The sequence below is a fragment of the Paraburkholderia sp. 35.1 genome (assembly GCF_050436525.1).
GTDB lineage: Bacteria > Pseudomonadota > Gammaproteobacteria > Burkholderiales > Burkholderiaceae > Paraburkholderia > Paraburkholderia tuberum.
In genome coordinates, this window is the sequence record NZ_JBNDMJ010000003.1 from 2634646 (window position 1) to 2862320 (window position 227675).

At 64.4% G+C, this 227675-nt stretch carries 206 protein-coding genes, 1 tRNA gene, 1 other RNA gene, 7 pseudogenes and 1 riboswitch (2 of these 216 only partly in view); of the genes and pseudogenes, 101 read left to right on the top strand and 114 right to left on the bottom strand.

What is annotated here, in order from left to right; all coding sequences use genetic code 11:
* The 8 genes and pseudogenes from OKW27_RS32270 to OKW27_RS32305 all read left to right on the top strand — a co-directional run.
* Positions 1 to 338 carry the 3' end of an NAD-dependent epimerase/dehydratase family protein gene (locus OKW27_RS32270; protein ID WP_090803328.1) on the top strand. The gene continues 622 nt to the left of window position 1, outside the view, so only the last 338 of its 960 coding nucleotides appear in the window; its start codon lies off the left edge, out of view; its stop codon occupies positions 336 to 338.
* A gap of 49 nt (positions 339 to 387) precedes the next feature.
* The gene (locus OKW27_RS32275) at positions 388 to 1410 is read left to right on the top strand and encodes an MraY family glycosyltransferase (protein ID WP_429335861.1); all 1023 of its coding nucleotides are present in this window, start codon (positions 388 to 390) and stop codon (positions 1408 to 1410) included.
* Between the two features lie 11 nt (positions 1411 to 1421).
* Positions 1422 to 3302, top strand: coding sequence for a polysaccharide biosynthesis protein (locus OKW27_RS32280; RefSeq protein WP_429335862.1), 1881 nt, complete (start codon positions 1422 to 1424; stop codon positions 3300 to 3302).
* A 467-nt stretch (positions 3303 to 3769) separates the two neighbouring features.
* On the top strand, positions 3770 to 4288 hold the full coding sequence (locus tag OKW27_RS32285) for a DUF2778 domain-containing protein (protein WP_429335863.1): 519 nt from the start codon (positions 3770 to 3772) through the stop codon (positions 4286 to 4288).
* Entirely contained in the window at positions 4269 to 4526 is a 258-nt protein-coding gene (locus OKW27_RS32290; protein ID WP_184045459.1) for a hypothetical protein, read from the top strand. The genes OKW27_RS32285 and OKW27_RS32290 overlap by 20 nt, the downstream gene beginning before the upstream one ends.
* Before the next feature lie 493 nt (positions 4527 to 5019).
* Positions 5020 to 5547 carry a DUF2778 domain-containing protein gene (locus tag OKW27_RS32295; protein ID WP_429335864.1) on the top strand — a complete coding sequence of 176 codons (528 nt, stop codon included), beginning with the start codon at positions 5020 to 5022 and terminating at the stop codon, positions 5545 to 5547.
* A 79-nt stretch (positions 5548 to 5626) separates the two neighbouring features.
* Positions 5627 to 5776 (top strand): hypothetical protein, encoded by a 150-nt coding sequence (locus tag OKW27_RS32300; RefSeq protein ID WP_429335865.1) that lies wholly within the window; start codon positions 5627 to 5629, stop codon positions 5774 to 5776.
* A gap of 363 nt (positions 5777 to 6139) precedes the next feature.
* Positions 6140 to 6666 (top strand): annotated as a pseudogene (locus OKW27_RS32305) (DUF2778 domain-containing protein).
* Positions 6667 to 6671: 5 nt separating this feature from the next.
* Here the strand turns inward: OKW27_RS32305 and OKW27_RS32310 are convergent.
* Positions 6672 to 7807 (bottom strand): IS3 family transposase gene (locus OKW27_RS32310; RefSeq protein ID WP_429333642.1). Its coding sequence is split into 2 segments (ribosomal slippage): positions 6672 to 7543 and positions 7543 to 7807, totalling 1137 coding nucleotides; the frame shifts between segments, so codons are not numbered across the junction.
* A gap of 119 nt (positions 7808 to 7926) precedes the next feature.
* Here OKW27_RS32310 and OKW27_RS32315 point away from each other — a divergent pair.
* Positions 7927 to 8184, top strand: coding sequence for a hypothetical protein (locus OKW27_RS32315; RefSeq protein WP_090803343.1), 258 nt, complete (start codon positions 7927 to 7929; stop codon positions 8182 to 8184).
* 128 nt (positions 8185 to 8312) lie between these two features.
* On the opposite strand, the gene OKW27_RS32320 is transcribed toward OKW27_RS32315, so the two are convergent.
* Entirely contained in the window at positions 8313 to 9413 is a 1101-nt protein-coding gene (locus OKW27_RS32320; RefSeq protein WP_184059737.1) for an MraY family glycosyltransferase, read from the bottom strand.
* Between the two features lie 248 nt (positions 9414 to 9661).
* On the opposite strand from OKW27_RS32320, the gene OKW27_RS32325 reads away from it, so the two are divergent.
* Positions 9662 to 11221: a methyl-accepting chemotaxis protein gene (locus OKW27_RS32325; protein WP_429335866.1), complete on the top strand. Its 1560-nt coding sequence runs from the start codon at positions 9662 to 9664 to the stop codon at positions 11219 to 11221.
* A 125-nt stretch (positions 11222 to 11346) separates the two neighbouring features.
* On the opposite strand, the gene galE is transcribed toward OKW27_RS32325, so the two are convergent.
* The 4 genes from galE to OKW27_RS32345 all read right to left on the bottom strand — a co-directional run bounded on the left by galE (position 11347) and on the right by OKW27_RS32345 (position 15752).
* A complete protein-coding gene (galE, locus tag OKW27_RS32330) occupies positions 11347 to 12369 on the bottom strand; it encodes a UDP-glucose 4-epimerase GalE (protein WP_090803348.1) in 1023 nt (340 codons plus the stop codon).
* A 13-nt stretch (positions 12370 to 12382) separates the two neighbouring features.
* The gene (locus OKW27_RS32335; RefSeq protein ID WP_429335867.1) at positions 12383 to 13531 is read right to left on the bottom strand and encodes a glycosyltransferase family 4 protein; all 1149 of its coding nucleotides are present in this window, start codon (positions 13529 to 13531) and stop codon (positions 12383 to 12385) included.
* Between the two features lie 131 nt (positions 13532 to 13662).
* Positions 13663 to 14493, bottom strand: coding sequence for a glycosyltransferase (locus tag OKW27_RS32340; RefSeq protein WP_429335868.1), 831 nt, complete (start codon positions 14491 to 14493; stop codon positions 13663 to 13665).
* Entirely contained in the window at positions 14490 to 15752 is a 1263-nt protein-coding gene (locus OKW27_RS32345) for an oligosaccharide flippase family protein (RefSeq protein ID WP_429335869.1), read from the bottom strand. Before OKW27_RS32345 ends, OKW27_RS32340 begins: the two co-directional genes overlap by 4 nt.
* A 342-nt stretch (positions 15753 to 16094) precedes the next feature.
* Between OKW27_RS32345 and OKW27_RS32350 the strand changes: the two genes are divergently transcribed.
* From OKW27_RS32350 to waaA, 4 genes are all read left to right on the top strand, one after another.
* On the top strand, positions 16095 to 17489 hold the full coding sequence (locus OKW27_RS32350) for a phosphomannomutase/phosphoglucomutase (protein WP_184045478.1): 1395 nt from the start codon (positions 16095 to 16097) through the stop codon (positions 17487 to 17489).
* 175 nt (positions 17490 to 17664) lie between these two features.
* On the top strand, positions 17665 to 18666 hold the full coding sequence (waaC, locus tag OKW27_RS32355; RefSeq protein ID WP_429335870.1) for a lipopolysaccharide heptosyltransferase I: 1002 nt from the start codon (positions 17665 to 17667) through the stop codon (positions 18664 to 18666).
* Positions 18667 to 18746: 80 nt separating this feature from the next.
* The gene (locus OKW27_RS32360; RefSeq protein WP_184020906.1) at positions 18747 to 19631 is read left to right on the top strand and encodes a Kdo hydroxylase family protein; all 885 of its coding nucleotides are present in this window, start codon (positions 18747 to 18749) and stop codon (positions 19629 to 19631) included.
* Positions 19632 to 19719: 88 nt separating this feature from the next.
* Positions 19720 to 21033, top strand: coding sequence for a lipid IV(A) 3-deoxy-D-manno-octulosonic acid transferase (waaA, locus tag OKW27_RS32365; RefSeq protein WP_429335871.1), 1314 nt, complete (start codon positions 19720 to 19722; stop codon positions 21031 to 21033).
* A 132-nt stretch (positions 21034 to 21165) separates the two neighbouring features.
* Here the strand turns inward: waaA and OKW27_RS32370 are convergent, their stop codons facing one another.
* Together OKW27_RS32370 and OKW27_RS32375 are read right to left on the bottom strand one after the other, a co-directional pair.
* On the bottom strand, positions 21166 to 21744 hold the full coding sequence (locus OKW27_RS32370) for a hypothetical protein (protein ID WP_429335872.1): 579 nt from the start codon (positions 21742 to 21744) through the stop codon (positions 21166 to 21168).
* Complete coding sequence (locus tag OKW27_RS32375; protein WP_429335873.1) at positions 21734 to 22024, bottom strand: hypothetical protein; 291 nt, start codon at positions 22022 to 22024, stop codon at positions 21734 to 21736. Before OKW27_RS32375 ends, OKW27_RS32370 begins: the two co-directional genes overlap by 11 nt.
* A 129-nt stretch (positions 22025 to 22153) precedes the next feature.
* On the opposite strand from OKW27_RS32375, the gene tnpA reads away from it, so the two are divergent.
* From tnpA to tnpC, 3 genes are read left to right on the top strand one after another with little or no spacing between them, the layout of a single operon-like run.
* Positions 22154 to 22546 carry an IS66-like element accessory protein TnpA gene (gene tnpA / locus OKW27_RS32380; RefSeq protein ID WP_429333022.1) on the top strand — a complete coding sequence of 131 codons (393 nt, stop codon included), beginning with the start codon at positions 22154 to 22156 and terminating at the stop codon, positions 22544 to 22546.
* A complete protein-coding gene (gene tnpB, locus OKW27_RS32385; protein ID WP_090806198.1) occupies positions 22543 to 22887 on the top strand; it encodes an IS66 family insertion sequence element accessory protein TnpB in 345 nt (114 codons plus the stop codon). The genes tnpA and tnpB overlap by 4 nt, the downstream gene beginning before the upstream one ends.
* A 30-nt stretch (positions 22888 to 22917) precedes the next feature.
* Positions 22918 to 24474: an IS66 family transposase gene (gene tnpC, locus OKW27_RS32390; protein ID WP_429335874.1), complete on the top strand. Its 1557-nt coding sequence runs from the start codon at positions 22918 to 22920 to the stop codon at positions 24472 to 24474.
* Positions 24475 to 24533: 59 nt separating this feature from the next.
* On the opposite strand, the gene OKW27_RS32395 is transcribed toward tnpC, so the two are convergent.
* On the bottom strand, positions 24534 to 24725 hold the full coding sequence (locus OKW27_RS32395) for a hypothetical protein (protein WP_429335875.1): 192 nt from the start codon (positions 24723 to 24725) through the stop codon (positions 24534 to 24536).
* A 453-nt stretch (positions 24726 to 25178) separates the two neighbouring features.
* Between OKW27_RS32395 and OKW27_RS32400 the strand changes: the two genes are divergently transcribed.
* The gene (locus OKW27_RS32400; protein ID WP_429335876.1) at positions 25179 to 25565 is read left to right on the top strand and encodes a hypothetical protein; all 387 of its coding nucleotides are present in this window, start codon (positions 25179 to 25181) and stop codon (positions 25563 to 25565) included.
* A gap of 12 nt (positions 25566 to 25577) precedes the next feature.
* On the opposite strand, the gene ureG is transcribed toward OKW27_RS32400, so the two are convergent.
* The 19 genes from ureG to OKW27_RS32495 form a co-directional block, all read right to left on the bottom strand.
* Complete coding sequence (gene ureG, locus OKW27_RS32405) at positions 25578 to 26240, bottom strand: urease accessory protein UreG (RefSeq protein WP_429335877.1); 663 nt, start codon at positions 26238 to 26240, stop codon at positions 25578 to 25580.
* Between the two features lie 20 nt (positions 26241 to 26260).
* Positions 26261 to 26941, bottom strand: coding sequence for an urease accessory protein UreF (locus tag OKW27_RS32410; protein WP_429336613.1), 681 nt, complete (start codon positions 26939 to 26941; stop codon positions 26261 to 26263).
* Positions 26928 to 27563 (bottom strand): urease accessory protein UreE, encoded by a 636-nt coding sequence (gene ureE, locus OKW27_RS32415; RefSeq protein WP_429335878.1) that lies wholly within the window; start codon positions 27561 to 27563, stop codon positions 26928 to 26930. The genes OKW27_RS32410 and ureE overlap by 14 nt, the downstream gene beginning before the upstream one ends.
* 2 nt (positions 27564 to 27565) lie before the next feature.
* The gene (gene ureC / locus OKW27_RS32420) at positions 27566 to 29272 is read right to left on the bottom strand and encodes an urease subunit alpha (RefSeq protein ID WP_429335879.1); all 1707 of its coding nucleotides are present in this window, start codon (positions 29270 to 29272) and stop codon (positions 27566 to 27568) included.
* An 87-nt stretch (positions 29273 to 29359) separates the two neighbouring features.
* Positions 29360 to 29665, bottom strand: coding sequence for an urease subunit beta (locus tag OKW27_RS32425; protein ID WP_184059704.1), 306 nt, complete (start codon positions 29663 to 29665; stop codon positions 29360 to 29362).
* Positions 29666 to 29690: 25 nt separating this feature from the next.
* On the bottom strand, positions 29691 to 29993 hold the full coding sequence (ureA, locus tag OKW27_RS32430) for an urease subunit gamma (RefSeq protein WP_008923043.1): 303 nt from the start codon (positions 29991 to 29993) through the stop codon (positions 29691 to 29693).
* 161 nt (positions 29994 to 30154) lie between these two features.
* Positions 30155 to 30967 (bottom strand): transporter substrate-binding domain-containing protein, encoded by an 813-nt coding sequence (locus tag OKW27_RS32435; RefSeq protein WP_429335880.1) that lies wholly within the window; start codon positions 30965 to 30967, stop codon positions 30155 to 30157.
* A 215-nt stretch (positions 30968 to 31182) separates the two neighbouring features.
* The gene (locus OKW27_RS32440) at positions 31183 to 32052 is read right to left on the bottom strand and encodes an urease accessory protein UreD (protein ID WP_429335881.1); all 870 of its coding nucleotides are present in this window, start codon (positions 32050 to 32052) and stop codon (positions 31183 to 31185) included.
* A gap of 71 nt (positions 32053 to 32123) precedes the next feature.
* Entirely contained in the window at positions 32124 to 32321 is a 198-nt protein-coding gene (locus OKW27_RS32445; RefSeq protein WP_429335882.1) for a hypothetical protein, read from the bottom strand.
* 58 nt (positions 32322 to 32379) lie between these two features.
* On the bottom strand, positions 32380 to 32739 hold the full coding sequence (locus OKW27_RS32450; RefSeq protein ID WP_260330273.1) for a hypothetical protein: 360 nt from the start codon (positions 32737 to 32739) through the stop codon (positions 32380 to 32382).
* A gap of 75 nt (positions 32740 to 32814) precedes the next feature.
* Positions 32815 to 33507 carry an urea ABC transporter ATP-binding subunit UrtE gene (urtE, locus tag OKW27_RS32455; RefSeq protein ID WP_018419653.1) on the bottom strand — a complete coding sequence of 231 codons (693 nt, stop codon included), beginning with the start codon at positions 33505 to 33507 and terminating at the stop codon, positions 32815 to 32817.
* A gap of 50 nt (positions 33508 to 33557) precedes the next feature.
* Complete coding sequence (urtD, locus tag OKW27_RS32460; protein WP_429294640.1) at positions 33558 to 34421, bottom strand: urea ABC transporter ATP-binding protein UrtD; 864 nt, start codon at positions 34419 to 34421, stop codon at positions 33558 to 33560.
* Positions 34421 to 35620, bottom strand: coding sequence for an urea ABC transporter permease subunit UrtC (gene urtC / locus OKW27_RS32465; RefSeq protein WP_090803373.1), 1200 nt, complete (start codon positions 35618 to 35620; stop codon positions 34421 to 34423). The genes urtD and urtC overlap by 1 nt, the downstream gene beginning before the upstream one ends.
* A 1-nt stretch (position 35621) precedes the next feature.
* Positions 35622 to 37256, bottom strand: a complete 1635-nt coding sequence (urtB, locus tag OKW27_RS32470; RefSeq protein WP_187611806.1) for an urea ABC transporter permease subunit UrtB — start codon at positions 37254 to 37256, stop codon at positions 35622 to 35624.
* A 291-nt stretch (positions 37257 to 37547) separates the two neighbouring features.
* Positions 37548 to 38846: an urea ABC transporter substrate-binding protein gene (urtA, locus tag OKW27_RS32475; RefSeq protein WP_090803376.1), complete on the bottom strand. Its 1299-nt coding sequence runs from the start codon at positions 38844 to 38846 to the stop codon at positions 37548 to 37550.
* A 755-nt stretch (positions 38847 to 39601) separates the two neighbouring features.
* Complete coding sequence (locus OKW27_RS32480) at positions 39602 to 40039, bottom strand: hypothetical protein (protein WP_090803378.1); 438 nt, start codon at positions 40037 to 40039, stop codon at positions 39602 to 39604.
* 14 nt (positions 40040 to 40053) lie between these two features.
* Positions 40054 to 40911, bottom strand: coding sequence for a hypothetical protein (locus tag OKW27_RS32485; protein WP_429335883.1), 858 nt, complete (start codon positions 40909 to 40911; stop codon positions 40054 to 40056).
* Positions 40912 to 41139: 228 nt separating this feature from the next.
* Positions 41140 to 41463: a rhodanese-like domain-containing protein gene (locus OKW27_RS32490; RefSeq protein WP_018419659.1), complete on the bottom strand. Its 324-nt coding sequence runs from the start codon at positions 41461 to 41463 to the stop codon at positions 41140 to 41142.
* Between the two features lie 89 nt (positions 41464 to 41552).
* Complete coding sequence (locus OKW27_RS32495; RefSeq protein WP_090805605.1) at positions 41553 to 42206, bottom strand: protein-L-isoaspartate O-methyltransferase family protein; 654 nt, start codon at positions 42204 to 42206, stop codon at positions 41553 to 41555.
* A 289-nt stretch (positions 42207 to 42495) separates the two neighbouring features.
* Here OKW27_RS32495 and OKW27_RS32500 point away from each other — a divergent pair, with 289 nt between their 5' ends.
* The 6 genes from OKW27_RS32500 (at position 42496) to OKW27_RS32525 (ending at position 49492) form a co-directional block, all read left to right on the top strand.
* The gene (locus OKW27_RS32500; protein WP_429335884.1) at positions 42496 to 43584 is read left to right on the top strand and encodes a LacI family DNA-binding transcriptional regulator; all 1089 of its coding nucleotides are present in this window, start codon (positions 42496 to 42498) and stop codon (positions 43582 to 43584) included.
* A gap of 3 nt (positions 43585 to 43587) precedes the next feature.
* A complete protein-coding gene (locus OKW27_RS32505) occupies positions 43588 to 45075 on the top strand; it encodes a sugar ABC transporter ATP-binding protein (protein WP_429335885.1) in 1488 nt (495 codons plus the stop codon).
* Complete coding sequence (locus OKW27_RS32510; protein WP_090803383.1) at positions 45056 to 46069, top strand: ABC transporter permease; 1014 nt, start codon at positions 45056 to 45058, stop codon at positions 46067 to 46069. The genes OKW27_RS32505 and OKW27_RS32510 overlap by 20 nt, the downstream gene beginning before the upstream one ends.
* A gap of 147 nt (positions 46070 to 46216) precedes the next feature.
* On the top strand, positions 46217 to 47179 hold the full coding sequence (locus OKW27_RS32515) for a substrate-binding domain-containing protein (RefSeq protein ID WP_187611801.1): 963 nt from the start codon (positions 46217 to 46219) through the stop codon (positions 47177 to 47179).
* Between the two features lie 67 nt (positions 47180 to 47246).
* Positions 47247 to 48296, top strand: coding sequence for a sugar phosphate isomerase/epimerase family protein (locus tag OKW27_RS32520; RefSeq protein WP_429335886.1), 1050 nt, complete (start codon positions 47247 to 47249; stop codon positions 48294 to 48296).
* A gap of 44 nt (positions 48297 to 48340) precedes the next feature.
* Positions 48341 to 49492 carry a Gfo/Idh/MocA family protein gene (locus tag OKW27_RS32525; RefSeq protein WP_429335887.1) on the top strand — a complete coding sequence of 384 codons (1152 nt, stop codon included), beginning with the start codon at positions 48341 to 48343 and terminating at the stop codon, positions 49490 to 49492.
* Positions 49493 to 49534: 42 nt separating this feature from the next.
* Here the strand turns inward: OKW27_RS32525 and OKW27_RS32530 are convergent, their stop codons facing one another.
* The 6 genes from OKW27_RS32530 to OKW27_RS32555 form a co-directional block, all read right to left on the bottom strand.
* A complete protein-coding gene (locus OKW27_RS32530) occupies positions 49535 to 49795 on the bottom strand; it encodes a hypothetical protein (protein ID WP_090803389.1) in 261 nt (86 codons plus the stop codon).
* Positions 49796 to 49957: 162 nt separating this feature from the next.
* Positions 49958 to 50722 (bottom strand): ParA family protein, encoded by a 765-nt coding sequence (locus tag OKW27_RS32535; RefSeq protein ID WP_090803391.1) that lies wholly within the window; start codon positions 50720 to 50722, stop codon positions 49958 to 49960.
* A 90-nt stretch (positions 50723 to 50812) separates the two neighbouring features.
* Positions 50813 to 51811 carry a zinc-dependent alcohol dehydrogenase family protein gene (locus OKW27_RS32540; protein ID WP_429335888.1) on the bottom strand — a complete coding sequence of 333 codons (999 nt, stop codon included), beginning with the start codon at positions 51809 to 51811 and terminating at the stop codon, positions 50813 to 50815.
* A gap of 23 nt (positions 51812 to 51834) precedes the next feature.
* Complete coding sequence (locus tag OKW27_RS32545) at positions 51835 to 52245, bottom strand: DUF302 domain-containing protein (RefSeq protein ID WP_090805606.1); 411 nt, start codon at positions 52243 to 52245, stop codon at positions 51835 to 51837.
* A gap of 297 nt (positions 52246 to 52542) precedes the next feature.
* Entirely contained in the window at positions 52543 to 53712 is a 1170-nt protein-coding gene (locus OKW27_RS32550) for an ABC transporter substrate-binding protein (RefSeq protein WP_090803394.1), read from the bottom strand.
* Between the two features lie 39 nt (positions 53713 to 53751).
* Complete coding sequence (locus tag OKW27_RS32555; protein WP_429335889.1) at positions 53752 to 54693, bottom strand: CysB family HTH-type transcriptional regulator; 942 nt, start codon at positions 54691 to 54693, stop codon at positions 53752 to 53754.
* Positions 54694 to 54917: 224 nt separating this feature from the next.
* On the opposite strand from OKW27_RS32555, the gene OKW27_RS32560 reads away from it, so the two are divergent.
* The 6 genes from OKW27_RS32560 to cobA all read left to right on the top strand — a co-directional run bounded on the left by OKW27_RS32560 (position 54918) and on the right by cobA (position 61151).
* A complete protein-coding gene (locus OKW27_RS32560; RefSeq protein WP_429335890.1) occupies positions 54918 to 56597 on the top strand; it encodes a nitrite/sulfite reductase in 1680 nt (559 codons plus the stop codon).
* Between the two features lie 21 nt (positions 56598 to 56618).
* Positions 56619 to 57161, top strand: coding sequence for a DUF934 domain-containing protein (locus OKW27_RS32565; RefSeq protein ID WP_090803398.1), 543 nt, complete (start codon positions 56619 to 56621; stop codon positions 57159 to 57161).
* A complete protein-coding gene (locus OKW27_RS32570; RefSeq protein ID WP_429335891.1) occupies positions 57158 to 57904 on the top strand; it encodes a phosphoadenylyl-sulfate reductase in 747 nt (248 codons plus the stop codon). The genes OKW27_RS32565 and OKW27_RS32570 overlap by 4 nt, the downstream gene beginning before the upstream one ends.
* A 101-nt stretch (positions 57905 to 58005) precedes the next feature.
* Entirely contained in the window at positions 58006 to 58968 is a 963-nt protein-coding gene (cysD, locus tag OKW27_RS32575) for a sulfate adenylyltransferase subunit CysD (protein ID WP_090803401.1), read from the top strand.
* Positions 58969 to 58992: 24 nt separating this feature from the next.
* Entirely contained in the window at positions 58993 to 60309 is a 1317-nt protein-coding gene (locus tag OKW27_RS32580) for a sulfate adenylyltransferase subunit 1 (RefSeq protein ID WP_429335892.1), read from the top strand.
* A gap of 86 nt (positions 60310 to 60395) precedes the next feature.
* The gene (gene cobA, locus OKW27_RS32585; protein ID WP_184059800.1) at positions 60396 to 61151 is read left to right on the top strand and encodes a uroporphyrinogen-III C-methyltransferase; all 756 of its coding nucleotides are present in this window, start codon (positions 60396 to 60398) and stop codon (positions 61149 to 61151) included.
* A gap of 57 nt (positions 61152 to 61208) precedes the next feature.
* Here the strand turns inward: cobA and OKW27_RS32590 are convergent, their stop codons facing one another.
* From OKW27_RS32590 to lptF, 3 genes are read right to left on the bottom strand one after another with little or no spacing between them, the layout of a single operon-like run.
* On the bottom strand, positions 61209 to 61589 hold the full coding sequence (locus OKW27_RS32590) for a sirohydrochlorin chelatase (protein WP_018419678.1): 381 nt from the start codon (positions 61587 to 61589) through the stop codon (positions 61209 to 61211).
* A 39-nt stretch (positions 61590 to 61628) separates the two neighbouring features.
* Complete coding sequence (gene lptG, locus OKW27_RS32595) at positions 61629 to 62777, bottom strand: LPS export ABC transporter permease LptG (RefSeq protein ID WP_429335893.1); 1149 nt, start codon at positions 62775 to 62777, stop codon at positions 61629 to 61631.
* 3 nt (positions 62778 to 62780) lie between these two features.
* Positions 62781 to 63878, bottom strand: a complete 1098-nt coding sequence (lptF, locus tag OKW27_RS32600) for an LPS export ABC transporter permease LptF (protein ID WP_429335894.1) — start codon at positions 63876 to 63878, stop codon at positions 62781 to 62783.
* 139 nt (positions 63879 to 64017) lie between these two features.
* Between lptF and OKW27_RS32605 the strand changes: the two genes are divergently transcribed.
* The 3 genes from OKW27_RS32605 (at position 64018) to OKW27_RS32615 (ending at position 66913) form a co-directional block, all read left to right on the top strand.
* Positions 64018 to 65529 carry a leucyl aminopeptidase gene (locus tag OKW27_RS32605; protein ID WP_429335895.1) on the top strand — a complete coding sequence of 504 codons (1512 nt, stop codon included), beginning with the start codon at positions 64018 to 64020 and terminating at the stop codon, positions 65527 to 65529.
* 52 nt (positions 65530 to 65581) lie between these two features.
* A complete protein-coding gene (locus OKW27_RS32610) occupies positions 65582 to 65998 on the top strand; it encodes a DNA polymerase III subunit chi (protein ID WP_187628559.1) in 417 nt (138 codons plus the stop codon).
* A gap of 84 nt (positions 65999 to 66082) precedes the next feature.
* Complete coding sequence (locus OKW27_RS32615) at positions 66083 to 66913, top strand: DUF2486 family protein (RefSeq protein ID WP_429335896.1); 831 nt, start codon at positions 66083 to 66085, stop codon at positions 66911 to 66913.
* Positions 66914 to 66937: 24 nt separating this feature from the next.
* On the opposite strand, the gene OKW27_RS32620 is transcribed toward OKW27_RS32615, so the two are convergent.
* Positions 66938 to 67276 (bottom strand): c-type cytochrome, encoded by a 339-nt coding sequence (locus tag OKW27_RS32620; protein ID WP_090803412.1) that lies wholly within the window; start codon positions 67274 to 67276, stop codon positions 66938 to 66940.
* Between the two features lie 146 nt (positions 67277 to 67422).
* Positions 67423 to 69096: a dihydroxy-acid dehydratase gene (gene ilvD, locus OKW27_RS32625; protein WP_429335897.1), complete on the bottom strand. Its 1674-nt coding sequence runs from the start codon at positions 69094 to 69096 to the stop codon at positions 67423 to 67425.
* Between the two features lie 158 nt (positions 69097 to 69254).
* Between ilvD and OKW27_RS32630 the strand changes: the two genes are divergently transcribed.
* Entirely contained in the window at positions 69255 to 70241 is a 987-nt protein-coding gene (locus tag OKW27_RS32630; RefSeq protein ID WP_429335898.1) for a LysR family transcriptional regulator, read from the top strand.
* Positions 70242 to 70301: 60 nt separating this feature from the next.
* Entirely contained in the window at positions 70302 to 71207 is a 906-nt protein-coding gene (gene lgt, locus OKW27_RS32635; protein WP_184065302.1) for a prolipoprotein diacylglyceryl transferase, read from the top strand.
* 94 nt (positions 71208 to 71301) lie between these two features.
* Here the strand turns inward: lgt and OKW27_RS32640 are convergent, their stop codons facing one another.
* The 5 genes from OKW27_RS32640 to OKW27_RS32660 form a co-directional block, all read right to left on the bottom strand.
* The gene (locus tag OKW27_RS32640; RefSeq protein WP_429335899.1) at positions 71302 to 72027 is read right to left on the bottom strand and encodes an SIMPL domain-containing protein; all 726 of its coding nucleotides are present in this window, start codon (positions 72025 to 72027) and stop codon (positions 71302 to 71304) included.
* A gap of 245 nt (positions 72028 to 72272) precedes the next feature.
* Positions 72273 to 72731: an EVE domain-containing protein gene (locus OKW27_RS32645; protein ID WP_429335900.1), complete on the bottom strand. Its 459-nt coding sequence runs from the start codon at positions 72729 to 72731 to the stop codon at positions 72273 to 72275.
* A 141-nt stretch (positions 72732 to 72872) separates the two neighbouring features.
* A non-coding RNA gene (gene ssrS / locus OKW27_RS32650) (6S RNA) lies at positions 72873 to 73054 on the bottom strand.
* A 66-nt stretch (positions 73055 to 73120) separates the two neighbouring features.
* The gene (locus OKW27_RS32655; RefSeq protein WP_018419691.1) at positions 73121 to 73435 is read right to left on the bottom strand and encodes a cell division protein ZapA; all 315 of its coding nucleotides are present in this window, start codon (positions 73433 to 73435) and stop codon (positions 73121 to 73123) included.
* A complete protein-coding gene (locus OKW27_RS32660) occupies positions 73432 to 73791 on the bottom strand; it encodes an ATPase (protein WP_090803421.1) in 360 nt (119 codons plus the stop codon). The genes OKW27_RS32655 and OKW27_RS32660 overlap by 4 nt, the downstream gene beginning before the upstream one ends.
* A 220-nt stretch (positions 73792 to 74011) precedes the next feature.
* Positions 74012 to 74276: riboswitch (cobalamin riboswitch) on the top strand.
* Positions 74277 to 74366: 90 nt separating this feature from the next.
* On the opposite strand from OKW27_RS32660, the gene OKW27_RS32665 reads away from it, so the two are divergent.
* The 8 genes and pseudogenes from OKW27_RS32665 (at position 74367) to cobC (ending at position 80954) form a co-directional block, all read left to right on the top strand.
* Positions 74367 to 76313 (top strand): TonB-dependent receptor domain-containing protein, encoded by a 1947-nt coding sequence (locus tag OKW27_RS32665; RefSeq protein WP_429335901.1) that lies wholly within the window; start codon positions 74367 to 74369, stop codon positions 76311 to 76313.
* Positions 76314 to 76352: 39 nt separating this feature from the next.
* On the top strand, positions 76353 to 77417 hold the full coding sequence (locus OKW27_RS32670) for a FecCD family ABC transporter permease (protein ID WP_429335902.1): 1065 nt from the start codon (positions 76353 to 76355) through the stop codon (positions 77415 to 77417).
* A gap of 29 nt (positions 77418 to 77446) precedes the next feature.
* Positions 77447 to 78256: an ABC transporter ATP-binding protein gene (locus OKW27_RS32675; RefSeq protein WP_410451339.1), complete on the top strand. Its 810-nt coding sequence runs from the start codon at positions 77447 to 77449 to the stop codon at positions 78254 to 78256.
* Between the two features lie 33 nt (positions 78257 to 78289).
* Positions 78290 to 78577, top strand: a pseudogene (locus tag OKW27_RS32680) (nicotinate-nucleotide--dimethylbenzimidazole phosphoribosyltransferase); the annotation flags it as partial.
* Positions 78578 to 78585: 8 nt separating this feature from the next.
* Positions 78586 to 78699, top strand: a pseudogene (locus OKW27_RS32685) (nicotinate-nucleotide--dimethylbenzimidazole phosphoribosyltransferase); the annotation flags it as partial.
* Positions 78700 to 78755: 56 nt separating this feature from the next.
* Positions 78756 to 79529, top strand: a pseudogene (gene cobT / locus OKW27_RS32690) (nicotinate-nucleotide--dimethylbenzimidazole phosphoribosyltransferase); the annotation flags it as partial.
* A 73-nt stretch (positions 79530 to 79602) separates the two neighbouring features.
* A complete protein-coding gene (locus tag OKW27_RS32695) occupies positions 79603 to 80379 on the top strand; it encodes an adenosylcobinamide-GDP ribazoletransferase (protein ID WP_429335903.1) in 777 nt (258 codons plus the stop codon).
* A complete protein-coding gene (gene cobC / locus OKW27_RS32700; protein ID WP_090803430.1) occupies positions 80364 to 80954 on the top strand; it encodes an alpha-ribazole phosphatase in 591 nt (196 codons plus the stop codon). Before OKW27_RS32695 ends, cobC begins: the two co-directional genes overlap by 16 nt.
* A gap of 53 nt (positions 80955 to 81007) precedes the next feature.
* Here cobC and OKW27_RS32705 read toward each other — a convergent pair whose 3' ends face one another.
* From OKW27_RS32705 to cobU, 4 genes are read right to left on the bottom strand one after another with little or no spacing between them, the layout of a single operon-like run.
* Positions 81008 to 81958: a cobalamin-binding protein gene (locus OKW27_RS32705; protein WP_429336614.1), complete on the bottom strand. Its 951-nt coding sequence runs from the start codon at positions 81956 to 81958 to the stop codon at positions 81008 to 81010.
* A gap of 54 nt (positions 81959 to 82012) precedes the next feature.
* The gene (gene cobD, locus OKW27_RS32710) at positions 82013 to 83089 is read right to left on the bottom strand and encodes a threonine-phosphate decarboxylase CobD (protein WP_429335904.1); all 1077 of its coding nucleotides are present in this window, start codon (positions 83087 to 83089) and stop codon (positions 82013 to 82015) included.
* Positions 83090 to 83122: 33 nt separating this feature from the next.
* On the bottom strand, positions 83123 to 84064 hold the full coding sequence (cbiB, locus tag OKW27_RS32715) for an adenosylcobinamide-phosphate synthase CbiB (protein ID WP_429335905.1): 942 nt from the start codon (positions 84062 to 84064) through the stop codon (positions 83123 to 83125).
* The gene (cobU, locus tag OKW27_RS32720; RefSeq protein ID WP_429335906.1) at positions 84064 to 84618 is read right to left on the bottom strand and encodes a bifunctional adenosylcobinamide kinase/adenosylcobinamide-phosphate guanylyltransferase; all 555 of its coding nucleotides are present in this window, start codon (positions 84616 to 84618) and stop codon (positions 84064 to 84066) included. The genes cbiB and cobU overlap by 1 nt, the downstream gene beginning before the upstream one ends.
* 89 nt (positions 84619 to 84707) lie before the next feature.
* Between cobU and OKW27_RS32725 the strand changes: the two genes are divergently transcribed.
* Positions 84708 to 86234, top strand: a complete 1527-nt coding sequence (locus tag OKW27_RS32725) for a cobyric acid synthase (protein WP_429335907.1) — start codon at positions 84708 to 84710, stop codon at positions 86232 to 86234.
* Between the two features lie 57 nt (positions 86235 to 86291).
* Here the strand turns inward: OKW27_RS32725 and OKW27_RS32730 are convergent, their stop codons facing one another.
* Positions 86292 to 86711: a PaaI family thioesterase gene (locus OKW27_RS32730; RefSeq protein WP_090803438.1), complete on the bottom strand. Its 420-nt coding sequence runs from the start codon at positions 86709 to 86711 to the stop codon at positions 86292 to 86294.
* 244 nt (positions 86712 to 86955) lie between these two features.
* Between OKW27_RS32730 and OKW27_RS32735 the strand changes: the two genes are divergently transcribed.
* On the top strand, positions 86956 to 87594 hold the full coding sequence (locus OKW27_RS32735) for a ParA family protein (protein WP_090803440.1): 639 nt from the start codon (positions 86956 to 86958) through the stop codon (positions 87592 to 87594).
* Positions 87595 to 87639: 45 nt separating this feature from the next.
* On the opposite strand, the gene panD is transcribed toward OKW27_RS32735, so the two are convergent.
* The 4 genes from panD to OKW27_RS32755 all read right to left on the bottom strand — a co-directional run bounded on the left by panD (position 87640) and on the right by OKW27_RS32755 (position 90345).
* Complete coding sequence (gene panD / locus OKW27_RS32740) at positions 87640 to 88026, bottom strand: aspartate 1-decarboxylase (protein ID WP_184045579.1); 387 nt, start codon at positions 88024 to 88026, stop codon at positions 87640 to 87642.
* A gap of 60 nt (positions 88027 to 88086) precedes the next feature.
* The gene (gene panC, locus OKW27_RS32745; RefSeq protein WP_429335908.1) at positions 88087 to 88920 is read right to left on the bottom strand and encodes a pantoate--beta-alanine ligase; all 834 of its coding nucleotides are present in this window, start codon (positions 88918 to 88920) and stop codon (positions 88087 to 88089) included.
* Between the two features lie 283 nt (positions 88921 to 89203).
* Positions 89204 to 90139, bottom strand: a complete 936-nt coding sequence (locus OKW27_RS32750) for a segregation and condensation protein A (RefSeq protein ID WP_429335909.1) — start codon at positions 90137 to 90139, stop codon at positions 89204 to 89206.
* A gap of 20 nt (positions 90140 to 90159) precedes the next feature.
* Positions 90160 to 90345 (bottom strand): DUF3460 family protein, encoded by a 186-nt coding sequence (locus OKW27_RS32755; RefSeq protein WP_090803441.1) that lies wholly within the window; start codon positions 90343 to 90345, stop codon positions 90160 to 90162.
* 267 nt (positions 90346 to 90612) lie between these two features.
* On the opposite strand from OKW27_RS32755, the gene OKW27_RS32760 reads away from it, so the two are divergent.
* Both OKW27_RS32760 and OKW27_RS32765 read left to right on the top strand, forming a co-directional pair.
* Positions 90613 to 92466 carry an autotransporter assembly complex protein TamA gene (locus tag OKW27_RS32760; RefSeq protein ID WP_429335910.1) on the top strand — a complete coding sequence of 618 codons (1854 nt, stop codon included), beginning with the start codon at positions 90613 to 90615 and terminating at the stop codon, positions 92464 to 92466.
* A 45-nt stretch (positions 92467 to 92511) separates the two neighbouring features.
* Complete coding sequence (locus OKW27_RS32765; RefSeq protein WP_429335911.1) at positions 92512 to 96849, top strand: translocation/assembly module TamB domain-containing protein; 4338 nt, start codon at positions 92512 to 92514, stop codon at positions 96847 to 96849.
* A 97-nt stretch (positions 96850 to 96946) separates the two neighbouring features.
* Here the strand turns inward: OKW27_RS32765 and metG are convergent, their stop codons facing one another.
* Positions 96947 to 99079, bottom strand: coding sequence for a methionine--tRNA ligase (gene metG, locus OKW27_RS32770; protein ID WP_429335912.1), 2133 nt, complete (start codon positions 99077 to 99079; stop codon positions 96947 to 96949).
* 404 nt (positions 99080 to 99483) lie between these two features.
* Positions 99484 to 100137 carry an OmpA family protein gene (locus OKW27_RS32775; protein ID WP_429335913.1) on the bottom strand — a complete coding sequence of 218 codons (654 nt, stop codon included), beginning with the start codon at positions 100135 to 100137 and terminating at the stop codon, positions 99484 to 99486.
* 340 nt (positions 100138 to 100477) lie between these two features.
* On the opposite strand from OKW27_RS32775, the gene apbC reads away from it, so the two are divergent.
* The 5 genes from apbC (at position 100478) to OKW27_RS32800 (ending at position 106133) form a co-directional block, all read left to right on the top strand.
* A complete protein-coding gene (gene apbC / locus OKW27_RS32780) occupies positions 100478 to 101566 on the top strand; it encodes an iron-sulfur cluster carrier protein ApbC (protein ID WP_090803450.1) in 1089 nt (362 codons plus the stop codon).
* Positions 101567 to 101696: 130 nt separating this feature from the next.
* On the top strand, positions 101697 to 102233 hold the full coding sequence (locus tag OKW27_RS32785) for a superoxide dismutase family protein (protein WP_090803451.1): 537 nt from the start codon (positions 101697 to 101699) through the stop codon (positions 102231 to 102233).
* 205 nt (positions 102234 to 102438) lie between these two features.
* Complete coding sequence (gene dcd / locus OKW27_RS32790) at positions 102439 to 103008, top strand: dCTP deaminase (protein WP_008924193.1); 570 nt, start codon at positions 102439 to 102441, stop codon at positions 103006 to 103008.
* A gap of 90 nt (positions 103009 to 103098) precedes the next feature.
* Positions 103099 to 105384 carry an arginine/lysine/ornithine decarboxylase gene (locus OKW27_RS32795; protein ID WP_018419715.1) on the top strand — a complete coding sequence of 762 codons (2286 nt, stop codon included), beginning with the start codon at positions 103099 to 103101 and terminating at the stop codon, positions 105382 to 105384.
* Positions 105385 to 105386: 2 nt separating this feature from the next.
* Positions 105387 to 106133: a lysozyme inhibitor LprI family protein gene (locus OKW27_RS32800; RefSeq protein ID WP_429336615.1), complete on the top strand. Its 747-nt coding sequence runs from the start codon at positions 105387 to 105389 to the stop codon at positions 106131 to 106133.
* Positions 106134 to 106164: 31 nt separating this feature from the next.
* On the opposite strand, the gene OKW27_RS32805 is transcribed toward OKW27_RS32800, so the two are convergent.
* From OKW27_RS32805 to zwf, 4 genes are all read right to left on the bottom strand, one after another.
* Positions 106165 to 107091: a bestrophin family protein gene (locus tag OKW27_RS32805; protein ID WP_090803457.1), complete on the bottom strand. Its 927-nt coding sequence runs from the start codon at positions 107089 to 107091 to the stop codon at positions 106165 to 106167.
* A 153-nt stretch (positions 107092 to 107244) separates the two neighbouring features.
* Positions 107245 to 109161, bottom strand: a complete 1917-nt coding sequence (locus OKW27_RS32810) for a bifunctional transcriptional regulator/glucokinase (RefSeq protein ID WP_187614126.1) — start codon at positions 109159 to 109161, stop codon at positions 107245 to 107247.
* Positions 109139 to 109855: a 6-phosphogluconolactonase gene (gene pgl, locus OKW27_RS32815; RefSeq protein ID WP_429335914.1), complete on the bottom strand. Its 717-nt coding sequence runs from the start codon at positions 109853 to 109855 to the stop codon at positions 109139 to 109141. Before pgl ends, OKW27_RS32810 begins: the two co-directional genes overlap by 23 nt.
* Positions 109856 to 110048: 193 nt before the next feature.
* Complete coding sequence (gene zwf, locus OKW27_RS32820) at positions 110049 to 111512, bottom strand: glucose-6-phosphate dehydrogenase (RefSeq protein WP_090803461.1); 1464 nt, start codon at positions 111510 to 111512, stop codon at positions 110049 to 110051.
* A gap of 602 nt (positions 111513 to 112114) precedes the next feature.
* On the opposite strand from zwf, the gene OKW27_RS32825 reads away from it, so the two are divergent.
* From OKW27_RS32825 to OKW27_RS32840, 4 genes are all read left to right on the top strand, one after another.
* On the top strand, positions 112115 to 113362 hold the full coding sequence (locus tag OKW27_RS32825; RefSeq protein ID WP_090803463.1) for an ABC transporter substrate-binding protein: 1248 nt from the start codon (positions 112115 to 112117) through the stop codon (positions 113360 to 113362).
* 217 nt (positions 113363 to 113579) lie between these two features.
* Positions 113580 to 114518: a carbohydrate ABC transporter permease gene (locus OKW27_RS32830; RefSeq protein ID WP_187614129.1), complete on the top strand. Its 939-nt coding sequence runs from the start codon at positions 113580 to 113582 to the stop codon at positions 114516 to 114518.
* Positions 114508 to 115365, top strand: a complete 858-nt coding sequence (locus OKW27_RS32835) for a carbohydrate ABC transporter permease (protein WP_167368627.1) — start codon at positions 114508 to 114510, stop codon at positions 115363 to 115365. Before OKW27_RS32830 ends, OKW27_RS32835 begins: the two co-directional genes overlap by 11 nt.
* Before the next feature lie 93 nt (positions 115366 to 115458).
* Entirely contained in the window at positions 115459 to 116574 is a 1116-nt protein-coding gene (locus OKW27_RS32840; protein WP_090803468.1) for an ABC transporter ATP-binding protein, read from the top strand.
* A gap of 84 nt (positions 116575 to 116658) precedes the next feature.
* On the opposite strand, the gene OKW27_RS32845 is transcribed toward OKW27_RS32840, so the two are convergent.
* The 4 genes from OKW27_RS32845 to trxB form a co-directional block, all read right to left on the bottom strand.
* A complete protein-coding gene (locus OKW27_RS32845) occupies positions 116659 to 117579 on the bottom strand; it encodes a LysR family transcriptional regulator (protein ID WP_090803470.1) in 921 nt (306 codons plus the stop codon).
* Positions 117580 to 117709: 130 nt separating this feature from the next.
* Positions 117710 to 118369 carry a glutathione S-transferase family protein gene (locus OKW27_RS32850; protein ID WP_184059602.1) on the bottom strand — a complete coding sequence of 220 codons (660 nt, stop codon included), beginning with the start codon at positions 118367 to 118369 and terminating at the stop codon, positions 117710 to 117712.
* 116 nt (positions 118370 to 118485) lie between these two features.
* Complete coding sequence (locus OKW27_RS32855; RefSeq protein ID WP_429335915.1) at positions 118486 to 119253, bottom strand: Smr/MutS family protein; 768 nt, start codon at positions 119251 to 119253, stop codon at positions 118486 to 118488.
* Between the two features lie 203 nt (positions 119254 to 119456).
* Positions 119457 to 120458: a thioredoxin-disulfide reductase gene (gene trxB, locus OKW27_RS32860; RefSeq protein WP_090803474.1), complete on the bottom strand. Its 1002-nt coding sequence runs from the start codon at positions 120456 to 120458 to the stop codon at positions 119457 to 119459.
* 391 nt (positions 120459 to 120849) lie between these two features.
* Between trxB and OKW27_RS32865 the strand changes: the two genes are divergently transcribed.
* Together OKW27_RS32865 and lolA are read left to right on the top strand one after the other, a co-directional pair.
* The gene (locus OKW27_RS32865) at positions 120850 to 123159 is read left to right on the top strand and encodes a DNA translocase FtsK (RefSeq protein ID WP_167368628.1); all 2310 of its coding nucleotides are present in this window, start codon (positions 120850 to 120852) and stop codon (positions 123157 to 123159) included.
* Positions 123160 to 123310: 151 nt separating this feature from the next.
* On the top strand, positions 123311 to 124054 hold the full coding sequence (gene lolA, locus OKW27_RS32870; RefSeq protein WP_429335916.1) for an outer membrane lipoprotein chaperone LolA: 744 nt from the start codon (positions 123311 to 123313) through the stop codon (positions 124052 to 124054).
* 358 nt (positions 124055 to 124412) lie between these two features.
* On the opposite strand, the gene OKW27_RS32875 is transcribed toward lolA, so the two are convergent.
* The gene (locus OKW27_RS32875; RefSeq protein ID WP_184065392.1) at positions 124413 to 124682 is read right to left on the bottom strand and encodes a hypothetical protein; all 270 of its coding nucleotides are present in this window, start codon (positions 124680 to 124682) and stop codon (positions 124413 to 124415) included.
* Between the two features lie 141 nt (positions 124683 to 124823).
* Between OKW27_RS32875 and OKW27_RS32880 the strand changes: the two genes are divergently transcribed.
* On the top strand, positions 124824 to 125012 hold the full coding sequence (locus OKW27_RS32880; RefSeq protein ID WP_244144826.1) for a hypothetical protein: 189 nt from the start codon (positions 124824 to 124826) through the stop codon (positions 125010 to 125012).
* Positions 125013 to 125131: 119 nt separating this feature from the next.
* On the opposite strand, the gene cytX is transcribed toward OKW27_RS32880, so the two are convergent.
* Positions 125132 to 126448, bottom strand: coding sequence for a putative hydroxymethylpyrimidine transporter CytX (cytX, locus tag OKW27_RS32885; protein WP_429335917.1), 1317 nt, complete (start codon positions 126446 to 126448; stop codon positions 125132 to 125134).
* Between the two features lie 212 nt (positions 126449 to 126660).
* Here cytX and OKW27_RS32890 point away from each other — a divergent pair, with 212 nt between their 5' ends.
* The 9 genes and pseudogenes from OKW27_RS32890 to minE all read left to right on the top strand — a co-directional run bounded on the left by OKW27_RS32890 (position 126661) and on the right by minE (position 134857).
* Positions 126661 to 127974, top strand: a complete 1314-nt coding sequence (locus tag OKW27_RS32890) for a replication-associated recombination protein A (RefSeq protein WP_090803482.1) — start codon at positions 126661 to 126663, stop codon at positions 127972 to 127974.
* Between the two features lie 64 nt (positions 127975 to 128038).
* A complete protein-coding gene (serS, locus tag OKW27_RS32895) occupies positions 128039 to 129334 on the top strand; it encodes a serine--tRNA ligase (protein ID WP_429335918.1) in 1296 nt (431 codons plus the stop codon).
* Positions 129335 to 129536: 202 nt separating this feature from the next.
* Positions 129537 to 129627 (top strand) — tRNA-Ser (locus OKW27_RS32900).
* A gap of 597 nt (positions 129628 to 130224) precedes the next feature.
* Positions 130225 to 130416, top strand: a pseudogene (locus OKW27_RS32905) (hypothetical protein); the annotation flags it as partial.
* 780 nt (positions 130417 to 131196) lie between these two features.
* Positions 131197 to 131982 (top strand): type I methionyl aminopeptidase, encoded by a 786-nt coding sequence (map, locus tag OKW27_RS32910; protein ID WP_187616018.1) that lies wholly within the window; start codon positions 131197 to 131199, stop codon positions 131980 to 131982.
* A gap of 91 nt (positions 131983 to 132073) precedes the next feature.
* Positions 132074 to 132607, top strand: a complete 534-nt coding sequence (locus OKW27_RS32915) for a GNAT family N-acetyltransferase (protein WP_090803490.1) — start codon at positions 132074 to 132076, stop codon at positions 132605 to 132607.
* Positions 132608 to 132817: 210 nt separating this feature from the next.
* Positions 132818 to 133666 (top strand): septum site-determining protein MinC, encoded by an 849-nt coding sequence (minC, locus tag OKW27_RS32920; RefSeq protein WP_090803491.1) that lies wholly within the window; start codon positions 132818 to 132820, stop codon positions 133664 to 133666.
* 106 nt (positions 133667 to 133772) lie between these two features.
* Positions 133773 to 134588: a septum site-determining protein MinD gene (minD, locus tag OKW27_RS32925; RefSeq protein WP_018419744.1), complete on the top strand. Its 816-nt coding sequence runs from the start codon at positions 133773 to 133775 to the stop codon at positions 134586 to 134588.
* Between the two features lie 14 nt (positions 134589 to 134602).
* The gene (gene minE, locus OKW27_RS32930) at positions 134603 to 134857 is read left to right on the top strand and encodes a cell division topological specificity factor MinE (RefSeq protein ID WP_008922443.1); all 255 of its coding nucleotides are present in this window, start codon (positions 134603 to 134605) and stop codon (positions 134855 to 134857) included.
* Positions 134858 to 135082: 225 nt separating this feature from the next.
* Here minE and OKW27_RS32935 read toward each other — a convergent pair whose 3' ends face one another.
* A complete protein-coding gene (locus OKW27_RS32935) occupies positions 135083 to 136519 on the bottom strand; it encodes a chloride channel protein (RefSeq protein WP_429335919.1) in 1437 nt (478 codons plus the stop codon).
* A 224-nt stretch (positions 136520 to 136743) separates the two neighbouring features.
* Here OKW27_RS32935 and waaC (OKW27_RS32940) point away from each other — a divergent pair, with 224 nt between their 5' ends.
* Together waaC (OKW27_RS32940) and OKW27_RS32945 are read left to right on the top strand one after the other, a co-directional pair.
* The gene (gene waaC, locus OKW27_RS32940; protein WP_090803495.1) at positions 136744 to 137748 is read left to right on the top strand and encodes a lipopolysaccharide heptosyltransferase I; all 1005 of its coding nucleotides are present in this window, start codon (positions 136744 to 136746) and stop codon (positions 137746 to 137748) included.
* 520 nt (positions 137749 to 138268) lie between these two features.
* On the top strand, positions 138269 to 138400 hold the full coding sequence (locus tag OKW27_RS32945) for a hypothetical protein (protein WP_269217455.1): 132 nt from the start codon (positions 138269 to 138271) through the stop codon (positions 138398 to 138400).
* Between the two features lie 34 nt (positions 138401 to 138434).
* Here the strand turns inward: OKW27_RS32945 and OKW27_RS32950 are convergent, their stop codons facing one another.
* The 6 genes from OKW27_RS32950 to ppc all read right to left on the bottom strand — a co-directional run bounded on the left by OKW27_RS32950 (position 138435) and on the right by ppc (position 147172).
* Complete coding sequence (locus tag OKW27_RS32950) at positions 138435 to 138614, bottom strand: hypothetical protein (protein WP_018419748.1); 180 nt, start codon at positions 138612 to 138614, stop codon at positions 138435 to 138437.
* A gap of 220 nt (positions 138615 to 138834) precedes the next feature.
* Positions 138835 to 140142, bottom strand: coding sequence for an MFS transporter (locus OKW27_RS32955; RefSeq protein ID WP_429335920.1), 1308 nt, complete (start codon positions 140140 to 140142; stop codon positions 138835 to 138837).
* Between the two features lie 368 nt (positions 140143 to 140510).
* On the bottom strand, positions 140511 to 141044 hold the full coding sequence (locus OKW27_RS32960; protein ID WP_090803500.1) for an energy transducer TonB: 534 nt from the start codon (positions 141042 to 141044) through the stop codon (positions 140511 to 140513).
* Between the two features lie 362 nt (positions 141045 to 141406).
* Positions 141407 to 142813 carry an argininosuccinate lyase gene (argH, locus tag OKW27_RS32965; RefSeq protein ID WP_184021209.1) on the bottom strand — a complete coding sequence of 469 codons (1407 nt, stop codon included), beginning with the start codon at positions 142811 to 142813 and terminating at the stop codon, positions 141407 to 141409.
* Between the two features lie 142 nt (positions 142814 to 142955).
* Positions 142956 to 143768, bottom strand: coding sequence for a helix-turn-helix transcriptional regulator (locus OKW27_RS32970; RefSeq protein ID WP_090803503.1), 813 nt, complete (start codon positions 143766 to 143768; stop codon positions 142956 to 142958).
* Positions 143769 to 143932: 164 nt separating this feature from the next.
* Positions 143933 to 147172, bottom strand: coding sequence for a phosphoenolpyruvate carboxylase (ppc, locus tag OKW27_RS32975; RefSeq protein WP_429335921.1), 3240 nt, complete (start codon positions 147170 to 147172; stop codon positions 143933 to 143935).
* Between the two features lie 544 nt (positions 147173 to 147716).
* On the opposite strand from ppc, the gene hemC reads away from it, so the two are divergent.
* The 6 genes from hemC to OKW27_RS33005 all read left to right on the top strand — a co-directional run bounded on the left by hemC (position 147717) and on the right by OKW27_RS33005 (position 156796).
* Positions 147717 to 148715, top strand: a complete 999-nt coding sequence (gene hemC / locus OKW27_RS32980; protein ID WP_429335922.1) for a hydroxymethylbilane synthase — start codon at positions 147717 to 147719, stop codon at positions 148713 to 148715.
* Positions 148715 to 150706: a fused uroporphyrinogen-III synthase HemD/membrane protein HemX gene (hemDX, locus tag OKW27_RS32985; protein WP_429335923.1), complete on the top strand. Its 1992-nt coding sequence runs from the start codon at positions 148715 to 148717 to the stop codon at positions 150704 to 150706. Before hemC ends, hemDX begins: the two co-directional genes overlap by 1 nt.
* A gap of 2 nt (positions 150707 to 150708) precedes the next feature.
* Entirely contained in the window at positions 150709 to 151899 is a 1191-nt protein-coding gene (locus OKW27_RS32990) for a heme biosynthesis protein HemY (protein ID WP_090803508.1), read from the top strand.
* 257 nt (positions 151900 to 152156) lie between these two features.
* Entirely contained in the window at positions 152157 to 153185 is a 1029-nt protein-coding gene (locus OKW27_RS32995) for an SDR family oxidoreductase (protein ID WP_429336616.1), read from the top strand.
* A gap of 113 nt (positions 153186 to 153298) precedes the next feature.
* Positions 153299 to 155038, top strand: a complete 1740-nt coding sequence (locus tag OKW27_RS33000) for a SulP family inorganic anion transporter (RefSeq protein WP_429335924.1) — start codon at positions 153299 to 153301, stop codon at positions 155036 to 155038.
* 3 nt (positions 155039 to 155041) lie between these two features.
* Positions 155042 to 156796, top strand: coding sequence for a diguanylate cyclase (locus OKW27_RS33005; protein WP_429335925.1), 1755 nt, complete (start codon positions 155042 to 155044; stop codon positions 156794 to 156796).
* A 115-nt stretch (positions 156797 to 156911) separates the two neighbouring features.
* Here the strand turns inward: OKW27_RS33005 and OKW27_RS33010 are convergent, their stop codons facing one another.
* From OKW27_RS33010 to OKW27_RS33030, 5 genes are all read right to left on the bottom strand, one after another.
* Positions 156912 to 157445, bottom strand: a complete 534-nt coding sequence (locus OKW27_RS33010) for a hypothetical protein (RefSeq protein WP_429335926.1) — start codon at positions 157443 to 157445, stop codon at positions 156912 to 156914.
* 166 nt (positions 157446 to 157611) lie between these two features.
* Positions 157612 to 158214, bottom strand: a complete 603-nt coding sequence (locus OKW27_RS33015) for a hypothetical protein (RefSeq protein ID WP_429335927.1) — start codon at positions 158212 to 158214, stop codon at positions 157612 to 157614.
* A gap of 1 nt (position 158215) precedes the next feature.
* Positions 158216 to 162109, bottom strand: coding sequence for a type VI secretion system Vgr family protein (locus tag OKW27_RS33020; RefSeq protein ID WP_429335928.1), 3894 nt, complete (start codon positions 162107 to 162109; stop codon positions 158216 to 158218).
* On the bottom strand, positions 162106 to 162357 hold the full coding sequence (locus OKW27_RS33025; protein WP_429335929.1) for a PAAR domain-containing protein: 252 nt from the start codon (positions 162355 to 162357) through the stop codon (positions 162106 to 162108). Before OKW27_RS33025 ends, OKW27_RS33020 begins: the two co-directional genes overlap by 4 nt.
* Positions 162358 to 162623: 266 nt before the next feature.
* Positions 162624 to 164150: an aldehyde dehydrogenase family protein gene (locus tag OKW27_RS33030; RefSeq protein WP_429335930.1), complete on the bottom strand. Its 1527-nt coding sequence runs from the start codon at positions 164148 to 164150 to the stop codon at positions 162624 to 162626.
* A 310-nt stretch (positions 164151 to 164460) separates the two neighbouring features.
* Here OKW27_RS33030 and OKW27_RS33035 point away from each other — a divergent pair, with 310 nt between their 5' ends.
* The gene (locus OKW27_RS33035; protein WP_429335931.1) at positions 164461 to 166515 is read left to right on the top strand and encodes a sigma-54-dependent Fis family transcriptional regulator; all 2055 of its coding nucleotides are present in this window, start codon (positions 164461 to 164463) and stop codon (positions 166513 to 166515) included.
* Between the two features lie 151 nt (positions 166516 to 166666).
* On the opposite strand, the gene acs is transcribed toward OKW27_RS33035, so the two are convergent.
* Positions 166667 to 168727 (bottom strand): acetate--CoA ligase, encoded by a 2061-nt coding sequence (gene acs / locus OKW27_RS33040; protein ID WP_429335932.1) that lies wholly within the window; start codon positions 168725 to 168727, stop codon positions 166667 to 166669.
* A gap of 286 nt (positions 168728 to 169013) precedes the next feature.
* On the opposite strand from acs, the gene OKW27_RS33045 reads away from it, so the two are divergent.
* Positions 169014 to 169436, top strand: a complete 423-nt coding sequence (locus tag OKW27_RS33045) for an ACT domain-containing protein (protein ID WP_090803525.1) — start codon at positions 169014 to 169016, stop codon at positions 169434 to 169436.
* 382 nt (positions 169437 to 169818) lie between these two features.
* Here the strand turns inward: OKW27_RS33045 and OKW27_RS33050 are convergent, their stop codons facing one another.
* Positions 169819 to 170397: an acetate uptake transporter gene (locus OKW27_RS33050; RefSeq protein ID WP_090803527.1), complete on the bottom strand. Its 579-nt coding sequence runs from the start codon at positions 170395 to 170397 to the stop codon at positions 169819 to 169821.
* Between the two features lie 603 nt (positions 170398 to 171000).
* Entirely contained in the window at positions 171001 to 172116 is a 1116-nt protein-coding gene (locus OKW27_RS33055) for a lactonase family protein (RefSeq protein WP_429335933.1), read from the bottom strand.
* Positions 172117 to 172859: 743 nt separating this feature from the next.
* Here OKW27_RS33055 and OKW27_RS33060 point away from each other — a divergent pair.
* Positions 172860 to 173822, top strand: a complete 963-nt coding sequence (locus OKW27_RS33060; RefSeq protein WP_429335934.1) for a LysR substrate-binding domain-containing protein — start codon at positions 172860 to 172862, stop codon at positions 173820 to 173822.
* Here OKW27_RS33060 and OKW27_RS33065 read toward each other — a convergent pair.
* From OKW27_RS33065 to OKW27_RS33080, 4 genes are all read right to left on the bottom strand, one after another.
* Positions 173819 to 174763, bottom strand: a complete 945-nt coding sequence (locus OKW27_RS33065; protein ID WP_429335935.1) for a cupin domain-containing protein — start codon at positions 174761 to 174763, stop codon at positions 173819 to 173821. The genes OKW27_RS33060 and OKW27_RS33065 overlap by 4 nt on opposite strands.
* Before the next feature lie 215 nt (positions 174764 to 174978).
* Positions 174979 to 176298, bottom strand: coding sequence for an MFS transporter (locus tag OKW27_RS33070; RefSeq protein ID WP_429335936.1), 1320 nt, complete (start codon positions 176296 to 176298; stop codon positions 174979 to 174981).
* Positions 176299 to 176438: 140 nt separating this feature from the next.
* The gene (locus OKW27_RS33075; RefSeq protein ID WP_429335937.1) at positions 176439 to 177197 is read right to left on the bottom strand and encodes an SDR family oxidoreductase; all 759 of its coding nucleotides are present in this window, start codon (positions 177195 to 177197) and stop codon (positions 176439 to 176441) included.
* A gap of 91 nt (positions 177198 to 177288) precedes the next feature.
* Positions 177289 to 178728 carry an aldehyde dehydrogenase family protein gene (locus tag OKW27_RS33080; RefSeq protein WP_429335938.1) on the bottom strand — a complete coding sequence of 480 codons (1440 nt, stop codon included), beginning with the start codon at positions 178726 to 178728 and terminating at the stop codon, positions 177289 to 177291.
* 297 nt (positions 178729 to 179025) lie between these two features.
* On the opposite strand from OKW27_RS33080, the gene ppa reads away from it, so the two are divergent.
* Entirely contained in the window at positions 179026 to 179553 is a 528-nt protein-coding gene (ppa, locus tag OKW27_RS33085) for an inorganic diphosphatase (RefSeq protein WP_090803541.1), read from the top strand.
* A 288-nt stretch (positions 179554 to 179841) separates the two neighbouring features.
* A pseudogene (locus OKW27_RS33090) lies at positions 179842 to 181940 on the top strand (FUSC family protein).
* A gap of 6 nt (positions 181941 to 181946) precedes the next feature.
* On the opposite strand, the gene OKW27_RS33095 reads toward OKW27_RS33090, so the two are convergent.
* Together OKW27_RS33095 and OKW27_RS33100 are read right to left on the bottom strand one after the other, a co-directional pair.
* Complete coding sequence (locus tag OKW27_RS33095; protein ID WP_090803545.1) at positions 181947 to 182264, bottom strand: GIY-YIG nuclease family protein; 318 nt, start codon at positions 182262 to 182264, stop codon at positions 181947 to 181949.
* Positions 182265 to 182274: 10 nt separating this feature from the next.
* A complete protein-coding gene (locus tag OKW27_RS33100; RefSeq protein WP_429335939.1) occupies positions 182275 to 183444 on the bottom strand; it encodes a GNAT family N-acetyltransferase in 1170 nt (389 codons plus the stop codon).
* Positions 183445 to 183594: 150 nt separating this feature from the next.
* Between OKW27_RS33100 and OKW27_RS33105 the strand changes: the two genes are divergently transcribed.
* The gene (locus OKW27_RS33105) at positions 183595 to 185307 is read left to right on the top strand and encodes an NAD+ synthase (protein WP_184065499.1); all 1713 of its coding nucleotides are present in this window, start codon (positions 183595 to 183597) and stop codon (positions 185305 to 185307) included.
* Positions 185308 to 185409: 102 nt separating this feature from the next.
* Complete coding sequence (gene glnK / locus OKW27_RS33110) at positions 185410 to 185748, top strand: P-II family nitrogen regulator (protein WP_013088783.1); 339 nt, start codon at positions 185410 to 185412, stop codon at positions 185746 to 185748.
* Positions 185749 to 185930: 182 nt separating this feature from the next.
* On the opposite strand, the gene OKW27_RS33115 is transcribed toward glnK, so the two are convergent.
* From OKW27_RS33115 to OKW27_RS33135, 5 genes are all read right to left on the bottom strand, one after another.
* Complete coding sequence (locus OKW27_RS33115; protein WP_187613462.1) at positions 185931 to 187088, bottom strand: porin; 1158 nt, start codon at positions 187086 to 187088, stop codon at positions 185931 to 185933.
* Positions 187089 to 187700: 612 nt separating this feature from the next.
* Positions 187701 to 188480: an ABC transporter ATP-binding protein gene (locus tag OKW27_RS33120; protein ID WP_429335940.1), complete on the bottom strand. Its 780-nt coding sequence runs from the start codon at positions 188478 to 188480 to the stop codon at positions 187701 to 187703.
* A 39-nt stretch (positions 188481 to 188519) separates the two neighbouring features.
* Complete coding sequence (locus tag OKW27_RS33125; RefSeq protein ID WP_018419774.1) at positions 188520 to 189233, bottom strand: ABC transporter permease; 714 nt, start codon at positions 189231 to 189233, stop codon at positions 188520 to 188522.
* Positions 189230 to 189919, bottom strand: a complete 690-nt coding sequence (locus OKW27_RS33130) for an ABC transporter permease (RefSeq protein ID WP_090803552.1) — start codon at positions 189917 to 189919, stop codon at positions 189230 to 189232. The genes OKW27_RS33125 and OKW27_RS33130 overlap by 4 nt, the downstream gene beginning before the upstream one ends.
* Before the next feature lie 272 nt (positions 189920 to 190191).
* Positions 190192 to 190968 (bottom strand): ABC transporter substrate-binding protein, encoded by a 777-nt coding sequence (locus tag OKW27_RS33135; RefSeq protein ID WP_187613460.1) that lies wholly within the window; start codon positions 190966 to 190968, stop codon positions 190192 to 190194.
* A 593-nt stretch (positions 190969 to 191561) separates the two neighbouring features.
* On the opposite strand from OKW27_RS33135, the gene OKW27_RS33140 reads away from it, so the two are divergent.
* The gene (locus OKW27_RS33140; protein ID WP_090803557.1) at positions 191562 to 192272 is read left to right on the top strand and encodes a pirin family protein; all 711 of its coding nucleotides are present in this window, start codon (positions 191562 to 191564) and stop codon (positions 192270 to 192272) included.
* A 134-nt stretch (positions 192273 to 192406) separates the two neighbouring features.
* Here OKW27_RS33140 and OKW27_RS33145 read toward each other — a convergent pair whose 3' ends face one another.
* The gene (locus OKW27_RS33145; protein ID WP_090803559.1) at positions 192407 to 192940 is read right to left on the bottom strand and encodes a periplasmic heavy metal sensor; all 534 of its coding nucleotides are present in this window, start codon (positions 192938 to 192940) and stop codon (positions 192407 to 192409) included.
* A 218-nt stretch (positions 192941 to 193158) separates the two neighbouring features.
* Between OKW27_RS33145 and OKW27_RS33150 the strand changes: the two genes are divergently transcribed.
* A complete protein-coding gene (locus OKW27_RS33150; RefSeq protein ID WP_090803560.1) occupies positions 193159 to 193884 on the top strand; it encodes a response regulator in 726 nt (241 codons plus the stop codon).
* Positions 193868 to 195184, top strand: a complete 1317-nt coding sequence (locus OKW27_RS33155; RefSeq protein WP_090803562.1) for an ATP-binding protein — start codon at positions 193868 to 193870, stop codon at positions 195182 to 195184. The genes OKW27_RS33150 and OKW27_RS33155 overlap by 17 nt, the downstream gene beginning before the upstream one ends.
* A 61-nt stretch (positions 195185 to 195245) precedes the next feature.
* On the opposite strand, the gene OKW27_RS33160 is transcribed toward OKW27_RS33155, so the two are convergent.
* Both OKW27_RS33160 and OKW27_RS33165 read right to left on the bottom strand, forming a co-directional pair.
* The gene (locus tag OKW27_RS33160; protein ID WP_090803564.1) at positions 195246 to 195512 is read right to left on the bottom strand and encodes a hypothetical protein; all 267 of its coding nucleotides are present in this window, start codon (positions 195510 to 195512) and stop codon (positions 195246 to 195248) included.
* Between the two features lie 194 nt (positions 195513 to 195706).
* On the bottom strand, positions 195707 to 197398 hold the full coding sequence (locus OKW27_RS33165) for a sensor domain-containing diguanylate cyclase (protein WP_187613457.1): 1692 nt from the start codon (positions 197396 to 197398) through the stop codon (positions 195707 to 195709).
* A 781-nt stretch (positions 197399 to 198179) separates the two neighbouring features.
* Between OKW27_RS33165 and OKW27_RS33170 the strand changes: the two genes are divergently transcribed.
* Both OKW27_RS33170 and OKW27_RS33175 read left to right on the top strand, forming a co-directional pair.
* Entirely contained in the window at positions 198180 to 199931 is a 1752-nt protein-coding gene (locus tag OKW27_RS33170) for an ABC transporter permease (RefSeq protein ID WP_090803567.1), read from the top strand.
* A 19-nt stretch (positions 199932 to 199950) separates the two neighbouring features.
* Positions 199951 to 201297 carry an AAA-associated domain-containing protein gene (locus tag OKW27_RS33175; RefSeq protein ID WP_026225663.1) on the top strand — a complete coding sequence of 449 codons (1347 nt, stop codon included), beginning with the start codon at positions 199951 to 199953 and terminating at the stop codon, positions 201295 to 201297.
* Positions 201298 to 201364: 67 nt separating this feature from the next.
* Here OKW27_RS33175 and OKW27_RS33180 read toward each other — a convergent pair whose 3' ends face one another.
* The 3 genes from OKW27_RS33180 to OKW27_RS33190 form a co-directional block, all read right to left on the bottom strand.
* Entirely contained in the window at positions 201365 to 201901 is a 537-nt protein-coding gene (locus OKW27_RS33180) for a hypothetical protein (protein ID WP_090803568.1), read from the bottom strand.
* Entirely contained in the window at positions 201898 to 202476 is a 579-nt protein-coding gene (locus tag OKW27_RS33185; protein ID WP_429335941.1) for a hypothetical protein, read from the bottom strand. Before OKW27_RS33185 ends, OKW27_RS33180 begins: the two co-directional genes overlap by 4 nt.
* A 339-nt stretch (positions 202477 to 202815) precedes the next feature.
* Positions 202816 to 203874 carry a sigma-54 interaction domain-containing protein gene (locus OKW27_RS33190; protein ID WP_429335942.1) on the bottom strand — a complete coding sequence of 353 codons (1059 nt, stop codon included), beginning with the start codon at positions 203872 to 203874 and terminating at the stop codon, positions 202816 to 202818.
* Positions 203875 to 204272: 398 nt separating this feature from the next.
* Here OKW27_RS33190 and OKW27_RS33195 point away from each other — a divergent pair, with 398 nt between their 5' ends.
* From OKW27_RS33195 to otsA, 6 genes and pseudogenes are all read left to right on the top strand, one after another.
* Complete coding sequence (locus OKW27_RS33195) at positions 204273 to 204590, top strand: DUF883 family protein (RefSeq protein ID WP_184059523.1); 318 nt, start codon at positions 204273 to 204275, stop codon at positions 204588 to 204590.
* A gap of 58 nt (positions 204591 to 204648) precedes the next feature.
* Complete coding sequence (locus OKW27_RS33200; protein WP_018419790.1) at positions 204649 to 204900, top strand: hypothetical protein; 252 nt, start codon at positions 204649 to 204651, stop codon at positions 204898 to 204900.
* Positions 204901 to 205169: 269 nt separating this feature from the next.
* The gene (locus tag OKW27_RS33205) at positions 205170 to 206570 is read left to right on the top strand and encodes a sigma-54-dependent transcriptional regulator (RefSeq protein WP_184045722.1); all 1401 of its coding nucleotides are present in this window, start codon (positions 205170 to 205172) and stop codon (positions 206568 to 206570) included.
* Between the two features lie 121 nt (positions 206571 to 206691).
* A pseudogene (locus OKW27_RS33210) lies at positions 206692 to 206949 on the top strand (hypothetical protein); the annotation flags it as partial.
* A 214-nt stretch (positions 206950 to 207163) separates the two neighbouring features.
* Positions 207164 to 207376: a hypothetical protein gene (locus OKW27_RS33215; RefSeq protein ID WP_429335943.1), complete on the top strand. Its 213-nt coding sequence runs from the start codon at positions 207164 to 207166 to the stop codon at positions 207374 to 207376.
* Positions 207377 to 207610: 234 nt separating this feature from the next.
* Positions 207611 to 209038: an alpha,alpha-trehalose-phosphate synthase (UDP-forming) gene (gene otsA / locus OKW27_RS33220; RefSeq protein ID WP_090803575.1), complete on the top strand. Its 1428-nt coding sequence runs from the start codon at positions 207611 to 207613 to the stop codon at positions 209036 to 209038.
* A 156-nt stretch (positions 209039 to 209194) separates the two neighbouring features.
* Here otsA and OKW27_RS33225 read toward each other — a convergent pair whose 3' ends face one another.
* From OKW27_RS33225 to OKW27_RS33245, 5 genes are all read right to left on the bottom strand, one after another.
* Positions 209195 to 210613, bottom strand: a complete 1419-nt coding sequence (locus tag OKW27_RS33225) for an MFS transporter (RefSeq protein ID WP_429335944.1) — start codon at positions 210611 to 210613, stop codon at positions 209195 to 209197.
* Positions 210614 to 210730: 117 nt separating this feature from the next.
* Positions 210731 to 211234 carry a YbhB/YbcL family Raf kinase inhibitor-like protein gene (locus OKW27_RS33230; RefSeq protein WP_018419796.1) on the bottom strand — a complete coding sequence of 168 codons (504 nt, stop codon included), beginning with the start codon at positions 211232 to 211234 and terminating at the stop codon, positions 210731 to 210733.
* Between the two features lie 241 nt (positions 211235 to 211475).
* Positions 211476 to 211922 (bottom strand): very short patch repair endonuclease, encoded by a 447-nt coding sequence (locus tag OKW27_RS33235; RefSeq protein WP_090803578.1) that lies wholly within the window; start codon positions 211920 to 211922, stop codon positions 211476 to 211478.
* Between the two features lie 30 nt (positions 211923 to 211952).
* A complete protein-coding gene (dcm, locus tag OKW27_RS33240) occupies positions 211953 to 213245 on the bottom strand; it encodes a DNA (cytosine-5-)-methyltransferase (protein WP_429335945.1) in 1293 nt (430 codons plus the stop codon).
* A gap of 623 nt (positions 213246 to 213868) precedes the next feature.
* The gene (locus OKW27_RS33245) at positions 213869 to 214195 is read right to left on the bottom strand and encodes a hypothetical protein (protein WP_429335946.1); all 327 of its coding nucleotides are present in this window, start codon (positions 214193 to 214195) and stop codon (positions 213869 to 213871) included.
* A gap of 203 nt (positions 214196 to 214398) precedes the next feature.
* On the opposite strand from OKW27_RS33245, the gene OKW27_RS33250 reads away from it, so the two are divergent.
* The 5 genes from OKW27_RS33250 (at position 214399) to OKW27_RS33270 (ending at position 218064) form a co-directional block, all read left to right on the top strand.
* The gene (locus tag OKW27_RS33250) at positions 214399 to 214590 is read left to right on the top strand and encodes a CsbD family protein (RefSeq protein WP_090803583.1); all 192 of its coding nucleotides are present in this window, start codon (positions 214399 to 214401) and stop codon (positions 214588 to 214590) included.
* A gap of 229 nt (positions 214591 to 214819) precedes the next feature.
* The gene (locus OKW27_RS33255; RefSeq protein WP_429335947.1) at positions 214820 to 215041 is read left to right on the top strand and encodes a hypothetical protein; all 222 of its coding nucleotides are present in this window, start codon (positions 214820 to 214822) and stop codon (positions 215039 to 215041) included.
* 129 nt (positions 215042 to 215170) lie between these two features.
* Positions 215171 to 215878, top strand: a complete 708-nt coding sequence (locus OKW27_RS33260; protein ID WP_090803587.1) for a glutathione binding-like protein — start codon at positions 215171 to 215173, stop codon at positions 215876 to 215878.
* Positions 215879 to 216005: 127 nt separating this feature from the next.
* Positions 216006 to 217082: an acyltransferase family protein gene (locus tag OKW27_RS33265; protein ID WP_429335948.1), complete on the top strand. Its 1077-nt coding sequence runs from the start codon at positions 216006 to 216008 to the stop codon at positions 217080 to 217082.
* 142 nt (positions 217083 to 217224) lie between these two features.
* Positions 217225 to 218064 (top strand): hypothetical protein, encoded by an 840-nt coding sequence (locus OKW27_RS33270; protein WP_429335949.1) that lies wholly within the window; start codon positions 217225 to 217227, stop codon positions 218062 to 218064.
* A gap of 24 nt (positions 218065 to 218088) precedes the next feature.
* Here the strand turns inward: OKW27_RS33270 and OKW27_RS33275 are convergent, their stop codons facing one another.
* Positions 218089 to 219027 (bottom strand): class I SAM-dependent methyltransferase, encoded by a 939-nt coding sequence (locus OKW27_RS33275; RefSeq protein WP_429335950.1) that lies wholly within the window; start codon positions 219025 to 219027, stop codon positions 218089 to 218091.
* A 500-nt stretch (positions 219028 to 219527) separates the two neighbouring features.
* Positions 219528 to 219740, bottom strand: a complete 213-nt coding sequence (locus tag OKW27_RS33280; protein WP_429335951.1) for a hypothetical protein — start codon at positions 219738 to 219740, stop codon at positions 219528 to 219530.
* 717 nt (positions 219741 to 220457) lie between these two features.
* On the opposite strand from OKW27_RS33280, the gene OKW27_RS33285 reads away from it, so the two are divergent.
* Both OKW27_RS33285 and OKW27_RS33290 read left to right on the top strand, forming a co-directional pair.
* Positions 220458 to 221234: a hypothetical protein gene (locus OKW27_RS33285; protein WP_429335952.1), complete on the top strand. Its 777-nt coding sequence runs from the start codon at positions 220458 to 220460 to the stop codon at positions 221232 to 221234.
* Between the two features lie 10 nt (positions 221235 to 221244).
* Positions 221245 to 221661, top strand: coding sequence for a DUF4279 domain-containing protein (locus OKW27_RS33290; protein WP_184045749.1), 417 nt, complete (start codon positions 221245 to 221247; stop codon positions 221659 to 221661).
* Between the two features lie 1033 nt (positions 221662 to 222694).
* Here the strand turns inward: OKW27_RS33290 and OKW27_RS33295 are convergent.
* The 10 genes from OKW27_RS33295 to OKW27_RS33340 all read right to left on the bottom strand — a co-directional run.
* On the bottom strand, positions 222695 to 223069 hold the full coding sequence (locus OKW27_RS33295) for an HGGxSTG domain-containing protein (RefSeq protein WP_429335953.1): 375 nt from the start codon (positions 223067 to 223069) through the stop codon (positions 222695 to 222697).
* Positions 223070 to 223153: 84 nt separating this feature from the next.
* Positions 223154 to 223531 carry a single-stranded DNA-binding protein gene (locus OKW27_RS33300; protein WP_429335954.1) on the bottom strand — a complete coding sequence of 126 codons (378 nt, stop codon included), beginning with the start codon at positions 223529 to 223531 and terminating at the stop codon, positions 223154 to 223156.
* 91 nt (positions 223532 to 223622) lie between these two features.
* Complete coding sequence (locus OKW27_RS33305; protein ID WP_429335955.1) at positions 223623 to 223886, bottom strand: hypothetical protein; 264 nt, start codon at positions 223884 to 223886, stop codon at positions 223623 to 223625.
* Positions 223887 to 223990: 104 nt separating this feature from the next.
* On the bottom strand, positions 223991 to 224287 hold the full coding sequence (locus tag OKW27_RS33310) for a hypothetical protein (protein ID WP_429335956.1): 297 nt from the start codon (positions 224285 to 224287) through the stop codon (positions 223991 to 223993).
* Between the two features lie 56 nt (positions 224288 to 224343).
* On the bottom strand, positions 224344 to 224520 hold the full coding sequence (locus OKW27_RS33315; protein ID WP_429335957.1) for a hypothetical protein: 177 nt from the start codon (positions 224518 to 224520) through the stop codon (positions 224344 to 224346).
* Positions 224517 to 226733 carry a DUF3631 domain-containing protein gene (locus OKW27_RS33320; protein WP_429335958.1) on the bottom strand — a complete coding sequence of 739 codons (2217 nt, stop codon included), beginning with the start codon at positions 226731 to 226733 and terminating at the stop codon, positions 224517 to 224519. Before OKW27_RS33320 ends, OKW27_RS33315 begins: the two co-directional genes overlap by 4 nt.
* Positions 226730 to 227014: a CHC2 zinc finger domain-containing protein gene (locus OKW27_RS33325; RefSeq protein WP_429335959.1), complete on the bottom strand. Its 285-nt coding sequence runs from the start codon at positions 227012 to 227014 to the stop codon at positions 226730 to 226732. The genes OKW27_RS33320 and OKW27_RS33325 overlap by 4 nt, the downstream gene beginning before the upstream one ends.
* The gene (locus OKW27_RS33330) at positions 227011 to 227361 is read right to left on the bottom strand and encodes a hypothetical protein (RefSeq protein WP_429335960.1); all 351 of its coding nucleotides are present in this window, start codon (positions 227359 to 227361) and stop codon (positions 227011 to 227013) included. Before OKW27_RS33330 ends, OKW27_RS33325 begins: the two co-directional genes overlap by 4 nt.
* The gene (locus OKW27_RS33335; RefSeq protein ID WP_429335961.1) at positions 227354 to 227650 is read right to left on the bottom strand and encodes a hypothetical protein; all 297 of its coding nucleotides are present in this window, start codon (positions 227648 to 227650) and stop codon (positions 227354 to 227356) included. Before OKW27_RS33335 ends, OKW27_RS33330 begins: the two co-directional genes overlap by 8 nt.
* Positions 227643 to 227675, bottom strand: the 3' portion of a protein-coding gene (locus OKW27_RS33340; protein WP_429335962.1) for a hypothetical protein. The gene runs 165 nt beyond the window's last position; 33 of the gene's 198 nt are visible here — the last part of the coding sequence; its start codon lies beyond the right edge, outside the window; the stop codon is at positions 227643 to 227645. Before OKW27_RS33340 ends, OKW27_RS33335 begins: the two co-directional genes overlap by 8 nt.

The window sequence follows — 227675 nt, forward strand, 5'->3', positions numbered from 1 at the left end:
TCGTCGATAACCTCGCGGACGCGCTCGTGCATTGCGCGACCGATCCGCGCGCGGCCGGCGAAACCTTCCATGTGACCGACGGCCGCGACCTCAGCGTGCCGGAACTCGCGCGTCTGCTGGCCACACAGCTTCACGTGCCCGCGCGGCTCGTGCCGGTGCCGGCCAGCCTGCTGCGGCTCGCGGGTCGCCTGACCGGCCGCTCGGCGCAGATCGATCGATTGACCGGCGAGCTGCGCGTCGACAGTTCGCATATCCGCGAATGTCTGAATTGGTCTGCGCCGCATACGGTCGAGCATGGGCTGCTCGAAACCGCGGCGTGGTATCGCTCAACGCATTGACCATGGGTTGAACCCGCCTTGACTCCGACCTGAACCGCTAACGCTATCGATGCCGCTCGCTGCACACTCCGCCTCTTCCGTCGTCTCTCTACTGCCGTGGGGCGTCGCCGCGCTCGCGGCCTGCGCGGCGATCCTCTGGACGCTGCTGCGCACCGGCCTCGCGTGGCGGCTCGCCACCGACATCCCCAACGACCGCTCGCTGCACACGCGCCCGACGCCGCGCGTCGGCGGGTGGGGCATCGTGCCGGTCGCGGTGCTGCTGATCGCGCTGGCGGCGCCGTCGCTGTGGCTGCCCGCGCTTGCCGCGGCGCTGCTCGCGGCGCTATCGCAGTTCGACGATCGACGTGGCCTGCCCGCACGCGTGCGCTTCGGCGGTCATGCGGCGGCGGTGGCGGCACTGATCGCCGTCTATCCGGCCGACGTGCCGTGGTGGGCGCTCGCGTGCATGGCGGTTCTGCTCGTGTGGCTCGTCAATCTCTACAACTTCATGGACGGCTCGGACGGCCTCGCGGGCGGCATGGCGCTGTTCGGCTTCGGCGGCTATGCGGTGGCCGCCTCGCTGTCGTCGCACGCGGACCCGGCGCTCGCGACGGCGAGCCTGATCGTCACAGGCGCGGCCGCGGGCTTTCTGCTGTTCAACTTTCACCCGGCGCGCATCTTTCTCGGTGACGCCGGCTCGATCCCGCTCGGCTTTCTGGCCGGCGCGCTCGGCTATTGGGGGTGGCGCGAGGGTGTATGGCCGGTGTGGTTTCCGGCGCTGTGCTTCGCGCCGTTCATCGGCGATGCGTCGGTCACGCTGCTCAAGCGCCTGCTGCGCGGTGAAAAATTTTGGCAGGCGCATCGTGAACACTACTATCAAAGACTGGTGCAGTCGGGTTTCGGGCACGCATCGACCGCGTGGATTTGGTATCTGTTCATGGCGGCGGGCATAATGCTTGCTATCTGGGCGCTACAATTCGCTCTTCTGTATCAATGGCTGGTTGTCGTCGCATGGGCTGCCGTGCTGGTCGTCGCGGGGCTGTGTATTGATCGCCGCTGGCGGCGCCATGTGTCCCGTTCCGGGCCAATCTGAGGTTCTGCGCAATGAAAAGCTTCAAAGCCAGATGGCTTTCGTTCAGTGCGTTTGCGTTCGACCTGTGCGCGGTGGCAATGGCCTGGCTGCTGGCCTATGTGATCCGGTTCAACGGACCGGTGCCCGCGCCGTTCTGGTCGAGCGGGCTGCATGCGCTCGTGTGGGTGCTGCTGATCTACGCGGTGATGTTCCGCAGCTACGGCCTCTATCGCGGCATGTGGGTGTTCGCGAGCCTGCCCGATCTCGTGCGGATCGCGAAAGCGATCGGCGTCGGCGCGCTCGTCGTCGTGATCGGCTCGGCGCTGTTGCAGCCGGCGCCGGTCGTGCCGCGCTCGGTGCTGATCGTGTCGCCGATGCTGCTGTTCCTGACGATGGGCGGCTCACGCGCGCTGTATCGCGCGGCCAAGGAGTTCTATCGCTACGGCGGACTGGTCGGCCAGGGCAAGCCGGTGCTCGTGCTCGGCGCGGGCAATGCCGGCGCGAACCTCGTGCGCGAGCTGAAGCGCTCGGGCCAATGGCGCCTCGTCGGTCTGCTCGACGACGATCCGATCAAGCAGGGCCGTGAAATCTACGGCTATCGCGTGGTTGGTGCGATCAGCGATCTGCAGAAAATCTGCACGGAGCTGAAGGTCGAGCATGTGATCATCGCGGTGCCGTCGGCGTCGGTGGAGGCGCATCGGCGCATCGCCACGCTGTGCGTGCGCGCCGGCGTACGCGCGATGACGCTGCCCGCGCTCACGCCGCTCACGCAAGGTCAGGCGTTCCTGTCGCGGGTGCGGCAGATCGATCTCGAAGACCTGCTCGGCCGTGACCCGGTGACGATCGACACCGAGCACGTCGCCGCGCTGCTGAAAAACCGCGTCGTGATGGTGACGGGCGCGGGCGGCTCGATCGGCTCGGAGCTATGCCGGCAGATCCTGCGCTTCGGTCCGGTGCAACTGGTCGCGTTCGACATCTCCGAGTTCTCGATCTATCGGCTGAACGAAGAGCTGCGCGACAAGTATCCGGAAGTGTCGGTGGTGCCGATCGTCGGCGACGTGAAGGACTCGCTGCTGCTCGATCAGGTGATGGCGCGCTACTGTCCGCACATCGTGTTTCATGCGGCGGCCTACAAGCATGTGCCGTTGATGGAAGAGGTCAACACGTGGCAGGCGGTGCGCAACAACGTGCTTGGCACGTACCGCGTCGCGCGCGCGGCGATCCGCCACGACGTCGCGCATTTCGTGCTGATCTCGACCGACAAGGCGGTCAACCCGACCAACGTGATGGGCGCGAGCAAGCGGCTCGCGGAGATGGCGTGCTCGGCGCTGCAGCAGCAGGGCGCGCGGCGCACGCAGTTCGAGACGGTGCGCTTCGGCAACGTGCTCGGCAGCGCGGGCAGCGTGATTCCGAAGTTCCAGGAGCAGATCGCGCGCGGCGGGCCGGTGACGGTCACGCATCCGGAAATCACGCGTTTCTTCATGACGATTCCGGAGGCGTCGCAACTCGTGTTGCAGGCGTCGAGCATGGGGCGCGGCGGCGAGATTTTCATTCTCGACATGGGCAAGCCGGTGCGAATCGCCGATCTCGCGCACGATCTGATCCGCCTGTACGGTTTCACCGAAGAGCAGATTCGCGTCGTGTTCACGGGTTTGCGTCCGGGCGAGAAGCTTTACGAAGAACTGCTCGCGGACGACGAAACCACCACGCGCACGCCGCACCCGAAGCTGCGCATCGCACAGGCGCGCGAGGTGCCGGACAGCCTGATCGACAATCTGCTGCCGTGGCTGATGCAGCATCGCGTGCCGGCCGACGACGAAGTGCGGCGCGATCTGCGGCGCTGGGTGCCGGAGTATCTGCCGGCGACGGCGACGACACTGCGTAGTGTGGCGCCGGCGACGCGGGTGTCGTAGGCGTTCCGCCGCCGCGAGTCATCGGAGTAGTCGAAGCATTGAATCAGTACCCGCGAAGGCAGGTCATTTGACCCGTTGAAGTTGGCCGCCGGATGTTTATCGATAAGAGCCCCTACAGATCTGCTGGGGCTTTTTTATTTTTGCCCAGGAGAGTTGACGACCATCGCGCACGCCCCGGCTTTTCGGAGTCGTCTGAAGCCTGCGCCCGGCACATACACCTAGCATTGAACCGTCGCCGCCCGGTATGTCGTTCCCGCTGAGCTGGCGGCTCTGCTGGCTCTTTTTCTGTAATGCAAAGGTTTTGCGCGCCCGCGTGGCGCTTTTTTGTCCCGGCGCAAAAGGCGGCAAATCCGGAATCGACCTGTAGCGCGCCAGTGGCCCGCGCGCTTACGGTCAAGGTTCACCAACGGGAGGAACCTATGCAGGACGCAATGACCTGCAGCCAGCGCAATCAGGAGGCGTGACACATGGCCTACACGGGCAAATTTCTCGTGAATAACGAGCCCCTATCACCGATCACCATTTTTGGCATCGGCACATTCAAGGCGTATTCAGGCAACAATCAATACCGCAATCGGGGCGGCTGCACGATGGTGCCTAATGATGGGCCGCTCCCTGCCGGTAAATACTGGATCGTGGACCGCCCCACGGGCGGCATCCGTTCTCAGGTGTTTGCATCGGCAAAAGATGAGTGGAATGCAGCAATGGGTCACCCATCGAATCACGGTGAGTGGTTCGCGCTATATCGTGATGATGGGACGATCGATGATGTGACGTGGATTAATGGCGTCAAACGCGGGCAGTTCCGTTTGCATCCGGCAGGCGGACGCGGGATTTCGCTTGGCTGCATCACGCTGCCGAGCCATAGCGATTTCATGAGAATCCGCAACGCGCTGCTGCACACGGTCAAAATCCCCGCGCGCAGTTCGGGCCTTCTCGCCTACGGAACAATTGAGGTCATCACATATGGCAACACTTGCCCGTAGGGTGTTCAAGGTCGCCCTGTTTATCGGCCTGTGCTATCTCTCTCTGCTCTATGTCCGTCCGTACCATTATGAGTGGACAGAAAGCGAGTCGCGCGCATGGTTTGGTGCTTCGCGCTGGCTTGGTGTCCGCGATCCCGAAGATTTGTATTTCGTGGTGTGGGTGACGATTGAACTGATCGCTGCGGCGCTGGCGTATGTGGCGATCATGAAGCTATGGCGGTGGTATCGCACGAAGTAGACGAAAGCCCCGGCGACGGGGCTTTTCTATTGTGCGCCGAGCATGCGCAACAGCTTGGGGGTGTGAGTCCCCTGTCCAACCTGATGGTGGTGAAGGCCTGGCAAAACGGGGGCGTCCATGTATGTGGGAGGGGTCGGGCCGCGAGGCCTGCCCCTATCCCGATTTTGCCCAGGAGAGTTGACGACCATCGCGCATGCCCCGGCTTTTCGGAGTCGTCTGAAGCCTGCGCCCGGCACATACACCTAGCATTGAACCATCGCCGCCCGGTATGTCGTTCCCGCTGAGTTGGCGCCCCGGTTGGCTCTTTTTCTGTGATGCAAAGGTATTGCGCGCCCCTGTGGCGCTTTTTTTTGTCCAGGCGCAAGAGGCGGCAAATCCGGAATCGACCTGTAGCGCGCCAGCGGCACGCGCGCTTACGGTCCAGGCTCACCAACGGGAGAAACCTATGCAGGACGCAATGACCTACAGCCAGCGCAATCAGGATGCGTGAAACATGGCTTACTTCGGCAAATTTCTCGTGAACAACGCGCCGCTGTCACCGCTCACCATTAATGGCATCGGCACATTCGACGCCTATTCCGGCAACGGCCAATACCGCAATCGGGGCGGCTGCACAATGGTTCCCAATAACGGGCCGATCCCCGCTGGCAAGTACTGGATCGTCCCGCGCCCTACTGGCGGCGTGCGCTCTGCGGTAGAAACGTGGTTAAAAGATGAGTTCAATTACTACTCGTCGTACCCGACCGATCACAGTGAATGGTTTGCACTGTATCGTGATGATAGGCTAATCGACGATTACACATGGATCAACGGCGTGCGGCGTGGAAACTTCAGGTTGCATCCGGCAGGTGGTCGGGGTGTTTCGCTTGGCTGCATTACCCTGCCGAGCCGTACGGATTTCCTGAGAATCCGCAACTCACTCCTTCACACCATGACGATCCCTGCCGGCAATTCGGGGCTTCGCGCCTACGGAACAATTGAGGTCATCACCGATGGCAACACCTGTCCGAAGGGTGCTTAAAGTCCTGCTGTTTATAGGTCTGTACCTTCTGTCATTCCGATTTGTCCGACCGTACGACGATGGGTGGACCGAGTCTGAGATGCGTGCATGGATACACGCTTCGGAGGTGCTAGGTATCGGCGATCCCGAAAACCTGTATATCGGCCTGTGGATGACTATCGAACTGCTCGTGGCGGTGCTGGCGTATGTGGCGATCATGAAGCTATGGCGGTGGCACCGCACGAAGTAGACGAAAGCCCCGGCGACGGGACTTTTCTATTTTTGCTCAGGAGAGTTGACGACCATCGCGCACGCCCCGGCTTTTCGGAGTCGTCTGAAGCCTGCGCCCGGCACATACACCTAGCATTGAATCGTCGCAACCCGGTATCGCTTTCTCGCTGAGGTGGCGGTTCGGTTAGCTCTTTTATCTGTGATGCAAATGTTTTGCGCGCCCTTGTGGCGCGCTTTTTTTGCCCAGGCGAAGGAGGCGGCAAATCGGGAATCGACCTGTAGCGCGCCAGGGGCACGCGCGCTTACGGTCAAGGTTCCACGACGGGAGGAACCTGTTCAGGACGCAATGACCTACAGTCAGCGTAATCAGGAGGTGTGACATATGGCCTACACCGGCAAATTCCTCGTGAATAACGAGCCACTATCACCGCTCACCATTTCTGGCATCGGCAACTTTGACGCTTATTCTGGCGACCGGCAATACCGCAATCGGGGCGGCTGCACGGCTGTGCCTAGCAAGGGGCCGATTCCCGCCGGCAAATACTGGATCGTCGACCGTCCGACTGGTGGCATCCATTCACAGGCTTACGCATGGGGAAAGACGCGTTGAATGCCGTTTTCGGCCATCCGTCGAATCACGGTGACTGGTTCGCCCTGTATCGGGATGATGGACTAGTCGATGATTTCACTTGGGTCAATGGTGTCAAGCGTGGGCAGTTCCGGTTGCATCCAGCAGGCGGGCACGGCGCATCACTTGGTTGCATTACCTTGCCGAGCCATAGCGATTTCATGAGAATCCGCAATGCGCTGCTGGGCACCATGACGATCCTTGCCGGCATTTCGGGGCTTCGGGAGAGGTGGCCTCGTTCGTTCAGACAGGATCTGCGAGTTTTTAAGTGGAATCGCTGAGGCAGTCAAGCTGCCGATTTTATCGCTGGCAGCGTCGCGAAGTATGCTTCATCCGGTGTCTGGTCGGCGAGCTTCGAATGAGGCCGGTTCTGGTTATACCAGTTCAGGTAATTGCCGATTGAGCGGCGGGCGTGGCTGACCGAGTCATATGCTTTCAGATAAACCTCTTCATATTTGACGCTGCGCCACACCCGTTCGACGAACACATTGTCACGCCAGGCACCCTTTCCATCCATGGACAGAAGAACGTTCCGGCTGAGTACCGCGTCGGTGAATTCGGTTGCGGTGAACTGGCTGCCTTGATCCGTGTTGACGATCTCAGGCAGCCCGTATTTCGCAAACGCTTCCTCCAGCGCCTCGACAGCATGGCAACTCTCCAGTGTGATCGCCACCCGGTGTGCCAGCACCCGACGGCTCGCCCAGTCCACTACGGCTGTCAGATAAACGAAGCCGCGCGCCATCGGGATGTAGCTCGTATCGAGTGCCCAGACCTGATTGGCCCGATCGATCTTCCTGTTGCGCAGCAGGTACGGCCAGATCCTGTGGGCCGCATGCTTGCGGCTCGTGTTGGGCTTGCGATACAACGCCTCGATGCCCATGCGCTTCATCAGGGTGCCGACGTGCCTGCGTCCGACCTTGATGCCTTCGCGACGCAGCAGCCGTGCCAGCATTCGCGCCCCTGCAAATGGATGCTCAAGGTGAAGCTCGTCAATCCGGCGCATCAATTTCAGATCCGCTTCGCTGACGCCACGCGATCGGTAATAGACGCTCGACCGGCTGATGCCTACCAGCCGGGCCTGCTGTGTCATCGGCAGGGCGTGATCACGATCGATCATCGCCTTACGCCCAGCAGTCCCGCCTTGCTGAGCGCGCTTTCTAAAAAATCGTTCTCCAGCGTCAACTGCCCAATCTTCGCGTGCAGCACCTTCACGTCAACGGGCGGTGCCGCCGACGCCGCGTTGCCCGCTTCGAACACATCGGCAACCCGCTCCTGCAGTTGCTTCTTCCAGTCCGTGATCTGGTTTGGATGGACATCAAACTGCTGGGCCAGTTCTGCCAGCGTCTTGTCGCCCTTAAGCGCCGCGAGTGCCACCTTTGCCTTGAACGCCGGTGAGTGTGTCCGTCGGTTTCGTTTCGTCATCTTCTGGTTCCTTGTCGCCGGCCATTATGACCGACTCACGCCCCAGCTTTTCCACTCAACGAACTGTCCGAATTCTCGGCGCCACCTCTGGGCCTACGGAACAATTGAGGTCATCACATATGGCAACACTTGCCCGTAGACTGTTCAAGGTCACGTTGTTTCTGGCGCTGTTTGTTCTCTCTGTTCTTTATGTCCGGCCGTATCCGTACGAGTGGACAGAAAGCGAGTCGAATGCATATTGGGCGGCTTCCGATTGGCTCGGTGTGCGTGACCCTGATGACCTGTATTACATGGTGTGGGTGACTATCGAACTGATCGTGGCGGCGCTGGCGTATGTGGCGATCCTGAAGCTATGGCGGTGGTATCGCACGAGGTAGACGAAAGCCCTGGCGACGGGGCTTTTGTTTATCCCGTGCATTGATGAATTTGGAGGAATCTCGTGAAGAGAGGATTTATTGCTACATTTCGAGCCGAGTGAGCCGATTTCAGCCTTTGTCGTTTCTGCTCACCGCTTCCCCTTCCTCACCACCATCCACCGCGGCGACTTGAACCGCACGATGCTCACATAAAGCCACACATAAGTCGCCGCGAACACCACGACGAAGCAGAACAGATGCAGCGTGTGCCGCCAGAACAGCGTCGCCGGCACGACCGCAATCAGGCACAGCAGCCACAGATACGGCGACGTCAGCGAGTTGCGGCGCGTCAGCTCGCGCGCGGTGCGCGCGCCGACCGCCCAACGCATCAGCCGCTTGTAGACCAGCATATGCAGATGCACGCCATCCGGAATGCCCGGCGACATGCCGCGAATGAACTTCTTGCGGTAGATCGAGAAGCAGGTCTCGAAGATCGGGTACATGAAGAGCAGCATTGGATACCACGCGGATACGTCGCGATTGCGCATCACGAGCAGGATCGACAGCTCGGCGAGCATGAAGCCGATGAAGTAAGCACCGCCGTCGCCCAAAAAAATCAGCCCGGCCGGGAAGTTCCAGATGAAGAAGCCGAGCACCGCGCCCATCATCATGAACGACGCGGACAGCACGACCGGGTCGTGCACCTGGAACGCCACATACGCGAGCGACGCGAACATCATGAACGCGACCATCGACGCGAGGCCGTTGAAGCCGTCGATGATATTGATCGCGTTGGCGAGCGCCGCGACCGCGAGCACCGTGACCACGAACGAGATCGCCGCATATGACAGCAGAAAGTCGAGCGGCGGCACGCTGATGCGGGTGACCGCGATGTCGAGAAAGAACCAGGCGAGCGCGGCGGCCGCCATCGTGCAGATGAGGCGTGCGAGCGGCGACACGCGCTTGGTCAGATCCTCGACGAGCCCCGAGCCGAACGCCGGCATGCCGCACGCGATCAACCCGAGAATGCTGCCCGATACGGCCGGATACGCGCGATGCAATTGCACCGCGGAGACGATCAGCCCGACCAGAATCCCAGTCCCGCCGATGCGCGGCACCGGCCGCACGTGGAATTTCTGGACGCCGGCCAGATCGGTGTCGGTCGAGAACTTTTCATGCAGATGCGCATAGCGCACGATCAACAGCGTGATCAGCAGAGAGACGAGAAAGCCGAGCGCAAAACTAAGCATGAAAGTGGGCCTGAGCGAAGACGCGGAATTATACAAACGAAACGTGCGGCGGCCGGCGCGCGGCACGGGCGCGAAGCTTTCATCCAGGCCGGCAAAAAATCCCAGATAGCGAGACCGAAGTGGCCCGCACAGGCCCGTGAGCGCTCGCTCCTCATGGATTCCCCCTATGCGGCGCGCGCGCGCCGCAACCGTAAACCTGGATGCGACGAAGTGTAAGTCGCGCGCAACAGAGGCGTTCCGGAGACCCAATGCTTAATAACATCACAATTCGTGGCGGACTGACGCTCGTGATCAGCGTATTCGTCGCCTTCCTTCTGACGGTGATCGCTGTCGGCTACGGCGCGCTGAAGCTCGCCAACGACGGCCGCGACGACACCCAGCGCAGTGCGGTCGCGCTGTCGCATCTGAAGGCGAGTTCCGAGAAGCTTCTGCAGGTGCAGCTCGCGTTGGGCACCTATCAGACCTTGTTCAGCGTCGGCAAGCAGACCGACGATCTGCTGCCGGCCGCGCACAAGGTGCTGCTCGAATCGAACAACGACTTCCGCAACTACATGGCCGGCCCGTTCGCGAGCGACGCAGAGCGCAAGCTCGCGCAGAGCGTCGGCGACGCGCGCGCGGCGCTCGTCGACAAGGCGATCGAACCGGAATTCAAGGCATTGATCGACTTCGACTTCAACACCTTCCGCAACATCCAGGGCGACACGGCGAACAGCCTGTACGCGTCCTACTCGAAAGCGATCGACGCGCTCGAAAAAGCGCAGATGGACAATCAGCATCAGCAGGCCGCGACCGGCGCGCGACGCTTCCAGCTCGCGACAGTGCTGTTCGGCGCGATCGCGGTGATCGCGCTCGTGATCGCGGTGGGCGCTCGGGTCGCGTTGTCGTCGGCGCTGATCAAGCCGGTCAACGCGACGGTCAAGCACTTCGAGCGCATCGCGGCCGGCGACCTGAGCGTCGCGATCAAGGTGAAATCGCGCAACGAGATGGGCCAGCTGCTCGGCGCGCTGACGAGGATGCGCGACGGCCTCGTCGAAACGGTCGGCAAGGTGCGTGGCAGCACGAGCGCGATCACGCAGGGCGCGAACGAAATCGCGTCGGGCAATGCCGATCTGTCGGCGCGCACCGAGCAGCAGGCGGCCGCGCTGCAGCAGACCGCGGCGAGCATGGAGCAGCTGTCGGCGACCGTGAAACAGAACGCCGACAACGCCAGGCAGGCGAACCGCCTCGCGCACGGCGCGCTCGATACGGTCACGCGCGGCGGCAAGGTGGTGTCGCGCGTGACCGAGACGATGGACGGCATCAGCGAGTCGTCGCGCAAGGTCACGGAGATCATCGGCATGATCGAGGGGATCGCGTTCCAGACCAACATTCTCGCGTTGAACGCGGCCGTCGAAGCGGCGCGCGCGGGCGAGCAGGGACGCGGCTTCGCGGTGGTCGCCTCGGAAGTGCGCAGCCTCGCGCAGCGCTCGGGCGCGGCGGCCAAGGAGATCAAGGAGCTGATCGGCGAGTCGGCGGCGAAGGTCGAGGAGGGTGCCTCGCTGGTGTCGGATGCGCAGAAGACGATTCAGGAAGCGCTGAAGGCCGTCGAGCGCGTGACCGGCGTGATGAGCGAGATCGAGGCGTCGGCGCTCGAACAGAGCGACGGTATCGAGCAGGTCAACAAGGCGGTGTCGCAGATCGACGAGGTCACGCAGCACAACGCGGCGCTCGTCGAGCAGGCGGCGGCCGCGGCGAAGTCGCTGGAAGAGCATGCGATGGCGTTGCGTGATGCGGTCGCGGTGTTCCAGCTGGAAGGGGCAACGGCGTAACGCGTTCAGCAGCCACGGCGCTCACCGTTCTGACGAGGTGAGCGCCAAAGCAAACGGCGGCGGCATCCGCGCTACGCGAAAGCCGCCGCCATTTTTTTAACGGGATGCGCTGGTGCCGAAGCGCTTTATGCAAACCCCTGCGGATTCGTCGACTGCCAGCGCCAGTGGTCCGCGCACATGCGCTCGATGCCGAACTGCGCGCGCCAGCCGATGATTTTCTCGGCCGCGCTCGGGTCCGCGAAACACTGCGCGACGTCGCCCGGGCGGCGCGCGACGATCTCGTACGGCACCGGCCGCCCCGACGCCTTCTCGAACGAGCGCACCACGTCGAGCACGCTATAGCCCTGGCCCGTGCCGAGATTGACGACGAAGCTCGCATCGCGCTCGACGAGCGCATCGAGCGCGGCGAGATGCCCGCGCGCGAGATCGACCACGTGGATGTAGTCGCGCACGCCGGTGCCGTCGGGCGTCTCGTAGTCGCCGCCGAACACGCGCAGGCGGTCGAGCTTGCCGACCGCGACCTGTGCGACGTACGGCATCAGGTTGTTCGGAATGCCGGCCGGATCTTCGCCGATCAGGCCACTTTCATGCGCGCCGACCGGATTGAAGTAGCGCAGCGTCGCGATGCGCCACGATGGGTCCGACACTTCGAGATCGCGCAGGATCTGCTCGGCGATCAGCTTCGATTGACCATACGGATTGGTCGCCGACAGCGGGAACGATTCGTCGATAGGCGAGCTCTTCGGCACGCCGTACACCGTTGCCGACGAACTGAACACGAACTGCTTGACGTTGCGATCGCGCATCACGCCGAGTAGCGTCAGCAGGCTGCCGACGTTGTTCGCGTAGTACTCGATCGGCTTCGCGACCGACTCGCCGACCGCTTTCAGCGCCGCGAAATGGATCGCGCCGGTGATCGGATGCACATCGAAAATCCGCTGCAGCGCGGCTGCGTCGCGCGCGTCGTCGTCGTAGAAGCTCACCGCACGGCCGGTGATTTTCTCGACGCGCCGCACCGCTTCGCGCTTGCTGTTCACGAGGTTGTCGATCACCGCGACGTCGTAGCCGCCGTTCAGCAGTTCGACGCAGGTGTGCGAGCCGATGAAACCCGCGCCGCCCGTTACCAGAATCGTGCCCTTCATGGTCATGCTGTTGCTCCCATTAAAGTAAAACACCCGTGATTTTTTGCACCAGGTCTTTATAGGTTTCGACGACCATGCGTTCGTCGAATTCGGTCGCGACTTTCTGCCGGCCGCGTTCCGCCATCGCGCGCCGCTCCGCGCCGCTCATGTCGAGCATGCGCGCGAGACTCGCGGCAAGGCTCTGCGCATTGCGCGCTTCGCACAACAAGCCGTTGACGCCGTCGGCCACCACCTCGCGGCAGCCGGGCACGTCGGTCGCGACGATCGGCCGGCCCATCGCCGACGCTTCCATCAGCGTGCGCGGCACGCCTTCGCGATACGACGGCAGCACCACGCAATCGGCATCGGCGATGAACGGCCGCACGTCGTGCGCCTCGCCCAGATATTCGATCACGCCTTCCTGTTCCCACGCGGCGACTTCCTCGCGCGTGATCGCGCTCGGATTGTCGACGCCGACCGGCCCGAGCAGCTGAAAGCGCGCGTGGCGGTAGCGCGCGCGCAATTGCCGCGCGGCCTCGACGTATTCGCCGACGCCTTTGTCCCACAGCAGCCGCCCGATCAGCACGAAGCGAAACTCCGTGCGCTCGCGCAGCGGCGTGAACGCGAACTGCTCGAGATCGACGCCCTCGCCGTGCAACAGCCGCGCGCGCTCCGGATGCACGAGCAGCTTGCCGTCGATGAACGCGGCCTGATCGTCGCGATTCAGGAACCACACTTCACGCGGAAAGCGGAACGCAAAACGATACAGCCTTTTGGCGATCTGCGCGGCGCGGCTGTGCTGGATGAACACGTAGCCGAGCCCGGTGGTGACCGCCACCGACTGCACGCCAGCCAGCTTCGCCGCGATCGAGCCGTAGATGTTCGGCTTGATCGTGTAGTGAAACACGACATGCGGACGGATGGTCCTGTACTGCCGATACAGCGCGACGAGCGTGCGCAGATCTTCGCCCGGACTCGTGCCTTTCGACGCCATCGGCAGCTCGATGCAACGGCAGCCCATCGCGGCGAGCAACTCGAACGTGCGGTCGCGCGGCGCGAGCACCGTCACGTCGACGCCGCGCCCGATCAGCGTGCGGATCAGCCCTTGCCGATAGGTATAGATTGCCCAGGCCGTGTTGCAAACGAGTGTAATGCGTAGCGCGGGCGTCGACTTGAAAGAGGGCTTCATGCGAAGAAATGCCGGGCGTTGAATGAAGTGTGGACCATTGATACGAAGACAGCGCCCTACGATGCGGCGCGAACCTCAGCGAATGAAGCGACAACGACAGCGGCAACGACAGCGCTCACACGCGGCGCGACTCAACGGTTCGCACGCGGCGTGAGCAGCACGCGCTTGACCTGCTGCAACGTGCGATAAGGCAGCATCAGATGCAACAGATTCTTCGCGAGGCCCAACCAGTCGTACGGATTGGCCACGTTGAAGTAGCGCAACTGCAAACGCAGCGTCGAACCGATCTGCCGGCGCCGTTTCGTCGCGCTGATGCCGCCTTCGTTCAGCTCATAGAAAAGGCCCAGTTCCGGCAGATTCGCGCAGTCATAGCGTTCCATCAGACGTACGAACAGATCGAGGTCCTCCGCCGAACGATACGCGGCGCGGTAGTTGCCGACTGTGCGGACGGCATCGATACGCAGCATCATCGACGGATGCGCGAGGCACGAGCGGAAAAAGCGCTGGCGCCGGATCACGTTCGGCTCGGCCGGCGGCGTCAGCATGAAAAGCGGCTCGCCCGTGCGCGTGACGACCTGGGTCCACATGCCGAGGCCCGCCACGTTCGGATGCGCTTGCATGAACGCGCGCTGCTTCGCGAGCCGCTGTGGCACCGCGCGATCGCCCGCGTCGATGCGCGCCGCATAGCGAAAGCCGCGCTGCGCGAGCGCGTCGACGCCGGTTCGCAGCGCACGCTCGATACCGCCGTTCTGCGCCATGCGCAGCACTTCGATCTTCAGGTTCGGCAGCGTGGGCGCGACGATCGGCGGCGTGCTGCCGTCATCGACGATCAGTACGTGCACTAGCGCACTTTCTTCGAACGACGCGAGCGTAGAATCGACGTCCGTCTGACCGTTATAGGCGGGTATCAGCACCGCGACGTCGTCGAGCGTGGTTTGCGCGGTGGCGGATGAATTCGTCATGGGCGCAATTTGAAACGGATGTAATAAAGATTGACCGAGGCGGCCGCCAGATAGCCGGCCGCGAGGCCGACGAGCGCGCCATACGCGCCGAGCCGCGGGATCGCCAGCAGATTGACCGCGAACGCGACGGCGAGCGCGAGCAGCCACTTGGCGAGCAATACGAATTTGGCCTGATATTTGAGTACGACCAGATTGCCGATCGCCTCGACACCGGCGGGAACCGACAGCCACACGGCCCAGCGGAAGATTTCGATCGCGCCTTCGAAGTCCGGCCCGAACACACGGCGGATGATGAAGCCCGCGAGCAGATCGAGCACGAACGCGCCGCACACCATCAGCACGGCGCTCAGCGCGGTGAGCCGCCACATGTTGCGGCGCAGTTGCGCGATGCCTTGCACGCGGTAGACGAATGCGGGCGCAATGGTTTGCGCGAGCATCAGCGCGAGCGTGATCCAGTTTTCATTCAACTGCTGGGCGGCCGAGTAGCGACCGAGGTCGGCGAACGAAATCGCGCGCTCGAGCATCAGCCGGTCCAGTTTCAGAAATAGATACATACAGATGAGCCCGAGCCAGAACACGGTGCCCGCGCTCGCGAAGTGCCTGAAGAGCGAACGTTCGACATGCCAGCCCAGCTTGCCGCCATGCCGGCGCATGAAGTAGAGCAACAGCACCGCGCCGATCGCCGCCGATTCGAGCGCCCACAGCCAGCCGAAACGCGCGGGCGCGGCCGTCGCGCGCACCAGCAGATAGACGAGAGCCGCCTTGATCACCGCGGTGCTCATGCTGGTCAGCAATTGCGGCTTGCTGTAGGTCATGCTTTGCAGCCACGCGTTGATCACGCCGACGAACGGCTCGCGAAACAGCATCGTCACCGCGAGGCCGGCGAGCATCGCACCGACGAGCGGTTCGAAGAAGTGCAGCGCAATGCCGAGCCACGTAAGCAGCAGCGCAACGGCCGAGACGGAGATGCGCAACGCGAACGCGCTGCCGAGGACGGTACCGAGTTGTCCGGGCGGCCGGTTGACGATGGTCGGTACGAGGATTTCCGTGCCGCAGACCCAGGTGATCGGCGACAGCACCAGCAGCAGCGTATTCGCGTACTGCCATTTGCCGAACGTTTCGGGCCCGAAGTAACGCGCGAGCATGCCGCTGATCACGATTGCGACGCCGATCTGCGTGAGCCGCTCGAGACCCAGCCAGACGATGTTCGTAAACGCTCGGGTGACGTCGGGATTGGCGAAGCGCTTGACCGTCAGCATCCGTTGGCCGCTCGCCGCTGCGCGTCGGTCAAGCCGCCTCGCACGGCCATGCATGCGGCGCTATGCGCATTCGCCCACCCGGCCGGCAGCCACGGCAACTTTACAAATGGAGGGCGTCTAAGCATTAGAATGGCGGTATTCAGGCTGGTCAGAAAAACGCAATTATAAGTTGGAACCGGACCGCTTCCGGCAAGGGCGCATCGAGGCGCGGTAACAGGTGTTTTTAACGTGAGTATTACCGTGGTTTTTAACGCGAATTTTTACCGCGTTTTAACCGGCGATTGTTACCGGTCGAGGTCGGTGCGCAGGTCAAAATTTTCCATTGCACGCAAGTGAGCCAACATGATCTCCAAATCCATTTTCAAGGCGTATGACATTCGTGGCGTCATTGGCAAGACGCTCGACGCCGACGCCGCGCGTTCCATCGGTCGCGCATTCGGCAGCGAAGTGCGCGCCCAGGGCGGCGACGCGGTCGTGGTCGCGCGCGACGGACGCCTGTCGGGCCCCGAGCTGATCGGGGCGCTGTCCGACGGCCTGCGTGCGGCCGGCGTCGATGTCGTGAACGTGGGCATGGTGCCCACACCGGTCGGCTACTTCGCGGCGAGCGTACCGTTGAAGCTGGCGGGCGGCGAGCGCCGCGTCGACTCGTGCATCGTCGTGACGGGTAGCCATAATCCGCCGGACTACAACGGCTTCAAGATGGTGCTGCGCGGCGCGGCCATTTACGGCGAGCAGATTCTCGCGCTGCATCAGCGCATCGTCGACGAGAACTTCGCCGACGGCAGCGGCAGCTACGCCGAGTACGACATCGCCGACGCGTATCTCGAGCGCATCGCGAGCGACGTGAAGCTCGCGCGTCCGATCAAGATCGTCGTCGATACCGGCAACGGCGTGGCCGGTGGGCTCGCGCCGAAGCTGTTCAGGAAGCTCGGCTGCGAACTCGTCGAACTGTTCACCGAAGTCGACGGCAACTTCCCGAATCACCACCCGGACCCGGCGCACCCGGAGAACCTCGAAGACGTGATTCGCGCGCTGAAGGAAACGGATGCGGAAATCGGCTTCGCGTTCGACGGCGACGGCGACCGCCTCGGCGTCGTCACCAAAGACGGCCAGATCATCTACCCGGACCGTCAGCTGATGCTGTTCGCCGAAGAAGTGCTGTCGCGCAACAAGGGCGCGCAGATCATTTACGACGTGAAGTGCACGCGCAATCTCGCGAAGTGGGTCAAGGACAAAGGCGGCGAGCCGCTGATGTGGAAGACCGGCCACTCGCTCGTGAAGGCGAAGCTGCGCGAAACCGGCGCGCCGCTGGCTGGCGAAATGAGCGGCCACGTGTTCTTCAAGGACCGCTGGTATGGTTTCGACGACGGCCTGTACACGGGAGCGCGTCTGCTCGAGATCCTCACGCGTGTCGCCGACCCGAGCAAGCTGCTGAACTCGCTGCCGAACTCGCACTCCACGCCCGAGCTGCAGCTGAAACTCGAGGAAGGCGAGAACTTCGAGCTGATCGCGCGTATGCAGCAGAACGCGAAGTTCACCGGCGCGGACAACGTCGTGAAGATCGACGGTCTGCGCGTCGAGTATCCGGACGGCTTCGGCCTCGCGCGTTCGTCGAACACGACGCCGGTCGTGGTGATGCGTTTCGAGGCGGACAACGACGCAGCGCTCAAACGCATCCAGGACGACTTCCGCCGCGTGATTCTCGCGGAGAAGGCCGATGCGAAACTGCCGTTCTGACGGCTGATGCGGCGCTGCGCTTCGAGGTTCGTCAAGACGGCTCGAAGCGTCGCCCCTACCGAACGCGGCGCGGGTTGCCTTACCGCGCCGCGTTTTTCATGTCTTTCATGGACGGCGCGCTAGAATTGCGGTCCTTTCAACGCATCTTCGAGCCGGATCGCCGGTTTTCCCACTCTTGAGCGCGCAAAAGATACTGATCGTGAGGGTGTCGTCGCTGGGCGACGTCGTTCACAACATGCCCGTGATCGCCGACATCCGGCGCCGTCATCCCGACGCGCAGATCGACTGGCTCGTCGAGGAAAGCTTCGTCGGGCTCGTGGAACTCGTGGCCGGCGTGCGGCGCGCGATTCCGGTGTCGCTGCGGCGCTGGCGCAAGCGCATCCTGTCCGTCGACAACTGGCGCGAGATCGGCGCGTTTCGCCGCGCGCTCGCCGCCGAGCACTACGATCTGGTGATCGACTGCCAGGGCCTCATCAAGACCGCGTGGGTCGCGAACATGGCGCGCGGACCGCTCGTCGGCCTCGGCAACCGTACCGAAGGCGCCGGCTACGAATGGCCGGTGCGCTTTTTCTACGGGCGCCGCGTGCCGATCGCGCCGCGCACGCACGTGGTCGAACGCACGCGTCAACTGGTGGCCGCGGCGCTGAACGATCCGCCGCCGCAACCCACCGACGACATCGACTTCGGTCTCGACACGGGCCGTGCCGCGCTCGCGCTGTCGCAGGCGAATCTGAATCTGCCGGTGCCGTACGTGGTGTTCGTGCACGCGACTTCGCGCGCCGACAAGCAGTGGCCCGATGCCGCGTGGATCGAACTCGGGCAGGCGCTGGTGCGGCGCGGCGCGTCGATCGTGCTGCCGTGGGGCAGCGACGCCGAGCGCGCGACCAGCGAGCGGCTCGCGAAGGAGTTCGGCGCGGCCGCGATCGTGCCGCCGAAGCTGTCGCTGCCGGCGGTGGTGGGGCTGATCGATGGCGCCGCCGCGACGGTCGGGGTTGACACAGGTCTGGTCCATATCGCGGCGGCGCTGAAGCGGCCCACGGTCGAGTTGTACAATTTCTCGACCGCGTGGCGCACCGGCGGCTACTGGTCGCCGAACGTCGTCAATCTCGGCGCGGCGGGGCAGCCGCCTACGCTGCAGCAGGTGAAGTCGGTGCTTGCCGGCTTCGGGCTGTTGTAACCCGGGCCGGCCGGCATCAGCACCTGCTGCATCCTGTCGGTGCGCTTCGCCTTGCGCACCCTCCGTTCCAAAGGGCGACCATGAACGAAACCCAGATCATCGAAGTAGCGAACGCCGACTGGCACGGCTGCAACCTGTCCGTGCCTCGAGAGACGCTGCTCGCCGGCGTCGAGCGCGGCAAGGTGCTGTACTTCCCGAACCTGCGCTTCGCGATCGACGGTGGCGAGCAGGCGCTGCTCGACCCGGCGCTCGCCGATCCGAACCGCAAGAACATCAGCCTCGAACCGAACGGCGGCGCGCTGCATGGCGTGGCCGGCGATGCGGTCACGCAATCGGCGGTGCGCGCGTTGATCGCGCGTTATCAGGCGAATGCGCGCACGCTCGTCGACGGGCTCTTTCCCGAGTACAGCGGCAAGCTGCGGGTCGCGCCGACGAGCCTGCGGCTGCATCAGGTCGAGACTCGCGAAACCTCGTGGCGCAAGGACGATAGCCGTCTGCATGTCGACGCGTTTCCGTCGCGGCCGAATTACGGCGAGCGCATCCTGCGCGTGTTCACCAACGTCAATCCCCATGGCGTGCCGCGCGTATGGCGCGTCGGCGAGCCGTTCGAGGACATGGCGCAGCGCTTCCTGCCGCGTATCAAGCCGCAGATGCCCGGCTCCGCGTGGCTGCTGAACCTGCTGCACGTGACCAAATCGCTGCGCAGCGAATACGATCATCTGATGCTCAGTCTGCACGACGGCATGAAGGCCGACCTCGACTATCAGAAGACGAGCCCGCAACAGACCATGCCGTTTCCACCGGGCAGCGTGTGGGTGTGCTTCTCCGACCAGACCTCGCATGCGGTGATGTCCGGCCAGTTCATGCTGGAGCAGACTTTCTTCCTGCCAGTGAAGGCGATGGCGCAGCCGGAATGCGCGCCGCTCGGCATTCTCGAGCGCCTGAAGGGCAGGGCGCTGGTTTGAGCGCGGCGGTCGATTCGAGGGCCGGGCAGATGCCGGCCCGCATCGCGCGAGTGAGCGCGCTGCGCTTTCCGAATCACGCGGGGCGCCGATGCTAAGGGCGATCTATCGCGCGCTCTGGTGGCTCATCGCGCCGCTTGCGGTGCTGCGTCTGTTGATCCGTTCGCGTAAGGAGCGCGGTTATCGCGAGCATATCGGCGAGCGCTTCGGTTATTCGCGCGGGCGCCTGTTGGAGGACGGCGCGCCGTTGATCTGGGTGCATGCGGTGTCGGTCGGCGAGACGCGCGCCGCGCAGCCGCTGATCGATGCGCTGACGAAGGCGCGCCCCGACGCGCGCATTCTGCTTACGCACATGACGCCGAGCGGCCGCGCGACCGGCATCGAGATTTTCGGCGACCGCGTGTTGCGCAGTTATCTACCGTACGACATGCCGCATGCGGTACGGCGCTTCTTGCGCGGGTGGCGGCCGTCGCTCGGTCTCGTGATGGAAACCGAGGTGTGGCCGACCCTGATCGACGAGTGCCGTCGCGCCGACGTGCCGCTCGTGCTGACCAACGCGCGGATGTCGGCACGTTCGTTCAAGCGCGCGGCGAAATACGGCGGTGCGACGAAGGACGTGTTCGGCGGCTTCGCGCGCGTGCTCGCGCAGAGTCCGTCCGATGCCGAGCGGTTGACCTCGCTCGGCGCGCGCAATGTCGCGGTGCTCGGCAATCTGAAGTTCGACATGAGCACGCCGCCCGAACTCGCGGCACGCGGCCACGCGTGGCGCGCGGCGATCGGCACGCGGCCCGTGTGGGTCGCGGCGAGCACGCGCGAGGGCGAAGAAGCGCTCGTGCTCGAGGCGTTCGCGGCGCTCGGCATCGACGATGCGCTGCTGATTCTGGTGCCGCGTCATCCGCAGCGCTTCAATGAAGTCGCGGCGCTCGTCGAGAAAGCGGGGTTGCGGCTCGAACGGCGATCGAGTTGGGCGCCCGATGCGAAGGTCGCGTCGGCGGCGCGCACCGCTGACGATGGCGTGGCGCCGCTGCCTCGCGAGATGAACGTGCTGCTCGGCGATTCGATGGGCGAGTTGGGCGCTTACTACGCGGCGTCGGATCTTGCGTTTATCGGCGGCAGTCTGTTGCCGCTTGGCGGACAGAACCTGATCGAAGCGTGCGCGGTCGGCGTGCCGGTGCTGATCGGGCCGCACGTGTTCAACTTCACGCAAGCCACCGCCGATGCGGTCGCGGCCGGTGCCGCCGTGCAGGTGCAGGACCCGGCCGATCTGGCGCGCGCGCTGCGCGAGCTGTTCGGCGACAAGTCGCGGCGGCTCGCGATGGGCGGTGCGGCTGCCGCGTTTGCGGCGAGGCATCGCGGGGCGACGGCGAGGACGGTGGATGTGTTGGCGGCGTTGTTGCCGGAGTAGTCTCGGAACGCCGCTGACGACCGCGCCGAGCGAATTATTCAAGCCGCAAGCGCCACGCACTTTGTGGCTAACGCTTGCTTATGTGATATGAACGGTCCGAGTGTTATTGCTGCTTCGCGACAGACTCGTCGCTTATTGGGCTTGTGTCGGCGCTACGGCGTCGACCGCTTCCTCTTCCTGCGGAGGTGTGTGGGTCTGCCGGATTTGCTCAATCATCTTGGTTAAGACATCAAAAGCCGTTTCCGGCGCAGCTTGCGTCGGGGTTGGTTTGCCTGGGTTTTGATGTGCAATCCAATCGCGATATTGCTTGATTTGCTTGACCTGCCCGATGAGATCGGAGTCAACTTCGCCTTTGAAAAGATTGAGAATCTCACCAAACTTCCAATATTCGACTTCATTCTCGAACTTTTCAGCCAGCTTGTCGGAATACTGCTGCGGATATCCGGCGGCCAGCAGCCGATTGGCCGTTTGCAGATGCTCGATGACGAACCGCTCAAATGTGGCGAATAGCGCCAAAATGGCAAGGTCAGCCGCTTGCCTGGCTGCGTCTTGAAGGGCGGTATTTGCTTCCTCCGGAGTTGCCCCAATGAACTGTGTGCGTCGGATGAGTTCTTCGTGCTGGATTTGAATCGTGCGCGTGGCGACTTTGAAGCAATCGTTCGCCACAGCAAATGCCTTATAGACTGGATCCAGAGGATTATTAAAATTCATAGTCGGAAACATCCGTGAGCAGGTCAAGAAACAGACTCTCTTCAACGCGCTTTGCTCGACGTACTCTGGCCTCGATCCAGTACCAGCCATCTCCGTCGCCTCCAGAAAGCATGGGTGCCGACGACGAGGTTGTGTTTTTTCCACCAACGGTAGTCTGCATCGAAAACGTCGGACCTTTTCCAACGTAGAAAAGGAACGCATGTCTCGTCACACGGCCGATTAGATCCACTCTCCCGTGCGCGCCGATGATTTTCGATCCGACAGGCTGGATCTCGGCCACTGACACTCCGTCCTTTGATATGTGAAGGCTCGGGGCATCATAGTAAGCACCTCACGACGACCGTCGTAGACGGCGGCGAGAACCGACATCAAAGTGGTGCCCATCATTTTCGATTTGATGGACATCACTGTGACAGAGTCGGAAGCCAAGCCGGGTAGCCGCAAGGGGCGCCCGAATTATGATCGCGAATTTCGACGCCGGCTTGCGGCCGCGGCATGTGAGCCTGGTGCGTCGGTCGCGAAGCTGGCGCGGGACAATGGCATCAATGCAAACATGCTGTTCACCTGGCGGCGTCGCTATCGCGAGCAATTGCAGGCGGAAACGACGTGCCTGATTCCAGTGGCGGTGGTTCATGAGACGCCGCCGCAGCGCGTGGCGATGCCCCCAGATGCAAGGGACGTCTGCAACCGGACTGCACGAGCCGGGACGATCGAGATCCGGTTCGGTGACGTGGTAGTCAAGGTCAACGGCATCGTCGACGCCGACACGCTACGCGTCGTGCTGGGGAGCGTGCGATCGTGATCTCTCTACCCACGGGTACACGCGTCTGGCTGGTGGCGGGCGTCACCGACATGCGCTGCGGGTTCCAGGGGCTGGCGGCAAAGGTGCAGACGGCGCTCGAGGACAATCCGCTGGGTGGCAACGTGTTCATCTTCCGGGGACGGCGCGGCGATCTCGTGAAGGTCATGTGGGCGACCGAGGACGGGCTCTGGCTTCTTGCGAAGCGGCTTGAGCGGGGCCGCTTCGTCTGGCCGCAGGCCGATGGCGGCAAGGTCCATCTGACGGCGGCGCAATTGTCGATGTTGCTCGAAGGCATCGATTGGCGGCAGCCGCGTCGCACCGCTGCACTGTCGATGTTGTAAACCGAGCAGAAGACTCGTAAACTGCGCCGCATGTCGAACGGCGCCGAACTTCCTGACGATGTTGCAACCCTGCGAGCCTTGCTGGTCGAGGCCCGTGCCCAGCTTGCCGAGCGCGATCTGGAGATCGAGCAGCTCAAGGCGCAGATCGACAAGCTCAAGCGCATGCAGTTCGGCCGCAAGTCCGAGCAGTTGGACCGGGAGGTCGCGCGGCTCGAAACCGCGCTCGAGGACTTGACCGGTGAGCGTGGTGTCGCTGATGTGCGACGCGCCCGCCAATCAAGCGCGAGCACGCCTGTGGGCGACGCATCGCCGAAAGAAGCGCTGCCGCCGCATCTGCCACGCGAAGAACGCGTACTCGACGCCGACGCGACCTGCCCGAAGTGCGGCAGCGCCATGCAGCCGCTCGGAGAAGACGTGTCCGAGCAGCTCGCCCGCGTCGCGGCAATGTTCAAGGTGATCCGCACGATCCGGCGCAAGACGGTCTGTCCGTGCGGCCACCACTTCTCGCAGCCGTCCATGCCAGGCCTGCCGATCACGCGCAGCATTGCCCATCCGAGCCTGCTGGCCGACATCCTCGTCTCGAAGTACGCTGACCACGCGCCGTTGTACCGGCAGTCGCAGATTGCCGCGCGCGACGGCGTGAAGCTGGATCCGGCCAGCATGGGACGCTGGGTCGGCCAGTGCGAGGCCCTTTGCGATGCACTGACCGAGGCACTGCGCCGCTACACGGTGGCACCGTCGAAGCTGCACGCGGATGACACGCCTATCCCGGTGCTCGAGCCGGGCAAGAAGAAGACGAAGACTGGGCGCCTGTGGGTGTATGTGCGCGATGACACCCGTTCGGGCTCGACCGAACCGGCCGCAGTGTGGTTTGCTTACTCGCCGGACCGCAAAGGCATCCATCCCCAGACCCATCTGGCCGGATTCGAGGGCATCCTTCAGGCCGACGCCTACAGCGGCTTCAACGAACTGTACGAGAGCGGCAAGATTCGCGAGGCTGCATGCTGGGACCACGCGAGACGGTACATATACGACGTGCATGCCCGAACGCCTACCGAGGCGACCCGGGAGGTGCTCGAGCTGATCGGTGCACTTTACGGCATCGAGGCGGACATCCGCGGCAAACCCGCCGCTGAACGGCTGCGCGTGCGGCAGGAGAAAAGCGTGCCGCTGCTGGCGACCATCAAGACGTGGATGACGGACAAGCTCGCAACGCTGTCGAAGAAATCCGAACTGGCCAAAGCGATCCGTTACTCGCTCAACCAGTGGGATGCGCTCGTGCTGTATTGCGAAGAGGGCCGTGCCGAGATCAGCAACGCCCTGGCGGAAAACGCGCTGCGCTGTGTGAGTCTGGGCCGCAAGAACTTCCTGTTCGCCGGCTCCGACAGCGGAGGCGAGCGGGCAGCCGCGATGTACGGTCTGATCGGCACATGCAAGCTCAACGGGATCAACCCGCGCGCCTACCTCGAATACGTCCTGACCCATATCGCTGACCATCCCATTAACCGCATCGACGAACTGTTGCCCTGGAACGTGGCCACGAAGCTGCCTCGGCAGTCTGGCCCATCGGCGTCTGCTGACACGTAACCCGATTCCCGATCATGCCTCACGCGGGCGCCGCGTTGCGGACGGCCGTCGCGAGGTGCTTACGCATCATATTGGGCCATCATCTCTTCACTGAGTGTTGTGACGTCGCGTTCCACGGTTAGACCATGGTCTCTGCACCAGGCACTCACTTCCCCCAGGAAGGTTGTGACGCGCTGCACATATTCGGCGGAAGAAGAGCCTGCATCTTCGGTTTTTGGTTCAGCCATTGTCTGTCCTTGTATCGTCAGCATGCGCGCACTGCGGCACGCCAACGTCTGCCAGCACAGTCCACATATTTGCGCGTATCAGTGAGATATGAGCAAATGTTCTCGCGCTCACATCTGAAGCCTCAGCGTACCACTGAATCCGTCGCAAAATCTTCAAGGCTAGCATGTCGCTGGTTGGACCAATTGCTGTTTCACCTCTGGCAATGACACTTTTCTCCCAACTGGGTTTTCGGCGGGATCGTGCCGCGATTCCACTAGACGTTCCCATCCATCCGGTCAAACGTGTATGTTCCCGTTTTCACCGAATGCTGCCGGAGTTCGTGTGGGACGCAGGCGTACTCGAAGGGAATCCGTCGACGTTCGTCGAGGTGAAGACATTGCTCGACGGCATCACCGCCGGTGGTCGGAAGATATCCGATCATGAGCAGATTTTGAACCTCGCGAACGCTTCAAAGCGTTTGCTGGCGCTGTTGCGGAATGATCGATTCACGCTCGCCAAGCTTACGTTCGGCGATTTGCAGAGCCACGTGGCAGCGCGTAACGAAGCGCTCGAGTGGGGGCGTTTTCCGAGGTGAAGGTGAACAAACGCGCTATACGCCCGACGTCGCGCTGGGTGAGGCGGGGCGGTATACGCCTTTGCCTACCGTGCCGGGTGCTCCAGAGCTCAACTGGGTTTTCGGCGCAGGGACCCGCGCGCTCAGCGAAGAAGTTTCCAATCCATTCGAACGCGGCTGCGCGTTCTTCCTGTTCGGCGCGTTGCAGCAGTTTTTCTTCGACGGCAACGAAAAGATGGTGCGCTTCTATTTATCGAAGGATGGCACCGAAATGATGGCATTCCTGCGCGAATGCCATCCTGGCGAGTGAAGCGTCACTTGCTTACACCTTCAACAATCCCTTCTTTTCAATAAACTTCACCACGTCGTCGAGGCCCTCGAGCGCCTTCAGATTACACATCACAAACGGCCGCTCGCCGCGCATCTTCCTCGCGTCCGATGCCATCACGTCGAGGTTCGCGCCCACCAGCGGCGCCAGATCCGTCTTGTTGATCACGAGCAGATCCGACTTCGTGATCCCAGGTCCGCCCTTGCGCGGAATCTTCTCGCCGCCCGCGACGTCGATCACGTAGATCGTCAGGTCCGACAGCTCCGGGCTGAAGGTCGCCGCGAGGTTGTCGCCGCCCGATTCGATGAACACGATGTCCGCATCCGGAAAACGCGTGAGCATGCGGTCGACCGCTTCGAGGTTGATCGATGCGTCCTCGCGGATCGCGGTGTGCGGGCAGCCGCCCGTCTCGACGCCCATGATGCGCTCGGCCGGCAGCGCGCCCGCGACGGTCAGCAGACGCTGATCCTCTTTCGTATAGATGTCGTTCGTGATCGCGACGAGGTCGTACTGGTCGCGCATCGCCTTGCACAGCATTTCGAGCAGCGTGGTCTTGCCCGAGCCAACCGGGCCGCCGACGCCCACGCGCAGCGGCGGCAGCTTCTTCGTGCGGATCTGGCTCGCGGTATGGGAAGCGGAATGATGAGATGCGTTCATGATGGATCGTGGGAATCGTGCTACGAGCGGAAGAGCCGCGAATACTGCGACTCGTGGCGCGCCGACAGAATGCCGAGCTGCGGCGCGAACGTGTTGAGGTCGTCACGCGAGGTCGCCAGCGCGCGCGCGACGGCCGCGTCGATCGGCTCACGCAGCGTGACGATGATGCGTTGCCCCGCGAGTTGGCCGAGCGGCACCGCCTTCAACGCGGCGGCGGCCTGGTTCTCGACCCAACTGAACGCATAGGCGGCGAGCGCGGCATCGACCCGAGCATTGTGCGCGTGAGCGGCGAATGCGAACGCGCTCGGCTGCGCGAGCGGCGTCAGCGACGCGAGCGTTTCGCGCCTCGCCACGTCGCCCCATTCGAGCGACACACACAGCTGTCGCAGCGACCAGCCCATCTGCTCCGTTTCGCGGCGCAGTTCGGCGGACTCGCGGCTCGCGAGGAATTCGGCGTTGGCGTCGGCGAGTTCCACGGCGTCGTGCGTGCGCCAGCGTTCGATCTGCTGCGCGAGGAACGGCAACTCGCCGCGCGCGAGCACGTCGGTCAGGCCGCGTTCAATCCATATGCGCGCGGAGTCGGCATCGGTAATGAGCTGCGCTTCAATCGCCGCTTCGAGACCCTGCGAATAGCTGAACGCGCCAATCGGCAGTGCTGGCGACGCTAGATGCAGCAGCGCGGTGAATTCAGCGATGCGCATGACGATGCGGGTGGTGTCCATGTCCGCACGATTCGTCGTGCACGTGGTCATGGTCGTGATCGTGCGAGTGCGAAGAGCCCTCATGGGCATGAGCATGCTCATGCCCATGATGCTCACCAAACACCTGCTGCGCGATCGCATAGTCCTCGGCGAACGTCTCGTCGTGCCCATGCTTATGTCCACCGCCATACGCCCCGGCTTCAGGCTGAAACGGCAGCGACACCCGCTCGACCGTGGCGCCGATGCGCTCGAGCATGTCGGCGAGCACCGGATCGTATTCGAGTTTCAGATAATCGGCGCCCACTTCGACCGGCGTATGACGATTACCGAGGTGATAGGCGGCGCGCGTCAACGTCAACGCGTCCGATGCGCGTACGACAAGCACGGCTTCATCAGCCGCAACGACACGCACGAGCCCGCCATCATCGGCGACGAGCACGTCGCCATCGCGCAGCACGGTGCCGCGCGGCAACAGCAATGCGATTTCCTCGCCGTCATCGAGCGTCGCGGCGAGACGGCTCTTGCGACGTTCATCGAACGCGAGCGTCAAGGTCGGCGCGCGCTTGACGAGTACCGGCGCGATCTTCAGATGCGGCGCGAGAAGTTTGTTCAGTGTACGCATGATCAGAACAGGAAATAGCGTTGCGCCATCGGCAGCACGGTGGCCGGATCGCAGGTCAGCAACTGGCCGTCGGCGATCACCTGATAGGTTTCCGGATCGACGCTGATGTTCGGGCGCCACGCGTTGTGAATCATGTCGGCCTTCGTCACGTTGCGGCAGTTCTTCACCGCGACGATGCGCTTGTGCAAACCATAGCGTTCGGCCACATTCGCATCGGCGGCGAGTTGCGACACGAAGGTCAGCGACGTGCGGCCCAGCGCTCCGCCGCGCGTCGCGAACATCTCGCGATAGTGCACGGGCTGCGGCGTCGGAATCGATGCATTCGGATCGCCCATCTGCGCCATCGCGATCATGCCGCCCTTCAGGATCAGCGACGGCTTGATGCCAAAGAACGCCGGCTCCCAGAACACGAGGTCGGCCCACTTGCCCGGTTCGATCGAACCGACTTCATGCGCGATGCCGTGCGTAATCGCCGGATTGATCGTGTACTTCGCGACATAGCGTTTCGCGCGGAAATTGTCGTGGCGCGCGTTGTCGTCGGGCAGCGCGCCGCGTTGCACCTTCATCTTGTGCGCGGTCTGCCACGTGCGGATGATCACTTCGCCGACGCGGCCCATCGCCTGCGAATCCGAAGAAAGCATCGACAGCGCGCCGAGATCGTGCAGGATGTCCTCGGCGGCGATCGTCTCGCGGCGAATCCGCGATTCGGCGAACGCGATGTCTTCGGCAATCGACGGATCGAGGTGATGGCACACCATCAGCATGTCGAGATGCTCGTCGAGCGTGTTGACCGTGTAGGGCCGCGTCGGATTCGTCGACGACGGCAGCACATTCGCTTCGCCGCACACCTTGATGATGTCCGGGGCGTGGCCGCCGCCCGCGCCTTCGGTGTGATACGTGTGGATCGTCCGTCCCTTGAACGCGGCGACGGTCGCTTCGACGAAGCCCGCTTCGTTTAGCGTATCCGTGTGGATCGCGACCTGCGTGTCGGTATCGTCGGCGACGCCAAGGCAGTTGTCGATCGCCGCGGGCGTCGTGCCCCAGTCTTCGTGCAGCTTCAAACCGATCGCGCCCGCGGCGATCTGTTCGGTCAGCGGGGCCGGCTGGCTCACGTTGCCCTTGCCGAGAAAGCCGAGGTTCATCGGATAGCCGTCGGCCGCTTGCAGCATGCGTTCGAGATGCCATGGCCCCGGCGTGCAGGTGGTCGCATTCGTGCCGGTCGCGGGGCCGGTGCCGCCGCCGAGCATCGTCGTCACGCCGCTCGCGAGCGCTTCCTCGATCTGCTGCGGGCTGATGAAGTGGATGTGCGTATCGATGCCGCCCGCGGTCACGATCAGCCCTTCGCCCGCGATCACTTCGGTGGCCGCGCCAATCGCGATCGTCACATTCGGCTGGATGTCGGGATTGCCGGCCTTGCCGATCGCCGCGATGCGGCCGTCCTTGATGCCGATGTCGGCCTTCACGACGCCCCAGTGATCGAGGATCACCGCGTTCGTCACGACGGTATCGACGACCTCGGCATGCACGCGCTGCGACTGGCCCATGCCGTCGCGAATCACCTTGCCGCCGCCGAACTTGACCTCTTCGCCGTAGGTCGTGAAGTCGCGCTCGATCTCGATCAGCAGTTCGGTGTCGGCGAGGCGCACGCGGTCGCCGGTGGTGGGGCCGAACATCTCCGCGTATGCGCGGCGGCCAATGCGTAGTGTCATGGTGTGGGTCCGAAATGAGCTACAAGCGAGCGACAGGCAAGGCAAGGCGGAGCAGGGCGGTCGAAACGCCAGGGCGCGGGCAGCGCATCACAGCTTGCCCATCACCTTGCCGTTGAAGCCGTAGACGATGCGCTCGCCGGCCAGCGCGACGAGTTCGACCGTGCGCTCCTGACCGGGCTCGAAGCGCACCGCGGTGCCCGCCGCGATATTCAGGCGAAAGCCGCGCGCCGCTTCGCGATCGAACGACAGCGCGTCGTTCACCTCGTAGAAATGATAATGCGAGCCGATCTGCACGGGACGGTCGCCGGTATTCGACACGACCACCGTGACCGTCGCGCGGCCCGCGTTCAGTTCGTGCTCGCCGTCGTCGACGAGGAGTTCGCCGGGAATCATGGGGCCTGCCTTGACGAAGAGGAGTTCAGGGAATCGGGTGATGGACGGTGACGAGCTTGGTGCCGTCGGGAAACGTCGCTTCGACCTGGATGTCGGGGATCATCTCGGGCACGCCCTCCATCACGTCGGCGCGCGTGAGCAGCGTGGTGCCGTAGTGCATCACCTCGGCGACGCTCTTGCCGTCGCGCGCGGCTTCCATCAGCGCGGCGGTGATGAAGGCGACCGCCTCCGGATAGTTCAGCTTGAGGCCGCGCGCGCGGCGCCGTTCGGCGAGCAGCGCGGCGGTGAAGATCAGCAGCTTGTCCTTCTCGCGAGGTGTCAGCTTCATCGGGTGTGGGTCTCGGCGTTTGATGTGTCGTGGCGGCGTCGTGGTCGCGTCGCGACGACGGGGGCCTGGCGTCGCGCGATCATCCGGTCACGGTATCAAGTCCGGCTAACGGCGCGCTTACAACTACGTTTGCGACCGCGCGTGCCACCGCGTTTGCAGAATTACAGGTCGGCGGGCAGCGGTGCGCCAAACCACTTCTTCGACATCGCACCGAGCGTGCCGTCGTGTTTGGCCTGGGCGATCGCGGCATCGACCTTCTGTTGCAGGCGCGGCTCATTCTTGTTCATGCCGACGAAGCACGGCGAGTTCTTGATCACGAACTTCGGCTCCGGACGGCGCGGCGGATTCTTCGCCAGGATCGCGGCCGCGACGATGTTGCCGGCCGCGATCAACTGCACCTGGCCGGACAGGAACGCGGCGATCGTCGCGTTGTTGTCCTCGAAGCGCTTGATCGTCGCGTTCGGCGCCATCTGCGTGAGACCGATTTCCTCGAGCGCGCCGCGCGTCGCGCCGACGGTCTTGCCGGTGAGATCGGCGGGACCGCTCACCTTGATGTCGGCGGGACCGAACACGCCCTGGTAGTACGGCGCGTACGCGCTCGAAAAGTCGATCACCTTCTCGCGCTCGGGCGTTTTGCCGAGCGACGAGATCACGAGGTCGACCTTGCCCGTTTGCAGATACGGAATGCGATTCGCGCTGTTGACCGGCACGAGTTCGAGCTTCACGTTCATCGCTTTGGCGAGCAGCGCGGCCGTGTCGATGTCATAGCCCTGCGGCTTCATGTCGGGGCCGACCGAGCCGAACGGCGGATAGTCCTCGGGCACGGCGACCTTCAGCACGCCGGCCTTGGCGATGTTGTCGAGCGTGTCGGCGTGCGCGGGGGCCGCATGAAACGCGAGATCGGCGACGATGGGCAGGGCGAGCAATGCGGCTAGCAAGGCGCGGCGCGCGGAGCGGGAGAGAGTGCGGGTCATGGGCGTGAGCAGTGGTGGTGTCGTGGGTGTCGGGTCGTCGCTGGCTTCATCTTGGCCGGCCGCGAAGTGGCGAGTGCAATGCAAGCTGTGTGCCATCCCTCTGCGGCGTGGCGTGGCGGCGTGCTACGCCAGTTCGCGCACAGGGTTGGGGCGTGCGCGTGCGCCGCCTTGGTGCGCAAACAGCGTGATGAAGACGAAAGCGGGAAGCCGCGCTGTCAGGTCGACCAGATCCGCAACGGCACCGCCGCGACACCATGCACGACCGGCCGCAATTGCAGCCAACAGCGCGTGAGCGCGTGCTGCAGCGTTTCCATCGAGCGCGACACCGCGCGCACCAGCAGCACGCCGTTCGTCACGCACGAGGCGGCTGCTCGCAACGTGTCGTCGAACGGCAGTTGCGCGCTCAGCGATTCGGCGAGCGCGTCATCGCAAGCGGCGCCTACGGCCCACAGCGTGCCATAGGCCGGAAAGCCGGCGAGCCCCTGCGGCGCGGCGCGCAGCGGATCGTCGGCGGTGAGGCTCGCGCGTTCGAACCACAGCAGCTCGCCATTCGCGCCGACGATGCGCGACACCGCGCGCAAGCTACCCGCCGACCAGCGTTCGCCGGCCGCCTGGCGTCCGAGCTGGGTCGCGTCCCAGCCGATCGCGCTCGCGCCGTCGGCGAGCGTCAGCGAAAAATCGAGGTGCGCGTTCGCGTGATCGAACACGATGTTGTTCTGCGGCAGCCAGTCGAGCTTCGCGTGCTCACCGACACGCAGCGCGATGCGCTGCCGCGCCGCGCGGCCGTTCGACTTGTACCACTTGGTTGCGCCCGGCGTCGTCAGCACCGCATGCGTTTGCGCGGCGAGCGTGATGTCGATGTCGAGCTGATCGCCACCCGCGACGCCGCCGGGCGGATGCACGATCACCGCGTGACAGATCGACGGGCCTTCAGGATAGAGCGGCCGTTGCACGCGCAGCGGTCCGTCGTGCAGCCGGTGCGCGAGCGTCGTGCGAGCGTCGCCGCCGACGAAGCCGAGTTCGAGCCGCGCGCGCCACGGCGTGTGCGCGGCGGCGAGCGTGGCGTGGTTTTCGTGAAGCGACATGCGGATGGATGGGGGAATCGGCGTGCGACGAGGATAGCACGCGTGTCGAAGCGCGCAAGCCGCGGCAGCGGCTACGACGCGGTACTCTCGGGCGAGGCTTCGGTCACCGACAGCACCTTGATGCCCTCCCACTGCGGATGCAACAGTCGCAGCAACGCAAGGATCGCGCGGGGGGTGTTTTCCTGGACGGTCAACGAGTCGCTGCCTGTCTGGATGGCTTTCTGGCCATGTTGGCAATACTGATATTCGACGTGAACCGTCACGGACATGCTTTTCTCCCTCTATATCGAGGTTGTGTCGCCGACCCAGGCCGTATCGCGGCGGCGTCTAGGGTACGAGTGTCGGCTCGGCGTGATCGTCCACGCCCCGTTCCGCGCGATTGATGAATCCGCAGTCGAGCAATAGCTGACAGAAAGCTTCCGGCGAACACGACGGCCCGGTCGTCCCGGCCATTCTCGCGAGAACGTCGGGGAACGACGCGAGCACGTGCCAGCTGTCGTAATACGCGTGCAGCTGCGGCGCGAGTTCGTTGCCGAGCTTCTCCCAGCGCACCGACAGCATGCCGACCGTACCGCCGCTGTCCACTTCGAATAGACCGAAAGTGACCGCCGACACGACGTTCATCACCCTGCAATAGGAGGCTGGGTTTCTGTAAAACTCGCGTCTGACCTGCTTGTTGTCGTCCATGGTGTCCACCTCGTCGAACCGTTGCGGCGTTGCCTAGCCTGTGTAACGGTTGCGCGGCGGATAACTTGAGCTCGCTTACACGGCAATCAATCCCCTTACCCCATCCGCATCCATGTTCGCCCCCTCGCCGCCCGCGACGATCTCGCCGCGACTCATCACCCAGTAACGATCGGCGATCGCTTTGGCGAAGTCGTAGTACTGCTCGACCAGCAGCACCGTCATGCCCATGTCCTCGACGAGCTGCCGCAGCGTGCGGCCGATGTCCTGAATGATCGACGGCTGGATGCCCTCGGTCGGCTCATCGAGGATCAGCAGTTGCGGCTCGCTCATCAGCGCGCGGCCGATCGCGAGCTGTTGCTGCTGACCGCCGGAGAGATCGCCGCCGCGCCGGTTGCGCATGTCCTTCAGTACCGGGAAAAGCTCGTAGATGCGCTCGGGGATTTTCTTCGGCGCCTTTCTGCTCGCGGCGCCCACCAGCAGATTTTCCTCGACGGTGAGGCGCGGAAAGATATCGCGGCCCTGCGGCACGTAGGCGAGCCCCTGAGCGACGCGGGCATGGGTCGGCAGTTTCATCAACTGTTCGCCGCGCCATGCGATCGCGCCGCTTTTCGCGGGCACGACGCCCATCAGGCAGCGCAGCAGCGTGGTCTTGCCGACGCCGTTGCGGCCGAGCAGCACCGTCAGCTTGCCGTCGGGCACCGTGAGCTTCACGTCGCGCAGAATATGGCTGCCGCCGTAGTATTGGTTCAGTCGGTCTACTTCGAGCATTGTTCAGTCATCCTGTCGGGTTGACGATGCGGTGCCGCTTCCAGCAGCAATCAGCGGCCTAGATAAGACTCGATCACCGTCTCGTCGCGCTTGACTTCGTCGAGCGTGCCGTGCGCGAGCACGCGGCCTTCGGCCATCACCGTCACCTTGCCTGTGTCGCCCGCGAGCGCCGCGACGAACTCCATGTCGTGCTCGACGACCATCATCGAGCAGGTGCCGCGCAGGTGGTTGAGCAATTCGGCGAGTTGCATCGTTTCGTCATCGGTCATGCCGGCCGCGGGTTCGTCGAGCAGCAGCAGCGCCGGTTGCTGCATCAGCAGCATGCCGATTTCGAGGCGCTGCTTCTGGCCGTGCGATAGCTCGCCGGCGAGCCTTCGTGCTTCGCTTTCCAGCCCGATCAGCGCGAGCGTTTCCTCGATGCGGGCCTGCGCGTCGCCATCGAGCCGCGCGCGCAGCGACGCCCACCAGCCCTTGTCGGTCTTCATCGCGAGTTCGAGGTTTTCCCACACCGGATGCTGCTCGAACACGGTCGGCTTCTGGAACTTGCGGCCGATGCCGGCGCGCGCGATCGCCGGTTCGTTCATGCGCGTGAGATCGATCGACTGGCCGAGAAACACCTTGCCGTGATCGGGCGCGGTCTTGCCCGTGATCACGTCCATCATCGTCGTCTTGCCCGCGCCGTTCGGGCCGATGATGCAGCGCAGTTCGCCCGCGTCGATCGCGAGCGACAGCGCGTTCAGCGCGCGAAAGCCGTCGAAGCTGACCGTCACGTCTTCGAGGTAGAGGATCGTGCCGTGCGATACGTCGATCTCGCCGGGCACGACCGCGTGTCCCATGCTCGCGACGCCGCTCAGCGAGCGTTCCGGTGGTGCTTCGGGTAAAGCCAGATCGGGAACCATCGGGTTTTCGTTCATCAGCGGTTCCTTTTACGCGTCAGCAGATCGGCGAGCCCCATGATGCCGTTCGGCAGCAGCAGCGGCACCAGCACGAAGATCAGGCCGAGAAAGAACAGCCAGTATTCGGGGAAGTTCGCCGTGAAGAAACTCTTCGCACCGTTCACGGCGAACGCGCCGATGATGGGGCCGATCAGCGTGCCGCGTCCGCCGACCGCCACCCAGATCGCCATTTCGATCGAGTTGCCCGGCGACATCTCGCCCGGATTGATGATGCCGACCTGCGGCACGTACAACGCGCCCGCGATGCCGCACAGCACCGCCGACACGGTCCACACGAACAGCTTGTACGCGAGCGGGCTGTAGCCGAGGAACATCAGCCGCGTTTCGCCGTCGCGCACCGCGCTCACCACGCGGCCGAGCTTCGACGTGACGATCGCGCGCGCGCCGATGAACGCGGCGATCAGCACCGCGAACGTAATGAGCAGCAAGGCGGCGCGCGTGCCCTGATGCGTGATCGGAAAACCGCCGATGCGCTTGAAGTCGGTAAAGCCGTTATTGCCGCCGAAGCCCGTCTCGTTGCGAAAGAACAGCAGCATCGCGGCGAAGGTCATGGCCTGCGTGATGATCGACAGATAGACACCCTTCACGCGCGAGCGGAACGTGAAGAAGCCGAACACCCACGCGAGCACGGCGGGTACCAGCACGACGAGCAAGAGCGCGTAGCCGAGATGTTGCGTGCCCTGCCAGTACCACGGCAACTGGTGCCAGTCGAGAAACACCATGAAGTCGGGCAGATCGCTGCCGTACTTGCCATCGTGGCCGATCGCGCGCATCAGGTACATGCCGATCGCGTAGCCGCCGAGCGCGAAGAACAAAGCGTGACCCAAACTCAGGATGCCGCAGTAGCCCCACACCAGATCGAGTGCGAGCGCGGCGATCGCATAGCACATGAACTTGCCGGTCAGCGTCATCGCATACGCGGACAGATGCAAGGCGCTCGTCTCCGGAATCACCAGCGCGGCGAACGGCACGCCGAGGCCGAACACGATCATCAGCGCGATCAGCGCGAGCCACGCGCGACGCGACAACAGCGCGGGCCGCGGTGGCAGGCCGAGCGCGAAGCCGGTGTTGGACTCGCGCGCGCCGCCAGCGCCGGCGGCACCGGCGCGCGACGACGAAGCGGAAGCGGGGTCTGCCGATGAAGTAGCCGATGTCATCTCATGCCTCCGCGCTACGGCCCTTCAAGGCGAACATGCCCTGCGGACGCTTCTGGATGAACAGCACGATCAGCACGAGCACCGCGATCTTCGCGAGCACCGCGCCCCAGAACGGTTCGATCGCCTTGCTGACGAGTCCCAGCCCGAAGCCGCCGAGCACGGTGCCCGCGAGCTGGCCGACGCCGCCGAGCACGACCGCCATGAACGAATCGATGATGTAGCTCTGGCCGAGGTCCGGCCCGACATTGCCGATCTGCGACAGCGCGCAGCCGCCGAGCCCCGCGATGCCCGCGCCGAACGCGAACGCATACGAATCGACGCGCGCGGTCTTCACGCCGACGCACGCGGCCATGCGACGGTTCTGCGTGACCGCGCGCACGAACAGACCCAGCCGCGTGCGCGTGAGCACGGCCCACGCGATCGCGACGACGATCAGCGAGAACGCGAGAATCGCGAGCCGGTTGTACGGCAGGATCAGATTCGGCAGCACGGTGACGCCGCCGCTCATCCACGACGGATTGACGACCTGGACGTTCTGCGCGCCGAACAGCATGCGGGTGGCCTGAATCAGGATCAGGCTCACGCCGAAGGTGGTCAGCAGCGTTTCGAGCGGGCGGCCGTACAGGTGCTTCAGCACGAGCCGTTCGAGCACGATGCCGACCAGCGCCGCCGCGACGAACGCGGCCGGTATCGCGAGTAGCGGATACCAGTCGAACGCGTTAGGCGCGAAACGCTGAACGAGGTTCTGCACGACGTAGGTCGCGTACGCGCCGATCATCAGGAATTCGCCGTGCGCCATGTTGATCACGCCGATCAGGCCATATGTGATGGCGAGGCCGAGCGCGGCGAGCAGCAGAACGCTGCCGAGCGACAGCCCCGCGAACAGCGTGCCCGCGATCTGGCTGCGGCGCTGGATCGCATCGAGCTCATCGATGCCGCTTTGCGCTGCCGCGCGCACGCGTTCGTCGGCTTCGGCAAACGTGCCGTCGGCTTTCTTCGCGACCAACGGGCGCAGCAGTTCGTTCATGTCGAGGTCGTGGCGCGCGGCGACCAGTTGCACCGCATCGAGGCGCTTGGCCGGATCCGGGTCGTGCAATGCGCTCATCGCCCACAGCGTGTCGAGACGTTTCTTCAGAGCGGGATCGGTTTCTTTTGCGCGCGCCGCGTCGACGAGTGGCTTGATCGACGGATCGGGGTTTTGCAGCAGCGCGTCGACGGCGGCTGCGCGTGTCGCCTGGTCGGGCGAGGCGAGTTGCAGACCCGACAGCGCGCCCGCCACTTTCGAGCGCAGCAGGTTATTCAGCGTGACCGGTTGCGCGTCGCTCGCGGCGACGGGCTGGCCGGTGACGGCATCGCGGGTGGCGTCGCCGTCCTGCAGCAGTACCGCGCCTGCGTCGGTGGCGAGCGCGTTGTCGTCGGCGAGCGCCTTGAGCACCGCGAGCGACGCGGCATCGTGCGTCGAGATCAGCTTGTCGATCGCGGCGGACTTCGCCTCGAAGTCGTCGCCCGCGAGCGGCGCGACGTCGGCCTGGGTCAGCGCGAATGCGGCGCCCGGCGCGGCGGCGAGAAGGACCGCGAGCGGCACCAGGAGCGTCGCGCCGCGTCGTCGTACGGAAGTCGGAAACGAAAACGCCATGATGGCCTTTTGCACTGGGTTGAATCGATGAGCCGCTCGAGAGTGCGAGGGCGTCGCGTCAGACGTCGGCGCCGCTTCAGCGGGACGTTGCCGCGCATTGGCGTGCGCGGTCACGCCGCGCGACGCAGCGAACGCGCGGCGGCGGCGCGAAGCGCAGGGCGTCCGGGTCACGCGCGAGCCGCGCGCGCGTCGGCACGCAGGTCGCGCGTCGCGACCGGAGCGGCGATACCCGCGCGGTGACCCGCGCGCCACACCGCCGCCGCGAGCCGCAACGAGGCTCAAGCCGACACGTCATGCGACGCGCGAGCGCCGCAGGAACGCCGGAATCGAGCTGACCACATCCGGCTTGCCAGCATTGCCGGCGATGAACGGGCTCCACGGTTGCGCGCGAATCGGTCCCTTGGTGTGCCACACGACGTTGAACTGACCATCCGCGCGTACCTCGCCGATCATCACCGGCTTGTGCAGATGGTGGTTGCCGTCCATCTCCAGCGTGAAGCCCGACGGTGCGGCGAAAGTCTGGCCGACCATCGCGACGCGCACCTTGTCGACCTCGGTGCTCTTTGCTTTCTCGACCGCCTGCTTCCACATATGCATGCCGACGAAGGTCGCTTCCATCGGATCGTTGGTCACGCGCTTCGTGCCGCCCGGCAGGTTGTTGTCCTTGACCCACGTGGCCCATTGCTTCTTGAACTTCTCGTTGGTCGGGTTGCGCAACGACATGAAGTAGTTCCAGGCCGCGAGATTGCCGACGAGCGGCTTCGTATCGATGCCGCGCAGCTCCTCTTCGCCGACCGAGAACGCGACGACCGGCACATCCGACGCCTTCAGCCCCTGGTTGCCGAGCTCCTTGTAGAACGGCACGTTCGAATCGCCGTTCACGGTCGAAATCACCGCGGTCTTGCCGCCTTGCGAGAAGGTCTTGATGTTCGCGACGATGGTCTGATAGTCGCTGTGACCGAACGGTGTATAGACTTCCTGAATGTCGGCTTCCTGCACGCCCTTCGATTTGAGGAACGCGCGCAGGATCTTGTTGGTCGTGCGCGGATACACATAGTCGGTGCCGAGCAGGAAGAAGCGCTTCGCGCCGCCGCCTTCGGCGCTCATCAGGTATTCGGTCGCGGGAATCGCCTGCTGGTTCGGCGCGGCGCCCGTATAGAACACGTTGCGCGACATTTCCTCGCCTTCGTACTGCACCGGATAGAACAGCAGGCCGTTCAGTTCCTCGAACACCGGCAGCACCGACTTGCGCGACACCGAGGTCCAGCAGCCGAACACCACCGCGCACTTGTCCTGCGTCAGAAGCTGGCGCGCCTTCTCGGCGAACAGCGGCCAGTTCGACGCCGGGTCGACGACCACCGGCTGGATCTGACGGCCCATCACACCGCCGTTCTTGTTGATGTCGGCGATCGTCATCAACGCGGTGTCTTTCAGCGACGTTTCGGAGATCGCCATCGTGCCGGACAGCGAATGCAGGATGCCCACCTTGATCGGGCCGCTATCAGACTCCGCGTGCGCGAACGGCACACGGCCCGCGAGCGCGAGCGCGCCGGACATGGAGCCGAACTTCAACAGACTGCGACGTTTCATGTGCTTTCCCCTTGTCATTGATGGTCACTGTTTATGAGCGTCGATTTCAGCCAGCCTGGCTGAGGTCGCACGACTAGCCACTTGTCTTCTGCAAGGCACATGCCATGTGACACATTCGGTGCGATGCGCGTGCGATGCCCGTTGCGGCGCGGCTATCGGCGCGAGGGCGGCGCGTCGAGCCATCGATGCCGCGGCGCGAAACTGGTGCAGTCGCGCGCGCCGCGCCTCGTTCAGGTGCGTGTCGCGCCGCGACGAAGCGCACTTCGCCGCCAGCGAAGCGCCGCTGGCGCGCGCTGGGCATCGGCGGTGCATGGGCGGGATCGGGGCGCCGCGTCTTTGTGCATGTCGTGCGCTCTGGGTACATCGGACGACCAGTGATGCGGAACAAGGAGGCCCGACATGAGCGAACGGGCGCAGGCCGGGGAAATGGACAATGCTTCTTCGCGGGGCATACCACGCCGAGCAATGAGATACCGCAAATGCGGCTCCAGCAAATCGCTTTGCACGGTCGATTCGCTGCTTAGCTCCCAGAGACCTGTTTTCCCCATAGCCTTACTGGACTTTCCGGAACGGAGAGTAAATGACTTTCCTTTGACGATGGTTGTGTCGGGGGATATCTGAAAGTACTCGGTCCAGAATTCCGGTGATACGGCATCTCCGGTTATCAGGAAAGATGCTTATGCTCCGGCGTCCGCGCTCGCGTCTGATGCTGAAGTTTGGCTGTGGTGCATAGGCGGTTAATACTTGTACGCTGACTAATCGTGTTGCCGTAGCCAAACCGACTCGCACAGAACGGCTACTTCAGCTCCGCATGAGGGATCAAGTGCGAATAGAGTCGCCTTTCCTGTCAGTATGTCCTGAGTGATGTTTTCCGCCTGCTCCTGAGATACAAGCGCGGGTTTGGAGTCGGTCCAACTACGGATCCATCCGATAATTGTCCTCACATCGCTGACAGAAAATGAATGCTTCGGCGACAGCAATACGCGCGAGACAACATTTTGCTCTGCGAAGTCCAGCATCCGTAGTGAAATCACCTGCTTGAAAAGCAGAACCTCCATTTCACCATTGACACGCTTAAATCCAAGCTCCAACTCGCTCTCATCGCGACGGTGCTCAATCCGAAAGAGCTCCGCGTCGTGGAAGCTGGGGAGATTCTGGAGATCCCGCACGTTTGCGTAATTTGACTTTTCCATTTCATCTCCGTCGATTAGGGGAGCAACGAAAACGGTAGGCCGGGGCCGCGCCTGAGTTTCCCGCTAAGCGGATCGATTGCCCAGTTGTGGGCATGAGGTACGCCCTGACCGTGATCGTGATCAAAGTCGAAGTCAACGACACGTTTGCCGTCGTCTCCAAACATGCGCATTTGCCCGCTACCAGGGTTGGTATACCACGTACCGGGTTCGCCTTCATTGGGTGTTTTGGCGATATCAAAGGAGTCGCCGTTGACAGCATCAGGTGTGTACTCGAAGGGCTGCGCGTCATCAAGCAGCGTTGAGTCCTCGCCCTTGCCTGCGAGCGCATCGACCACGGCGAGCGCCGCGTCGAGCAGGCCGTCGTCGCCGCTGCCTCCGGGCATGGCCGCGGGTGCGGCGAACTTCCGGGCTTGCCGGGCGCCTCGGTCGTACCGGCCGCACAGCATCGGTTCGCCGTTCGGGAGATCGACTGCCCTCGCCGCGAGACTCCTCAACGGCGTGTGGTGGGGTGGCGGAAACAGGTCAGCACGACGACCTTTAACGGCAAGTAGGGAGCCCCGCCGCACTTCAGCGAAAAGCGCACTGATGACCCACCATCCATCGCTGTCGGGTTCATGGTCTCGCAAAGCTTGAAACGCCAGGGAGAGACGCCACCCGATGCTTTTGATCAGCTCCCGGTCCCGTTCCCACTCCCGATGGTTCAGTTCGGCAATGCCCAGAAATTCTCGGGTATCTGCTTTGGCCCTCTCGAGGTCGGCGGCCTTCCTCAGGCACGCCTTGAAATGCCACTCATCACAGATTACATAACAAGCACCCAAGGGCCTCTGACAGCGCAGCTCCACGGAGTGCATCTCAAACACGGACAAGGACATAGGTGTATCGGCGCTTATCTGAAGTCTTTGCCCGGGTCGACAGAGATCAGATATTTGCCGCACGACACGTTTCCGTACATGGGCGACGGCCCAAAATATCGGCTGCTTTTGCCAACCCCGATTTTGCGGGGTTTTCGCCAACATTCCGGCTGAATCGGCAGCCGAAACGACAAGCGGCGCAAGGACTGCTAGTCCTTGCGCCGCTTTTAATACGCTGTTGAGCTCGACTCAGTAAGTCGGAACCGACGGATCGACCTGACGCGACCACGCGTCGATCCCGCCTTGCAGATTGAACACGTTGGTGTGTCCGCGCGATTCGAGGAACATCGCGACCTGCGCGCTGCGCGCACCGTGATGGCAGATGCAGACGATCTGCGCGTCGTCATCGAGTTCTTCGCTGCGCGCGGGAATCTCGCGCATCGGAATCGACACGATGCCGGCGATCGACGCCGTTTGCAGTTCCCACGGCTCGCGTACGTCGAGCAGCACGGGTGCGGGGCGCGAGGTATCGGCGAGCCATTCGGCGAGTGCGGGAGCGGTCAGGTTTTGCATCAGCGAGACATCCAGTTCGTGGGACGGCGGCTTACTCGCCGCCCGTCCAGATCAATAATACAGCGCGAAGCGCAGCGAAAAAGTGCCGCTTAGAACCTGAACCGCGCCGGCTGCACCGCGTTGGCGAGCGGCTCGACATAGGTTTCGAACACGTCGGAGATGCGGTATTGCTTCTCGTCGATGCGCGTGATGATTTGCGCCTTCATCACCGGCGCGCTGCCGACGAACGCCGCGAGACGGCCGCCGACCTTCAGCTGTTCGAGGATTTCCTGCGGCAGCACCGGCAGACCGCCCGACACGCAGATCACGTCGTACGGTGCCGCGCCGGTCCAGCCGCGCGCGGCGTCGCCGGTCGCGACTTCGACGTTCAGCACGCCGTTGGCGATCAGGTTGCTCTTCGCGAACTCGGCCAGCTCCGGTTCGATGTCGACGCTCAACACGTGTTGCGCGCGATGCGCGAGCAGCGCCGCCATGTAACCCGAGCCCGCGCCGATTTCCAGCACGCTTTCGTGCTTCTTCACCGCGAGTTCCTGCAGCACGCGCGCCTCGACGCGCGGCGCCAGCATGTGCTGGCCGGCCGGCAGCGGCACTTCGAAGTCCGCAAAAGCCAGGTCGCGGTAAGCGGCGGGGACGAAATTCTCACGTTTGACGATCGACAGCAGATTCAGTACGTCCTGGTCGAGCACTTCCCAGGGGCGGATCTGCTGTTCGATCATGTTGAAACGCGCTTGCTCGATGTTCATGGTGGATTCGGCGGTTTTGGTTTGGCGAGCGGGCGGCGGCTGCCGCAGACTTTTGTCCTGACCCGGCCCCGGCGGATTGCCGGCGGCCGCGGCTTCGGAGCGAGGCATTCGCATCGCAAGCCGCGTCAGGGGAACGGCGGGATTGTATCAAATGGCGGACTCGCGCCGGCCGCTCGCGGGCAAGCGCCAGGCCGGGCGGCCCCCGTGTTAATCCCTAGCGATCCGTCCTTGCGATTCGCGTCGCCATCGCCACAAAATGTAATCGATTACATTTTTGCTGCGAGGTCGTGTGTCCCGAACGCCGTCCCGATCGTCGCCGGCCGTGGTGTCCGGCGCGAGCAGTCAACCGCAACCTCAGCCGCAGAGGCGCTCGCCGCGCGCGGCCGACGGCCCGTCGATCGCCAGCGTGGCCGAGCAGGCGGGCGTGTCGGTCGCGACGGTGTCGCGCGTGCTGAACGGCCACGAGAACGTGCGGCCCGCTACCCGCGACAGGGTGCTCGCCGCGATCGACGCGAGCGGCTACCGCGTCAACGAACTTGCGCGCAATCTGCGCACCGCCGAAAGCCGCCTGCTGCTGACGATGGTGCCGGACTTCGGCAATCCGTTTTACGCGGAGATCGTGCGCGGTATCGACAGCGTCGCGCGTCGGCACGGCTATTTCATGCTGCTATGCGACACCGGCGCGGACCCGGGGCGTGAGCGCAGCTACTTCGACATGCTGCGGCGGCGCCGCGCGGACGGCGCGATCTGCCTCGATCCGGCGACGATCCAGCAGGCGCTCGGCGAGGCGTCGCAGGCGCTGCCGTGGGTCGCGTGCTGCGAGTTCGATCCGCAGATGGGCGTGCCCTACGTCGGCATCGACAACTACCGCGCGGCCGGCGACGCGGTGCGCCACCTGCTCACGCGCGGCCACCGGCGCATCGGCTTGATCAATTCCGACATCGACTATCTGTATGCGCGCCAGCGTCAGCAGGGCTACCTCGACGCATTGAGCGACGCGGGCATCGCGCCCGACCCGCGCTGGCGCATGAATCTGAACAGCCTCGATTACGAGGCGGGTGCCTCGGCCGCGGCTGGCTTGATGCTGCAGCCCGACGCGCCGAGCGCGATTTTCGCGGTGTCGGACACGCTCGCGATCGGCGTGATCCACGGCTTGCGCAGCGTCGGCAAGCGCGTGCCCGACGACGTCGCCGTGGCCGGCTTCGACGACATCTCGCTCGCCGCGCAGATCGATCCGCCGCTCACGACGATCGCGCAGCCGATGCGCGAGCTCGGCGAGACCGCCGCGCGTCTGTTGCTGCAACGCCTCGCGAATCCGCAGGCCAACGTGCCGGGCGTGCTGCTGCCGCATCGCCTCGTGATCCGTGGGAGTGCGTGAGCCATGAGCCTCGCGATCCGTTTCGACGACATCCGCAAGGACTTCGGGCCCGTGCGCGTGCTGCACGGCGTGAGCTTCGAACTCGCACCCAGCCGCATCTACGGTCTGCTCGGCGAGAACGGCGCGGGCAAGTCGACGCTGATGAAAATCCTCGCCGGCTATGAAACGGCAACGTCAGGCAGCGTGCTGGTCGACGGCCACGCGCAGCGCTTCGCCGGCTCACGCGACGCCGAGGCGCAGGGCATCGTGTTGATCCACCAGGAGTTCAACCTCGCCGAGCATCTGACGATCGCGCAGAACATGTACCTCGGTCACGAGAAGCGCCGCGGCTGGTTAGTCGACGATGCCGCGATGCGCAGCGACGCCGCGCGCTATCTCGCGCAGGTCGGGCTCGAGCGCGCGCCGGACACGAAGGTGCGCGAGCTGATCGTCGCGGAAAAGCAGATGGTCGAGATCGCGAAGGCGCTGTCGCGCCGTGCGCGTCTCCTGATCATGGACGAGCCGACCGCGACGCTGACGCCCGCCGAGACCGAACGGCTCTTCGCGCTGATGCTGAAGCTCAAGGCCGATGGCGTGACGATCGTCTACATCTCGCACAAGCTCGATGAAGTGGAGCGCATCACCGACGAAGTGATCGTGATGCGCGATGGCCGCTTCGTCGCGCGCGGTGAAACCGCGGGGCTCGCGCGTCAGCAGATGGCGAACCTGATGGTCGGGCGCGACGTGTCCGACATGTTCCCCGACAAGCAGGCGGTGCCCGCCGACACGCCGATCGCGTTGCGTGTGAACGGCCTGACGGTGCCCGACTGGGTCGAGGATCTGAGCTTCGAGGTGCGCGCGGGCGAAGTGCTCGGCTTCGCGGGCCTCGTCGGCGCGGGCCGCACCGAGGCGTTCGAGGCGATCATCGGCTTGCGCAAACGCACGGGCGGCACGATTGAAATCGCCGGCCGGGCAGTCGATCTGAAGAACCCGCGCGAGGCGATGCGCCACGGTCTCACGTATCTGAGCGAGGACCGTAAGGGCAAGGGTCTGCACGTCGACCTGAGCCTGCAGGACAACGTCACGCTGATGACGCTCGAACGCTACGCGCATCCGCTGCTCGACATGAAAGCGGGGCGCGCGGCCTTGCAGAAGGCCGTCGGCGAATTCGGCATTCGTACCGGCGACCTGTCGAGCCGCGCGCGCATGCTGTCGGGCGGCAACCAGCAGAAGCTCGCGCTCGCGAAGTTCCTGCAGCCCGACCCGAACGTGATCGTGCTCGACGAGCCGACGCGCGGCGTCGACGTCGGCGCGAAACGCGACATCTACTTCCTGATTCATCGTCTCGCCGCGCAGGGCCGTGCGGTGATCGTCATTTCATCCGAACTGGTCGAGCTGATCGGCTTGTGCCATCGCGTCGCCGTCATGCGCGCGGGACATCTGCAAGCGACGCTGACGCTCGAGCATCTGACTGAACAGGAGTTGATCGCTCATGCGACCGGCACCCACTGAAGCCGTGCAATCACGGCGCGCGCTGCGCGTCGCGCAGCGGCTCTATACGCTCGGGCCGCTCGCCGGGCTGATCTTGCTGTGCATCGTCGGCACGCTGCTCAATCGCGACTTCGCGACGCTCGACAACCTGATGAACGTGCTCACGCGCACGTCGTTCATCGGCATCATCGCGGTCGGCATGACCTTCGTGATCATCTCGGGCGGCATCGATCTGTCGGTCGGCTCGATGGCCGCGCTGATCGCGGGCATCATGATCTGGCTGATGAACGGGCTCGCGGCGGGCGCCGCCGGTCATGCGTTGCCGCCGCTCGTGATCGTGACGATCGGCATCGTCGCGGCGTTCGTGCTCGGCGCGCTGTTCGGCTGCGCGCATGGGCTGTTGATCACCAAAGGGCGCATCGAGCCGTTCATCGTCACCCTGGGCACGCTCGGGATTTTTCGCGCGGTGCTGACATGGCTGGCCGATGGCGGCGCGCTGACGCTCAATGATTCGCTATCGGACCTCTACGGTCCCGTCTATTACGCGAGCCTGTTCGGCGTGCCGGTGCCGATCTGGGTGTTTCTCGTGGTCGCGGCCGGCGGCGCGCTGATCCTCAATCGCACCGCGTTCGGCCGGCACGTGCAGGCGATCGGCTCGAACGAACAGGTCGCGCGTTATGCGGCGATTCGCGTCGATACGGTGAAGATCGTCACTTATGTGCTGCTGGGGATTTGCGTGGGCGTGGCCACCGTGCTCTACGTGCCGCGCCTCGGCTCCGCCACGCCGACCACGGGCCTGTTGTGGGAGCTCGAAGCGATTGCGTCGGTGGTGGTCGGCGGCACCGCGCTCAAGGGCGGCGAGGGACGCGTGATCGGCACCGTGATCGGCGCGATCCTGCTGTCGGTGATCGCGAACATTCTGAACCTGACCAGCATCATCAGCGTGTATCTGAACGCGGCGGTGCAGGGCGTCGTGATTATTTTCGTCGCGTTCGTGCAGCGTGGGCGGCGCTAGCCGCGCACTTCCAGCGGCGCGAGCGCAGTGAACAAAGCGCGCTGAATAAATCGCAGCGAAGCAGGCGTAGCAAAGCAGGCGCGGTAAACCAACGGCAGGTCCGAAAAATCGAGGCGAGCGAACGCCTCATGATTGGAGACACACACCATGAAGCAAGTCATTCGAGCGATCGGCGCCGGCGTGCTGGCGTTGGGGATACTGGGCACGAGCGGCGCGGCGCGCGCCGACGACAAGGTCACGCTGGGCGTCGCGATTCCGACGGCCGATCACGGCTTCACCGGCGGCATCGTCTGGTGGGCGAACAAGGCGAAGGCGGATCTCGAGAAGGCGCATCCCGATCTGAAAGTGATCGTGAAAACGGCCGCCAACGCGCCCGAGCAGGCGAACCAGTTGCAGGATCTCGTGACGGTCAACAAGATCAACGCGCTCGTGATCTTCCCGTACGAATCGGCGACGCTGACACAGCCGGTCGAGCAGGTGAAGAAGAAAGGCGTGTACGTGACGGTGGTCGATCGCGGCCTGACGAACACGAGCGCGCAGGACGCCTACGTGGCCGGCGACAACACCGCGTTCGGCAAGATTCCCGCCGAATATCTGGCGAAGGCACTCGACGGCAAGGGCAACGTCGTCGCGCTGCGCGGCATTCCGACCACGCTCGACAACGAACGCTGGAGCGCCTTCACCGGCGTGATGAAAAACTATCCGGACATCAAGATTCTCGACGCGAAATACGCGAACTGGAATCGCGACGACGCGTTCAAGGTGATGCAGGACTACCTGACGCGCTTCAAGCACATCGACGCCGTATGGGCCGCCGACGACGACATGGCGGTCGGCGTGCTGAAGGCGATCGATCAGGCGAAGCGCAACGACATCAAGATCGTGTTCGGCGGCGCGGGCTCGAAGGGCATGGTGAAGAACGTGATGGACGGCGCGCCGATGATCAAGGCCGACGTGTCGTACTCGCCGAAATTCATCTACGACGCGATCAAGCTGACGGCCGAAGCGCGGCTGAAGGGCGACAAGCTGCCGGCCACCACGATCATTCCGTCGGTGCTGATCACGAAGGAAAACGCCCAGCAGTTCTATTTCCCCGACTCGCCGTTCTGAGCGGCGCGCCGAGCATCGTCTAGCACGCGCGGGCGCGGCCCGCGCGCAAAGTTCGAGGAACCGTACGATGAAAACCATCAAAGGGCCGGCGATTTTTCTCGCGCAGTTCGTGGGCGACGACGTGCCGTTCGACAACCTCGCGCATCTCGCGGATTGGGCCGCGGGTCTCGGCTTCAAGGGCATCCAGGTGCCGTGCGACCCGCGCCTGATCGATCTCGACAAGGCGGCCGCGAGCGACGCGTATTGCGACGAACTGCGCGAGAGCGTCGACAACGCGGGCGTCGCGATCACCGAACTATCGACCCATCTGCAAGGGCAACTGGTCGCCGTGCATCCGGCTTACGACACGCTGTTCGACGGCTTCGCCGCGCCGCAGGTGCGCGGCAATCCGGCGGCGCGCACCGAATGGGCGATCGCGCAGATGAAGCTCGCGGCGCAGGCGTCGCGTCGTTTGGGCCTGAGCACGCACGTGTCGTTTTCGGGCGCGCTCGCGTGGCCGTATCTGTACCCGTGGCCGCAGCGGCCGGCCGGTCTCGTCGAAGCCGCGTTCGAAGAGCTCGCGCGCCGCTGGACGCCGATTCTCGATGCGTTCGACGCGGCCGGCGTCGATGTCTGCTACGAACTGCATCCGGGCGAAGACCTGCACGACGGCGTGACGTTCGAGCGCTTTCTCGCGGCGGTCGATCAGCATCCGCGCGCGAACATCCTGTACGACCCGAGCCACTTCGTGCTGCAACAGCTCGACTATCTCGCGTTCATCGATATCTACCACGAGCGCATCAAGGCGTTTCATGTGAAGGACGCGGAGTTTCGTCCGACCGGCAAGCAGGGCGTGTACGGCGGCTACAGCGGCTGGGTCGAACGCGCGGGGCGGTTTCGCTCGCTCGGCGATGGGCAGATCGACTTCGGCGCGATCTTCTCGAAGATGGCGCAGATCGATTTTCCGGGCTGGGCCGTGCTCGAATGGGAATGCGCATTGAAGCATCCGCACGACGGCGCGCGCGAAGGCGCGGCGTTCATTCGCCGGCACATCATCCGCGTGGCCGAGCGTGCGTTCGATGACTTCGCGGGAAGCGGTGTCGATACCGCGCAGTTAAAAAGCGTGCTCGGCATCTGACGGCCGGGCGGTGACAGCCGACGCAACACTTGGGAGCGCAAACAATGCAGCGAAGAAGGCTCAGGCTGGGGATGGTCGGCGGCGGGCAGGGCGCGTTCATCGGCGCCGTGCATCGGATCGCCGCGCGGCTCGACGATCGTTTCGAACTGGTGGCGGGCGCGTTGTCGTCCGATTCCGAGCGCGCGCGGGCGAGCGCCGTCGAAGCGGGCATCGCGCGCAGCTACGCGGATTGGCACGAGATGGCGCGCGCCGAGGCCGCGCGCGAGGACGGCATCGACGCGGTCGCGATCGTCACGCCGAATCATCTGCACGCGCCGGTCGCGACGGCGTTTCTCGAAGCCGGCATCCACGTGATCTGCGACAAGCCGCTCGCGGTTTCGCTCGCCGAAGGCGAAGCGCTCGCGAAGCTCGCGCAGTCAAAAAAGCGGCTGCTTGCGTTGACGCATACCTATTCGGGCTACCCGCTCGTGCGGCATGCGCGCGAGCTGGTCGAACGTGGCGAACTGGGCGAGATTCGCGTCGTGCAGGTCGAGTATGCGCAGGACTGGCTCGCCGAGCCGGTCGAAACAGGCGGCGCGAACAGGCAGGCGCGCTGGCGCACCGATCCGGCGTTGGCGGGGCCGGCCGGGTGCCTCGGCGATATCGGGACGCACGCGTATCAACTGGCCGCTTTCGTGACGGGGATGATGCCGCGCGCGCTGTCGGCCGAGTTGCACACGTTCGTACCGGGGCGTCGTGTCGACGATCACGTGCAGGCGATGCTGCGTTATGCGAACGGCGCGCGCGGCATGTTGTGGGCGAGCCAGGTGGCGAGCGGCGCGGAGAACGCGCTGCGCTTGCGCGTGTATGGCACGAAGGCGGGACTCGCGTTCGATCAGGAGGAGCCGAACGCCTTGTGGTTCACGCCGTTGGGCGGCGCTGCCGAACGATTGACGCGCGCTCGGGTGAATAGTCAGGTTGCCGCGCATGCGACCCGCGTGCCGGCCGGGCATCCGGAAGGCTATCTGGAAGCGTTCGCGCAGTTGTACCAGGATGCGGCGTTGCAGATCGATGCGTTGAACGATGGTCGCGCGCCGCCAGCCGAGAGCCTGCTATTGACGACGGTCGATGATGGCGTCGACGGTTTGCGGTTTATCGACGCGGTGCTGAAAAGCAGTGCGGCGGATGGACGGTGGGTGGAGATCGAAGAGGCGTGAAGCGTTGCAACAAAACGCCAGATCGACGAAGCTGCCGAAGCGTCAACCGCCCTTGCTTTTCTTGATCTGCGCTTCGAACGCGATATCGAGCTTGCTGGCCTTGCGCGGCTTCTGCGGGCCGTAGGCGTCGACGAACTTGACGAAGTCGTCGAGCGTCAGCGGGTCGGACACTTTCTTGTCGGCTCCGCTCGATTTGTCGACCAGGTAGAACAGGCCGCCGGACAGACTGATCGCGGCGAAGCGCGGGTTGCCGCTGCGCGTTTTCAGGCGCTCGACGGCGTGGATGGCTCGGGTGGTGCGCATGATGGGGACTGCGGCGGCTGATTGACGAGAGCGTTACTTTAACAATTTTGCCGACGGTATGCGGTTGGGGACTACGGACGAAAAACACGCGATGAACCACGACCCGCTCAGCGACAGCGGAGAAGGGTGGCTCGCGCTCGCGCTTCGGCGCCGCGCTCCGCCTTACTCGCTCAACTCCCGATGCAACGCCCGATACTCCTGCGCGAGCTTATGCCCCGGATCGAGATGAATGACGGGTGTCGCCAGCTGATGCGACTCACGGATCTTCACCGACGATGACAAGCGCGACCCCAGCACCGGCAAGCCTTCGCCGATCAGTTCGTCGACGAGCTTTTGCGGCAGGCTCGCGCGAGGCTGGAACTGGTTGATGACGATGCCCTCCACCTGCAGCGCGTCGTTGTGATCCTGCTGGATCTCCTTGACGTTTTCGAGCAGCGTGTAGAGCGCGCGACGCGAGAAGTCGTCGCAGTCGAACGGAATCAGACAACGCTCGACGGCGATCAGCGCCGAGCGCGTGTAGAAGTTCAGCGCGGGCGGCGTGTCGATGTAAATAGCGTCGTACATGTCGAGTTCGTTCAGCGCGTCGCGCAGCTTGTAGATCTTGTAGCGCGATTCGAGCTTGCCGTGCAGCGTGTCGAGGTCGGGATGGGCGGGCATCACGTCGAGATTCTCGAAGCGCGTCGGATGGATGAACGAGGTCGCTTCCACGGGTTTGAAGCTGAAGCCCAGCGCGGTTTCGAAGAAGCCTGCGACGGTGGGGTTGACCTCGCTCGCCTGGGCGCCGAGCAGGTACTGGGTCGAATTCGCCTGGGCATCGAGGTCGATCACCAGCGTGCGCAGCCCTTCGCTCGCGCTGATGGCCGCCAGGTTGCAGACGATGGTCGATTTGCCTACGCCACCTTTCTGATTGAATACAACGCGCCGCATGGTCTCCCCTTGAACGGAAGCGGTTACAAAGGGCCCAGCATACCTGAGTCGGGTGACGGCGCTGATTTCGATGGGTTGTTCGTGACCGGGTCAGCGTTGCGCGGCATCCACGTCGACCACCACCTTCACACGTCCAGTCCCACTGGCAACGAGCTGATAGGCCTCGTCCGCGCTGCGCAAATCGAACCGTGTCTGATCGACCACGGGCGCGAGCGCGCCGCTTTCCACGAGCCGCGTCGCTTCGCGCATCATCTCGCCGAGGTGCGCGCGATATCGACCGGTCAGCAACGGATACAGCGTGAAGATCCCTGAATAGCTGGCTTCACGAAACGACAGCGGCGCAAGCGCATGCGTCCCCCAGCCAAGCGCACTGACCACGTGCCCAAAATGCCGGACCGCGGCGAACGACGCATCGAGCGAGGCCCCCCCTACCGTATCGACGACCAGATCGAAGCCTTCGCCATCGGTCAAACTCGCCACATACTGTTCGACCGTCTGCGCGCGGTAGTCGATCGGTGTCGCGCCGAGCCGCCGCACCAGCTCGGCATTGTGTGCGCTCGCGGTTGCATAGACGTCGGCGCCGAGCGCGCGCGCCAGTTGCACGGCGATGTGGCCGACCCCTCCGGCGCCACCCTGGACCAGCACTTTGGTTCCGCCTTGCAGATGCGCGCGATCGACGATACCCGCATACGACGTGATGAACGCGAGCGGCAACGCGGCGGCCTCGCGCATCGACAGATTGCGCGGCGCATGGGCGAGCAGGGCGGCATCGACCGCAGCGTACTCGGCGAGCGACCCCTGGATGCCGCCGACGCCGCCGGTCATGCCATACACGTTGTCGCCGACAGCGAACCCGCCGACGCCATCGCCGAGCGCCTCCACCGTGCCCGCAAGGTCGATACCGAGGACAAGCGGCAATGGGTGTTGCGCGTGCGCGGCCTCGCCCGCGCGAATCTTGATGTCGAGCGGATTGAGGCCGCTCGCGGCGACGCGCACCAGGACCTGGCCGGCAGCGGGTTCCGGGCGGGGCAGCGTCGTGTATTCGAGCGGGCCGTTGTATTGGCTGAGGATCAGAGCGTGCATGGACATGGCGGTCTCCTTGGTTCGACGCGTTATCGCGCGGCCGCATCGACGAGGGCGGCCACACCGCTCACCGGCTTCATCAAGTCGTCCGGCAGACCATGCCGCTCACGAAGATAGGCCGTCGAGTTGAACGATAGCCACGCACGGCCGTCCGCGTCCTCCCAGACGAGCACCTTCAAAGGAAGATCGAGCGCGGCGGTCGGCGCGAGTTGCATCAGCGGTGTACCGGCTTTGGGATTGCCGAAGATCAGGAGCCGGCTGAACGGCATCGCCAGTCCCTCGCGCCCAGCGTCACCGCTGAAATCGATGCACGCAAAAACCGTCAGCCCTCGCTCCAGAATCAAGGTTTGAAGACGCTCGGCGGTCGCGTCGCCCGCATGGGTGCTTGCAACGGTGACGATGCCAGCGCTGGCGTTCTCTGCGATCGAAGCGGTGGCCATTATGCCTCCCGTGCGGATGTTGTGCTCCGGCAGCGTTCGCGTGATCAGGTCTGCCGGACGGGCAACGCGTCGACCGTGACGCAGCATGCGTCGCATGCGTGCAATGCGTCAACGGAGAAGCGGATCCATGCAGTGTAGGCGTTCGCTGGTGCGGTGTGGCCGATCGTGCGGACGCGCTGTGAGGGAAGTTCTACCGAAAGGCGAAAGAAAGCGGATGGGGTGCCCGCTGCACGAACGGCGGCTTCCACATTCGCGAAGCCGCCGTCAGGGGCGCCTGATCGGCGCCCCGATGCCAGATTACTGGCTCAGGTAAACAAACTTGCCATTCTTGATGGTGCCCATCACGCTCGCCCGCTGATCGAGACCGACGTGATCCTTCGGGCTCGTATTGACGACCCCGTTCGGCACCACCAGCTCATGCGCGTGTTCGAGCTCGTCGCGCAATGCGACGCGAAACGCCGGCGTACCCGGCTGCGCGGTCTTCAACGCGCGCGCGACGGCGTCCTGCAGGCGCGGGTACACGCCGGCCGCGTCGCCCGCGAACTGCGTGACGCTGCCGGGGCCGTACTTCGCCTCGTACGCGTCGACGAACGCGAGCGCCGCCTTCTTCGACGGATGATCGGCCGGCAGCGTGCGCGCGACGACGACCGGTTGCGTCGGGAACAGCGTGCCTTCCACGTCTTTACCGCCGAGCTTGATGAACTCCGGCGTCGCGATGCCATGCGTCTGATAGATCGGGCCCTTGTAGCCGCGCTCGATCAGCGTGCGCTGCGGCAGTACCGTTGGGGTGCCCGCGCCGGCGATCAGGATCGCGTCGGGCTTCGCGGCCATCAGCTTCAGGATCTGGCCGGTCACGCTCGCGTCGGTGCGGTTGTAGCGCTCGGTCGCGACCAGCTGGATATGGCGCAGCGCAGCGAACTTGCTGAACTCGTTGAGCCAGCTTTCGCCGTAGCCATCCGCGAAACCGATAAAACCGACCGTCTTCACGCCGTGGTTCGACATGTAGCGCGTCATCACGTCGGCCATCGCGCTATCGGTCTGCGCCATCTTGTAGGCCCAGATCTTTTTGCCTTCCTGCGGCTCGACGACGATGGCCGAGCCGATCAGCGTGATCATCGGCGTCTGGCTGTCGGCGACCGGATCGAGCGCGGCCATCGCGGCCGGCGTGATGTTCGGGCCGACGACCACGTCGACGTGGTCCTCGTTGATCAGCTTGCGGATGTTGCGCACGGCGTTGCCGGGGTCGGACGCGTCGTCGAGGAAGATGTAGTCGGCTTTCTGGCCGGCGATCGTCTGCGGCCACATCAGCATCGCGTTCTTGCTCGTGATGCCGATCACGGCGGCCGGCCCCGTGTTCGACAGGTCGATGCCGACTTTCAGGTCGGCGTGCGCCGCGCCGGCGACGAGCAGCGCCGCGGCCGCGAGGCCGCGCAGGGTGTTGCGTACTTTATTGTTATGCAACTTCATCGGAAGGTCTCCGTAGCGAGAGAGCGGTATGGAAGCGGTTCAAAGCTCATAGGTTTCGTGTTCGCCCGTCAGCGCCTGCTCGATCAGCTTGCGGTTCAGGCTCGGCGACAGCAGCTCGACGAGCGTGTACACGTAGCTGCGCAGATACGCGCCCTGTTTCAGCGCGACGCGCGTCACGTTGCTGCCGAACAGATGGCCGACCGGCATCGCGCGCAAATGGCGGTCGCGCTCGGCGTTGAACGCGATGTCGGCCATGATGCCGACGCCGAGGCCCAGCTCGACGTAGGTCTTGATCACGTCGGCGTCGATCGCCTCGAGCACGATGTCCGGATGCACCCCGCGCAGGCGGAACGCTTCGTTGATCTTGGTGCGGCCGGCGAACGCGTTGTCGTACGTAATCAGCGGGTACTGGGTCAGGTCGTCGAGCGACAGCAGCTTGCGCTCGAGCAGCGGATGGTCGGGCTGCATCACCGCGACGTGGTGCCACTGGAAGCAGGGCAGCGACACCAGATCCTTGTAGTTCGAGATCGCCTCGGTCGCGATCGCGAGGTCGGCCTGGTCGTGCAGCACCATTTCGGCGACCTGGGTCGGGCTGCCTTGCAGAATTGAAAGGTGAACCTTCGGAAAGCGCTTCTTGAACTCCGCGATCGCCGCGGGCAGCGAGTAGCGCGCCTGCGTGTGGGTCGCGGCGATCGTCAGATTGCCCTGGTCCTGCGCCGCGAAGTCCTTGCCGACCCGCCTCAGGCTTTCCACTTCCTGCAGGATTTTTTCGATCGATTGCAATATGATGCGGCCCGGCTCGGTCAGCGAGCGCACGCGCTTGCCGTGGCGGGTGAAGATTTCGACGCCAAGTTCGTCCTCCAGCTCGATGATCGCCTTCGAGACGCCCGGCTGGCTGGTAAACAACGACTTGGCCGCTTCGGTGAGGTTGAAGTTCTGCCGCACAGCCTCGCGGACGAAGCGGAATTGGTGCAGGTTCATATATAACCTCGCCGCATATAAAAAGAATTTTTTAGTCGTTTGAAATATAAGGCGAGTTTATTACGATCTGTCCATCTTTTTCAATATGGATATCTGTATTTGTTATAAGCAAATGAGCGATGGGTCTAAACGCTCGCTTGCGATAGCTGACAAAGCCGGTATTCAAGCCGCGGCCGATCCGGACGGTCGCGTGTCACGCAAGTTTCGAAAAATTGGGGCCCCGAATGTACCAATACGATCAGTACGACCAGACCATCGTCGATGAACGGGTCGCGCAGTACGCCGATCAGGTTCGCCGCCGCTTGTCGGGCGAATTGAGCGAAGAGGAATTCCGTCCGCTGCGGCTGCAGAACGGTCTGTATTACCAGCGCCACGCGTACATGCACCGCATCGCGATTCCGTACGGCAACTTGCGCAGCGACCAGATGCGCGTGCTCGCGCAGATCGCGCGCGAACACGACCGCGGCTACGGCCATTTCTCGACGCGTTCGAACATCCAGTACAACTGGATCAAGCTCGAAGAAACGCCGGAGATTCTGCGCAAGCTCGCCTCGGTGCAGATGCACGGCATTCAGACCTCGGGCAACTGCATCCGCAACATCACCGCCGATCAATTCGCCGGCGTCGCGCCCGACGAAGTCGTCGATCCGCGTCCGTGGGCCGAAATCCTGCGTCAATGGTCGACGTTCCACCCCGAATTCGCGTGGCTGCCGCGCAAGTTCAAGATCGCGGTGTCGGGTTCGAAGGAAGACCGCGCGGCCGTGCAGATCCACGACATGGGCGTGTATCTGCGCAAGAACGAACAGGGCGAACTGGTGGCCGACATCCTCGCCGGTGGTGGTCTGGGCCGCACGCCGATCGTCGGCGCGGTGATCCGCCGCGATCTGCCGTGGCAGCACCTGCTGACCTATAGCGAAGCCGTGTTGCGTGTGTACAACCGCTACGGCCGCCGCGACAACATATACAAGGCGCGTATCAAGATTCTGGTGAAGGCGCTGTCGCCGGAGAAGTTCGCCGCGCAGGTCGAAGAAGAGTGGCAGCACCTGAAGGACGGCCCGTCGACGCTCACGCAGGCCGAAGTCGATCGCGTGACGCAATACTTCGCGCCGCCCGCTTACGACAAGCTGCCGGACACCGATACGTCGTTCGAAAAGCATCTGCTGGAAAACCGCGCGTTCGCGCGCTGGGTCGAGCGTAACGTGCGTCCGCACAAGGTCTCGGGCTACGCGTCGGTCACGCTGTCGCTGAAGCCGACCACGGTTGCGCCGGGCGACGCGACGGACGTGCAAATGGACGCGGTCGCCGACTGGGCCGACGAATACTCGTTCGGCAAGGTCCGCGTGTCGCACGAACAGAACCTGATCCTCGCCGACGTCAAGAAGCGCGACCTGTTCGCGCTGTGGGAAAAGGCCAAGGCGCAGGGTTTCGCGACGCCGAACATCGGCTTGTTGACCGACATCATCTCGTGCCCGGGCGGTGACTTCTGCTCGCTCGCGAATGCGAAGTCGATTCCGATCGCGCTCGCGATCCAGGAACGTTTCAACGATCTCGACTACGTGTACGACCTCGGCGACGTGTCGCTGAACATCTCGGGCTGCATCAACGCGTGCGGTCACCATCACGTCGGCAACATCGGCATTCTGGGCGTCGACAAGGACGGCTCCGAGTGGTACCAGGTGACGCTCGGCGGCGAGCAGGGCACCGGCGCGACCGGCGCTCACCTTGGCCGCGTGATCGGCCCGTCGTTCTCGGCCGAGGAAATGCCCGAGGTGATGACGAAGGTGATCGATACGTTCGTGGAAAACCGCCAGGAAGGCGAGCGTTTCATCGATACGTACACCCGCATCGGCATCGCGCCGTTCAAGGAGCGCGTGTACGCCGCGCGTCAACCGGCTCACGCGTAACCGCGAAAGGATACTGAACAGATGGCTTCAATCATCAAGAACCGCGCGATCGTCGACGACGACTGGAGCGTCGTGCGTGCCGCGGAAGACGGCGCTTTGCCGGCAGTGGCCGAACTGCCGCCCGGCAAGGTCATCGTGCCGCTGGCGCTGTGGCAGGCCGAGCGTGAAGCGCTCGTGGCCGCGCGTCAAGCCGCCGACATCGGCGTATGGCTCGCGCCGGATAACGAACCGGCGGACATCGCCGGCGACTTCGACAAGCTCGCGCTGATCGCCGTGGACTTCCCGGTGTTCCGCGACGGCCGGGGCTACAGCATCGGCCGTCTGCTGCGCGAGCGCTATGGCTACAAGGGCGAACTGCGCGCGATCGGCGACGTGCTGCGCGACCAGATCACGTTCATGTTCCGCTGCGGCTTCGACGCGTATGCACTGCGCGCCGACAAGGACATCAACGACGCGTTGAAAGCGTTCGACGACTTTAGCGTGCAGTACCAGGGCGCCGTGGACACGTCGCCGCTGTTCCGCCGCCGTGCCGCGCAGGCTGGCGCCGGCAAGGTCCCGGCATGAGCGCCGCCCAATCGTTGAGCCCGGAGCTCGCAGCGAAGGTCGAGCGTCTCGACGCGCTGCTCGACTCGATCGCCGCGCGTCACGCGAACGTGAAGCTCGCGAGCAGCCTCGCGGCCGAAGACATGCTGCTCACGCATGCGATCCTGTCGCGCGGCGTGAAGATCGGCATCTTTTCGCTGAACACGGGGCGCCTGCATGCGGAAACGCTCGGCATGCTCGACCGCGTGAAAGAGCGCTACGGCTACGACATCGAGCAGTTTCATCCGCGGGCGGCCGCGGTCGAGCAGTATGTGAACGGGCACGGCCTGAACGCATTCTATGAAAGCGTCGAGCTGCGCAAGCGCTGCTGCGAGATCCGCAAGGTCGAGCCGCTCAATCGCGCGCTTGCCGAGGTCAGCGCCTGGGTGACCGGGCAGCGTCGCGAGCAATCGGTCACGCGTGCCGAGCTGCACGAGGAAGAGCACGACGACGCGCGCAATATCGCCAAGTTCAATCCGCTCGCGGACTGGACCGAAGCCGAAGTCTGGGATTATCTTAGTGCGTTCGACGTGCCGGTCAATCCGCTGCATGCGCGCGGTTATCCGAGCATCGGCTGCGAGCCGTGTACGCGTGCGATCCGCCCCGGCGAAGACAGCCGGGCGGGGCGCTGGTGGTGGGAGTCGCGCGATACGAAGGAATGCGGCTTGCATATCACGGCGATTACTCCGATTGCGGTCGAGCGCAACGAAAACGCGTCGGCCTGAGCGCCGCGTACCGAGCTTGCGGCGCACTACCGCCGAAACCGATCTGAATATTTTCGCCCGTGCGAGCAGCGCTTGCCGGGCGAACCAACGAAGGACCCGCTATGAGCACCACGCTCGATTCCACTGTCAACGCTCCACTTGCCAACACGGTCAACCGGATGGATCACCTCGATTGGCTCGAAGCCGAGTCGATTCACATCCTGCGCGAACTGGTCGCCGAATGCAGCAAGCCGGCGCTGCTGTTTTCGGGCGGCAAGGATTCCGTCGTGGTGCTCGCGCTCGCACTGAAGGCGTTCGGCCTCGGTGCGAACCGCAAAACGCAGCTACCGTTCCCGCTCGTGCATATCGACACGGGCCACAACTACGACGAAGTGATCGACTTCCGCGATCGTCGCGCGCAACAGATCGGCGCGGAACTGGTGGTCGGCCATGTTGAAGATTCGATCAAGCGCGGCACCGTGCGTCTGCGTCGCGAAACGGATTCGCGCAATGCCGCGCAGGCGGTGACGCTGCTCGAAACCATCGAGCAGTACGGTTACACCGCGATGATCGGCGGCGCGCGCCGCGACGAGGAAAAGGCCCGCGCGAAAGAGCGCATCTTCTCGTTCCGTGACGAATTCGGCCAGTGGGACCCGAAGGCGCAGCGCCCGGAACTGTGGAGCCTGTACAACGCGCGTCTGCACAACGGCGAACACATGCGCGTGTTCCCGATCTCGAACTGGACCGAGCTCGACGTGTGGCAGTACATCGCGCGTGAACAGCTCGAACTGCCGTCCATCTACTACGCGCACCAGCGCGAGATCGTGCGCCGCAACGGCCTGCTCGTGCCGGTCACGCCGCTCACGCCGATGCGCGAGGGTGAGACGAGCGAACAGGCGCTCGTGCGTTTCCGCACGGTCGGCGACATCAGCTGCACGTGCCCGGTCGAAAGCGACGCGGACGTCATCGAGAAGATCATCGCCGAGACGGCCGTCACCGAAATCACGGAACGCGGCGCGACGCGGATGGACGACCAGGTGTCGGAAGCGGCGATGGAGCAGCGCAAGAAGCAGGGTTATTTCTAAGCACACGACGAAGGCAAAGCAACCATGAGCAGTATTCATCAACCAGAAGACCTCGGCGTGCTGCGTTTCATCACCGCGGGCAGCGTCGACGACGGCAAGAGCACGCTGATCGGCCGCCTGCTGTACGACAGCAAGGCGGTATTGAGCGACCAGCTCTCGGCGCTGTCGCGCGCGAAGAACAAGCGCACCGTCGGCGACGAAATCGATCTGTCGCTGTTGACCGACGGCCTCGAAGCCGAGCGCGAGCAGGGCATCACGATCGATGTCGCCTACCGCTACTTCGCCACCGCCAAGCGTAAGTTCATCATCGCCGATACGCCGGGTCATGAGCAGTACACGCGCAACATGGTGACGGGCGCGTCGACCGCGCATGCGGCGATCATTCTCGTCGACGCGACGCGCGTGACGTTCGAAAACGGCGTCGCGCAACTGCTGCCGCAAACCAAGCGTCATAGCGCGATCGTCAAGCTGCTCGGTCTGCAGCACGTGATCGTCGCGATCAACAAGATGGACCTCGTCGACTACAGCGAAGCGCGCTTCAACGAGATCCGCGACGCCTACGTCGAGCTCGCGCGTCACCTCGGTCTGCAGGACGTGCGCTTCGTGCCGGTGTCGGCGCTGAAGGGCGACAACATCGTCACGGCGAGCGAGCGCATGCCGTGGTACGCGGGCGAGCCGCTACTCGACGTGCTCGAAGCGCTGCCGGTCGAAACCGCGAACGGCGAGGCGCTGCGCTTTCCAGTGCAGTGGGTCGCGCGCCAGGACGGCAGCCGGGCCGACGATTTCCGCGGCTACATGGGCCGGGTCGAATCGGGCGAAGTGAAGCTCGGCGACACGATCGTCGTGTTGCCGGCCAATCGCGAAGCGACCGTGGCGGAGATCATCGCGCCGGTGGTCGGCGGCACCGCGCAGGTGGACCGTGCGTTCGCCGGTCAGACGGTGACGATCCGTCTCGCGGAAGACGTCGACGTGTCGCGCGGCGACACCTTCGTGCTGCGCGAAGCGGCGCCGGAGCCGGCGAAGAAGCTCGAAGCGGACCTCTGCTGGTTCGACGACACGCCGCTGTCGACGCAGCGCAAGTATCTGCTGAAGCAGACCACCAGCACGGTGTTCGCGAAGATCGGCGCGATCAAGGAAGTGCTCGACGTGCATACGCTGTCGCAGGCGACCGATCGCAAGGAGCTGGCGATGAACGATATCGGTCGTGTCGCGCTGACCTTGCAGAAGCCGCTCGTGTGCGACGCGTACGACTCGCATCAGGGCACCGGCGCGTTCGTGCTGATCGACGAGGCGACGAACCACACGGTCGCCGCCGGCATGATCCGCGCGTTTTCCGCCTGAGCACGGCAAGGCTAGCAGGCGACGGACGGCCCACACAGGCGGCGCAGCGCGCCGCCGCTTACGCTCCAACGAACAGGTTGATGTCAATGGGTAAGGTTTATCTGATCGGCGCGGGACCCGGTGCCGCGGACCTGATTACGGTGCGCGGCGCGCGGCTGCTCGGCGCCGCCGACGTCGTGCTGCACGACGCGCTGGTCGAGCCGGCGATGCTCGACTACGCGCCCGCGCGCGCGAAGCGCATTGCGGTCGGCAAGCGCTGCGGCCAGCTATCGACGGCCCAACAGTTCATCAACAAGCAGATCGTCGATGCGGCTTTGGAGCACGACGTGGTCGTGCGTTTGAAGGGCGGCGATCCGATGCTGTTCGGCCGCGCCGACGAAGAGATGCGCGCGCTCGAAGCCGCGGGCATCGAGTATGAAGTCGTGCCGGGTATCACCGCCGCGCTGGCGAGCGCGGCCACGCTGAAGCGTTCGCTGACGCTGCGCGGCGTGTCGCGCAGCGTCGCGCTCGCGACGTTCAGCCGCGCGCCAGGTTCCGATGAGATCCGCGAGCAGGTCAACGCCGATTCGCTGGTGTTCTACATGGGCCGCGACAGCGGCGTCGAAATCGCCCAGCAACTGATCGATGCTGGCAAGCCCGCGACGACGCCCGTGGCGATCGTCGAGGCGTGCAGCACGCCGCGCGAACGCATGCTGACGCTGACATTGGAAGATCTTGCGGCCGGCGAAGCGCAGCGCTGGGTCGATGCGTCGCAGCCGAGTCTGTTGATGATCGGCGAGGCGTTCGCGGCGCGGCAGACCGAGGCGAAGCGCGCGTCGAATGGGATGCTGGTCGCGGCCTGAATATCCTCGGCAGGGCCGACCCGAGAGCGGCGAATCTGAGCAATCAGAACGAAAAAATCAGAGCTGCCGCAGGCAATACTGCGCGAGCGCATCCAGCACCGAATCATCCTCGCCGACCGCCACCGCGCAGCGAATCTCGACACCGGGATGCGCGGCGCGGCAATGATCGACGATCGCGGGCAAATCCTTGCGGACATGACCGCCTTGCCCGAAGAACACCGGCACCACGGTGATCGCATCGCAGCCTTGCGTGACGAGTTGCGCGACGGCCGTCGGCAGGTCGGGCTCCATCAGTTCGAGAAAGGCGAGCGTAACCGCAGGAGCTTCGCCCGTCGCCGCGCGCGCGGCGCGCAGCTTGTCGGCGAGCCGTTCGAACGGCTCGCGCCAGCGCGCATCGCGCGCGCCGTGGCCAAACAGAATCAGTCCGTGCATAGCCATCGCATCAGCTCCCTGAGGATGCCCCTCAACGCACTGGCGTTAGTGCCGGTCGACCCACTTCAACCCGACGAGCCCCAGCACAAGGTAGACGAGCCCAGGTGTCGCCGCGGTCAACGGCGCGGGCCACGTATTGAGCGTGCCGATATGCGAGAACAGCGTGTTGAACAGCTGGAAGCTCATGCCGAGCATGATGCCGCCGAACACCTTCACGCCGACCACGCCCGCGCGCGTATGCAGATACGCGAACGGCAGCGACAGCACCAGCATCACGAACACCGCGAACGGATACAGCACCTTGCGCCACAGCGCGATTTCATAGCGCTGCGTGTCCTGATGGTTTTCGGTCAGATGCTGGATATAGCGGAACAGATTGAACATCGACATCCGGTCCGGCGACACCAGCAGCACCGACAGGATCTGCGGCGTCAGCTCCGAGCGCAGCGAATACTCGGGCAGCGTGACCTGTCTCGCGCGATAGACCGGATTGAGCGCATCTGCCGGCGTACCCGGAGCGGGGGCCACGTCGAGCAGTTGCGTATCGGTCACGCCGGTCAGCAGCCAGTGGCCCGGCGGCTGATAGCGGCCGCTCTGCGCGATGCGAATGTTCGTCAGGCGGAACTTCGAATCGAATTCGTAGATGCGCACGTTGCTGATCGTCGCGTCGGGCTTCAGTTCGCCGACGTTGACGAAGCGCGTGACCTGCTCGCCGTCGGCGCGCTCGGTCAGCGTGTCCTTGACCCACACGCCCGACTGGAAGTTGCTCGACACCGACGAGCCGAGCGCCTCGAGCCGCACGCGCTCGGAGAGCTGATCCGTATACGGGCCGACCACTTCGCCGATCAGATAGGTGACGATCACGAGCGGAATGCCGATCTTCAGCAGCGAGCGCAGCGCCTGATTCGTCGCGAGGCCTGATACGCGGAAGATCGTGTATTCGGAGTTCGCCGCCATCTGTGCGAACACGTAGATCGCGCTGATCAGCGCCGCGACCGGAATGATTTCGTAGAAACGCGACGGCGTTTGCAGCGCGACGCGCAGCACCGCGTACTGAAACTTGTAGTTGCCGTGGCCGACCGAGTTCAGTTCGTTGATCAGGTCGAAGAAGAAGAACAGACCTGAAAATGCAAACAGGATGAACACGAACGTGAGATAGATCTGACGCGCGAAATACCTTTCATAAATGCGCATCGCTCAGGCTCCCTGCGAACGGCTGAACATGGCGCGCGTAAATAGCGGCCGGTTGCGCACCCGCATCCAGAAGATGAACGCGACGATCCCGAGCACGATCACGTGCAGGATCACGAGCCCGACGCCGAACGACATCTTGCCCTGCTCGATCCACGCCTGCACGACGTTCAGCAGATTCGAATAAGTGAGGTAGATCAACACGGCCATCACGAGGTTGATCGTGCGGCTGCGCCGCGGGTTCTGGTGCGCGAGCGGAATGGCGAGCAGCATCAGGTTGATCGCGATCAACGGAAGACCCGCGCGCCACGCGAATTCGGCGAGGTTCTCTTTAGTGGGATTGCGCAGCAGCGTGAGCGTCGGCAAGCCGGTGGTGGTCGGCGTATTGACGACCGGCTGGCTCTGGATCTTCACGCCGTAGCGCTCGAACTCCATGATGCGGAAATCGGGGTGGCCCGGTTCGCCGTCGTAGCGGCGGCCGTTTTCCAGCACGACGAAGCGGTCGCCGTTCTTGTGCGTCTCGATGTGGCCGTTCTTCGACACCACGACGTTGACCTTGCCGCCCTCGGTGCTCGTCACGAACACGTTTTCCACATGCCCCTGGTCGGGCGACATCTTCTCGATGAAGAACACGCGATGCGTGGTCGGCGATTCGCGGAACTGCCCCGGCGCGAGCAGCGAGACTTCGTCGCGCTGCTGGAAGCGCGCCCGGATCAGCTTGCTCTGCTGGTTCGACCACGGCCAGCCGACGAACACGAAGAACATGATCAGGATGATGATCGGCGTGGCGAAAATGCCGATCGGCTTGATGAATTGCGTGAGACTGACGCCCGAGGACAGCCACACGACCATCTCGGAGTCCTGGTACCAGCGCGTGAGCACGAACAGGATCGACACGAACAGCGTCGCGACGAGCATGATGGCCAGATAGCCGATCACGGTGAGGCCGATCAGGACCAGCACGTCGCGCGGGTCGACCTCGCCCGAGGCCGCGAAGCCGACGATGCGGATCATCATCGTCGTCAGCACGAGCGTGAGGAGAACCATGAACACGGCGCCAGCCGTGTACGCGAGCTCGCGCTGGAGGGAGCGTTCAAAGATCATTGTTGATGACGAGAGGGGGCGCTCACGGCGACGCGGGGGTGTTCGTTCCCGTCACGCCCCCGGTGCAGCCGCCGCGGGAAAAATAGCGGATAATTGCGGCTTTCATCCTAAGCCCAGATTTTATCCGAGGACAAGCGCGATGGACTTTAGCATAAAAGCCTGTGATTGGACCAAAGGCTCGACGAACGGTTTCCTGACGGGGAAATCCGATTGCATCGTGATCGGTGTGTTCGAGTCGCAAACGCTGTCGGGCGCCGCGCTGGAGATCGACGCGGCCACCAAGGGCCTGCTCACGCGCGTCATCAAGGCAGGCGACATGGACGGCAAGGCGGGTACCACGCTGTTCCTGCACGAGGTGTCGGGCATCGGCGCGTCGCGCGTGCTGCTCGTCGGGCTCGGCAAACAGGACGCTTTCAGTCAGAAAGCCTACGGCGAGGCGGTCCGCGCCGCATGGCGCGCGCTGCTCGGCACGAAGATCGTGCAGGTCACGTTCACGCTCGCGCAACTGCCGGTGCTCGAACGCACGGCCGACTGGTGTGTGCGCGCCGCGATCCTCGCGCTGCGCGAGCTGACCTACCGCTTCACGCAACTGAAGAGCAAGCCGGAGAACACGCCGCGCGCGTTGAAGCGCATCGTGTTCAGCGTCAACACCGGTGACGAGAAGGCCGCCAAGCTCGCCGCCAGGCAGGGCGCCGCGCTCGCCAACGGCATGGACCTGACGCGCGAGCTCGGCAATCTGCCGAGCAACGTCTGCACGCCGACCTATCTGGCGAACACCGCGAAGAAGCTCGCGAAAGACTGGAAGCTGAAGGTCGAGGTGCTCGGCGAGAAACAGTGTGAAGCGCTGAAGATGGGCTCGTTCCTGTCGGTCACCGCGGGCGCGGTCGAGCCGGCGCAGTTCATCGTGCTGCAGTACCAGGGCGCCGCCGCGAAGGCCGCGCCGGTCGTGCTGGTCGGCAAGGGCGTCACGTTCGACACGGGCGGCATCTCGCTGAAGCCGGGCGAGGGCATGGACGAGATGAAGTACGACATGTGCGGCGCGGGCTCGGTGCTCGGCACGCTGCGCGCGGTCGCCGAGATGGGCCTGAAGATCAACGTGGTCGGCATCATTCCGGCCGTCGAGAACATGCCGTCGGGCACGGCCACCAAGCCGGGCGATATCGTCACCAGCATGAAGGGCCTCACGATCGAGGTGCTGAACACCGACGCCGAGGGCCGCCTGATTCTGTGCGACGCGCTCACCTACGCGGAGCGCTTCAAGCCGGCCGCGGTCATCGACATCGCGACGCTGACGGGCGCCTGCATCATCGCGCTCGGCCATCACAACAGCGGCCTGTTCTCGAAGGACGACGCGCTCGCCGGAGAACTGCTCGACGCGTCGCGTGAAGCGGCCGACCCGGCATGGCGCCTGCCGCTCGACGACGAGTACCAGGACCAGCTGAAGTCGAACTTCGCGGACGTCGCGAATATCGGCGGGCGTCCGGCGGGCAGCGTGACGGCCGCGTGCTTCCTGTCGCGTTTCACGGATTCGTACCCGTGGGCGCATCTCGACATCGCCGGCACCGCGTGGAAGAGCGGCACCGCGAAGGGCGCGACGGGCCGTCCGGTGCCGCTGCTCGCGCAGTTCCTGATCGACCGCGCCGGCCAATGACGCGGTGCGGTAAGCGCGCGCACGGCGCGCGGCAAGCGGGGCGGAGCGGCCGATGACGAGAATCGACTTTCACTCGAACGTCGGCGATTCGCTGCTGTACGCGTGTCGCCTCGTGCGCAAGGCGTATCTGGCGGGCCAGCCGCTCGTCGTGCTGGCCGAGCCCGCGCGCCTGCGCGCCTTCGACGAAATGCTGTGGACCTTCTCGCCGCTCGACTTCGTGCCGCACTGCATGGCGGGCGCGCCGCTTGCCACCGACACGCCCGTCGTGCTGGCCACGAATCTCGACGACGTGCCGCATCATCAGGTGCTGCTCAATCTGGGCGCAACGGTTCCGGCGCAGTTCGCGCGCTTCGAAAGATTGCTCGAAGTGGTCGGTAACGCACACGAGGAACTCGCTGCGGGCCGCGAGCGCTATCGCTTCTATCGCGATCGCGGCTATGCTTTGAACAACTACAAGCAGGGCGGCTAGTTCGTTGCGCTGCGCGTCATGGCCGCGAGGAACGCGGCATGCGGACCGCCTGCCCTGGCTTCGACTCAAACACGGAGAGCGCACGTGTCCGATCCCCACGACAATTCGATTCCGGTCCTGAACGAGGTCCTCGTGCCGGGCCGCGCGCGCGAGACGCGCGAGGCGTCGACCGATGCCGCCGCGCCTGCATCCCAGCCGGGCGCCGAGCCCGCAAGCCCAGCCGTCGCGCAACCGGCGGCGGTGCCCGAGGCCGCTTCCCGCACGGAGCCCGCGTTCGTGCCACCGCCCGCGCATCGAGCCGACCCGACGCTGGCGCCCGAGCCGGTACTCGCGCCCCAACCGGTGCCCACGCCCGAGCAACTGAGTTCGCCGGAGCCCGTGCTCGTGCCGGAGCCGATGCCGACGCGAGAAGCCCCGCATGCGGCGGAGCATGAGCCTCTCGCGCAGACCGAGCTTCATCAGCCGCACGTGGCTGATCACACGCACCCGAGAAAACACGCACGGCCGCATCACGGCATTCATGTGCGACATGGGCATGACGACTTGCATGATGACTTGCGTGAGGACGTGGAGGTGTCGCCCGGCGTGTTCGATCGTACCGAGCCCTTCATACCGCTCGAAGCCGGCGCGACCGTGCCGCCGGATATCGACCATGAAGGCGCGCACGAAGGCGCTCCCGCTCAGCCCACGCTCGATGCCGACGCGCTCGCCGCACGTTTGCACGGACGCTTCCAGCGTTTTCTGACGGGCGAGGGGCGCGGCATCATCGAGGCGCGCTGCCGTGATGCAGTGCAGCAGCACACGAGTCTGCTCGTGAGTCAGATCACGCGCGAGGTCGCGCAGACGCTCGAAGCCGAGATGACCGATTGGGTACGTGAAGCGGTGGAAGAAGAAATCGCGCGGCGCTCGCGTTGACGCCGCGGTGACCTGAGAGCGCCGTTATTTGAGCGTCAGCACCCAAGCCGCCAGCGTGGCCGCCTGATCGGGCGTCAGTTGCGTGTTCGCGGGCATCGGCACGGTTCCCCATACGCCGGTGCCGCCATCGAGGATCTTGCGCTTCAGATAGGTCGCGGCGTCTTCGCGTCCCGCATAACGGATAGCAACGTCGTGCAGCGCCGGCCCCATGAACGGGCGAGTGACCGAGTGGCAGCTCATGCAGTTCTTCTGCTGGGCGAGCGCGAGCCCGGCTGTTTCGGCACGGGCTGCGGGACTGGCGGCGCTCAATGCGGCGGCGAGCGCAACGGTGGCTGCCACGGCCGCGTACGACATCGATTTCATTATGGTCTCCGCCAGTGCAGATGCCCGGCTCGTGGTGCACGCATTATAAGAGCAAAGGGGCGCACGGATTTTCGTGCGCCCCTTGCGTTTTCGCGTAAAGTGGCGCGGGTTATCCCTGTCGGGGCGGGCCACGCCGGCCGCGGTCATTACCCCGTCACCGCCCCTCGATTCGCCGGCTGCGCGAGCGCGAAATACTTGGCCATCACGCCGCGTGTGTAGCGCGGCTTCGGCGCCTGCCATGCGGCGCGGCGGCGCTGCAGCTCGGCATCGTCGATGTTCAGTTGCAGCAGCAGCTGGTGCGCGTCGATCGTGATCGAATCGCCTTCCTGCACGAGCGCGATCGTGCCGCCGACGAACGCCTCCGGCGCGACGTGCCCAACCACCATGCCCCAGGTGCCGCCCGAGAAGCGGCCGTCGGTGATGAGCCCGACCGATTCGCCGAGCCCCTTGCCGATGATCGCCGAGGTCGGCGCGAGCATTTCCGGCATGCCGGGGCCGCCCTTCGGGCCAAGATAGCGCAGCACGACGACGTCGCCGGCGACGATCCTGTCGGCGAGGATCGCTTCGAGCGCGCTCTGCTCGTCGTCGAATACGCGCGCCGGGCCCGTGATGACGGGGTTCTTGAGCCCGGTGATCTTGGCGACCGCGCCGTCTTCGGCCAGATTGCCCTTCAGGATCGCGAGATGGCCTTCGGCGTAGAGCGCCTTGTCGATCGGGAAGATCACCTGCTGATCGCTGCGCGGCTTGGCTGGTACGTCCTTCAACTCCTCGGCGATCGTTTTGCCGGTGATCGTCATGCAATCGCCGTGCACAAGCCCGGCGTCGAGCAGGATCTTCAGCACCTGCGGAATGCCGCCCGCCTTGTGCAGATCGGTGGCGACGTACTGCCCCGACGGCTTCAGGTTGCAGATCACCGGCACTTTTTTGCGCATGCGCTCGAAGTCCTCGATCGTCCATTCGATCTCGGCCGCGTGCGCGATCGCCAGGTAGTGCAGCACCGCGTTGGTCGAGCCGCCGGTCGCCATGATCAAGGCAACCGCGTTTTCGATCGACTGCTTCGTGATGATGTCGCGCGGCTTCAAATCCTTCTTGACGGCTTCGACGAGCACACGCGCCGATTCGGCGGCCGAGTCGACCTTCTCCTGGTCGGGATTCGCCATCGTCGACGAATACATGAGCGACATGCCGAGCGCCTCGAACGACGAGCTCATCGTATTGGCCGTGTACATGCCGCCGCACGAACCGGTCGACGGACACGCATTTTTCTCGATGCCCTCGAAATCCTCCTGCGACATGCGGCCCGCCGTGAATTCGCCGACCGCCTCGAACGACGACACGATCGTCAGATCGGTGCCTTTCCAGTTGCCCGGCCGGATCGTGCCGCCGTACACGTAGATGCCCGGCACGTTCATGCGCGCGAGGCCGATCATGCCGCCCGGCATGTTCTTGTCGCAGCCGCCGATCACGACCACGCCGTCCATCCATTGCCCTTGCACGCAGGTCTCGATGCAATCGGCGATCACCTCGCGCGACACGAGCGAGTACTTCATGCCCTCGGTGCCCATCGACATGCCGTCCGAGATCGTCGGCGTGCCGAAGGTCTGCGGGTTCGCGTCGGCGCGCCTGATCGCGGTGACGGCCGCGTCGGCGAGACGCTGCAGGCCGGCGTTGCACGGCGTAATCGTCGAGTGGCCGTTGGCGACGCCGATCATCGGTTTGTCGAAATCCTCCTTCTGGTAGCCGAGCGCGTAGTACATCGAGCGATTCGGTGAACGCGCGATGCCTTGCGTGATGTTCTTCGAACGACGGTTGTAGGCCATGGGGAGCTCCAGTCTGGTTGTTCTGACGAAAGCGCGCGGCGGCGTCCGCGCGCGCATCCGTTCAGTGTAGTTCCGCCAGACCGTGCAAACCGGCGGTTTTGCGTGACACGCGTCGTGTGTATTATTCGCGGTTGTTCAGGTCGTAAAATATATCAATCATGCTGCCGACGATCCCCGACCTGCGCCAGTTGCGCTATTTCGTCACCGTCGCCGAGGAAAAGCACTTCGGGCGCGCGGCCGCGCGTCTGTCGATGACGCAGCCGCCGCTGTCGCAGGCGATCCGCGCGCTCGAGGAGACGCTCGGCGTCGAGCTGTTCGCGCGTACCAAGCGCTCGGTCGAGTTGACGGCGGTCGGCGCCGATCTGTTGCCGGAGGTGCAGCGGCTGCTCGCGGCCGCGGAAGGGCTCAGGCCGCTCGCGCAGAGCCTCGCGCGCGGCGAGGCGGGCGTGCTGTCGCTCGCGTTCGTGTCGACTGCAGATTACGGCCTACTGCCGCTGCTGCTGCGCGATTTCGGCGCGCGGCATCCGCGCGTGCGGCTCGAACTGACCGAGGCGACCAGCGACGTGCAGGTCGAGGAACTGGTGGCCGGGCGTATCGACGCGGGTCTGGTGATCGCGCCGCTGCCGTCGCGGCATGCGGCGCAGTTGTCGTGGCTGCCGATCGCGCGCGAGCCGCTCGTGATCGCGATGTCGACGGAGATGGCGCAAGGCTTGCGGGGCAGCGTGAACGCAAACGGCAAGGGCAGCGCCGCCGAAGACCCCGCCGCCGAATGGCTCGAGATGCCCGTCAGCCTGCGCGATGTCGCCGACGCGCCGCTCGTGATCTTCCCAAGACGTCTCGCGCCAGGCTTTTATGACATCATTATGGATTGCTACGGCGTTGCCGGCCTCGCGCCACGGATCGGCCAGGAGGCGATCCAGATGCAGACCATCGTGAGTCTCGTGTCGGCCGGCATGGGCGTCGCGCTGGTGCCGCAATCGTTGCGTAACCTGCGGCGCACGGGCGTCGTGTACCGGCCGCTGTCCGAGTCGGTGCCCGCGATCGAGACGGGCCTCGTCTGGCGCACCGACGAGGTCAGCCCGGTGCTGGCGGGCTTCATCGACATCGTGCGCGCGCATGCGGCGAGCGTCGCGTCACGTGTCTAGATCCCGCTTCTGATTCCCTGTAAAAACTGCTTTCGAACCTGAACTGCCCATAACTACACGATGCTCATTCACCCCAATTTCGACCCCGTCGCCATCCATCTGGGGCCGCTCGCCGTGCGCTGGTATGGCTTGATGTACCTCGTCGCGTTCGTCGCGGCGATCGTCGTTGCCCGGTTGCGGCTGCGGCTGCCGTACGTCGCCGCGCAAGGCTGGACCGCGAAGGATATCGACGACATGCTGTTCTACGGCGTGCTAGGTACGATCCTCGGCGGCCGGCTCGGCTATGTGCTGTTCTACAAGGCGAGCTTTTATTTCGCCCATCCGCTCGACATCTTCAAGGTGTGGGAAGGCGGCATGTCGTTTCACGGCGGCTTTCTCGGCGTGACGATCGCGATGATGCTGTTCGCTTATCAGCGCAAGCGCTCGTGGCTGCAAGTCACCGACTTCGTCGCGCCGATGGTGCCCACGGGCCTCGCGGCGGGGCGCCTCGGCAACTTCATCAACGGCGAGCTGTGGGGCCGCGTGACCGATCCGTCGGCGCCGTGGGCGATGCTGTTTCCCGGCGCCGCGCCTGACGACGCCACATGGCTCGCCGCGCATCCGCAACTGGCCGCGCAATGGCATCTGAACGAAGTGTTCGCGCAATATCACATGCTGCCGCGACATCCGTCGGAGCTGTACGAGATCGCGCTCGAAGGCGTGGCGCTGTTCTTCGTGCTGATCTTTTTCTCGCGCAAACCGAAGCCGCTCGGCGCGATTTCCGCGATGTTCCTGATCGGCTACGGCCTGGCGCGCTTCACGGTCGAATTCGCGCGCGAGCCGGACGATTTCCTCGGCCTGCTCGCGATGGGGCTGTCGATGGGTCAATGGCTCTCGCTGCCCATGATTCTCGCGGGCATCGGCCTGATGGTGTGGGCGTATCGCCGTGGGCGTCGCGAGCAGGCGCAGGCGGTTGGCGCGAACTGAGCGGCGCTCGGCTAGCGTAGCGAGTGTTGCATGAAAAAACGCCACGGCATCGATGGATGCCGTGGCGTTTTCTGTTTGGGCTTGCGCTTGCGCGTCACTTCATCTGCACCGACCCCGACACGTTGACCGTCACCGTCGACGTGCCGCCTTCGAGCGACAGCGGCGCGCTCTTCGCGTCGGCGCCCATCGCGCGTGCGCTCATCATCATCATCGGACGCGGCATCACGCCGCTGTGACTCACGTTGACCTCGCGGATCGAATAGCTGCTAAAGCCGAACGCCTGCGAGGACGCCGCGGCCTGCTCGCGAAACGATTTGATCGCCTCGCCGCTGAGCCGCTGTTCGGCCGCGCGCTGCGCTTGCGGCGACAGCGAGAAACGCACGTTGCCAACCTGCATGATCGATGCCATCTGTCCGGCGAGCTTCGATGCCGCGGCGAAGTCGCGCGATTCGAGCACGACTTCCGTGCGGCCGCGCCACGTCGTGATGCGTCCGTCGCGGTCCGTCGACGGGAAGATCGAGAACGCGCCCGAGCGCGCGGTCACGCCGCTGACGCCGCGCGCTTTCTGCAATGCCGCGTCGGCGCGTTCGTTCAGCGTCGACGTCAGCGACGACGGCTCGCTCGCTTCCTGCTCGTAAAACAGCGTGATTTCGACTTCGTCCTGCGGGACTTCCGCGCTCGCCTGCGCATTCAGCGACAGCACGCCCGAAGGCTGCGGCATCATGGTCTGCGCTCGAGCGGGCGCAGGGTTCAGTGCGAGTGCCACAGGCGCGCCCAAGGCGAGCGCAAGTGCGAGGGACCGCGCGGTTTTTGTCGTCATGACTGGAATCCTTGTTTGAACAGGTTGTGCACGTTCGACGCGAGCGCCGGGTGGTGGCGCGCGGTTTGACGGATGCGCTGGCGAATGCATCGGCTTGCCGTCGAGCGGCCGGTTCGAGTTCACGCTTTCGTCGACCGATTAGGCGCGTTTTACCGACGCTTGGTTCCCCAATTAGTGCTTCGCCGCCGCATCGGAAACGATGACCTGGATGCGATCACGACACGTGCCGCGTCGCGCGTTCGCCCTTAAACCAGCTGTTTAATGATGAAGCGCCATTCGGCTTCGGTCACCGGCGTGATCGACAGGCGGTTGCCTTTGGCGAGCACGCGCATGTCCTGCAATTCGGCATGCTCGCGCAGCGCGGCAAGCGGAATCAGCCCGATTTTCTTCTTGAACACGACGTCGACGAGCATCCAGCGCGGCGTTTCCGGCGACGATTTCGCGTCGTAGTACGGACTCTTTTTATCGAACTGCGTAGGGTCCGGATACGCGCTCGACGAGACCTCCGCGATGCCCGCGATGCCGGGCTCCGGACAGCTCGAATGATAGAAGAGCACGCCGTCGCCGACCTGCATCACGTCGCGCATGAAGTTGCGCGCCTGATAGTTGCGTACGCCGGTCCACGGCAAGGTGCGATGAGGTGCGTTGGCGAGGTCGTCGATGCTTGCTTCGTCCGGTTCGGACTTCATCAGCCAGTAGCGCATGAATCGGAGTGAGCGTGTGAGATTGAACGAAGCGCAACAACAGCAGGCGCGTACGGAAAAGCCCCTGAAAAAGGCGCTCAAACGAAAAAACGACGACCAAAGAAAAACGGCATCGAACCGAAGTCCGATGCCGTTCCAGATAAGGTCCCCGCCTTAGCCGCTAGGCCGGCATCCTGAACCGAGGGTTCAGAATTGGTCGCAGTTAGCAACACTTCGGGTACATCAGACTGAGTGACGCGCACACCCGTGCTACAAATTTCCGCAACCGTGCACATGGCATTGGTTCAAGGAATGTATGACCTTGGCGAACCAGGCAGGGAAGCTAAACCGATGAAGCTACAACCCAAACCGTTCAACACGTGACCGATTCGAAACCGGCCCACTACTGCTTACTGCAAGCTGTACTGCTCGATCACAGTACCTAGCTGTTCGTTCATTTGCTGCATTGTACGCCGGATTTCTTCAGCGGGAAATGCTTCTCCGTGTCGCACGCTGCTTTGCAGCTTAAGCAGTTCCGATGCCAGCGACAGCGCAGCCATCACCGCGATGCGATCGGTGCCGCGCACGTTGCTGCCGCTGCGGATTTTCTTCATCTCGGCGTCGACGCGCGCGACCGCCTCGAGCAGCGCGCCTTCCGTTTCCGGCGAGCAGGCGAGACGATAGGGTACTTCGAGAATCGATACTTCGATCTGCTTGGTGGTCATGCGCTTTCTCCGTGTCGGCTCACGTCGCTTTCCGCTTCCTCGTGTCCGGGCTGGGCGGACTCGAGCAGATCGAGCTGGTTATCCGGTTCGCTGCTCGCGCGTGCGCGCGGCAATTTTTCGAGAATGGCATTCAGGCGCACCTGAGCGTCGTCGATCTTGGCGGACAGCGCGTCGCGTTCCGCCTGCAGTGCGTCGCGCTCTTCGCGCAATTGCGCGAGTTCCGCATGCGTGGCTTGCACTTCGGCACGCGTTTGCGCGAGCTGCTCTTCGAGCGCGAGCCGCGCTTCGTTGTGGCGCTGGCTGATCGCAATCAGCTTGCCGATGTTCTGGGAGAGTGATTCGAGTTCGGTGAGCATGTGCTGCGTCCTCTAAAGACATCGCATTTTAGCGCGGAATATTACAGGTTCCGACAATTGTCTCGTTTCGAGACGTAACAGCATCGCTACGTGCAGGTTCGTTGCGTGTCGTGTCGTCGACCATAAGGTAAAAAACCGGTAATCCATCGGACAATAACCTGCATTCAACAGAACCGATTGCGCTCCGGTTGACCTTTCTTGACGCCCCGCGAGGCCGCTCGTAAACTTCCCGCACTCTGGTGCCCGCGCGCGCTTCTCGGCGCGCGCAGTTAAACGGGAAGCAGGACGCGCGCGGTGCCAAAACCGGATGCGCGAACCTGCGCTGCCCCCGCAACGGTAAGCGACCGCATGTGATGTGCTCATGCAGGTCGGTCCTGGTCGCAAGGTTGGAAGTTCAACGTGCGAGTGTGCCACTGCGCGTCACGCGTGGGAAGGCGGGATCGATGTGTCGTAGCCCGGATACCGGCCAGAAAAGAGGGACGTCCCCCGCGAAAACGTTGAACAAGGGGACGCCTCGTGACGCGTCGGCCTGCGGGGAAGCAGGCCGCGCACGCTATCCACAGGAATGTCATCCCATGCTGTCCCCCATCGCCCGCGCAACGCTGCTCGCGTTCGCGAGCCTGCCGCTCGTCGTGCATGCGCAAAGCGCCGAGCCTGCATCCGCGTCCGCGACGCCGTATTCGTCTTCATCGTCCGCCACGGATGCTACCGCCGCAAACGCTGCAATCGCTGCCAATGCCGCCTCCGCCGATGCATCGGGCAACGTGCTGTCGCCGATCGTCGTGACCGCGCAACGCGGACCGCAAGCGTTGCGTGATGCGATTCCGCAGACCACGCAGTTCGATCAGCAAGACATCGCCGACACGACCGCGACCGATCTGCCCGGCCTGTTGCAACTCGCGCCAGGCGCGCAAATCTCGCGCACGGGTGGCCCCGGTTCGACCGCGAGCCTCTTTCTGCGCGGCGCATCGTCAACGCAATCGCTGCTGCTGATCGACGGCGTGCGCGTCGATTCGGTGAGTCTCGGCTCAGCTCAACTCGCACAGATTCCGCTCGATCAGGTCGATCACGTCGAAGTGGTGAACGGCAACGTGTCGGCGTTGTATGGCTCGGGCGCGATCGGTGGCGTCGTGCAGGTGTTCACGAAAGACGGCGGCGATCATCCGCCGCGTTTCAATTTTTCGGTCGGCTACGGCAGCTATCGCACGCAGACGCAAACAGCCGGCGTGAACGGCGCGCTCGATCAGGACGGCCGCACGACTTTCAATATTTCGCTCGCGCGCACGAAGGACGACGGCTTTTCGTCGCTCGATCCGCTCGAGGCGCCGAACGCGAATCCGAACGCAAACGGCAATCTGAACGAGAGCATCAGCGCGTCGCTGCGTCACAAGTTCACCGACAGGTGGGACGCGGGCGTCAGCTACTTCCAGTCGAACAACGACAACAGCTACGACAATGCGTACGGCGAGCCCACCGATCTGAACAATCTCTATAGCAAGGTGCGTCAGGTGTCGGTATTCGCGAACGGCAAGCTGACCGACTGGTGGACCACCCACGTCACGCTCGCCGAGGGCGACGACCGCAGCGTGTCGAACACCAATGGCATCTACAACGGCCGCTTCGATACCGACAATCGCCAGTACACGTGGCAGAACGATTTCGCGCTCGCCGCGAACCAGAAGCTGCAACTCGGCTACGAGCATCTCGACCAGACGCTCGACTCCGACACGTTCGCCGCGCCCGACCGTCGCGTCGATTCGGTCTTCGCGGGCTACAGCGCGCGCTTCGGCCGCAACCAGATTCAGGCCAACGTGCGACGCGACCAGTACTCCGATTTCGGTGGGGCGAACAGTTACTATCTCGGCTACGGATTCGACATCACGTCGCGCTGGAAGGTAACCGCAAGCTATTCGGATGCGTTCCGCGCGCCGAGCTTCGACGATCTGTACTATCCGATCAGCGGCAACCCGTCGATCCAACCCGAGCGCAGTCATTCGGTCGAAGCCGGTTTGCAGTACGCGACCGATGCGCTCGGCGTGATGCGACTGAACGCATTCCAGACGCGCTATACGAATCTGATCGACTACGTGCAGACGATCCCCGGCATCTACCTCGCGGAGAACGTCGGCCGTGCGAAGGTGCAGGGACTCGAGGGATCGTGGAGCGGTCATGTCGGCAAGACCGACGTGCGCGCAACGGTGACGCTGCAGAACCCGGTCGATCTCGACAACGGTACCGACCTCGTGCGGCGCGCGCGTCGGTTCGGGTCGTTCGCGGTGAACCGCAGCATCGGTGGCTGGCGGGTTGGCGGCGAGTGGATCGTCAGCGGTCCGCGCACCGATAGCACCGGCAACCTCGGCGGTTATGGCATCGTGAATCTGTCGGCGCGCTACAACGTCACCAAAGCTTGGTACGTCAGTGCGCAAATCGACAATCTGTTCAACAAGGATTATGAAACGGCCTACTCGTATAACTCGCCGCGACGCGGTGCGTATCTCACGCTCGGCTGGCAGCAGCAGTGACGCGCGCGCCGGGGTGGCCGCATGCGTGAGCGCACGCGGATGAGTCGCGCGTCCGCTTCGCTGCGTGCCGCGATGGCGACGCCGCGCCCGATGAACGCGAAACGCGCGGCCGCGATCTGGCTCGGCCTCGCGTTCGCCGCCATCGCGGTGCTCGGCGCCTCGCTGGTGCTTGGCAGCGTGCCGCTCGCGCCGTCGCGCGTGCTTGCGGCGCTCGTGCCGACGCACACGTTCGGCGGCACGGGCAGCGACGATCTCGCCGGCGAAATCGTGCGTACGTTGCGTTTGCCGCGCGCGCTCGCGGGCTTCGCGTGCGGCGCGTTGCTCGCGCTCGCCGGCGCGCTGCTGCAGGTGCTGCTGCGCAATCCGCTGGCCGAGCCATACGTGCTCGGCGTGTCGGGCGGCGCGGCGACGTTCGCGCTCGTTGCGATGATTGCGGGCGGCGCATGGTGGCTCGTCGATGCGAGCGCATTCGCGGGTGCGTTCGTGTCGATCCTGCTGGTGCTCGGCCTCGCGCGTCGCGAGCTATGGCGCGGCGAGCCGCAGGACACGTCGCCCCGTTTGCTATTGACCGGCGCGGTGATCGCGGCCGGGTGGGGCGCGCTGATCACGCTGCTGCTCAATCTCGCGCCCGACAGCCGTCTGCGCGGCATGCTGTTCTGGCTCACCGGCGACCTCAACGGCGGCGCGCTGCCGTGGACCGCGCTGATGGCGCTCGCGCTCGTGCTGCTCGCGATCGTGCCGGCCGCGCCGCGTCTGAACGTGTTGCTGCGCGGCGACGCGGCCGCTCAGGCGTTGGGCGTCGCCGTGATGCCGCTGCGTTTGCGTGTGTACCTGGTCGCGTCGCTGGCGGCGGCCGCGGCGGTGACGACCGCGGGCACGATCGGCTTCGTCGGTCTCGTCGTGCCGCACATGCTGCGGCTCGCGTTCGGCAACGATCAGCGCATGCTGCTGCCGGCGGCCGCGCTCGGCGGCGGTGTCGCGGTGATGGGCGCGGATCTGATCGCGCGGACCGTGATCGCGCCCGCGCAATTGCCGGTCGGCGTGATCACGTCGCTGGTCGGCGTACCGGTGTTCCTGTGGATGTTGCTCAAACGCCGCCGATGATACGAGCCAAACCCAGCCCCGCCTGTTCGATGCTGAGCACGCAGCGCCTGACGTTGCGCGCCGGCGCGCGCACCTTGCTCGACGCGTTCACGCACACGTTCCATGCGGGCGAAATCTGGTGCATCGCCGGGCCGAACGGCGCGGGCAAGACCACCTTGCTATCGACGCTGGCGGGGCTGTTGCATCCGGCGGCGGGCCATGTCGAACTCGATGGCGTGCGCGTGGCCGACTGGCAGCCGCTGCCGCTCGCACGGCGCCGCGCGCTGATGCCGCAAAGCGCGGCCGATGCGTTCAACGCAAGCGTGCTCGACATCGTGCTGCTGAACCGCTTCCCGCATCTGGGCGGCTGGGGCTGGGAGCGCGACGAGGATCGCGCGGCCGCGCGGGCGGCGCTCGAACGGCTCGGCCTTGCGGACTTTGCGGCGCGCGACGTGCTGTCGCTATCGGGCGGCGAGCGTCAGCGCGTTGCCCTCGCGGCGGTGCTGTGCCAGGACGCGCCGCTGTTGCTGCTCGACGAACCGTTGTCGCATCTCGACCTGCATCATCAGGTCGACTGTCTCGAAGCGCTCGTCGCATGGACGCGCGAACCGCGCCGTAGTGTGCTGTTCTCGTGCCACGATCTGAACCTCGCGCGCCGCTTCGCGACGCACGCGTTGCTGCTCGACGGCGCGGGCGGCGCGTATGCGGGCCCAGTGCGCGACGTGCTGACGCCTGCGTTGACGAGCCGCGCGTTCGGCTATCCGCTGATTCTGATTCGCGACGGCGAGCACGAGGCGCTGATACCCGCGCCGCGCGCGCGTCACGAATCGCCTGCCGGCCATGACGCGCAGTCAGGCTGATATTTATTCCTATCCCTTGTTTCGATCACACCTATGACTCGCATCCCACACCCAGCCGGTTTGCCCGAAGTCGCGCCGCTCGATCAGACGCTACGCGCCGAACTGCAGCGGATCATCGATACGCGCACCAAACCGCCCGGCAGCCTCGGCCGGCTCGAAACGCTCGCGCGCCAGATGGGCCTGATCCAGCGTAGTACGCGTCCCACCGTGCAGCGTCCCGCGATGATCGTTTTCGCGGGCGACCACGGCATCGCCGCCGAAGGCGTGAGCCCCTATCCGCAAGCGGTGACCGCGCAGATGGTCGCGAACTTCATCGCGGGCGCGCGGCGATCAACGCGCTCAGTCGCGTCGCGGGTCTCGAACTCGAAGTGGTCAACGCGGGCATCGCGACGCCGCTGCCGTCCACGGACCGACTCGTCGACATTCCGGTCGGGCCCGGCACGCGCAACTTCGCACACGAAGCCGCGATGACGCACGCCGAAGCGCTCGCCGCGATGCAGGCGCGGCGATCAACGCGCTCAGTCGCGTCGCGGGTCTCGAACTCGAAGTGGTCAACGCGGGCATCGCGACGCCGCTGCCGTCCACGGACCGACTCGTCGACATTCCGGTCGGGCCCGGCACGCGCAACTTCGCACACGAAGCCGCGATGACGCACGCCGAAGCGCTCGCCGCGATGCAGGCGGGCGCCGCGCGCGTGCGTCATCACGCGGCGCTCGGCACGAACGTGATCGGCTTCGGCGAGATGGGCATCGCGAACACGTCGGCGGCCGCGTGTCTGATGAGCCGCCTGTGCGGTGTGCCGATCGACGACTGCGTCGGCCGCGGCACGGGTCTCGACAATGCCGGACTCGCGAAGAAGCGCAACGTGCTCGCGGCGGCGCTCGCGCGCCATGCGGATGCACGCGCGCCGCTCGACGTGCTCGCGACCTTCGGCGGCTTCGAAATCGCGATGATGGCGGGCGCGTATCTGGCGGCCGCCGAGGCGCGCATGACCATCCTCGTCGATGGCTTCATCGCGACGTCCGCGCTGCTGGTCGCCGATGCGTTCTCGCCCGACGTACGCGAGTACTGCGTGTTCGCGCATGCGTCGAACGAGGCCGGGCATCGGCGCATGCTCGATCATTTCGGCGCGCAGCCGCTGCTGTCGCTCGACATGCGGCTCGGCGAAGGCACGGGCGCCGCGCTCGCGGTGCCGTTGCTGCGCGCGGCGGTGGCCTTCGTCAACGAGATGGCCAGCTTCGATTCGGCGGGCGTCGCCGATCGCGAACCGTGAAGCGCGCGAGCACGCGCTTCGCGATAACGCGAAGCTCGGCCCGCGGCGCCGTGAACCTGCACTCGCCACATTCATGAACCCGCTCGCGGAACTGCGCTATTTCTTCACGGCGCTCGGTTACTTCACGCGCGTGCCCGTGCCGCGCTGGGTCGGTTTCGAGCCGCATTATCTGAACGCCGCGGCGCGCTATTTTCCGCTCGTCGGCGTGTTGGTCGGCGGCTTCAGCGCGCTCGTCTATCTGGCCGCGCTGCGCGTGTTTCCGGCGAGTGTCGCGGTGCTGCTGTCGATGGCCGCGTCGCTCGTGGTCACGGGCGCATTTCACGAGGACGGTCTCGCCGACTGCATCGATGCGTTCGGTGGCGCCTATACGCGCGACGATGCGCTGCGCATCATGCACGACTCGCGCATCGGTGTTTTCGGCGCCATCGCGCTCGTGATCGCTCTGGCGATCAAGTGGCAAACGCTCGCGGCATTGCCACCGCTGCGCGCCGCAAGCCTGATGCTTGCGGCGCATGGCGCGAGCCGCGCGTGCGCGATCAGTTACCTGGCCACGCTCGACTATGTGCGCGCGGCCGGCAAAGCCAAGCCGGTCGCGCAGCGTTTGAGCGGGCCGGCGCTGTTGTGCGCCGTGCTGTTCGGGCTGCCGTGGCTGCTGTGGCCGAACGGCCCCGGCATGCCCGACTGGCGTTTCGCCGCGCTCACGTGTGCTGTGCTGTTCGCGCTGCGCTTCGCGATGGGCCGTTATTTCGTCAGACGCATCGGCGGCTATACCGGCGACTGCCTCGGCTTCGCGCAGCAGATCTTCGAATTGAGCATCTACCTGGTGGGGCTTGCATGGATATCGTCCTGATTCGACATCCCGCTGTCGCGCTCGAGGCGGGGGTGTGTTACGGCCATAGCGATGTCGCGTTGGCGGAAAGCGCCGAGGTCACGTCCAATGCGTTGGCGGTGAAGCTCGCGAGCTTGCAGGTGCCGGCGCCGCGGGTGCTGATCACGAGTCCGCTTACGCGCTGCGCCGCCCTAGCGACCGAGATCGCGAACGACTTCGGCTGCGTGGTCAGCCACGACGAGCGCTTGAAGGAAATGGATTTCGGCGAGTGGGAAGCGCAGCGCTGGGATACGATCGATCGCGCGCTGCTCGACGACTGGGCCGCCAATTTCGAACATGCGCGCGCGCACGGCGGCGAGAGCGTCGCGCAATTCGTCGCGCGTGTGCGAGCGTGGTTCGATGCGTTCGCGCTGACGCGCGAGCTGTCGCCCGCATACGTGGTCACGCACGCGGGCGTGATGCGCGCGATCGCGTCGTGGGTGCTGGAGGTGCCGCTCGCGCATTGCCTGCAGTGGTCGCTAGATATGACGGGGATCGTCTGGTTGCGACGTAACGACGAGACGCTGCAGTGGTCGCTCGTGCGATGGAATGCGTGACCCGCGTGGTCATCCGGAAAACCGATCTTTTTTTCTCGCCACACGCGGCGCCGTCATGGTGCGGGCTGCTTGCTGCGCGAGCGCGCCAGTTCGAGGTCCTCGCACAGTTGCCGCGCGCCTTGCGCGATGCGCGGCGCGGGGCGATTGATCAGATCGCCGTCGATCGCAAACAGGTTGTTGTTCGCGACGGCCGCGAGGCCCGGCCATGCGCGCCATGTGTCGAGTTGCGGCAGCATCGTGTCGGGCCGCGTCGCGCCGGGCGCGGCGGTGACGATCGCCTGCGGATTCGCCGCGAGCACCGCTTCGATCGACACGGTCGGCACGAGCGGCTGCAGGTCCGCGAACACATTGCGGCCGCCGCATAGCGTGATCACGTCGCTGATCATGTGCTCGCCGTTGAGCGTCATCAGCGGCCGGTCCCATACCTGATAGAAGACCCTGACGGCCGGGCGGTTCGCATACCGCGCGCGCAGACGGGCGATGTCGTCGCGGAAGGCGGCCGCCGCCGCATCCGCGCTCGCCGATGTGCCGAGCAGCCGGCCGAGCTTGGTCAGCGACACGGCGATATCGTCGAGACGGCGCGGCTCGCTGAAAAAGAGCGGCACGTGTAGCTCGCGCAAGCGTTCGAGCTGGCGCTGCGCGTTGCCGTGCCGCCACACGACGATCAGGTCCGGTTTCAGCGCGACGATGCGTTCGAGGTCGAGCGCCTTGTTGTCGCCGACGCGCGGGAGTTGCTTCGCTTCGGGCGGATAGTCGCTGTACGACACGGCGCCGACCATCTTCGGGCCGCCGCCCGCGGCGTACAGCAATTCGGTCACGTGTGGGGCGAGGCTGATCACGCGCTGCGCGGGCGCGGCGAGCGTGACGGTCGCGCCGCTGTCGTCGGTGACGGTGATCGCGGCGTGCGCGCTCAGTGCGGTCAGCGCGAGCGCTGCGGCGCCGAACCAATGGATGAAGCCATGCGCGGGCGGGGCAAAGCGGATGGAAGGTGCAAAGCGGATCATCGGACGAGGGCGGATCACGAAGCGTTGAGCGGCTTGGGTGCGAAGGTCACTGCGCTAACTCGACCGCGCGGTATCGATCGAGTCAACCGCCTGTTGCAACTGTTGCTCGAAGCGGGTCCATTCGGCTTCGTCGCCCGGCAGCCCGAAGCGCACGCTGGCCGATGGCACCCGAAGCGATGGCGGAAAAAGACGCGTCCACACGCCGCGCCGCGCGAGCGCTTCATGCAACGCGGCGGCGCGCGCGTCGTCGGTCCATGCGAAAAGCGGCGTGCCGCGTGTCGCGAAACCGTGCGCATGCAACAGCCCGGCAAGCCGCGCGCTGTCGCCGATGAGCCGCTCACGCATCCGCGTTTGCCACGCGGCATCGTCGAACGCGGCGCTCACCGCATGACGCGCGGGACCGCTGACGGTCCACGCCCCCAGCCTGTCGCGCAACGCGGCGAGCAATGCGGGCGCGCCGAGCACGAAGCCGGCGCGCACACCCGCGAGCCCGAAGAACTTGCCGGGCGAGCGCAACACGACGAGCCCGTCCCGGTGCGTATGCGCCGCCAGCGACGCGACCCGCGCGGCCGGCAGCGTATCGGCGAACGCTTCGTCGACGAGCAGCGTGCCGCCGCGTTCGCGCAACTGCGCGTGCCAGTGCAGCAGCCTGGCGGCATCGATATGCGTGGCGGTCGGATTGTCGGGGTTGACGATCGCGACGTGCGTGAGCGCGGCGGGCAGCGTGTCGCGATGCGCGTCGAGCGGCGCGACCGCGTGTCCGGCGCGCGCGAACGCGGGCGCGTACTCGCCGTAGGTCAGCGGCGCGATGCCGACCGTCGCGGGCGACAGCAACGCGGGCAGCGCGCGAATCGCCGCCTGGCTGCCGGCCACGGGCAGCACGTGCGCGGCATCGGGCGCGCCGTAGTAGCGCGCGGCCCGCTCGGCGAAGCCGTCGCCTTCGTCGGGCAAACGGCGCCACGCGTCGGCGGGCAGCGGCGGCACCGGATAGCCGTGCGGATTGACGCCCGTCGACAGATCGAGCCACTGCGCGTACGCAATGCCGTAGCGCGCCGCCGCTTCGTGCAGGTTGCCGCCGTGCGCGATCGGGCCGCTTGCGGCGTGCTCGCGCGGTTGCGTCCAGTCGGTCATGCGCTCATCCCATCGCTACGCGCGTCGTTCCGCTCAGCCATGAAACGGCACGCTCAACAACGCCAGCACGATCAGCACGGCCAGCCAGAAAATCACCGTGCGTTCGACCAGCATCAACGCGGCGCCCACATGACGCGCCTCGGCGGGACGCCCGAAGCCCAGCGTCGGCCGGTGCTCGAGCGTGCCGTGATACACGGCCGGCCCGCCGATCAGCACGTTCAGGCTGCCGGCGCCGGCGGCCATCACCGGGCCCGCGTTCGGGCTGTCCCAGCGCGGCGCTTGCTCGCGCCAGCAGCGCCAGGCGGTCAGCGTGTCGCCGAGCAGCGCGTAGCTCGTGGCAGTCAGCCGCGCGGGAATCCAGTTCAGCACGTCGTCGATGCGCGCGGCGGCCCAGCCGAAGCGCAGATAGCGCGGCGTGCGATAACCCCACATCGCGTCGAGCGTATTGGCGAGGCGAAAGCCGAGCGCGCCGGGCCCGCCCGCGAGCGCGAACCAGAACAGCGCGCCGAAGATCGCGTCGTTGCCGTTTTCGAGCGCCGATTCGATCGCGGCGCGCGCGAGCGCGGCCTCGTCCGACTGCGCGGTGTCGCGCGAGACGATCCGCGCGGTCAACTCACGTGCCGTGGCCAGATCGCGTTGGCCGAGCGCCCGCGCGATCGGCGCGATGTGATCGCGCAGGCTGCGCGCGCCGAGCGCGAACCACAGCAGCGCGACATGCAGCGCGCAGGCCGCGAACAACGGCAGCACGGCGACGAGCCACCACGCGATCAACACCGGCGGCAGAACCGCGAGCGCCCATGCGAGCAGGCCCCTGAGCCGCAGACGCCGGTCGTGATTGAAGCGCGTCTCGATGCGCGCCGCCCAGTTGCCGAACCCGACCAGCGGATGCCGGCGGCTCGGCTCGCCGAACCAGCGATCGACGGCGACGCCCGCGACCGCGAGCGTCGCGACCAGCGGCATGGTCAGCGGCGGCATCACACGCCGCTCGCGCTTTTCAGCGCGAGCGGCAGTCCCGCGACCATCAGCGTGGCCGCGCTGCTCAACGCGGCGATGCGCTGATTCAAGCGCCCGAGTTCGTCGACGTAAAGACGCGTGGCTTCGCCGAGCGGCACGACGCCGAGGCCGATCTCGTTGCTGACGACGATGATCTTGCCGCGCGCGCCGGCGAGCGCCGCTTCGAACGCGGCGGCCTGCTCGTAGTAGTGCGACAGCGGCGCCGCCGCGCCGTCGGCGGGACATAGCAGGTTTGCGAGCCACAGCGTCAGGCAGTCGATCAGCAGACACCGGCCCGGCGCGTCGTGTTGCGCGAGCGCGCCGGCGAGGTCGTCGTCCGCTTCGACGAGCCCCCAATGCGCGGGCCGCCGCTCGCGATGATGCGCAATGCGCGCGTTGAATTCGGCGTCGTCGGTGACGCGGGCGGTGGCGATGTAGGTGACGGGGAAGGCGCTGTCGCTGGCGAGCCGCTCGGCATGCGCGCTCTTGCCCGAGCGGGCGCCGCCGAGGACGAAGGTGAGGTCGCGGGGAGTCATCCTATGATTGTACCGGCGCGATGGGATAATGCCGCTCGATAGCATTGCAACGCCACTGTCCATCTTCCACCTGCACGGCCGTGACCCGAATGACCATTCCTCCCGACACCCTGCCCGTGCCGCGCGGCACGCTGATGATCCAGGGCACCACGTCCGACGCGGGCAAGAGCACGCTGGTTGCGGGACTGTGCCGCCTCGCGCGGCGCGCGGGTGCGCGGGTCGCGCCGTTCAAGCCGCAGAACATGGCGTTGAACAGCGCGGTGACCGTCGACGGCGGCGAGATCGGCCGCGCGCAGGCATTGCAGGCGCTCGCCGCGGGCATCGACGCGCACACCGATCTGAACCCGGTGCTGCTGAAGCCGACCAGCGATCGCGGCGCTCAGGTGATCATCCACGGCAAGGCGCGCATCAATCTCGACGCGCGCGCGTATCACGACTACAAGCCGGTCGCGTTCGAGGCCGTGCTGGAGTCGTATGCGCGGCTGCGCGCGTCGTACGACACGATTTTCGTCGAAGGCGCGGGCAGTCCGGCCGAGATCAATCTGCGCGAGCGCGACATCGCGAACATGGGTTTCGCGGAGGCGGTCGACTGCCCGGTCGTGCTGGTCGCCGACATCGATCGCGGCGGCGTGTTCGCGCACCTGACCGGCACGCTCGCGTGTCTGTCCGACAGCGAGCAGGCGCGCGTGCGCGGCTTCATCATCAACCGCTTTCGCGGCGACATCGGTCTGCTGAAGCCCGGGCTCGACTGGCTGGAAGCGAAGACCGGCAAGCCGGTGCTCGGTGTCGTGCCGTATCTGCATGGCCTGACGCTCGACGCCGAGGACATGCTGCCGCCCGAGCTGCGCGCGGCGGCGAGCGTTGATTCGCGCCGTCTGCTGCGCGTGGTCGTGCCGGTGCTGCCGCACATCAGCAATCACACCGACTTCGACGCGTTGCGCGCGCATCCGCAGGTCGATTTTCACTATGTGCGCGCGGGTACGCCGCCGCCGGCCGCCGATCTGATCATCCTGCCGGGCTCGAAGAACGTGCCGGACGACCTCGCGTTTCTGCGCGCACAGGGCTGGGACGACGTGCTGGCGCGGCATCTGCGCTACGGCGGCCGCGTGATCGGCATCTGCGGCGGCATGCAGATGCTGGGCCGCGAGATCGCCGATCCGCATGGCGTCGAGGGCGCGCCGGGCACCTTCGCGGGTTTCGGCTGGCTCGACTATGCGACGGTGCTCACGCGCGACAAGACGCTGAAGAATGTGACCGGGCGCCTGGCGCTGCCCGGCACGCCGGACGTCGCCGGCTACGAGATTCATATGGGCGAGACGCGCGGGCCGGCATTGGACACGCCGGCGCTGCGACTCGACCACGCTGGCCCGCGCGAGGGCGGCGCGGACTTCGGCCGTCCCGATGGCGCGATGTCCGCCGATGGCCAGATTCTCACGACCTACGTGCATGGCCTGTTCGACACGCCGGCCGCGTGCGCGGCGCTGCTCGCATGGGCGGGTTTGAGCGATGCCGAAGCGCTCGACTATCCGGCGTTGCGCGAGGCGTCGCTGGAGCGGCTGGCCGATACTCTGGCCGGGCACGTCGATATGCGCAGGCTGTTCGCGGCGCTGGGGTGACGCTTTGCGCCGGCCTCCTTCATCGGCTTGAACGCAATTGCTGCTCGCGCGGTTCGCTCAGTACAACACCATCTGCGTGCAACGAAACAGTGCGATGGTCTTACCATCCGGACCGGTGACCGTCGCGTCCCAGACCTGCGTGCTCCGCCCAAGGTGCACACCCTTGGCGACCGCGCGGATCGTGCCCTGCGTCGCGGTGCCGAGGAAGTTGCTCTTCAGCTCGATCGTCGTGAAGTTGCGCGAGTTTTCGGGCAGATGCGCGATGCACGCGTAGCCGCACGCGGTGTCGGCGAGGCCGATCACCGTGGCCGCGTGCAGGAAGCCGTTCGGCGCGAGCAGCGCCTCGCGCACGGTCAGTTCGGCGACCAGCGTGCCCTGGTCCACGGTCAGCACGCGCAGGCCCAGCAGGTCCGGCAGCGTGCCCTTCTGGCGCTCCAGCAGGCGTTCGACGGTGTATTCCGGGCGCAGTTTGCTCATGAGATTTCAGGTCCTTGTCGAAAAAAACGGCGGGTTGGAGCGGCCGATTCGCGATGCGGGGGCTTCGGCCGCGCTGAATTTGTCGATATTATCAACGCCTGGACCGGTGGGCGTCCCTGGAAACGGAACTTCGAACGGCAGCGATCGTGGAGCCCGCCGGCGCCGGTCACAGCGGATCGGCGGGGACGGAGCAATAGCGCGGCAAACCGGCTGGCGGTGTCCAGCCTTCTTTCCGGGAGATTTCATGTCGGTGATCGTGGTGGCGAATCCGAAGGGCGGCGTGGGCAAGAGCACGCTAGCGACCAATCTGGCCGGCTATTTCGCCGCGGCGGGCGAATGGGTCGCGCTGGCCGACCTCGACAAGCAGCACTCCGCGCATGCGTGGCTCGAATTACGGCCCGCCACGCTACCAAATATCGAAACCTGGGAGGTCAACCCCGACACGCCGGCCAAGCCGCCGAAAGGCCTCGAGCACGCGGTCGTCGACACGCCGGCCGGCCTGCACGGCAATCGCCTGAACATCGCGCTCGATCTCGCCGACAAGGTGATCGTGCCGTTGCAGCCGTCGCTGTTCGATATTCTCGCGACCCAGGAATTTCTCGAGCGGCTGGCGAAGGAAAAGGCGGTCAGGAAGGGCGCGATCGAGGTCGGCGTGGTCGGCATGCGCGTCGATGCGCGCACGCGCTCGGCCGAGCAGCTGCATCGCTTCGTCGAGGGATTGAAGCTGCCGGTGCTCGGTTTTCTGCGCGACACGCAGAACTACGTGCAGCTCGCGGCGCACGGCCTGACGCTGTGGGACGTCGCGAAAAGCCGTGTGGAGAAGGATCTGGAGCAGTGGCAGCCGATCGTCGAGTGGACGAACGGCGCGGGGAAGAAGGGCTGAGGCGGGGGCTGCCCACCATCAGTCAAGCGTCAAGCTGAGCTTCGCTCAGCTCCAGGCCTGCGTGGGCACGTGGTCGCGGCTGCCCTTGATCCTGTTGTTTTCATCGACGAACACGAGGTCCGGCTTCCAGCCCGCCTTCAACTCCGCCTCGTCGACCACCGCGAACGCCGCGATGATGACCAGATCGCCGAGCTGCGCGCGACGCGCGGCCGAGCCGTTCAGCGAAATCATGCCGCTGCCGCGCTCGCCCTTGATCGCGTAGGTCGAGAAGCGCTCGCCGTTGTTGATGTTCCAGATGTCGATACGCTCGTTTTCGACGATATTCGCCGCTTCGAGCAGATCTTCGTCGATCGCGCACGAGCCCTCGTAGTGGAGCTCGCAGTGCGTGACCGCGACGCGGTGAATCTTCGACTTCAGCATATTGCGTTGCATGATCAATCCAATCCTGTGTGACTGCGCAGTGTAACTGTGTTCGCGCGGGCGGTTGCGGCGTCAGATTTCGAGGTTGTCGATGAGCCGGGTCGCGCCGAGCTTCGCGGCGGCCAGCACCACGAGCGGTGCGTTGGCGTCCTGCGCGCCGGGCGCGATCAGGTTCGAGCGCTTGCGGATCGCGATGTAATCGGGATTCCAGCCGCGCGTCGCGAGCGTCGCTTTGGCCGACTCTTCGAGTTTCGCGAAGTCGCGCTCGCCCGCGAGCACCGCGTCGCGCACCCGATTGAGTTCGGCGGCCAGCATCGGCGCCTCGCCGCGTTCGGCGGCTGAAAGGAACCGGTTGCGCGAGCTGAGCGCGAGGCCGTCGGTGTCGCGCACGGTTTCGGCGGCGACGATGTCGGTCGGCAGCGCGAACTGGTGGCACATCTGGCGCACGATCATCAGCTGCTGGTAATCCTTCTTGCCGAACACCGCGACGCGCGGCTGCACGCACGACATCAGCTTCATCACGACCGTGCACACACCGTGGAAGAAGCCGGGGCGAAATTCGCCCTCGAGGATGTCGCCGAGATCGTGCGGCGGATGCACGCGGTATTCCTGCGGCTCCGGATACATGTCCCTTTCGGTCGGCGCGAACAGCACGTAGACCCCTTCCTTTTGCAGCTTCTCGATGTCGGCTTCGAGCGTGCGCGGATATTTGTCGAAATCCTCGCTCGGGCCGAACTGCAGGCGGTTGACGAAGATGCTCGCCACGACCGGGTCGCCGTGCTGGCGCGCGAGGCGCATCAGCGACAGATGGCCCTCGTGCAGGTTGCCCATCGTCGGCACGAAGGCCGTGCGATTCTGGCCGCGCAACTGGTCGCGCAATTCATGGATCGAGCTGATGACTTTCATGATCGGACAGGGATAGGCTCGCGCGGCGCGCGATCCGGTTGGCGCGACACCTGGCGGAATCGCGCGGCTCATCGCCTCACCGGCAAATGACGGGTTCGGAGCGCGGATTGTAGTGGATTTGGGCAGCGGACGCACCGAAACGCGGCGGCACTTCCGAGTGGCGCGCGACGAGCTTGCCGCGCACTCCCCGCTGAGGCCCGCCAGGCTTCGCTGCGACGGTGTTCGTAGCGAGATTTCCACGGTCCGGCCGCGGTCCGGCCGTCAAGCGGCCGTCATTCAGCGCTCAGGCCGGTAGATACGCCAGTCGCACGTAAATCGGCGCGAACGGCTCCGCCTGGGTGATTTCGACGAGCGATTCACGGCACAGCTCGAGCATGGCGATGAAATTCACGATGACGACCGGCACGCCGCGGCTCGTGTCGAACAGATCGGAAAACTCGATGAAGCGCGCATTTTGCAACTGCCGCAGGATCAGGCTCATGTGCTCGCGCACCGACAACTCCTCGCGCGAAATCTTGTGATGCTGGACCAGCTTCGCGCGCTTGATCACGTCGGCCCACGCGGCGCGCAGGTCGTCGCTGTTCACGTCCGGGAAGCGCGGGGCGACACTCTGCTCGATGTAGACCTCGGCGCGCAGGAAATCGCGCCCAAGCTGCGGCAACTGGTCGATGCGTTGCGCGGCGAGCTTCATCTGTTCGTATTCGAGCAGGCGGCGCACCAGTTCGGCGCGAGGGTCTTCGGCTTCCTCGCCGGTGTCGGCCTTCTTGACCGGCAGCAGCATGCGCGACTTGATTTCGATCAGCATCGCGGCCATCAGCAGATACTCGGACGCGAGTTCGAGATTGGTCTTGCGCAGTTGCTCGACGTAGCCGAGATATTGCACGGTGACATCCGCCATCGGGATGTCGAGCACGTTGAAGTTCTGCTTGCGGATCAGGTACAGCAGTAGGTCGAGCGGCCCCTCGAAGGTCTCGAGGAATACCTCGAGCGCGTCCGGAGGGATGTACAGGTCGTTCGGCAGCTTGAACAGCGGCTCGCCGTACAGACGCGCGAACGCGACGCCGTCGACCGTGTCGGGCGTCGAATCGGTGGCGGGCGCGGAAAGCGCGGTGTCGGACGGTGCCGGCGCTGGGCCGTGAACCGGGCCGTGTATTGGACCGTGTATCGGGCCGTGTATCGGGCCGTGAAGCGGACCATGCACCTCGTCAGCGTGACTCATCGTCGGCGTGACTGGGGAGCTTAGAAGTTCTGGTAGTACGAGTAAGGCGTCTGCTCCACGCGCGAAGTTTTCTGCTCGGCGCGCTCTTCCAGATCGATCGGCTGTTTGTCCCACAGCAGTGCGCGGCCTTTGCGTTGCTCGGCCTCCAGATTGGGCTTCTGTTGCTTGAGCTGGTTCAGGAACTGGGTGATGTCCGATTGATACATGGCTCGACGTCCGTGGTGGGTAGGGTGGCGGCTCTCGGGCTGGCCGCTGCGCGGTGCCGCGGGGAGGGCGCCGTCGTCCGCGATTTTACCGCATGCGTCGCGGGCGGTCGAAAATCGCCGCGGGCCGCCCATTTTTGAGATGAAGCGCGGAGCTCCGCCAGGGGTACGAGACAGGCCGATCGGGGTCGCGTTGTGGTCAAATAGCATGCCTCGATCGCATGCGCGGCCGGGGCGCGAGAATTCACTCATTGAGGCCGGAGGTCCTGTTTGGCGGGAGGTACGATCGACATGCCGCGTGCGTTGCGCGGCGAGACCGGCCAGGCGCGCGGGCGCGCGCGTGAGCGCGAGGCGCTCGCGCGGTGCTGGCTGCGTGCGTCGCTCGCCATCGGCCTCGGCCTCCTGATGTTGCTGCTCGCCGCGGGCAAGGCTCACGCGGCGAGCAAGGCACCGAGCTACAAGGTCGAGGTGGTCGCCGAGCCGCGCGCGCTGCGCCGGCTGCTCGAACAGCACCTCGATATCTCGCGTTTCGCGAAGCGGCCCGACATCACCGACGACCAGTTCTCGTTCCTGATCACCGCGACGCCACAGCAGGTGCGCGATCTCGCCGCGACGCAGGGCTATTTCTCGCCGCTCGTCAGCACCGACGTGCGCACCGTCGACAACCTGCGGCAGGTCACCGTGCGCGTGGAGCCGGGCCCGCAGACCAAAGTCACGTCGGTCGATCTGTCGTTTCGCGGCGCGGTGCTGACCGAAGACCCATCGCGCGAAAACGCGACGCGCTTCGCGTTCTCGCTGCACGAGGGCCAGCCGTTCTCGCAGGGCGCCTGGGACGACGCGAAGAACGCGTCGCTGCACGAGCTGCAATCGCGCCGCTACCTCGCCGCGAAGATCTACCACTCGGAGGCGCTGATCGATCCGCGCACGCACACGGCGAAGCTGTCGGTGATCTACGACAGCGGGCCGACCTTCACGATGGGCCAACTCGACGTGCAGGGCATGAAGCGCTATCCGGAGCGCATCGTCCACAACGTCAATCCGATCTCGCCGGGCGACATCTACGACACGCGCACTGTCGCCGAACTGCAGCGGCAACTGCAGAACACGCCGTACTTCGCGAGCGTCGCGATCGACCTCGACGACAACCCCGCCAAGCCGCTCGACACGCCGGTGCACGTGAAGGTGTCGGAGTTTCCGTATAACAGCTTCCGCGGCGGCGTCGGCTATTCGACCGACAACGGCCCGCTCGTGCAGGGCGGCTACACGTATCTGAACACGTTCGGCGCGGCGTGGCCGTTCACCGTCGAGGGCCGCGCCGACAACACGCAGCAATACGGGCAGATCCAGCTGTCGATGCCGCCGGGCCAGCACGGGTGGACCAATAGCGCGCTCGCGTCGTACACGACCACCGACGTCTCCGACACGCGCATCTACAGCATCCGCGGCGGCGTGCAGCGCTCGCGCACGTCGCAGTTCCTCGACTACAGCTATTCGCTGCTGTTCTACGACGATCAGCTCGACCAGAACGCGGCGCCGCCGAGCCGCGCGCACGCGCTGGTGCCGGGGTGGTCGTGGACGCGGCGCGACACCGACGACCCGCTGTTCCCGCGCCGCGGCAACCTGATCCACGTCGAGGCGGGCTTCGCGGTGAAAGGTCTGCTCGCCGACCAGTCGTTCATCCGCGGCTACGCGCGCGGCCAGCAGTATTTCCCGATCGGCGTCGACGACATCGTGCTGATCCGCGCCGAGCTCGGCGGCGTATTCACGAGCGGCAGCTCGAGCGGCATTCCGGCGTCGCTGCTGTTCCGCGCGGGCGGCTCGAACTCGGTGCGCGGCTACGGCTTCCAGAGCATCGGTAACAACGTCGCCGGCTCGATCCTGCCGACCAAGTACCTGCTGACGAGCGCGGCCGAATACCAGCACTGGTTCTCGCACAACTGGGGCGCGGCCGTATTCTTCGACATCGGCACCGCGACCGACACCTGGGGCGAAAAAGTTTTCTATCCGGGCGCCGGCGTCGGCGCGCGCTGGCGCAGCCCGGTCGGCCCGGTCAATCTCGATGTCGCTTACGGGATCCGCGATAACCGGGTGCGGCCGTATATCACGCTCGGCATCGCGTTCTGACGTTTTGACGACAACCCACTACCTTATTTGCCACCGTATTCACGCATGACCACCGACGTCACCGCCCCGCCCCCCGCGCAGCCGCCCGGCGCCACGCCGCCAGGACCGCCGGATGGGCAGCAGCCGCCCGACACGCCGCCGCCGAAGCGGCGCTGGGGCCGGCTGCTGCTGAAGTCGGTCGCGGGCACGGTGGTCATGCTGGTACTGCTCGCCGCACTCGCGGTCGGTCTGCTGTACGGGGCGCTGACGACCGAGCGCGGCACCGCGTACGCGTGGCACGCGGCTGTGAAGCTGCTCGGCGGCCGGCTCGCCGGCACGCTCGACGGCGGCACGCTCGCGCGCGGCGTGCAACTGCGCGACGTGCGCTGGCGCAGCCTCGACGGCAGCGGCACCGACATCGAAATCGACCGCATCGCGGGCAGCTGGGCGCTCGCGCGCGAGCCGTGGCGGTTCACGATCGACTACCTGCACGTCGGCACGATCGAGGCGCGCGTCGGCCCGTCGTCGGCGAGCACCAGTGAGCCGCTGAGCTTGCCGCAGGATCTGCAGCTACCGATGCAGCTGGAGATCCGCGACGTGCGGGTCGAGCGGCTGCTGCTGCACCAGGGCGCGTCGACGACGGAGCTGTCCAGCTTCGCGTTTCATGGGCGCAGCGACGGGCGTCATCACGAGGCCGTGATCGATCGGCTCGATACGCCGTTCGGGGCGCTGACGGCAGCGGCGAAACTCGATGGCGTGCGGCCGTTTCCGCTCACCGGCGAAGTCGGTTATGCGGGCAAGGTCAACGATGAAGCGGTGCAGGTGGCCGGCCATGTGAGCGGCACGCTCGAGCAGCTCGTCGCCGAGCTCGATGCGAGCGGCATGAAGCTTGCCGGCCACGCGCGGGTCGAAGCGGCGCCGTTCGCCGCGGTGCCGTTGCAGCGCGCGACGCTGAGCTTCGATCATGTGAATCCGCAGGCTTTCGCGCCAGGTGCGCCGCTGGCCGATCTGGCGGTGCGCGCGGAGCTGCAGCCGGTCGAGCAGGGCGCGGCGACCGCCCCTGGCACAGCCAGCGCGGCGAAACCGTCGGCCGCCAGCCATCCGCACCACATCTTCGGCGACCACCACGCGCCGGCCCAACCGGCGGCGGGTTTCGCCGTCGCCGGCCATGTCTCGATCGTCAACGCGAAACCCGGCGCAATCGACCAGAAACTGCTGCCGCTGATCGATGCGAACGCCGACGTGCGCCTCGACGCCCACACGCAGAGCATCTCGAACCTGAACGTGCGGCTCGTGCGCAACGCGACGCTCACCGGCGGCGGTGCGCTGAGCGGCCGGCACGGCCGGCTCGATCTGAGCGTCGCGCGGCTCGACCTGAACGCGCTGCAGGCGACCCTGCGGCCGACGCAGCTGTCCGGCCCGATCGGCATCCGCCTGAACGACGACATCCAGACCCTGACGCTCGATCTCGCCGACCCCGCCGCCGCGCTGCGCGCCCAGGGCAAGATTACGTTCGACCCCGCACGCATCAGCTTCAACGACGTGCGTGTCACGTCGGGCCGTGGCCGCATCGATCTATCGGGCGCGCTGAAGCACGATGAGAACTCGACCTACAACCTGAAGGCGCAACTGACCGATTTCGATCCGCTGTCGCTGACCTCGCAGATGCCCGCCCGCACGCCTGTCACGACATCCGGCGCGTCCGCCGCGAGCGGCGCGCAACGCGAGCGGCAAGCGCAAGCCGCGGCGCTCGTGGACAGCACCGCCGGCGCGAAGAGCGCGGCGTCCGGCGATCAGGCCGCCGCCATCGCGAAGAACACAGCGCAGGCCGCGGTGCAGACCGAAGTGCTCGAGCGCGGGACGCCACCGCCCGCGCATCGCGCGGGCCATGCGCCACGCGCGGCCGCCCATGCAGGTCCGCCAGCGCGCAGGATCGAGGCGCGCGTGAACGCCACGGTCACGGCAGCAGGTGTGCTCGCGCCGGTCTTCACGACGCGCGCCGAATTCACGCTCGGTCCGAGCGTCTACAACGACCTGCCGCTCACGGGCGGCGGCATGATCCAGCTGGCCGGCTCGCGAATCCTGCCGAGCCACGCGAATCTTTCGGTGGCGGGCAACCGGGTGAATCTGCAAGGCAGCTTCGGCGCGGCCGGCGACCGGCTGCGCTTCGGCATCGACGCGCCGCAGCTCGATCGGCTCGGCTTCGGCCTCGCGGGCGCGGTCGCCGCGGACGGCGACGTTACCGGCTCGTTCGCGCATCCGAACGTCACGCTGAATTACAAGGCCGACAGCGTCGTGTTCGCGAGCAACCGCATCGGCCATGCGGAAGGCCACGCCGAGTTGCGCGACGGCGCGAACGGCGCGCTCGCGTTCACGACCGACGCGCGCAACGTCAACGCGGGCGGCGTCGACCTCGCCACGCTGACCGCCCGCCTGTCCGGCACACGCGCGAACCACACGCTCGAAGCCGCCGCGACCGGCAAGCTGCAGGACCGACCGCTCGATCTGACGCTCGCCGCCAACGGCAAGCTGACCGACACGCGCGACGGCTCGCGCTGGGACGGCACCGTCACGCGTCTGCAAAATCGCGGCACGCCGGCGCTCAATCTCGAATCGCCGCTCGCGCTCAGCGTCGGGCCGGGGCACCTCACGCTTGGCGCAACGCGCCTGACGATCGAAGGCTCGGTGCTGACCCTGAAGTCATTCGCGTTCGATCACGGCCGCATCCAGTCGGCCGGCAGCCTGACCGATGTGTCGCTCGCGCACTTGCAGGAGCTGCGTCACCAGATCACCGGCGAGCCGCCCGCCGTGCACACCGACCTCGTGTTCGACGGCGACTGGGACTTCTCGCTCGGCGCGACGGCGAGCGGCCACATCGAGCTGCGCCGGCGCAGCGGCGACGTGACGGTCGAGATCGGCCGCGGGCTCTCGTCGATGGGCATTGGCGACATCCGAGCGCGCGCCGAATTCACCGGCGGCAACCGGCTCAATGCGACCGTGCATGCGCAGGCGAGCCGCGTCGGCGTGATCGATGCCGACGCGCACACGCCGCTCGTGCTGCGCGACGGCATGTTGAGCGTCGATCCGCAAAGCGCGCTGTCGGGCAACGTGAACGCGAACGTGCCGTCGCTGCGCACGACGGGCGGCCTGCTCGGCCCCAGCTATCTGCTCGACGGCCATCTCGCGCTGAAGCTCGCGCTCGGCGGCACGGTCGCGAAACCGAACGTGACCGGCTCGCTGACCGGCGACGGTCTGTCCGCGACGGTCGTGAGCCAGGGCGTGCAACTGAAGGACGGGGTCGTGCGCATCGCGCTGTCGCAGAACATGGTGGACTTCCAGCAGGTCGAGTTCCACGGCGCGAGCGGCACGCTGCGCGCGACTGGGCGCGTGCGTCTCGACAGCCCGGAGCCCGACATGACCGCGAGCATCGTCGCGGACAAGCTCGATGTGTTCGCGTCGCCGGACCGCCATCTGTCGCTGTCGGGCAGTGCGAACATCTCGAACGGCGGCGTGGAGCGCGGCCCTGTGATCGACGGCAAGTTCGTGGTCGACAGCGCGCGGTTCGATCTGCCCGAGCAGGCCGCGCCGAGCCTAGGCGACGACGTCGTGATCATCCGCCCGGACGGCACGCGCTCGGGCGGCCGGCCGCGTCCGAGCGAAGGCGGCCAGCCGCCGGCGAGCCCGTTCGCGCCTCGCGCGAACATCGAGATCGGCCTCGGCAACGACTTCCGCTTCCGTGGGAAGGGCGCCGATCTCGGCCTCGCCGGCACGATCACCGCGACGAGCGCGCCGAATACGCCGCTGCGCGCGGTCGGCAACGTGCGCGTCACGCCGGGATCGACCTACACCGCATTCGGCCGCAAGCTCGCGATCGAGAACGGCTTCTTCACGTTCAACGGGCCAGTCACGAATCCGGGCATCAACATTCTCGCGATGCGCCGCAACCAGCAGGTCGAGGCCGGCGTACAGGTAACGGGCACGCTGCAGGCGCCGGTCGCGCGGCTCGTGTCGGAGCCAAGCGTGTCGGACAACGAAAAACTGTCGTGGCTGCTGTTCGGCCACGGCACCGACCAGGGCAATAACCTCGGCCAGCAGAGCACGATGACGACCGCGCTCGCGCTGCTCGGCAGCGCGACGGGTCAGCGGATCGCGCAGACCGTCGGGCTCGACGAGTTTTCGATCGGCCGCAGCGACGTCGGCCTGACCGATCCGCAAGTCGTGATGGTGTCGAAGGCGATCAACGAGCGGCTCGTGATCGGCTACGAGCAGGGGTTGCAGTCGGCGAGCAATGCGATCAAGGCGACGATCAATCTGACGCGATACTGGTCGCTGGTCGTGTATGGCGGCACGTTCTATGGCGCCGACGTGCTGTACACGCGGCGCTTCGACCGGATCTCGTGGTGACGCGGGCAACATAAAAAAACGGCACGCCTGGAAGCGTGCCGTTTTCGTCATACCTGCCTGCGGCGAGGTGGGGCGAGGCGCCCGAAGGCGCCGCGCGTTACTTCACGCGCATGCCGGGCTTCGCGCCGCTATGCGGCTCGAGCACGTAGAGGCCCGGTTCGGCCTTCTCGTCCGCCGCCGATGCCGCCAGCACCATGCCCTCGGACATGCCGAACTTCATCTTGCGCGGCGCCAGGTTCGCGACCATCACGGTCAGCTTGCCGATCAGCTGCTCCGGCTGATACGCGGACTTGATGCCCGAGAACACGTTGCGGGTCTTCTCTTCGCCGACGTCGAGCGTCAGTTGCAGCAGCTTGTCCGAGCCTTCCACCGCCTTGCAGTCGACGATCTTCGCGATGCGCAGATCGACCTTCGCGAAGTCGTCGATCGTGATGATGCCGGCCTCTTCTTCCTTCGCGGCGACGGCCTTGGCGTGGGCCTTCGCCTTGGCCTTCGCGTCGGCCGGCGCCGCTTCCGGCGTGGCCTGCAGCGAGTCGCGATTGGCCGCGAGCAGCGCCTCGATCTGCTTCGGATCGACGCGCGTCATCAGATGCTTGTACGCGTTGATCGGGCGCGCCGAGCTGAGCGGCACGGTGGCGTCGGCCCACACGAGCGGCTCGATGCCGAGGAAAGCCTCGACCGCTTCGGCGAGCTTCGGCAGCACCGGCTTCAGGGCCAGCGACAGCAGACGGAACGCCTCGATGCTGACGCTGCAGGTCTCGTGCAGCGCGACCGCGTTGGCCGGGTCTTTCGCCTGATCCCAGGGCTTGGCGGTATCGACGTAGGCGTTGACCGAGTCGGCGAGCTCCATGGTCTGACGCAGCGCGCGGCTGTACTCGCGCGCCTCGTAGTGCGCGGCGATCTGCGGCAGCGCTGCGCGCAGCGTGCCGAGCAGCGGATGATGCATCGCGCTGTCCTGCACGCGGCCGTCGAAGCGCTTGATCAGGAAGCCGGCCGCGCGGCTCGCGATGTTCACGTATTTGCCGACCAGATCGCTGTTCACGCGCGCCTGGAAGTCGTCGAGATTCAGGTCGAGGTCTTCCATCGTGCTGTTCAGCTTGGCCGCGAAGTAGTAGCGCAGCCATTCCGGATTCAGGCCGGTGTCGATCACGCTTTGCGCGGTGATGAAGGTGCCGCGCGACTTCGACATCTTCGCGCCGTCGACGGTCAAAAAGCCGTGCGCGAACACGTTGGTCGGCGTGCGATGGCCCGAGAACTCGAGCATCGCGGGCCAGAACAGCGTGTGGAAATACAGGATGTCCTTGCCGATGAAGTGGTACTGCTCGGCCGTCGAGCCCTTGCGGACCCACGCGTCGAAGTCGAGGCCGCGCTTTTCGGCGAGGTTCCTGAAGCTTGCGTAGTAGCCGACCGGCGCGTCGAGCCACACGTAGAAATACTTACCGGGCGCGCCCGGAATCTCGAAGCCGAAGTACGGTGCGTCGCGCGAGATGTCCCAGTCGGCGAGCTTGGCTTCGCCGGCGTCGCCGAGCCATTCGCGCATCTTGTTGGTCGCTTCCGGCTGCGCGAGGCCGCCGACCCAGGCGCGCAGGAAGTTCTCGCAGCGCGGATCGGACAGGCGGAAGAAGTAGTGCGTCGAGGTCTTGCGAATCGGCGTCGCGCCCGAGACGACCGAGTACGGATTGACGAGCTCGGTGGGCTGGTAGGTCGAGCCGCAGACCTCGCAGCTGTCGCCGTATTGGTCTTTGGCGCCGCATTTGGGGCACTCGCCCTTGATGAAGCGGTCCGGCAGGAACATTTCCTTGACCGGGTCGTACGCCTGTTCGATCTCGCGCGCGTCGATCAGCCCCGCTTCCTTCAGCGCGAGGTAGACGTTTTCGCTGAGCACGCGGTTTTCGTCGGAGTCCGTCGAGTAGTAGTTGTCGAACGAAATGCCGAAGCTGTCGAAGTCGCGCTTGTGTTCGAGCCAGACGCGATCGATCAGCTGTTTCGGCGTCAGACCTTCCTGTTCCGCGCGCAGCATCACCGGCGTGCCGTGCGTGTCGTCTGCGCCGACGTAGTAGACCTCGTGGCCGTGCATTCGCAGCGCCCGGACCCAGATGTCCGTCTGGATATATTCGACCAGATGGCCGATATGAATCTGCCCGTTCGCATAAGGAAGGGCCGACGTGACGAGAATCTGACGGCGGCCGGGCGGCGCGCCTGCTGGGAGGTCGGTGGCGGGTGCTGACATAAGGATCGGGGGTGCCTGCGGTGGGACGAAACGGTGATTTTAGCAGGGCGCACGCCGCACGCGGACCGGGCGCGGCGGGCTGGACGCGCGGAACAGAGGGGGATGGGGGCGGGCGCTGCGGTGGGGGACCGCCAGGAACGATGCCTGGCGAAGCGGGGTGCAAAACCGCGCGGGCAAAAAAAACCGGGGTCGATAAACCCCGGAGCAACAACGACAAGAGGAGAATGGTGACGTGATGGCTTCGCCAGCCACGTACCGTAAAGACAGACCGCGGATTTTCCGCAGAGTTCGAAATTTTTTCGATCCGTCGACAAACCGGTCCGGCGGCTCGTCCCGCCCGCAAGCCGGGCGCGTGCGGCTGAAGCCCGGCCGGCCCGGCGGCGCCTTCTCCTTGAGACTTGCCCTTATTGGGTCGCGTGCTGGGCCGTGGCGCGCAGATAGATTTCGACGCGACGGTTGGCCGCACGGCCGGCTTCGGTGTTGTTGTCGGCGATCGGCTGGTTCGGGCCCATGCCGGTGGCCGACAGGCGCTGCGGCGCGATGCCGTGTTGCGCCAGATAGCCGGTCACGCTCTGCGCGCGATTGACCGACAGCGTCTGGTTGTATTGCAGCGAGCCGGTGCTGTCCGTATGGCCGACGACCGACGCGACGACTTCCGGATTCTGCTGCAGCGTCTGCGCGAGCTGGTCGAGCACCGGTGCGAACGACGGCTTGATCGCGTAGCTGCTGGTGTCGAACGTGACCGAACTCGGGATGTTCAGCTTGAGCGAGCCGTCAGGTTGCTCGGTGATCTGCGTGCCGGTGCCCTTGGTCGCGCCCGACATGCGGTTGCGGATGTTGTCCCAGTTGTAGCCGGTGATGCCGCCCACCGCGGCGCCGGTGGCCGCGCCGATCGCCGCGCCCTTGCCGCCGCCGAAGATCGCGCCGATCGCCGCGCCGGCACCAGCGCCCACGCCGGTGCCGACTGCTGTGTTGGTGCCCTGTTGGGTTGCGCAGCCTGCCACCAGCGAGCCGGCCACGGCGAATACGGCCACGCGAGTCATGATTCTTGCATTCATTTTGGTTTCCTTTCGAGTGCGAATGAGCTAGCGGGTAGCGGTCAGTCTATGCAGCGAACATTACGGCAATGCACCGACCACTCAGAAAGTTCGGGAACGATTCCTGCGCCTTGCTTCGCGCGGTCCTACAGCGAAGAAGGGTCTTAGGGCACCGTGTGCCGTCAGACACTACAATAGTGCCTGAAACACACAGTGATGCGACCCTACGGCGTCCCGCGTGCCCCGAAGGGTGCCCGGCACGTTCGATTTTCGCAATGCCACATAACAATTTCTTGCAAATTCCGCCGCGTGGCCGATCGGTCCATCTCGCCGCGCCGCACCTCTTCCCCACGGAGTATCAATGAGTATCGATCGGGCTTTGGTCGACGCCGCCGTCGCGGCCGTCACTGACCCCAACACGGGCGCGCCGTACGCGGCCGCGAAGAGCATCCGCAACGTGGTTGTGGAGGGCGACGCGGTCAACCTTCAGGTGACGCTCGGCTACCCGGCGAAAAGCCAGTTCGACGCGATCCGCCAGCGCTTCGCCGACGCGTTGCGCGCGGTGCCGGGCGTCGCGAACGTGCGCGTCGAGGTTTCGCAACAGATTGCCGCACACACCGTGCAGCGCGGCGTGAAACTGCTGCCCGGCGTGAAGAACATCGTCGCGGTTGCCTCGGGCAAGGGCGGCGTCGGCAAGAGCACGACCGCCGTGAATCTCGCGCTCGCGCTCGCGAGCGAGGGCGCGGCGGTCGGCATTCTCGACGCCGACATCTACGGCCCGTCGCTGCCCACCATGCTCGGCATCGAGGGTCGTCCCGAATCGCCCGACGACAAATCGATGAACCCGATGACCGGCCACGGCGTGCAGGCCAGCTCGATAGGTTTCCTGATCGAGGCGGACAACCCGATGGTGTGGCGCGGCCCGATGGCGACCTCGGCGCTCGAACAGCTGCTGCGCCAGACCAACTGGCACGAACTCGACTATCTGATCGTCGACATGCCGCCGGGCACCGGCGACATCCAGCTGACGCTCGCGCAGCGCGTGCCGGTTACGGGCGCCGTGATCGTCACGACGCCGCAGGACATCGCGCTGCTCGACGCGAAGAAGGGCCTCAAGATGTTCGAGAAGGTCGGCATCCCGATTCTCGGCATCGTCGAGAACATGGGCCTGCACATCTGTTCGAATTGCGGGCACGAGGAGCACATCTTCGGCGCCGGCGGCGGCGAGCGCATGGGCAAGGAGTATGGCGTCGAGGTGCTCGGCAGCCTGCCGCTCGACATCACGATCCGCGAGCAGGCCGACTCGGGCCGTCCCACGGTCGTCGCGGACCCGAACGGGCGCATTGCGGAGCTCTATCGCTCGATCGCGCGCAAGGTCGCGGTGCATATCGCCGAACGCGCGCGCGACATGAGCTCGAAGTTTCCGAACATCGTCGTACAGAACACCTGAGCGGCCGTTCGGGCGAGGGATTAGGGGTGATCTCGATCCCTATTTTCACGAACTCTCGCGGTATCATGTCGACTTCACGAGTTCGGCTCGGCGGCCGCAGGGGCAGCCGCCAGGCCGACAAGAGGATCGCATGGGAAAACGAATCGACGGGCACGCGGTACATGCGTTCATCGTCCTGACTGCCGGCTGTGTGCTGTTGAGCGGCTGTGGCGTATTCCTGAGACCACAGGAAAAGCGCGCCGACGCGCAACTGCTGCCCACCGTGGGCAATCAGGCGCACGGTCTCGTGACCTTTATCGAGCGCTCGGACGGCGTCCAGGTCACCTACAATCTCACGGGCTTGCCGCCCAATAGCGACCACGCGCTGCAGGTGCACGAGCGCGGCGACTGCAACGCCGCCGACGGCTCCAGCGCCGGTCCGGTGTTTTCGCCGGCGGCCGAACGGCTCAAGGCCGGCGCGCGCGTCGAGGGCGATCTCGGCAACATCCATGCGGACGCGAACGGCGTGGCCACCGGCTTCATCGTCGCGCCGGACGTGTCGCTCGACGGCATCCGCTCGGTGCTGCAGCGCGCGGTACTGCTCCACCGCGATGCGACCGATCCCTACGCTTACCCTCAGCATGGCGCGGGCGCGGCGATCGCCTGCGGCGTGATTCGCCAGCAGTGAAGCGCGAGCGCGCTTTCGCCGCGCCCGCCCCGCAACGGCGTCGTGCCAGTCGGCGGACCCCCTTCATCGGGCGCGCCTCGCGCCATCTGCGGCAGCGTCTCCGTGATCGCGTAAAATAAGCGGCCTTTGCCGGCTGGGCGCCGCCGCCGGCCGTTTTCATTTATCTTTCGTCACACCTGATATTCACGTCGAGCAGCTCTCACCTATGACCATCAAATCTGACAAGTGGATCCGGCGCATGGCCGAGTCGCACAAGATGATCGAGCCGTTTGCGCCCGATCAGGTTCGCGTCTCCGAAGACGGCCGGAAGATTGTCAGCTACGGCACCTCGAGCTACGGCTACGACATCCGCTGCGCCGACGAATTCAAGATCTTCACCAACATCAACTCGACGATCGTCGATCCGAAGAACTTCGACGAGAAGTCGTTTGTCGATTTCAAGGGCGACGTCTGCATCATCCCGCCGAACTCGTTCGCGCTCGCGCGCACGGTCGAGTATTTCCGTATTCCGCGCAGCGTGCTGACCGTGTGCCTCGGCAAATCGACCTACGCGCGCTGCGGGATCATCGTCAACGTGACGCCGTTCGAGCCGGAATGGGAAGGCCACGTCACGCTCGAATTCTCGAATACGACACCTTTGCCTGCGAAAATTTACGCGAACGAAGGCGTCGCCCAGGTGCTGTTTTTCGAAAGCGACGAGATTTGTGAAACGTCGTACGCGGATCGCGGCGGCAAGTATCAAGGTCAGCACGGCGTCACATTGCCGAAAACGTGACGCCGGCAGCGTCTTGACCCACCAGTTATTCGGGTGACCGCTGCGCTTTTTACGTAACGCAGCGGTCGTTTTCTTTTTGGAGAATCGCCCATGAAGTTCCGTTTCCCCGTCGTCATCATCGACGAAGATTTCCGCTCCGAGAACATCTCGGGTTCCGGCATCCGGGCTTTGGCCGAAGCCATCGAGAAAGAAGGCGCGGAAGTGCTCGGGTTGACGAGCTACGGCGATCTGACCTCGTTCGCGCAGCAGTCGAGCCGCGCGTCGTGCTTCATCCTGTCGATCGACGACGATGAGCTGCTGCCGTACGTCGATAACGTGGTCGTCGAAGGCGAGACGCCCGAGCTTGCCGCCGCGATCGTCGCGCTGCGCGCGTTCGTGACCGAAGTGCGCCGCCGCAACGCCGATATTCCGATCTTCCTGTACGGCGAAACGCGCACTTCGCGCCATCTGCCGAACGACATCCTGCGCGAGCTGCACGGCTTCATCCATATGTTCGAGGACACGCCGGAGTTCGTCGCGCGCCATATCATCCGCGAGGCGAAGGTGTATCTCGACTCGCTGGCGCCGCCGTTCTTCAAGGAACTGGTGCAGTACGCGGAAGAAGGTTCGTACTCGTGGCACTGCCCGGGTCACTCGGGCGGCGTCGCGTTCCTGAAGAGCCCGCTCGGCCAGATGTTCCACCAGTTCTTCGGCGAGAACATGCTGCGCGCCGACGTCTGCAACGCGGTCGACGAACTGGGCCAGCTGCTCGACCATACCGGTCCGGTCGCGGCCTCGGAGCGCAACGCCGCGCGCATCTTCAGCGCCGACCACGTGTTCTTCGTGACCAACGGCACTTCCACCTCGAACAAGATCGTCTGGCACGGCACGGTGGCGCCGGGCGACATCGTGCTGGTCGACCGCAACTGCCACAAGTCGATCCTGCACGCGATCACGATGACCGGCGCGATCCCGGTGTTCCTGACGCCGACCCGCAACAACTTCGGCATCATCGGCCCGATTCCGCGCAGCGAGTTCGAACCGGAGAACATCCGCAAGAAGATCGAGGCGAACCCGTTCGCGCGCGAAGCGCTCGCGAAGAACCCGAACCTGAAGCCGCGCATTCTGACGATCACGCAAAGCACCTACGACGGCGTGATCTACAACGTCGAGATGATCAAGGAGATGTTGGGCGAATGGCTCGACACGCTGCACTTCGACGAAGCGTGGCTGCCGCACGCTGAATTCCACGAGTTCTATCAGGACATGCACGCCATCGGCGCAGGCCGTCCGCGCATCGGCGCGATGGTGTACGCGACGCACTCCACGCACAAGCTGCTCGCCGGCATCTCGCAGGCGTCGCAGATCGTCGTGCAGGATTCGAAGAACAGCCGCTTCGACAAGCATCGCTTCAACGAGGCGTATCTGATGCATACGTCGACGAGCCCGCAGTACGCGATCATCGCGTCGTGCGACGTGGCCGCGGCGATGATGGAAGCGCCGGGCGGCACCGCGCTCGTCGAGGAGTCGATCGCTGAAGCGCTCGACTTCCGCCGCGCGATGACCAAGGTCGACACCGAATACGGCGACGACTGGTTCTTCAAGGTGTGGGGCCCGGACCAGTTCGCCGAGGAAGGCATCGGCTCGCGCGACGACTGGATGCTGCGTCCCAACGACGCGTGGCACGGCTTCGGTCCTCTCGCCGAAGGCTTCAACATGCTCGACCCGATCAAGGCGACGATCGTCACGCCGGGTCTCGACATGGACGGCGGCTTCGGCGAAACCGGCATTCCGGCCGCGATCGTCACGAAGTACCTGGCCGAGCACGGCATCATCGTCGAGAAGACGGGCCTGTACTCGTTCTTCATCATGTTTACGATCGGCATCACGAAGGGCCGCTGGAACTCGATGGTGACCGAGCTGCAGCAGTTCAAGGACGACTACGACAACAACCAGCCGCTGTGGCGTGTGCTGCCCGAGTTCGTGCAGCATCATCCGATGTACGAGCGTGTCGGCCTGCGCGACCTGTGCCAGCAGATCCACAGCGTGTATCGCGCGAACGACATCGCGCGTCTGACGACCGAGATGTACCTGTCGAGCATGGAGCCGGCGATGAAGCCGTCCGACGCGTTCGCGAAGCTCGCGCACCGCGAGATCGATCGGGTACCGATCGACGAGCTCGAAGGCCGTGTTACGTCGATCCTGTTGACGCCGTATCCGCCGGGCATTCCGCTGCTGATTCCGGGCGAGCGTTTCAACAGGACCATCGTCAACTATTTGCGTTTCGCGCGCGAGTTCAACGAGCGCTTCCCGGGCTTCCATACGGATATCCACGGGCTCGTCGGCGAAATGGTCAACGGGCGCATCGAATACTTCGTCGATTGCGTGCGCATCTGACGATGGGGTGGGTGACGTTTCTGCCGGGCCTGGCAGCGATCGGCCGCTGGCGGCGCGGGGCCGGCGTGCTGGTCTTCGCGCTGGCGGCCGGCACGGTGGTGTTCGGCGGCATCGCGAGTCCGGCGGCGCATGCCGAGGTGGCCGCCGCCGATCCGATCGACGCGTCGATGCGCGCATGTCTCGCGCGCGCCGACATGTCGACGACGATGGGGCAGGTGCAGTGCATGGACGCTGCGCGCATCGGCTGGAAGGTCGCGGTCGACAACGCGTACCAGCAGTTGCTCGCGAAGCTGCCGCCCGCGCGGCGCAGGCTGTGGGAAAGGAGCCAGTCGAGCTGGCTCGCGTCGCGCGATGCCGAGAAGCAGTTGCTTGCCGCGGTCTTCGCCACGACCCAAGGTTCGATGTACGTGCTTTCCGAAGCCGACATGCAGCTGCAGCCGGTGCGCGACCGCGCGCTCGCGCTGCGCAGCGCGCTCGCCGATGCGAACGGTCCGGCGCCGCGCCGGCCGCGAGCCTGCAACGCCGACGCGCGTTGCGAACACGCGATGTTCGATCTGAAGCGCTACTATCGTGTGCTCGAATCGAAGATGCCGGCGCAATCGCGGCCGACGCTCGTGCACGCGCAACGCGCGTGGAGCGCGTATCTGACGGCGTCGACGCGGCTCGTCGACGAGCACGGGCGTATCGACGTCATCGGCGCGCGCGTCGCGACGATCAAACGGCTCTCCGAAACGGTCGGCAACCACTGACGGTCGCCGACCGGCGCGGCCCACCGCGCATTCAATCCCATTGATAACGGTCTTCGCGCGGCTGCGGCGGCGCGAGCGCCGGCTCGCCGAGCAGATCGCGCATCGCATCCTCGATCATCGCGGACATCGTGTTGAGCGCGAGATCGTTGTCGTCGGTGCCGAACGGTTCTTCGAGCTGCGACGCGATCGCTTCGTGCGCCATGAACGTGTACGCGACGAACACCGCGAACACCGGCGTGAAAATGCCGATGCTATTGACAAGTCCGAATGGCAGCGACGCGCAGAAGAAGTACACGGTGCGGTGGATCATCACCGAATACGCGAACGGCAGTGGCGTCGACGCGATGCGCTCGCACCCGCCGATCACATCCGACAGCCCGCTCAGATTGCGGTCGAACGCGAGCACCGCCATCGGATCGAGCGCCCCCGCGCGTGCCGCGCGCTGCACCCATTCGCCGAGGCACAGCAACAGCGCGGCTGGCTTGTAGCGCGATCCAATCACACGTTCAAACAGTGCGCGGGGCAGCCGCGCGGCAAGGTCGTCGCGCGGTTCGGTCTTGCGCAACTGATGACGCAGCGCATGCGGGAGCGCGCTCAGTATCGCCAGAAACGCGGCGGCTTCTTCTTTGGGCAACTCGCGCGACGGCAGCGTCAGCGCCTGGCGCGTCAGCGAGCGCGACTCATTGAGCAACTGCCCCCACAGCTTGCGCGCCTCCCACCAGCGGTCGTAGCTCGCGTTGTTGCGAAAGCCGAGAAACACCGCGAGCGCAATGCCGACCAGCGAGAACGGCGCGATCGAGTTCAGGTTCAGGCTGACGGGCAGCAGATGATCGTGTGCGGCGAGCGCAATGATCGAGATGAAGAAGATCAGCAGGAGCCGCGGCAGCAACTGCGGCAGCACCGAGCCGCGCCACGCAAGCAGCATGTGAAACCAGTGGAGATGCGGGCGGATGATCATGGCAAAGCGGTTCGGCCAGGAGATAGAGCGCCTATTATCGGTCGCTTTTCGCGCCCCCAAACAGGAAAACCCGCGGCGGGCGCATCGAAGACGATGCGCACACGCCGCGGGTTCGTTCACCGCGAGCGGATCGGGACAGCCGTGAGCGGAGGCTCAGTCGCGCGCCGACGACGCAGCGCCGTGACTGAGCCAGTCGAGCACGGCCGTCGCGTCGTCGTCGGCGCCTTCGCGCGCTTTCTCGACCGTCTCGGCGACGTCGTCGCTCGGCACCGCGCGCCGAATCGCCACACCGACCGCGAGAATGTCGATCATCACGAGGTGCAGGATGCGCGAGATCATCGACAGTTGCGACTCGCGAATCTCGATGTGATCGGTTTCCAGCGCGACCGTCGCACGCTTCGCGAGCGGGGTGTTGCTTGACGTGATCGCGATCACCTGCGCGCCGGCCTGCATCGCGACGTCGAGCACGCGCAGCAGCTCGGGCGCGCGCCCCGACTTCGACACCGCGACGATCACGTCGCCCTTGCCGAGCAGCGCGGCCGAGGCCGCCTGCATGTACAGGTCACCGTACGCGATGGTCGGAATGCCGAAGCGGAAGAACTTGTAGTGCGCGTCCTGCGCGACGATGTTCGAATTGCCGAGTCCGTAGAACTCGATGCGCCGCGCGCCGTTCAGCAGGTCGATGGCGCGTTCCACGTGCTCGAAGTTCAGATGCTCGCGCAATTGCAGAATCGCGGACACGGTGTTGTCGAGCACCTTCGCGCCGAAGTCGGTCGCGGTGTCGCCGAGATGCACCTGGCTGTGGCTGACCGGAATCGTGCCGGTCAAACCGGTCGCGAGCTTGAGCTTGAAGTCCGACAGCCCCTGGCAGCCGAGCGAGCGGCAGAAGCGGATCACGGTTGGCTGACTGACGTCGGCCTTGCGCGCGATATCGACGATCGGATCGTTGATGATCGAACGCGGGTGGTTCAACGCGAGTTCGGCGACGCGGCGCTCGGCCGGCGTCAGCGCGTCGCGCATCTGGCGAATCCGCTCGAACACCGCCGACGAGCTGCCGCCCGCGCGGTTCGACAGCTGCTCCGCCAGAATCGCCGATACGCCGAGGAACGCCGGGTATTCGGCGGTAATCACATAGGTCGGCACGTTCTGCAGATACGCTTCGAAGCGGCCCTTCGCCTCGAAGCGCTGGCGAAACGACGAACGCGCGAAGAACTCGCCGAGGCGTGGCACGACGCCGCCGCCGATATAGATGCCGCCGAGCGCGCCGAGCGTCACCGCGATATTGCCGGCGAAGGTGCCGAGAATGCCGCAGAACACGTCGACCGATTCGGCCGCGAGCGGCTCGCCTTCGAGCGCGCGCTTGACCACATCGGCGGTATTGACGCTGGCCGGCACGCGCTTCTTGTCGCGGCCCGCGAGCGCGCGATAGATCACCTCGATGCCGGGCCCCGCGGCCACGCGTTCGAACGACACGTGCGACCACTTCTTGCGCGCGTACTGCAGCACGATATCTTCACGCTCGTCGGCGGGCGCGAAGGTGGCGTGGCCGCCTTCGCTGCCGAGCGCGATCCAGCGGTCGTCGGCGGGAATCAGGCCCGACACCCCCATGCCGGTGCCGGGGCCGAGCAGGCCGATCACGCTGTTCGGCCGGCGCTGGCCGCCGCCCACCTGCACGCGCTGAGCATCGGTGAGGCCGGGCAGTGCCATCGCGAGCGCGGTGAAGTCGTTGACGACGAGCAGCGTGTCGAAGCCGAGCGCGCGGCGCGTCGCTTCGATCGAGAAGGTCCAGTCGTGATTGGTCATGCTGACCTGGTCGCCGTCGACCGGGTTCGCAATCGCGATCGCCGCGTGATTGACGCGGCCGATCTTCGTGTCCTTCAGATACTTCTTGATGACGTCGGCGACACTCGGGTAGTCGGCGCAAGGATAGATCTGCACCGAGCCGATTTCGCCGGGGCCCGTCTCGAGCGCGAAACGCGCATTGGTACCGCCGATGTCGGCAAGCAGCCTCGGTCCATCGGCGTGCTGGACCGCGCCCGGCACAGCTTTAGTTTGCACACCAGTAGACATCGAGTCTCACTCCCTTGTCGTTTGCCAGCTGCGAGATGGCATTTTTTTGTAGCGCGGCGGACGCGGCATTGAGCACGTCCATCTTGCGCGGCCCTGCGATCAGCAGAAACAGATGCTTCACGTCCTTCAGCGCGGACAGCGACCAGCTCACGCGCGCGTGCGGCGCCGCGCCCGGATGCACGGCGACGAAACGCTCGGTCGTGTTGATCGCGTGATCCCATTCGGGCGCGTCGGCGAAGATCGACGCGGTATGGCCGTCTTCGCCCATGCCCAGCACCGCGACGTCGGGCGCCGTGGCAAAGCGCGCGTCCGCGTTCAGCGCGGCGACGTGCGAATGCAGATCCTGGGTGGTGTCGACGAGCGGCCAGAAGGTCGCGTGTTGCGCCGCGTTCTGCAGCAACGTGGCGCGCGCGAGCTGCGCGTTGCTCGCGCTATCGGTCTCCGGCACCCAGCGGTCGTCGACCAGCGTGATCGCGATGCGGGGCCAGTCGAACGTCTGCGTCGACAACGTTTGCAGGAACGGACGCGGGCTGCTGCCGCCGGACACGGCCAGCATGGCCGGGCGCGCGAGCGGGGTTGACGTGCCGGTGCCGGCCGCGTGTGCGGCAAGCGACGCATGTAACGCGTCGCCCACCGCTTTCGCCAGCGCGTCGGATTGGGCGCGCTGGTCGTCGAAAGCGTGAAGCTCGATCACTTCTCCTCCGTGCTGCTTTCTTGTTAGGTCTGCGGAATCAGCCTGACTACTCTCGCGCGACGCCTGCAAGGCGGGTGGCCTGCAAACGCATGACGCGATACCGGCGCGACTCCGTTCAGTTCGTCGGTGGTGTTGCCGGCGCCGCGCGCCGAGGTGTTCATCGCGCGCGGCGCCGTCCATCAATTCATCAAACTCAATTCTCTTCCTCGAGCCAGCAGGTGCCGTGCTGGGCGAGCATCGCGCTCGCCGCGGCCGGTCCCCACGTGCCCGCCGCGTACGGCTTGGGCGGCTTGGTCGAGGCCTTCCACTCGTTCAGGATCGGCTCGACCCAGCGCCATGCGGCTTCCTGTTCGTCGCGCCGCACGAACAGCGCGAGGCGCCCGTGGATCACGTCGAGCAGCAGCCGCTGATAGGCCTCCATCTGGCCTTCGCGGAAGAACCGGTCGAACGCGAGATCGAGGTATACGCTCGCGAGGTTCATACCCTCGCCGGGCTGCTTCGCGAGACAGTACAGACGAATCGTCTCGTTAGGCTGCAGACGAATCACGAGGCGGTTCGCGCCCGCGCGCAGCGCCGACGCGCCAAGCGCCGAATGCGGCACCGCACGGAAATTCACGACGATCTCGGCGACGCGATCGGCGAGCCGCTTGCCCGTGCGCAGGAAAAACGGCACGCCGGCCCAGCGCCAGTTCCCGATCTCGACCTTCAGCGCGACGAAGGTCTCGGTCGAGCTATCGGGCTTCACGCCGTGCTCGGTCGCGTAGGCCGGGACCGTGTTGCCACGGATCACGCCCGAATGATACTGGCCGCGCACCGCGACCTTGCCGATGTCCTGCGGCTCGACCGGTTTGAGCGCGCGCAGCACGCGCAGCTTTTCGTCGCGCACCGAGTCGGAATCCATCGAGTGGGGCGGTTCCATCGCGACGATCGACAGCAACTGCAACAGGTGGTTCTGCACCATGTCGCGCAGCGCGCCGGTATTGTCGTAGAAGTCGCCGCGCGCTTCGACGCCGAGTTCCTCGGCGATCGTGATCTGGATGCTTTCGACCCACTCGCGGCGCCACAGCGGCTCGAACAGCGCATTGCCGAAGCGCAGCGCGAGCAGGTTCTGCACCGGCTCCTTGCCGAGGTAATGGTCGATCCGGTAGATCTGTTCTTCCGCGAAGATTTCGCCGACCGCATCATTAATTGCGTTCGACGACTTCAGGTCGTAGCCGAGCGGCTTCTCGAGCACGATGCGCGCGTTGTGGTTCAGGCCCACCGCGGCGAGCGCATGGCAGATCGGCACGAACAGCGACGGACCCGTCGCCAGATAGAACACGCGGATGCCGGGCATCTCCTGGATCGCGTCGCGCAGTTGCGCGAAGTCATCCGGATTGCCGAGATCGATCTTCACGAACTCGATGCGCGCGAGGAAGCTCGTCCACGCGGCTTCGTCGAGGCCGTTCTTCGACACATGCGGCTTGACGTGCCCGTCGACCCACTGCAGATACTCGCCGCGATCCTCGACGTGCCGCGCGAGCGCCACGATCTTGCCGCTGTCGGCGAGCATGCCGCCCGCGCGGTGCGCCTCGAACAGCGCGGGCAGGATCTTGCGCATCGACAGATCGCCGGTTCCGCCGAAGAGAACGAAGGTGAAGCTTGTGTCGGTATGCATGAGTCTCCGTCGATGTCCTGAAGGGCCGCCGCGCTGATCGGACACTGCACGCGCAGCGCCCCGGAAGAGCGACCGTAGTCCGATAAAATATTTTTTGACACTGAATTGTAGTTTAACTACAATCCAAATCAAGAGGTAGCGCTAATTCGATGAAAAAAGAGCGTGCGCTGTACTGACGGAATGCACGCTTTTTGCGACTCGGCGGGCGTCCCCGGCACGCTGACGGACAATGGGACAACGCCTTCCGGTACGCGCCAGCAGGGTGCCGGCGGACCTTACGGAAAGCCGGGGGAGTCGACGGGCTTGCGGGGTCGTTGCCCGCAGCCGACGTCAGGCTGGCGTCGAGTTGGCGTATGAGGTACCTCGAGTCTGCAGCGCGATGCGGGCAGGCAAAAATCAAAAGAGGAGACAGTCAGTTGCATCCCGAACCACTCACCTCTTGAGCGTCCAGCGGCCGGACATCGGTCCGCCGGCACATGCCCTCGCGCATGCGCCCGACCGTGCTCGATCGCCGGTGTTTTGCCTGTTTGAACCAACCACAGCACCCTGGCGACATCAGGGGCCATTCGTTTTTTTGTTCAGGTGTCTGGAGGAGATAAGCAATGAAATTTCGCGCGATCATGGGCGCTCTGTGCGCTGCGGGTCTGATGTGTGGCGTGTCGGCCGTGCAGGCCGCCGAGTCTCTCGAAGTGCTGCACTGGTGGACTTCGGGCGGCGAATCCAAGGCCGTCGGCGTCCTCAAGGACGACATGACGAAGCAGGGCTACACGTGGAAGGACTTCGCGGTCGCGGGCGGCGCTGGCGCGGCTGCCATGACGGCACTGAAGACGCAGGTGATCTCGGGCAATGCACCGAGCGCCGCGCAGATCAAGGGTCCGCTGATCCAGGAATGGGCTTCGCAGGGCGTGCTGGTGCCGATCGACTCGGTCGCGGGCGACTGGAAGAAGAACCTGCCGCCGGAAATCGACAAGATCATTCGCGCGGACGGCCACTACGTCGCCGCTCCCTTCTCGGTGCACCGCGTGAACTGGCTGTACATCAACAAGGCCGCGCTGGACAAGGCCGGCGGCAAGGTGCCGACCACGTGGCCTGAGTTCTTCGCGGTGGCCGACAAGATGAAGGCCGCGGGCATCCAGCCGATCGCGATGGGCGGCCAGCCTTGGCAGGACCTGACGCTGTGGGAAGACGTCGTGCTGTCGCAGGGCGCGGACTTCTACAAGAAGGCGCTCGTCGACCTCGACGAGAAGACGCTGACCTCGGACAAGATGGTCGGCGTGTTCGACACGGTCCGCAAGATCCAGGGCTACTTCGACGCGGGTCGCACGGGCCGTGACTGGAACCTCGCGACGGCCATGGTTATCAACGGCAAGGCCGGCATGCAGTTCATGGGCGACTGGGCGAAGGGCGAATTCACCAACGCCGGCAAGAAGTCGGGCACGGACTACGTCTGCGCCGTGGTGCCGGGCACGGAGAAGGCCTACACGTTCAACGTCGACTCGTTCGTGTTCTTCCAGCAGAAGGGCCAGAAGGCCGCGACGCCGGGCCAGCTCGCGCTCGCGAAGACGATCATGTCGCCGGCGTTCCAGGAGCAGTTCAGCCTGTACAAGGGCTCGATCCCGGTGCGTCTCGGCGTGCCGATGGACAAGTTCGACGACTGCGCGAAGAAGTCGTACGCGGATGAGCAGATCGCGATCAAGGCCGGCGGTTATGTGCCGTCGCTCGCTCACGGCATGGCTCAGCCGGATGCCGCGGCAGGCGCGATCTCCGACGTCGTCACGAAGTTCATGAATTCGCAGGAAGATTCGAAGACCGCGGTTCAGGCTCTCGCGAAGGCAGCGAAGACCAAGTAAGCGTAAGTACGAAGTGTTGCGCCCGGCGGCTTGCATCCGAAGCACCGGGCGCGCCCTTCGGGCCGTGTCGAGTCGGACCTCGAGCTGCTTTCGTTCGCAGCGCAGTCCGGCGCCACGCGGCTCACCCTGGTTTCATGGAGTCACACCCAGACCGTCGCGGTCCCGCGCCATGCGTGCACGGGCAGCCCGACGGTACAGTTTCAGCAGGAGTCGAGTAGTGACTGCTTCCATCAGCGGGAACGGGAAAACGGCCACCGTCACCCGCCGCACGTCGCCCATGGCGGCCCTTGCCGATCGCTGGATTCCGAAGCTGGTGCTCGCACCCAGCGTCGTGATCAGCCTGATCTTCGTGTATGGCTTTATCGCAATCACCGGCTATCTGTCGCTGTCTACTTCGCGGCTGATGCCTCGTTGGGAGTTCGCGGGTCTCGACCGCTATCGCGAACTGTTCCAGAACGACGTGTTCTGGACTTCGGCCGCGAACCTCGGCTGGTTCGGCATTCCGTTCATCGGTATCTGCATCGGTCTGGGTCTGTTGCTCGCGATCCTGCTCGATCAGCAGATCCGCAACGAAGGCGCGCTGCGCGCCGTGTTCCTGTATCCGATGGCGCTGTCGTTCATCGTGACCGGCACCGCGTGGCAATGGATTCTGACGCCGAGCATCGGCATCGAGAAGGTGTTTCACGACTGGGGCTGGACGAGCTTCTCGTTCAACTGGCTCGGCGACCCGGACAGGGCGATTTTCTGTATCGTGATCGCGGCGGTCTGGCAGTCCACCGGCTTCGTGATGGCGCTGTTCCTCGCCGGCTTGCGCGGCGTCGACAGCGAGATCTTCAAGGCCGCGCAGATGGACGGCGCGAACCTGCCGACCATCTACCGCAAGATCGTGATACCGAGCATGCGGCCGGTGTTCTTCTCCGTGCTGCTGATCCTCTGTCACATCACCATCAAGACGTTCGACCTGGTCGTCGCGCTGACCGCCGGCGGTCCGGGCACGTCGACGTCGCTGCCGGCCATCTTCATGTACACGTTTTCGTTCAACCGTGGGCAGCTCGGCGTCGGCGCGGCATCGTCGATCATGATGCTCGCTACCGTAGTGGCCGTGCTCGTGCCGCTGATGTATCTGGAATCGAGGAGCACCCGCAATGCAGCCTAAGATGACGATTAGCCGTGCCGTCATTTACGCGGCCCTGGTTCTGTTCGCGCTGTACTTCCTGTTCCCGCTGTACGTGATGCTGTCGACGTCGTTCAAGGACATCGACCAGTTGCGCACCGGCAACCTGCTGACGCCGCCGACGAGCTGGAGCTTCGCGCCGTGGCTCAAGGCGTGGAGCGGCGCGTGTACGGGGGTGCGTTGCGACGGCATGCAGCCGTTCTTCATGAACTCGGTGCGCATGGTGATTCCGGCCGTGCTGATCTCGTCGATCATCGGCGCGTTCAACGGCTACGTGCTCACGCACTGGCGTTTCCGCGGCGCCGATCCGATCTTCACGATGCTGCTGGTCGGCTGCTTCATTCCGTTCCAGGCGATCCTGCTGCCGATGGCGCGCCTCGAAGGCATCCTCGGCCTGGCGAACACGGTGAGCGGCCTCGTGCTCGTGCACGTGATCTACGGTATCGCGTTCACGACGATGTTCTTCCGCAACTTCTACGTGAGCGTGCCGGCTGAACTCGTGAAGGCCGCGCGGATCGACGGCGCGGGTTTCTTCACGATCTTCACGAAGATCCTGCTGCCGGTGTCGCTGCCGATCTTCATGGTGTGCCTGATCTGGCAATTCACGCAGATCTGGAACGACTTCCTGTTCGGTATCGTGTTCTCCGGCGTCGATTCGATGCCGATCACCGTGGCGCTGAACAACCTCGTCAACACCTCGACCGGCGTGAAGGAATACAACGTGGACATGGCCGGCGCGATCATCGCGGCGCTGCCCACGCTGCTCGTCTATATCATCGCCGGACGTTACTTCGTGCGCGGCCTGACCGCGGGCGCGGTGAAGGGCTAAATCACCCTGGAGCGACGGCGTTTCACCGAACGCGTGCCGTCGTCGCCTGACAAGACGTTTTCAAGCAGTACCAGAGACTAGAGGATTCACAGCATGGCAAGCCTTTCCATCCGTGACGTGTACAAGACCTACCCGAACGGGGTGCCGGTTCTGAAGGGTGTCAACATCGACATCGAAGACGGCCAGTTCCTGATTCTGGTCGGCGGCTCAGGCTGCGGTAAGTCGACGCTGCTCAACATGATTGCCGGTCTCGAAACCGTGACCAAGGGCGAGATCCAGATCGACGGCAAGACGGTCAACAACCTGTCGCCGAAAGATCGCGACATCGCGATGGTGTTCCAGTCGTACGCGCTCTATCCGTCGATGACGGTGCGCGACAACATCTCGTTCGGCCTGAACATCCGCAAGGTGCCGAAGCAGGAGCAGACGCAGATCGTCGAGCGTGTGTCGAACACGCTGCAGATCAAGCATCTGCTCGATCGCAAGCCGGGTCAGCTGTCGGGCGGCCAGCGTCAGCGCGTCGCGATGGGCCGCGCGCTCGCGCGCGATCCGGTGATGTTCCTGTTCGACGAGCCGCTGTCGAACCTCGACGCGAAGCTGCGCATCGAGATGCGCTCGGAAATCAAGCTGCTGCATCAACGCCTCGGCACGACGATCGTCTACGTGACGCACGACCAGATCGAAGCGATGACGCTCGGCGACCGCATCGCGGTGATGAAGGACGGCATCGTTCAGCAGTTCGGCGCGCCGCAGGAAATCTACGACTCGCCGTCGAACCTGTTCGTCGCGGGCTTCATCGGCGCACCGCCGATGAACTTCATCGAAGGCAAGCTGGTCGAGCAGGGCTCGGGCGTCGGCATCGAACTCGATACGGGCGTCGCGCGCAAGGCGCTGGTGCTGCCGTTCGATTCGGCGAAGGTGCGCTCGCACGTCGGCAACAACGTGATTCTCGGCCTGCGTCCGGAACGCATCACCGATGCGCGCGGCGCGCACGGCGACGACTCGAAGCTGCAGCCGGTCGAAGTGAAGGTCGACGTGATCGAGCCGACTGGTCCGGACACGCTGGTGTTCGCGCAGATCAACGGCAAGCGCGTGGTGAGCCGCGTGCACCCGGCGTCGAACCCGCAACCGGAGAACAATGCGACGCTGCTGTTCGATACGTCGAAGGCGGTGTTGTTCGATCCGGCGAATGAAGAGCGGATTGCGTAAGTCGTCGCCTCAGCGCTGAATCCGTCGCTACAGAAAAGCCCCATGCGTTGAATTGCGCATGGGGCTTCTGTTCTTTTGCAGCCGTTACGCCGCCTCGGGCAAACGCAAGTCCGGATTGTTGCGCGCGAGCTCGCTGACCCAATCGATAAACGCGCGCAGCCGCGAACTCAGATTGCGGCGATGCGCATACAGAATCGACAGCGGTGTACCGGGGCTCGTGTAGTTGCCGAGAATCTCCGTGAGCGCGCCTTGCTCGATCAGCTCGGCGACCATGAAGCGCGACGGCTGGATGATGCCGTGGCCCAACACACCCGCCGTGATGTACACCGAGCCGTCGTTGACGGCGAGCGTGCTATCCATCGCGACGCGCTCGATTTCGCCGTCCACTTCGTATTCGAACGGGAAGGTCCTGCCGCTGCGCGCGGACACGTAGTTGACCGCGCGATGCTCGCCGAGGTCCGCCAGTGTGGTCGGCGTGCCGAACTTGCGCAGATACGCGGGCGATGCGCACGTGACGATGCGCGCAAGCCCGATGCGCTTCGCAACGAGGCTCGATTCTTCGGGCGTGCCCATGCGGATCACGCAATCGACGGCGTCCTGGATCAGATCGATGTTGCGGTCCGCGAGACCGAGGCGCACGTCGATCGCGGGGTAGTGCGCGTAGAAGTCGTCGAGCGCGGGCAGCAGCAGCGAGCGCGCGAGCGTGCCGGAGGTGTCGACGCGGATCGTCCCGGCCGGATTCTCGCGCTTGCTCGACAGCGACGACTCGGCATCGGCGACGTCGGCGAGAATGCGCACGCAGCGCTCGTAGAACGATGCGCCGTCTTCGGTCACGCTGACCTGGCGGGTCGAGCGGTTCAGGAGCCGCACGCCGACGTGTTCCTCGAGCGCCTGGATCGTGCGGCTGACCTTCGCGCGCGGCAGATCGAGCGATTCCGAAACCTTGGTGAAGCTGTTCGCTTCGACCACGCGCGTGAAGATCTCCATCGCTTCGAAACGGTCCATGGTGTGCCTTGTGGGTGGTGAGCCAGAAGAAGGGCGGGGCAGGTTTGCGACACGACAGGAAGTCTACAGCCAGCAAAACGGGTTGTCTGCCGCGTCTCGTTCGCGCGCAACTGCCACCGCCGCTCGTGGCTCAATCGCGCTCCGGCGCGCCCAGCGGAAATAGCGGCCGGTAGGGCCGCGCCTCGTCGACCGCGCGTGCGAACGAGGGCCGCGCGAGCAGCCGCTGCCGGTACGCGCGCACGTGCGCGAACGCGGGGTCGATCGGGTGCGTCCAGTCGGCGTAGAACAGGAACGGGGCGGCGCCGCAGTCGGCGAGGCTGAAGCTGTCGCCGGCGGCCCATTCGCGCTCGGCCATGTGACGGTCGAGCCATGCGTACGAAGTGTCGAGCAGCGCGCGCGCATCGGCGACGCCACGCCGGTCGCGCTCGGCTTCGGGACGCAGGCTATCGAACACGACTTTTTGCTGTGGAGTCGAAATGTAGTTGTCGAAGAAGCGGTCCATCGTGCGCACCTCGAGCGCCACGCGCGGATCGGCGGGCAACAGCGTGACAGGCCCCGGATAATGCAGGCCCAGATATTCGATGATGATGCTCGCCTCGACCACCGTGCGCCCGCCGTCGACGAGCACCGGGAAGCGCCTGATCGGCCACAGCGCGGCCAATTCGGCCATGACCTTCGGGTCGTCATGCGCGAGCACGCGCATCTCGAACGGCGTACCGTTTTCGTACAGCGCGGTCAGGGCCTTCTGGCAGTAGGACGAGAACGGATGGGCATAAAGCTGCAGGGGCATCGCGATCACCTTTGACGGTTGCACAGCACGAGTACGCGGTGACGACCAGAGCCACGCCGCGCGACGGCCAGACTGGCCGTTTACCCCACGACGAACGACGGCCGAAAAAATCGACCTCAGACCTTCGCGCTCGCCCCATGCGGCGGCAACGAGCCCGGCTGCAACAGCACGAGCACCGCACCGGCGCCGCCGTCATGAGGGCGCGCCTGACAGAACGCGATCACTTCGGATTTCTGCACGAGCCACGCGCGCACCTTGCCCTTCAGCACCGGCTCCTTGCCGATCGACCCCAGACCCTTGCCGTGAATCACGCGCAGGCAGCGCAGGCCGCGTTTGGCCGATTCGCGGATGAATTCCGCGAGCGCCTCGCGTGCCTCTTCGCGCCGCATGCCGTGCAGGTCGATCTGCGCCTGCACGATCCAGTCGCCGCGCCGCAGCTTGCGCACTACGTCGCGGCTCAAGCCGGGGCGGCAATACGACAGCGTTTCGTCGGTTTCGAGCAGCACTTCGGGGTCGAATTCGTCGGAGATCGCTTCGTGCAGCACCGCCTCCTCGTCGAGCAGCGTCTGCACCGGCAGCGGCGGCGGGGGATTGCGCGTGAGCGTCGCGCGCGGCGGAATCGCGAGCGGCGCGACTTCGCCGATCTCGCGGCGGAACAGATCGGCGTCGGCGGCCGCTTCGCGCTGCGCCGCTCGCGTCGCCGCCTGTTCGCGCTCGCGCCGCTCGGCTTCGCCCTTCAACGCTTCACGCAACGCACCGAGTCCGGCGAGCCCCGATGCGCGATCGAGCTTCGGTGCGACGGCGGGCGCAGCCGTTGCGGGCGCGGGACGCGTGGCGGCTTGCGGGCGTTTCGGATCGTTCGGATGGGGCTGATTCTTCGGCATGTCGGCAATACAGGCGGAAAGGTCGGTCGGTGGTGCTGCCAACGCGCTCGACGCACATTGACAAGGCGGCAAAAACGACAAAGGCCGCCGGCATTTCAGCCGCGGCCTTCGTGAGCCAATGACAGCAGCGCTGCGCCACCGTCATTTTACTGTCGCGCCCGTTTGTCGGGACTTCGTCTCGACATACGGCAGCGCGGCGCGGATCAGCGGTCCGCTTCCGCGCTCATCGCGTGCTCGCCGGCCATTTCGTTGATGGTCTCGAGATAGCGCTGCGCGTCGAGCGCGGCCATACAGCCGGTGCCCGCGCTGGTGATCGCCTGGCGATAGATGTGGTCCTGCACGTCGCCCGCGGCGAACACGCCCGGCACGCTGGTCGCGGTCGCGAAACCGTTCAGGCCGCCCTTCGTGATGATGTAGCCGTTCTTCATCTCGAGCTGGCCTGCGAAGATGTCCGTGTTCGGCTTGTGGCCGATCGCGACGAACAGGCCCTGCAGCGCGATGTCAGTGGTCTCGCCACTCTGCGTGTGCTTGATGCGCAGGCCGGTCACGCCGGAGTTGTCGCCGGTTACTTCTTCGAGCACATGGTTCCACTTGATCTCGACGACGCCCTCCTTCTCCTTCGCGAGCAGACGGTCGATCAGGATCGGCTCGGCGCGGAACTTGTCGCGGCGATGGATCACGGTCACCTTCTTCGCGATGCCGGCGAGGTAGAGCGCCTCTTCGACGGCCGTATTGCCGCCGCCGATCACGGCGACGTGCTGCTGCTTGTAGAAGAAGCCGTCGCAGGTCGCGCAGGCCGACACGCCCTTGCCCATGAACGCCTCTTCCGACGGCAGGCCGAGATACTGCGCCGATGCGCCCGTCGAGATAATCAGCGAATCGCACGTGTATTCGCCCGAATCGCCGATCAGGCGAATCGGCTTCTCATCGAGCTTCGCCGTGTGGATGTGGTCGAAGATGATCTCGGTATTGAAGCGCTCGGCGTGCTCGAGGAAGCGCGCCATCAGTTCCGGGCCTTGCACGCCGTTGGCGTCGGCGGGCCAGTTTTCGACGTCGGTCGTGGTCATCAGCTGGCCGCCTTGCGCGATGCCGGTGACGAGCACCGGCGCGAGGTTGGCGCGCGCCGCGTAAACCGCCGCCGTGTAGCCGGCGGGACCGGAACCGAGAATCAGAACCTTGGCGTGTTTCGTTGCAGTTGCGGGCATGATCGAATCCTTGTACGGCGCGCGGCTCGCCGCTGCGTAGCCGTGCGTTTTTGAGCTGAAACTGTAGATGGGTATCAGTCGGGCATTATAAAGGGCGGGGCGTGCCGCTGCGCCATCAAGCTTTCTGATCGCCGCGATAGCGTGGCGGCGTGGGCGCTCGGGGCGAGCCCGCGGCGCGATACGGCGAATTCAGCGCGCCTCGCGCATGCGTCTGTGGTCAAACAGCCAGGTTACCGTCATTTACAGCCTTGCGCGGGACACAGCGTTTACAATAGCCCGGATCGAAGTTTCCGGTAGCCGGGATCGGGCCCGAAGCCGTGCGCGGCGAGGCTCGGGCCGCGTTCCCGGCGGCAGTTTCAGCCTGAACCGGCTACCCCAGGCAACAGGATCAATGGCAAAAGCTCCCTATACCGCGAGCGCGCAGGCATTGCCGCACCGCATGTCGCGCCTCTTCACCGAAATCCGCTGGATTCTGCAGGTGGCCCTCGGCGTGTTCCTGCTGATGTCGCTCGTCAGCTACAGCAGGCACGACCCGAGCTGGACCCATGCCGCGCAGGTCGACCATATCTCGAACTGGGCGGGCCGCGTCGGCGCGTGGACTTCCGACATCCTGCTGCTGCTGTTCGGCCTGTCCGCCTACTGGTGGATCGTGCTGCTCGGCCGCCACATCTCCGCGAACTACAAGCGCATCAGCCGCAACGAAGAGCCGCAGGACGACGACGCGCCGCGCGGCGTCAGCTGGCTCGCGGACGCGTTCGCGTTCATGCTCGTGCTGCTGTCGTGCAACGGCCTCGAGGCGCTGCGCATGTGGTCGCTGAAGGTGCAGTTGCCGCGCGCGCCCGGCGGCGTGATCGGCGAGGCTGTCGCGCGCGGCATCTCGCATGCGCTCGGCTTCACCGGTGGCACGCTCGCGCTGCTGCTCGGTCTCGGGATCGGGCTGTCGCTGTACTTCCGTTTTTCGTGGCTGTCGGTCGCGGAGAAGGTCGGCGAATCGATCATTTCCGCGGTGACGTTCGCGAAGCTGCGCCGCGAGGCCGGGCTCGATCGCAAGCTCGGCGAAGCGGCCGCCGTGAAGCGCGAAGGCAAGGTCGAGAAGGGCCGCGTGCGCATCGAGGAGCACGAGCCCGTAGTGATCGTGCCGCCGCTCGCCACGCCGGCGAAGTCGGAGCGTGTCGAGAAGGAACGCCAGGTGCCGCTCTTTACCGATCTGCCCGGCGACTCCACGCTGCCGCCCATCGCGCTGCTCGACCCCGCGCCAGCCGCGCAGGAAACCATTTCCGCGGACACGCTCGAATTCACGTCGCGCCTGATCGAGAAGAAGCTGAAGGACTTCGGTGTCGACGTGAGCGTGGTCGCCGCGTATCCGGGGCCCGTCGTCACGCGCTATGAAATCGAGCCGGCCACGGGCGTGAAGGGCAGTCAGATCGTTAATCTCGCGAAGGATCTCGCGCGCTCGCTGTCGCTCGTGTCGATTCGCGTCGTCGAAACGATTCCGGGCAAGAACTACATGGCGTTGGAGCTGCCGAACCAGCGCCGTCAGACCGTGAGCCTGTCCGAAATTCTCGGCTCGGCCGTGTATGCGGATGCCGCGTCGCCGCTCACGATGGGTCTCGGCAAGGACATCGGCGGCAAGCCCGTGTGCGCGGATCTCGCGAAGATGCCGCATTTGCTCGTCGCCGGCACGACTGGTTCGGGCAAGTCTGTGGGTATCAACGCGATGATCCTGTCGCTGCTGTACAAGGCGAGCGCCGAGCAGGTGCGCATGATCCTGATCGATCCGAAGATGCTCGAAATGAGCGTCTACGAAGGCATTCCGCACCTGCTGTGTCCGGTCGTCACCGACATGCGCCAGGCGGGCCACGCGCTGAACTGGGCGGTCGCCGAAATGGAGCGCCGCTACAAGCTGATGAGCAAGGTCGGCGTGCGTAACCTCGCCGGCTACAACAACAAGATCGACGAAGCGGCCAAGCGCGAAGAGAAGCTGCCGAATCCGTTCAGCCTGACGCCGGACGATCCGGAACCGCTGACGCGTTTGCCGAACATCGTGATCGTCATCGACGAACTGGCCGACCTGATGATGGTCGTCGGCAAGAAGGTCGAAGAGCTGATCGCGCGGATCGCGCAGAAGGCGCGCGCGGCCGGCATCCATCTGATTCTCGCTACGCAGCGTCCGTCGGTCGACGTGATCACCGGCCTGATCAAGGCCAACGTGCCGACCCGTATGGCGTTCCAGGTGTCGTCGAAGATCGACTCGCGCACGATTCTCGACCAGCAGGGCGCCGAGTCGCTGCTCGGCATGGGCGACATGCTCTATCTGCCGCCAGGCAGCGGTTTGCCGGTGCGCGTGCACGGCGCGTTCGTGTCGGATGATGAAGTGCACCGCGTCGTCGACAAGCTCAAGGAGCAGGGCGAGCCGAACTATATCGAGGGCATTCTCGAAGGCGGCGTGAGCGGCGAGGGCGACGAAGGCTCGGCGGGAACCGCGTCCACCGAAGGCGAGTCGGACCCGTTATACGATCAGGCGGTCGACGTCGTGCTGAAGAATCGCCGCGCGTCGATTTCACTCGTGCAGCGGCATCTGCGCATCGGCTACAACCGGGCGGCGCGTCTACTCGAACAGATGGAGAATTCGGGCGTGGTGTCGGCGATGTCGTCGAACGGCAATCGCGAGATCCTGGCGCCGGCGCGCGAGGCGGAATAGCCGCAACGAGCCATTGCGGCCATCGCGAGCGACGCCGCGTGCACCGTCCGGTGCGCCGTTGCGGCTCGACGCTGGGCCAGTCACTCTGTGTTCAGCGAGTGCATCGAGCCGGCGCAGCCCATCACCGAATTCATTCAAGGGAGAAAAACCTATGCAAGCAATCGCGCAGCAGGATGCCCGAGAGCGTCGAGCGGGGCGCCTCGGCCAGCGCGTGTCCCGCGGCATGCGCAAGATCGCGCGCGCCGTGGGCAGTGTCGCGATCGGTGCGTCGCTGTTCGTCGCCTCGCACGCGTTCGCGAGCGGCACCGAGCAACTGAAGGCATTCATCGCGCAGGTCCATTCGGCGCGCGGCGCCTTCGTGCAGCAGGAAGTGCGCGCGCCGAGCAAGGCGCAGGGCGCGAGCGGCGCGCTGTCCACCGCGAACCCGGCCAAGCCGACCACGTCGAGCGGCACGTTCATGTTCGCGCGGCCCGGCAAGTTCATCTGGCAATACGAGAAGCCCTACTCGCAATTGCTGCAGGCGGACGGCGACAAGTTCTACGTCTACGACAAGGATCTGAACCAGGTGACGGTGCGCCCGCTCGGCAACGCGCTCGGCGCAAGCCCGGCGGCGATCCTGTTCGGCAGCAACGATCTGGACAAGAACTTCTCGCTGCGCGACGCGGGCGTGAAGGCCGGCATCGACTGGCTCGAACTGACGCCGAAGGCGAAGGACACGCAGTTCGAGCGCGTCGGCATCGGTTTCAAGGACGGCAATCTCGAAGCGATGGAATTGCACGACGTGTTCGGTAACGTGACGCTGCTCACGTTCTCGAACATCCAGAAAAATCCGCAACTGCCGCCCGATGCATTCAAGTTCACGGTGCCGAAGGGCGCGGATGTGATCAACGGATAAACCGCGCGGTAGGCGCCGACACGTGGCGCCTTTGCAAACGCCCGCGAAGCCGCGCTTGTCGAGCGCGGCTTTTTATTTCGCGCGGCGCGTGGATTGCTTAGGGATGCGCGCCCGGCGCCGCGACGAACGTTAAATCGTCGTACCGGCAGACGTAATGATTTAGTGCGAGACTGGAAAGAGCGGCATTGCTCATGGGCTGGAGTTGGCGCGTCCGATCATTTTCCGGGATTGGGTACGCAATCTCTAACAATTTTTTGCTGCAACGCAACAAAATAACGCCTAAACTGATCGAATCTGGTTGTCGCTTCAGATGTCTGGAAAGGTGAGGCATGTCATGAGATTGTCTTCTTCACACGATTCACGCTTGTCCCCATCCCTCCATGTGTTCCAGCAGGAGGGCGGGTGGCATTGGGGAATAACGGTTCCGCGCGCGGCCGGAAGTGGTTTCAAGGTCGTTGCATATAGTGAAAAAACCTTTATCGATGAGGCCGAAGCCCATCGGGAAGGCAATCGCGCGCTTGAGCGTTTCGCCGATACGCCGGCGGTTCCGCTTGAACGGCAGTAAGGCAGTCAGGTTATCTAACGTATCCGGCAGCCCGTTATTTGGGTTTTCGAGCGGGAAACGCAACAATTACCGCCGGTGATAATTTAATATGCAACCAATTGCATATTTTTTTGACTTCCGAAAAATCGTAGCGATAATGTCTCGTTTCGAGATATCACATTTATTTTGACTTTCGCGGAATATGAAACCACCCACGCGCTTAGCGTGGAACTGGACGGCGTAAACTATGCCGGAACTTATCGCGTCATGACGGGCACCGTCGTCGTCCATTTCGCGAACGAGAGCAAATTCGCCTCGTATGCGCCGAATCGGCCGGAGACCGTCGCCCGTTGGCTGCTCACGGATCTGTGTCGCAAGGCCGAATCGCGTCGGCGCAAAGCGGCGAAAAAATAGCCCGCGGCGCGCACTGTGATTGGCCGTTCGAGGGTCAAAAAAAAGACCTGCAGTTGGATTGCAGGTCTTTTTTATTTTGTGACAGCTGCGTCTAATGCAACGCCCTGAGGGTGACGCGCTCACGCATACGCGGTCTTGCGCGCCGATACGAACGCGTAATAGCACACCGCGCCGATCGCAAGCGACGGCAGCGTCGCGCCGACATTCGGTAGCCATTGATTGATCACCTGGTACGAGGCGATGCCGATCGCCCAAGCGACGAACGCGCTCAGGTGCCAGCCGCCCGAGAAGCCGTAGCGGCCGAGCACATCGGCGAGCACCGCGGCGTCGACGCGACGCTTGCGCACGATGAAGTGATCCGTCAGCACGACGCCGAACAGCGGCGCGAATACCGAGCCGATCAGCAGCAGGAAGTTCTGGTACTTCGCCATCGGCACGAGCAGCGCGATCAGCGTGCACAGCGCACCGAACGCGGCCGACAGCAACGGCACGCTCGCGCGCGTCCAGAACGTGCCGGTCGACACCGCGGCCGAGTGGATGTCGGCGAACGCATTGTCGATTTCGTCGATCAGAATCAGCAGCAGCGCAAACCCGCCGCCCGCTTGCGCGAGCGCGCCGGTCAGCAATGCATCGCCGCCGCCGGCAGCGAGCCCGTAGACCGCGCCGAGCGCATAGAACCAGATGTTCGCGATGCCATAGCCGTATAGCGTGCCGCGGAACGTCTCGCCGGCGCGGCGGCCGAAGCGCGTGTAGTCGGCGATCAGCGGCAGCCATGACAGCGGCATCGCGACCACGAGGTCGACCGCGCCGCCGAACGACATCTCGCCGGTGCCGGGACGACGCATCAGGTCCGCGAGATTGTGGCGCGCGAGCAGGTTCCACGTGAGCCACGCGGCGCCCGCGAGCAGCAGCCAGATCCCCCACTTGCGCAGAAAGCGCCGCACGAACGACAGCGGGCCGCTGATCGCGAGCAGCGTCGCGAGCACGCCGAAGATCACGGTCCACACGAGCGGCATCGACAGGCCGAACGCCTGTTTCGCGAGCGCATCGGCGGAATCGCGCATCACGATCACCTCGAACGAGCCCCAGCCGACCAGTTGCACCATGTTCAGCACGGCCGGCACCGACGCGCCGCGCACGCCGAGCGTCGGACGCAGCGACGACATCGCCGCGAGCCCGGTGTCGGTGCCGAGCACGCCCACGAGCGCGAGCAGCACGACGCCGATCACGCTGCCGAGCACGATCGCGACGAGCGCATGCGGCAGCGACAGCCCCGGCACCAGCAGCGCGCCCGCCTGGGCGACGAGTAGGCCGATGCCGAGCGAGAACCACAGCGCGAACGCGTCGCCGGTGCGAAACGCGCGGCGCGCGTCGGGCACCGGCGTGAGCGGCGCGTAGGTGGAGCCGGCGTTGCCGGCGACGGAATCTTGAGCCATCTGATGTTCGTTCCTGTTGGTGGTGCTGTGATTCTTTGCGTTGCCGGCGCCCCGGGTCGGCCATCGCCTGGCCGCCGTCACTGTCATAATGCAGGACGTTGCCCGCGTTCGTGCCTGTGTTTCCGGCCGGACGCGGGCTTTGCGCTTGTCCCGCGAGGCGCTGCTCCGAAGCGGTGCGTGCCCCGGAAAGCCGAGATTATCCCCAAAACGTCATGTTTGAAGAAACCCGTGCCAATGTTCCGCTTGCCGAACGCCTGCGGCCACGCAATATCGACGAAGTGATCGGCCAGTCGCATCTGCTCGGTCCGAACAAGCCGCTCAGGGTCGCGTTCGAATCGGGCGAGGCCCATTCGATGATCCTGTGGGGGCCGCCGGGCGTCGGCAAGACCACGCTCGCGCGGCTGATGGCCGATGCGTTTCACGCGCAGTTCATCGCGTTGTCGGCGGTGCTGTCGGGCGTGAAGGATATCCGCGAGGCGGTCGAAACCGCGCAGATCCATCGCGCGAACGGCCATCAGACGCTGGTGTTCGTCGACGAAGTGCATCGCTTCAACAAGAGCCAGCAAGACGCGTTCTTGCCGCACGTCGAGTCGGGCCTGTTCGTGTTCGTCGGCGCGACGACCGAGAATCCGTCGTTCGAGGTCAATAGCGCGTTGCTGTCGCGCGCCGCCGTCTACGTGCTGAAGAGCCTGACGGACGACGAACAGCGCGAGCTGCTCGAGCGCGCGCAGAAGGAGCTCGGCGGCCTCACCTTCACCGACGAAGCGCGCGCCGCGCTGATCGGTTCGGCCGACGGCGACGGCCGCAAGCTGCTGAACAACCTCGAGATCGTCGCGCGCGCGGCCGCACAGCAGAAGACCACCGAGATCGACGGCGCGTTATTGGGCAGCGCGCTCGCGGAGAATCTGCGCCGCTTCGACAAGGGCGGCGACGCCTTCTACGACCAGATCAGCGCGCTGCATAAATCCGTGCGCGGCAGCAACCCGGACGGCGCGCTGTACTGGTTCTGTCGCATGCTCGACGGCGGCGCGGACCCGCGCTATCTCGCGCGTCGCATCGTGCGCATGGCGTGGGAAGACATCGGCCTCGCGGACCCGCGCGCCGCGCGCATCACGCTCGACGCCGCCGAAACCTACGAGCGTCTCGGTTCGCCCGAAGGTGAGCTCGCGCTTGCGCAGGCGATCATCTATCTGGCGGTCGCGCCGAAATCGAATGCCGGGTACAACGCGTACAACGAGGCGCGGCGCTTCGTCGGCAAGGACCAGTCGCGCGCGGTGCCGGTGCATCTGCGCAACGCGCCGACGAAGCTGATGAAGGAACTCGGCTACGGCCACGACTACCGCTACGCGCACGACGAACCCGATGCGTACGCGGCCGGCGAAACCTATCTGCCCGACGGCATGCGCGAGCCGCATTGGTACGAGCCGACACCGCGTGGTCTCGAAGGCAAGATCGGCGAGAAGCTCGCGCGCCTTGGCGAACTCGATGCGCGGTGGCGCGCCGAGAACAAGCCGAAGAAGGCTTGAGGCGTTTCACCTTTGCCGGTGCGTTAAAATCGCGTTTTCATACAACGAACATCCGTCCCATCCCATGCTCGACATCCAGTTGCTGCGCAAAGACCTCGACGGCGTCGCAAAGCGCCTCGCCGACCGCGGCTATACCCTCGACGTCGCGGCCTTCACCGCGCTCGAAGCGGAACGCCGCGATACCCAGACCCGTACCGAAGAACTGCAGGCGCGTCGCAACAGCCTGTCCAAGCAGATCGGCGCGATGAAAGGACGCGGCGAAGACACGTCGGCGGTGATGGCCGAAGTCAGCGGCATCGGCGACGAGATGAAGGCGTCGGCGGTCAAGCTCGAAGACATCCAGAAGCGTCTGTCCGATCTGCTGCTCGACGTGCCGAATCTCGCGCACGAAAGCGTGCCGGTCGGCAACGACGAAGCCGGCAACGTCGAAGTGCGCCGCTGGGGCACGCCGCGCCAGTTCGACTTCGAGGTCAAGGATCACGTTGACGTCGGCACGCCGCTCGGCCTCGACTTCGAGACCGGCGCGAAGCTGTCGGGCGCGCGCTTCACGATGCTGCGCGGCCAGATTGCGCGGCTGCATCGCGCGCTCGCGCAGTTCATGATCGACACGCACACGCAGCAGCACGGCTATACCGAGATCTACACGCCGTACATCGTCAATCCCGACATCCTGTACGGCACGGGCCAGCTGCCGAAGTTCGCGGACGATATGTTCCGCGTCGAAAAGGGCGGCGGTGAACACACGGTCACGCAGTACCTGATCTCGACCTCGGAAATTTCGCTGACGAACACGGTGCGTGAGAGCATCGTCGAAGCGGACGCGCTGCCGATCAGGCTGACCGCGCACTCGCCGTGCTTCCGCTCGGAAGCGGGCTCGTATGGCCGCGACACGCGCGGCATGATCCGCCAGCATCAGTTCGACAAGGTCGAGATGGTGCAGGTCGTAGCGCCAGGCGCATCGTACGACGCGCTCGAGCAGATGGTCGGCCACGCGGAGGCGATTCTGCAAAAGCTCGAACTGCCGTATCGCGTGATCACGCTGTGCAGCGGCGACATGGGCTTTTCCGCAGCGAAGACCTACGACCTGGAAGTGTGGCTGCCCGCGCAGAACACCTATCGTGAGATTTCGAGTTGCTCGAATACCGAGTCGTTCCAGGCGCGACGCATGCAGGCACGCTTCCGCAACGCGCAGGGCAAGCCGGAGCTCGTGCATACGCTCAACGGCTCGGGTCTCGCGGTGGGCCGCACGCTCGTCGCGGTGCTCGAGAACTTCCAGAACGCCGATGGCTCGGTGACGGTGCCCACGGCACTGCGGCCTTACCTCGGCGGCGTCGAGCGGCTGCAAGTGCCGGCGGCCTGAGCGTCGCCGATGCGCGCGCAGGCGCGGTGTCGTCGCGTGTCCGACGATGGATGCCGCGAACGGCATCGGGGTCCCGCGAAAATTTTTTAGAAATTTTTTGGACGAGGGGGCTTGGAAAACTAATTCGAGCTGTTCTATAATCTTTTTCTCCCAAGCAACGGCCCGCTTGGATCCGACGATGCAGTAGCGAGTTGGAATACCCGGAAAGGTGGCAGAGTGGTCGAATGTACCTGACTCGAAATCAGGCGTACGGTTTCCCCGTACCGTGGGTTCGAATCCCACCCTTTCCGCCAAATTCTGAAACCCCTTGATTTCACCGAGATCAAGGGGTTTTTGCTTTGAGTTCTCGAATGGCTTTGCCAAGGCAATTCGAAATTATTCAAGCATCATTTCTATTTTGGCGAAATCCTTTGTTTCAATTTTTTACATAAGCCATTCGTTGCTCGTGGTCTTTTTCATCTCATTTCCATACAAATATCTTAAGTCATCCGTACTGCACTGTCCCCTAATTCATATACCGGACATATTCGGGCGTGGCTGTTATACGCTATAAGGGGTCGAAGTCAGAAAATTTGCGGGCGACCCGCCCCCCGATCGACTTCTGAAAGTGCGAATCTTCGCCGACCCCACAGATCTCCGCAAGATCTGCCCTTTTTTACAAATAAATACGATTTTTGATTGGGCTCGGTCATTCGTTCAGGGTACGATTTACGCCGTCAGAAGCTTTTACAGGAAGAATTTTCCTGAAAATGAAAGCTTCGGCAATTAATCAGTAAAACGTTTGCACCGCAAACGTTTGCGAACCAACGCGCACCCAGCCCTGTCAATCTGAACCACCGCGAGGACCACCTTCGCGCGCCTCGGTTCAATCGGACAACACAGACGTGCGTTATCGTTCGAACTACATCTCGACGAAGCTCGGCGAGTTCTATCAGAACCGCAAGACGCACAACATCCAGTCCGTCATGTATTACGTGCTCGACAGCGGCGACCAGACTTACGGCATCATGCTCAACGGTTCACCGCTGAATCCGTCTTACAGTGCTTTCCAAAGCTTCACGGCGGCCCATCCCGACAACTAGGCCGCGGGTCGACGCAAGCAGTTCCGCCCGTCCGCAGTCGATGCTGCCCGGTGTCAAGAGCGACGAGTCGCCGGGCCTGACGGCGGCGCCCAATCTTCCCTTCGGAGTATCGAGGCGGGGGTGCGGGCGCCTCATCCACCCCGAACCCCTCCATCACCTCCCTCAGCGCCCGCGCCTGATCCGCGGGTGACGCGGCCGCCGCCGCGCTTTTCTCGACGAGTGCCGCGTTCTGTTGCGTGACCTCGACCATTTGCGTGATCGCGATGCCCAGCTGCTGAATCCCATCGCTCTGTTCACGCGACACCTGCGCGATTTCACCGACGATGCTCGTCACGCGCGACGCGCGCGAGTTCGCTCGCCTATTCGGCAATGCTCGCGTTGAGCTGCACGATCGCGGTGAGCTGCTCCATCGCCGAGACCGTCTCGCCGAGCGAGGCAGCCTGCTTCTCGGTGCGCTGATTTAGTATGGAAAGCTGAACGATTGGCGTTGCCGGCTCGATGATCCTTCGAGTTCCTTTGCTCTTAAGTCGATGCGAGCGCCCAGGCCCGCAACGGGCCGCGCAAAAACTGTCATCCTGATTCGGGCGCGCGCCGCAGCAAGCCGCGACAGCGCCACCGCCGCTTCTCGCGCACCGCTTCGGCCGGTTTTCGAGGGGTCCACTGACGATCCTCTGTACAATTGCCCGAAATCGCCCAATCGAGCGGCGGTTGCGGGCCGCCGGGCTTTCGGGCGCGGCGGGTCATCTCGCGCTTGACCCGCGACTCACATCGACTGAATTCATGGCCATTACGTACAAGACTCCCGACGATATCGCGAAGCTGCGCATTGCGGGCCGCCTCGCGGCCGATGTGCTGGCAATGATCGGCGAGCACGTCAAGGCAGGCGTCTCCACCGACGACCTCGACGCGCTGTGCAACGACTACATCGTCCACACGCAAAAAGCGATTCCGGCCAATGTCGGCTATCTGGGCTTTCCGAAGACCGTCTGCACGTCGGTCAATCATGTCGTGTGTCACGGCATTCCGAATCGCAACGAGATCCTGAAGGACGGCGACATCCTCAACATCGACGTCGCGATCATCAAGGACGGCTATTTCGGCGACACGAGCCGCATGTATTGCGTCGGCCAGTCGAGCACGGTCGCGCGTGCGCTGATCGACACGACCTACGAGGCGATGGTCGCCGGCATCCGCGAGGTGAAGCCGGGCGCGACGCTCGGCGACGTCGGCCACGCGATCCAGAAGGTCGCGCAGCGCGAGGGCTTCTCGATCGTGCGCGACTACTGCGGGCACGGCATCGGCAAGGTCTATCACGAGGACCCGCAGGTGCTGCACTATGGGCAGCCGGGGCAGGGGGTGCGCCTGAAGCCGGGCATGGTCTTCACGATCGAGCCAATGATCAACGCGGGCCGCGCCGGCACGTCGGTACAGCGCGACGGCTGGACCGTGATCACGAAGGACCGCTCGCTGTCGGCGCAATGGGAGCACATGGTCGCCGTGACCGACGACGGCTATGAACTGCTGACGCCGTGGCCGGACGGCACGGGCGACTACGACGCGCCGTGAGCGGGACCGCATATTCTGGTCAATAATAAATTTGACTCGCCGGCCGGTTCGGTTAAAGCTACGCGTTAGGGTTTCCAGGGGTTTCGTCTGCATGAGTCCGTCATTGACCGTTCGCCGCATCACTGCTGATCAGGGCGCCGTTTTTCGCGAACTCCGCACGGCCTCGCTGCGGGAGGCGCCGTATGCCTTCGGCGCGACGCTCGAGGACGCGTTGTCGGCCGATGCCGCCAGTTTCGACGCGACCGCGGCGAATCACGCGGTTTCGCAGTCCGTCGGTGCATTCCTGCTCTATACCGAGGGTCATCCGGCCGGGCTGATCGAGGCGCATTTCGACGACACCGCGGCGCGGCGCGCGTTCGTCTGCGAGTTGTGGGTGGCGCCGGCCGTGCGCCATCTGCGCGGCGGCGAGCTGCTCGTCGATACCGCGAGCAGCTGGCTCGCGAATGCGGGCGCCACGGAAATCTACGCGTGGGTCGCCGACGCGAACCGCAACGCGATGCGCTTTTACGAAGCGCTGGGCTTTGGCCCGACCGGCGAGCACCGGCGCGTCGAGCGCGCACCCGAGCAGGTCGAAAGTCTGCTGGTGCGGCACGTGCCGACCACTTCGCAGGTGTTACAGCAGTGATCGCCCAAGCGGCGCGTCGCGCGCGCCGCTCGTCTTCGCCGTCCCTTCATCACGGTCTTTTTCCCGCCAGCGTTTCTTTCGCACCGTCGCGCGTCGATCGCATCGACGACACGCGTTGCGCTCGCGCGCGCGAGTACCGATTCTCCCGGGAAAAATAGTGGCCGCGCGCTTGTACGCCTGTAAAATACGCAAAATTTTTCGCCGAACGCTATGTCGCCCAAGAAATCGCCCTTTTTCGAACTGCGCAGCGGCTCTGTCGACACGCTGATGTTCGTGGTCAAAACGACCGACCTCGATGCGATGCGTGCCGAGCTGACGCGACGCTTCGAGGCGACCCCCGAATTCTTCGCTAACGACGTCGTCGCGATCGACGTGCGGCGTCTCGCCGGCAACGAACGCGTGCCGCTCGCCGACATCGCGCAACTGCTCGACAGCGTGCGCATGCGTCCGGTCGGCGTGGTCGCGAATGCGGAGCAACAGTGGGCGACGGAGTCGGGATTGCCGTTGCTCGAAGCGCGCGATCGCCGCGGCGCGCCGGCGAAGCAGGCCGATGAGGACAGCACGGCGAGCGCGGCAGACGCGACAGCAGGCACCGAGGCAAGCGCGGGCACGAGCGCGTCCGCCAGCTCTGCATCCGCAACCGCCAGCGCGGCCACGGGCACGGCCGCTGCCGCCGCCGTCGAACCCACGCCCGCCGCCGAGCCGGTGCGTCTTGCCACGTCGCCGCAAACGATGGTGGTCGACAAGCCGTTGCGCTCGGGTCAGCGTATTTACGCAAAAGGCGATCTGGTCGTGCTCGGTCTGGTCAGCTACGGCGCCGAGGTGATCGCGGAAGGCAACATCCACATTTACGCGCCGCTGCGCGGCCGGGCGTTGGCCGGCGTGCAGGGCAATCACGACGCGCGCATCTTCTGCACGTGTCTCGAACCGGAACTGATCTCGATCGCGGGCATCTATCGAACGACCGAGAACCCGCTGCCGGCCGACGTGCTCGGCAAGCCGGTGCAGATCTGGCTCGAAGAAGAAAAGCTGATGATCGAACCGCTGCGGCTCACGTAAAGCGCCGCGAAACGCGCCCTGCCCCGAGCGATTGCGGCACGCGGCGTTTCACGGCGAGGCGGGCCGCGCACCAATTGACGCATTTGACGAACACAAGGTAAGGGTAATGGCAAAAATCATTGTGGTGACTTCGGGCAAGGGTGGCGTGGGCAAGACGACCACGAGCGCGAGCTTTGCGTCGGCCCTCGCGTTGCGCGGCAGCAAGACCGCCGTGATCGACTTCGACGTCGGCCTGCGCAACCTCGACCTCATCATGGGCTGCGAGCGCCGCGTCGTGTACGACCTGATCAACGTGATCCAGGGCGAAGCGAATCTGAATCAGGCGCTGATCAAAGACAAGAAATGCGAGAACCTGTTCATCCTCCCGGCCTCGCAAACGCGCGATAAAGACGCGCTGACGATGGAAGGTGTCGAGAAGGTCATCAACGATCTGATCGCGATGGACTTCGAATACATCGTCTGCGATTCGCCGGCCGGTATCGAGTCGGGCGCGCTGCTTGCGATGCACTTCGCCGACGAAGCGCTGATCGTGACGAACCCGGAAGTGTCGTCGGTGCGCGACTCCGATCGCATTCTCGGCATCCTGTCGTCGAAGACCAAGCGCGCGATCGAAGGCAAGGAACCGATCAAGGAGCACCTGCTGATCACCCGCTACAACCCGAAGCGTGTCAGCGAAGGCGAAATGCTGTCGTTGACCGACATCCAGGAAATTCTGCGCATCGATCTGATCGGCGTGATTCCGGAATCGGAAGCGGTGCTGCACGCGTCGAACCAGGGTCTGCCGGCCGTGCATATGGACGGCACCGATGTGGCCGAAGCCTATAAGGACGTCGTGTCGCGTTTCCTCGGCGAGCAGAAATCGCTTCGCTTTGTCGATTACCAGAAGCCCGGGCTGCTGCAGCGCCTCTTCGGCACCAAGTAAGGGGAGCGCACGTCATGTCGATTCTTTCGTTTTTGCTGGGCGAGAAAAAGAAGTCCGCGTCGGTAGCGAAGGAACGCCTGCAGTTGATCATCGCGCACGAGCGCGCCGGCGGCCATGCGCCCGCCGATTATCTGCCTGCGTTGCAACGCGAACTGGTGGCCGTGATCTCGAAGTACGTGAAGATTTCCGACGACGACATACGCGTGAGTCTCGAGCGTCAGGACGATCTCGAAGTGCTTGAAGTCAAGATCGAAATACCCCAGGCCTGAGCTTCGGATGGACCGCGGTCCGTCTCGCATCATGTGCAGGACGTCGCATGGCGTCGCGTCGGAGCGACGTGATGCGTTGCGGCGTTCGGCTCGTCCTCTGGCTTCTGTCTGAAGCCGTCTCTTCGCATCTCCACGGCGCTCGCCATTTCCCGGTCGAAATGAACCGTTGCACTCCAGCGGTGCCGTTACCCCGCGCAACGTCAGCCTCGCGTCGCCCTCACGCATCTACTGACGCGGCGAGTCGGCGGTATCCGTCGTGATGTCGTCTGCGGCATCGTCGGCGCTCGGCTCGCCGTCCTCGCTTTCCGCTTCCGGCACCTCGACCTCGGGCACTTCCGGCACTGGCGCAGGCATGGGCTGCGGCAGCGGCGCCACGTAGCGCTCGGCGAGCGACTCATAGAGCGGCGGCGCGAACAGGCGGGACACTCGGCTCGCGATCAACGCGGTGGCCATCAGCGAAATCACGAGCGCGTGGCCGTCGATCATCTCCATCACGATCACGAACGAAGTGATCGGCGACTGCGTGACCGCGGCCAGATAGCCGACCATCGCGAGCGCGATCAGCATCGGCAATTGCATCGAATCGAACACCATGTGCAGCAGATTGCCGAAGCCCGCGCCGATCGACAGCGACGGCGCGAAGATGCCGCCCGGAATGCCCGGCAGGTATGAGCCGACCATCGCGATCATCTTCAGGAACGGATAGAACACCGACAACTGCTCGTGTCCCTCGAGCAGGCCGCGCGCTTCCGTATAGCCGCTGCCGAACGTCGTGCCGCCCGAGATCACGCCGACCACCGCGATCGCGAAGCCGCACAGCGCGGCGAACACAACCGGCCGCTCGCCGTGCAACTGACGCAGCGGCTCCGGAATCCAGCGCGCGGTATTGAGCAGCAGCCAGCCGAAGATACCGCCTGCGATTCCCGTGACGATCGCGGTGAGCACCACCGCGACGGCGAGCAGATCAGGGAAATGCGCGCCGATCTGGATCGTGCCGAAATACGTGTAGTTGCCGTTCAGGCCCAGTGCGACGACACCCGCGATGATGATCGCCGTGATCAGCACGCCACTTGTGCGCGCCTCGAAGCTGCGCGTCAATTCCTCGATTGCGAATACGACGCCCGCGAGCGGTGTATTGAACGCCGCCGACAAACCCGCTGCCGCGCCCGCCAACGCGAGCTGCCGTTCGATCTGCGCATTCGAGCGCGGATAGAACCGGCGCAGATTGAACATCAGCGCGGCGCCGACCTGCACGGTCGGTCCTTCACGGCCGATCGTAAAGCCGCCGAGAATCGCGAGAAACGACACGCCGATTTTGCCGAGCAGAATTCGCAGCGACAGCAGCCGCGTGCCGTATCCGCGCTGTTTCATGTGCAGCGTCGCGATCACCTGCGGGATGCCGCTGCCCTCGGAGCCGCGAAAGAACTTGCGCGTGAGCCAGACCGCGAGTGCGGCGACCGCGGGCGTGATCACGAGCGGCGCCCACACATACCGCTGCCGGACATCGAGAAACGCGTCATACCCCCAGTCGATCAGACGCGCGTACAGCACCGCGACCAGGCCGACGGCGATGGCACCGAGCCAGAAGATGCCGTATTGCCGCCACAGGCGTTTTGCGTGACGCATGACAGCGGGCGAACGGGAAGGGAAGGGCCGGGACATGAATTAGATTCGTGCAAAGGGCCAAGTATAAAGCGTGCGGGATCGACCACAACACGTGAAAGATGTTTGAAATAATGAAGTGAAGTGAAGTGAATCATCAGGCGGATATTTTTTTTGCTGTAACGTGCCGTATTGAGAATCGGACCGTGCGCAACGGCCATTTGGCGGGATCGGTAAAACGTCAGCTAGAATAGTTTCAATTTCGAATAACGAACAGACCCTCAATGAAGCGAATACTTATTGTCAAGGTCACTTCACTAGGCGATATCGTGCAGGCGTTGCCAGTCGTCGCCGACATCAAACGCGCATTTCCTGGCGTTCAGGTGGATTGGGCGGCGGACGAAGCATTCGCGCAAGTCGTGCATTGGAGCCAGGGCGTCGATCGCGTGCTGTGCGCGCCGCTGCGCCGCTTCAAGAAGGCGCGTCGCTGGAGTGATCTGAAGGCGATCTGGGCATCCATCGCCGAGCTGCGCGCGTATCGCTACGACTACATCATCGACATCCACGGCGTCTACAAGAGCGCGATCATCGCCTTCCTCGCGCGCTCATCGCGGCGCATCGGCTATCAATCCCTGGATCTGGGCGAGCGTGGCGCGGCGTTCGCCTACACCGGGCGTTTCGGCCCACGTCCGCAAGGCAGCGCGTGGCACGGCATGCGCATCAGCGCCAGCGAGGCGCTCGGCTACGAAGTGGAAGGACCGCCCATCTACGACCTGCAGCTACCCGAAACCGTCCCGCAGCCGTTCGCGACGCAAGACGCGCCTGTCGCGGCGCTCTTTCACGCCACCTCGAAAGCAGACAAGAAATGGCCGCTCACGCACTGGGCGGCGCTTGGACGCGAGTTGAGCGAGCGCGGTTTTCGTGTGGTGCTGCCGTGGGGTTCGGACGGTGAGCTTGCCGAAGCCGGGCAGATCGCCGCGCAGGTGCCAGGCGCGACCGTGCTGCCGCCATTGAGTGTGACCGAAGTTGCGCAGATGATCGGCGCGTGCGCGCTCGTGGTCGGTACCGATACGGGTTTCGTGCACCTCGCGCATGCGCTGCAGAAGCGCACCGTGATGATCTTCGTCGCGACGTCGCCATCGCATTGCGGCGTCGAGGCGCCGTATCGCTCGACCTCGATCGGCGACGGCGACTCGGTGCCGCCGATCAGCGCGGCGCTCGAAGCGATCGACTACGTGTACGCGGCAGAGCCGGTGCTCGCGATGCAGCAAGGATCTGCCGCCGCCTGAGTTCGTTCGTGCGCTCGCGCAATCGTTTGCGCAAAAGAAAAGAGGCGCGATGCGTAGTCCACCCTTGCTGGCGGGGACTGCATCGTCGCGCCTCAAAGAACGCCCGTGTCGGGGAACAGCGGGCGGAGAGGAATCGATTACACGTCTGTTAAAACTGTCGCTTTTCGTTGGACGCCGAAGCGTCCGATGCGCGGACGCGGGGGCGGCAAGCTGATACGCCGCGGTGCGTCGAGGCTCGCACGGCGCGCGTTGAACCGCTCGATTGCGGCGACGCCGGCGCGGCCAGCAAGGTTTCTATCGCGACAGTGCGCTCAACGGAGTATAGGCGGTGTTTTCCGCCATGGTGGCGCGATCTGGCGGCAGCGGGGCGGTCGATCGAACGCGCCGATCCAGCGCGCCGGTCCTGTAACAGCTCGGTGATGTTCCCTTACAAATGGCAACGTTCGCTGCGGCGCGCGTCGTGTCCAATCGGGTCATTCGGGGTTTGCGCTCGAATCAATCTGACTCGATGGAGAACAACATGAAACGCTTGATCCTGACTCTCGTGGCCGGCACGCTGCTCGCATCGGCACTCGGCGGCTGCGTTATCGCGCCGGCGCCGGGCTATTACTACGGCGGTGGCTACTACCATCACGGCTACTACTACCGCTAAGCCGCGCGCCGTGCTCAGGCCCGGAGCACCAGCCTCAGGCGACCAGCATTTCGAACGCGACCACCGCGGCAATGGCCGCGGCGTTCGCGGCCAGCGCCTCGACGACGATGGATTTCCATGTCGTCGGACGGAAGCGCAGCGCGAGCAGCAGCGAGCCGAGCAAGGCCAGCGCGATGATCGTCACGATATCGGCATTGTGAAGATGGACGTTCATGCGGATCTCCCCGTTTTTTATAGGGTTATGTCAGGGAGTATAGGCAAGTCAAAAGGACGCGCAAGGCGGGGGTTTTACCCGGGCCGGGCCGCGGAAACAGCGAGGAAATAATGCTCTCTGCCTGCTGCCGCAGACGCGTAAAAACTGCGCGGGTGCAGCATCGATCGAACCTCGGCAAACGCGCATCGACGAAAGCGTTGTTCCGTCGATGCGCGTTGCATCATTTCATCAAACTCTCATCACGCGTCTCGCGCATGCACAGCACGCCGACAAGGCTCACGGTCGCGGCGACCGACACGTACGCGCCGACCCACGCCAAGCCGCCGTGCGCGGCGAGCACCTGCGCGATATATGGTGCGACCGACGCGCCGAGAATCCCGCCGAGGTTGTACGCGACGCCGGCGCCCGTATAGCGCACGTTGGTCGGAAACAGTTCCGGCAGCAGCGCGCCCATCGGCGCGAAGGTCACGCCCATCAGGAACAGCTGGATCACGAGAAACAGCAGCACGAGCAACGGCTCGCCGCTGCCGAGCAGCGGCGCCATCGTGAAGCCCGACAGGATCGCCGCGATGATGCCGACGATCAGCACCGGCTTACGCCCGAAGCGATCGCTCGCACGGGCCGACAGCGGCGTCGCGATTGCCATGAACACGACCGCGATGCACAGCAGGCCGAGGAACGTCTGCCGCGGAATATGCAGCGACCCGACGCCGTACGACAGCGAGAACGTCGTCGCGTTGTAGAACAGCGTGTAGCAGACCACCATCGCGAGCGCGCCGAGCACGGTCGGCCGCCAGTGCTGCGAGAACAGCGTCGCGATCGGCACGCGCACGCGCTCCTTGCGCTCGATCGCTACCTGGAACGCGGGCGTTTCGGCAATCTTCAGCCGCACGTACAGCCCGAGCGCGACGAGCACCGAGCTGACGATGAACGGCACGCGCCAGCCCCAGCTGCGGAACTGCTCGTCGGAGAGCGACATTGCGAGCGCGAAGAACAGGCCGTTGGACGCGAGAAAGCCGATCGAGGGCCCGAGTTGCGGGAACATGCCGAACCAGCCGCGTTTGCCGGCCGGCGCGTTTTCGGTGGCGAGCAGCGCGGCGCCGCCCCATTCGCCGCCGAGGCCGATACCCTGGCCGAAACGCAGCACGCACAGCAGGATCGGCGCGAGGCTGCCGATCGCGTCGTAGCCCGGCACGAAGCCGATCAGCGTGGTCGACAGGCCCATCACGAGCAGCGACGCAACCAGAGTCGATTTGCGGCCGATGCGGTCGCCGAAGTGGCCGAACAGGAACGAGCCGATCGGTCGCGCGACGAACGCGATGCCAAACGTGACGAACGCCGACAGCGCCTGCGCGGTGGCCGAACCATGCGGGAAGAATACCGGTCCGATCACGAGCGCCGCGGCGGTCGCGTAGACATAGAAATCATAGAACTCGATCGCGGTGCCGATGAAGCTCGCGAAGATGATCCGCGCCCTACTGTTTTGCCCGCTTGCGGGATGAGCGGCGGAAATCGGCGAAGTGGACATGCAGGGTCTCCAATTGTATGAGGCCGCGGCGCGCTGAGCCGTGCGTCGCAGACAGGCGGCGCGCAAGGGCGGCATCCTCGTTGAGGTATAGGTTTGGGCGCCGCACGCGGGGTGGCGGTGCGGCACTGCAGTCGGCTCATGCGCCGCGCCGGCGGGTGTGCGGACGGCGTGAGCCATGCCGGAAGGCTCCGGCGCGGGGAATCGGAAAATTATAGCGAGCGCGCTCGTCGCGCAGCAATGGCGGCGCAAGCTTGCGCGGCAACGAGGTTGCTTTATGAGTTATGCGCGATGACTCGAGTAGCTCGCGCGTGGCCGACCCATGCGCGGCTGCGCTGGGCGGTGCGTGTCAGCGCACGCGCCAACCGCGCTCAGTCGTACGTTTCCGCTTGCGGCGAGGCGAGCTCGCGCAGCTGGAATTTGCCGTTGTCGTTGAACAGCCAGTCTTCGAACAGCTCGAGCTGGCCGCGGCCATTCAGCAGCTTGCCGGGCGGTTGCGGCAGCGGCGCCGAGCGGCGCAGCGTCGCGAGCGCGGTGCTTTCGGCTTCGTCGTCGCCGTTCGTGCGATACACCGACGACTCGACGATGTGTCCATAACGATCGACCGTGAACGACACCACCACCAGCGAGCGCAGCATCGGCTGAGGCCTGCCCTGGAGCACATACGACGGATTGCGCTCGACGATCCGTCGTGCGACCGCGTCGCGATATTGATCGAGCGTCGCGCTGTTGATCGCGGCCACCGGTGTGCTGACGGTTTCGTGCGGCGTCAGCGGTGTGATCGTGCAACCGGCCACGGCGACAACACCGAGCGCGGCGAGCGATAGCCGATGCATGCGAGCGGCCGTGAAGGAGCGCAGAGCCACACGGTGAGAAACAGGAGGGGGAGAAGTGCGAGAGAGCATCGTCGACGAACCGCGAGGAGAACCTGATTGAATGGTAGTCAAAAACCGTCGGGATTCAATTGGCGTTCGCCCGCCGGATGTCATCGTGCGTGCCCCGCTGAGGTGCTTTGCTTTCCGCTGTAATGGCCGGAAATGTGCGCGCATTGGTCGGCGAGCGAAACCCGCCTACACTCTGATGGCCTCTTGCTGAGGCATCGGTGGAAGTCTTTTCAGCCCGCTTCTGGCGGGCTTTCTTTTTCCTTCGATTCGCCATTCACACGCGGCAATAAAAAAGGCGAACCCGCCAAACGGGCCCGCCTTTTCGATCCCGGTTCAACCAGCCACGCCGCAAGCTGAGGCTCACGGCGCTGCCCAGGCGTCGATTACTTCAACGTCGCACGCGCCGCTTTCACCGCGGCCAGCACCTGCTCGGGCGCGGTGCCGCCCGGATGATTGCGGCTCGCCACCGAGCCCTCGAGCGTCAGATACGAGAACACGTCGTCGCCGATCAGATGCGCGACGTTCGGCAGTTCGCCGCGCATTTCGTCGAGCGTCAGGTCCGCGAGATCGCAGCCGCGATCGGCGCACACGCGCACCGCGAGCGCGACTGCTTCGTGCGCGTCGCGGAACGGCAGGCCGCGCTTGACGAGATAGTCGGCGAGGTCCGTCGCGGTCGAGAAGCCTTGCAGCGCGGCGTCGCGCATCGCCTGCGGCTTGACCGTGATGCCGGCGACCATTTCGGCGAAGATGCGCAGCGTGTCGGCGACCGTATCGACGGTGTCGAACAGCGGCTCCTTGTCTTCCTGGTTGTCCTTGTTGTACGCGAGCGGTTGGCCCTTCATCAGCGTGAGCAGCGCCATCAGATGGCCGTTCACGCGGCCGGTCTTGCCGCGCGCGAGTTCGGGCACGTCCGGGTTCTTCTTCTGCGGCATGATCGACGAGCCGGTGCAGAAACGGTCGGCCAGATCGATGAAGCCGACGCGCGGGCTCATCCACAGCACCAGTTCTTCGGAGAAGCGCGACACGTGCGTCATGACGAGCGCGGAGGCGGCCGTGAATTCGATCGCGAAGTCGCGGTCGGAGACTGCGTCGAGCGAGTTCGCGCAGATGCCGTCGAAGCCGAGCGTCTTCGCCACGGCGTGACGGTCGATCGGATAGCTGGTGCCGGCGAGCGCGGCCGCGCCGAGCGGCAGACGGTTCACGCGCTTGCGGCAGTCGATCATGCGCTCGGCGTCGCGCGAGAACATTTCGACGTACGCGAGCAGATGGTGGCCGAACGTGACGGGCTGCGCGACCTGCAGGTGCGTGAAGCCCGGCATGATGGTCGCGGCGTTCTTCTCCGCGATCTCGAGCAGCGCCACGCGCAGTTCGGTGAGCAGCTCGCCGATGCGGTCGATCTCGCCGCGCAGCCACAGGCGGATGTCGGTCGCAACCTGGTCGTTGCGTGAGCGGCCGGTGTGGAGGCGCTTGCCGGCGTCGCCGATCAGCGCGGTCAGGCGCGCTTCGATGTTCAGGTGCACGTCTTCGAGATCGAGCTGCCATTCGAACTCGCCGCGCTCGATTTCACCTTTGATCTGCGCCATGCCGCGCTGGATCGCGGCGAGGTCGTCGGCGGAAATGATCTTCTGCGCGGCGAGCATCGACGCGTGCGCGAGCGACCCTTCGATGTCGACGAACGCCAGACGCTTGTCGAAGAAAACCGACGACGTGTAGCGTTTGACGAGTTCCGACATCGGCTCCGAGAAGCGAGCCGACCAGGCTTCGCCTTTTTTGTGCAGTTGGGACGTCATGGTGTTGGGCGGTAAAAACGAGCGGTGAAGAGGCTGGCAACGCGAGTGCGCGAATCGTGCAGAAGCGCCGCCGCAGCGAAGAAAGACGAAGATTTTAACACCGGGTGAGGGCGGCCAAAGCGCTGCCGCGCCCATCGCGGGCCTATTCGCGCACCAGCACCACGAGCTTCAGATCCTCGCGATGCGCGGGCTTGAACGTGATCTGGTCACAAACGATGCGCCCGTCGCGCGGATGGTTGAACTCGCGCCTGCCACCTTCGCGGCCGCCGACGTCCTGGGAGGCCCAGTAGCGTGCGAACTCGTCGCTCGCGGCCGAGAGCGAATCGATCAGCCCACGTGTGGGCGCATCGTTCAGATGGCGGATCGAGTCGGCGCGGAATTCGGCGGCGAGCCGCCGCGCGCGCGTTTCCCAATCGACGATCAACGCGCGCGCGGCCGGCTCGGTGAACGTGTAGCGCAGCAGGTTGCGGTCGTGCGCGCCGTCGAGCCAGCCGACGAACAGATCGGCCGCACGCTCGTTCCACGCAAGCGCATTCCACTGCCGGTCGAGCACGTAGGCGGGCGTGTCGATGAGCTGCACGGTTTGCAGCAGCGTGGCGGGCGCATCGGCGGCGGCCGGGTCGGGCTCGGCCGGATCGCGTTGCGCGGCCAGTTCGAACAGATACGCGCGCTCGGCGCGCGACAGCTGCAACGCGACCGCGATGCGCGCGAGCGCATCGGCGGAAGCGGACACTGGCCGGCCCTGCTCGATCCACGTGTACCAGGTCGGGCTCACGCCGCACAGTTGCGCGACTTCCTCGCGCCGCAGACCGGGCGTGCGGCGACGCGGCCCCGGCGGCAGCCCGACCGCCTGCGGCGACAGCCGCTCGCGATGAGCGCGGATGAAGTCGCCGAGCGCGCGGGCCGGGGTGGCGTCGAGCGGCGGCGGGTGATCGGCGGAAGACGGCGTCGTCATGCTATCGGCTGCGCGTGGAGGGGGTAATAGAGATACCAGAATAATTGCCGAACTTGTACTGGTACATGGCGGGCTCTATTGTAGCGGCTGGATTCGCGCAATGAGAAAAGCCGGGTGTGACCTGCGCTGGCCACACCCGGCTTTTGTCCGCCAATGCGGCAACCTCAACCGGTATTGCGCAACCCCGCCGCGATCCCGTTGATGCTCAAATGAATGCCGCGCCGCACGCGCGCATTCGTGTCGCCCGCGCGATAGCGTTTGAGCAGTTCGACCTGCAGGTGATTGAGCGGATCGAGGTACGGAAAGCGATTCTTGATCGAGCGCGCGAGCAGCGGATTCTCGGCGAGCCGGTCGCTCTTGCCGGTGATCTCCGACAACACCTTCGACGTGCGTTCCCACTCGGCGACGATGCGCTCGAACACATGCTTGCGCAGCTTCTTGTCGGTCACGAGCGCGGCATAACGCGACGCGACCGCGAGGTCGGTCTTCGCGATGACCATGTCCATGTTCGACATCAGGTTCGAAAAGAACGGCCAGCTCTTGTGCATCTTCTGCAGCAGCGCGAGACGGCGCGCGCGTTCGGCGTCGGACGGCGCGCTGTCGAGGTGCTCGGCGACCGCGCTGCCGAAGCCGTACCAGCCGGTCAGCAGCAGCCGGCATTGACCCCACGAGAAGCCCCACGGAATCGCGCGCAGATCCTCGATCTTGCGTTGCTTCGGATCCTGCAGCTTGCGCGACGCGGGGCGGCTGCCTATGTTCAGCTCGGCGATCTCCGCGATCGGTGTGGACTCGAAGAAATACTCCTTGAAGCCCGGCGTTTCGTAGACGAGCGCGCGATACGCGGCCATCGCCGTATCGGACAGCTGCTGCATCGTTTCCTCGTACACCGGCAGCTCGGCCAACGTGTGGTCGTGCGGCAGCAGCGACGCTTCGAGCGTCGCGGCCACGACGGTTTCCAGATTGCGCCGGCCGATTTCCGGATTCGCGAACTTGCTCGCGATCACTTCGCCCTGCTCGGTCAAACGGATCTGACCGTCGACGGTGCCCGGCGGCTGCGACAGGATCGCCTGGTAGGTCGGGCCGCCGCCGCGCCCGACGGTGCCGCCGCGCCCATGGAACAGACGCAGCGTCACGCCGCGGTCGTTGAACAGCGACACGAGCGCAAGCTCCGCGCGATACAGCTCCCAGTTCGACGTCAGGAAGCCGCCGTCCTTGTTGCTGTCCGAGTAGCCGAGCATCACTTCCTGCTCGTTGCCCTGATGTTCGATCAGCGCGCGAATGCCCGGCAGCGCGATCAGATCGCGCATGATGTGCGGCGCGTTGCGCAGGTCGGGGATCGTCTCGAACAGCGGGATCACCATCAGGCCGGCGCGCGCGGGGTCGTGCTCGTGGCCGAGGCGTCCGCGCAACAGGCCGGTTTCCTTCTGCAGCAGCATCACCTCGACCAGGTCGGTAACGGTCTCCGTGTGCGAAATGATGTAGTTGCGCACCGCGCGCGCGCCGAACTTCTCGCGCGTCATGCGCGCTTCCTCGAGCACCGCGAGTTCGCTTTTCACGAGCTCGGAGTAGTCGGCGGAGGGCACGCGCAGCGCGCGCGGCTGCGCGAGTTCGGCGAGCAGCACGGTCAGCTTGTCGGCTTCCGGCAACGCCGCGTAATCGTCCTCGACACCGGCGCGCTTGAGCAGCTCGGCGATCACCGCTTCGTGGATGTCGGAGCTTTGCCGCAGATCGATGCTCGCGAGATGGAAGCCGAACACTTCGGCCGCGCGCGCGAGCGGCGCGAGACGCGGCGCGGCGAGCGGCGCGCCGTGATGCTCGGCGAGCGAATCCATCAGCACGTGGAGGTCGCGCACGAAGTCGGCGGCGTCGTCGTAGGGGATCGCGCGGACCGGCGCGACGCCGCGGCCGGCGCTGCGCAGCGGCACGCTGCCTTCGCCGAGGCGCACGCGCGCGCTTGCCGCGAGCCGCGTGTAGATGCCGATCAGCGCGCGACGATACGGCTCGTCGGTGCGATGCGGCGAATGGTCGGGCGAGATGGCCGCGAGCTCATTCAGCGCATCGCTCGCGCCGACGAGCACATTCGACATCGATAGCTCCTCGCCGAGCTTGTGCACCTGCTCCAGGTAGTGCTCGAAGATCACCGCGGCCTGACGCGTGATCGCATTTTCGAGCGTTTCGGCGGTGACGTTCGGATTGCCGTCGCGATCGCCGCCGATCCAGCTGCCCATCTGGAAGAACGGCGGCAGGCGCGCTTCGAGACCATGCTCCTTCAGCGCCTCCTCGATGTCGGCGTACAGCGCCGGCAGTTCTTCGAGGAAGGTGCTGCGGTAGTACGACAACGCGTTTTCGATTTCGTCGGCGACCGTCAGACGCGAGTCGCGCAGCATGCGCGTTTGCCACAGCGACGTGACGCGCGCGCGCAGCATCGCTTCGTTGTGCGCTCGCTCGCGGTTCGTCAGCGGCTGGTCGCGCTCGGCGAGCAGCCGCGCGATGTCGTGCTGCGCGTCGAGAATGCTCTTGCGCTGCACTTCGGTCGGGTGCGCGGTCAGCACCGGCATGATCAGCGCGTCGTCGAAAAACCGCTGCAGCACCGGTGTCGCGGCGGCACCAGCCGCGGCGAGCCGCTCGAGCGCATGGGCGATCGTGCCCGGCTGCGAGGCCGAGCCCGCGAGCGCGTGAATCCGGTGACGGCGGTTGCGGTGACGGTCCTCGGCGATGTTCGCGAGATGCGAAAAGTAGCTGAACGCGCGCACGACGCTGACGGTTTGCTCGGGCGTCAGCGTGCGCAGCTTCTTGTCGAGCGTCTGCGCGGCGGCGCTGTCGTCTTCGCGACGAAAACGCACTGCCGTCTGCCGGATCGTCTCGACGATGTCGAACACCGCCTCGCCTTCCTGCTCGCGCAGCACGTCGCCGAGCAGACGCCCGAGATAGCGGATGTCCTGGAACAGCGGGTGGTCCTTGTCCTCGCGCGTGCGGCCGCCGCTCTTCGCGGTGGTCGCGGCGGCGGACTGAGCCGGCGGCAGGTCCTTCGGTTTCGACGGTTTCGCGGCGCGCGGGGGTGTTGCGTCGCCATCGACCTTGGTCTTGGCCGGCTTGCGCGCGGTGGCCGACGTCGCGGCCTGTTCAGCCTTGCTGGCCTTGCCGGCTTTCGACGCCTTTTGCGCCTTGTCCTGCTTGACGGGCACCGAGGTCTGCGCGGCCTTCGGGGCTTTGGTGGCGCGAGCGGCGAGGGCGCGGCGCCTGGCGCGCTGGTCGGCGCGCGTGTCGCCATGTTGACCGACGCTCGACGATATGGCGTGCGCGGCAACGTCGGACAGGGCGTCAGGCGCCGCGGCGTCGGCCGGGCGAGCGGTGGGCGAGGCAGTGTTGCGGCGGGCGGGGCGCGCCGATCCGGAAGACGTCACGATGAGTTTCCTCGGGGAAGCCAGGGTCTGTTGATTGATGAACTGCGACTGCGGAACTGCAACCAGCAAGTGCAACGTGAACTGCGTGCAATAGGGACTACGCAACGGACTACAAGACGGACTGCTAGTGCAACTGCAACGGAGACTTGAAACGGCGACTGTACACGGCGATTGCTCGACCCACTGGAAGCGGGGCCCGCGCGTGCCGCACCGCGTACGCGGAACGACACGAGCGCTGCCGAATCGCGACGCCGACGAGGGAGAAAGGAGCCACGGGCTGCCAGCCCGCGCTGGGACCGAACACGCGGCAGGCATTGCCTCAGCATGTTCGCCGCATTGCATCATCCCGCATGCCGCCGCGCAGTGCGCGAACGACCGTACGTGACAACGCGGAATGGGGACCTTCGCGCATGGCGCGAAGCCCGTCTCCTCCGTCGATGCCGCTTGCGCACGGCGCTTCGCCGTGCCTTGGAACCAAAGGGCGCGAACGAGGGCGCGTGCTAACATTGATTGTTATTCCATCCCGACATCCAGCAGCAAGTTAATGAACACCGAGACGTTTTCCACGCCACCCCACACGCTTGTGATTGCGTCGCGAGAGAGCCGCCTTGCCATGTGGCAAGCCGAGCATGTGCGATGTGCGCTGCACAAATTATATCCATCTTGTGACGTAAAAATCCTCGGAATGACGACACGCGGTGATCAGATTCTCGATCGCACGCTGTCGAAGGTGGGTGGCAAGGGGCTCTTCGTGAAGGAGCTCGAAGCCGCGCTCGCCGATGGCCGCGCCGACCTCGCGGTGCATTCGCTGAAAGACGTGCCGATGGAGTTGCCGGCCGGCTTCACTCTGTCCACCATCATGGAGCGCGAGGACCCACGCGACGCGTTCGTGTCCAATCAGTACGACTCGCTCGCCGCGCTGCCGGCCGGTGCCGTGGTCGGCACCTCGAGTCTGCGGCGTGAGGCGATGCTGCGCATGCGCTATGCGCATCTCGACGTGCGGCCGTTGCGCGGCAATCTCGATACCCGACTCGCCAAGCTCGATCGCGGCGATTACGCGGCGATCATTCTGGCCGCGGCCGGGCTGAAGCGGCTGGGTCTCGCCGATCGCATCCGCGCGCTGCTCGATCCCGAGGACAGTCTGCCCGCGGCGGGCCAGGGCGCGCTCGGCATCGAGATTCGCGCCGATCGCGCGGACCTCGCCGCATGGCTCGCGCCGCTGCATCATCCGCACACGGCGGCGGCCGTCGAAGCGGAGCGCATGGTATCGCGCGTGCTCGGCGGCAGCTGCGAGGTGCCGCTCGCGGCCTACGCAACCTGGGGCGATGGCGCGCTGCATCTGCGCGGCATCGTCGCGACGCCGGACGGCCAGCGCGTGCTGAGCGCGCAGGCGTCGGCGCCGGCGCCCACCGTCGAGCGCGCGCTCGCGCTCGGCGAGGAAGTGGCGCACTCGCTCGTGCAGCAGGGCGCCCTCGACATCGTCCGCACGCTCAGTACGGCGAGCGGTCGCGCGGCCGCGCCCAGCGCGGCGGCCAGCGAGTGATGGCCGCCGTCTCGCCCGAGAAGGCGCCTTTCACGGTCGTGATCACGCGGCCGGCCGGCCAGTCGCGCGAACTCGTCGAACGGCTCGAAGCAGCCGGACTCGCGTCGCTCGACTTCCCGCTGATCGACATCGCGCCCGTCATCGACGACGCGCCGTTGTGCGCCGCGCTCGCGTCGCTCGAACGCTACGCGCTCGTCGTGTTCGTGTCGCCGAACGCAGTCGATCACGCGTTCGCGCGCCATGACGATATCTGGCCGCATGCGCTGCCGATCGGCGTGGTCGGCCCGGGCAGCGTGCAAGCGCTCGCGCGCCACGGCGTCAGCGCGCCCGAGCATCGCGTGATCAGCCCCGCGGCGGGCGCCGACGACGAATCGACGAGCTTCGACTCCGAGAGCCTGTTTGCCGCGCTCGAGGCGCAACTCGGTGCCGCGGGCCTCGAAGGCAAGCGCGTGCTGATCGTGCGCGGCGACGGCGGCCGCGAATGGCTGAGCGAGCGCCTGCGTGAAGCCGGCGCCGAAGTCGACGCGGTGGCCGCTTACCGGCGCATCGTGCCCGAGCCGTCGATCGGCGCATGGGCGCGCGTGCACGAACTGCTCGCGGGCACGCCGCACGCATGGCTTCTGACCAGCTCCGAAGGCGTCCGCAATCTGCACGAACTCGCGCAGGAGCATCTGACCGCCGGCGAGATCGAGCAGCTCAAACACGCGCCCCTCGTCACGCCGCATCCGCGCATCGCGCAGACCGCGCGGGCATTGGGTTTTGATAGGATTACGGTGTCCGGCGCGGGCGACGAGCGCATAGTCCGAGCCCTCGTTGCCGCGGCCGCCGTGCCTCCCGTCGTCCAACCGGTATCGTCCAACCCGGCTCAACCACGCATGACTGAAACGAACGCATCCACGAACGCCTCACCTCAGCCGCCCGCAAGCGCCGCCTTGCCGCCGAACCCACCCTTCACGCCGTACGAAGCGCAAAAGCGCCGCAGCACGAGCGGACCGCTGCTGTGGTTGGTCATCGTGGTCATCGCGTGCGCGGCGGGCGTGGGCGGCTTCGCGATGAACCGCAAGCTGGTGCGCACCGAGCAGGAACTCGCGCAGCGTCAGCAGGCCAACGACACGCAGACCAACGAGCTGCGCATCAAGATCGACCAGGCGCTCGCCACCGTGCATCAATCGGACTCGCAGGTCGCGCAGCTCGAAGGCAAGCTCGCCGATGCGCAGGCCGCGCAGCAGGCGCTGCAACAGCAATACGCGGATCTCGCGCGCAATCGCGACGACTGGACGCTCGCCGAAGTCGGGCAGATGCTGTCGGCGGCGAGCCAGCAGTTGCAGCTGACCGGCAATACGCAGCTCGCGCTGTTCGCGTTGCAAAGCGCCGATACGCGCCTCGCGGCGTCGGACAGTCCGCAGGCGGTCGCGGTGCGCAAGGCGATCGCGCAGGACATCGACAAGCTGAAGGCCGCGCCGTCCACCGATCTGACCGGCCTCGCGATCAAGCTCGACAACGCGATCGATCGCGTGAACGGCCTGCCGCTGTCGGGTGAAGCACCGATTCCGCGTGCCGCGCCGCATGCGGCCACGTGGGCCGACACTGCGAAGGTCGCCGCTGCCACCGGCAAGCCGCGCTGGGAAGTGTGGATCGACGAGGTCACGCACGGCATCGGCCAACAGCTGACGAGCCTCGTGCAGGTGCGCCGTATCGACAACGCCGACGCGATGCTGGTCACGCCGGATCAAGGCTACTTCGTGCGCGAGAACCTGAAGCTGCGTCTGCTGTCGGCGCGTCTCGCGCTGCTGTCGCGCAACCAGACCACGCTGAAGTCCGACCTGCAGGCGGCGCAGTCCGCGTTGACGCGCTACTTCGACGCGTCGTCGAAAGACACGCAGACGGTCATCGATCTGGTCAAGCAGGTGGACGCCGATTCGGCCGCGGTCGAGCTGCCGAACCTCGATACGAGCCTGCAGGCCGTCAATCAATACCGGAACCGGGGTTAATCATGGCGATCCGGGGACTCCTGTGGCTCGCGGCGCTGTTCGCCGTCGCGGTCGTGCTCGCGGTGGGCGGGCGCTTCGACGCTGGGCAAGTGCTGCTGATCTATCCGCCGTACCGCGTCGACATGTCGCTGAACCTGTTCGTCGTCGGGCTGGTGGTGCTGTTCATCCTGCTCTATGCGCTGTTGCGCATCATCCGCAATATCTGGCGCATGCCGCAGCGCGTCGCCGCGTACCGCGCACGCGCGCGTGTCGCGAAGGCGCACGCGGCGTTGCGCGATGCGATCGGCAACCTGTACGCGGGGCGTTTCTCGCGCGCGGAAAAGGCCGCCAAGGACGCGCTCACGAATGGCGACAACAAGGGCGCGGCCGGTTTGATCGCGGCGACCGCAGCGCATCGCATGCATGAGTACGCGCGGCGCGACGAATGGCTCGCGCAGATCGACGAGGCCGACTGGCAGGACGCGCGCCTGATGGCCACCGCCGACATGCGCGCCGACGGCCGCGACGCCGACGGCGCGCTCAATGCGCTGACCGAGATGCAATCGCAGGGCGCGCGGCGCATTCACGCGCAGCAAATCATGCTGCGTGCACAGCAGCAACTGAAGAACTGGGGCGAAGTGCTGAAGCTCGTGAAGACGCTGGAGAAGCGCGAGGCGATCCATCCGGCGGTCGCGGTGCGGCTGCGTCAACTGGCGGCGGAAAATCTGCTGCGCGATCGTCGCCACAATGCGGACGCGCTGCTCGAACTGTGGAACTCGCTGTCGGCGACCGAGCGTCATTCGCCGCGCCTCGCCGACACCGCCGCCGAACTGCTGGTCGCGCTGAACCGTCCTCAGGAGGCGCGCAAGATCGTCGAGGAGGCGCTCGCGCAGAACTGGGATGCGCGCCTGTTGCGCCGCTATCCGGACACGGCCGGCGGCGACGCGTTGCCGCTGATCCAGAAGGCCGAGGCGTGGCAGAAGGATCGGCCGGAAGACGCGGACCTGATGTTCGCGCTGGGGCGCCTGTGCCTGCATCAGCAGTTGTGGGGCAAGGCGCAGTCGTTCCTCGAACGCGCGCTGAAGCTTGCCGACAACGAGACGCTGAAGATCCGCTCGCATCGCGCGCTCGCGCGTCTGCACGAGCAGCTGGGCGATACCGACAAGGCGAGCCAGCACTATCGCGAGAGTGCGTTGGCGATGAACGTGACGTGAGTTCGGCGTTTTCGGCCATGCGCTGAAGCGCGCAAGCCCCGGAAACCGCTACCTGATGGCCGCAGCCCCGCGCTGCGGCCATTTGTTTTTCCGGCGGCCGGCGTTCCGGCGGCCGGCGTTCCGGCGGCCGAGCGTGCGCTGGACTCGCGCGCAATTCGCAGATCCCCAGCTCGAATCGTCGGGACTGCGCTTTGCTTCACCACCTCACTGGATACGCAACCTCGGAGGTGTTCAAAGTGGCCAGCGACGCTGTGACGGTGCAAACCGAGACCCGCAGCGGCGACGTCGAGCGCAAGGGCGTCGTCGTCATTACAGGGGCAAGTGCCGGCGTGGGGCGCGCGAGCGCGTCCGAATTCGCGCGGCAGGGCTACGACGTTGGGCTCATCGCGCGCGAGCCGCGACGGCTCGCTCGTGCCGCCGAGGAGATCGCCGCGACCCATGGCGTGCGCGCACTCGCCATTCCGGCCGATGTCGCCGATGCCGACGCGATCGAGCGCGCGGCGCAGCGCGTGAAGCGCGAGTGGGGCGGCATCGACGTCTGGGTCAACGTCGCGATGGCGACCGCGTTTGCGCCGGTGTCGGCGCTCAGCGCGCGCGATGTCGAACGCGGCACGCAGGTGACCTATCTGGGGCAGGTCAACGGGATGCTGGCGGCGCTCCCCGTGATGCGCGCGCGCGGGCACGGCACGATCGTCAATGTCGGCTCGGCGCTCGGGTACCGGTCGGTGCCGTTGCAGTCGATCTATTGCGGCGCGAAGTTTGCCGTGCGCGGCTTCACCGATTCGTTGCGTTCCGAGTTGCTGCACGACGGAGTCGATATCCATCTGACGATGGTCGATCTGCCCGCGGTCAATACGCCGCAATTCGACTGGGCGCTCAATCGCACGGGGCGCAGGGCACGGCCGGTGGCGCCGGTGTTTCAGCCGGAAGTGGCGGCACGGGCGATCTACTTTGCGGCCACCCATCGGCGGCGGCAGGTGTGGGTCGGGTGGTCGACGGTCAAGGCAATCCTCGCGAACCGGATCGCGCCGGCGCTGCTCGACCGCTATCTCGCGCGGGCGGGTTACGACGGGCAATTGACCGATGAACCGTTGCCCGCCGATGCGCCCGCGAATCTCTACGAGCCGGTGCCGGGCCACTACACTTCGCATGGTCGCTTCGATGACGAAGCGCATGCGTACTGCTGGCAGATGTTCACCGAGCGGCATCGCAATGCGGTGTACGGCGCGGCAGTGATGGCGCTGGCGGGGGGCGTCGCGTGGCTGCTGAGGCGCCAGCGGCCCTGATGCGCGGCCGGTCGGCCTCATCCTGTCGCCAACGGAATGTCTGGACTATCCTTCGAATGACGGTACCGCCCACAAACCGTGGTGCGACGTCCTCGACTACGAACATTCCAAAAATGGAAGCGGACAGGCCAGTTCCTCACAAAGAACAGACTGCTGTAAGCAGGGCGCGCCGCTGGATGCGCTGGCTGCCGGGACTGACGGTGCTCAAGACGTACCGGCTGAGCTGGTTGCCGAACGATCTGACGGCGGGACTGGTACTGACCACGATGCTGGTGCCGGTTGGGATCGCTTACGCGGAGGCATCCGGCGTCCCTGGCGTGTACGGCCTCTACGCGACGATCGTTCCGCTGTTGGCGTATGCGCTGTTCGGTCCGAGCCGGATTCTCGTGCTCGGTCCCGACTCCGCGCTCGCCGCTCCGATTCTGGCGGTCGTGGTGCAAATCGCTGCAGGCGACCCGTCGCGCGCGATTGCGGTGGCCAGCATGATGGCGATCGTGTCCGGCCTGTTCTGTATCGTGATGGGCTTGCTGCGGCTGGGATTCATCACTGAATTGTTGTCGAAACCCATTCGATACGGCTATATGAACGGCATTGCGCTCGCCGTGCTGATCAGTCAGTTGCCCAAACTGTTTGCCATCTCAATCGAAGAGCGCGGGCCATTGCGGGACATCGTGAGCCTCGTGCAGGCCATCGCCGATGGCAAATCCAACTGGTATAGCTTCGCGGTGGGCGCTGGAAGCCTCGTGCTGATCCTGTTTCTCAAGCGCTTCGAAAAGCTGCCGGGCATACTGATCGCCGTGATCGTTGCGACGTTGTGCGTAACCGCATTGCACCTCGATAGCATGGGTGTGAAAGTGCTCGGCAAGATTCCTCAAGGCCTGCCGACCTTTGCGCTGCCGTGGGTCACCGACGCCGATCTGGTCAAGATTCTGCTCGGCGGCTGCGCGGTCGCGCTGATCTCGTTCGCGGATACCAGCGTGCTGTCGCGAACTTTCGCGGCACGTTTTCGCAGCCGCGTCGACCCCAATCAGGAGATGGTCGGGCTCGGCGCGGCCAATCTTGCGGCCGGCCTGTTCCACGGCTTCCCGATCAGCAGCAGTTCGTCGCGCACGCCGGTCGCCGAGGCGGCGGGTGCGAAGACGCAACTGACGGGCGTCGTCGGCGCGCTGGCGGTCGCGGCGCTGCTGATGGCCGCGCCCAATCTGATGCGCTACCTGCCCAACAGTGCGCTCGCCGCGGTCGTCATCGCGGCGGCGATCGGTCTGTTCGAGATCACGGACCTGAAGCGGATTTTCCGCATCCAGCAATGGGAGTTCTGGCTGTCGATGGCCTGCTTTGCCGGCGTCGCAGTGTTCGGTGCGATTCCCGGCATCTGCTTCGCGGTGGTGATCGCGGTCATCGAATTTCTGTGGGACGGCTGGCGACCGCACTACGCGGTGCTCGGTCGCGTCGAAGGTTTGCGCGGCTATCACGACTTGCAGCGCTATCCGCATGCCCAGCGAATCCCCGGGCTCGTGCTGTTTCGCTGGGATGCACCGCTGTTCTTTGCGAATGCCGAGCAGTTTCAGGAGCGCCTGCTGGAAGCCGTCGCCGAATCGCCGGCACCGGTGCGGCGTGTGGTCGTGGCGGCCGAACCGGTGACGAGCGTGGACGTCACCTCCGCCGACATGCTGCGGGAACTGACGCGCACGCTCGACGAGCGCGGGATTGCGCTGCACTTTGCAGAGGTGAAGGATCCGGTTCGCGACAAGCTCAGACGCTTCGAGTTGACGGATCTGATTGGCGATGCGTGCTTTCATCCGACGGTGAACAGTGCGGTTGATAGCTATGTCGAGGGGGTTGGGAAGGAATAGTATTTGGACCTGGAGCTGGATCACCGGAGAGCCGGCATGCGCCTGCCGTCCGCTTCTAAAACGCCTGCGAAAACGGTTTGGGACCGCGCCAGTTCACGTCCGCGGCATACCGTGATCCTGTGTTTCGCCGTGGTATTCGTTGTCACGTTGATTCTTGCTGTACACCAATATTTTCTCGTACGTGCCCGGGAGCTCGATAACCGTTCGCATCGGCTCGAGATTCAGGACAGGGTTCTCGATGTCGCGGTCCGCAATAACAGGCAGCACTTGCAGTTTCTTCGCGAGAGTGCCGAGCGGCTCCTTGCGGACCGGACAGCACAGCTCGATCGAACACCGGATGCCTCGCTCCAGGCGGTACTCCGGGCGCAGGACGAGCGCGTCTGGAATCTTCAAGTTCGCGATATCGACGCCCCCATTCGGGGTATCGGCACACAGCAGCTCGCGGTGACTCCTGGTTTGCACCGTGACGAGCCCACATTTGTCGAGGACCTGCGGCTCGCCCAATTGATGAGCCGGCTGTTTGCCGTGCAATTCCAGATGGGCACGGGTCTCGAACGCGCGGTATATGTCTCGCCGACCGGTATCGTGGTCGCTCACCCAACCATTGACGACGACGAGGTAGTCCGGCTGTTGCAAATGTACGGCAGCTCGCGCCTGTTACAGCTGGCCAACCAGAACCCGCTCGACTATGACGTCACGTTCGATCCGGTTCGCGGGCGCAAGAACCCGGCAGGACCTCGCCTGCTGTTTGGGACAGCGGTGATGAGTAACGACGTGGTTCGCGGCCTCATATTCTTCGTGGTCCCGCAACGCATCGTTCAGGACTATCTGTGGAACAACACCACAGCGGATGAAACTCACGCTCTGATAGACCCGAGCGGGATGCCAATTGCAACGAGCGGAAGTACTTTCTCGGTCAATGATGAGAATTGGCTGAAGACTCTGCCGGCGCAGTGGAACACGCTCTCTGCTTCCACGCTGTTTCGGACACCCAGCGGAACGTTGAGTGCGGGACAGGACTTCCTGCTCTTCAGAAAGCTGGATACGGCGGATCTCGTATTGACCGATTACGTATCCGCTGCGACCGTATTCTTCTCGGTCGTTCGCTTGAGCAGCGCGCTGTTTGCCGGAGTGTGGATACTGATGGCATTGCTTCTCTGGGCCACTCTTTTTGTCGTCGACCAGCTTCTTTCCACGCAGATGGCACTCAACGGGCGGCTGCGGGAATTGTCGCTCGCGGACCCCCTGACCGGTCTCGCGAACCGCCGCCGTTTGAATGAGGAATTCGACGCACTTTCACGGCGCAACGACGAGCGCCGCATCGCGCTGCTGATGATCGATATCGACCATTTCAAGGTGATCAACGACAACTGGGGGCACGCTGGCGGAGACGAGGCCCTGAAGCACCTGGCCAACGTGGTCAGGATTGCCGTGCGCCCGGGGGATCTGATGGCACGTCTGGGTGGCGAGGAGTTCTGTGTGCTGCTGCCCGATACGACCGCGGACGACGCGGCCCGAATTGCGGAGCGCGTGCGCGAGGCCGTCGCCCGCAACGCCTGCGTCCTTCAGGAGACGCAATTAACCCGCACCGCGCCGGGCCGTGAGATATGGTTCACGATATCGATCGGGGTGGCGGAGAGTGTTTCGGATAACTGCTTTGACCTCGAGGGGTTGATTGCGGTCGCGGACCAGCGACTGTACGCCGCGAAGGCGAGTGGGCGAAACAGGGTGGTGGCAAGCGAGTCCATGCAAAGCTGAAAATGCGGATGTCGTCTCTGCACATGCGGCGCTTTGCCACCTGCTGTTCAAGACGGGCTCTATTTACGGTGTTGCCGTCTCAACGCGGAATAGTCACGACTGAGGAGAACGTCCATCAGGACCGGCGTTTGGGTTCGTCCGGCGCCGGATCGTTCGGGTCGGGGTCGCCGAAAGCAAATTCGACGTCCACCGGAAACCGGCTCGTTGACAGATTCGAAGCACGATAGCGATAGCCATGCAGCCGAATCTGCGGTGGCGTCGTTCCCATATCGTTGCCGGGCCAGCGCTCGCCGTTGCCGTCGACCCAGTAGCCGATATCGACATGGAGGAGGTCTTCCAGCGTCGAACGGTTAATGTCTGTCAACAGTGGACTGAAACGGATCGTGAAGTGCGTCGCGACTTGCTTGCCCTTCGTGCGGTCGGCGGAGGGGGCGGCCGGATCGGGTACCACAAATAGAATGATTTGCGTCCGCGGAAATGCCGGATTGACGAAGGAGTACTGCATACCACCTACACGACCGCGCAGTGGGTGCGCCGCGAGAATGCGGCCGAAAATCGTATGCGCGGGATCGAAGGGCTGGTCGTCCCGCAGGATCGCCATTGCCGTGGTCAATATTCTGAAGGCCATGTCGCGCTGGGCGTCGGTCACAGTCGGTCTCATCTCAGTTCCTGGCCCCGACGGTCCTGAGGGCGTCAGCGTACTGAGCTGTGCATGTACCGGGGTTGCGAACGAGAGGATCACCAGGATTGCGCCAGTAGGCCTGAACCACTTCCGCGCGCCGTGGCGCGTTGCCACCTGCTGTTCAAGACGGGCTTCATTCACGGTGTTGCCGTTTCAACGCGGAATAGTCACGATTGAGGCGAACGTCCATCAGGACCGGCGTTTTGGGTTCGTCCGGCGTCGGATCGTTTGGGTCGGGGTCGCCGAAAGCAAATTCGACGTCCACCGGAAACCGGCTCGTTGACAGATTCGAAGCACGATAGCGATAGTGATGCAGACGAACGTGCGGCGGCACTGTCCCCATATCGTTGCCGGGTCGCCGCTCGCCGTTGCCGTCGATCCAGTAGCCGATATCGACATGGAGGAGGTCTTCCAGCGTCGAACGGTTAATGTCTGTCAACAGTGGACTGAAGCGGATCGTGAAGTCCAGCATGACTTGCTTGACCTGCGCGCGGTCGGCAGAGCGGTCGAGCGGATCGGGTATCACAACTACGGTGATTTCCGTCCGTGGGAACGCCGGATTCTCGAAGGAATACTCCGTAACACCTACCACGCCGCGCTCAGGCCGCGCCGCGATAATGCGGCCGAAAATCGTATGTGCGGGATCGAAGGGCTGGTCGTCCCGCAGGATCGCCATTGCCGTGGTCAATATTCTCAAGGCCATGTCGCGCTGGGCGTCGGTCACGATCGGTCTCATCTCAGCTCCTGGCCCCGACGATCCTGAGGGCGTCAGCGTACTGAGCCGTGCATGTACCGGGGTTGCGAACGAGAGGATCACCAGGATTGCGCCAGTAGGCCTGAACCACTTCCGCGCAGGCGTAGGCATCTTCTTCATGAATCTGGCTCCTATAGCCGGTTTCGAATTGCACCATTTTTTGAGCTGTTTCAGCGGAGACATTCAGCAGGTCACATACCTTCCTTTCAGCACTCGGGAGATCTCGCCTGACGTACTCCCAGCCCGGCTTGTCCTGCATGCAGGAGATCAGCCAGTAGTAGTGGAATACAAGCATCCTGTGCAGACCGATGTGAACGCGGTGATCGTCGGGTAGCGGCGTGTTTCCAGCCGCCGTATAGGCCTTTTTTAGCATCGTCGACCAATACACCAAGCGGATATTCGGCAGCTCCCTGTAGTCGTCTGGAAAATGCTGAAGCAAAGAAAGCATCCAGAAGTACTGTTGGCAGTGGCGAGACTCGTGATACAGCGTGTCGGCAAATGCCCTGAGGCGGTGATCCAGCGAAGCCGGCTGGTCCATCAGTTCGACGATGCGTGCAATCTCGCTCTCGTTGACGGCGATAGCCCAATCGTCACCGATAAACGCGGCGCTGACATCCTGCCGCAGGGCGTACTGCGTTGCCCGCTGTGGATCGACAATCACAAGCTTTGGCATGGCACCACCATTTTCCGAGTTGGCGGCATCGCGTCGTGGCAATCCAAAGGGCCCGTCACTAAGCGCGATTTCCAATTGCGGCGTGACCGCATTTTGAATCGTCTCTATCGAACTGGAAGTCAAAGGCCACGGCAACCCGGCCCAATCGATTCCCTGCAACGCGGTTTTAATTGCAGCCGTATAAGCCTTGGTCACCGGATATTCAACATCCTTGCGCATCGACACACCGGCCGGCGCATCAGCCTCGGTCGCACCGTTGATGAAGTGATGAAAGCGCAGACCGAAGTTCATCGGATCACACGAAACGAATTCGGGCGGCTTGTCTTCCGTCGTCGCGCTTTGATTGGGAGAGGCCACGGCCCTTCCTGCGACCCTGGCGGTGCGTTTCTCGGCGTTGGGCACTGCGCCCGCAAACGGCTCGTCCGCCTCCCTGATCACCGCGCCTCTGCTCACCGCAATAACCTTGTCCGGTTCACTCGCGGCGAACAGTTCAACCGTCGCGAATGCAAGCAGATTGCTCGTGACGAGACTCGTTTCTCCAAGCGCATTGGTCACGCCCTGAATCACCTGACCATCGTCGAGCGTGATCCGGTACGGCTGGTTCGGCAGTGCAAAGCCCGTATCGTGTTCGATCAGAACATGATGCGCAGCCAGCTTGCCCGGCTTTCCGGGCGTTACCGGCACATTGACAGGCCGCGCCGCTGGCGTGTCGGTTTGATGACCACGCGCATGGACCCGATGCTCTCCATCCGTATAGACCCTGTACCCTTCCGAATTGATCACCACCTTCGTGCTTCCCGCATGGAGCACGATCTCTTTGCTGGCCATCAGATTGATCGAATCGGTTCTACTGATGATGCTGACGACCCGCTGCGCGATGACCTCGACATCATTGCTCTGCGCGTCGATTCGCACCTTGCCTGACGCGGCCTTGAGCCTGATGCCGAGATTCTGCGTGAACACCCGCACGCCGTTGATTGCCGACGCCAGCAGCGATTTCGCCGCCGCCATGCTGACGTGACCGCCCGCTGTGAGCGCGATGTGTTCGACACTCGCCACGTGCGTGCTTTGCGCTGCGGTGAGACCGACCCCCGCCGCGCTGGCCAGCACCATGTCGGGCGCGCCCAGTTGCGGGAAGGGAAGGTCAGCACGCGCCGCGACGCCGCGTATCGCCTCGTTCTGCGCCTTGATGGCCCGCGATACGTCGCTTTGACTGGTCTGTTGCTCCTGTGCCTCATACTGCCGCGCGAGACCCGCGAGGTTCTCGTGGATATCGCGCGCCTGCGTGAGGCGCGCCACGGTCTCGCCGAGATCCTTTGCCGGCGCGGTCGCGCCGCGACGCGCCTCCGTGGTGATCAGCATGCCTCTGTTGGCGCGCGCGACACCCCATGCGTCGGTGGCCAGTTCCCAGCCTTCACCGCGTGCCTGCTGTCGGCCGGCCTCGCGCACGACCTGCGTGTTGTAGCCCAGCACGAGGCGCGAGCGTGCGTGATCGCTGGCGAACTGTGCCTGGAGTTGGCCCGGCGTGTCATCCAGTACGACGTGATTGGTCTGGCCGTCGCAGCCACCGTTGAGCTCACTGCTCAAGACGCCTGAAAGTGCCTGGTTATCCGGTAGCTTCCAGGGCGGCTGGTTCCAGCCATTGATCATCCGGCCCGATACGTACGGCTTGTCCGGGTCCTCTTCGTGGTAGCTGACCATGACTTCCTGACCGACACGCGGCGGATAGATCGCGCCGAAGCCATTGCCTTGCCACGGCGACGACACGCGCACCCAGCAACTGGCGCTCTCGTTTTTCGGGCCAAGCCGGTCCCACACGAAACGCACCTTGGCGCGCGCGTATCCATCGACCCAGATCGGCTGGTGCTCGGGCCCAACCACGATCGCCGTTTCCGCCGCGCAGCGCGGCTTTTTCTTCGGGCGGTTTCTGAAGAATGTATTGGCAGGCTGAAGCACGAAGCTTGTCACGCACTGGCGCAACGCGTCGTTCGTGTCGTTACCGGACGGCTGTGTGTTCTGCGGCGCGTTGCGAATGTCGAGTGTGGTCGATACCGCCAGGTACTCGGCGTTGATGTCGCATTGCGGATGGTTGTCGAGCCAGAATGTTTTGCCGGTTGTCAGGCCGCGCAGATTCCCTCGGCCCTTCAGACGCAGCCGGTGGCAGCGCATTGCATCGACGCGCACGCTCGCGAGGTGTTCGGCTTCATTGCGGAAGTTGTTTCGCCTACCCGACAATCCCATCTCGCCGGCGAGCGGTTGCGAGTAGTCGCCCCAGCCGTGTTGCTCGATGTTGTCGAAGGCCCTTTCGCTGAAGCTCTCGTACTCGCCCTCGAAGTGCATGCCGGGGCGCGTGTAGTCGTAGTCGATCAGACTGACCTTGCCCGTCGTGATCTGACGCGAGACCTCGAGCCTGTGAATGTGTTCTTCGTCGACGTGCCGGCTGTCAGGCGCGTGATAGCGGATAGTGTCGTAGCCGTTGTCGTGCTGTTTGTGCGAGCCGGGCGAATCGCACAGTACCAGCGTCATTCCGTCGAACAGATAGTAGATTCCCCATTCTCTCCAGATCCGCGTGAGGAATTCGAAATCGGATTCCCACATCTGCCGGACATGGTCCCGCTTTGGGTAGCCTTCGCACAGACCGGTCGCGCCCAACTCCATCACGACCGGAAAGTGATAACGCTCCTTGAGTATCCGGTCGGTGATGTCCACCACGCTCGCGTCCTGAAAGATCCTGCTTTCGCGGTTCTTCGTGGCCAGCCACAGCCAGGGGCGCACGACGAAGCGGTAATGGGCGCGCCGGTCGTCGGTGCCGGTCTGTTTCATGCCTGTGACGAGGCCCGAAATCGTGCGGCGGCCCGCGCCCACGTGTACCACGTCACCGGATTCCAACTCCTGTTGACCGAACAATCCGTTCCCGTCGAACGCGATCGAAATGTCGATGACTTTGCCAATCAGGTTATCGGGTACGACCAGTTCCTGTGCTTGCCACAATCCGAGTGTCGGACTGTCGATCGTCGCCACATCGAGCGTGTATCGATAGAGCTTGCCCAGGGATTCGGTGCCGCGCAGGCGGAGCGGAGCCAGCAAAGGCTCATTGCCCCATGTGGGTAGTGCGTCACTGGAAAGACCTAGCGTGCGGTCCTGTGCGGGTTCGACCATGCGTGCAAGGAGTTCGGTGTTTCGTGGCAACCGGGAAGCGATCATGAAGCGATCAGGATCGCGCCGCAGCCCGTCCTGTCGCCGGCATGGCTGACCCGCTTGCCGTTGTGGGTTCGCTGGCCGGTCGCGATGATCGGATAGACACCGCCACACTTCGGACATTCGACGCCGTGTCCATCGAGTGCAACCGGGATGCCCATGTGCATGAGGTCTGTCGCGGCCTCGATGACCGTGCCGTCGTGCGTCGTCTTGTCTGCGAGCCGGATCATCGGCTGGCCGTTGCCGTTCTTCATCGGTCATCCCCTGTTATGTGCGAACGACAGTATCGGGAGCGGGGCAACCAGGAGCATTCGGAATTGGATGAATTTTTAGCCTATGTAGGCAATTTGTTTGATTTGTCGGGCGAACGGGATCTCACGGCTTCCAGAAGAGAAGTCGAGGCGGACTGAGGTCTGAGGGGACTTCGTGATTTCGCATCGATTGATGCAGCCGGAGCGGCCACCACGCCGCACGGCTGCATTCTTCGGCACGCGCCGTCCATAGACGACGCGCCCTTCGCTTAGAAGAACCCCAGCGCCTCCGCCTGATAGCTGACCAGCAGACACTTCGTCTGCTGATAGTTCGACAACGCCATCTTGTGTGTTTCGCGCCCGATCCCCGACTGCTTGTAGCCACCGAAGGCCGCATGCGCCGGATACAGGTGATAGCAGTTGGTCCACACGCGTCCCGCCTCGATCTCGCGTCCCATCTTGTAAGCGCGGGTACCGTCGCGAGTCCACACGCCCGCGCCCAGGCCATAGTACGTGTCGTTCGCGAGTTCGATCGCTTGCTGTTCGTCCTTGAACGTCATCACCGAGGCGACCGGGCCGAAGATCTCCTCCTGGAACACACGCATATCGTTGTTGCCGAACAGCATCGTCGGCTTCACGTAGAAACCCTCGCCGAGGCCGACGCCAGGGGTTGCGCGCTCGCCGCCGACGAGGCACTGCGCCCCTTCGTCCCGGCCGATGTCGATATACGACAGGATCTTGTCGAGCTGCTGCTGCGATGCCTGCGCACCGATCATCGTTTCGAGGTTCAGCGGATGGCCAGCCTTGATGCGTTCCACCCGGGCGATCGCTTTCTCGATGAAGCGCTCGTAAATCGACTCCTGAACCAGCACGCGCGACGGGCACGTGCACACTTCGCCCTGATTCAGCGCGAACATCGCGAGACCTTCGAGCGCCTTGTCGAGGAACGCGTCGTCGCGATCGAGCACGTCGGCGAAGAAGATGTTCGGGCTCTTGCCGCCGAGTTCGACCGTCGACGGGATCAGGTTGTCCGCGGCTGCGTGCAGGATGCGCTTGCCGACCGGCGTCGAGCCGGTGAACGCGATCTTCGCGATGCGCTTGCTGGTGGCGAGCGCTTCGCCCGCTTCCTTGCCGAAGCCGTTGACGATGTTGATGACCCCGGCGGGGAACAGGTCGCCGATCAGTTCGACCAGCACGAGTATCGAAGCCGGCGTCTGCTCGGCGGGCTTCATCACGACGCAGCAGCCGGCCGCGAGCGCGGGGGCGAGCTTCCATGCGGCCATCAGCAGCGGAAAATTCCACGGGATGATCTGACCGACCACCCCAGCCGGCTCGTGAAAGTGATAAGCGACCGTGTTGTCGTCGATCTCCGAGATGCCGCCTTCCTGCGCGCGGATGCAGCCCGCGAAATAGCGGAAATGATCGACGGCGAGCGGCAGGTCCGCGGCCATCGTTTCGCGCAGCGGCTTGCCGTTGTCGATCGTCTCGGCGACCGCTAGCAGCTTCAGGTTCTTCTCCATGCGCTCGGCCACCGCCAGCAACTGGTTCGCGCGCTCTGTCACCGAGGTCTTCGCCCATTTGCGGCGCGCTGCGTGCGCGGCGTCGATGGCGAGGTCGATATCGGCAGCGCTCGAGCGAGGCACGCGACAAAACGGCTGCCCGTTGATCGGCGACACGTTGTCGAAATAGTCGCCGCCGACCGGCGGTACCCACTTGCCGCCGATGTAGTTTTCGTAACGCTGGCGATAGGGATACTCGATGTCGATGCCGAGGGCTTTCAGGTCAAATGGATTCATCACTTGTCTCCGTTTTGTGATGGTGATCGGGTGACTGCGCGGGACTACATCAGGCACGAACCGTACCAATGCATCGAAGTAGGCTATTTCAGGGATTGCGGTGAGCTGGATGGCGGAAGTGTTCCGTTTCGGAACGGTTGCGCGGGCAGCGGGTGTTCAGAAACGCCGCAGATTCGGCCGACGCTGACGCAGATCAAGGATGCGGGCCCGCGCGGGGTCGCCGCACGCGTCGGGCGGACTGGCAAAGGGAGTATTCTGTTGACACGCATCAAAGCGTCCGGCACGACCCGGGCGCATTCAGGAGGAGACAATGCGCGACGACGTTCATCCGCTCGGCGTGGCGGCGGCTAACCGCTCCAAAGGTTGGCCCGCACCGGCGATCCAGAAAGCCCACGAACGCTCCGAGACGTTCGGCCTGCGCGCATCGATCCGGCCGGATTACGACATCCTGTCCGGCACGGGACTCGCGCTGCAGCGCGAACAGAACCAGGTGCTGTGCGCGCATGCGATGCCGGTCATGGAGACGCTGCGCGAGCAGATCGTCAACACGCAAAGCATGATCGTGCTGACCAACGCCGAAGGGTTGATCCTGCATTCGATCGGCGACGACGACTTTCTGCGTCGCGCGGAAAAAGTGGCGCTGCGCCCTGGCGCGAACTGGGCCGAGGATCGTCAGGGGACCAACGCGATCGGTACCTCGCTGGCCGAGGGGTGTGCGATGGTCGTTCATGGGGACCAGCACTATCTGGCTGCTAACCGCTTCCTGACCTGTTCGAGTGTGCCGATTCTCGATCCGTACGGCGATCTGATCGGCGTGCTCGACGTGACGGGCGACCACCGCAGCTATCACCAGCACACGACGGCACTCGCGAAGATGTCGGTGCAGATGATCGAAAACCATCTGTTCTCGACTGCGTTTCGTGACGTCCTGCAAGTGTCTTTTCACGGACGGCCGGAATTTCTCGGCACGCTGATGGAAGGGATCATTGCGTTTACCGATGATGGGCGCTTTCTGTCCGCGAATCGAAGTGCGCAGTTTCAGTTGGGCTTGTCGCTCGCTGCGTTGCGCGCGCATACGCTGTCGTCGCTATTTCAGATCTCGTATGCGCAATTGATCGATCGTTTGGTGCATGGCGTCGCGCCGCATCTGATGCTGAATTTGCACAACGGTGCGGTGGTTTGCGCGCGCGGGCAGTTCAGGCGGGCGTCGTTTGGGCTGGGGCGTGGAGCCGTCGATGTGCAGGGTGCAGTCGCACCGCGACCGGCGTGTGCGAATGCGCGTCAACCGGCTGCGGGACTGTCGCGGCTCGGCGATCTCGATACCGGCGATGCTCGTGTGTCCGCACTGATCGCGAAGGTTCGCAAGGTGCTCGGCAAGGACATTCCGATTCTGATCACCGGCGAGACCGGTACCGGCAAGGAGTTGCTCGCGCAGGCGATTCATAACGATTCGCCGCGAGGTGATGGGCCGTTTGTTGCGGTCAACTGTGCTTCGATTCCGGAGTCGCTGATCGAATCTGAGCTATTCGGGTATGAAGAGGGCGCGTTTACCGGCGCGCGGCGTAAAGGGGCGATCGGCAAGCTGATGCAGGCGAATGGAGGCACGCTGTTTCTCGATGAGATCGGGGATATGCCCTATTCGTTGCAGGTGCGGTTGCTGCGTGTTTTGCAGGAGCGGGTTGTGACGCCGCTTGGGGCGACGCGGGCGGTTCCTGTCGATGTCTCCATTATTTGCGCGACCCACCGCAACTTGCGCGAGATGATCGCGCAGAACCAGTTTCGCGAGGATCTTTACTATCGGATCAACGGGCTTGCGGTTCGGTTGCCGGCGTTGCGTGAGCGGAGCGATCTCGCGGTCGTCGTTCAAAAGATGTTGCGGTGGGAATCAGTCGAAAGCGGGGGGCGGCAGGCGCTCAGCGTTGCGGCTGATGTGATGGCGGTGTTCGGGCGACATGCGTGGCCGGGTAACTGTCGGCAACTGGCTAATCTGCTGCGGACCGCGGCGGCGATGGTGGAGGAGGATTGGGTGATTCGCTGGGAGCATTTGCCGGATGATTTTCTGGATGATGTGGGGAGCGCGGGTTGCGGCGACGGCGAGGTTGGACAGGGGGACTCTGCTGCGTCGGCCGCTTCGAGCTCTTCAGCCATTTCGGCCGGTTCGGCTGCGGATGCCCCCGCTGCTGGCGATGCGTCGCGGCCCGACGGTGCTCGGCTGCAGGATGTTGCCACCTCTGTGGTTGCGATGACGCTGGCGCGCCACGGCGGAAACGTGTCTGCCGCGGCGCGTGCGCTCGGGGTCTCGCGGAACACGATCTATCGCAGGATGCCGGCTGTGCAGCCGGGGCGGGTGGCGGAAAAGGATTGACGCGGGAGTTTGCGCAGGACCAATCGATAATGGCCGCGGTGAACGGCCAGTTTTCCCTATGAGTCGAGTCACATGGGTGACGAAGGCTGCGGCGCCCGATGGCCGCCCGCCCGCCGCGCGCGCCGCGTGATGATCATGGACGTAGCCCCCATTACTTCACGAGCTCCCGCAGACTGTCAACGACCTCCGGGTTAGCCAGCGTGGATACGTCTCCGGGGTCTTGATGGTTTGAAAGTGCTGCGAGCACGCGCCGCATGATCTTGCCCGACCGGGTCTTGGGCATGTCCGGAACAATGACCACCCGGTGCGGCTTCGCGATGGCTCCGATCCGATCGACCACCGAGTCTGTGACCCGCTTTGCAAGCTCCTCCGAAGCTTCCACTCCGGGCTTTAACGAAACATACAGTTCGGGCACTCTGCCCTTGATCTCGTCGGCGACCGGCACGACAGCCGCTTCGACGACTTCGGGGACAAGCAGGGCGGCTGACTCGATTTCTTTGGTACCGAGGCGATGGCCGGCGACGTTGATCACGTCGTCGATGCGACCGAGAATCCGGAAGTAGCCGTCCGCAGCGTCGACAGCACCGTCTCCCGCCATGTAGGGCCAGTCGCGCCAGTCCTTGCTCTTGGGATCCCGGCAGTAGCGGGCATAGTACGTTTTCACGTAGCGCTCCGGGGCTCTCCAGATGGTCTGAAACGCGCCGGGCCACGGATTGAGAATACAGATGTTGCCCGCCTTGCCGGAACCGCTTGCAAGTTCATTACCGGCGTCGTCGTAAATCACCGGATGAATGCCAGGTATTCCCGGACCGGCACTGCCGGGCTTCATCTTGTGCAACGCCGGCACCGTGCTGCAAAGGAACCCGCCCGTTTCAGTTTGCCACCACGTGTCGACAATGACGGCCTCCCCCTTCCCGACAGACCGGTGATACCACTTCCAGACTTCGGGCTCGATGGGTTCGCCCACGGTCGTCATGTGCTTGAAGTGATAGCTGTACTTCGCGGGTTCGTCCGGTCCGCTGCGCCGCAGTGCGCGGATCGCAGTCGGCGACGTGTGGAAGATATTGACGCCGAGGTTTTCGGCAATTCGCCAAGGGCGCCCGGCATCGGGGTAGACGGGCACGCCTTCGTACACGACCGACGAGGCCGCGAGCGCGAGCGGGCCGTAGACAATGTAGGAGTGACCGGTAATCCAGCCGATGTCGGCCATGCACCAATACACATCCTCGGGGTGGATGTCCTGGATGTATTTCGATGTCCAGGCGACGTAGGCGAGGTAGCCTCCAATGGAATGCTGGCACCCCTTAGGGCGGCCCGTGGTACCGCTCGAATACATGAGGAATAGCGGTGCCTCAGCGGGCATCTGCACGGGCTCGACACGTTTGCCGCGAAACGCCTTGAGGGCGTCGTTGACGATGACATCGCGTTCTTCCACGAGCTGCGTCGGACTCGAATACTTGCCCGGATACCGCTGCCAGATCAGAACCTTCTCGGCCTGGTGACCCTTCCCGGCAGCTTCGGCGAACGCGGTGTCGGCTTTTTCCTTGTGATCGATCAGCTTGCCGCCACGCCAGTAAGCGTCCATCGTAATCAGCAGACGGCTCTCGGAATCCAGGATGCGGTCGGCGCAGGCCGCGCCGCTGAAGCCGCTAAATACCTGCGAGTGAATCACCCCGAGCCGGGCGCAGGCGAGCATCGTGATGGGCAGCTCCGCCACCATAGGCATATGGAGAGTAACCCGGTCACCGGCTTTTAGACCGCAGAAGTCGCGTAGCATGGCCGCGAACTCGCTTACGCGGACATAAAGTTCCTGGTAGGTGACATGCTGGACCGTCTCGTCCTCGGGCTCTGGCACGAAATGGATCGCGGCCTTGTTCCGGTGGGCGGCGAGGTGACGATCCACGCAGTTGTAGCAGGCATTGATCCGGCCACCGACGAACCAGCGCCAGAACGGAGGATTGCTCGCGTCGAACATCGTGTCCCAGTACCTGTACCAGTCGAGAAGGTCCGCGAACTCCTTGAAGCACTCGGGGAATTTGTCGAGAGAGAAACGTGCGAATACTCCTGCGTCTGTCAGATTGGCTTGGGCGATGAACGATGCGGGCGGCGGGAAATATTCCTCTTCAGGCCAGTGCACGGCGATTTGCGCCTCGGAAACCTCGGCCGCTTGTTGCTCTGCGGAAGCGCGGCGCGATGACTTGTCTCGTGACATGACAGTTCCTCCTTGCTTCTAGGTGCCCAGGGACACGAGGTGTCCCACGCTACCCGCGGCAGCGCGTCTTTTGACCTGTCTCATGGGTCTGGACACCAGGCGCGACAGTCCGTGCGCTGCATAACGAATTTAAGGCCAGGGCGGATGCAATGCCAAGCAACGTATTCCCTGTCAAAGAGCTGCATCCCGAGGGCCAATGGTGTTAGCGCGACGACGAGCGTTGACTTGCCGGTCGCTCAACCCTGAACTAAATTTTCATTGGGGTTCATCAAACGGGAGAGGCGCCATGGATCTGCTCGTTGAACGTGTCGACGTATGGGCGGCCACAATCGAGGACAGGCCCGGCGGTCTCGCCGAAGTGTTAAGTGTCCTGCGAGATGCCGGAGCAAACCTGCAATTCATCATCTCCCGTCGAACTGCGGAAGCACCCGGGAAGGCAGTCGTGTTTCTCGCGCCGCTTCAGAACGACCGAGAAATTCGTGCCGCCTCGCAGGTGGGGTTCAACGTCCTCCCGAGTCTTCACTCGGTGCGGGTGATGGGCCCCGACCGGCCGGGCATCATTGCAGAGTTGACCCAAAAGTTGGCTACCGGGGGAATCAACCTTCGCGGCGTTTCGGCTGCCGCTATCGGCACACAGTTCGTTGCCTACCTGGCAATGGACGCGCTGGGCGACACGATTCGTGCAATGGAGATTTTGCAGCAGGCGTAGGACGTTGCGCCGCCACGACAGCAACGGGTGCCGCAATGCCGTGTGCTCGGCACGGCCCACTCCTCAGACAAGACGAAGGCGACGCCGGCCGTGGGACGCCATCAGAGCAGCGCCCTGACACGTTTACGACGTCGTAGAGCCGGCCAGCGATCACACCCGCCGATAGCGCGAATTGTCAGGGGGTATTCGTTCGAACATCAGAGTTCCTCCATCGAACGGCGATCCATCGCCTCGTAACGAGTCCAGTCGGTCCACATTTCTCGACCCACTTGGCTGATACCGGAAAGACTCGATACTCAGACTTGGTCTCCGTCTCCATGGAGCACCGCAGGCCTGACTGGCCGGCGCGCTTGCTGCACGCCGGCCGACCCGCGCCGAGTGGCTAGGCCGCTTGCGGATGGGCTTGTGCCCAGTCGTGTGTCGGAAGCACGGTGTGTCCGAAGCTTTCGTTGATTACCATCGCCGCCGACGCATAGAACGCCAGTAGAGCGGTAATCAAGCCTACATAGCCGCCGGCCCGCGTGGCAAGGCCCATACCTGTCCATGCGCCGATCGCCAACAGCAGAAAAGTGACCCACAGCGAGAGAAACACCAGTTGCACAGACGTACTCGTGTGCAGCGAGCCGATCCACATGTAGAACGTGAAGACCCCCCACACAAACAGATACCAGCCGATGAAGGCCTCAGGCACGTTGGTGCCCAGGAACGCGGCAAACAGCGCAAAGGACCACCAGAAGGCGCCGTAACTGAGGAACGCCACTGTGCCTAGCGTATTGCCGCGTGGAAATTCGAGCACGCCCGCGATCATCTGCGCCGTGCCGCCGAAAGCGAACGCTAGCGCCAGCACGAGCCCCAAGGCATCCTTGTCGAACCAGCCGGCGTTCACCATGCTGAGCATCCATGTGGTGAATGCGAATCCAGCGAGCCCGAGCGGCGCCGGGTTGGCTAACTTACTGTTCATAAACCGCCTCCTTGGTGGTTAGCATCTGAGACATATCCGGAGACGATACGAATCCCTCGGTCGCCGCCGAACGCGACCGCGCCATGCTCGCTATCGATGGCCATCAGCGCAATATGCGTTCGGCCCAATTTGTGGCGCAGCCACGTGCAAGCCTGCGCGGTTGAACTTAAGTGTAGGATGCGTTGCGCCGCTCGCCGAATCGGATGGTACTGATCTGGCAGGAGGATGACCGCCAGATAGACGCAGCGTGTCGCTACCCGTATGAACGTGATCGAAAGCGGGTCAATGGCGTTCGAGCGTCGGTTGGGCACTCAAAGCGGCCTCTTGGCCGCACCCGTGCCACCCGGCCGGATCGGCCATGGGAGGGCCGGGAGTCAATGTGACTCCCGGAAGCCTTGAAGAAAGTGATGGGATTCGACTCGCTCACCGTCGCCCGTTTGGACTCACCTAACACCTGCTTGACCGGGAGTCTCGATTTCAATCGGATCAAGGTGGACGGCGGGTGCTCAGCGGTACCGGCAACGTTCTTGCGCGAACGCTGCCGATACAGGGATACGAAAGCATGATCCCGCGTGCACATCTCCCAGCGCGGGGGAGATGTGTCTAGCGCGCCGCGATCCCTTGTGCCCCCGGCGGTACGCCGGTGACTGAGCCAACTGGCTCGAGTGTTCCGTCTGGCATCACGCGAAAGCCACTTACAGCGCCGTTACCTTCACGAACGTAGAGGAATTTGCTGTGACCACTGAGCGCCATGTCAAGGGGAGCGCTGAGCGTGCCTGCAGTCGGATTGAGCAAGCGTACTGTACCGTCCGCCGCGATCCGCAGACTGCTGATCGAGTCGCTCCCGGCATTGGCCGTGTAGGCAAAACGTCCATCGCCCGTGGTGACAAGCCAGCAAGGGGCGCTCTGGCCCAAGGGAATTGCCGCACTGATGGAAGTCAGATGTTTGCTGTCCTCGACCTCATATGAGGAAACAGAACCAGACCCGGCCTCGGAGACGATCGCGTAACCCCGGGTCGTGATGGAAAACCCGAACGGCGTGACGCCGTTTGACGCATGGGGGGTTGGAGTCTTCGAGGCGTAGCCGGTGAAGCCGACATAATACGTGTCAATGAGTTGTGTGCCCTTTTCCGTCACCAGCAGTTCGTTGCCTTCCGGCGCAAACGTCACTTGCGCGGGCTGGGCGGAGTTTCCGCCGGCAAGTGGTCGTTGTGAGCCTGGTAATGGAACGAGACGCTTGCCAAACGCGTCGACGATAAAGCCATTGATGTTCGGTGTGCCTCCGGCATTAAGCACATACGCGATGGGCCCCTTGACTGTCACGCTGACGGGCATTTGACCACCCGATGGTTTTCTGTCGAGCAGCGTCAGTTTGCTGCCGTCGACCGCGAACAGCGAAACATCATTGCTGCCCGGATTCACGGCGAAGAGAAAGCCCGCTGCCAACGTTAGGGAACCCTGCGAGCCTAGTGGATCGGCTCCCGTGCCTGCTCCTTTACCGCCAGTTGAGTACGTGGCCTCGTAGTTCAGTATTCCGTTGGCAGCGCGCGAATAGACAAGAACCGAGTTCCCGGACGGCTGGTTTGACAGAACGTAAACCGCTCCTGGCGGATCGGCCTCCGAATCGGCTTGCGCAATGCTGATTGAAGCGAATCCTAACGCCGTCGCGAACGCGATGGTTCGCAATAGAAACGTTAAACGGCACGTGATAAATGACATGGCGTACTCCTTGCGTGGACGACGAGCGAACGGTGACGTCGGATGGACGAGTGGGCAGAGCAGGTAGCTGTACGTTACGTCCTTGATAAATTGGGCTACAGGCAGACCTGCAGGAGCGTTAGCCAGTTCGCGAGCTGTTTCATTACTTCACCCCTTGTCGCGTTGACTACACGGTGGTTAAGGAGGTCGAACAGGGAACATCGGGCAGCGGTGGATTGGTCGGGAGCGCGTCGCCCCCGGCAATGATGCTAACGCTGCGATACACTGACCGGTCTATGTGGGAAAAGACGGGTCGCGACTATTCGGCGTCGTACATCTCCGTTCGGCTTGACTGCGGCTCTCGCGGACCTGAGTCAAGGGCGGTTTTCGTTGGACGTACAGCCATTCGCCGCCCCTCGTTTGTATATAGTCCATCTGGGCCGCTTGACCATGAACATTTTTTGACGGGTGCTCCCGATGCCGTTGAATCCCGGCAAAGGTATGACTGATCCGCCAGTAAGTGCTGCCAATGGACTACCTTCGGCCTTGACTTGAAAAGCCCTTCGGCGCGAATAGATTGACGATGGCCTCCTGTAGGGCAGCAAGGGGACATTCGTCAACGTGGATTGAGTGACTCGAAGGGGTCGCGTGCCGCCAATCGCTGCCGGGCTGCAGCCGGGGAACGAGCGACACTCGCCCGCGCCGGGGCAGTACACTACCGGTCTCGGCAAAAGCCAGGTAATCCCATCCACGTCAGACAGTCCATGGACTACTTCGCCGCAGTACGGGCCTTCGTTTGCGCAGCGGAACTGCAGAGCTTCAGCAAGACGGCCAATGCACTGTCAGTCAAGACCTCGACCGTCTCCCGCTACGTCAGCGAACTCGAAAGAGATCTGGGCATCGCCCTATTCAACCGGTCGACGCGCGGCCTCGTCCTGACAGAAGGCGGCCGGCTGTTTCGTGAACACGCCTTGTTAGCGTTGCAAGCACTCGATGACGCGCGCGAAGTGACGTCGTCGCTAAATCGCACGCCACAAGGCGTGCTGCGCGTGACAATGCCACCGGCATTCGGCCGCCTGCACATCGTGCCGCATCTGCCGGCCTTCATGGCGCGCTATCCTGATATCGACCTCGACATCGTCTCTACGGACGAAACGCTCAACATGATCGATGCGGGCATTGATGTGGCGATCCGTACCGGCGTGCTGCCCGATTCGTCATTGATGGCGAGGCGCCTGGCACCGCATCGTCGTATCGTCTGCGGCAGCCCGGCGTATTTCGCGCGTAGCGGCACACCGCGTGTCCCTGGCGATCTGGCCGCGCGCGATGCGCTTCGCGTGTCCCTGGTCCCGGACGACAAATGGTATTTCACGCTGGTCACCGCGGACGCGCGGGCGTCGCAAGAACAGGAACAGGTGCTGGTGGAGTTGAAAGGGCGCTTGCGCGCTGACGACTCCGAAGCCGTGCTCGCGCTCGCCGTGGCCGGTTGTGGCGTGGCGCTCCTGCCGACATGGCTCGCCTCTACGGCCCTGCGCGGAGGACGCTTGCAGCACGTGCTGCCGGAATGGGAAGCACGCACCGGACGAGCCGAACCCGCGGTCTGGGCGGTCTACCCACCGAAGAAGATCGTCTCGTCGAAGGTGCGCGCCTTCGTGGATTTCTATGCCGAGGCGTTTGGCGAGCCGCCGTACTGGGACGACGGACTCGCACTGGAGCGTCAGCCTTAATGGGCGAAGCGGATGTCTAGCGTGCGCAGATAAGTCTGCAAGCCTGCATCCTGGATCGGAATCACATAGGCGTTTTCGTTCGTTTCGTTGAAATGCGCATGCCAGTGTCCCGGCGGCGTGACGAATGCCATTCCCGCTTCCCAATCGACCCGGGTCGGGTTCACGATATTGCCGTCCCTGTCCAGTTCCGTTCCGACCAGCGTATAGACACCCGGCTTGCCGCTGGCGATGAAGTCGAGTGCAATCGACTGGTGCCGGTGCGGCTTCTGCACCGAGTTGGGCGGCACGATGCCGAACATCGCCCACAACACATGCGTGACCGTGCGCGTCTGCGGAAAGTTGGTGTTGCCCATTAGTACGCTGATGCGGTTGCGACGACCCGCGTTCGCTTGTTCCGCGACCGCGCGCAGTGCTGCCTGCGCCTCGGCGGCCGGATAGCGTGTCGGCGCAAAGCGCGCATGTACCCCGGTGGTACCAAGATAGGTGAGCAGTGGCGCGTCATTGACGTAATAGAGCGTGGCCGTCGCAGCAGCGGACAGCACCGTGGCATGGCCGCCCGGGAACGTGAAGAAATCGCCCATCGAAAACGGGAAGCTCGTTTCGGACTGCTGCACGCTACCCGCTCCGCTAATGACGTAGCAGACCTGCGAGGTCGCATTGGGATCGAGTGTCAACGCATCGCCCGCATTGATGCGCAGGAAGTTGGCGCTCAAGCCGGGACCGGTCGCGGGACCCGGGCAGCCCAACTCCGCAGACAGGTCAAGCGGCACGACTCGGGTTGCGCCGTCTGCATAAAGCGAAGGCGAGAAGCTGCAGAACGGCACACGCGAGATGAGCTTCGCACCAATCGGATTGGCGGACGAAGTGTATTCGAAGTATTGCGCGTCTTCCGTGGCGACATTCGGTTTGGTGAGAAGGTCGGGGGATGTCCTGGTCAGCATGGTTTTGCTCCTATTGAGTTTTGAGGGGGCTTCGCGCGGTTCCATTTGTGAGGATCCGCATCCGAAGGCTGACCTGACTTTAGGCGCGGGGCGTTGGCGCCGGAAGTGCCGGACATCGAAATCACCTTTGCGCAATAGGAACACCGTGCCACGACGGTTTCGAGGCGCGGCGGGTTGTTCGTGCCGGGCCGCTAGCAGTTCATCATCGGCCAAGGTTACTTATTAACCATCCTCGCCGGCACACTAATAGCAAGCAAACCGCCCAGCACCATAAACGCCGCCAACATATACATCCCCGAATCGTTCGCCGCGGTAACCTCCTTCAACCACCCCACAGCATAAGGACTAAGGAAACCGGCGAGGTTGCCGATCGAATTAATCATCGCAATCCCGGCAGCGGCGCCGGTGCCTGCCAGAATCGCCGTAGGCAAACTCCAAAACAGCGGCAGTGTAGTGAGGATGCCCATAGTAGCCAGGGTCAACCCAGTCATGGCAAGCAGGGTGTTATGCGCCCAAACGACGGAAAGCACGAGCCCCACAGCACCAAGAAACGCCGGCAACGCAATATGCCATCGCCGTTCCCTCGACCGATCCGCACTCCGCGCCACAAACACCATCGCCACAACAGCCGCCGCAAACGGCACCGCCGATAGCAGCCCAATCAAAAACGCATCGGTAACGCCGGTCGATTTGATAATCGTCGGCAACCAGAAGCTCACCCCATAAAGCCCCATCACAAACGAGAAGTAGGTGAGGCTCAACATCAACACCCGCCCGCTAGTGAGTACCTGCCGAATCGGCATATCGTGCTTGGTCGCTTCCTCAGCCGACACCTGACTCTCAAGCAACTGCTGCTCTTCCCGGGTCAGCCACTTAGCCTTCGAAATCCGATCATCGAGCATCACGAACACGATGATCCCGACCAGCACCGACGGCACCCCTTCGAGCAGAAACAGCCACTGCCACCCGTGCCAACCGTTCACGCCGTTGAAGTTCTTCAGGATGTCCCCAGACACCGGCCCACCAATCACCCCCGACAACGCGATCGCCGTCATAAACCAGGTCGTCATCCGTCCACGCCGATGCGCCGGATACCAGTAGGTGAGATACAAAATAATCCCAGGAAAGAAACCCGCCTCTGCAAGCCCGAGCAAAAAGCGCATCACATAAAACATCGTCGGCGTGGTGACTAACATCGTCAGCATGGATATCACGCCCCACGAAATCATGATCCGCGCGATCCAGACACGCGCGCCCACCTTATGCAGGATCACGTTGCTCGGCACTTCGAAGATGAAATAGCCGATGAAGAAAATCCCCGCGCCGAAGCCATACACCGCATCGCTCAAGCCAAGATCGGTGCTCATCCCCAGCTTCGCGAAGCCGACGTTCACACGGTCCAGATAGGCAACGATGTAGCAGAGCATCAATAGCGGCGCGAGCCGCCAGGTAACCTTGCGATAAGTCGCCTCTTCGAACGTCGAAGGCGGCGCGCCAGCGCCGGGATGGTGGAGCGGATCTGCAGGACTAGCCATGACTATGTCTCCTCATTTTTATGGAATTGAAGTGCCGCAGCCGAACGATTCTATCCGCGCCAGGTTTTTTGCAGGACGAATCGATATTGGGGGAAAACACTGACTGCGCACGCAGTGCGTGCGCAGCGCTTCACCTACCGCTACACGCAGCGCCCCCCATCCACTTCGAGGCACACGCCGGTAATAAACTCCGCCTCATCCGAAGCCAGATACAGCGCCGCATTCGCAATATCCTGCGGCGTCGAAAACCGCCCGAGAGGAATCCCTGCCAGGAACTTCTGCCGGTTCTGCGGCGTATCCTCGACCCCAATGAACTCGGACAACAGCGCGGTCTCACCGATCACCGGATTCACGCAGTTCACGCGAATCCGCTCCGGCCCCAGCTCAACGGCGAGCGACTTGCTAGCGACGATCACCGCGCCCTTGCTGCCGTTGTACCAGACGAGCCCGGGCCGCGGCCGCACGCCCGCCGTCGACGCGATATTGATGAAGCTGCCGCCGCCTTGCTCGCGAAAATACGGCACGAACTCCTGCACGCTCCAGTAGATGCTCTTCACGTTCACCGCATAGACGCGGTCGAACTCGGCCTCGGTCACCTCGAGGACCGGCTTGTTGCGATGCGTGGTGCCCGCGTTGTTGACGACGATCTGCACGCTGCCGAAGTCTTCGAGCGCGGCCTCGCGCAGCGTGCGCCAGTCGTCGCGTTGCGCGACGTTGCCGGGGACCGCGATCGCCTTGCCGCCCGCTATCGCGATCTCACTCGCGACGCGTTCGGCGGCCGGCCCGTTGAGGTCGTTGACCACGACGTTCGCGCCTTCGCGCGCAAAGGTCTTTGCGATGCCTTCGCCGAAACCCGAACCGCCGCCCGTGACGATGGCCGTTTTACCTGTCAACCGCATGATGTCTCCGTTGTTTGTGATGGATAGAGCGATGCGTTGTTGCGTGTAACGTGCTGCTCGCGCCGATCGCGAGCGAGCCCTACGGCACCCGCTAGCCGTGCCGGATCGCGATCGTCTTCAGCACCGTAAAGCCATACAGCGCCTCGAAGCCTTTCTCGCGGCCATGTCCCGAATGCTTGACGCCGCCGAACGGCAATTCGACGCCGCCGCCCGCGCCATAGTTGTTGATGAACACCTGGCCCGAGCGCACGCGTCGGGCGAGGCGCATCTGGCGCGCGCCATCGCGTGTCCAGATGCCGGCGACGAGCCCGAACTGCGTGCCGTTCGCGAGCGCGAGCGCTTCGGCTTCGTCACGGAACGACATCGCGGCGAGCACCGGACCGAATACTTCGTCGCGCGCGAGGCGGTGGCTCGCGGGCACGTCGCGCAGCAAGGTCGGGGCCTGATAGAAGCCGCTTTCAGGCGCTTCGGGAATCACCTCGCCGTGCGCGGCCATCGCGATGCCGTCGTGTTGCGCGTCCGACAGAAAGTCCCACACGCGTTGCTGCTGTTTCGCGCTGATCAGCGGTCCGCAGTCGAGGTCGGCATTCGACGGCCCGACGCGCAACGCCTGAAAGGCGCTGCTGAGTCTGTCGAGCAGCGGCTCGTAAATCGCCTGCTCGATCAGCACGCGACTGCCCGCCGAGCAGGTTTGCCCGGCGTTCTGCACGATCGCGGAGATCAGCACCGGCAGCGCGGCGTCGAGATCGGCGTCGGCGAACACGATTTGCGGCGACTTGCCGCCGAGTTCGAGCGTGACCGGCACGTGGTTTTCGGCGGCCATCTGCGTGACGAGCTTGCCGGTTTCGGGCGAGCCCGTGAAGGAGATGTGATCGATGCCCGGATGACGCGCGAGCGCGGCGCCCGCTTCGTGCCCATAGCCGGTCACGATGTTCAGTGCACCGGCCGGCAAGCCGGCCTCGGCGGCGAGCTCTGCGACCCGCAGCACGGAAAGGCACGCGTCCTCGGCCGGTTTGACGACGCATGCATTGCCGGTCGCGAGCGCCGCGCCGACGCTTCGCCCGAAGATCTGCATCGGGTAATTCCACGGCACGATGTGGCCGGTCACGCCGTGCGGCTCGCGGATCGTCAGCACCGTGTAGCCGGATTGGTAGGGCAGGGTTTCGCCGTGCAGCTTGTCGGCCGCGCCGGCGTAGAACTCGAAGTAGCGGGTCAGGGCGGCGGCGTCGGCGCGCGCCTGCCTGAGCGGTTTGCCGGTGTCGCGCGCTTCGAGCCGTGCAAGGTCTTCCTGGCGCGCTGCCACCAGCAGCGACAGCCGGTACAGCACGCGGCCGCGCTCGGCGGCGCTCAGCGCACCCCATGCGCCGTCGAACGCTGCGCGCGCGGCGTGCACGGCGGTGTCGATATCGGCCTCGGTGCCGCGCGCGATGCGCGTGAACGGCTGGCCGTCCGAGGGATCGAGTACGGCGATCGATTCGCCGCCGGAAGCGGCGCACCACTCGCCGCCGATGAAATGCCGTGCTTCTTCCATGCATGCTCCTTGATGACGTGCGGCCGGCGTGCGGCGGCGCGGGTTCGAAGGGGAGACACAAAACGGTAGAGACGCGAAGCGAGACTCGCCAGACGATTATCGCGCCGATCCGACCGCGGATGCCACCTGCCGATTGGCTATAATGGCGCATTCCGTACGGTCCGGTGCGCGGCCCCGTCGTTCGGGGCGAGAGGGTTTCAGTGCCCGACGTTCGCGGTTCGCACACAGTTCGCACCGCATCCGCAGCCCGCGCGCCGTTCGCCGCCTTCCGATTTCCATCCCCTTCAGAGAGCGCTCATGAGCTTCAATCACGTTCCCGCAGGCAATGACCTTCCGCACGATTTCAACGTCATCATCGAAATCCCGGCGCAAAGCGACCCGGTGAAGTACGAAGCCGACAAGGACCTGGGCCTGCTCGTCGTCGACCGTTTCATCGGCACCGGCATGCGCTATCCGGCCAACTACGGCTTCATTCCGCAGACGCTGTCGGGCGACGGCGACCCGGTCGACGTGCTGGTGATCACGCCGTTCCCGCTGCTGGCAGGCTCGGTCGTGCGCGCCCGCGCGCTCGGCATGCTGCAGATGACCGATGAGTCAGGTGTCGACGCGAAGCTGATCGCCGTGCCGCACGACAAGATCTGCCCGATGACGGCGAACCTGAAGTCGGTCGACGACGTGCCGGCTTACCTGAAGGACCAGATCAAGCACTTCTTCGAGCAATACAAGGCGCTGGAGAAGGGCAAGTGGGTCAAGGTCGAAGGCTGGGCCGACGTCGATGCTGCCCACAAGGAAATCAGCGAAGGCGTGGCGAACTACAAGAAGTAAGCGCGCCGCGGTTCATCCGCTTGCTGCATGCAGTACGAAAACCGCGCGAGTCCGCAAGGACCGCGCGGTTTTTTTCATCTGATTTGCGCGGTATTCGACTACCGTGCAAAAGCGCCGCGATCTTCGTCTCGCACGCTTCGTCTCGCGCGCATAACCTGAACGCATCGCTCCGATGAACGGAACGCATTTTTATATTTAGGTGTAAACCCTTATCATTCGCCGCACGACCTCGCGCGCGAACTCACGGCATCTACGCGCGTTTCCATCACTTCAAGAACCACGGTCCGGATGATGAACCGCAGCAAGTCCCACTCGACATCGCCGCGCTGGTCGACCCGGCTGCATTCGGTCGTCACCGCGATCTATCGCAAGCGGCCGGTCTGGATGGTGTCGTTCGCGGCGAGCGAGGCGAATCTGTCGGAGGGCTTGCGAGCAGCATGCGCATCGACGGCGATGCTCGCGCTCGGCAACGTGCTGCACGATCCGGTGTTTGCGTGGGCGGCGATCGGCGCGTTCTGGACCTGCCTCGCCGATGCCGCCGGCTCGAACCGCGCACGCTTCATGTCGATGATGAGCTTCGCGCTGCTGTCGACGCTGTGCGGCGGCATGACCGCGTTCGCGTCCGCCTCGGGTGCCGCGTGGGCCGCGCTCGCGGTGCTCGCGTTCACGACGCTCGGCGCGTTCGGCCGCATCTGGGGCGCGGCCACGTCGCAGGTGACGATCCTCGCGGCGACCGCCTGCGTCGTGATGGTCGATCGGCCGATGCACGACGCGCGCGCGGGTGTCGCGTTTCTCGGCGTCTATCTGGTCGGCTGCCTGTTCGCGATCGTGCTGAGCTTGACGGTGTGGCGCATTCATCCATTCGGCGCGAGCCGCGCGTCGTTGCGCGCGGTGTATCTGCGCCTCGCCGATGTCGCGTTCGATAGCGCGCGGCTTGTCGGCGGCCGTGCCGCGCGGCGCGAATGGGCCACGCATGCCGCGCGCTTTCGCGCCGATGCGCGCGCGTCGCTCGAACGTTCGCGCGATGCGCTCGCGAACGTGCCCGCATCGAAGGCGGGCGCGGCGCGGCCGTCTACGACACGCTGCTCGGCTTGTTGACCGACGGCGAAGCGTTGTTCGCGTATCTGATCGCGGTGTCGGGCGCGGGCGCGAAAGTGCCCGACGATCCGCGCCGCACGCGACGCGCGGTGCGCTCGCTCAATGCGATCGGCGAAGTGCTCAGCGACATCGGCAGCGCGACCAGCGACGCGCGCTGGGAACGTCTCGCGGACCCGCAGGCGCGTCTGCGGCGTCTCGCGCATCGGCTCGAAAGCGCGTTGCTCGAACCGGTGAAGCTGCAATCCGGTTTCGAGCTCGTCGATTTCGCGCCGCGTGAGGTGCACGTCGAGCCGTGGAGCGCGTGCGTCGCGCGTTATACGGCGCGCGCGTGGTCGACGCTGAAGGCCAACCTGTCGTGGCAGTCGGTCGGCTTGCGCCATGCGGCGCGTGTCGGCGTGACGACGACGGCGGGCTTCGTCGTGATTCGCGCGCTCGGTCTGCCGTTCGGCTATTGGGCCACGATGGCCACGCTGCTGATCCTGCAGCCGTCGATCGCCGCGACCTGGCCGCGCAGCATCGAACGCGCGACGGGCAGTATCGTCGGCGGCGTGCTCGCGGCGGCGATCGGCTATGCGATTCATTCGCCGCTCGGCATCTCGCTCGCGGTGTTCCCGCTGGTGATGGCGACGATGGCGCTGCGCCCCGTCAGTTACAGCCTGTTCGTGCTGTTCCTGACGCCGACCTTCGTGCTGGTCGCCGACTTCGCGACGCCGGGCGCCAACGAGTTGGCGTTCGCGCTGACGCGGCTCGGCAACAACGTGCTCGGCTGCGTGCTCGCGCTGCTCGCGACGTTCCTTCTATGGCCGACGCGCGAGAAGCTCGATGTGCGCGTCTATCTCGGCGACGCGGTGCGCGCGAATCTCGCGTATCTGCGCGCGTCGCTCGACGCGCCTCGGCATGGCGGCAAGGAGATCGAGCAATTGCGCCGCGCCGCGGGCCTCACCAGCAACAACGCGGAAGAAGCGATCGGCCGCGTGCGGCTTGAGAAGCTCGAGGACTCGATGGCCGATACGGTCACGCTGACGGTGCTGAGCCTGCTGCGACGGATGGCCGGCACCGCGACGCAGTTGCGCCTCACCGCGAACCGTCGCGACATGCATAGCGAACTCGACGAATGGGTCGAGGCGATCAGCGCGGCGATCGAGGCCGCGCTGAATCGCACGTTACGGCCGGTGCGGCTCGAGTTACCCGCTCGCGAGCAATTGACGTCGCTGGAAGCAGATGTGGTGGGCGAGCTGGCGCGGGTGCATCGGCTGCTGACGGAGAGGATGCGGGAGGCGAGGGGGTAGCACGACTCAGCCGTCGGAACGCTCGCCGTCTTCCGCGACGTCATTCACCGCTGCAACCGGCAACACCGACTGCAGCGTGAACACCCCGGCCGCCAGCGCCCGTTTATCGGCCGCCGTGAGCCGCTTGACCCAATACTCGGCGCTCGACGCGCTCGACCGGTCCGCCAGCTCGAACGACGCCAGCACCCGCACCGGCTTGCGCGAGCGCGTATAACGCGCGCCCGTGCCGCTCAGATGTTTGTCGAAGCGAGCAGCGACATCGGTCGCGATGCCGGTATAGACGCTGCCGTCCGAGCATTCGAGCAGATAGAGAAACCACGCCATAACCGTGCTTCTAGCCTTTGAACGGATTGTGTTCGCGCAGCTCGTCCACGTACGCGTGGATGCTGTTTTTTTCGTTATCGAGGAAATGGCCGACCGCATCGGCGAACGCCGGATGCGCGAGCCAATGCGTCGAGCGCGTGACCGTGGGCAGAAAGCCGCGCGCCATCTTGTGCTCGCCCTGCGCGCCGCCTTCGAATGCGCCGAGCTTTTCTTCGATGCAGAATTCGAGCGGCTGATAGTACGCGGTTTCGAAATGCAGGCACGGCACGTGTTCGAGCGCGCCCCAGTAGCGGCCATACAAGGTGCCGCCGGTTTTCTCGTCGCGCTGATAGACGACGAGCGAGCTCGCGATCGGCTTGCCTTCATATTCGGCGATCACGAGCAGCAGATTCTCCGGCATCGACGCGCCGATCATCCGGAAGAAATCGAGGTTCAGATACGGACTCGAAAAATGCTCGCGATAGGTTTGCCGATAGCACTTGCTGAAGAAGCGCCAGTCGGCATCCTCGATGTCTGCGCCGCGGATCCTTCGCATCGTGATGCCGGCCTCGTGCACCTTGCGCCGTTCGGCGCGGATGTTCTTGCGCTTCTTCTGTTCGAGCGTCGACAGAAAGTCTTCGAAGTCGCGATAGCCGTCGTTGAGCCAGTGAAACTGCACGCCTTCGCGCTGCATCATGCCGATATCGGTGAGCGCGTCCGCTTCGCTCTGCGTCGGAAACAGCACATGCAGCGACGACACCTCGGCCTGCTCGGCGAACGCCATCAACGTGGCCGCGAGATGGCGCAACGCATGCTCGTTCGCCGACAGCAGCCGGTTGCCCTGTACCGGCGTGAAGGGCACCGCGCACAGCAGCTTCGGGTAATAGGGCAGGCCGTTGCGCTTGTACGCGTCGGCCCAGGCCCAGTCGAACACGTACTCGCCGTACGAGTGTCCCTTCAGATAGACGGGCGCCGCCGCCGCGAGCATGCCCGTGCGCGCGTCGGTCAGCGTGACGAATTGCGGCGCCCAACCGGTGTCGGGAACCGCGCATTGCGTCGCGTTGAGCGCGCTCAGAAACTCGTGCCGCAAAAACGGCGTGGGCTGCGACTGCGCGGCGAGGAGGGCGTTCCACTCGGCGGCGTCCACCTCGGAGGGCGAGGCCAGAATGCCCGTGCGATAATCGATACGTTGCTGGTTCAATCTGAGTGACTGTATGCAATGACCGGCGCGGCGCTGTGAAACTGACGCTGCCACGTCGTTCGTTGAGTTCGTTTATCCGGTTTGTTCAATCCCGTCGAGCCATCGAGCCGCGGTACCGCGAGCCGTGAAGGCTTGCCTGTCGATCCTGCCATGAAGACCCGAATCGCTCTTGCTCAAATCAATGTCACCGTCGGCGACTTCGCCGGCAACGTCGCGAAGATCGTCGCCGCCGCGCGCGCCGCGCACAGCGATGGTGCGAAGCTGCTGGTCGCGCCTGAACTCGCGCTGTCGGGTTATCCGCCCGAAGACCTGCTGCTGCGCCCCGCGTTCTACACCGCCAGCGCGGCCGCGTTGGCCGATCTCGCCGCACAGTTGAAGCCGTTCACCGGTCTGCATGTGATCGTCGGCCATCCGCTGCGCGACGGGTCGGACAACCTCGCGCACCGCCCGGCGAACGGCCATGGTAATGCAAACGCGCCGATCGAGCGCGGCGTGCCGCCGGTCGATACGTTCAATGCGGCGTCGCTGATCGTCGACGGCGAAGTGAAGGGCACCTATCGCAAGCAGGATCTGCCGAACACCGAAGTGTTCGACGAGAAACGCTATTTCGCCTCCGACCCGCAGCCGTTCGTGTTCGAACTCGACGGCGTCAAGTACGGTGTCGTGATCTGCGAGGACGCGTGGCATGCGTCGGCCGCGCAGATGGCAAAGGCCGCGGGCGCGCAGGTGCTGCTGATTCCGAACGGCTCGCCGTACCACCTGAACAAGGAAGCGGTGCGCTTCGACATCCTGCGCGCGCGCATTCGCGAAACCGGTATTCCGATGGTCTACGTGAACATGGTCGGCGGCCAGGACGAACTCGTGTTCGATGGCGGTTCGTTCGTGCTCGACGCGCGGGGCGAACTCGTCGCGAAGCTCGCGCAGTTCGAGGAAGCCACGGCTGTCGTGGAGTTCGACGCTGGCACGCCGCTGCCGGCCGCGATCGCGCCGGAGCAGTCGATCGAAGCGCAGGTCTACGCGGCGCTCGTGATGGGCGTGCGCGACTACATCGGCAAGAACGGTTTTCCTGGTGCTTTGATCGGTCTGTCGGGCGGCGTCGATTCGGCGCTCGTGCTGGCCGTTGCATGCGATGCGCTCGGCGCCGACAAGGTACGCGCGGTGATGATGCCGTCGCGCTACACGGCCGATATCTCGACCAGCGACGCCGCCGAGATGGCGCGCCGCGTCGGCGTGCGCTACGACGAGATCGCGATCGCGCCGATGTTCGACGCGTTCCGCGGCTCGCTCGCCGAGGAGTTCGCGGGCCGCGCCGAAGATGCGACCGAAGAGAACATTCAGGCGCGCATTCGCGGCACGCTGCTGATGGCGCTGTCGAACAAGTTCGGCTCGATCGTGCTGACCACCGGCAACAAGAGCGAGATGGCGGTCGGCTATTGCACGCTGTACGGCGACATGGCCGGCGGCTTCGCGGTGATCAAGGACATCGCGAAGACGCTCGTGTACCGGCTGTGCCGCTATCGCAACGCGGCCACCACGTTTGCGACGCGCGACGTGATTCCCGAGCGGATTCTGACGCGCGCGCCGTCCGCTGAGCTGCGCGAGAACCAGACCGACCAGGACAGCCTGCCCGAATACGAAGTACTCGACGCGATCATGCGCATGTATATGGAGGAGGACCGTTCGCTCGCGGAGATCATCGCGGCGGGTTATCAGGTCGACGACGTGAAGCGCGTCACGCGCCTGATCAAGATCAACGAGTACAAGCGCCGTCAGGCGCCGATCGGCATTCGCGTCACGCATCGCGCGTTCGGCCGCGACTGGCGTTATCCGATCACGTCGCGCTACACCGAACCGGTGGAGTGAAAGACGACACCCGCGCGCGGATGCCGCAATGCATCCGGCGCGGCGTAGAATAAAAATCATCCTTTTCCTTTCCACTCTTCCCATCAAGAGACGAGGTTCGCCATGAAGCGCATCACCGCAGTCATCAAACCGTTCAAACTCGACGAAGTGCGCGAGGCCCTCGCGGAAGTCGGCCTCACCGGCCTGACCGTTACCGAGGTCAAGGGGTTCGGCCGCCAGAAAGGGCATACCGAGCTCTATCGTGGTGCGGAATACGTGGTCGACTTTCTGCCGAAAGTGAAGATCGAAGTCGTGGTCGCGGACAGCCAGTGCGATCAGGTCATCGACGCGATCATCGGCGCGGCGCGTACCGGCAAGATCGGCGACGGCAAGATCTTCGTCGCGGACGTCGAGCGCGTCATCCGTATCCGTACCGGCGAAGAGAACGAAGCGGCCGTATAAGCTGTGCAATCACGCACCGGCCCGGTGCGCGCAACGGCAAAAACCGTGCGCCGAATAAAAAACGGTGCAATACCCTTGCGGATATCGCACCGATACGCGCCTCTCGCAGCAGCGTGAAAAAGATTCTCTCGAAGAAACCTGTATTACACCCCGAGGGATGACCCTCGGGGCGCACCGTTCGATCAGAACGAGTGTTGGATACCTGCGTACACGCCGCTTTGCTGGCGGCCTTGCAGCGGGTTGTCCGTTGCAGCGGCGAAGCCCGCATTGTTCGCGTTCAGACCGAAGTTAGCATTACGGCTGTTGCGCACCGTCGCGGCCTGCAGGTCGAGCAGCGTGCGCTTCGACAGGTTGTACGAACCGCCGATCGTGTAGATCGTCGCATTGCCCGCGCCGTTGTTGCCGTTCACGTGGTAGACCGCCGCGATCAGTGCTGCAGCCGGCGTTGCCTGCCACGTCACACCGCCCCATTCGTGATCGAGCGTGGTCGGCTGACCGGGCAGAACCCCCGTTGCGCCTGCCGAACGGACTGCCTGGTAAGCAGCCTGAATCTTGAACTGGCCGAGGAACACGTTCAGCAGAGCGGAGTACTCGCGCGATGCAGCGAATACGCCGTTGGCCGTGTTAGCCGTATTGATACCGTTGTTGGCAACCGGGCCACCCCACAACCCACCGGTCGTCGGGTTGCGGATTTCGTCGTACAGACCGCGGACCTGAAAGAGCGACGTCGTGTAGGTGACCTGCGCGCCAGCTTCGCGACCTTGCGGCGTCGTGCCGTTACCGTTCCAACTCGTCGCGTTCGACAGCGCGTACTGACCGTAGAAGTCAAAGCCTGCGATCTTCGGCGACTGGTACGCGAAGTTGTTGCTCGATTGCGGCCAGTTGCGGCCACGCACCAGCGATGCCGACGACCAGTTCGACTGACCGAACGGGTCGAAGTCCCACACGCCGTTCGAGATGAAGAGCATGCGGCCCATCGTGAACGTACCGTACTGGTTGTTCGAAATGCCGACCGTTGCCCAGCGATTGAAGAGACCGCCGCCGCCGGGACCTGCGCCCGTCATCGTGTTGAACGAGCCTTCCAACTGGAACAGGATCTTGTTGCCGGCGCCGATGTCCTCGACACCCTTCATGCCCCACAGGCTGGTGCCCCAGTCGCCGCTTTCCGCCTTGAAGCGGTTCGAGCTGGTGTTGGCCGCGCCGTTGGCGTTAGCGCCGGTCGGGACGCCCGACATGTACTCGAGACCTGCATCCAAACGGCCATACAGCGTGACGCTACTCTGAGCGTGTGCAACAACGCCGGCCGACATCAGCGCAGCGACGAGCAAAGCTTTCTTCATCTTCTCCTCCATACCCTGTCAAAAAAGAAACCCAGTACTGCGAGTGGTGTTCGGACGCGATAAGCACCGAACAGAAAGCGGTACCAGGGAGAGTGGCGGGTGGATAGGGATTCTCCTGTCATGACATGTAGCGTCGAGCTATCTTTGCATCATGCCGATCCCACGCCGACCGGTTCTCCTCTGCGTTTTGAAGTGAAACTACTTTTAATCAACTTTGTTTTGCTACTTTGGTTACCAATTTATCAAAAATAACTTTAACTGGGAGAAGAAATTAGTACCGCCAACAGGGGGTGTCGCCAAATTGCAATACGAATGTGGGCTGGGACCCCAAGGAGTTCCTCGGGAAAAGGCGCAAAGCCTTGTCCGGCAAGGGAATCGCGGCTTGGAAGGGGTCGTATTAAGGATTGTCACTATTGACGGGTCAAAAGTGGCGGGGTAGGCGAAAACTCGGCCTGAATGGCCCGTTTTGTGGGATTTTCGGCGCTTTTTCGTCGTTCGAATGGCCGGGCGGAAGGACATGGTAAAAACGAAAAAGGCGCTCGTAAGCGCCTTGTAAAACTACATTGACTACATTTTCCATGCCATTCGCATCATAAGTCGCGGGTAATTTTATTACTTGAGACTGCCCGACAGGAATTGCTTCAGACGTTCGCTCTTCGTGTTCCTGAACACTTCGTCGGGATGGCCTTGTTCCTCGACGCGGCCCTGGTGCAGAAACATCACGTGGTTCGACACGTTGCGCGCGAAGCCCATTTCGTGCGTGACGACGATCATCGTGCGGCCTTCCTCGGCGAGCTTCTGCATTACCTTCAGCACTTCGCCGACGAGCTCCGGGTCGAGCGCGGAGGTCGGCTCGTCGAACAGCATCACATCGGGGTGCATTGCCAGCGCCCGCGCGATCGCGACACGCTGCTGCTGGCCGCCCGACAGATGCGACGGATACTGCTTCTCGAGACGCGGCGCGAGACCGACCTTCTCCAGATATTCGCGCGCGTGGTCCTCGGCTTCCTTGCGCTTCAGACCGAGCACATGCACCGGCGCCTCGATGATGTTCTCGAGCACGTTCATGTGCGACCACAGGTTGAAGTGCTGGAACACCATCGAAAGCTTGGTGCGCACACGCTGCAACTGCTTCGGGTCCGACACGCGCAACGCGCCGTCCCTGGCGGTCTGCGTGCGCACTTCCTCACCGTCGACGAAAATGCGCCCCGCGTTCGGCTGTTCGAGAAAATTGATGCAGCGGAGCATCGTGCTCTTGCCCGAACCGGACGAACCGATCACGCTGATCACGTCGCCGGCATTGGCTTTCAGCGACACGCCCTTGAGGACTTCGTTGTCGCCGTACTTTTTGTGAAGCTGGTCGACGAAGAGCTTCTGCTTCTTGGAGTTCATCAGGATCCTTAACGAGCTTGCTTGTCCAGGGACGCGCAGTTACTTGCCTTGCGGCCGCAGGTAAGCGAGCCAGCGACGCTCGGCGCGGCGGAACAGCCACACGAGCGCGAAAGAAATACACAGATACAGCAGCGCGGCGATGCCGAACGCATTGAACGACTGGTACGTCGCGGAGTTCACGTCGCGCGCGATCTTCAGGATATCCGGCACCGTGGCCGTGAACGCGACGGTGGTCGCGTGCAGCATCAGGATCACTTCGTTGCTGTAGTAGGGCAGTGCGCGGCGCAGCGCCGACGGCAGAATCACGCGCCGGTACAGCGTGAACGACGACATGCCGTACGCGCGCGCCGCTTCGATCTCGCCGTAGGGCGTCGCCTTGATCGCGCCCGCGAAGATTTCGGTCGTGTACGCGCAGGTATTCAGCGTGAACGCGAGCAGCGTGCAGTGCATGCCGTCGCGAAAGAACGCGTTGGTCAGCTCGTTGTTGCGGATGATCTCGAGGCTGTAGAGACCCGTATAGCACAGCAGCAGCTGCACGTAGAGCGGCGTGCCGCGGAAGATATACGTATAGAGCCACACGAGGCCCGCGAGCCATTTCTTCTTCGACACGCGCGCGACCGCGAGCGGCACCGACAGGCAGAAGCCGAGGCCGATCGACACGACCAGCAGCCATAACGTGATCGCGACCCCGGTGAAGCGATAGCCGTCGGTGAACAGATAGTTGCGCCAGTATTGCTGAATGATCTCGATCATAGATCCGCCTTTCGCACGCCGGTCGAGTAACGCTTTTCGAGGTACATCAGCACGAAGTTCGACACGGTGGTGATGACGAGATAGATCGCCCCCGCGAGCAGGGTGAAGAAGAAGAACCGCAAGGTACCCTTGCCGGCGTCCTGCGAGGCCTTGACGACGTCGGCGAGACCGATGATCGACACGAGCGCGGTCGCCTTGACCATCACCTGCCAGTTATTGCCGATGCCCGGAAGCGCGAAGCGCATCATTTGCGGGAACATCACGCGCGAGAACACCTGCCAGCTCGTCATGCCGTAGGCGGCGCCCGCTTCGAGCTGGCCGCGCGGCACCGCGATAAACGCGCCGCGGAACGTCTCGGTGAAGTACGCGCCGTAGATGAAGCCGAGCACCGCGACGCCGGCCACGAACGGGTCGATGTCGATCTGCTCCCAGCCGAGCGCGTCGGTCAGGTTGTTCAGCCAGATCTGGATGCTATAGAACAGCAGCAGCATCAGCACGAGATCGGGCACGCCGCGCACGAGCGTCGTATACACCGTGCCGATGCCGTTCGACAGACGGTTCTTCGACAATTTCGCCGCCGCGCCGAGCAGGCCGAGCACGAACGCGAGCGCGAGCGAGAACACCGCCAGCCTGACGGTTTGCCAGGTGCCGCTGAGAAGCAGCGGGCCGTAGCCTTGAAGGAACATAGGTAGTCCACGACGATGCGCTACGCGCACCGCGAAAGACGCGGTCCGCGTAGCGCCGCGTCGGGGACGAGCGCCTGGCTCGCCGTGATCCGCAGCGCACAGCGTGCCGCTGTGCAAATCATGCTGCAGAAACGTTGGTGCTCCTGCAGCGCGCTTGTGGGACTTTCGTCTCGGATTGTTTTGAATCTACTGCCTGGTGTCGCCACCTTCGTTGCCGCTTTCACTGCCACCGGCACGAGCCGGCTTACCACGCAGTATCCTGCCTGTTTCGCTCAACGGCCAGGATAAATGTCGAAATCGAAGTACTGCTTTTCGAGCTTCCTGAACGTGCCGTCCTGATGAACCTCGGCGAGCGCCTGATTGAACTTCGCCTTCAGCTCGGCATCGCCCTTGCGCAGACCGATCGCGGTGCCTTCGCCGATCGTCTGCGGATCCTTCACTTCCGGACCGGCCCAGGAGAACCCTTTGCCGCGCGGCGTCTTCAGAAAGCCGGCGTCGGCCTGCACTTCGTCCTGCAGCGCGGCGTCGAGGCGCCCCGACGCGAGATCCGCGTACACCTGGTCCTGATTCTGGTACGACACGACGAGCACGCCCTTCGGCTCCCACCAGGCCTTCGCGTACTGCTCCTGCGTCGAACCCTGCTCGACGCCGACGTGCTTGCCTTTCAGCGATTCAGGGGTGGGCAGAAGCGGCGAACCGGTTTTCGCAATCATGCGGGCGGGCGCGTCGAACATCTTGTCGGAGAAGTCGATCTGCTCGCGGCGCTTGTCGGTGACGCCCAGCGAGGAAATGATCGCGTCGAACTTGCGAGCTTTCAGCGCCGGGATGATGCCATCGAGATCCTGCGCGACCCACACGCACTTCACGTTCATCTTCGCGCACAGCGCGCGGGTCAGATCGGCATCGAAACCGACGATGTCGCCATCAGGCGCCTTCGATTCGAATGGCGGATAACTGGCGTCGACCCCGATGCGCACCGTTTTCCATTCTTTCGCCATCGCGCCGGTGGCCATGACTGCCAGAGCCACGCACAGTGCGAACTTCTTCATGTTTCTCCTGAATCAAACTGATCGTCGTAATGACACGACTCGACGAGCACCGGCCGAGGGCCGACGGTCGGTATTCTAGGCGGTCAAAATTGCCGTGCCGCAGGGATCGTCGCCGCGCTCTGGTCGGTCCTTGCGCGGGCGGTTCGTCCGACGTGGCGCGCCGGTCCGGCGCGTTCGGTGCTTATCGGGCGTGGCTCGCACGGTGTGGTGCCGAGTCGAAGCCCGTCGCGCACCGGTTGCGGCCCGCCCGCCGAGGCTTGCCAGCGCGGCCTGCGCGTCCCGCGGGACGTCCACGCGGCTCGAAAAGCGCGGTATTTTACCCGAAGAGCGGCAAGCTGCCAGCGCAGCGCGGCATCGAGCGGCAAGACGCCGTGCAACGCGTTGTGCGTGCGCGACGCCGGCGCGGTTTTGCGGGCGCCGGCTGCCGGGCGCCGGGCATCCGGGCGCCGGGCTTTCCGTGCGATGGGCTCGCCGGTCGCGCGATTGCATGCAGCGATGGAACGCTGCGGTGCGGTTGCGCACGATTGTTATGGGGCGGCGCACCCCTACATTCCCAGCATCGCTCTGATTGACTACTTACCGGGAGACTTTCCATGATCGAGATTCGCCGCTCCGCAGAACGCGGTCACGCCAACCACGGCTGGCTCGACTCGTATCACAGCTTCTCGTTTGCCGATTACCGCGACCCCGAGCACGTGCACTTCGGGCCGCTGCGCGTGATCAACGAAGACCGCATCGCCGGCGGTCAGGGTTTCGGCACGCACGGGCATCGCGACATGGAGATCGTCACGTATGTGCTCGAAGGCGCGCTCGCGCATCGCGACAGCATGGGCAATGGCTCGACGATCCGTCCCGGCGACGTGCAGCGCATGAGCGCGGGCACCGGCGTGCAGCATAGCGAGTTCAACGCGTCGCGCGACGAACTCGCGCACTTGCTGCAGATCTGGATCATCCCGCGCCGCGCGGGCGACCAGCCCGGCTACGAGGAAAAGCGCTTCGACGCCGACAGCAAGCGCGGCCGCCTGCGCGTGATCGCGTCGCCCGACGGCCGTGACGGCTCGGTGACGATCCATGCGGAAGCGTCGATCTACGCGGGACTGTTCGACGGCGCCGAACACGCGACGTTCGCGCTGCCGGCGGGGCGCCTCGGCTATTTGCACGTCGCGCGCGGCACGCTGAGCGTGAACGGCACGGTGCTCGAGGCGGGCGATGCCGCGAAGCTCAGCGACGTCGACACGGTGACGCTGGAAAAGGGCGACGACGCGGAAGTGCTGCTGTTCGATCTGGGTCAGTTGAACGGCTGATTCAAGCAGTTGATTCGCGCGGGCCGCCGATCGAGCGGCGAGCAGCGCCAAACAGCAACGCCACGGAAAACCTCTTCCGTGGCGTTTTTCTATTAGCGAGGCGCCCTCCCTGGTCCGCCTCGCGAATGCGCCGCTTATTGATTGGCGGCCGGCGCCGACGCGGCGCCCTTGTGATGCTCCCAGCGCTCGCGCATCTTCTCGTGACGCTGCTCCATCCGCGCGAAGCGCTGCTTCAGCGCCGTGCTGACGGTGGTCTTCTGCTGGTCGTTCAGGCCGTTATAGAACTTCAGCCACGCGTCGGTGGTTTGCTGACGCAGTTGCGCGTCCTTCTGCTCGATCTGCTGATGCGTCGCGGCCATCGCGTTCAGATCCAGGATCGGCTGTTGCTGTGCGGCCTTGAACTGGTCTTGAACCTGCTTGTGGTTGGCGCGCATCGCTTCGCGGTTCTGCTTCATCGTATCGAGCGCGTTTTGCCACAGCTTTTCCTGATCCGCGTTCAGCTTCAGCCGGTCGTGGAGTTGGGTCAGTTCCTTCATGAAGTGGCCATGCCAGCCGCCGGGCCCGCCGTGCGCCTGCTCGGCGGGTTGGGCGGCGTAAGCGGCGCCCGCGCCGATGGCGAGAGCGGTGGCAGCAACGGCGAGAACGCGCGACATCTTTTTGGTGGACATATGAGGCTCCTTGTAATGGAATAGCCGACGAAGCAACCGGTCTTTGGACTGCCTGCACTCGGTAAGGCACAGCGTAGAGAACCGCGTGCGCCGCTGTGTTACGCGCCCGGACGCCGCTATTACCAGCAATTACGTGTGGCTTTCACCGTAACACCCGGTAACCCTTCAGACCGTTTGGAAAACGAAATCCCTTTTGGCTGCGCGTTAAACTTCATTCCATGGCTACTCAAATCCTGGTCGTCGACGACGACGTCGAACTGCGCGATCTGTTGCGCGACTATCTCGCCCGTCAGGGCATCGAAGTTTCGGTGCTGCACGACGCGGGCTCGCTCGAACGGCGCCTCGAGCGCGAGCGCCCCGACCTCATCGTGCTGGACCTGATGATGCCCGGCGTGGACGGCCTCACCGCGCTGCGCAAGCTGCGTGCGTCGGGCGACGATATCCCCGTCATCATGCTGACCGCGCGTGCGGACGACGTCGATCGTATCGTCGGGCTCGAACTCGGCGCGGACGATTACCTCGGCAAACCGTTCAATCCGCGCGAACTGCTCGCGCGCGTGCAGGCGGTGCTGCGGCGGCGCCGCACGCTGCCGTCGGCGGCCGCGCCCGAGCAGCGCGAGCCGTTCAGCTTCGGCCGCTTCACGCTGGATTTCCAGTCGCGTACACTGCATCTCGAAGACAAGCCGCTCGCGCTGTCGGGCAGCGAGTTCGCGCTGCTGAAGATTTTCGTCAATCACCCCATGCGCACGCTCACGCGCGAGCGCCTGCTGGAACTGCTGCACGGTCCCGAGTACGACGGCACCGACCGCGGCATCGACGTGCAGGTGTGGCGCCTGCGTCGCATTCTCGAAACCGATCCATCCACGCCGCGCTTCATCCAGACCGTGCGCGGCCGCGGTTACGTGTTCGTGCCGGACGGCGAGCAGCATGCGTCGGCCCATTGATTCGCTGTTCGGGCGGCTCGCGCTGCTCGTCGTCGCGGTGCTGTTGCTGTCGCATTTCGCGTGGTATGCGCTGATGCGACTCGAACGTTCGCAACTGCAAACGCGCTACGCGGTCGAGGAAGCGACCTTCCTCGTCGACGCGGTGCGTCAGCACGTCGCCCGCACACCGGATCAACCGCTGCCGTCGCGTGTGAAGCTGGTCGACCCGGCGAGTCCGGACGTGCCGGCGGCCAGCGCGAACATGCCGCCGCCGCTCGCGCGTTTCGTCGAGGACGTGCGCGACCGCATGCCGGCCGACACCCAGGTGCGCGTCGGTCCGCCCGGCGCCCCGCCCATGCTATGGGTGCGCGCCGTGACCGATCAGAACTGGATCGTCGTGCCGGTGCAGCCGCTGCGCATGCCGCGCTCGCTCGACCGCACGGTCTTGTGGCTCGTCATCATTTTCTCGTTTGCGGTGATGGCGGCGCTGTTCGCTGCTTGGGCGCTGCAGCGGCCGCTGCGCTTGCTCGCGCAGGCGGTGGCGCGCTTCGGTCGCGGGCTGCCGGTGCCGCCGGTGCCCGAGCGCGGGCCGCGCGAGTTGCGGCAACTCACCCATGGCTTCAATCAGATGGTGCAGGAAGTCGCGCGCACCGAGAATGATCGCGCGGTGATGCTTGCCGGTGTCGCGCATGACCTGAAGACGCCGCTCGCGCGTCTGCGGCTGCGCGCCGAAATGATGGACGACGCGAAGACGCGCGACGGCGTCGTGCGCGACGTCGATTCGATGACGCATATCGTCGAGCAGTTCCTGCTGTTCGCGCACGACGGCGCGGACCGCAGCGAACCCGTGGAAGTGGATGCGCAGTGCGAGCGTGTCGTGCGCAGCTATCGGGCGGTGGCCACCAGTGCGCCGACCGTGCACACGGAACTGAACGCCGGGCCGTCATTTCTGCTGCCGGCGGCCACGCTCGACCGGATTCTGTCCAATCTGATCGACAACGCGCATGCGTATGGCGCGCCGCCGGTGGTCGTCGCGACCGCGCGCACACCGCAGAGCTTTACGCTATCAATTAGCGACAGCGGCACGGGCATCGCCGCCCAGGACCTGATCAACGCGAGCCGGCCGTTCGTGCGGCTCGATCCGGCGCGAGGCGGCAACGGCCATAGCGGGCTGGGCCTTGCGATCGTCGAGCGGCTCGTGCGGCGTGCGGGCGGTGAATGGGAAATCGGCAATCATGGCGGCCGCGGTTTGCGGGTGTTGATGAGTTTTCCGTTCGACGTGCTGCCGCGGGTCGCGACCGCCTCGGAAAACGCCTGGTAGAAGCAGGGGTGTTGGAGTCGCGATGCGCGCGCGAGGCGTCGGCATCGCGAGCGGCGAGAGCTCAGTCCGAAAACAGCGTATTCAACGCGTTCGCCGTTTCGCTATCGACGGTATTCCACGTCACCGATTCCGCCTCGAAAATATAGTGCGTCGTATATTTGCCGAGGCGCGCGAGTATTTCCTCCTGAATCAGTTCCGGCGCGACCTCCAGTTTCAGATACCACGCGGTCGACGACAGACGCGTCTGGAACGCGCCGTATTCGGCGAGCAGCTGGTCGAAAGCATCAGCGTCGTGATCGCGACAGACGATCACCAGATTTCCCTTCATGCGAATCTCCCGTTAGTGCGGTAGTGACAATCCGATATCAGGATTGATGATACCTGCTTCGTTGTGGGAGGCTCGGCGTCGTTTTCAGCGCGGGGCAGGGTGTCGGCGTGGGTTGGCTGAGCGGAGAGGGCGATACCGTCGCGCGCTGAATATTTCGGCGAGCGTCAGGCATTCACCTGGCATTCACCAGGCATTCACCAGGCATTCACCGCGGTGCGCGTAGGCGGCGCCGTATCGTCGGGAGGCAGTGCTTCGGTGCGGTCGCGCCCGCCGGTCTTCGCCGCATACAGCGCGGTATCGGCGCGGCTCATGAGACGCTCGGGCAGATCGTCGGGCGACAGTTCGGTGATGCCGATGCTCACGCTCAGCCCCGCCGAGGCCGGCAGCTTCGGCGAGGGCACCGCTTTCAACCGCAGCCGCAGACGCTCGACGACTTCGCGCCCGCCCGTCAGATCGGTGGCCGGCAGCAGCAGGCCGAACTCTTCGCCGCCGAGCCGGCCGACCGCGTCGGAGCCACGCAACTCGGCGCGACACGTATCGACGAAATGTTCGAGCGCGCGGTCGCCGGCGGCGTGGCCGAAGCGGTCGTTGATCTGCTTGAAGTGGTCGAGATCGGCGATCGCCATGCACAGCGGCTCGCGCCCCGCGTGCGCGCGATCGATCTCGTGGCGCAGCAGGTCGAGGAAATAGCGCCGCGACAGCGCGCCGGTCAACGCATCGTGCCGCGCCTCCGCCGACAGCAGCGTATTGGCCGACTGCAACTGCTCGGCGAGATCGCGTGTCGCGCGATGGTGGCGCCGCTCGCGCACGTAGGACACGGTGATCACCCACGCGAGCGCGACGGTGCCGGCCAGCGTCAGGAACACCAGCAGGTGGTCGCGCTTGTGGTTGCGCAGCAGCTCCGGCCACGCGGCGAGCGGATCGACCAGGTGCGCGGAGAGCCCCGAGTTCAGGCCGCCGCGGTTCTGATAGAGCGCCGGGGCCGGCCGTTCGATCATGCCGAACAGCTGCGCGGCGACCGACGCCGGCACCCACGGCGCCTGCTCACGCACTTGCGTGTCTTCGCGGATCAGCATGTCGGGGAACGTCTCCCGGCGGTAGATGATGCGCCGCTCGGCGGGGCTCATCAGCGTGACGCGCGAGTTCGGCAACGCGTGGCCTTCGAGCGCGCTGTTGTGCGCCATGATGATGACGCCGTTGTCGTCGGACACGAAGGTGCCCGCGTGCGCGACCCAGTGGCGCAACCGCGCGATGCCGACCTTCGCGACCACCGCGCCGACCAGCAGCCCGTCCGCGTACACCGGCGCGGCGATGAAGATGCCCGGCTCGCCGCTCGCGCGACCCACGCCGTAGGCTTCGGAGAATGCGCCGAGCAGCGCGTTGGTCAGATAGCCGCGCGCGCGCATGTCCACGCCGACGAACGATTGCTGCGCACCCTCGGGGTTCGACATCGTGCCGCTCGACGCAACACAGATGCCGTTCGCGTTGACGATCCAGACCTGATCGAGCCCGGAGAAGCCCTGCGCTTCGTGCAGGAACCTGCTGACCCCGGCCATCTTCGGATCCTTGAGCAAGGCGGCTCGCAAGGCGGGTTCCGCCGCCTCGCTGTTCACGGCATAATTCTGCGATTGCACGAGGGCACGCTGGACCACGTCCATTTCGGCCATGGTTGCGGGGATCGCGCGGGACATCGCGAGGTCGCTGGCAATCACTTCGGCCATGTTGTCGACGATCGACGTGGACATTTGCCGCTGCGTGCGCAACGCCGCGTCCAGCTCTTGCTGTACCATCCGGTCCGCGACCATGCCAGCCACGAACCAGCAGACGAGTACGATCAGCACGAAGCTGACCGGCCCGGCTACCTGGCGCAAGGTTGTCCTGTTCATCGACCCTCTGATCCGTCTGGCTGTGACATGCAACTTGCTCGTTCGTGGGCAGCGCGCTCTCAACGCTGTGTCGTTATCTGCATCAGCTGCGGTTTCGTCCCGTCGCGAGCGAGGTGCGCTGCGCCGTCGCCATGCCCGGGATGATCCGCTGATAAACAGGTACGTCGTTTCCCGATTTTAACCGTCGCGGGGCACGATGCCACCGTTATTGCTGGGATGCCGCATGCATATGCCGCACTGATCAGATTCTTAACGGCAGCCGCGCCGCTTTCTTGATAGCTGTGCGGGCCAATGAAGCGATCGAGCGACGACGGCCGGGGCGACGCGCCGATGTGGCTTGCGCGCCACGCCGCGAGACGGCCTCGCGACGTGTCACGCTGAAGCACGCGGCAGCAGAGTACAGTGCGGCGCGGCGACGCGTGCCGGGGCTTGCTGAAGCCTTACGCCCCGGCCTCGCAAGGCCGTATCGCAATTTGCGGCGAAAGGTTGTGCCTGAAACATAGGATGGTGTAGTGTCGTGCCGTCCAAAACGAGGAAAGCCCGCCAGCCCTCGGGCGGCGCCCGCGGCGACAGGAGTTCGGCGTGATGGTTGGGGTCGTGGGCGACGCGTTCACGAATCTGTCCATTGCCGGCCCATGTGTCTCCAACGCTAACGATTTACCACGCACGCGCGTTTTGCCATGCCTGATTTCCGCTTTCCGGACCGACCCATAGACCGCCGCGGAGCAGCCGCGGCCTCCTTCGAGCGTTCGAATGCCTGTTTGAAGAGGGAGGGCATCTGATGGATTTCAGCTTCAACCTGAACCGCACCGCCAATGCGTCGGCATGGCGCGTGTTGCCCAACCGCTGGGACTTCGTCGCGTTCCCGCTGATCATCTGCCTGATCGCGATGGCGTCGATCGGCTTTCACGAGACGCTCGCGCCGATGTCGACGCTAAAGACGCAGGCGATCTCGCTCGATCCGGCCAACCTGCCCGAGTACGCGATGCGCACCACGCTGCGCATGCTCGCGGCGATGGTCGCGTCGCTGATCTTCACGCTGGTCTACGGGACGTTGGCCGCCAAGAGCCGCCGCGCCGGTCTCGTGCTGGTGCCGATTCTCGACATCCTGCAGTCGGTGCCGGTGCTCGGCTACATCTCGTTCACGGTCACGTTCTTCCTCGCGATGTTCCCGGGCCGCGTGCTCGGCGCCGAACTCGCCGCGATCTTCGCGATCTTCACGAGCCAGGCGTGGAACATGACGTTCAGCTTCTATCAGTCGCTGCGCACGGTGCCGCGCGATCTCGACGAAGTCTCGCGCGGCTTTCATCTGACTTCATGGCAGCGCTTCTGGAAACTCGAAGTGCCGTTCTCGATGCCCGGCCTGATCTGGAACATGATGATGTCGATGTCGGGCGGCTGGTTCTTCGTCGTGGCTTCCGAAGCGATCACGGTCGGCAATCATACGGTTACGCTGCCGGGCATCGGCGCCTACCTGGCGCAGGCGATCAGCGACAAGAACCTGCACGCGATCGGCTGGGTCATCCTCGCGATGACGGTCGTGATTCTCGCCTACGACCAGTTGCTGTTCCGTCCGCTCGTCGCGTGGGCGGACAAGTTCCGCATGGAGTTCACGAGTTCGGGCGATGCGCCGGAATCGTGGCTGCTCGACCTGATCCGCCGCACGCGGCTGATTCACCGGTTGCTCGTGCCGCTCGGCTGGATGTTCGCGCGCGCGGCTCGGGTGCGCTTCCAACTGCCGGCGTTCAGCGCGCCGCGCTTTCACATCCCGCAGCGCGAGAAGAACTCGAAGCTCGGCGACTTCATCTGGGCGGCGATCGTGCTGCTCGCCACGGTGTATGTGGTGTACCGCGTGTTCCTGTATGTGCGTACCGGCGTGACGCTCGACGAGATCGGCCACGTGTTCGTGCTGGGCCTGATCACGCTCCTGCGCGTGGTCGTGCTGATCGCGATCGCTTCCGTGATCTGGGTGCCCGTCGGCGTGCTGATTGGCCTGCGCCCCGCGCTCGCGGAAAAGATGCAGCCACTCGCGCAGTTCCTCGCGGCGTTCCCGGCGAATTTGCTGTTCCCGGTGTTCGTGATCGCGATCGTGCGCTTTCACCTGAATCCGGACATCTGGCTGTCGCCGCTGATCGTGCTCGGCACGCAGTGGTATATCCTGTTCAACGTGATTGCAGGTGCAAGCTCGTATCCGAACGACTACCGCGAGGCGGCCAAGAATTTCCACATTCGCGGCTGGCAGTGGTGGCGTCAGGCGATGCTGCCGGGCATTTTTCCGTACTACGTGACCGGTGCGATCACCGCGTCGGGCGGCGCGTGGAACGCGAGCATCGTTGCCGAGTTCGTGCAGTGGGGCGATACCAAGGTCGCCGCGCATGGCCTCGGCGCCTATATCGCGCAGACTACCGCGGCGGGCGACTATCCGAAGATCATCGTGGGCATCGCCGTGATGTCCCTATTCGTGACCCTGTTCAACCGTCTGCTGTGGCGTCCGATGTACGCCTACGCCGAAGGCAAGCTCCGTCTAGATTGAGAAATGAAGGCTTAACGCGATGCAAAATCCTAAAGCTGCTATGACCGCCGCGCCGATCCAGACGCCGCCGAAGCCCCCGCGCCTCGGCGAGGAAATCCTGCGCGTGAAGGACGTGTGCCGCGGCTTCAACAAGACGCAGGGCGAACTGCTCGTCCTCGACGACGCGAATCTGTCGCTGCGCGAGGGCGAGATCGTCGGCCTGCTTGGCCGTTCGGGCTCGGGCAAGTCGACGCTGTTGCGCATCATCGCCGGTCTGATCGAGCCGACCGACGGCGAAGTCACGTACATGGGCAAGCCGCTCGCAGGCCCGGCCAAGGGTGTCGCGATGGTGTTCCAGACCTTCGCGCTGTTTCCGTGGCTGACCGTGCTGCAGAACGTGGAAGCGGGTCTCGAGGCGCAAGGCGTCGGTGCGTCGGAGCGGCGCACGCGCGCGCTCGCCGCGATCGACCTGATCGGCCTCGACGGCTTCGAAAACGCGTATCCGCGCGAGTTGTCGGGCGGCATGCGCCAGCGCGTCGGCTTTGCGCGCGCGCTCGTCGTCGATCCGACGCTGCTGCTGATGGACGAGCCGTTCTCCGCGCTCGACGTGCTGACCGCCGAAACGCTGCGTACCGACCTGCTCGATCTCTGGACGCAGGGGCGCATGCCGATCAAGGCGGTGCTGATCGTGACGCACAACATCGAGGAAGCGGTGTTCATGTGCGACCGCATTCTGGTGCTGTCGTCGAACCCGGGCCGCGTGATCGCCGAGATCAAGGTGCCGTTCAAGCATCCGCGCAACCGTCTGGACCCGGCATTCCGCCGCCTCGTCGACGAGATCTACGCGAAGATGACCGCGCGTCAGACCGACGAAAAGACCAAGAAGGGGCTGGAGCTCGGTAGCTGGCTGCCGCACGTGTCGACCAACCTGATGGCCGGTCTGATCGAAACGCTCGCCGCCGCGCCGTATCACGGCCGCGCGGACATGCCGGAAATCGCGCGCTCGCTGCATCTGGAGGTCGACGATCTGTTCCCGATCGCCGAAGTGCTGCAGCACCTCGGTTTCGCCGACGTGCGCGAGGGCGACATTTTCCTGACGCCGCCGGCGCGCGTGTTCTCCGAGTTCGGCACGCAGGAACGGAAGATGATGTTCGCCGAGCATCTGCTGCGGCACGTGCCGCTCGCGGCGCGGATCAAGAAGGTGTTGAACGAGCGGCCCGGACATCGCGCGCCGCGCGTGCGTTTCGAGCAGGAGCTCGAGGACTTCCTGTCGGACAGCGCGGCGGAAGAGACGCTCGACGCGGTCATCAACTGGGGCCGTTACGGCGAGATCTTTTCGTATAACGACCAGACCGAAATCTTCAGTCTGGAAGACGTGGAGTCTTGAGCCTGGGTTGCCGCGGAAACGACTGCGGTCCAGACAAAAAAGCGGCGAGGAAAACCTCGCCGCTTTTTTATTGCAGATTGCCCCAGCGTGCAACCGCCGGCTCGGCCGTCGCCCACTTCCAACCCTTGTCCTGCTGGCACGCGCTCGCCGTGAACCACCTCTCGGGCGCGTTCGGGCCGTCGCCGTCCTGCACCGAGAACACGAAATCCTTGCACAGCGCGAGCGCCGAGCTGAACGCGCGGGTCACGCGCACCTCGCCGTGGCCGTTTTCGATCGGCAAGGTGTGCTTGACCGACCACGGTTTCGTTTCGCCGACCGGCATCGTGCCGACCAGCGCCGCCATCAGATCCTGCTGATCCTTGTGCATGCTGCGCATGTAGCGCGCGACCGCTTCGTCGGTCGCGGCCTGCACGGCCACGCCGACGCCGAGCGCGACGGCCGGATTGCTGGTCACGAGGCCTGACGCGATACCCGCCGCCGCGCCGCTCGCCGCGCCGATCGACGCGCAGCCGCTCGCCAGCAGGCTCGCGCCGACGCATAGCGCGCCGGCCGCGATGAGCCGCATCCGATCACCCATCGGAACGCCAAGCGAACGCAATTTCATTGCAGCGCACCCCAGCGCTCGGTGGCGGGTTCGGCCGATGCCCAACGCCAGTCCTTACCATCACGGCAAACCGATGCGATGTAGAACGCGCTGCTCGCGGGCTTGTCGCGGGTTTCGTTTTGATCGACGGAAAAGACGATTTCCTTGCAGTCGAGCGGGCCGGTGCTGATCAGACGGCTGACGGTCACGCGGCCGTGTTCGTCGTCTTCGATTGGGAAAGAGTGGGTGATGCTCCACGGGGCGACCGCGCCGACCTCGAGCGGACCGGCCGCCTGCGCGATGCTGTTCTGCGTATTCGTGTGAACTACGCGCTCCGAGTACTGCACACCGGCGCGCGCGGCGGCGACCGCGCCAAGACCGATACCGGTCGCGACCGCCGCATTGCTGGTGACCTTGTTGGCGACCGCGGCGCCCGCGACACCGGCGCCCGCGACCGCGCCTTCCGAGTACAACGAACTACAGCCGCTCAATGCCGACGAAACCGCCAGCGCCAGCGCGATCAGCGCTGCTACGTGGGGGCGTTTGCCAGCGACATCGGACTTCGCGTTGACAGCCCACACCATGTTCTTTTGCATTTCTCCCGTCCCTGCCCGTACAGGTGCCTGCGTTCACGCTTCGCGCGTGTAAACGAAGGACACGTCGTTCATTATGCAGCCGCATTGTGCAGGATGCGTTTTGTAATTGGCAGCGAAAAAGTGCAAGAAATTGCAAAACATCGTGCACTGTGATGTTTTCTGTCGCATGGGCGGGCTTACCTGGCTCTGCCAGGTATTGGGGACATCAGGTAAATTTGCCGTCGGCGTGAGACGTTGAGCAGGTGAATTCGGTGCCGCGAAACCCGCGGCGAAAGGATCATGACGAACAGCGCAACAGTTGGCCGCCGCCATCGGCGCACGGCTCGCGTTGCACCGTGCCTATGAGTCGGCTTCGTCTTCCCCGCTTTCGTCGCCGTATGCGCTCAGCCGGTTGTACAGCGTTTTGAGGCTCACGCCGAGCGCTTTGGCAGCGCGTCGCTTGTCGCCGCCGCAGTACTTGAGGGTGCCGAGAATGATCTGCTTCTGCGCGTCGGCGAGCGGCGTGCCGATCCACACGCTCATCGCGTCGCCTTGCGTGACCGCTTTCTTGACTCGCGACGCAAGATGCGGATGCGGCAATTCAACCGTCTTTTCCGCGAGAATGAACGCGCGATAGACGGCGTTCTTCAACTCGCGCACATTGCCCGGCCACGACCACGAACGCAGCGTTTCGATCGAGCGTTTGCTGAAGCTCTTGTTGGTGCCTTCCTGCTGATTCAATTGCGCGAGGAAGTGTTGCGCGAGCAGTTCGCGATCGTTTTCGCGCTCGCGCAGCGGCGGCGCGCGCAGCGGAAACACCGCGAGCCGGTACATCAGATCCTCGCGCAAGCCGTTTTCCTTGACGGCTACGGCGGGGTCGCGATTGGTCGCGGCGATCACGCGCACGTTGCCGCTGATCAACTCGTTGCCGCCGACGCGATAGAACGTGCCGGTTTCGAGCGCGCGCAGCAGCTTGACCTGGCGCACCGGCGCCATTTCGGTGATTTCGTCCAGAAACAGCGTGCCGCCGTTCGCATGTTCGAAGTAGCCGACGCGGCCCTGGACCGCGCCGGTGAAGCTGCCTCTTTCGTGGCCGAACAGTTCGGCTTCGATCAGCTCATCGGGAATCGCGCCGCAGTTCACGGCGACGAACGCGCCGTCCTTGCGGCCGCTGCGCTCGTGAATGGTGCGGGCGATCAGCTCCTTGCCGGTGCCCGATTCGCCGATGATCAGCGCGGTCGCGTCGGTATCGGCGACGCGTTCGATCTGTTCGTACAGATCGAGCATTACCGGCGACGAGCCGTACAGCAGCCCGTACGATTTCAGTCCCGCGACGGCGTCCGCGACGCGCTGCTTCGCTTGTGGCGAAGCATTGCCACCGGCGGACACGGTGGGCGAGTCCAGATCGATTGACGCCATAAAAAGGGAAGTCCTGTGCAAATGGAGTTCGTATTGCGGCGCGCAGGCCTTGAATGCGATAGACCGTACAGCCACTATCTCATAAAAGACGATTTAACCACTTCGACACTGATTCCGGCAATCGAACTGGCAGCCGCTGAAATAGCCGTGCGCGCAATCGGTCGAAAGTGCGCGAAATTGGCTTTATCAGCGCGTTGGAGCGGTAAATATACCGGGCACATGCATTGCATCATTGACCGTTTGATCGAGTCGTGCGAGGTTTGACGGCTACGTCGCAGCGCCGCCGGCCGGCGCAAACCGGCAACCCGCATCGTGCGCCCGAAGCCCGAACTGTTGCACCGGTCAACGCACCGATTCCGCGGCAACGCACGAACGCCGAATCAGACGAGGAGTGAACGATGACTGACACCACACAACAACTTGCACTCGGCGGACAGAAGATCGTCGAGGATCTTCGGGTGCTGCTGAGGGACTCGGAGGAAATGCTGCGGCTCGCCGCCAACGTGCCGGGCGAAGGCGTCGGCGCCTTGCGCGACCGGCTCGGCACGCACGTGGAAACGCTGCAATCGACGCTCGGCGATGCGCAACGCAACGTGCATCGCCGATATCGCGGGGCGGCGGTCAGCGCCGAGCACTATGTGCGCCATAACCCGTGGCGCTCGCTCGCGCTCGCGGCGGGCACCGGGTTTCTGCTCGGCGTGCTGGTCGCGCGTTAGGCGCGGCGCACGCTTGGCACGGCTGCATTCATCCGCATCACGATCCAAGGAGTTCATGATGACACGACCCACGATTGGTTTTTTTGGCGCATTGATGGCAATCGGCGGCTTCCTGGCGGTTCGCTACGTGCAACACAAGCGCACGGGCCAGGTCTCACCGGCGCGCGAGCTGAGCCGCTGGGAAAACGAGGGCGGCGCGGTGGCGGCGCCGGCGACTTTGTCGACCGAGCTGGCGCCTGCCTCGCACAGCGCCAACGGCTCGGGGCAGGTCAACGGCGAACCCCGCGCATGGCCGTTTCCGCGCGGCTGACGCGGTTGGCTCGAATGCAACGCGGCCTGCGGCCGGCGCCTGGGACGGGATTGTTAAATGAATCTTATAAAGCCGTATAATAGGTAAATAGACAACAATGACGCGGAAGTTGGCGCGAATCTGGCCGTTATTGTTGCAATTTTTCATCAAATGGTCGGCGGAACGGAACGCAATCGAGTCCGCGCCATGCAGCCGACCGGACCCAGCCGCATGCCCATTGGCATGTTCCGCATATTTTCTGACCCACGCTTGCAGGCTTTCGAAACGCGATGCCACATGTACTCATTGTCGATGACGACGCAGGTACCCGTGAGGCACTTTCCGCCGTCATCGGGGAAGACGGGCTGACCACCGCCACCGCGGGCGATCTGCGCGAAGCGCGTATTCAACTGATCCGGCAGATGCCGGACGTCGTTTTCACCGACCTGAAGCTGCCCGACGGCAGCGGGGTCGATCTGTTCGAAGATCTCGATCCGCGCTCCGGCGTCGAAGTGATCGTGATCACTGGCCACGCGACGGTCGAGTCGGCGGTCAGCGCACTGAAAATGGGCGCGGCCGACTACCTCGTGAAGCCGATCAACATGCAGCGCGTGAAGTCGATCCTGTCGCGCCTGCCGCGCGCCGGCGACCTGAAGGCCGAAATCGGCACGCTGCGCGGCGAGTTGCGCCGCATGGGCCGCTTCGGTCTGATGCTCGGCAATTCGCCGGCGATGCAGGAGGTCTACGACCAGATCAGCCGCGTCGCGCCGACGGCGGCCTCGGTGATGCTGGTCGGCGAATCGGGCACCGGCAAGGAAGTTGCCGCGCAGACGCTGCACGAGCTGAGCCTGCGCCGCAAGCACGCGTTCCTCGCGGTCAACTGCGGCGCGATTTCGCCGAATCTGATCGAATCGGAAATGTTCGGCCACGAGCGCGGTTCCTTCACCGGCGCGGACCGGCAGCACAAGGGCTATTTCGAGCGCGCGAACGGCGGCACGCTGTTCCTCGACGAAATCACCGAGATGCCGATCGAGCTGCAGGTAAAGCTGCTGCGCGTGCTCGAGACCGGCATGTTCATGCGCGTCGGCACGACCAAGGAAATCGAAACCGACGTGCGTCTGATCGCGGCCACCAATCGCGATCCCGAACAGGCGGTGCTCGAAGGCAAGCTGCGGCTCGATCTGTACCACCGGCTGAACGTGTTTCCGATCAGCCTGCCGCCGCTGCGCGATCGCGGCAAGGACGTCGAGCTGCTCGCGCAATCGTTCCTCGATGAGCTCAACGAGCGTCACGGCACGAAGAAGCATTTCCCTGTCGCGGTGAAGGACATGCTGCTGTCGTATCCGTGGCCGGGCAATGTGCGCGAACTGAAGAACTACGTGCAGCGCGCGCACATCATGTCGAGCGGGGATTCGGATAGCACGGCGACGGTGCCGTTGCAAATCACGCTGTCGAAGCCCGCGGCCGGCACCGCGATCACGATCCCGTTCGGCACCTCGCTCGCGGAAGCCGACCGTCAGCTGATTCTTGCGACGCTCGAGCAATGCGGCGGCGTCAAGACGCGCGCCGCGGAAATTCTCGGCATCAGCCTGAAGACGCTGTACAACCGCCTCGTCGAGTACGGCAACGATGCGCGCGACGACGGCGATCCCACCGACGAATCACGCGCACTCGGCGGCGCGGACGCCTGATCCGCGCCTCGTTCGCACGTCATCCGCGTCCCCAGTATCCGCCCGCCCGGGCTTCCGGGCGGGCACCCGAACGGCACAAGCCTTGCTGCGCTCCGGTGGAACGCAAAACGAGGTCACCGACATGCCGCACCTGCCGCCGCACCTGTCGCATTACGCTGCCGTTTCCGCGCCGTCCAGGCCGTTGCACGCTCATCGGCCCGAACCGGTCGAGCCGCCCACTGCACCTCCCATCGCGCCGCCGGACCCGGCCGAACCCGACACGATCCCCGGCCCGACACCCGATCCGATCGAACCCGTCGAACCGGTCACGCCGCCGATCGGCGATCCGCCGCCGCAGCCAACGCAAACGCCTCAGGCCGCCGACCGTCCGTCGCGACCCGCGGCAATGTTGATACGACCGTCGATTGTCGGCGCCCTGTCGCGCACTCGATGGAACCACATCCCGCACTGCAAGGCGTCATGCCCTGGGTCGGTGCAGAGCATTGCTGTACTTGTTACAAAGCCGGCGCATGTTTTACCGGCAATTTACGGTTTCGCCCCCTAGACTGTAGGGATGCCGCGACAAGCGGCAGGCTTCCCCCGGAGGCACGATCATGAGACATCCCGCATTGCGACGTTCCGCGCGGCACCCCAAGCGCGGGCCACGGCCGGCCGAGGTCGAGACTGGGCCGGTGGTGTCGCCGGACCCGGCCGCGCAGAATCGGATCGCCCCGCATACGCCGCCGGACGGCGAGCACAACCAGGGCGGGGTGCGTCAGGAAGGCCTCGAATACCAGCGCGATCTGGGCTCGGAGCAGGATGCCTGAGGCAGCGTAGCACCCGGGCGGGGGCATCCCGGCGACCCGGGATACCGGTAAGAAAGACCTCTGGATTCGTCGGATCTAACAGAAAAATCTTCTTCGCAATCCGTGATGATTGCGGGGATTCGCTCGTTTGTCACATTTTCATACAACTTTATTTCCGATATCTCATATATCGGCACGATGATTGCATGCACCGTTTTGGCGCAATTCCGCATACAACGAAACAATGGAGCACTAATGAGCAGATTGATCGTGGTATCGAATCGTGTCGCACCGATTCAGGAAGCGCGTCCGGCAGCGGGCGGGCTCGCGATCGGCGTGCTGGACGCACTGAAGGAGACCGGCGGCGTCTGGTTCGGCTGGAGCGGCGAAACGGTCAGCGAGCCATCCGCGCCCGTGATCGAGAAGCAGGGCAACGTCACCTACGCGACTGTGGGCCTCACCAAGCGCGATTACGACGAGTACTACCGCGGTTTTTCGAACACCACGTTGTGGCCGACCTTCCACTATCGCAACGACTTGTCCCGCTACGACCGCGAGGACTACGCGGGCTACCAGCGCGTCAACGCGACGCTCGCCAAGCAGCTCAAGGAACTGCTCAAGCCCAGCGACATCATCTGGGTGCACGACTACCATCTGCTGCCGTTCGCGCGCTGCCTGCGCGAGCTCGGCGTGAAGAACCCGATCGGCTTCTTCCTGCACATTCCGTTTCCGGTGCCCGAAGTGTTGCGCACGATTCCGCCGCATGAAGAACTCGTCAAGGCGATGTGCAGCTACGACGTGATCGGCTTTCAGACCGAGGCGGATCGCCAGTCGTTCGTCGACTATATCGAGCGCGGTCACCATGGCACGTCGAGCGAAGACGGCATGGTGCACGCGTACAACCGCTTCCTGAAGGTCGGCGCGTACCCGATCGGCATCTATCCCGACGCGATCGCGAAGACCGCCGAGCAGTTCACCGACCGCAAGGCGGTGCGCAGCCTGCGCGACGGCATGCGCGGGCGCAAGCTGATCATGAGCGTCGACCGGCTCGATTATTCGAAGGGGCTGGTCGAGCGCTTCCAGGCATTCGAGCGGCTGTTGCAGAACGCGCCCGGCTGGCACGGCCGCGTGTCGCTCGTGCAGATCGCGCCGCCGACCCGCGCCGACGTGCAGACCTATCAGCGCATCCGGCAAACGCTCGAAGGCGAGGCGGGCCGCATCAACGGCCGGTTCGCGCAGCTCGACTGGACGCCGATCCAGTATCTGAACCGCAAGTACGAGCGCAATCTGCTGATGGCGCTCTTCCGCCAGTCGCAGGTCGGCTATGTGACGCCGCTGCGCGACGGCATGAACCTGGTGGCCAAGGAGTACGTCGCGTCGCAGGATCCGGCCGATCCGGGCGTGCTCGTGCTGTCGCAATTCGCGGGCGCGGCCGAGCAGCTGCCGGGCGCGCTGGTCGTCAATCCGTTCGATCTGTCGCAGATGGCCGAAGCGCTCGAGCGCGCATTAGCGATGCCGCTCGCCGAACGTCAGGCGCGTCATGCGGACATGATGGAGCCGATGCGCGAGAGCAACCTGTCGGTGTGGCGCGATACGTTGCTCGATGATCTGCGCCACGTCGCGACCGCGTCTTCGGTGACGGCCAAAGCGGTAAAGCTCGCTGACGTGACGGCATCGCCCTGAGCCGACAGGCGCGGCCCGCGCGGGCGGGCGGCGCGTGTGTGCCGCTCACGTCGTGCATGGAGTGACAGGGGAAGATCAAAGCAAAAAGGCGTGCATCGCCTCGTGCGATGCGCGCCTTTTATCGTGCATGTCTTGCGCGCGTAACGGCCACAGCCCTCAGGCCGGCTGCGCCACCTTCTGCACGACCCGCATCGTGCTGACGACCGCCGCGACCGCCGAGAACCCCGCGGCCACATACAGCGCGATGATCGTCCCGCTCTGCGGCGCGACGCCGAAGATCAGCGCGACCAGCGCCGCGCCGAGCGTTTGCCCGGTCAGGCGCGCGGTGCCGAGCATGCCGCTCGCGCCGCCGCTGCGTTCGCGCGGCGCGGACGACAGCATCGTGCGATTGTTCGGCGACTGGAAGATGCCGAAGCCCGCGCCGCACAGCGCCATGCGCCACGAAATCTGCAGCGCGTCCGGGTGAGGCCCGAGCGTCGCGAGCAGCAGCAGGCCGACGGTCATCGCGGCGAGCCCGACGCCGCCGAGCCAGCCGGCCGATATCCTGTCCGACAGCACGCCGGCAATGGGCGCCGCGATGATGATGATCGCGGGCCACGGCGTCATCAAAAGACCCGTTTCGACCTGCGACATGCCGAACGTTTCCTGCAGCAGGAACGGCAGCGACACGAACGCGAGCATCTGCGCGCAGAACGAGCAGACCGACGTGCCGATCGACAGCGCGAACACCGGAATACGCAGCAGGTCGATCGGCAGCAGCGGGGCGGGCCGCGTCAGCTGGCGACGCACGAAGAAGTAGCCGATGACCAGCGCTCCGAGCGCCTCGAGCGTCACGTAGCCGAAACGCTCGCCGTGGCCGAGGCCATCGACCGCGAAAATCAGCAGGCCGAACACGAACGCGTTCATCACCGCGCTCAGATAGTCATACGGGGATTCGTGGCCGGGGTTCATCGGCAGCGCCTTGAAGCCGCCGACGATCGCCGCGATCCCGATCGGCACGTTGATCGCGAACAGCCACGGCCAGCTCGCGATCGCGAGCACGCCCGAGGCGACCGTCGGCCCGACCGCCGACGACACCGCCACCACCATCGCGTTGATCGAGACGCCGCGCCCGAGCTGGTTGGGCGGATAGATCATGCGCACGATCGCGGTGTTCACGCTCATGATGCCGGCCGCGCCGAAGCCCTGGATCACTCGCGCGAACGCGAGCGTCGCCAGCGAGTTCGACAGCGCGCAACCGAACGACGCGACCGTGAACAGGATCAGGCCCGACAGATAAATGCGCCGGTAGCCGATGCGGTCGCCGAGCGACGCGAGCGGCAGCAGCGAGATCGTGATCGCGAGCTGATACGCGTTGACGACCCAGATCGACGCGGCGGCACTCGCATTGAGGTTGCGCGCGATCGTCGGCAGCGCGACGTTGGCGATCGCGCTGTCGAGCACCGCGAGCGTCAGCGAGAGCGCGATGACGAGCATCGCCCAGTAGCGTTGTGGAACCGGTAGGCCCAGTTCCTTGCCTTCGAAGCGGGAAGTGGAGGGCGTCGAGCCGTCCGTGCGCGGGGAGGGTGCGTGCATCGATTGTTTGATTTGTCGGAGATGTTGGCGCGCCTGTGCGCGGCTCACGCGCTGGCCGCTGCGGGCGTATCGGTCGGCGCGGCGCCGGCGTTACCGGGCGCCGGCGCCGCGCGTGCGTTATTTGAGTTCGTAAAGGCCCGTGTGGGTCGTCGAATCGATTTCGTTCAGGTGCGTCATGAAGCGCGCGACCGCGTTGGTGGTTTCCGCGCTGACCGGCAGATGCGGCACTTTCAGCGCATGCAGCCGGAAGATATAGCGATGCGTGCGATCGCCGCGCGGCGGCGCGGCGCCGCCGAAGCCGACCGTCCCATAGTCGTTGCGCACCTGCATCGCGCCCTGCGGCAGCAGCGAGCCGTCGGCCTTGCCGGCGTTGCGCGGCAGCGAGCGCGCGTCGGCCGGAATGTTCACCACGACCCAATGCCAGAAGCCGCTGCCGGTCGGCGCGTCGGGATCGTGAACGGTGAGCGCGAAGCTTTGCGTGTCCGCGGGCGGCGCTTCCCATTGCAGCGACGGCGAGATGTTTTCGCCGTCGCCGCCGAACGCCTTGTCGTTGTACTCGTGGGCTCTCGGCATGAAGCCGTTGGTGGGAAAATCGTCGGACCAGAGACGGAAGTCAGCCATGATGTGCCTCCCTTGTTGATTGGTTCTGGGATCGTCGGAGTTCGCGATGTCGCGGCGGGCGAGGCGCATCTCGCGGCATGCCGAAGCGCGTGAGGACGTGCCGCGAAAGCGCCTGGAAGCACCCGGAAAACGCCGCCGAAGCGTGCCTCGAAGGCATCTCGAAAGCGCGCCGGGTGAGCCTTTCGAGTGTAGCACCAGCGGCCGCGAGACTCGCGCGAGCCGGGCAGGTCGCGCGCGGTTTTCAGCCGCGTTCCTCGAACTCCGGCGCGTCGCTTCCGATCCACGCGACGAGCCGCTCGATCACGCCCGCGATATCGCGATTCGCGCCCCGCAATGCGCATTCCCACACGACCGCGACGCGCCAGCCGCTCGCGAGCAGCGCGGCGCGCACCTTGTCGTCGTTGCTGCGATTGCGGCCGATCTTGTCGCGCCAGAAGTCGGGCCGCGTCTGCGGCCATTTGAACAGATGACAGTCGTGGCCATGCCAGAAGCAGCCATGCACGAGCACCACCGCGCGATAGCGCGGCAGCACGATGTCGGGGCGGCCGGGCAGATCGCGCGCGTCGAGCCGGAAGCGCAGGCCCCGCCGATGCAGCAGGCTGCGGATCAGGATCTCCGGCTTGGTGTTGCGGCCGCGAATGCCGGACATCATCCGGCTGCGCGTCGCGCTATCGACGATATCGACCATCGTCAGCGGGCCAACGGGTCGCGCGGCCGCTCACGCGTAGAGCGGCAGGGAGTGTTTCGACGCATCGCGGGTCGGGTGGGCAAGCAGGGTTTGCACATGCGGCAGCATGATACGCGCCACTTCGCGCATCACCGGCATCACGACGCTATTGCCGAACTGCCGGTAGGCCTGCGTATCGCTGACCGGAATCCTGAAGGTGTCGGGAAAGCCCATCAGTCGCGCGCATTCGCGCGGCGTCAGGCGACGCGGGCGCAGCGCCTCGCCCTGATAGACGAGAATTTCGGAGCCGTCCTTGTGATAGCGCGCCGACAGCGTGCGCGTCACGCTGTCCGGATAGGCCATGCCGAAACCGAAGCCGTTGCCCGCCGCACGATGCTTGGCCGCGTAGTTTTGCAGATACGCCCACAGCTTCGGGGTGAGCGTGTACTTCGGCTGCACGCGGCGCGCGGTGTGGTCGAAGAAGCGGTCATGGTCCCACGGCAGCACCGGTTCCGTGCCGTCCGTGCGATGCAGGATCGCGCCGAGCCGCGGACCCTGTTCGGGCAGGCGCAGGTCGTCCCATGTGAACCCGGTCTTGCCGCGAAAGCCCACCACGATGATGCGCTCGCGATGCTGAGGCGTGAAATGCTGGCCATCGATCACGCGGTAGTGCACCTCGTAGCCGAGTTCGTCGCGCAGCGTTTGCAGGATCACATCGAAGGTGCGGCCCTTGTCGTGCGACAGCAGGTTCTTTACGTTTTCGAGCAGGAACGCGGCGGGGCGCTTCGCGGCGATGATGCGCGCGACGTCGAAAAACAGCGTGCCCTGGGTCGTGCATTCGAAGCCGTGCGGCCGGCCAAGCGCGTTTTTCTTGCTGACGCCGGCGATCGAAAACGGCTGGCACGGAAAGCCGCCGAGCAGCACGTCGTGGCTCGGCACGTCCTCGGCGGGAAACGTGACGATGTCGCCGATCAGCGCGTGCGCGCCGCCGCTCGCGGAGTTGTCGCCGTGGTTCTCGCGATAAGTCCGCGTCGAGAACTCGTTCCACTCGCTGGTGAACACGCATTCGCCGCCGTGCGCCTCGAAGCCCATGCGAATGCCGCCGATACCCGCGAACAGATCGATGAAGCGGAAGCGCGCCGCGTCGCCCGCGTGTTGCGCCTCACGCGCGCCTTGCCGCAGCAGATCGCGCAACGCGGGTTCCAGCATCGCGGGACAAGCCGTTTCACCTTTTTCCCAGCGACGCACCGTCTTGATGTCCTTGCCGACATGGGCTGCGATTTCGCGTTGGGTGAAACGGGCGCGCGCCTGCTTGAGCAGGTCGAACGGGGCGGCGAGGGTCACGTGGCGTCCTTGCTGGGAATTTTTGCGGACATTATGACCTAAGGTCGTCCCTTTTCCCTATTGTCGGCGCCGATTGATCAGGAATTTTTCGCGATACGTCACGCCGCTGCGTTTGTCTGCGGCGAAACATGCCTGTGACGAATGCGGATAGACGCTTGTCCCGTGACGCTGGTTTCCGGCGTTGCGACGTGTGTTGGCGGCCGCGACCTCGTGCCCGGCCGCTTTTTTTGGTGCGCCAGGCATGGCGCGTAGCGCCGTGACTGGCGCTGTCCGACCCGCTGTAGTGAAGGGCCGAACCTGACGAGAGTGGATAGTCACGCGTGCTCTCTGAGCGTTTGGGCACAAGTCTCGGCACAGCCGGGAGCCTGCGATCAAACTTGACGGCCGGAAGCCTGAGAGAGGTTGGGGTGTCCATTGAACGACAGGCGACACGACGAACGAAACGAAGCTCGCTGGAGCAATCCAGTCGTCAGGAAACGCCGGATACGTGATCCGTACGTCCGGTGTTGTGGGAGGACGGCGGGGGCAACCCCGCCTCCTACCCGATCGGCGCGCAAGACGAGCCGCGTGCCGGCTTGGCGCCACGCATGCGGGTGCAGCGGGTGGGGCGGATGCGGATGCGGTCAGGCCGACTTCACCTTCTTCACCGGGTCAGCGGGCTCGAATCGCGAGGTCGGTGCGGGCGCGAAGCGTTCCCATTCGGGCAGCGGCGTCGAGGCCAGCCGATCGAGTTGCAGCAGCAGGCTATCGACTTTGTCCAATTGGGCGGTAGAAAGCTGGCCGCTGTCGACCAGCGCGGTCAGTCGTTTGCGCCAATAGGCGGCTGGCAGGATCGGACCGCCGAAATCGCCGCGCAGCGATACGTGCATCACCCGCGCGATGTGCGCTATGTCGTGATCGATCAACGCAGCTTGCGATGATCCCGAAATCGTAGTCTCCGTGCGGTCCATGACTCCTCCCTGAGCGCATTTACGGCGGTGCGCGGCGAGACTTTAGGCCTTTTGATAAAAAATTTGCCCGATCGCGCGTCGGCGTTCGCCGGTGCCGCGGCCCGGCGCGCGCAGCAGCTCCCGGGAACAGCCGTTGCTGCTTACCACACACCGGCGCAATACCGCGCCGGCATTTCCGTCGACTACGCATATGGGAGCCGAGCATGAACAAGGATCAAGTGAAGGGCGTTGGCGAGCAGGTCAAGGGCAAGGTCAACGAGGCCGTCGGCAAGGCCACGAAGGACCCTGCGAAGGAACTCAAGGGCGACCTGCAGCAGGGCGCCGGCAAGGTGCAGAAGGCCTATGGCGATGCGAAGGAAGACGCCAGGGACGATGCAAAGCGCGGTCGTCACTGAACCCGTTCGATGCAGGTTGCCGTAACGGCGGAGGCGTCGCGATCGTCGCGGCGCCTTTGCTTTTTGTACGGCGCAGGTCGGACACGACGCGTCCGATTTCACCAGCTGGGTCACGGCTGACGTTGGCGCGGCGGCCGGCCTGGGAGTAACCCGTGATCGCGATGATCGGCATTCCGCACGCGCTGCGAGCCCTTTAGACTTGGCGCAATCCCATCAGGAGGTCGCGCCAATGACACCCGAAAAGATACTTTCGATGTTTGAACGGCAGTATTTGGAAGGCAACGCGCCGCCCGATCTCGAAGCGACCTGCGCGAACTTCGCGACGTGGCTCGCGGCCGCGTGGGAACTGCTCGACGGCACCGAAAAGACGCTGCTGCTGACGGTCGGTGCGGCGCTGTGGCGCGAGGGCTTCAACGTGCGCGCGGGTACGGCGACGAAGGACTTGTGGTGAACCGCCGATCGCGAACGGCGCTGTTGCCGCAGCGTTTGTAGGGTCTTCACGCGGCCTCGCACGCGTTGTGGCGAGTCGGTTTATATTGGGCGGTCTTGCAATTTCTGTCCCATAGGGCGACCCGAACCCATGACCGATTTATCCGCTTTCGCGATCACAAAGAAATGGCCGGCCGAGCATCCGGACCGGATTCAGCTCTATTCGCTGCCGACGCCCAATGGCGTAAAAATCTCGATCATGCTCGAGGAAACCGGCTTGCCGTACGAGCCACATCTGGTGCGCTTCGATACCGACGATCAGATGACGCCGGCGTTTCTGTCGTTGAACCCGAACAACAAGATTCCGGCGATCCTCGATCCGAACGGTCCCGACGGCAAACCGCTGCCGCTGTTCGAATCGGGCGCGATCCTGATCTATCTCGCCGACAAAAGCGGCCGGCTGATCCCGCGGGACGCCGCCGGGCGCTACGAGACGCTCCAGTGGGTGATGTTCCAGATGGGCGGCATCGGTCCGATGTTCGGCCAGGTCGGCTTCTTCCACAAATTCGCCGGCCGGGAGTACGAGGACAAGCGTCCGCGCGATCGCTACATCGCCGAATCGAAGCGGCTGCTCGGCGTGCTGGAGCAGCGCCTGGAAGGACGCACATGGGTGATGGGCGATCAGTATTCGATCGCCGATATCGCGATCTTCCCGTGGGTGCGCAATCTGGTCGGCTTCTATGAGGCGGGAGAACTGGTCGGCATTCAGGACTTCCCGAACGTGCGGCGCGTGCTGGCCGCGTTCGTCGAGCGTCCGGCGGTGGTGCGCGGCCTGAATATTCCGCAACGGCCGGCTTGATGGCCTGAGCGTTTCGCGAGCTTGACCGCTCGGCCGCCCGGGCGCGAATCGAACGCGCCCGGCCACTCGGCATCGCGACGCTCTGCGCTGCCATGCCCCCCTTACGCACTTTGCCGGATCGAAGGGCATGACAGGTATCAGGAAGTATCGATCAATTCAGGCGTTGCGCGCGCTCGCCGCGCTGGGCGTCGTCGCGTTTCATACCGACGGCATCGTCGCCGCGCATGGCTGGCTCGTCCATGTTTTTCCGCGCGTGTCGCGCTATGGCGAAATCGGCGTCGACGTCTTCTTCGTGATCTCCGGCTTCGTGATGGTGCTGGTGACTCAGGGTTTGCCCCCGGGAATCCAGTCGGCGCGCTCGTTCATTTGCGCCCGCATCGCGCGGGTCGTGCCGCTCTACTGGATTCTCACCGCGTTGTTTATCGCGCTCGTCGCGTTCGTGCCGGGCGTTTCCGAAGCGTTCGGTCATGCGCGCGTGAGCGCCTGGCATGCGCTGTCGTCGTTTCTGTTTCTACCGTCGATGAGCTGGACCGGCATGGCCGCGCCCGTGCTGGGCGTCGGCTGGACGTTGAACTACGAGATGTGGTTTTACGGCGTGTTTGCCGCGGCGATGTGCGTGACGAGACGTCGTCTGCTGGCGGTAGGGGCGTTCCTGCTCCTGACGTCCGCGTTGCATCTGCTGCCCGGCGAGGGCGTCGCGTTCGCCTTTTACACGAATCCGCTGGTGCTGGAGTTCGTGTTCGGGTGTTGCTTCGGAGCCTGGTATGCGACGGGGCGGACGGTGCCGGTGGCCGCGGCGGCGGGATTGCTGGTGGCGGTCGCCGCAGCGGGCGTGTTTGCGCCGAGGTTGACCGATGCGAACCGGTTTCTCGTATTTGGCCTGCCGGCGTTGGCGGTCGTGGTGGCGGGATTGTCGGTCGAGAGCAAGGTGCGGTGGAACAGGTGGCTCGAGCGCATCGGCGATGCGTCGTATTCGCTGTATCTGACGCATCTGCTCGCGATGCCGGTCGTGGTCGGCTTCATGCAGATGATCGATGTGCGACATCGGTTGCCGGGAGATCTGGTTGGCGGGGCGCTTGTGGTCGCGTCGACGGCGGTGGCGCTCGGGTCGTATCGGTGGGTCGAGCGACCGGCAAGTCGGGCCGTGGCCAGCCGGATCGCCGGGTTGTCGTGGGCAAGCGCGGTAGCCGGAGCGAAGCGGTAAGCGTGCTTCGACGGTTTTTCGTGTCCTTGAAATTAATACCGCTGAGCGCGTATAACCTTTGAGGTGAGTAAAGTTCTTACCGGCTTATCGGGCGAGAATCGCGCGACAGCGCTGTGACGCGACCGGACGAAAAGGTGAAGCAATGAGCGCCGTTACATTGTTCGCGTGGTCCGTTCCGGCGTATTTCCCGGATTCCGTGGTCGACCATACATGGGTGACGACCTACGACAGCCGCGTGAAGATTTACCCAGCGCTGGCGGACGTCCTGATCGCGGGCGAGCACTATTGGTACAGCTGGGGCAGCTTCCACGCCCGAGGTGGGACGCCGGTCAGTGCGGATGGTTTTTTGGCTTCCGGCGCGGCAAATCTGCTTTATGCTAGTTGTCTATGTAAGCCCGATGTGGACTCAAACATCGATCCGGCCGCTCGTGGAACGATATTCAGCTATGGTCGCGATGGTGTATGCCATCAGCTGTCAAACCAGATTCTTTGGGCGACCGGCAGCGGTGGAGCGGCTCCAGCTACCGTCCGCATGTCCAGGGGCTACTGGTTGAGCATCGCGATCTTCGGACCATACGGCAAGCAGCATGCTGCATGGGCGAGCAAGAAGATTCAGTGCTCGACACCAAGCGGGAGTGACGCGATGAAGCCAGGACATCAGGAATCCGATGTCGACGATTTTCAGGAGCATCTTCAGGCGACTTTGAAGGGTCCCGACGCGGATGCGAAAATCAAGTCGTTGATGAATCATCGACGCGTATTTATGGTGCGGGTCGAGCGTTTGCAACCTGCCCCGCAGGGCGGCGATGTTCCGTCCGCCTCGGAGCTGAACCAGGCCTATTCGTCTTTTCTCCACGACGCTGCTGACATTCTGGGTCCCGAGGACTTCGAGCGAGTTTTTGGTGAACGCCCAAAGGATCAGATGAACGTCGTCGACCCTTCGATATATGAGCAAAGTGTCCGTCGGCCGATGCAAAAATAATGGAGCCGCTGGACTGGCGCCGTCTCAAACGCGTTTCGCGATCACCGTCGTCGAACTCGCAATGTCGAGATTCTTTTTTGCGCTTAGCTGCTTCACAAACGATCGATCCAGCAACGTCGGCGGTCCTTGCAGAATTTCTTCGACCGTGAGCGCCTTGAATTCCTTCAGCGCATTCTCGTCGAGACCATCGGCCCATTCGCTCATGATCCAGTAAATCGACCAGATGGCCGATGTCGATTCCGGTACGTACACACGTTCGACATTGATCGCAGATCCGAACAGGTTGAGAATCCCCTCGGCTGTCATGTTGTAGTAGTGATGCGGGTAGCCGTGAGTAGGTTGAGTGAGCGGAACCACCACGACCAGATCGCCTCCTGGCTTCAACACGCGAAGAATCTCTTTAGCGGCAGTGAATGGGTCCTTCACATGTTCGAGGACATTCAACGACAGAAGGCCATCGAACGATGCATCTTTGAATGGCAGAACTTCGCCGACACCGCGCACATCGGTGGATGGATAGTTGGTGATGTCGAAATTGATCACGTTTTCGTAGATCGCGGGACGGCTGCCGGCCCCACAATCCAGAATGATCCCCGACGGATGGCGCTCGATCATACCCAGTGCATCCTGATCGTACAGATTGCTTCCGGCCAGTTCCGAGTCGTAAATGTCGAACTGGGAGCGCAGATCGGGCGACAAAAAATCGAAAAATTTTCCGTCGTCACTAAATGGCATATCAGTGCGAAGGACAGACGCTATTCTTTTTCTTCGTTCCTGCCTGGATTGGGCCGCCACCAGTGCATCTTGCCTGCGATGACTTTCGGCGCTTCCGAAAACTTCGAAATGCGATCTTCCCGATCGTAATGCGCCGAGCCTGACAGCCTCAGCGACGTCCGGATTTGCGGCGAGATAGGCCTGCTCACAAAAATTCAACGTGGTAACGCATTCAAGCGCTTGATCCATGTCGGTCCTCGGAAACGTTTCGAAGTCGGCTCGCCGATTATAGCGATCTGAGATTTACGGGAGCGGCCTGATTTTCCGGGGTTGTCGAACGGGTGGTTCGCCTGGAAGGCGGATCGGCAACAAAAAGCACCGGTGGCGGTTGGTCGCCCTGACAGCTCTCACATTGTCGACGTAATGCGTTACTGAGTAAGGTTGTTCATGTCGATCGCCATTGCAGATACCCCCAAAAGTACCCCCAATTATTTTTGCTGCCCCGTTTATCCACAAGCAAGCGGCCATGGATCAACGTTGCGTTGACAACCATCGGACACTTGCCATGGTGGCCTGCTCATTCCAGATCGAACAGCGCGCGGTCAGCGGGCCGGGATAGCGCCCCGCCCATCATCTGCCGGAACTCGGCCTCATCCCACTCACCGCGATCGATACGCCGTAGAACCGCCGCACCGACGGGCATTACCTTGCGGTCGCGATCAGCTTTGGCCTGCTTGTGCGCCCGGCGGCTAGACCTTGGGCGACTTCGGCGGCTCGATCAGCGCCGCCAGCCTCTTTATCTCCAACGCCATCGCAAGGAAGCGCGCCGCCCACCCCGGAACCGGCGTGGTGCCCTTGATCCAGCGGCTCGGGGTGTTCTTGTCGACATCGGCCATACGGCAGAAATCGGATTGCTTCCAGTCAAGCCGCGTCAGTGCGGCCTGGAACTCTTCAGGGGTCATCGTGTTCTCGCGTACGCGTGAGAGTGGTGTGCGGCGAGAATAGCGCGTCTACCGTAAAGCGGAAAGAAATCGCGATAACGTCCGCAATTTTACATAACGTCCGTTATCACATTGTCGACCTGTGGATAGATTTTGTCCGCTTTACGGGAATTGCACGTCAATAAAGGGTCTGCGTGATGTCCCTGTTTTGCTTATTTTTTGGGCAATGACGTGCACGGGAGTTATCCACAGGGCGCAACGAGACGGGCCGCATCCCTGATGCACGAAGGGCTGGCCTTCAGCGTGTCGAGGTTCGCATCTGCCGCGGCGATGCGCTTTCCGAGCAGAAGGCGCACCCGTCGGCAATCGTCATAAATTGTCGTGTGCAGTTTTCCGCCCCTGTTCCGTGCTACGTATACCCGCCTCAGATCGACGCGGAGGAAACATGTCGTTTCCCGAATGGGGGTGTTCGTACAATCGCGCTGCACGTGCCGGCTCGTGACGTGCAGGAGGTGGATCGCGGCTGGAAATGTCATAGACCGGCGGTACGGTCGCTGCCCGCGAGCATCCGCGCTCCGGGCGCGAAAAACCGCAATGTTCTTGGGGGCACCTTTTTCTGTTTCATCGAAAGCCATGGAGATTTTGGGCGGTCGCCCATGTACGTACTGCCTGTCGCACGGTAATCATCTGACTGCTGTCAACCCCGGCAGCGCCTTCAGATAGACCATCGACACACCTATGTCCCTGTCCGTACTTGAAATGCACTCCGTAGAGCTGTTCTGCCAGCGGCCACCGGGTGGCTGTTATGTCATCTGCGACGAACGGCACTATAAAGCGTGCCTCGGCAAGGCCGCAGACCTTGAGAGGGCCAGGGCGGAGACGCGGGAATTTCTTGCTATCGCCGCACTGAATCGCAGGAAGTGGGAGGAGGACCGGAAGCTGGTCAGGAATCTCATTGGCCGCAGCTGGCTGTTTTTTCATAGGGTCCGGGACCGCGATCCTGACGCCGATGGCTGGTGGGTCATCGTTGCGCTTCTCGAAGAGGTTCGCCGGGGCAAACTGCTTGCCGTTAAAGGTCCGCGTCACGGCCTGTTTCCGTCACCGTACAGCAGCACGCCGTTAATGAATCCCGTAGCGAGAACCGGCAGTCACCCGAACGGCGAACCCTTTCTGTCTGTGCAGTACGATCCGGCCACCTGGCAAACCCAACTGAACGCTGCCCGCGCAGCCAGAGCTAGCGATAGAGGCGCATCAACGCTGCTCGGCGACGCGCAGCCGTTTGAGTATGTGCCTGATGCGTTGAGCGGCGATGTCGTTGAACTCGCCGCGAGCACGAACAACCCAAACTACGCAGCGAAGATGCTGGGGTATGACCGCAAGACGTTTGGGGCTATCTTGCACAGGTTCAAGCCAGGCAATGGCTTGGGGCCAGCCGATAACGTCATCTGGCATGACAACGGCGACGTGTACTTTAATGGTAACCACATCGGAAATTTTCATGACTGGGCAAACTGAGGCCGCTCCAATGGCAGATCACCAACTTGCGCACGCGACCTTTTACATATCCGGCGACTCATTGGAGCCAGCCTTTTGGACGGCGTATTTCGACATCAAGCCGGATACAGCGATTACCAAGGGACAGCCGTTCACCACACCGTCTGGGCGACCGAGCAGCGCGCCGGGCCGCGTTGGCCTTTGGGGCGTGCGCAGTGAGGGCGCAGTTCGTAGCGATTCACTTGAGCCGCATTTGCGTTACCTGATTGGGCGCCTGAATCTGCCGAGAGCGGAACTTGGCCAACTGCTCGCAGACAAGGGACTTCGGATGCGCTTCTTCTGTTACTGGTACAACGAGAGCGGCGACCGCGTGCCCGATGTGCCCGACGATATCCGCACCCTGATGGAAGCGATGGGCGGCACGGTCGAGATTGACGAGTACCGATAGCGCGGCGTGAGCCGGCCCAAACGCAGAAGCCGACCCTCGCGAGTCGGCTTTTTTGTGCCCGTCTTTCCCGGCTGCCAGTTCGACGCCGCTCCCCCAAACGGGGGAACGGGAAATCTGGCGGCGCGTCTGCGTGATCGCGTGGCGCCCTTCGAGCGACGGTTGATGCCGCCCGCCGCCCCTTTTAATAGACGGAAAAAACCCTGCCGCGCTCGCGCGTGATGGACTGAAGAAATTCGGCGCGCATTAACTAGCCGGTACAAACGGGCGTTGTTTCGTTTGGACTTGTTTTTCGCACCGTCCGAACTTTCGCAGTAACGGCTAACCCCGCGCGGCCTTGCGCGACAGGGCTTTGCGGGCTTTTCCCGCTTGCACCTATTCGTGCCTTCGTGCGGCGTTATGCGGACAATGCCGGGTTGTCCGCCGTTTGTACATCGACACTTCGCGACCGGTGCGCGCGGCGGAGTCCGGCTTTTTTTCCGTGAGCGCCGCCGGTTTGCGTAGCTGGGAATGCGTCCGGGGAGCCCGTCCTGTTGACACTCCCGGCGTTTCTTTCCCGTTCCACGCTCTTTAATAGGGGAAAAAAACTCCCCGTCTGCGTGGTAACCGAGCAAGTGGTAACCGGCGCCAGCCCCGTCAGATGGGCGGTTTCCGTGGCAACCTGCGTGGCAACCTCACGCGTGGCAACCAGCCGCTCTGCTTGGCTGGCGGGGCTTCGCGGGGCGCTTCCGGTGGCAACCGGTCCCCGCTTGGTTCGCAGTCGGCAAGGCCGTTTTCCGTGCGAACCTGAGCGCGAACCAACGGCCGCGAACCAGCCGCAAAGCCGTGACGGGCGGCGCGCTCGCCGTGGTTCGCACTGACCGATGGCTACCAGCGTGCGAACCGCCCAAACCGTGGTAACCAGAGTGGTAACCGCCAGCGTGGTAACTGCGTTTTCCGTGGATACCTGAGTGGCTACCGCGCGGCGCGGCATGGTTTCAATACCGCTCAAACATGGACGCCGCATGACACGCGGATATTAACTTTTATGAACCGCTCATGGGCTCCGCTTCCGTTTGGGTGCGTGGCCGTTGCGTGCGGCCCGTGCCTTGCCCTCGGGCGTGGTCGGCCCGGTGGAGAGCCCACCGTGCAGTTTGCACCGCCCGCTCCCGTACAGGTCGACGCGCTTGCAGGGTGTTCCGGCCCGGGTCTTCGCGCCGCACCGAAGCCCGAGCAGATCATCAGGGAAGGGTGGGCAAACGGGGAGTGCCGGCATGGGCGGCCGCCCGGCCCGTCGAGGCCCGGAGATCACAAGGTGGTCAAGCCATCGCGCGTGGGCGGCACGTTCGAGCTCGTCGCGCAGTGCCCGCACGCGATCGCACTCGGCGTAGTGCGCTTTCAGGCGTCGCCGCTTCTCTGCGTCAGTCGTCATGGTGGCCCCTCTGTGCAAACGCGCGCGCGTGGTGGACTGAAGAAATTCGGGATGCCGACGCAATCGCTGCGCGCCGCCGGGCTTTCACAGATCGTCGTCCATGTCACGATGCGCGCCGTCGACCGGGCCGGGTTCTTCTGGCTGCACGGCCTTGCGCTTGCGCCGCACGTGATAGGCGGTCAGCACCGCGTGCGCCACCATGTCGAGCGCCGGGCGGGCTTCGCCGTGCTTGTCCGTCCAGACCTTCGGCGAAAGCGTGCCGGCCAGCGCCACAGCGTCGCCGTCCTCGAGCGCGAGCAGCGCGGCGGCGGCCGTATCCGAAAACGTGATGACGTTCACGAACAGCGTTTCTCCGTCGCCGCCGGCGGCGCGCACCTTCGCCGTGACGAACGTCTTGCCACTCTGTCCCGTGCGTGTTTGCGCGGTGCCGTACAGCTTCCCCGCGATCAGTCCGTCGATCATGCAACTCCCCCTTGGTTATTGAGTGGCCGCCGCGGCTCGCCGTCCGCCATCGGGACGCGGATGCGACCGGACCCCGCTTTCGGTTCGCACATCATTGTGCGCCCCCCTCGATATCCGAGCGATAGGGCGGCAACCCGAGCGAAGAGGCCATCACGTTCATCTGACGATGCATGACATTCAGCGCCACCATGACACCGCGCAGGATCGTCTGCGTCTCGTCGTTCAGGCTGTCGCCGCGGTCGCAGAGGTGCTGCGCAATAGTCGCCTGCATGGTGACCAGATCCATGCCGCAGTTCTCGCTCAACAGGAGCGTCGCGGTTGCTTCAGCCAGTACGTACTCGTTCTGAATCGTCATTGCATTTCCTTCGCGGTGAAAAACAGGTCATTGATCACGACGGCCTCCCGTACTGGTTTCCGATGCTGTGCCGCCGTGCCGCATCGGTTCGCGGATGCGCTCCGTCATCGGCGCACCTTCCCTGGCTGGCGGGTCGCGGCCGTGCTTCGCGCCTCCGAATAACCGCGCTTCGACAGATCCTCGTTCGCGCGCCAAGCGCGGCGGCGCAACAGCGCGCGCGCCTCGCACTCGGCGGAGAACTCGGCTACGCGCTCGCGGAAGTAATGCAGATTCGGCAACAGGTCATGCAACGGCCCGCGCATCGCACGCGCCAGCACTTCATCGCGATATGACGCGGGCCAGTCCTCGGCATCGGCCATGTCTTCGATCAGTTCGGCCAGCTCGGCGCGCATCCCGAACATGTCATCGGGTGACAGGTGCGGTCCCCATGGCAGATATACGCCGCCGTCCGGGTCGATCAGCGCGCGCTGCCCATCGCCCGGAGGAACGACATGACTTCCTCTTTCTCTGCGGCAATTTCGGGCTTGAGTTCGGCCAGCGCCTCGGGCGGCCCCTTCATCTTCACCCGGTCACCCTCTACCCGCAGACGGACACCCAACTCGCGCGCCCTGCACAGGATTTCAGCAACGCTCATATGTCCTCCTCCGGTTCGTCACAGGTCACAGAATTTCCGTTTTCCCCGGCTTTCCCCTTTTCTCCCGAAACAACGAAACAACCCTTATCTGACAACGGTTCCAGCGTTTCGGGTCTGTTTCCCGTTTCGCATTCATCGGAAACACGAAACACAGGGGAAACGCTGGAAGCCACGCCAGTCTTGGGTTGTTTCGTTGTTTCGCTTGAAAGGGGGGAAGCCGGAGAAGAAGGCAAATATCGGCTGAATGCGTCATCGAACTGACTACGCAAATAGCCCTTTTTCGACTCATAGCCGATGCGAATCTGGGCGCTCCTGATGCCGTATTCGCCAAGCCGGGTTGCGAGTTGCTTGAGAGCTATCGGCTTTCCACGGTTCCATGTCGCCCAGGGTTTTTCTTCATCTTCGCAAAGACGCTCCAGCAGGTCGGCGGAAAAGATGCGCTGCGCCTTGTGCGTGTCGAAAACGTCCTGAATATCCGACAGCAGCTCGCCCCCCCGGCTCTGCGACTGGCTCCCGTTCCCGCACAGCTTGATAGCTGCCGTGCGCGTCCACGCGGGCCAAGTGCCGCCAACCAGATCGGCCACCGCAAGCAGCGGTTCCCAGTTGCCCTGGTCGCGGTCGCCCAACTCGGCGGGCAGCTCGGGGCGCGCGGCGCGGATCGCGTCGGCGTGGTCCTCGGCCCAGCGCGCGATCTTCGCCCGGAGCCGATCGAACAGGCCCGGCTCGGCGTGGCGAAGGCGCTCGACGCTTTCGTGAGGCAGCTTGCGGCGCAGCGCGGCCACCACCGACCGGCTCGTGATCGTCTCGGCCAGCCGGTCCGCGTTGATCCCTGCCAGCGCCTTGAAGCCGAACACGTTGAAGCGCTTCGGCTCGAAGTCGTCGCCCACCGCCACGCTGCGCCACACGAAAGCCGAATCGCGCGTATGTCCGGCGTTCAGCAGCCCGCGCAGGTCTTCGGCTTCCTTCGTCAGGACCGTCTCGATCTCATCGACCAGCAGCGTCGGCTGATACTTCTCGATCATGCGGAATAGTACTGACGGCGAGATACCCGCCGCCTGGGCCGGGCGCGGCACCATGCGGCCCACCACCGTCAGCAGTTGCGTCTTGCCGCACGCCTTTTCCGGGGCGTTGACAAGCAGGATCGGACAGGTGCCGACGTGATCGACCAGCCACGCGGCGACGCACCACAGCGCGGCGGCCGTCACGGTTTCCGGGTCGCACACGATGAAGCGGCGGATGGTCCGCGCGATTCCGGCCAGCAGTTCAGTACCGTCCACCGGCTCATGCCACGGTTCCACGTCCTGGAACGGTGACGGCTCGCCGGTGCCGGTTTCCCCGCGCGCCTCCCTGACCATCGCGTCGAGCGTGGTCGGCCGGACCTTCAGCCGGGCCGCCTCCGACTTGCGTGCCCGGTCGTATTCCATCGGCCTGAGCGCGGCCAGGCGCGCGATTACGTGGTCGTCGGTTTCTGGCGGCGCGGCGTCGCCTTCGGCGTCGGCCGTCGGCGCGTCGTCGGGTACGGTCCCCCCGGCCGTTGCCGGTACCGCTGGCGGTGCGCCCACTCGCGGCAAAGCCAGCACGTCATCGGCATCCGGCGCGCGGCCGTGCGCGACCTTGAACTGTTCCATCCAGTCGATTACGTCGCCCTTCGACGGTAAGCCCATCGCAGCCACGTCCAGCCGCTCGACAGCGCACCCTACCGATCCGAGCTTCGCCATTACCTCGTCGGCGTATCGCGTCCCCGAATCGTCGTGATCGGGCCACAGCAGCGCGCTACGGCCCGCCAGCGGCGACCAGTCCGCGCCGCCCGCGCTCGTCGCGCTCCCGCTCGTGATGCCGACAAGGCGGCCCGCGCCGATCCTCGTCAGCGCGTCCGCCTTCTGTTCGCCCTCGGGAATCACCAGCATGGCATCCGGCGCGGCCAACGCCTCGCACAGGCCATACAGCAGCTTCCCGCCCTCCTGTTTCGGCTCGCCGTGCGTCCAGCGCCTCCCGTCGTGCCAGAAAGGGCGGATGAACTTCTCGCGGCCCCCGCCATCAAGCGGCTTGTGGAGCCGCACGCGGGCGTAAAGGATCGCACCGTCGGCGGCGCGGTACAGGTGCAACGCGGCCGGTTGAAACCCTTCCGCCGTCTTGAAGGCGAACAGGCGGCGCGCGGCATCCTTCCACGCCTCCAGCCCGAACGGGTCGTGATTGTCGATTACTGCGTTCATTGAGACTCCCAGCAGCCCAGCTCGCGCGCCGCCTGTACGAAGGTCAGCCCGCGCGCACGGCGGTACAGTTCGAGCACGTCGCCACCGCTCGCGCCGCACGCGAAACAGCGCCAGTTGCCGCGCTCCATGTGAATGGAAAGTGAGGGGTGCGTTTCGCCATGCACGGGGCAGAACGTCTGCCCGTAGCCCGATGCATTGATCTTCGCGGCGGTCAGTCCGAGCATGTCGAGCACCGCGCGCACGTCCGGCAGCCGATCGCGTCGAAATTGGCCGTGCTTCATTGGCGCGCCTCCTGTGAGGAATCCTTAGTACTACGCGCACGCGAAGGTGCGCGGGTGGCTCGCGCCGGCCTCGATGCTCTTTGGTGGCGGCGCCTGCGTTGATCTTCGGCGGTATCGCGCGAGCGAATCAGCGTGGCGCAATCGTCGAAAGCGGTGTCTGCGCTATCGTTCGCGACCAGCAATCCCTCAACCGCAAGCGTTGCGATGTGCTTCGCGTCGATCTGTTTGGCGAGAAAGTGAATTGCGTCGAGCAACCCGGCGACTCGCTGGAATGCAGCTCGCGCCGCGTCGGTCGCCTCAATACCCGCCTCGAGCGCGGCGTCGAGCGTCGTGATGTTGTCAGCCATGTGCGGCCTCGGCGGCGTTCTTCACAATCTCGCCCAAGTGGTCGGATTCGGCCTCCACGCTCGCCATTGCGTGTTCGGTCAGATAGCTGCCGATGTCCGCAAGCCCCTTTGCGACGGCGCAATTCTCAAGCGAAACCATCGAGATAGCTGCAAACAGGCTATCGGCGAATTCCATGTAACTGAGCGCCACGGCGCTCACGTCGCGGACGCCAGCATTGAGACGTGCGGTGAGTTCCGGCGTGAGCGGTTGCGTCGCGACCGGCGCGGCCGTCTTCGTCGTGTTAGCCATGTGCCGCCTCCATCCCGCGAACCAG

Coding starts and splice junctions, on each gene's coding strand:
- minC (WP_090803491.1), top strand. CDS start 132,818: ATGTCGCCCAAGAAATCGCCCTTTTTCGAACTGCGCAGCGGCTCTGTC.
- cysD (WP_090803401.1), top strand. CDS start 58,006: ATGAGCACCACGCTCGATTCCACTGTCAACGCTCCACTTGCCAACACG.
- glnK (WP_013088783.1), top strand. CDS start 185,410: ATGAAGCGCATCACCGCAGTCATCAAACCGTTCAAACTCGACGAAGTG.
- lolA (WP_429335916.1), top strand. CDS start 123,311: ATGCAAGCAATCGCGCAGCAGGATGCCCGAGAGCGTCGAGCGGGGCGC.
- OKW27_RS32530 (WP_090803389.1), bottom strand. CDS start 49,795: ATGCGCACCACCCGAGCCATCCACGCCGTCGAGCGCCTGAAAACGCGC.
- OKW27_RS32960 (WP_090803500.1), bottom strand. CDS start 141,044: ATGCTCTCTCGCACTTCTCCCCCTCCTGTTTCTCACCGTGTGGCTCTG.
- OKW27_RS33160 (WP_090803564.1), bottom strand. CDS start 195,512: ATGAAGGGAAATCTGGTGATCGTCTGTCGCGATCACGACGCTGATGCT.
- OKW27_RS33120 (WP_429335940.1), bottom strand. CDS start 188,480: ATGAACTCCAAGAAGCAGAAGCTCTTCGTCGACCAGCTTCACAAAAAG.
- dcd (WP_008924193.1), top strand. CDS start 102,439: ATGACCATCAAATCTGACAAGTGGATCCGGCGCATGGCCGAGTCGCAC.
- OKW27_RS32850 (WP_184059602.1), bottom strand. CDS start 118,369: ATGCCCCTGCAGCTTTATGCCCATCCGTTCTCGTCCTACTGCCAGAAG.
- OKW27_RS33095 (WP_090803545.1), bottom strand. CDS start 182,264: ATGGCGTGGTTTCTCTATCTGCTCGAATGCTCGGACGGCAGCGTCTAT.
- apbC (WP_090803450.1), top strand. CDS start 100,478: ATGAGTATCGATCGGGCTTTGGTCGACGCCGCCGTCGCGGCCGTCACT.
- OKW27_RS32370 (WP_429335872.1), bottom strand. CDS start 21,744: ATGAATTTTAATAATCCTCTGGATCCAGTCTATAAGGCATTTGCTGTG.
- OKW27_RS32545 (WP_090805606.1), bottom strand. CDS start 52,245: ATGGCCACCGCTTCGATCGCAGAGAACGCCAGCGCTGGCATCGTCACC.
- lptG (WP_429335893.1), bottom strand. CDS start 62,777: ATGCGCATTTATGAAAGGTATTTCGCGCGTCAGATCTATCTCACGTTC.
- OKW27_RS32890 (WP_090803482.1), top strand. CDS start 126,661: ATGTTTGAAGAAACCCGTGCCAATGTTCCGCTTGCCGAACGCCTGCGG.
- OKW27_RS33230 (WP_018419796.1), bottom strand. CDS start 211,234: ATGGCTGACTTCCGTCTCTGGTCCGACGATTTTCCCACCAACGGCTTC.
- OKW27_RS32835 (WP_167368627.1), top strand. CDS start 114,508: ATGCAGCCTAAGATGACGATTAGCCGTGCCGTCATTTACGCGGCCCTG.
- OKW27_RS32660 (WP_090803421.1), bottom strand. CDS start 73,791: ATGCTCACCGAACTCGAATCACTCTCCCAGAACATCGGCAAGCTGATT.
- OKW27_RS32285 (WP_429335863.1), top strand. CDS start 3,770: ATGGCCTACACGGGCAAATTTCTCGTGAATAACGAGCCCCTATCACCG.
- OKW27_RS32570 (WP_429335891.1), top strand. CDS start 57,158: ATGAGCGCCGCCCAATCGTTGAGCCCGGAGCTCGCAGCGAAGGTCGAG.
- OKW27_RS32665 (WP_429335901.1), top strand. CDS start 74,367: ATGCTGTCCCCCATCGCCCGCGCAACGCTGCTCGCGTTCGCGAGCCTG.
- OKW27_RS33270 (WP_429335949.1), top strand. CDS start 217,225: ATGAGCGCCGTTACATTGTTCGCGTGGTCCGTTCCGGCGTATTTCCCG.
- ilvD (WP_429335897.1), bottom strand. CDS start 69,096: ATGGCCTACAACCGTCGTTCGAAGAACATCACGCAAGGCATCGCGCGT.
- OKW27_RS32300 (WP_429335865.1), top strand. CDS start 5,627: ATGCGTGCATGGATACACGCTTCGGAGGTGCTAGGTATCGGCGATCCC.
- zwf (WP_090803461.1), bottom strand. CDS start 111,512: ATGCATACCGACACAAGCTTCACCTTCGTTCTCTTCGGCGGAACCGGC.
- galE (WP_090803348.1), bottom strand. CDS start 12,369: ATGACCATGAAGGGCACGATTCTGGTAACGGGCGGCGCGGGTTTCATC.
- OKW27_RS33200 (WP_018419790.1), top strand. CDS start 204,649: ATGACACGACCCACGATTGGTTTTTTTGGCGCATTGATGGCAATCGGC.
- OKW27_RS32550 (WP_090803394.1), bottom strand. CDS start 53,712: ATGAAGTTGCATAACAATAAAGTACGCAACACCCTGCGCGGCCTCGCG.
- OKW27_RS32350 (WP_184045478.1), top strand. CDS start 16,095: ATGATCTCCAAATCCATTTTCAAGGCGTATGACATTCGTGGCGTCATT.
- OKW27_RS33020 (WP_429335928.1), bottom strand. CDS start 162,109: ATGATCGCTTCCCGGTTGCCACGAAACACCGAACTCCTTGCACGCATG.
- OKW27_RS33065 (WP_429335935.1), bottom strand. CDS start 174,763: ATGCTGACCAGGACATCCCCCGACCTTCTCACCAAACCGAATGTCGCC.
- OKW27_RS33300 (WP_429335954.1), bottom strand. CDS start 223,531: ATGATCGACGGACTGATCGCGGGGAAGCTGTACGGCACCGCGCAAACA.
- OKW27_RS33335 (WP_429335961.1), bottom strand. CDS start 227,650: ATGGCTAACACGACGAAGACGGCCGCGCCGGTCGCGACGCAACCGCTC.
- OKW27_RS33320 (WP_429335958.1), bottom strand. CDS start 226,733: ATGAACGCAGTAATCGACAATCACGACCCGTTCGGGCTGGAGGCGTGG.
- OKW27_RS33250 (WP_090803583.1), top strand. CDS start 214,399: ATGAACAAGGATCAAGTGAAGGGCGTTGGCGAGCAGGTCAAGGGCAAG.
- cbiB (WP_429335905.1), bottom strand. CDS start 84,064: ATGCCGCCGCTGACCATGCCGCTGGTCGCGACGCTCGCGGTCGCGGGC.
- OKW27_RS33135 (WP_187613460.1), bottom strand. CDS start 190,968: ATGAAGAAGTTCGCACTGTGCGTGGCTCTGGCAGTCATGGCCACCGGC.
- urtD (WP_429294640.1), bottom strand. CDS start 34,421: ATGAACGAAAACCCGATGGTTCCCGATCTGGCTTTACCCGAAGCACCA.
- cobD (WP_429335904.1), bottom strand. CDS start 83,089: ATGACCGACTGGACGCAACCGCGCGAGCACGCCGCAAGCGGCCCGATC.
- OKW27_RS33175 (WP_026225663.1), top strand. CDS start 199,951: ATGCAAAATCCTAAAGCTGCTATGACCGCCGCGCCGATCCAGACGCCG.
- OKW27_RS33255 (WP_429335947.1), top strand. CDS start 214,820: ATGACACCCGAAAAGATACTTTCGATGTTTGAACGGCAGTATTTGGAA.
- OKW27_RS32645 (WP_429335900.1), bottom strand. CDS start 72,731: ATGCGCTACTGGCTGATGAAGTCCGAACCGGACGAAGCAAGCATCGAC.
- OKW27_RS32610 (WP_187628559.1), top strand. CDS start 65,582: ATGACGAGAATCGACTTTCACTCGAACGTCGGCGATTCGCTGCTGTAC.
- OKW27_RS33225 (WP_429335944.1), bottom strand. CDS start 210,613: ATGCACGCACCCTCCCCGCGCACGGACGGCTCGACGCCCTCCACTTCC.
- OKW27_RS32810 (WP_187614126.1), bottom strand. CDS start 109,161: ATGTCTACTGGTGTGCAAACTAAAGCTGTGCCGGGCGCGGTCCAGCAC.
- ureA (WP_008923043.1), bottom strand. CDS start 29,993: ATGAAGCTGACACCTCGCGAGAAGGACAAGCTGCTGATCTTCACCGCC.
- OKW27_RS32695 (WP_429335903.1), top strand. CDS start 79,603: ATGAACCCGCTCGCGGAACTGCGCTATTTCTTCACGGCGCTCGGTTAC.
- OKW27_RS32280 (WP_429335862.1), top strand. CDS start 1,422: ATGAAAAGCTTCAAAGCCAGATGGCTTTCGTTCAGTGCGTTTGCGTTC.
- OKW27_RS32485 (WP_429335883.1), bottom strand. CDS start 40,911: ATGTCCTTGTCCGTGTTTGAGATGCACTCCGTGGAGCTGCGCTGTCAG.
- OKW27_RS32630 (WP_429335898.1), top strand. CDS start 69,255: ATGCTGCCGACGATCCCCGACCTGCGCCAGTTGCGCTATTTCGTCACC.
- OKW27_RS33235 (WP_090803578.1), bottom strand. CDS start 211,922: ATGGTCGATATCGTCGATAGCGCGACGCGCAGCCGGATGATGTCCGGC.
- OKW27_RS33180 (WP_090803568.1), bottom strand. CDS start 201,901: ATGAAATTGCGTTCGCTTGGCGTTCCGATGGGTGATCGGATGCGGCTC.
- OKW27_RS33185 (WP_429335941.1), bottom strand. CDS start 202,476: ATGCAAAAGAACATGGTGTGGGCTGTCAACGCGAAGTCCGATGTCGCT.
- OKW27_RS32320 (WP_184059737.1), bottom strand. CDS start 9,413: ATGCTTAGTTTTGCGCTCGGCTTTCTCGTCTCTCTGCTGATCACGCTG.
- OKW27_RS33015 (WP_429335927.1), bottom strand. CDS start 158,214: ATGAGACCGATCGTGACCGACGCCCAGCGCGACATGGCCTTGAGAATA.
- OKW27_RS32750 (WP_429335909.1), bottom strand. CDS start 90,139: ATGAGTCACGCTGACGAGGTGCATGGTCCGCTTCACGGCCCGATACAC.
- OKW27_RS33035 (WP_429335931.1), top strand. CDS start 164,461: ATGCGCGACGACGTTCATCCGCTCGGCGTGGCGGCGGCTAACCGCTCC.
- ppa (WP_090803541.1), top strand. CDS start 179,026: ATGAGCTTCAATCACGTTCCCGCAGGCAATGACCTTCCGCACGATTTC.
- OKW27_RS33315 (WP_429335957.1), bottom strand. CDS start 224,520: ATGAGCGTTGCTGAAATCCTGTGCAGGGCGCGCGAGTTGGGTGTCCGT.
- OKW27_RS32340 (WP_429335868.1), bottom strand. CDS start 14,493: ATGACGAATTCATCCGCCACCGCGCAAACCACGCTCGACGACGTCGCG.
- OKW27_RS32765 (WP_429335911.1), top strand. CDS start 92,512: ATGACCACCGACGTCACCGCCCCGCCCCCCGCGCAGCCGCCCGGCGCC.
- OKW27_RS33075 (WP_429335937.1), bottom strand. CDS start 177,197: ATGCGGTTGACAGGTAAAACGGCCATCGTCACGGGCGGCGGTTCGGGT.
- map (WP_187616018.1), top strand. CDS start 131,197: ATGGCCATTACGTACAAGACTCCCGACGATATCGCGAAGCTGCGCATT.
- argH (WP_184021209.1), bottom strand. CDS start 142,813: ATGACGTCCCAACTGCACAAAAAAGGCGAAGCCTGGTCGGCTCGCTTC.
- serS (WP_429335918.1), top strand. CDS start 128,039: ATGCTCGACATCCAGTTGCTGCGCAAAGACCTCGACGGCGTCGCAAAG.
- OKW27_RS32425 (WP_184059704.1), bottom strand. CDS start 29,665: ATGATTCCCGGCGAACTCCTCGTCGACGACGGCGAGCACGAACTGAAC.
- OKW27_RS33060 (WP_429335934.1), top strand. CDS start 172,860: ATGGACTACTTCGCCGCAGTACGGGCCTTCGTTTGCGCAGCGGAACTG.
- OKW27_RS33080 (WP_429335938.1), bottom strand. CDS start 178,728: ATGGAAGAAGCACGGCATTTCATCGGCGGCGAGTGGTGCGCCGCTTCC.
- OKW27_RS32950 (WP_018419748.1), bottom strand. CDS start 138,614: ATGAACGTCCATCTTCACAATGCCGATATCGTGACGATCATCGCGCTG.
- OKW27_RS32670 (WP_429335902.1), top strand. CDS start 76,353: ATGAGTCGCGCGTCCGCTTCGCTGCGTGCCGCGATGGCGACGCCGCGC.
- OKW27_RS33025 (WP_429335929.1), bottom strand. CDS start 162,357: ATGAAGAACGGCAACGGCCAGCCGATGATCCGGCTCGCAGACAAGACG.
- lgt (WP_184065302.1), top strand. CDS start 70,302: ATGCTCATTCACCCCAATTTCGACCCCGTCGCCATCCATCTGGGGCCG.
- OKW27_RS32275 (WP_429335861.1), top strand. CDS start 388: ATGCCGCTCGCTGCACACTCCGCCTCTTCCGTCGTCTCTCTACTGCCG.
- OKW27_RS33115 (WP_187613462.1), bottom strand. CDS start 187,088: ATGAAGAAAGCTTTGCTCGTCGCTGCGCTGATGTCGGCCGGCGTTGTT.
- OKW27_RS33260 (WP_090803587.1), top strand. CDS start 215,171: ATGACCGATTTATCCGCTTTCGCGATCACAAAGAAATGGCCGGCCGAG.
- OKW27_RS32845 (WP_090803470.1), bottom strand. CDS start 117,579: ATGGACCGTTTCGAAGCGATGGAGATCTTCACGCGCGTGGTCGAAGCG.
- OKW27_RS32360 (WP_184020906.1), top strand. CDS start 18,747: ATGAACGAAACCCAGATCATCGAAGTAGCGAACGCCGACTGGCACGGC.
- trxB (WP_090803474.1), bottom strand. CDS start 120,458: ATGCCCGCAACTGCAACGAAACACGCCAAGGTTCTGATTCTCGGTTCC.
- OKW27_RS33310 (WP_429335956.1), bottom strand. CDS start 224,287: ATGTTCGGGATGCGCGCCGAGCTGGCCGAACTGATCGAAGACATGGCC.
- OKW27_RS33170 (WP_090803567.1), top strand. CDS start 198,180: ATGGATTTCAGCTTCAACCTGAACCGCACCGCCAATGCGTCGGCATGG.
- OKW27_RS32755 (WP_090803441.1), bottom strand. CDS start 90,345: ATGTATCAATCGGACATCACCCAGTTCCTGAACCAGCTCAAGCAACAG.
- OKW27_RS32915 (WP_090803490.1), top strand. CDS start 132,074: ATGAGTCCGTCATTGACCGTTCGCCGCATCACTGCTGATCAGGGCGCC.
- OKW27_RS32655 (WP_018419691.1), bottom strand. CDS start 73,435: ATGACCACCAAGCAGATCGAAGTATCGATTCTCGAAGTACCCTATCGT.
- OKW27_RS33285 (WP_429335952.1), top strand. CDS start 220,458: ATGTCCCTGTCCGTACTTGAAATGCACTCCGTAGAGCTGTTCTGCCAG.
- OKW27_RS32565 (WP_090803398.1), top strand. CDS start 56,619: ATGGCTTCAATCATCAAGAACCGCGCGATCGTCGACGACGACTGGAGC.
- OKW27_RS32540 (WP_429335888.1), bottom strand. CDS start 51,811: ATGTCCATGCACGCTCTGATCCTCAGCCAATACAACGGCCCGCTCGAA.
- OKW27_RS33050 (WP_090803527.1), bottom strand. CDS start 170,397: ATGAACAGTAAGTTAGCCAACCCGGCGCCGCTCGGGCTCGCTGGATTC.
- OKW27_RS32490 (WP_018419659.1), bottom strand. CDS start 41,463: ATGCAAAACCTGACCGCTCCCGCACTCGCCGAATGGCTCGCCGATACC.
- OKW27_RS32560 (WP_429335890.1), top strand. CDS start 54,918: ATGTACCAATACGATCAGTACGACCAGACCATCGTCGATGAACGGGTC.
- OKW27_RS33030 (WP_429335930.1), bottom strand. CDS start 164,150: ATGAATCCATTTGACCTGAAAGCCCTCGGCATCGACATCGAGTATCCC.
- OKW27_RS32525 (WP_429335887.1), top strand. CDS start 48,341: ATGCAGCGAAGAAGGCTCAGGCTGGGGATGGTCGGCGGCGGGCAGGGC.
- minD (WP_018419744.1), top strand. CDS start 133,773: ATGGCAAAAATCATTGTGGTGACTTCGGGCAAGGGTGGCGTGGGCAAG.
- OKW27_RS33045 (WP_090803525.1), top strand. CDS start 169,014: ATGGATCTGCTCGTTGAACGTGTCGACGTATGGGCGGCCACAATCGAG.
- OKW27_RS32640 (WP_429335899.1), bottom strand. CDS start 72,027: ATGACGACAAAAACCGCGCGGTCCCTCGCACTTGCGCTCGCCTTGGGC.
- OKW27_RS32800 (WP_429336615.1), top strand. CDS start 105,387: ATGGGGTGGGTGACGTTTCTGCCGGGCCTGGCAGCGATCGGCCGCTGG.
- OKW27_RS32945 (WP_269217455.1), top strand. CDS start 138,269: ATGAAACGCTTGATCCTGACTCTCGTGGCCGGCACGCTGCTCGCATCG.
- OKW27_RS33105 (WP_184065499.1), top strand. CDS start 183,595: ATGAAGACCCGAATCGCTCTTGCTCAAATCAATGTCACCGTCGGCGAC.
- cobC (WP_090803430.1), top strand. CDS start 80,364: ATGGATATCGTCCTGATTCGACATCCCGCTGTCGCGCTCGAGGCGGGG.
- urtE (WP_018419653.1), bottom strand. CDS start 33,507: ATGCTCGAAGTAGACCGACTGAACCAATACTACGGCGGCAGCCATATT.
- OKW27_RS32590 (WP_018419678.1), bottom strand. CDS start 61,589: ATGGCTATGCACGGACTGATTCTGTTTGGCCACGGCGCGCGCGATGCG.
- waaA (WP_429335871.1), top strand. CDS start 19,720: ATGCTAAGGGCGATCTATCGCGCGCTCTGGTGGCTCATCGCGCCGCTT.
- OKW27_RS32805 (WP_090803457.1), bottom strand. CDS start 107,091: ATGATCATCCGCCCGCATCTCCACTGGTTTCACATGCTGCTTGCGTGG.
- OKW27_RS33330 (WP_429335960.1), bottom strand. CDS start 227,361: ATGGCTGACAACATCACGACGCTCGACGCCGCGCTCGAGGCGGGTATT.
- OKW27_RS32505 (WP_429335885.1), top strand. CDS start 43,588: ATGAGCCTCGCGATCCGTTTCGACGACATCCGCAAGGACTTCGGGCCC.
- lptF (WP_429335894.1), bottom strand. CDS start 63,878: ATGATCTTTGAACGCTCCCTCCAGCGCGAGCTCGCGTACACGGCTGGC.
- OKW27_RS33195 (WP_184059523.1), top strand. CDS start 204,273: ATGACTGACACCACACAACAACTTGCACTCGGCGGACAGAAGATCGTC.
- OKW27_RS32400 (WP_429335876.1), top strand. CDS start 25,179: ATGATCGATTCACGCTCGCCAAGCTTACGTTCGGCGATTTGCAGAGCC.
- OKW27_RS32935 (WP_429335919.1), bottom strand. CDS start 136,519: ATGTCCCGGCCCTTCCCTTCCCGTTCGCCCGCTGTCATGCGTCACGCA.
- OKW27_RS32795 (WP_018419715.1), top strand. CDS start 103,099: ATGAAGTTCCGTTTCCCCGTCGTCATCATCGACGAAGATTTCCGCTCC.
- panC (WP_429335908.1), bottom strand. CDS start 88,920: ATGAAAGTCATCAGCTCGATCCATGAATTGCGCGACCAGTTGCGCGGC.
- OKW27_RS32345 (WP_429335869.1), bottom strand. CDS start 15,752: ATGCTGACGGTCAAGCGCTTCGCCAATCCCGACGTCACCCGAGCGTTT.
- OKW27_RS32445 (WP_429335882.1), bottom strand. CDS start 32,321: ATGTCCGTGACGGTTCACGTCGAATATCAGTATTGCCAACATGGCCAG.
- OKW27_RS32515 (WP_187611801.1), top strand. CDS start 46,217: ATGAAGCAAGTCATTCGAGCGATCGGCGCCGGCGTGCTGGCGTTGGGG.
- ureC (WP_429335879.1), bottom strand. CDS start 29,272: ATGACACTACGCATTGGCCGCCGCGCATACGCGGAGATGTTCGGCCCC.
- OKW27_RS32440 (WP_429335881.1), bottom strand. CDS start 32,052: ATGTCGCTTCACGAAAACCACGCCACGCTCGCCGCCGCGCACACGCCG.
- cobU (WP_429335906.1), bottom strand. CDS start 84,618: ATGACTCCCCGCGACCTCACCTTCGTCCTCGGCGGCGCCCGCTCGGGC.
- OKW27_RS33125 (WP_018419774.1), bottom strand. CDS start 189,233: ATGATCGAGATCATTCAGCAATACTGGCGCAACTATCTGTTCACCGAC.
- OKW27_RS33275 (WP_429335950.1), bottom strand. CDS start 219,027: ATGGATCAAGCGCTTGAATGCGTTACCACGTTGAATTTTTGTGAGCAG.
- OKW27_RS32620 (WP_090803412.1), bottom strand. CDS start 67,276: ATGAAATCGATGTCGTACGCGGCCGTGGCAGCCACCGTTGCGCTCGCC.
- OKW27_RS33145 (WP_090803559.1), bottom strand. CDS start 192,940: ATGTCCACCAAAAAGATGTCGCGCGTTCTCGCCGTTGCTGCCACCGCT.
- OKW27_RS33165 (WP_187613457.1), bottom strand. CDS start 197,398: ATGAACAGGACAACCTTGCGCCAGGTAGCCGGGCCGGTCAGCTTCGTG.
- urtA (WP_090803376.1), bottom strand. CDS start 38,846: ATGAAACGTCGCAGTCTGTTGAAGTTCGGCTCCATGTCCGGCGCGCTC.
- OKW27_RS32325 (WP_429335866.1), top strand. CDS start 9,662: ATGCTTAATAACATCACAATTCGTGGCGGACTGACGCTCGTGATCAGC.
- OKW27_RS32580 (WP_429335892.1), top strand. CDS start 58,993: ATGAGCAGTATTCATCAACCAGAAGACCTCGGCGTGCTGCGTTTCATC.
- OKW27_RS33190 (WP_429335942.1), bottom strand. CDS start 203,874: ATGGCGTCAATCGATCTGGACTCGCCCACCGTGTCCGCCGGTGGCAAT.
- OKW27_RS32730 (WP_090803438.1), bottom strand. CDS start 86,711: ATGAGCAAACTGCGCCCGGAATACACCGTCGAACGCCTGCTGGAGCGC.
- OKW27_RS33130 (WP_090803552.1), bottom strand. CDS start 189,919: ATGTTCCTTCAAGGCTACGGCCCGCTGCTTCTCAGCGGCACCTGGCAA.
- OKW27_RS32705 (WP_429336614.1), bottom strand. CDS start 81,958: ATGATCCGCTTTGCACCTTCCATCCGCTTTGCCCCGCCCGCGCATGGC.
- waaC (WP_090803495.1), top strand. CDS start 136,744: ATGAAGCGAATACTTATTGTCAAGGTCACTTCACTAGGCGATATCGTG.
- OKW27_RS33265 (WP_429335948.1), top strand. CDS start 216,006: ATGACAGGTATCAGGAAGTATCGATCAATTCAGGCGTTGCGCGCGCTC.
- OKW27_RS32675 (WP_410451339.1), top strand. CDS start 77,447: ATGCTGAGCACGCAGCGCCTGACGTTGCGCGCCGGCGCGCGCACCTTG.
- OKW27_RS32295 (WP_429335864.1), top strand. CDS start 5,020: ATGGCTTACTTCGGCAAATTTCTCGTGAACAACGCGCCGCTGTCACCG.
- acs (WP_429335932.1), bottom strand. CDS start 168,727: ATGTCACGAGACAAGTCATCGCGCCGCGCTTCCGCAGAGCAACAAGCG.
- cytX (WP_429335917.1), bottom strand. CDS start 126,448: ATGGCTCAAGATTCCGTCGCCGGCAACGCCGGCTCCACCTACGCGCCG.
- OKW27_RS32785 (WP_090803451.1), top strand. CDS start 101,697: ATGGGAAAACGAATCGACGGGCACGCGGTACATGCGTTCATCGTCCTG.
- OKW27_RS32410 (WP_429336613.1), bottom strand. CDS start 26,941: ATGCGCATCGCTGAATTCACCGCGCTGCTGCATCTAGCGTCGCCAGCA.
- OKW27_RS33295 (WP_429335953.1), bottom strand. CDS start 223,069: ATGACGACTGACGCAGAGAAGCGGCGACGCCTGAAAGCGCACTACGCC.
- OKW27_RS32955 (WP_429335920.1), bottom strand. CDS start 140,142: ATGTCCACTTCGCCGATTTCCGCCGCTCATCCCGCAAGCGGGCAAAAC.
- OKW27_RS32510 (WP_090803383.1), top strand. CDS start 45,056: ATGCGACCGGCACCCACTGAAGCCGTGCAATCACGGCGCGCGCTGCGC.
- OKW27_RS33305 (WP_429335955.1), bottom strand. CDS start 223,886: ATGACGATTCAGAACGAGTACGTACTGGCTGAAGCAACCGCGACGCTC.
- OKW27_RS32315 (WP_090803343.1), top strand. CDS start 7,927: ATGGCAACACTTGCCCGTAGACTGTTCAAGGTCACGTTGTTTCTGGCG.
- OKW27_RS32825 (WP_090803463.1), top strand. CDS start 112,115: ATGAAATTTCGCGCGATCATGGGCGCTCTGTGCGCTGCGGGTCTGATG.
- OKW27_RS33140 (WP_090803557.1), top strand. CDS start 191,562: ATGATCGAGATTCGCCGCTCCGCAGAACGCGGTCACGCCAACCACGGC.
- OKW27_RS32840 (WP_090803468.1), top strand. CDS start 115,459: ATGGCAAGCCTTTCCATCCGTGACGTGTACAAGACCTACCCGAACGGG.
- OKW27_RS32435 (WP_429335880.1), bottom strand. CDS start 30,967: ATGACCCGCACTCTCTCCCGCTCCGCGCGCCGCGCCTTGCTAGCCGCA.
- OKW27_RS33000 (WP_429335924.1), top strand. CDS start 153,299: ATGGAAGCGGACAGGCCAGTTCCTCACAAAGAACAGACTGCTGTAAGC.
- OKW27_RS33205 (WP_184045722.1), top strand. CDS start 205,170: ATGCCACATGTACTCATTGTCGATGACGACGCAGGTACCCGTGAGGCA.
- OKW27_RS32335 (WP_429335867.1), bottom strand. CDS start 13,531: ATGAAGCCCTCTTTCAAGTCGACGCCCGCGCTACGCATTACACTCGTT.
- OKW27_RS32855 (WP_429335915.1), bottom strand. CDS start 119,253: ATGCCGAAGAATCAGCCCCATCCGAACGATCCGAAACGCCCGCAAGCC.
- OKW27_RS33055 (WP_429335933.1), bottom strand. CDS start 172,116: ATGTCATTTATCACGTGCCGTTTAACGTTTCTATTGCGAACCATCGCG.
- OKW27_RS32535 (WP_090803391.1), bottom strand. CDS start 50,722: ATGCGGCGCGTTGTATTCAATCAGAAAGGTGGCGTAGGCAAATCGACC.
- OKW27_RS33070 (WP_429335936.1), bottom strand. CDS start 176,298: ATGGCTAGTCCTGCAGATCCGCTCCACCATCCCGGCGCTGGCGCGCCG.
- OKW27_RS32480 (WP_090803378.1), bottom strand. CDS start 40,039: ATGGAAAAGTCAAATTACGCAAACGTGCGGGATCTCCAGAATCTCCCC.
- ureG (WP_429335877.1), bottom strand. CDS start 26,240: ATGAACGCATCTCATCATTCCGCTTCCCATACCGCGAGCCAGATCCGC.
- tnpC (WP_429335874.1), top strand. CDS start 22,918: ATGTCGAACGGCGCCGAACTTCCTGACGATGTTGCAACCCTGCGAGCC.
- OKW27_RS32495 (WP_090805605.1), bottom strand. CDS start 42,206: ATGAACATCGAGCAAGCGCGTTTCAACATGATCGAACAGCAGATCCGC.
- OKW27_RS32775 (WP_429335913.1), bottom strand. CDS start 100,137: ATGAATGCAAGAATCATGACTCGCGTGGCCGTATTCGCCGTGGCCGGC.
- OKW27_RS32520 (WP_429335886.1), top strand. CDS start 47,247: ATGAAAACCATCAAAGGGCCGGCGATTTTTCTCGCGCAGTTCGTGGGC.
- OKW27_RS33215 (WP_429335943.1), top strand. CDS start 207,164: ATGAGACATCCCGCATTGCGACGTTCCGCGCGGCACCCCAAGCGCGGG.
- OKW27_RS32970 (WP_090803503.1), bottom strand. CDS start 143,768: ATGACGACGCCGTCTTCCGCCGATCACCCGCCGCCGCTCGACGCCACC.
- OKW27_RS33245 (WP_429335946.1), bottom strand. CDS start 214,195: ATGGACCGCACGGAGACTACGATTTCGGGATCATCGCAAGCTGCGTTG.
- OKW27_RS33280 (WP_429335951.1), bottom strand. CDS start 219,740: ATGACCCCTGAAGAGTTCCAGGCCGCACTGACGCGGCTTGACTGGAAG.
- OKW27_RS33290 (WP_184045749.1), top strand. CDS start 221,245: ATGGCAGATCACCAACTTGCGCACGCGACCTTTTACATATCCGGCGAC.
- urtB (WP_187611806.1), bottom strand. CDS start 37,256: ATGGCGTTTTCGTTTCCGACTTCCGTACGACGACGCGGCGCGACGCTC.
- OKW27_RS32395 (WP_429335875.1), bottom strand. CDS start 24,725: ATGCTGACGATACAAGGACAGACAATGGCTGAACCAAAAACCGAAGAT.
- OKW27_RS33325 (WP_429335959.1), bottom strand. CDS start 227,014: ATGAAGCACGGCCAATTTCGACGCGATCGGCTGCCGGACGTGCGCGCG.
- OKW27_RS33155 (WP_090803562.1), top strand. CDS start 193,868: ATGCGTCGGCCCATTGATTCGCTGTTCGGGCGGCTCGCGCTGCTCGTC.
- otsA (WP_090803575.1), top strand. CDS start 207,611: ATGAGCAGATTGATCGTGGTATCGAATCGTGTCGCACCGATTCAGGAA.
- hemC (WP_429335922.1), top strand. CDS start 147,717: ATGAACACCGAGACGTTTTCCACGCCACCCCACACGCTTGTGATTGCG.
- OKW27_RS32555 (WP_429335889.1), bottom strand. CDS start 54,693: ATGAACCTGCACCAATTCCGCTTCGTCCGCGAGGCTGTGCGGCAGAAC.
- metG (WP_429335912.1), bottom strand. CDS start 99,079: ATGTCAGCACCCGCCACCGACCTCCCAGCAGGCGCGCCGCCCGGCCGC.
- OKW27_RS32735 (WP_090803440.1), top strand. CDS start 86,956: ATGTCGGTGATCGTGGTGGCGAATCCGAAGGGCGGCGTGGGCAAGAGC.
- minE (WP_008922443.1), top strand. CDS start 134,603: ATGTCGATTCTTTCGTTTTTGCTGGGCGAGAAAAAGAAGTCCGCGTCG.
- hemDX (WP_429335923.1), top strand. CDS start 148,715: ATGGCCGCCGTCTCGCCCGAGAAGGCGCCTTTCACGGTCGTGATCACG.
- cobA (WP_184059800.1), top strand. CDS start 60,396: ATGGGTAAGGTTTATCTGATCGGCGCGGGACCCGGTGCCGCGGACCTG.
- urtC (WP_090803373.1), bottom strand. CDS start 35,620: ATGACATCGGCTACTTCATCGGCAGACCCCGCTTCCGCTTCGTCGTCG.
- OKW27_RS32450 (WP_260330273.1), bottom strand. CDS start 32,739: ATGGACGACAACAAGCAGGTCAGACGCGAGTTTTACAGAAACCCAGCC.
- OKW27_RS32865 (WP_167368628.1), top strand. CDS start 120,850: ATGGCAAAAGCTCCCTATACCGCGAGCGCGCAGGCATTGCCGCACCGC.
- panD (WP_184045579.1), bottom strand. CDS start 88,026: ATGCAACGCAATATGCTGAAGTCGAAGATTCACCGCGTCGCGGTCACG.
- OKW27_RS32725 (WP_429335907.1), top strand. CDS start 84,708: ATGACCATTCCTCCCGACACCCTGCCCGTGCCGCGCGGCACGCTGATG.
- ureE (WP_429335878.1), bottom strand. CDS start 27,563: ATGCGTACACTGAACAAACTTCTCGCGCCGCATCTGAAGATCGCGCCG.
- OKW27_RS32990 (WP_090803508.1), top strand. CDS start 150,709: ATGGCGATCCGGGGACTCCTGTGGCTCGCGGCGCTGTTCGCCGTCGCG.
- OKW27_RS33150 (WP_090803560.1), top strand. CDS start 193,159: ATGGCTACTCAAATCCTGGTCGTCGACGACGACGTCGAACTGCGCGAT.
- OKW27_RS32605 (WP_429335895.1), top strand. CDS start 64,018: ATGGACTTTAGCATAAAAGCCTGTGATTGGACCAAAGGCTCGACGAAC.
- OKW27_RS32290 (WP_184045459.1), top strand. CDS start 4,269: ATGGCAACACTTGCCCGTAGGGTGTTCAAGGTCGCCCTGTTTATCGGC.